The sequence below is a fragment of the Kitasatospora sp. GAS1066B genome, assembly GCF_041262605.1.
Classification (GTDB): domain Bacteria; phylum Actinomycetota; class Actinomycetes; order Streptomycetales; family Streptomycetaceae; genus Kitasatospora.
The window spans coordinates 1-173,011 of the sequence record NZ_JBGCCO010000020.1 but is presented as its reverse complement, the minus strand read 5'-3'; the positions used below and the strand labels follow the sequence as shown (position 1 = coordinate 173,011).

152 protein-coding genes, 2 pseudogenes and 1 CRISPR repeat array are annotated in these 173,011 nt (G+C 71.9%); of the genes and pseudogenes, 79 read left to right on the top strand and 75 right to left on the bottom strand.

Annotated features, from left to right (window positions below; all coding sequences use genetic code 11):
- Positions 1-158: 158 nt before the first annotated feature.
- The 15 genes from cas3 to ABH937_RS23015 all read right to left on the bottom strand — a co-directional run bounded on the left by cas3 (position 159) and on the right by ABH937_RS23015 (position 20,287).
- Positions 159-3,011, bottom strand: a complete 2,853-nt coding sequence (gene cas3, locus ABH937_RS23085) for a CRISPR-associated helicase Cas3' (protein ID WP_370219293.1) — start codon at positions 3,009-3,011, stop codon at positions 159-161.
- A 215-nt stretch (positions 3,012-3,226) separates the two neighbouring features.
- Positions 3,227-4,781: direct repeats of the CRISPR family, unit length 29 nt; unit sequence GTCCGCCCCGCGCGAGCGGGGGTCAGCCG.
- Positions 4,782-5,295: 514 nt separating this feature from the next.
- On the bottom strand, positions 5,296-6,198 hold the full coding sequence (locus ABH937_RS23080) for an NADP-dependent oxidoreductase (RefSeq protein ID WP_370219292.1): 903 nt from the start codon (positions 6,196-6,198) through the stop codon (positions 5,296-5,298).
- A complete protein-coding gene (locus ABH937_RS23075; RefSeq protein WP_370219291.1) occupies positions 6,195-7,367 on the bottom strand; it encodes an acyltransferase family protein in 1,173 nt (390 codons plus the stop codon). Before ABH937_RS23075 ends, ABH937_RS23080 begins: the two co-directional genes overlap by 4 nt.
- 141 nt (positions 7,368-7,508) lie before the next feature.
- Positions 7,509-8,291: an alpha/beta fold hydrolase gene (locus tag ABH937_RS23070; RefSeq protein ID WP_370219290.1), complete on the bottom strand. Its 783-nt coding sequence runs from the start codon at positions 8,289-8,291 to the stop codon at positions 7,509-7,511.
- 65 nt (positions 8,292-8,356) lie between these two features.
- The gene (locus ABH937_RS23065; protein WP_370219289.1) at positions 8,357-9,556 is read right to left on the bottom strand and encodes an acyltransferase family protein; all 1,200 of its coding nucleotides are present in this window, start codon (positions 9,554-9,556) and stop codon (positions 8,357-8,359) included.
- Between the two features lie 76 nt (positions 9,557-9,632).
- Entirely contained in the window at positions 9,633-10,802 is a 1,170-nt protein-coding gene (locus ABH937_RS23060) for an acyltransferase family protein (protein ID WP_370219288.1), read from the bottom strand.
- Positions 10,803-10,834: 32 nt separating this feature from the next.
- A complete protein-coding gene (locus ABH937_RS23055; RefSeq protein ID WP_370219287.1) occupies positions 10,835-12,070 on the bottom strand; it encodes an MFS transporter in 1,236 nt (411 codons plus the stop codon).
- Between the two features lie 190 nt (positions 12,071-12,260).
- Complete coding sequence (locus ABH937_RS23050) at positions 12,261-13,514, bottom strand: MFS transporter (RefSeq protein WP_370219286.1); 1,254 nt, start codon at positions 13,512-13,514, stop codon at positions 12,261-12,263.
- Positions 13,511-14,593 (bottom strand): zinc-binding dehydrogenase, encoded by a 1,083-nt coding sequence (locus tag ABH937_RS23045; RefSeq protein ID WP_370219285.1) that lies wholly within the window; start codon positions 14,591-14,593, stop codon positions 13,511-13,513. The genes ABH937_RS23050 and ABH937_RS23045 overlap by 4 nt, the downstream gene beginning before the upstream one ends.
- A complete protein-coding gene (locus ABH937_RS23040; RefSeq protein ID WP_370219284.1) occupies positions 14,590-15,411 on the bottom strand; it encodes a sugar phosphate isomerase/epimerase family protein in 822 nt (273 codons plus the stop codon). Before ABH937_RS23040 ends, ABH937_RS23045 begins: the two co-directional genes overlap by 4 nt.
- Complete coding sequence (locus ABH937_RS23035) at positions 15,408-16,520, bottom strand: alcohol dehydrogenase catalytic domain-containing protein (RefSeq protein WP_370219283.1); 1,113 nt, start codon at positions 16,518-16,520, stop codon at positions 15,408-15,410. The genes ABH937_RS23040 and ABH937_RS23035 overlap by 4 nt, the downstream gene beginning before the upstream one ends.
- On the bottom strand, positions 16,517-17,533 hold the full coding sequence (locus ABH937_RS23030; protein WP_370219282.1) for an ROK family protein: 1,017 nt from the start codon (positions 17,531-17,533) through the stop codon (positions 16,517-16,519). Before ABH937_RS23030 ends, ABH937_RS23035 begins: the two co-directional genes overlap by 4 nt.
- The gene (locus ABH937_RS23025) at positions 17,530-18,210 is read right to left on the bottom strand and encodes an HAD-IA family hydrolase (protein WP_370219281.1); all 681 of its coding nucleotides are present in this window, start codon (positions 18,208-18,210) and stop codon (positions 17,530-17,532) included. Before ABH937_RS23025 ends, ABH937_RS23030 begins: the two co-directional genes overlap by 4 nt.
- A gap of 65 nt (positions 18,211-18,275) precedes the next feature.
- Positions 18,276-19,043 carry an SDR family oxidoreductase gene (locus ABH937_RS23020; RefSeq protein ID WP_280693000.1) on the bottom strand — a complete coding sequence of 256 codons (768 nt, stop codon included), beginning with the start codon at positions 19,041-19,043 and terminating at the stop codon, positions 18,276-18,278.
- The gene (locus tag ABH937_RS23015; RefSeq protein ID WP_280693001.1) at positions 19,040-20,287 is read right to left on the bottom strand and encodes a sedoheptulose 7-phosphate cyclase; all 1,248 of its coding nucleotides are present in this window, start codon (positions 20,285-20,287) and stop codon (positions 19,040-19,042) included. Before ABH937_RS23015 ends, ABH937_RS23020 begins: the two co-directional genes overlap by 4 nt.
- A gap of 257 nt (positions 20,288-20,544) precedes the next feature.
- Between ABH937_RS23015 and ABH937_RS23010 the strand changes: the two genes are divergently transcribed.
- Entirely contained in the window at positions 20,545-21,003 is a 459-nt protein-coding gene (locus tag ABH937_RS23010) for a hypothetical protein (protein ID WP_280693002.1), read from the top strand.
- Between the two features lie 5 nt (positions 21,004-21,008).
- Here the strand turns inward: ABH937_RS23010 and ABH937_RS23005 are convergent, their stop codons facing one another.
- The 8 genes from ABH937_RS23005 to ABH937_RS22970 form a co-directional block, all read right to left on the bottom strand.
- Positions 21,009-22,223, bottom strand: coding sequence for an MAB_1171c family putative transporter (locus ABH937_RS23005; protein WP_280693003.1), 1,215 nt, complete (start codon positions 22,221-22,223; stop codon positions 21,009-21,011).
- Positions 22,220-22,654 carry a hypothetical protein gene (locus ABH937_RS23000; RefSeq protein ID WP_370219280.1) on the bottom strand — a complete coding sequence of 145 codons (435 nt, stop codon included), beginning with the start codon at positions 22,652-22,654 and terminating at the stop codon, positions 22,220-22,222. The genes ABH937_RS23005 and ABH937_RS23000 overlap by 4 nt, the downstream gene beginning before the upstream one ends.
- 325 nt (positions 22,655-22,979) lie before the next feature.
- Entirely contained in the window at positions 22,980-23,300 is a 321-nt protein-coding gene (locus ABH937_RS22995) for a DUF4387 domain-containing protein (protein WP_280693005.1), read from the bottom strand.
- Positions 23,297-24,667 carry an acyclic terpene utilization AtuA family protein gene (locus ABH937_RS22990; RefSeq protein ID WP_370219279.1) on the bottom strand — a complete coding sequence of 457 codons (1,371 nt, stop codon included), beginning with the start codon at positions 24,665-24,667 and terminating at the stop codon, positions 23,297-23,299. Before ABH937_RS22990 ends, ABH937_RS22995 begins: the two co-directional genes overlap by 4 nt.
- 143 nt (positions 24,668-24,810) lie before the next feature.
- Positions 24,811-25,518 (bottom strand): GntR family transcriptional regulator, encoded by a 708-nt coding sequence (locus tag ABH937_RS22985; protein ID WP_370219278.1) that lies wholly within the window; start codon positions 25,516-25,518, stop codon positions 24,811-24,813.
- Positions 25,519-25,551: 33 nt separating this feature from the next.
- On the bottom strand, positions 25,552-26,694 hold the full coding sequence (locus ABH937_RS22980; protein WP_280693008.1) for an ABC transporter ATP-binding protein: 1,143 nt from the start codon (positions 26,692-26,694) through the stop codon (positions 25,552-25,554).
- Entirely contained in the window at positions 26,687-28,546 is a 1,860-nt protein-coding gene (locus ABH937_RS22975; RefSeq protein ID WP_370219277.1) for an ABC transporter permease, read from the bottom strand. Before ABH937_RS22975 ends, ABH937_RS22980 begins: the two co-directional genes overlap by 8 nt.
- Before the next feature lie 7 nt (positions 28,547-28,553).
- The gene (locus tag ABH937_RS22970; protein ID WP_370219276.1) at positions 28,554-29,696 is read right to left on the bottom strand and encodes an ABC transporter substrate-binding protein; all 1,143 of its coding nucleotides are present in this window, start codon (positions 29,694-29,696) and stop codon (positions 28,554-28,556) included.
- A 164-nt stretch (positions 29,697-29,860) separates the two neighbouring features.
- Between ABH937_RS22970 and ABH937_RS22965 the strand changes: the two genes are divergently transcribed.
- From ABH937_RS22965 to ABH937_RS22955, 3 genes are read left to right on the top strand one after another with little or no spacing between them, the layout of a single operon-like run.
- Positions 29,861-32,089: an MMPL family transporter gene (locus ABH937_RS22965; protein WP_370219275.1), complete on the top strand. Its 2,229-nt coding sequence runs from the start codon at positions 29,861-29,863 to the stop codon at positions 32,087-32,089.
- A 3-nt stretch (positions 32,090-32,092) separates the two neighbouring features.
- On the top strand, positions 32,093-32,794 hold the full coding sequence (locus tag ABH937_RS22960) for a response regulator transcription factor (protein ID WP_280693012.1): 702 nt from the start codon (positions 32,093-32,095) through the stop codon (positions 32,792-32,794).
- Positions 32,751-34,184, top strand: coding sequence for a HAMP domain-containing sensor histidine kinase (locus tag ABH937_RS22955; RefSeq protein ID WP_280693013.1), 1,434 nt, complete (start codon positions 32,751-32,753; stop codon positions 34,182-34,184). The genes ABH937_RS22960 and ABH937_RS22955 overlap by 44 nt, the downstream gene beginning before the upstream one ends.
- 14 nt (positions 34,185-34,198) lie before the next feature.
- Here the strand turns inward: ABH937_RS22955 and ABH937_RS22950 are convergent, their stop codons facing one another.
- From ABH937_RS22950 to ABH937_RS22910, 9 genes are all read right to left on the bottom strand, one after another.
- Positions 34,199-35,329, bottom strand: a complete 1,131-nt coding sequence (locus tag ABH937_RS22950) for a glycoside hydrolase family 3 N-terminal domain-containing protein (protein ID WP_370219274.1) — start codon at positions 35,327-35,329, stop codon at positions 34,199-34,201.
- Positions 35,330-35,464: 135 nt separating this feature from the next.
- A complete protein-coding gene (locus ABH937_RS22945; protein WP_280693015.1) occupies positions 35,465-36,526 on the bottom strand; it encodes a phosphatidylinositol-specific phospholipase C domain-containing protein in 1,062 nt (353 codons plus the stop codon).
- A gap of 165 nt (positions 36,527-36,691) precedes the next feature.
- On the bottom strand, positions 36,692-37,432 hold the full coding sequence (locus tag ABH937_RS22940; RefSeq protein ID WP_280693016.1) for an amino acid ABC transporter ATP-binding protein: 741 nt from the start codon (positions 37,430-37,432) through the stop codon (positions 36,692-36,694).
- Positions 37,429-38,343, bottom strand: coding sequence for an amino acid ABC transporter permease (locus tag ABH937_RS22935; RefSeq protein ID WP_280693017.1), 915 nt, complete (start codon positions 38,341-38,343; stop codon positions 37,429-37,431). The genes ABH937_RS22940 and ABH937_RS22935 overlap by 4 nt, the downstream gene beginning before the upstream one ends.
- 14 nt (positions 38,344-38,357) lie before the next feature.
- Positions 38,358-39,227: an ABC transporter substrate-binding protein gene (locus ABH937_RS22930; RefSeq protein ID WP_280693018.1), complete on the bottom strand. Its 870-nt coding sequence runs from the start codon at positions 39,225-39,227 to the stop codon at positions 38,358-38,360.
- Positions 39,228-39,453: 226 nt separating this feature from the next.
- Positions 39,454-40,305, bottom strand: a complete 852-nt coding sequence (locus ABH937_RS22925; protein ID WP_280693020.1) for an SAM hydroxide adenosyltransferase — start codon at positions 40,303-40,305, stop codon at positions 39,454-39,456.
- A 263-nt stretch (positions 40,306-40,568) separates the two neighbouring features.
- Entirely contained in the window at positions 40,569-41,756 is a 1,188-nt protein-coding gene (locus tag ABH937_RS22920) for an XdhC family protein (protein ID WP_280693022.1), read from the bottom strand.
- A 10-nt stretch (positions 41,757-41,766) separates the two neighbouring features.
- Complete coding sequence (locus ABH937_RS22915; protein WP_280693023.1) at positions 41,767-42,474, bottom strand: SRPBCC family protein; 708 nt, start codon at positions 42,472-42,474, stop codon at positions 41,767-41,769.
- 84 nt (positions 42,475-42,558) lie between these two features.
- Positions 42,559-43,566, bottom strand: a complete 1,008-nt coding sequence (locus ABH937_RS22910) for a LysR family transcriptional regulator (RefSeq protein ID WP_280693025.1) — start codon at positions 43,564-43,566, stop codon at positions 42,559-42,561.
- Positions 43,567-43,809: 243 nt separating this feature from the next.
- Between ABH937_RS22910 and ABH937_RS22905 the strand changes: the two genes are divergently transcribed.
- The 7 genes from ABH937_RS22905 (at position 43,810) to ABH937_RS22875 (ending at position 52,281) form a co-directional block, all read left to right on the top strand.
- The gene (locus ABH937_RS22905) at positions 43,810-44,691 is read left to right on the top strand and encodes a xanthine dehydrogenase family protein subunit M (RefSeq protein WP_280693027.1); all 882 of its coding nucleotides are present in this window, start codon (positions 43,810-43,812) and stop codon (positions 44,689-44,691) included.
- Positions 44,692-44,714: 23 nt separating this feature from the next.
- Positions 44,715-45,218, top strand: coding sequence for a (2Fe-2S)-binding protein (locus ABH937_RS22900; RefSeq protein WP_280693029.1), 504 nt, complete (start codon positions 44,715-44,717; stop codon positions 45,216-45,218).
- Complete coding sequence (locus tag ABH937_RS22895; protein ID WP_280693031.1) at positions 45,215-47,581, top strand: aerobic carbon-monoxide dehydrogenase large subunit; 2,367 nt, start codon at positions 45,215-45,217, stop codon at positions 47,579-47,581. The genes ABH937_RS22900 and ABH937_RS22895 overlap by 4 nt, the downstream gene beginning before the upstream one ends.
- Entirely contained in the window at positions 47,578-48,570 is a 993-nt protein-coding gene (locus ABH937_RS22890) for an XdhC family protein (protein ID WP_370219273.1), read from the top strand. The genes ABH937_RS22895 and ABH937_RS22890 overlap by 4 nt, the downstream gene beginning before the upstream one ends.
- Positions 48,567-49,520, top strand: coding sequence for an AAA family ATPase (locus ABH937_RS22885; RefSeq protein ID WP_370219272.1), 954 nt, complete (start codon positions 48,567-48,569; stop codon positions 49,518-49,520). The genes ABH937_RS22890 and ABH937_RS22885 overlap by 4 nt, the downstream gene beginning before the upstream one ends.
- Complete coding sequence (locus tag ABH937_RS22880) at positions 49,513-50,775, top strand: VWA domain-containing protein (RefSeq protein ID WP_370219271.1); 1,263 nt, start codon at positions 49,513-49,515, stop codon at positions 50,773-50,775. The genes ABH937_RS22885 and ABH937_RS22880 overlap by 8 nt, the downstream gene beginning before the upstream one ends.
- A gap of 165 nt (positions 50,776-50,940) precedes the next feature.
- A complete protein-coding gene (locus ABH937_RS22875) occupies positions 50,941-52,281 on the top strand; it encodes a chloride channel protein (protein ID WP_370219270.1) in 1,341 nt (446 codons plus the stop codon).
- Positions 52,282-52,310: 29 nt separating this feature from the next.
- On the opposite strand, the gene ABH937_RS22870 is transcribed toward ABH937_RS22875, so the two are convergent.
- Complete coding sequence (locus tag ABH937_RS22870) at positions 52,311-53,270, bottom strand: SURF1 family protein (RefSeq protein WP_370219269.1); 960 nt, start codon at positions 53,268-53,270, stop codon at positions 52,311-52,313.
- Between the two features lie 483 nt (positions 53,271-53,753).
- On the opposite strand from ABH937_RS22870, the gene ABH937_RS22865 reads away from it, so the two are divergent.
- Both ABH937_RS22865 and ABH937_RS22860 read left to right on the top strand, forming a co-directional pair.
- Positions 53,754-54,998, top strand: a complete 1,245-nt coding sequence (locus tag ABH937_RS22865) for a chitinase (RefSeq protein ID WP_280693038.1) — start codon at positions 53,754-53,756, stop codon at positions 54,996-54,998.
- A gap of 67 nt (positions 54,999-55,065) precedes the next feature.
- On the top strand, positions 55,066-55,986 hold the full coding sequence (locus ABH937_RS22860) for a polysaccharide deacetylase family protein (RefSeq protein WP_370219268.1): 921 nt from the start codon (positions 55,066-55,068) through the stop codon (positions 55,984-55,986).
- Positions 55,987-56,208: 222 nt separating this feature from the next.
- Here ABH937_RS22860 and ABH937_RS22855 read toward each other — a convergent pair whose 3' ends face one another.
- Positions 56,209-56,628 (bottom strand): hypothetical protein, encoded by a 420-nt coding sequence (locus ABH937_RS22855; RefSeq protein WP_370219267.1) that lies wholly within the window; start codon positions 56,626-56,628, stop codon positions 56,209-56,211.
- Between the two features lie 403 nt (positions 56,629-57,031).
- Here ABH937_RS22855 and ABH937_RS22850 point away from each other — a divergent pair, with 403 nt between their 5' ends.
- From ABH937_RS22850 to ABH937_RS22795, 12 genes are all read left to right on the top strand, one after another.
- The gene (locus ABH937_RS22850; protein ID WP_370219266.1) at positions 57,032-57,649 is read left to right on the top strand and encodes a hypothetical protein; all 618 of its coding nucleotides are present in this window, start codon (positions 57,032-57,034) and stop codon (positions 57,647-57,649) included.
- A 306-nt stretch (positions 57,650-57,955) separates the two neighbouring features.
- Entirely contained in the window at positions 57,956-58,129 is a 174-nt protein-coding gene (locus tag ABH937_RS22845) for a hypothetical protein (RefSeq protein ID WP_280693042.1), read from the top strand.
- Positions 58,126-58,569: a hypothetical protein gene (locus tag ABH937_RS22840; RefSeq protein WP_280693043.1), complete on the top strand. Its 444-nt coding sequence runs from the start codon at positions 58,126-58,128 to the stop codon at positions 58,567-58,569. The genes ABH937_RS22845 and ABH937_RS22840 overlap by 4 nt, the downstream gene beginning before the upstream one ends.
- Before the next feature lie 360 nt (positions 58,570-58,929).
- On the top strand, positions 58,930-59,235 hold the full coding sequence (locus tag ABH937_RS22835; protein ID WP_280693044.1) for an urease subunit gamma: 306 nt from the start codon (positions 58,930-58,932) through the stop codon (positions 59,233-59,235).
- 54 nt (positions 59,236-59,289) lie between these two features.
- Positions 59,290-60,162: a CbiX/SirB N-terminal domain-containing protein gene (locus ABH937_RS22830; RefSeq protein WP_280693045.1), complete on the top strand. Its 873-nt coding sequence runs from the start codon at positions 59,290-59,292 to the stop codon at positions 60,160-60,162.
- 59 nt (positions 60,163-60,221) lie between these two features.
- Positions 60,222-60,677: an urease subunit beta gene (locus ABH937_RS22825; protein ID WP_280693046.1), complete on the top strand. Its 456-nt coding sequence runs from the start codon at positions 60,222-60,224 to the stop codon at positions 60,675-60,677.
- Positions 60,677-62,401 (top strand): urease subunit alpha, encoded by a 1,725-nt coding sequence (gene ureC / locus ABH937_RS22820; protein ID WP_280693047.1) that lies wholly within the window; start codon positions 60,677-60,679, stop codon positions 62,399-62,401. The genes ABH937_RS22825 and ureC overlap by 1 nt, the downstream gene beginning before the upstream one ends.
- Positions 62,398-63,093 (top strand): urease accessory protein UreF, encoded by a 696-nt coding sequence (locus ABH937_RS22815; RefSeq protein WP_280693048.1) that lies wholly within the window; start codon positions 62,398-62,400, stop codon positions 63,091-63,093. Before ureC ends, ABH937_RS22815 begins: the two co-directional genes overlap by 4 nt.
- A 38-nt stretch (positions 63,094-63,131) precedes the next feature.
- On the top strand, positions 63,132-63,752 hold the full coding sequence (ureG, locus tag ABH937_RS22810) for an urease accessory protein UreG (RefSeq protein ID WP_280693049.1): 621 nt from the start codon (positions 63,132-63,134) through the stop codon (positions 63,750-63,752).
- Complete coding sequence (locus ABH937_RS22805) at positions 63,749-64,684, top strand: urease accessory protein UreD (protein WP_280693050.1); 936 nt, start codon at positions 63,749-63,751, stop codon at positions 64,682-64,684. The genes ureG and ABH937_RS22805 overlap by 4 nt, the downstream gene beginning before the upstream one ends.
- A 67-nt stretch (positions 64,685-64,751) precedes the next feature.
- Positions 64,752-66,128: an ammonium transporter gene (locus tag ABH937_RS22800; RefSeq protein ID WP_280693051.1), complete on the top strand. Its 1,377-nt coding sequence runs from the start codon at positions 64,752-64,754 to the stop codon at positions 66,126-66,128.
- Positions 66,128-67,468, top strand: a complete 1,341-nt coding sequence (locus ABH937_RS22795; protein WP_280693052.1) for an ammonium transporter — start codon at positions 66,128-66,130, stop codon at positions 67,466-67,468. The genes ABH937_RS22800 and ABH937_RS22795 overlap by 1 nt, the downstream gene beginning before the upstream one ends.
- A gap of 110 nt (positions 67,469-67,578) precedes the next feature.
- On the opposite strand, the gene ABH937_RS22790 is transcribed toward ABH937_RS22795, so the two are convergent.
- From ABH937_RS22790 to ABH937_RS22780, 3 genes are all read right to left on the bottom strand, one after another.
- A complete protein-coding gene (locus ABH937_RS22790) occupies positions 67,579-68,355 on the bottom strand; it encodes a thioesterase II family protein (RefSeq protein ID WP_370219265.1) in 777 nt (258 codons plus the stop codon).
- A 92-nt stretch (positions 68,356-68,447) separates the two neighbouring features.
- Complete coding sequence (locus ABH937_RS22785; RefSeq protein ID WP_280693054.1) at positions 68,448-68,663, bottom strand: MbtH family protein; 216 nt, start codon at positions 68,661-68,663, stop codon at positions 68,448-68,450.
- A gap of 51 nt (positions 68,664-68,714) precedes the next feature.
- The gene (locus tag ABH937_RS22780; protein ID WP_370219264.1) at positions 68,715-68,963 is read right to left on the bottom strand and encodes a hypothetical protein; all 249 of its coding nucleotides are present in this window, start codon (positions 68,961-68,963) and stop codon (positions 68,715-68,717) included.
- A 77-nt stretch (positions 68,964-69,040) separates the two neighbouring features.
- Between ABH937_RS22780 and ABH937_RS22775 the strand changes: the two genes are divergently transcribed.
- Positions 69,041-70,222 carry a GNAT family N-acetyltransferase gene (locus ABH937_RS22775; RefSeq protein WP_370219263.1) on the top strand — a complete coding sequence of 394 codons (1,182 nt, stop codon included), beginning with the start codon at positions 69,041-69,043 and terminating at the stop codon, positions 70,220-70,222.
- Positions 70,223-70,327: 105 nt separating this feature from the next.
- Here ABH937_RS22775 and ABH937_RS22770 read toward each other — a convergent pair whose 3' ends face one another.
- Positions 70,328-71,173: a metallophosphoesterase gene (locus ABH937_RS22770; protein WP_370219262.1), complete on the bottom strand. Its 846-nt coding sequence runs from the start codon at positions 71,171-71,173 to the stop codon at positions 70,328-70,330.
- Between the two features lie 263 nt (positions 71,174-71,436).
- Complete coding sequence (locus ABH937_RS22765; protein WP_370219261.1) at positions 71,437-72,288, bottom strand: carbon-nitrogen hydrolase family protein; 852 nt, start codon at positions 72,286-72,288, stop codon at positions 71,437-71,439.
- Between the two features lie 8 nt (positions 72,289-72,296).
- Here ABH937_RS22765 and ABH937_RS22760 point away from each other — a divergent pair, with 8 nt between their 5' ends.
- The 3 genes from ABH937_RS22760 (at position 72,297) to ABH937_RS22750 (ending at position 73,840) form a co-directional block, all read left to right on the top strand.
- Positions 72,297-73,034, top strand: coding sequence for an arylsulfatase (locus ABH937_RS22760; protein WP_370219260.1), 738 nt, complete (start codon positions 72,297-72,299; stop codon positions 73,032-73,034).
- A gap of 93 nt (positions 73,035-73,127) precedes the next feature.
- Positions 73,128-73,442 carry a muconolactone Delta-isomerase family protein gene (locus ABH937_RS22755; RefSeq protein ID WP_370219259.1) on the top strand — a complete coding sequence of 105 codons (315 nt, stop codon included), beginning with the start codon at positions 73,128-73,130 and terminating at the stop codon, positions 73,440-73,442.
- A complete protein-coding gene (locus tag ABH937_RS22750; protein WP_370219258.1) occupies positions 73,442-73,840 on the top strand; it encodes a nuclear transport factor 2 family protein in 399 nt (132 codons plus the stop codon). The genes ABH937_RS22755 and ABH937_RS22750 overlap by 1 nt, the downstream gene beginning before the upstream one ends.
- A gap of 27 nt (positions 73,841-73,867) precedes the next feature.
- On the opposite strand, the gene ABH937_RS22745 is transcribed toward ABH937_RS22750, so the two are convergent.
- Positions 73,868-74,836, bottom strand: a complete 969-nt coding sequence (locus tag ABH937_RS22745) for a 2-hydroxyacid dehydrogenase (RefSeq protein WP_370219257.1) — start codon at positions 74,834-74,836, stop codon at positions 73,868-73,870.
- A 55-nt stretch (positions 74,837-74,891) separates the two neighbouring features.
- Positions 74,892-75,464 (bottom strand): annotated as a pseudogene (locus ABH937_RS22740) (GNAT family N-acetyltransferase).
- Positions 75,465-75,621: 157 nt separating this feature from the next.
- Here ABH937_RS22740 and ABH937_RS22735 point away from each other — a divergent pair.
- Positions 75,622-76,275, top strand: a complete 654-nt coding sequence (locus ABH937_RS22735; protein ID WP_280693063.1) for a class I SAM-dependent methyltransferase — start codon at positions 75,622-75,624, stop codon at positions 76,273-76,275.
- A gap of 22 nt (positions 76,276-76,297) precedes the next feature.
- On the opposite strand, the gene ABH937_RS22730 is transcribed toward ABH937_RS22735, so the two are convergent.
- The 3 genes from ABH937_RS22730 to ABH937_RS22720 all read right to left on the bottom strand — a co-directional run bounded on the left by ABH937_RS22730 (position 76,298) and on the right by ABH937_RS22720 (position 77,754).
- Positions 76,298-76,426: a hypothetical protein gene (locus ABH937_RS22730; protein WP_370219256.1), complete on the bottom strand. Its 129-nt coding sequence runs from the start codon at positions 76,424-76,426 to the stop codon at positions 76,298-76,300.
- Between the two features lie 109 nt (positions 76,427-76,535).
- The gene (cynS, locus tag ABH937_RS22725) at positions 76,536-77,006 is read right to left on the bottom strand and encodes a cyanase (protein ID WP_370219255.1); all 471 of its coding nucleotides are present in this window, start codon (positions 77,004-77,006) and stop codon (positions 76,536-76,538) included.
- Between the two features lie 145 nt (positions 77,007-77,151).
- Entirely contained in the window at positions 77,152-77,754 is a 603-nt protein-coding gene (locus tag ABH937_RS22720; protein WP_370219254.1) for a carbonic anhydrase, read from the bottom strand.
- A 125-nt stretch (positions 77,755-77,879) separates the two neighbouring features.
- On the opposite strand from ABH937_RS22720, the gene cynR reads away from it, so the two are divergent.
- The 3 genes from cynR (at position 77,880) to ABH937_RS22705 (ending at position 81,100) form a co-directional block, all read left to right on the top strand.
- Entirely contained in the window at positions 77,880-78,806 is a 927-nt protein-coding gene (gene cynR / locus ABH937_RS22715; RefSeq protein WP_370219253.1) for a transcriptional regulator CynR, read from the top strand.
- 309 nt (positions 78,807-79,115) lie between these two features.
- The gene (locus tag ABH937_RS22710; RefSeq protein WP_280693118.1) at positions 79,116-80,612 is read left to right on the top strand and encodes an SDR family NAD(P)-dependent oxidoreductase; all 1,497 of its coding nucleotides are present in this window, start codon (positions 79,116-79,118) and stop codon (positions 80,610-80,612) included.
- Entirely contained in the window at positions 80,606-81,100 is a 495-nt protein-coding gene (locus tag ABH937_RS22705) for an NUDIX hydrolase (protein WP_370219252.1), read from the top strand. Before ABH937_RS22710 ends, ABH937_RS22705 begins: the two co-directional genes overlap by 7 nt.
- A 43-nt stretch (positions 81,101-81,143) precedes the next feature.
- Here ABH937_RS22705 and ABH937_RS22700 read toward each other — a convergent pair whose 3' ends face one another.
- The 3 genes from ABH937_RS22700 to ABH937_RS22690 all read right to left on the bottom strand — a co-directional run bounded on the left by ABH937_RS22700 (position 81,144) and on the right by ABH937_RS22690 (position 84,463).
- The gene (locus tag ABH937_RS22700; RefSeq protein ID WP_280693069.1) at positions 81,144-81,620 is read right to left on the bottom strand and encodes a (2Fe-2S)-binding protein; all 477 of its coding nucleotides are present in this window, start codon (positions 81,618-81,620) and stop codon (positions 81,144-81,146) included.
- Positions 81,621-81,679: 59 nt separating this feature from the next.
- Positions 81,680-83,983, bottom strand: a complete 2,304-nt coding sequence (locus ABH937_RS22695; RefSeq protein ID WP_370219251.1) for a molybdopterin cofactor-binding domain-containing protein — start codon at positions 83,981-83,983, stop codon at positions 81,680-81,682.
- Between the two features lie 126 nt (positions 83,984-84,109).
- Complete coding sequence (locus ABH937_RS22690) at positions 84,110-84,463, bottom strand: MazG-like family protein (RefSeq protein WP_370219250.1); 354 nt, start codon at positions 84,461-84,463, stop codon at positions 84,110-84,112.
- A 159-nt stretch (positions 84,464-84,622) separates the two neighbouring features.
- Here ABH937_RS22690 and ABH937_RS22685 point away from each other — a divergent pair, with 159 nt between their 5' ends.
- From ABH937_RS22685 to ABH937_RS22655, 7 genes are read left to right on the top strand one after another with little or no spacing between them, the layout of a single operon-like run.
- Positions 84,623-86,047: an MFS transporter gene (locus ABH937_RS22685; protein WP_280693072.1), complete on the top strand. Its 1,425-nt coding sequence runs from the start codon at positions 84,623-84,625 to the stop codon at positions 86,045-86,047.
- Positions 85,992-89,312 carry a type I polyketide synthase gene (locus ABH937_RS22680; RefSeq protein WP_370219248.1) on the top strand — a complete coding sequence of 1,107 codons (3,321 nt, stop codon included), beginning with the start codon at positions 85,992-85,994 and terminating at the stop codon, positions 89,310-89,312. Before ABH937_RS22685 ends, ABH937_RS22680 begins: the two co-directional genes overlap by 56 nt.
- Entirely contained in the window at positions 89,309-95,074 is a 5,766-nt protein-coding gene (locus tag ABH937_RS22675) for a MupA/Atu3671 family FMN-dependent luciferase-like monooxygenase (protein ID WP_370219247.1), read from the top strand. The genes ABH937_RS22680 and ABH937_RS22675 overlap by 4 nt, the downstream gene beginning before the upstream one ends.
- Complete coding sequence (locus ABH937_RS22670) at positions 95,071-96,378, top strand: M18 family aminopeptidase (RefSeq protein ID WP_370219246.1); 1,308 nt, start codon at positions 95,071-95,073, stop codon at positions 96,376-96,378. Before ABH937_RS22675 ends, ABH937_RS22670 begins: the two co-directional genes overlap by 4 nt.
- A 20-nt stretch (positions 96,379-96,398) precedes the next feature.
- Positions 96,399-97,166 (top strand): thioesterase II family protein, encoded by a 768-nt coding sequence (locus ABH937_RS22665; RefSeq protein WP_370219245.1) that lies wholly within the window; start codon positions 96,399-96,401, stop codon positions 97,164-97,166.
- Positions 97,167-97,199: 33 nt separating this feature from the next.
- Entirely contained in the window at positions 97,200-99,017 is a 1,818-nt protein-coding gene (locus ABH937_RS22660) for an amino acid adenylation domain-containing protein (RefSeq protein WP_370219244.1), read from the top strand.
- Positions 99,014-100,213 (top strand): argininosuccinate synthase-related protein, encoded by a 1,200-nt coding sequence (locus tag ABH937_RS22655; protein ID WP_370219243.1) that lies wholly within the window; start codon positions 99,014-99,016, stop codon positions 100,211-100,213. The genes ABH937_RS22660 and ABH937_RS22655 overlap by 4 nt, the downstream gene beginning before the upstream one ends.
- Before the next feature lie 6 nt (positions 100,214-100,219).
- On the opposite strand, the gene ABH937_RS22650 is transcribed toward ABH937_RS22655, so the two are convergent.
- Together ABH937_RS22650 and ABH937_RS22645 are read right to left on the bottom strand one after the other, a co-directional pair.
- On the bottom strand, positions 100,220-101,701 hold the full coding sequence (locus ABH937_RS22650; protein WP_370219242.1) for a sensor histidine kinase: 1,482 nt from the start codon (positions 101,699-101,701) through the stop codon (positions 100,220-100,222).
- A complete protein-coding gene (locus tag ABH937_RS22645; protein ID WP_370219241.1) occupies positions 101,698-102,522 on the bottom strand; it encodes a response regulator transcription factor in 825 nt (274 codons plus the stop codon). Before ABH937_RS22645 ends, ABH937_RS22650 begins: the two co-directional genes overlap by 4 nt.
- Before the next feature lie 120 nt (positions 102,523-102,642).
- Between ABH937_RS22645 and ABH937_RS22640 the strand changes: the two genes are divergently transcribed.
- Positions 102,643-103,080: a hypothetical protein gene (locus tag ABH937_RS22640; RefSeq protein WP_370219240.1), complete on the top strand. Its 438-nt coding sequence runs from the start codon at positions 102,643-102,645 to the stop codon at positions 103,078-103,080.
- A 63-nt stretch (positions 103,081-103,143) separates the two neighbouring features.
- Here the strand turns inward: ABH937_RS22640 and ABH937_RS22635 are convergent, their stop codons facing one another.
- Positions 103,144-104,070, bottom strand: a complete 927-nt coding sequence (locus ABH937_RS22635) for a GNAT family N-acetyltransferase (protein ID WP_370219239.1) — start codon at positions 104,068-104,070, stop codon at positions 103,144-103,146.
- Between the two features lie 250 nt (positions 104,071-104,320).
- Here ABH937_RS22635 and ABH937_RS22630 point away from each other — a divergent pair, with 250 nt between their 5' ends.
- A complete protein-coding gene (locus ABH937_RS22630) occupies positions 104,321-104,740 on the top strand; it encodes an Hsp20/alpha crystallin family protein (protein ID WP_370219238.1) in 420 nt (139 codons plus the stop codon).
- Between the two features lie 152 nt (positions 104,741-104,892).
- On the opposite strand, the gene ABH937_RS22625 is transcribed toward ABH937_RS22630, so the two are convergent.
- Entirely contained in the window at positions 104,893-105,204 is a 312-nt protein-coding gene (locus ABH937_RS22625; RefSeq protein WP_370219237.1) for a DeoR family transcriptional regulator, read from the bottom strand.
- Between the two features lie 161 nt (positions 105,205-105,365).
- Here ABH937_RS22625 and ABH937_RS22620 point away from each other — a divergent pair, with 161 nt between their 5' ends.
- Genes ABH937_RS22620 through ABH937_RS22605 form a run of 4 tightly spaced genes read left to right on the top strand, consistent with a single transcriptional unit; the run spans position 105,366 to position 109,048 of the window.
- Positions 105,366-106,235: an SIS domain-containing protein gene (locus tag ABH937_RS22620; protein ID WP_280693083.1), complete on the top strand. Its 870-nt coding sequence runs from the start codon at positions 105,366-105,368 to the stop codon at positions 106,233-106,235.
- Positions 106,232-107,179: an ROK family protein gene (locus ABH937_RS22615; RefSeq protein WP_370219236.1), complete on the top strand. Its 948-nt coding sequence runs from the start codon at positions 106,232-106,234 to the stop codon at positions 107,177-107,179. The genes ABH937_RS22620 and ABH937_RS22615 overlap by 4 nt, the downstream gene beginning before the upstream one ends.
- On the top strand, positions 107,176-108,228 hold the full coding sequence (locus ABH937_RS22610) for a 1-phosphofructokinase family hexose kinase (RefSeq protein ID WP_370219235.1): 1,053 nt from the start codon (positions 107,176-107,178) through the stop codon (positions 108,226-108,228). Before ABH937_RS22615 ends, ABH937_RS22610 begins: the two co-directional genes overlap by 4 nt.
- Positions 108,209-109,048, top strand: a complete 840-nt coding sequence (locus tag ABH937_RS22605) for a ketose-bisphosphate aldolase (protein WP_370219234.1) — start codon at positions 108,209-108,211, stop codon at positions 109,046-109,048. Before ABH937_RS22610 ends, ABH937_RS22605 begins: the two co-directional genes overlap by 20 nt.
- Before the next feature lie 69 nt (positions 109,049-109,117).
- On the opposite strand, the gene ABH937_RS22600 is transcribed toward ABH937_RS22605, so the two are convergent.
- Positions 109,118-110,185 (bottom strand): Lrp/AsnC family transcriptional regulator, encoded by a 1,068-nt coding sequence (locus ABH937_RS22600; protein ID WP_370219233.1) that lies wholly within the window; start codon positions 110,183-110,185, stop codon positions 109,118-109,120.
- Positions 110,186-110,414: 229 nt separating this feature from the next.
- On the opposite strand from ABH937_RS22600, the gene ABH937_RS22595 reads away from it, so the two are divergent.
- Positions 110,415-111,029 carry a hypothetical protein gene (locus ABH937_RS22595; RefSeq protein ID WP_370219232.1) on the top strand — a complete coding sequence of 205 codons (615 nt, stop codon included), beginning with the start codon at positions 110,415-110,417 and terminating at the stop codon, positions 111,027-111,029.
- A gap of 207 nt (positions 111,030-111,236) precedes the next feature.
- Positions 111,237-111,536: pseudogene (locus ABH937_RS22590) on the top strand (serine hydrolase); the annotation flags it as partial.
- 60 nt (positions 111,537-111,596) lie between these two features.
- Here ABH937_RS22590 and ABH937_RS22585 read toward each other — a convergent pair.
- Together ABH937_RS22585 and ABH937_RS22580 are read right to left on the bottom strand one after the other, a co-directional pair.
- Positions 111,597-112,022, bottom strand: a complete 426-nt coding sequence (locus ABH937_RS22585; RefSeq protein WP_370219231.1) for a VOC family protein — start codon at positions 112,020-112,022, stop codon at positions 111,597-111,599.
- Positions 112,023-112,203: 181 nt separating this feature from the next.
- Positions 112,204-112,752: a hypothetical protein gene (locus ABH937_RS22580; protein ID WP_370219230.1), complete on the bottom strand. Its 549-nt coding sequence runs from the start codon at positions 112,750-112,752 to the stop codon at positions 112,204-112,206.
- 202 nt (positions 112,753-112,954) lie between these two features.
- Between ABH937_RS22580 and ABH937_RS22575 the strand changes: the two genes are divergently transcribed.
- The 4 genes from ABH937_RS22575 to ABH937_RS22560 all read left to right on the top strand — a co-directional run bounded on the left by ABH937_RS22575 (position 112,955) and on the right by ABH937_RS22560 (position 119,604).
- On the top strand, positions 112,955-116,734 hold the full coding sequence (locus ABH937_RS22575; RefSeq protein ID WP_370219229.1) for a polysaccharide lyase: 3,780 nt from the start codon (positions 112,955-112,957) through the stop codon (positions 116,732-116,734).
- Between the two features lie 444 nt (positions 116,735-117,178).
- A complete protein-coding gene (locus tag ABH937_RS22570; protein ID WP_280693092.1) occupies positions 117,179-117,655 on the top strand; it encodes a hypothetical protein in 477 nt (158 codons plus the stop codon).
- A 44-nt stretch (positions 117,656-117,699) separates the two neighbouring features.
- Positions 117,700-119,283 carry a glycosyltransferase gene (locus ABH937_RS22565; protein ID WP_370219228.1) on the top strand — a complete coding sequence of 528 codons (1,584 nt, stop codon included), beginning with the start codon at positions 117,700-117,702 and terminating at the stop codon, positions 119,281-119,283.
- A 54-nt stretch (positions 119,284-119,337) separates the two neighbouring features.
- Positions 119,338-119,604, top strand: coding sequence for a hypothetical protein (locus tag ABH937_RS22560; RefSeq protein ID WP_370219227.1), 267 nt, complete (start codon positions 119,338-119,340; stop codon positions 119,602-119,604).
- Positions 119,605-119,837: 233 nt separating this feature from the next.
- On the opposite strand, the gene ABH937_RS22555 is transcribed toward ABH937_RS22560, so the two are convergent.
- The 6 genes from ABH937_RS22555 to ABH937_RS22530 all read right to left on the bottom strand — a co-directional run bounded on the left by ABH937_RS22555 (position 119,838) and on the right by ABH937_RS22530 (position 128,578).
- On the bottom strand, positions 119,838-120,665 hold the full coding sequence (locus ABH937_RS22555) for a methyltransferase domain-containing protein (protein ID WP_370219226.1): 828 nt from the start codon (positions 120,663-120,665) through the stop codon (positions 119,838-119,840).
- A gap of 245 nt (positions 120,666-120,910) precedes the next feature.
- Positions 120,911-121,636, bottom strand: a complete 726-nt coding sequence (locus tag ABH937_RS22550) for a FadR/GntR family transcriptional regulator (protein WP_280693096.1) — start codon at positions 121,634-121,636, stop codon at positions 120,911-120,913.
- A gap of 122 nt (positions 121,637-121,758) precedes the next feature.
- Complete coding sequence (locus tag ABH937_RS22545) at positions 121,759-124,752, bottom strand: hypothetical protein (protein ID WP_370219225.1); 2,994 nt, start codon at positions 124,750-124,752, stop codon at positions 121,759-121,761.
- Positions 124,753-124,841: 89 nt separating this feature from the next.
- On the bottom strand, positions 124,842-125,864 hold the full coding sequence (locus tag ABH937_RS22540; RefSeq protein WP_280693098.1) for an ABC transporter permease: 1,023 nt from the start codon (positions 125,862-125,864) through the stop codon (positions 124,842-124,844).
- Entirely contained in the window at positions 125,848-127,491 is a 1,644-nt protein-coding gene (locus tag ABH937_RS22535; RefSeq protein ID WP_370219224.1) for a sugar ABC transporter ATP-binding protein, read from the bottom strand. Before ABH937_RS22535 ends, ABH937_RS22540 begins: the two co-directional genes overlap by 17 nt.
- Positions 127,492-127,534: 43 nt before the next feature.
- On the bottom strand, positions 127,535-128,578 hold the full coding sequence (locus ABH937_RS22530; protein ID WP_370146760.1) for a sugar ABC transporter substrate-binding protein: 1,044 nt from the start codon (positions 128,576-128,578) through the stop codon (positions 127,535-127,537).
- Positions 128,579-128,884: 306 nt separating this feature from the next.
- Between ABH937_RS22530 and ABH937_RS22525 the strand changes: the two genes are divergently transcribed.
- The 9 genes from ABH937_RS22525 to ABH937_RS22485 are packed head-to-tail and all read left to right on the top strand — an operon-like array spanning position 128,885 to position 136,939.
- Positions 128,885-129,736, top strand: a complete 852-nt coding sequence (locus tag ABH937_RS22525) for a fumarylacetoacetate hydrolase family protein (RefSeq protein ID WP_370219223.1) — start codon at positions 128,885-128,887, stop codon at positions 129,734-129,736.
- A gap of 14 nt (positions 129,737-129,750) precedes the next feature.
- The gene (locus ABH937_RS22520) at positions 129,751-131,085 is read left to right on the top strand and encodes an L-fuconate dehydratase (protein WP_370219222.1); all 1,335 of its coding nucleotides are present in this window, start codon (positions 129,751-129,753) and stop codon (positions 131,083-131,085) included.
- Positions 131,085-131,858, top strand: coding sequence for an SDR family oxidoreductase (locus tag ABH937_RS22515; RefSeq protein WP_280693102.1), 774 nt, complete (start codon positions 131,085-131,087; stop codon positions 131,856-131,858). Before ABH937_RS22520 ends, ABH937_RS22515 begins: the two co-directional genes overlap by 1 nt.
- Positions 131,855-132,868, top strand: coding sequence for an aldo/keto reductase (locus tag ABH937_RS22510; RefSeq protein ID WP_370219221.1), 1,014 nt, complete (start codon positions 131,855-131,857; stop codon positions 132,866-132,868). Before ABH937_RS22515 ends, ABH937_RS22510 begins: the two co-directional genes overlap by 4 nt.
- A gap of 13 nt (positions 132,869-132,881) precedes the next feature.
- A complete protein-coding gene (locus ABH937_RS22505) occupies positions 132,882-133,634 on the top strand; it encodes a (Fe-S)-binding protein (RefSeq protein ID WP_280693103.1) in 753 nt (250 codons plus the stop codon).
- The gene (locus ABH937_RS22500; protein ID WP_370219220.1) at positions 133,631-135,106 is read left to right on the top strand and encodes a LutB/LldF family L-lactate oxidation iron-sulfur protein; all 1,476 of its coding nucleotides are present in this window, start codon (positions 133,631-133,633) and stop codon (positions 135,104-135,106) included. The genes ABH937_RS22505 and ABH937_RS22500 overlap by 4 nt, the downstream gene beginning before the upstream one ends.
- The gene (locus ABH937_RS22495; RefSeq protein ID WP_370219219.1) at positions 135,103-135,756 is read left to right on the top strand and encodes a lactate utilization protein C; all 654 of its coding nucleotides are present in this window, start codon (positions 135,103-135,105) and stop codon (positions 135,754-135,756) included. Before ABH937_RS22500 ends, ABH937_RS22495 begins: the two co-directional genes overlap by 4 nt.
- Before the next feature lie 2 nt (positions 135,757-135,758).
- Positions 135,759-136,070 (top strand): L-rhamnose mutarotase, encoded by a 312-nt coding sequence (locus ABH937_RS22490; protein WP_370219218.1) that lies wholly within the window; start codon positions 135,759-135,761, stop codon positions 136,068-136,070.
- Entirely contained in the window at positions 136,067-136,939 is an 873-nt protein-coding gene (locus tag ABH937_RS22485; protein WP_370219217.1) for an amidohydrolase, read from the top strand. The genes ABH937_RS22490 and ABH937_RS22485 overlap by 4 nt, the downstream gene beginning before the upstream one ends.
- A gap of 18 nt (positions 136,940-136,957) precedes the next feature.
- On the opposite strand, the gene ABH937_RS22480 is transcribed toward ABH937_RS22485, so the two are convergent.
- On the bottom strand, positions 136,958-139,309 hold the full coding sequence (locus ABH937_RS22480; RefSeq protein ID WP_370219216.1) for a transcriptional regulator: 2,352 nt from the start codon (positions 139,307-139,309) through the stop codon (positions 136,958-136,960).
- Between the two features lie 163 nt (positions 139,310-139,472).
- Between ABH937_RS22480 and ABH937_RS22475 the strand changes: the two genes are divergently transcribed.
- Positions 139,473-139,595 (top strand): hypothetical protein, encoded by a 123-nt coding sequence (locus tag ABH937_RS22475; protein ID WP_280693109.1) that lies wholly within the window; start codon positions 139,473-139,475, stop codon positions 139,593-139,595.
- A gap of 126 nt (positions 139,596-139,721) precedes the next feature.
- Here the strand turns inward: ABH937_RS22475 and ABH937_RS22470 are convergent, their stop codons facing one another.
- On the bottom strand, positions 139,722-140,537 hold the full coding sequence (locus ABH937_RS22470) for an NAD(P)-dependent oxidoreductase (RefSeq protein WP_280693110.1): 816 nt from the start codon (positions 140,535-140,537) through the stop codon (positions 139,722-139,724).
- Positions 140,538-140,684: 147 nt separating this feature from the next.
- On the opposite strand from ABH937_RS22470, the gene ABH937_RS22465 reads away from it, so the two are divergent.
- The gene (locus ABH937_RS22465) at positions 140,685-141,611 is read left to right on the top strand and encodes a 5-dehydro-4-deoxyglucarate dehydratase (protein WP_280693111.1); all 927 of its coding nucleotides are present in this window, start codon (positions 140,685-140,687) and stop codon (positions 141,609-141,611) included.
- Positions 141,608-142,882, top strand: coding sequence for a hypothetical protein (locus ABH937_RS22460; RefSeq protein WP_370219215.1), 1,275 nt, complete (start codon positions 141,608-141,610; stop codon positions 142,880-142,882). Before ABH937_RS22465 ends, ABH937_RS22460 begins: the two co-directional genes overlap by 4 nt.
- On the opposite strand, the gene ABH937_RS22455 is transcribed toward ABH937_RS22460, so the two are convergent.
- Positions 142,860-143,639: an IclR family transcriptional regulator gene (locus ABH937_RS22455; protein WP_280693113.1), complete on the bottom strand. Its 780-nt coding sequence runs from the start codon at positions 143,637-143,639 to the stop codon at positions 142,860-142,862. The genes ABH937_RS22460 and ABH937_RS22455 overlap by 23 nt on opposite strands.
- 169 nt (positions 143,640-143,808) lie before the next feature.
- Here ABH937_RS22455 and ABH937_RS22450 point away from each other — a divergent pair, with 169 nt between their 5' ends.
- The 3 genes from ABH937_RS22450 to ABH937_RS22440 all read left to right on the top strand — a co-directional run bounded on the left by ABH937_RS22450 (position 143,809) and on the right by ABH937_RS22440 (position 149,467).
- Entirely contained in the window at positions 143,809-145,413 is a 1,605-nt protein-coding gene (locus ABH937_RS22450) for an aldehyde dehydrogenase family protein (protein WP_370219214.1), read from the top strand.
- A 111-nt stretch (positions 145,414-145,524) separates the two neighbouring features.
- Entirely contained in the window at positions 145,525-147,933 is a 2,409-nt protein-coding gene (locus ABH937_RS22445) for a polysaccharide lyase 8 family protein (protein ID WP_370219213.1), read from the top strand.
- 22 nt (positions 147,934-147,955) lie between these two features.
- A complete protein-coding gene (locus ABH937_RS22440) occupies positions 147,956-149,467 on the top strand; it encodes a sodium:solute symporter family protein (RefSeq protein ID WP_370219212.1) in 1,512 nt (503 codons plus the stop codon).
- Positions 149,468-149,558: 91 nt separating this feature from the next.
- Here ABH937_RS22440 and ABH937_RS22435 read toward each other — a convergent pair whose 3' ends face one another.
- Complete coding sequence (locus ABH937_RS22435) at positions 149,559-149,765, bottom strand: DUF397 domain-containing protein (RefSeq protein ID WP_280694515.1); 207 nt, start codon at positions 149,763-149,765, stop codon at positions 149,559-149,561.
- 13 nt (positions 149,766-149,778) lie between these two features.
- Complete coding sequence (locus ABH937_RS22430) at positions 149,779-150,009, bottom strand: Scr1 family TA system antitoxin-like transcriptional regulator (RefSeq protein WP_370219211.1); 231 nt, start codon at positions 150,007-150,009, stop codon at positions 149,779-149,781.
- Between ABH937_RS22430 and ABH937_RS22425 the strand changes: the two genes are divergently transcribed.
- The 7 genes from ABH937_RS22425 to ABH937_RS22395 all read left to right on the top strand — a co-directional run bounded on the left by ABH937_RS22425 (position 149,991) and on the right by ABH937_RS22395 (position 156,416).
- Positions 149,991-150,236, top strand: coding sequence for a hypothetical protein (locus ABH937_RS22425; protein ID WP_370219210.1), 246 nt, complete (start codon positions 149,991-149,993; stop codon positions 150,234-150,236). The two genes, ABH937_RS22430 and ABH937_RS22425, sit on opposite strands and share 19 nt — an antisense overlap.
- On the top strand, positions 150,230-150,496 hold the full coding sequence (locus ABH937_RS22420) for a hypothetical protein (RefSeq protein WP_280694518.1): 267 nt from the start codon (positions 150,230-150,232) through the stop codon (positions 150,494-150,496). Before ABH937_RS22425 ends, ABH937_RS22420 begins: the two co-directional genes overlap by 7 nt.
- A gap of 287 nt (positions 150,497-150,783) precedes the next feature.
- A complete protein-coding gene (locus ABH937_RS22415) occupies positions 150,784-151,416 on the top strand; it encodes a TetR/AcrR family transcriptional regulator (protein ID WP_280694519.1) in 633 nt (210 codons plus the stop codon).
- Between the two features lie 4 nt (positions 151,417-151,420).
- Positions 151,421-152,197 carry an alpha/beta fold hydrolase gene (locus ABH937_RS22410; RefSeq protein ID WP_370219209.1) on the top strand — a complete coding sequence of 259 codons (777 nt, stop codon included), beginning with the start codon at positions 151,421-151,423 and terminating at the stop codon, positions 152,195-152,197.
- A complete protein-coding gene (locus tag ABH937_RS22405) occupies positions 152,194-152,820 on the top strand; it encodes a carboxymuconolactone decarboxylase family protein (protein ID WP_280694521.1) in 627 nt (208 codons plus the stop codon). Before ABH937_RS22410 ends, ABH937_RS22405 begins: the two co-directional genes overlap by 4 nt.
- A 260-nt stretch (positions 152,821-153,080) precedes the next feature.
- A complete protein-coding gene (locus ABH937_RS22400) occupies positions 153,081-154,130 on the top strand; it encodes an NlpC/P60 family protein (RefSeq protein ID WP_370219208.1) in 1,050 nt (349 codons plus the stop codon).
- 219 nt (positions 154,131-154,349) lie between these two features.
- Positions 154,350-156,416 carry a phosphocholine-specific phospholipase C gene (locus ABH937_RS22395; protein ID WP_370219207.1) on the top strand — a complete coding sequence of 689 codons (2,067 nt, stop codon included), beginning with the start codon at positions 154,350-154,352 and terminating at the stop codon, positions 156,414-156,416.
- Positions 156,417-156,447: 31 nt separating this feature from the next.
- On the opposite strand, the gene ABH937_RS22390 is transcribed toward ABH937_RS22395, so the two are convergent.
- Both ABH937_RS22390 and ABH937_RS22385 read right to left on the bottom strand, forming a co-directional pair.
- Complete coding sequence (locus ABH937_RS22390) at positions 156,448-157,140, bottom strand: response regulator (RefSeq protein WP_280694524.1); 693 nt, start codon at positions 157,138-157,140, stop codon at positions 156,448-156,450.
- Positions 157,137-158,918 (bottom strand): ATP-binding protein, encoded by a 1,782-nt coding sequence (locus tag ABH937_RS22385; protein ID WP_370219206.1) that lies wholly within the window; start codon positions 158,916-158,918, stop codon positions 157,137-157,139. Before ABH937_RS22385 ends, ABH937_RS22390 begins: the two co-directional genes overlap by 4 nt.
- A 112-nt stretch (positions 158,919-159,030) precedes the next feature.
- On the opposite strand from ABH937_RS22385, the gene ABH937_RS22380 reads away from it, so the two are divergent.
- On the top strand, positions 159,031-160,425 hold the full coding sequence (locus ABH937_RS22380) for a cation:dicarboxylate symporter family transporter (protein ID WP_370219205.1): 1,395 nt from the start codon (positions 159,031-159,033) through the stop codon (positions 160,423-160,425).
- A 103-nt stretch (positions 160,426-160,528) separates the two neighbouring features.
- Here the strand turns inward: ABH937_RS22380 and ABH937_RS22375 are convergent, their stop codons facing one another.
- From ABH937_RS22375 to ABH937_RS22365, 3 genes are all read right to left on the bottom strand, one after another.
- The gene (locus tag ABH937_RS22375) at positions 160,529-161,605 is read right to left on the bottom strand and encodes an ABC transporter substrate-binding protein (RefSeq protein WP_370219204.1); all 1,077 of its coding nucleotides are present in this window, start codon (positions 161,603-161,605) and stop codon (positions 160,529-160,531) included.
- Positions 161,606-161,674: 69 nt separating this feature from the next.
- Complete coding sequence (locus ABH937_RS22370) at positions 161,675-162,481, bottom strand: ABC transporter permease (protein WP_370219203.1); 807 nt, start codon at positions 162,479-162,481, stop codon at positions 161,675-161,677.
- A 77-nt stretch (positions 162,482-162,558) separates the two neighbouring features.
- On the bottom strand, positions 162,559-163,419 hold the full coding sequence (locus ABH937_RS22365) for an ABC transporter ATP-binding protein (protein WP_370219202.1): 861 nt from the start codon (positions 163,417-163,419) through the stop codon (positions 162,559-162,561).
- A 327-nt stretch (positions 163,420-163,746) separates the two neighbouring features.
- Here ABH937_RS22365 and ABH937_RS22360 point away from each other — a divergent pair, with 327 nt between their 5' ends.
- Together ABH937_RS22360 and ABH937_RS22355 are read left to right on the top strand one after the other, a co-directional pair.
- Positions 163,747-165,411 (top strand): ATP-binding protein, encoded by a 1,665-nt coding sequence (locus ABH937_RS22360; RefSeq protein ID WP_370219201.1) that lies wholly within the window; start codon positions 163,747-163,749, stop codon positions 165,409-165,411.
- A complete protein-coding gene (locus tag ABH937_RS22355; protein WP_280694532.1) occupies positions 165,408-166,100 on the top strand; it encodes a response regulator in 693 nt (230 codons plus the stop codon). The genes ABH937_RS22360 and ABH937_RS22355 overlap by 4 nt, the downstream gene beginning before the upstream one ends.
- 74 nt (positions 166,101-166,174) lie before the next feature.
- Here ABH937_RS22355 and ABH937_RS22350 read toward each other — a convergent pair whose 3' ends face one another.
- Positions 166,175-166,942 (bottom strand): pirin family protein, encoded by a 768-nt coding sequence (locus tag ABH937_RS22350; protein ID WP_370219200.1) that lies wholly within the window; start codon positions 166,940-166,942, stop codon positions 166,175-166,177.
- Between the two features lie 139 nt (positions 166,943-167,081).
- Here ABH937_RS22350 and ABH937_RS22345 point away from each other — a divergent pair, with 139 nt between their 5' ends.
- Positions 167,082-167,579, top strand: coding sequence for a MarR family winged helix-turn-helix transcriptional regulator (locus ABH937_RS22345; RefSeq protein ID WP_370219199.1), 498 nt, complete (start codon positions 167,082-167,084; stop codon positions 167,577-167,579).
- Positions 167,580-167,613: 34 nt separating this feature from the next.
- Positions 167,614-168,777 carry a hypothetical protein gene (locus tag ABH937_RS22340; protein ID WP_280694536.1) on the top strand — a complete coding sequence of 388 codons (1,164 nt, stop codon included), beginning with the start codon at positions 167,614-167,616 and terminating at the stop codon, positions 168,775-168,777.
- Between the two features lie 36 nt (positions 168,778-168,813).
- Here ABH937_RS22340 and ABH937_RS22335 read toward each other — a convergent pair whose 3' ends face one another.
- The 4 genes from ABH937_RS22335 to ABH937_RS22320 all read right to left on the bottom strand — a co-directional run bounded on the left by ABH937_RS22335 (position 168,814) and on the right by ABH937_RS22320 (position 172,778).
- Entirely contained in the window at positions 168,814-170,025 is a 1,212-nt protein-coding gene (locus ABH937_RS22335) for an RNA polymerase sigma factor (RefSeq protein WP_370219198.1), read from the bottom strand.
- A gap of 1 nt (position 170,026) precedes the next feature.
- The gene (locus ABH937_RS22330) at positions 170,027-170,380 is read right to left on the bottom strand and encodes a YciI family protein (RefSeq protein WP_370219197.1); all 354 of its coding nucleotides are present in this window, start codon (positions 170,378-170,380) and stop codon (positions 170,027-170,029) included.
- A gap of 16 nt (positions 170,381-170,396) precedes the next feature.
- Positions 170,397-170,981, bottom strand: a complete 585-nt coding sequence (locus tag ABH937_RS22325) for a dihydrofolate reductase family protein (RefSeq protein WP_370219196.1) — start codon at positions 170,979-170,981, stop codon at positions 170,397-170,399.
- 123 nt (positions 170,982-171,104) lie between these two features.
- Positions 171,105-172,778: an FAD-binding protein gene (locus ABH937_RS22320; protein WP_370219194.1), complete on the bottom strand. Its 1,674-nt coding sequence runs from the start codon at positions 172,776-172,778 to the stop codon at positions 171,105-171,107.
- Positions 172,779-173,011 lie beyond the last annotated feature (233 nt).

Genomic DNA, 173,011 nt, shown 5'->3' with positions numbered 1-173,011 from the left:
GCCCCCCCCCCCCCCGGCGGGGGGCGGGGTGTGCGCTTCCTCCCCGCCCCCGGCGGGGCGGCCCCGCCCCCGGGGGGGGGGGGGGGGGGGGGGGGGGCCCGCCCCCCCCCCCCCCCCCCACGTCTCCAACGCTACACACAAGTGTGGCTTGTAGATGTTCAGTTCGCGGAAATCCCGAGTTCGGAGATCTCGATCTCCCGGGCGCCGAGCCGGCACGTCCACCGCCCGTCCGCACCTCGGCGCATCGGCAGCAGCACGAGTTCCGCGAGCAGCGGGCGCTTGTCCCAGGAGGACGGGACGTCGTGCTCGGCGGTGCGTCCCAGGAGCCACCGCCCGGGCAGCGGGACCGTGTGACGCATCACCAGCGCGACATCCCGGCGCGCCGGTGCGCGGCCGGACGCGGCCGGCAGCGGTGTCGTGCCGGCCGCGTCCAGGGTGCGGGAGCCGTCCGCCTGGACGTAGACGCACACCGCACGTCCGGTGTCGGCGCCCAGACGGGTCGTCAGCAGTTCCTCGGTGATCCCCGGGTCGCTCGTGCTCAGCGCCGACAGATCGCCGGCGACGTCCTGGGGCGCCGGGATCGCCGCCATCTTCGCCAACTGGCCTTCCGCTGCGGCGGCAGCGAGACGCTCTGCGTCCATGCGTGCCAGCCGGTCGCGCTCGGCGGCGTCCGCGAGGTGGGTGGAGAAGTCGTCGGCGTAGACGGCGTCGACCAGGTCCTGCACGTCGCCCGGGACCTCGATGCTGCGGTACTCGGGCTTGTTCAGCAGCACGCTGGTGCGGTGCAGGAGGGCGCCGTCGTAGACCGCGCCCCAGCTCCTCGGCGCGGCGACCGCGCCGTCCTTGTCGAGCGGCTCCAGGACGACCATGCGCGGTGTGCGCGGCTCACCCGTCCAGGCGGGCCGGTTGGCGCGGTTGTGGCGCTTGCCGCGCCCGGCGCGCTGCAGGAGCTGGGCCAGTGGGGCGAGGTCGCTGACGACCAGGTCGAAGTCCAGGTCCAGGGACTGCTCCACGATCTGTGTCGCCACCAGAATCGAGCCGACACGAGCCTGGGAGGCCGCGTTCTCGTCGACCGGCTTGCCGAAGGCGGCCTCGCACTCCTGCGAGATCCGCTGGCGCTCATGAGCCGGGTAGCGCGAGTGGAGCAACCGCAACCCGCCCTCGCGCGAGGCCAGTTCCGGCAGGGCGTGGCGCAGGTCGCGGTAGGTGCGTTGGGCCTCGTCCACGGTGGTGCAGCAGACCAGCACGCAGCCGCCCTGCTCGGTGACCGGCGCCAGCAGTTCACGCAGCGCCTCGCGGCGCGAGCCCGACTGCGGCTGCACGGCCGGGTCCTCGCGCACGTCCCAGTGCACCTGGCGGGTCTCCACCTGGAGACAGCGCTCCCGGTTGCTCTTCACCGCCCGGGGCTCGCAGACCTCGCCCGTGCCGGCATCGACATACAACCAGCCCGGGTAGCACGGCGCGATCGTCGCCGCATTCGCGAAACCCGCCCCGCGCCGGTAAGCCTCCACCAGCGAGGAGGCCGCCCTGCCGGTCAGCGTCGCCGACAACAGGACGACCGGCGCCCGCAACGCACCCAGCCACTCCAGCAGCCGCACCAGCAGGCTGTGCATCCACGGCCCGTACGCGTGCGCCTCGTCCACCACGAACACCTTGTCCGACAGGCCCAGCAGGCGCAGCACGTTGTACCGCACCGGCAGGACCGCCGTCAGCGCCTGGTCGATGGTGCCGTTGCTCAGCGGCGCCAGCAGGCCGCGCCGGCCCGTGCGCAGCCACCGCCCCGCCTCGACCCCCGTCCGCTCGTCCGACAGCACCGGCGATCCCTGCTCCGCCTCGTCGGGCTCGGCGTACTGCGGGCTGAGCCACGCCATGCTGTGCAGCAGCGTCAACGCGCGCTCGCCGGTGACATTGCCCTCGGCGAACCTCCGTACCCGCTCGAACATCGCGTCGGCCGTGGCCATCGTCGGCAACGCGAAGTACAGCCCGCTCGCGCCCGAGGCCCGGGCCATCACGGAGGCGGCGTGCAGCGCGGCTTCGGTCTTGCCGTCCCCGGTCGGCGCGGTGACCAGCAGCAGCCCCGCGCCCGACACCAGCTCGGGCAGGTGGGCGGCGATGTCGGCCTGCAGCCCGTTCGGCGGGAACGGGAACCGCTCCTCGAACGACCGCTCCACGAACTCGGCGCGGCCAAGTCCCGCTTGCCGCACCAACACCGGCGCCGACGCGACCGCCGCACCGTAGTGCGCGTCGAGCTGCCCGCTGTCCCCTCGCCACCCCGGCTCCGGCAGCCGTTCAGTGATCACCTCGACCTGACTGGCCAACCAGTCCGCCACGACCACCAGCCCCGTGACGACAGCCGCCGTCGGCCCCGACAACGCCCCCTGCGGCACCGCGACCGCACCCGTCAGCCGACGCACCGCGACCGCATGAGCCGTCCGCTGCTCACACCACCCGTGCTCCCCCAAACCCGGCTGATAGGCCGTCGGATTCGCCAACTCCTTCTTCCGAAGCGGCTCCCCGAAGCAGCCGTGGTGCCCGCCCAGCAGCTGGGCGATCTGATGACTGGCGGACAGGTCGACGAGCCTGCTCGTCGGGTAGCCGCACTGCGCGAAGAACTCCGCGAGCGCCCAGTGCGTCACCGTCTCGTGGCGCAGGGCCGGTCCGGCGACCGCCCGCCCGGCGCCTTCTCCGTAGCGGGGGTCGCCCGCTACGCCCGCGAACGCGGCCTTGTCCAACGCCTGGAACGGCGGCGAGATCTTCCCGATGTCGTGCAACCCAGCCCAGAAACACACCATCTGACGGCCCTCGGCCACGGACAAGCCCAACTCCGCGGCGATCCGCGCCCGCGAACGCGGGCTCACCATCTGGTCCCACAGGGCTCCCGCCACGGCCACGGTGTCGAGCAGGTGGCAGACCACCGGATACGGCCGCGGCAGCTCGGCGCTCTTGCCCCACAAGCGCGCATCCAGCCATAAGCCGTCACTCGCGGCGACCGACTCACTGTTCTCAGTCATGACCGAAGGGGTACCAGGTGCCACTGACAAGTCCAACCCCGGAACCGAGAGGTCCCAACCGATCGCTCTACACCTCTACTATCTGCGTCATGACAGACCGACCACTGCGGCACAGCAGCGGCAGCAGCCAAACAGCTTGGCCGTCGGTCCTCTGTGGACGTGTGGCGAATCGTCAAGAAATGGCAAAGCCTGTCTAGCGTTGCAGGTCAGGAAGTGTCCGCCCCGCGCGAGCGGGGGTCAGCCGCGGCCCGGGCGCCCGTCATCGGCCCACCCCGGGTCCGCCCCGCGCGAGCGGGGGTCAGCCGCCACGTGGTCCGCGTCGCGGTTGGCTGCCTCGGGTCCGCCCCGCGCGAGCGGGGGTCAGCCGAAATCGAAAGGATTCCGAGGCGCAGCGGCTGGGTCCGCCCCGCGCGAGCGGGGGTCAGCCGACGTGCCGCTGCTGGAGCTCGCAGCGGTAGGGGTCCGCCCCGCGCGAGCGGGGGTCAGCCGGACTTGATCGTCTCTGCGACCGGCGGGGCGGAGTCCGCCCCGCGCGAGCGGGGGTCAGCCGCCACCCCGGCGGCCACTACCGGCCCGGTCGCAGTCCGCCCCGCGCGAGCGGGGGTCAGCCGTGCAGCAGTGCCGCGTTGAACCTTGCGGCGAAGTCCGCCCCGCGCGAGCGGGGGTCAGCCGTCGGAGTAGGGGATCATCACGTCCTCGAACTTGTCCGCCCCGCGCGAGCGGGGGTCAGCCGGTCAGGTTCGGCCAGTAGGCACCCTCCGTAACGTCCGCCCCGCGCGAGCGGGGGTCAGCCGGTCATCAACCGCACCTGGAACTGGCAGGTCGGGTCCGCCCCGCGCGAGCGGGGGTCAGCCGCGGCTTGAGTGCCTCGGTGAGCTGGTCGAGCAGTCCGCCCCGCGCGAGCGGAGGTCAGCCGCACTGGAGCGAGCGCCAGCAGCGGTACGCCGGGTCCGCCCCGCGCGAGCGGGGGTCAGCCGGTCTCCGTACCGACGGAAAACCTTGATGCCGCGTCCGCCCCGCGCGAGCGGGGGTCAGCCGTCGGCGGTGCCGGAGCTCCTGTGCGGTGCCGAGTCCGCCGCGCGCGAGCGGGGGTCAGCCGCCGTCGAAGCGGTGACCGCCGCGTTCGGTCGGGTCCGCCCCGCGCGAGCAGGGGTCAGCCGAACTTGCAGGTCGGCGGTGCGGTGGGGCTGGGGTCCGCCCCGCGCGAGCGGGGGTCAGCCGTAGGCGTCGCAGCCGTCCCGGCAGGAGGTGCAGTCCGCCCCGCGTGAGCGGGGGTCAGCCGCGTATCGCAACGATACGCTCAGCGCCACCGGTGTCCGCCCCGCGCGAGCGGGGGTCAGCCGGATCTGTCCTGGCAGCGGCTCGACGCGGTGCTGTCCGCCCCGCGCGAGCGGGGGTCAGCCGTAGTCCTCGTCACCGATGGCCTCCTCCGGGCGGTCCGCCCCGCGCCAGCGGGGGTCAGCCGGGGCCGTGATCGTCGGCGGTGCTTGGGCCCTCGTCCGCCCCGCGCGAGCGGGGGTCAGCCGGTCGGGCCAGCGTGCGGCCTGGTCCCGGTGCTGTCCGCCCTGCGCGAGCGGGGGTCGGCCGCCGGTCGGCACGCCGGTGATGCCCTACCGGGTGTCCACCCCGCACGAGCGGGGGTCAGCCGATCTCGCCCAGGTCGTGCACCGGCACCGCGCCGTCCGCCCCGCGCGAGCGAGGGTCAGCCGGCGACGGCCTTGGGCACCAACTTCAACAGCCGGTCCGCCCCGCGCGAGCGGGGGTCAGCCGCACCACAGAGACGCCGCTGAACCACGACGACGTCCGCGCCTACGAGCCGGTGCTACTGCCGCGGCGTGACCACTTGCCGCACCACCAACCGCCCCGAACGACCAGCCATGTTCTGTGGCTCCTGCCGGGGACTCGAAACTGTGCTACGGCAGCGTCACCACACCCTGCAGCGCTGGCATGTAGGTATGGTTCAACTCGGTCTCCGTAATGAACCCCCACATCGATGAAGCCCGGTACGGCACCCGACCGCGCAGCCCTACGACACCGTGTCAGTGGCCGCCGTTGCCAACACCGCACCCTCCTGGCCTGCGGGTCGATCTCGATCTGTCGCCCCGCGTCCACTCAGCTCAGGCTTTCCGCGTACGCGATGGCTGCCAGCGCGTCCTGCCTGGGCGTCGCCGGACCGAACTGGGGGCGCGACTCGACCGGCGTGTTTTTCGCCTTGGTCGGAGCCGGATCAACCCCACAGCGCCAAGCCGTACTCGACCAGCAACCCACCACGCCGCTCGTGGAGTCAGTCCCCCGGGGTCAGCAGGATCTTGCCCCGCGTACCGCCCCCCTCCAGGAGGGCGTGTGCGAGCGGCGCGTCCTCGAACGGCAGGACGTGGGCGATGCGCAGCGTCAGGTGCCCCTGGTCCACGTGGCGGGCCAGTGTGTCGAGCATGGTGCCGTCGGTCCGTACGCCGTAGATCTCCACGGCGATGGACCGCTCGGGCTCCGGCACGGCGAAGGGGGTCAGCGACAGGTAGCGTCCGCCGTCGCGTACCGCCGCGATCGTCGCTGGGAGGCCCGCCGCGTCGATGACGGCGTCGAAGGCGCCGGTGGGCAGGGTGCCCGGGCTCGAGAAGACCTCGGCGGCGCCGAGCGTGGCCACGGTCGGTGCGTCGCTCGCGCGGGCGAGGCCGGCTGGCCGCCAGCCGCGCAGGGCTGCCAGTTGGACGAGGAATCCGCCGACCGCGCCTGCCGCGCCGGCCACCAGGAGGCGGCCGGAGAAGTCGGGGCCCAGCTGCGACAGTGCCTGCTCGGCGGTGAGCGCGGCCAGCGGCAGGGCCGCCGCGTGGTCCAGCGGGACACTGGCGGGCGCGGGCGCGGCGAGTGTCTCGTCGAGCGCGACGTATGCGGCGGACACGCCGATTCCGGTGGCCAGCGGGGAGTGCGCAGCGACGACGCGGTCGCCCGGCTGGAAGCGGCTGACGCCGGGGCCCGTCTCGACGACGGTGCCGGAGACGTCCCAGCCGACGACGGCGGGCAGCACCGGGGAGGGGATGTCGCCCCGGCGCACCGCCAGGTCCACGGGGTTCACCGCCACCGCGGCCACCCGGAGCAGGAGTTCGCCCGGGCCAGGCCGGGGTCGGTCCCGCTCGGTGACGGTGAGGACCTCGGGCGGTCCGTAGCGATCGATGGTCACGGCTTTCATGCGGTCACCTTCCGGGATCGTCCCCAGCGCTTCGTCGCCGGGCGCTCCACCGCCACGTAGATCAGCCAGGCCACGCCGAGCGTGGCGAGGGCCTCGAGCAGCAACACGCCGATACCGGTGGCGGTTGAGAAGTAGCGGTGCGGCCCGAGCAGCTTGCGTACCACGTTCAACAGGATCAGATGGACCATGTAGAAGGCGAAGGAGACTTCGCCGAGCCAGACCATGGGCCGGCTGCGCAGCGGTGACGGCCGGTCGGAGACGTCGGTGATCGCGATCGCCGGGATCAGCAGCGCCATCGGGATGACGAAGACCGCGTCAAGGGCGTACAGCCACGGGATGTACAGCGACAGCGCGTAGGCCGCGACGCAGGCGACCGCGGCGGGCAGCGGCTTCACGCCGAACCTGACGCCGGTGAGGACGATGCGCGCCATCAGCATGCCGAGCACGAAGTCCAGGGCGCGCACCGGAGGGAGCATGTACACGCTCCAGTACTGCCAGACGGAGGCCGGGGAGCCCTCGGGCATCGGCGGGTTACCGGGGAGCAGCAGGTACGCGAGCGTGGGTACGGCGATCACCGCGGCAGCCGTGCCGATGGCCCAGCGCCACAGGTTCTCCCGCGGGATCCGCTTGATCCAGTGCAGGAACAACGGGAAGCAGAGGTAGAAGAAGAGCTCACAGGCGAGCGACCAGCTCGGCGGGTTGACGCCGAGGAAGACCGAGAACACCGGGACCCAGGCGTGCACCAGGAGCAGGTTCGGCACCGCCTGCCACCACTGGGTGGCGGCGCCGGTGAGCAGGACCAGGGCCAGCGCCCAGGTGACCAGGTGGTTCGGGTAGATCTTGAAGAATCTGCGGCGCCAGAAGTGCCGGGGCCGGTCACCGGGCCGCGCCGACCAGGTCAGGACGAATCCGCTGAGGATGAAGAAGAAGGACACGCCGGCCCAGCCGGCGTTGCTGAACAGCCGCCGGTAGCCGTCGGCGACGTGGTGCGAGGCGAACGGGTTGAGGGCCGGCAGGGCGAGCGAGGAGTGGTACCCGAACACGAGTAGGGCGGCGATGAAGCGCAGCCCGGTGAGGGACGGGAGCCGGCCGTGCACCGCCCGGGGCGTCCGGGACGCCTGACCGGCGCGCTCCCCGGGTATCGCGGCGGGTTCCGCGGTGGTGGACAAGGTGTGCCTCCGGAGGCATGCGGGAGGGCGGGTAGGGAGGAAGGCAGGTAAGGAGGAAGCGGGTAGGGAGGAAGCGGGTAGGGAGGACGGCGGCGGGGGCGGACTGGTGCCGCCCCCGCCGGTCTGAGCGGGGCCGGTCGGTCAGTCGCGGTCGAGGAACTCGACGAGCAACTCGACCAGTTCGGCCGTCTTCTCGAAGACGACCATGTGGCCGCTCTCCAGTTCGGCGTACTCGCTGCCCTTGACGGCCTGGTGGATCTCCCGCGAGTGCTCCACGGGGATCAGGAAGTCCCGGCTGGAGCCGATGACCAGGGTGCGGGCGGTGATGGACGCCAGGCGGTCGCGGATGTCGACCCGGTGGTCGAGCTCGATCTGGCGCAGGGTGCCCACCTCCGCCGTGATCCCGGCGACGGTGGCCTTGACGCCCTCGCTGCCGAAGCCGGCGAGGAAGGGCGGCGAGAAGATCAACAGCGCGCTGTAGGCGGAGAACGCCTCCGCGTTGATGTCCGGCAGCCGCCGCCACAGGTCGACCGCCAACTGCTGGCGCGGGTCGTCGTTGCGGGCCCAGCCGTTGATGACGATCAAGCGGCGGACCAGCTCGGGGTGCTGGGCGGCGGCGGCCGCCGCGACGACCGCGCCGAGCGAGAAGCCGACGATGTCGAACGGCTGGTCGGTCACCGCGCGGGCCGCGCCGATCACCTGCGCGACCAGCTCGTCCACGCTCAACTCGTCGGCGTGCAGCGGCGTCCGGCCGCTGCCCGAGAAGTCGGGGGTGATGACGGTGTAGCGATCGGTGAAGTGCTCGCGCAGGTGGCCGAAGTTGGTCTCGCCGTCGGCGGCCGTGCCGTGCACGAAGAGCAGGCCGGGGCCGCTGCCCTGCGCGGTGTAGTGGACGGGGGTGCCATGGACGTCGATCGTGGGCACGGGGGCCTCCAATTCCTGAGGTGAATCGCGGGAAACGTGGGGGAATGCGGGGGTCTGGGGCGCCGTCAGCGCAGGGCCGGGGAGGGCTGTCGTTCCTCGTGCCCCTGCTCCGGTACGGCGACCGGATCGGTGCTCGACCTGGCCCAACGCCGCATCACGGGACGCTCGACGCAGACCAGGAGCAGCCAGCCGACCAGCAGGGTGGCGAAGAAGAAGCCGAGCAGCACCAGGGTGCCGAGGACCGGGCCGAAGAGCCGCCGGTCCATCAGGGTGGTCCGGCCGAAGTACATGACCACGTACTGGGCGAGGTAGAAGCCGAAGGAGACCGTCCCGAGCCACTGCATCGTGCGTCCGCGCAGCACGGTCGGCCGGCCGTCGACATCGGCCCTGGCCACCGCGCAGATCAGCAGCGCGATGGGGACGATGGTCGCCAGATTGAGCCCGTACAGGAACGGCACCACCATGGCCACCGCGTAGCCGACCACGCACAGCAGCGCCGCCGGCAGGATCCGGACCCGGGGGAACCTGCCCGCCAGCACCAGCCGGGCCAGGATCATGCCGAGCACGAACTCGAACATCCGCACCGGCGGGAAGTTGTACCCGAACCAGAACTGCCACAGCGAGATGCCGAAACCCTCGGGGGTCGGCGGGCTGCTCGGCGCGAGGAAGTCGGTGAACAGCTGCACGGCCAGCATGCCGGCGACCATCGCCCCCGCCCAGACCCACAGGGCGCCCTCCTTGATCCGCATGATCGGACGGATCAGGAACGGGAAGAGCAGGTAGAAGAGCAACTCGCTGCAGAGCGACCAGCTCGGCGGGTTCACGCTGATGAAGGTCGCGTGCTGCGGGAACCACGAGTGGAGCAGGAAGAGGTTCGGCAGCCAGGCGGAGACCGGGGTCATGGCGCCGGCGAACAGCACCATGGCCAGGGCCCACATGGCGATGTGGTTGGGGAAGACCTTCAGCAGTCGGCGGCGCCAGAACCCGGTGGCCGTGTCCTGGGGCCGGGCCGACCAGGTCAGGACGAATCCGCTCAGTACGAAGAAGAACGAGACGCCCATCCAGCCGGCCTTGCTGAACAGCCAGCGGAAGCCTTCCTGCCAACTCGGGTCGGCGTACGGGTTCATGGGCGGATTGCTGAAGGTGGCGTGGAAGAAGAAGACCAGTGCGGCGGCGATGAACCGCAACCCGGTCAGGGACGGGAGCTTGGCTCGGGAGCGCTCAGACGCTCTGGGCGCCTGCGCCGTTGAGGGCGACGAGGACATGCGGAGGTGTTGCCCTTTCACGAGGCGGAGGTTCACGAGGCGGAGTTCACGAGGCAGAGGTTCACGAGGCGGAGGTTCACGAGGCGGGAGTGAGCTGCCGGTCCGACGGGGATGCGGCGGGGGTGTCCTTGGACGAGGTGCGCGAGCGGGCCCAACGGCGCATCACCGGGCTCTCGACGCACACCAGAAGCAGCCAGCCGACGGCGAGGGCCCCGAAGAACTCCACCGCCACCATGGCGATGCCGACGGGAGTTGCATACAGGTGATGGTGCGTCAGCGTGGTGCGGACGAAGGAGAGCACGATCTGCTGGGCGAGGTAGAAGCCGAAGGAGACGGTCCCGAGCCACTGCATCGTGCGTCCGCGCAGCACGGTCGGGCTGCCGTCGACATCGGCCCTGGCCACCGCGCAGATCAGCAGCGCGATGGGGACGATGGTCGCCAGATTGAGCCCGTACAGGAACGGCACCACCATGGCCACCGCGTAGCCGACCACGCACAGCAGCGCCGCCGGCAGGATCCGGACCCGGGGGAACCTGCCCGCCAGCACCAGCCGGGCCAGGATCATGCCGAGCACGAACTCGAACATCCGCACCGGCGGGAAGTTGTACCCGAACCAGAACTGCCAGACCGTCACATCGGTGCCAGGAGCCGGCGGGCTGCTCGGCGCGAGGAAGTCGGTGACCAGCTGCACGGCCAGCATGCCGGCGACCATCGCCCCCGCCCAGACCCACAGGGCACTCTCCTTGATCCGCAGGATCGGACGGATCAGGAACGGGAAGAGCAGGTAGAAGAGCAGCTCGCTGCAGAGCGACCAGGCGGGGGCGTTGAGGCTCAGGTAGACGGCCGGGTCCGGGAACCACGAATGGAGCAGGAAGAGGTTCGGCAGCCAGACCTTCAGCGGGATCGCCGTACCGGCGAAGAGGACCATCGCCATCGCCCAGGTGGCGATGTGGTTGGGGAAGATCTTCAGCAGTCGGCGGCGCCAGAACCCGGTGACCGTGTCGTGCGGCTTCGCCGACCAGGTCAGGACGAATCCGCTCAGCACGAAGAAGAACGAGACGCCCATCCAGCCGGCCTTGCTGAACAACCAGTGGAATCCGTTGGCGACGCCCTGGTCGGCGAACGGGTTCATCGAGATGAAGATCAGTGAGGCGTGGAAGAAGAAGACCAGTGCGGCGGCGATGAACCGCACCCCCGTCAACGAGGGGAGCTGGGGTCTGGTCGACAGCGCGGAGTTGACAGGCATACGGCCGGCTCTCTCGGTCGGGGCGGCAGGGTTCAGGAGGTCGGGGCAGCGGTGGTCCCGGACTCGGCACGGGTGGCGTCACCGGCCGGTCGGCCGTCCGAAGGACCGCTGTGCGCGGCGGAGTTGACGGTCGACCGGCGGTGTCGCCCGGCGTACACGGTCTGGGCGATCAGCACGGCGCCCAGGGCGGTGAAGAGCGCCGCGCCGAGCGTCACCGCGCGGGTGCCGAACCCCTGGGCGATCACCTGGCCACCGGCCCAGGAGCCGAGCGCGGCGCCGAGGCCGAAGGCGGACATGTTCGCGGTCAGGGACAGGGTCGGCGCGTCCGCCGCCGCGGCGAGGACCTTGGTCTGCAGCCCGGGGATCAGGGCGAAGGTGGCGATGGAGAACAGGAACAGGAACGCGGCCGCGCCGACGGCCGACGGGGCGGCGAGCCAGTACAGGAGGCAGACGGCGGCGAGCGTCCAGGACATGGTCAGGACGGCGACGTCGGCGGACCTGTTGGCGATCCGGCCGCCGATGGTGTTGCCCACGATGGAGCCCAGGCCGTAGGCGACGAGCACGGCCGGGACCCAGGCGCTCGGGAACTTCCCGACGTCCGTGAGCAGCGGCACCATGTAGGTGATCAGCGTGAACATGCCGGCCGAGCACAGCACGGTCGCCAGGACCGTGCCGAGCACCTGCCACTTCTTGAACACCCGCAGTTCGTGCGCGGCGGACGAGCCGGCGGTGCCACCGTCGTCCGGGATCACCAGCAGGATCAGGACGGCGGCGACCGCGGCGAGTGCGGCGACGCCGCCGAAGGTGGCCCGCCAGTTGAACTGATGCGCCACCAGCGTGCCCAGCGGGACGCCGAGCACGGTCGCCAGATTGATGCCCAGCTGGGTGGCCGCGACCGCGGACCCCTCCCGCCCCTTGGCCGCCATGCCACCCGCGGTGACGACGCAGACGGCGAGGAAGGTGCCGTGGATGACGGCGGTCAGCATCCGACCGACGATCAGGACACCGAAGTTGGGCGCCAAGCTGGAGACGAGGTTGCCGGCGACGGAGACCAGCAGCAGCGCCACCAGCAGGTACTTGCGGCGGACCCGGGGGGACAGCGCGGTGACGATCGGCCCGCCGACCACCACGGTCAGCGCGTAGACGGTGACCAGGAGGCCCGCGGTGGGGACGGTCACCGACAGGTCCCGGGACAGGTCTCCCAGCATCCCGCTCGGCGCCAGTTCGGCGGTACCGACGCAGAAGATGGCCAGGATCAGTACGGCCATACGGAACCGCATGGATTGCCTCTCGTAGGAATCGGACGAGGTTGGACGGCTCGGGCGCCCGGCGGGGCGGCCCAGAGCCGCTTCGGGAGCGGTCGGCGTGCTACTCGAAGGCACCTGCCGCCCCGGCCCCCACCGCCTGCCATACGATGACTATAGAAGCTCATTGGCTACTATACAAGCAGATTGTCCATTACGGACGCGCACTGACGGCAGGAACGGGCCGACGGACGACGACGGCGAGCAGCACCGCAGCCGCCAACACGGTCGAGGCGAGCGGCAGCCAAGCGGCCGAGCGGCCCAGCAGGACGGCGCCGAGCGCGGATCCGCCGGCGATCCCGACCTGGAATCCGGTGACGTAGATCGCTGACGCCCGATCAGCGTCCTGTGCCGCCAGGCGCATCACCCCCGTCTGGAAGACGGGCCCCGCCGCGGCGAACGCACCGCCCCAGAGAACCGCGGCGACGGCGGCCCCGGCATAGCGAACCGCCGTCGGAGCGGGCGCGAACGCGAGGGCCAGGAGGGCGACACCCGCCACGAACACCGCCATGGTGACGGTGGCGGCCTGCTGCGGTCTGGTGTCGTTGTACCGGCCGACGAGGTAGGTCGCGGCGGCCCCGGCCAGGCCGAAGACCGTCAGCAGCAGCACCGTCGAACGCGAGGTCCCGGTGACCTCGGTGACGATGACGGCGAAGTAGGTGTAGCTCAGGAAGTGCGCGGTGACCAGCAGCACCGCCACACCGCACAGGGTCAGCACCGCCGGCCAGTGCACCGCCCCGGGCCCGCCGTCCGACGCCCGCGCCGCCTCGTCCACCGCCCGGTCGTCCCGCTCGGCTGCGCCGCCGGCCGGCCGGAGCGGCCCGAGCGCGCAGGCGAGAGCGAGGGTGACCGCCACGGTGGCGGCCGCCAGCGCCAGGACGGTGGCCCGCCAGCCGATGAGTTCGCCGATCAGTGCCGTACCCGGACTGCCCACGATCGCCGCGAGCGAGGCCCCGGCGAAGACCGCGGCGGTCGCGGTCCCCACCCGCTCACGCGGCACCAGGGTGGCGGCCGCCGGAGCGACCAGCGACCACAGCACCCCGTGGGTCAGCGCCGCGGCGGCCCGGCTGACCACCATCATCGTGAACCCGGTCGCGGCCGAGGCGAGCAACTCGGCCACCACCAGGACCAGCAGGGAGGCCACCAGCGCCGTGCCGCGGGAGACACGCGAGGCGAGCGCCACGCTCGGGACCGTGACGAGCGCCGCGACCACGGCGTACCCGCTGATCAGCAGCCCGACCTGACCATCCGTCACTTCGAGGCTGCGGGCGATGTCGTGGATGAGCCCGACCGGGAAGACCTCGAAGGTGACGTAGACGAAGGTGGCGCCGGCGAGCGCGGCCAGGCGCGCGGCGGCCGGCGCGTCGATCCTGGCCGGCGCCGCCGCCGGCGCGATCGTGCCGCTCACGGGCCCTCAGCCCCCGTGGGTCGCAGCGCCGCGCGGACCGGCGCCCCCGGGGCGCCCGGATCCAGGACGGGCCCCAACTGGACCAGCACCTTGGGGCGAGTGCGGTTGCCGGCCGCCAGGCGGGCGAAGGCAGCGTCCAGTTCGTCGAGTTGGAAGACACGGTCGACGAGACTGTCCAGGTCGACCGCGCCCGACTGGACGAGCCCGACGAGCCGGTCCCAGTAGCCGATGCCGGACAGCACCCCGTGGAGCGTCACGTCACGGATCACCAGGGTCGCCGCGTCGAAGCCGTCGGTGGCGTGGTGCGGTGTCCCGAGCTGGGCTATCCGGCCGCCCGCCGCGACCAGGCGGACGGCGGAGCGGACCGCGGCCGTGCTGCCGGACGCCTCGATCACGGCGTCGTAGCACCCCTCGTCCGACGCGGCGGGGGCGGCCAGGGCACGCAGGCCGAGCCGGTGCGCCAGTTCGCGGGCGGCGGGCTGCGGGTCGAAGACGACCGGGTCGGCCCCGAGGGCTGCGGCGACCTGGGCCGCCGCGAGCCCCAGCGTGCCCGCGCCGAGCACCGCGACCCGGTCCTGACCGGTCACGGCGAGCCGGTCCACCGCGTGGACCGCCGCGGCGGTCGGCTCGAGCAGGGCTCCCGCGGCATCGGAGAGGCCGTCCGGGATCCGGACCAGGGTGTCCACCGGTGCCGTGAGCCACTGCGAACCGGCTCCGGGGTGGGGGCCGAGGACCCCGATCTCGCTGCGCTCGGGGCAGTACCTGATCCGCCCGGTGCGGCAGTGCGAACAGCTGCCGCAGGCACGGAAGTTGTGCCCCGAGACCCGCTGCCCGACGAGCGCCGGGTCCGCGCCGGGGCCCACCCCGACCACGGTGCCGATCCACTCGTGACCGATGACGAACGGGTAGCTTTTCAGGCCCTCGCGCAGGTAGTTGCTGCTGCCGTCGAAGAAGCCGAGATCGGTGCCGCACAGACCGAGCAGGCCCACCCGGACCAGCACCTCCTCGGGGCCCGGTTCGGGCGCGTCGACCTCGGTGATCGACACCGCGCGCACGGCGGTGAGTTGGATGGATTTCATCGTTCGTCCTCGTGGTGGCTGAGTTCGGCCGCGTTGCGGCAGAGCGTGATGTCGGTGCGCAGCCGGGCGATCGTGTGCCGGTAGTCGTTCTCCACGAGCACCGAGCGGGCGCCCGAGCACCGCAACAGGTCCGGCAGGTCGTCGTGGAAGGGGCACTGCGCGGCCCCGTCGTCCTCGTCGTCACCGGCGGCGCGGGTGGGGTCCTTGACGTGCAGGTCCGGCAGGAGCAGCCCGGCGGCACCGACCGTCCCGGCGAACTCCAGGGGGTCTTCACCGGCGTCCAGGAGGTTGCCGGCGTCCAGCACGAGCCGCAGCGCGGGGCGGTCCACCGCCCGGGCCAGGGCGAGGGAGTCGCGGGGGCCGAGCGGCGACTCGTAGGCGAGGGTCAGCCGCGCCGCCGCGACCCATTCGCCCACGATGCGCAGGGCATCGACGGTCCCCTCCCGCAGGCCCTGGGTCGTCGGCAGGCTCCGTCGGAAACCGGGGACGTGGAGCACCTGTGCCCCCAGGCGCTGCGCGCATTCCAGGGCTCGCTCCAGGAGGATCAGCGCCGCCGGATTCGCCGAACCCCACGGGTGCGCGAGGCCGATGTCGTTCACGTGGTTGACCGCGAGCACGGGGATCGGGATGTCCTTGGTGATCGCCTCGGCGGAGCGCAGCTCGCTTCGACCGCTCAGCAGGGGGCCGCGATGGGCGCCGCCGAAGTCAAGTTGCAGCAGGTCGGCCCCGGCCGCCAGGGCGAGCCGGGCCGCCGCGCGGCGATCGGTGCTGATCCGCCACTGCGGGGCGGCGACCGCCACGGCCGGTTCCGCGGTCATGGCCGCTCCCCCAGCCGGATCGCGGCCTTCAGCACCCGGCGCCCCTCGAGGACCCGACCGGTCCCGGCGAGCACCGAGTTGACCAGCTCGGCCGCGCCCGCCAGGTCCACCTCGTGTGTGAGCACGTGGTGGCCGAGGGGTTCGTCCCGCCGTTCCCGCAGCAGGTCGATCGCCTCCAGCAGGTGTTCCCGCGCCACTCCGCGATGGCCGCAGAGCAGCAGGGGACCGGTCGGACGGTCGAAGGCGTGCACGCGGGGCGGCCAGGGACCGCCTCCGCAGTTGGCCGCGCGCAACGTCGCGACGTCGAGTTCGCGGCCGGCCAGCGGGACGGCGCCCGACGGCAGGCCGGCGTGCACGTCGACCAGCACCGTGCCGGGCAGCTGACGGTCCACCACGGACAGCGCCTCCCGGGTCCCGGTCCGTGGGGTGGCGATCACGACGGCGGCCGGTGCGGGCAGGTCGGCCAACAGCTCCGGCAGGCCCGGGTCGTGCGGGTCGACCGCGTCGGCCCCGTGTCCCACCAGGAGGGTGCGCAGTGGGGGGAACTCACGCTGCCACGCCTCGCGGGCCAGCCGTCCCACGATGCCGTCCCCCCACACGACCAGGGCGGCGGGACGCAGGGTGTGCGCGGCGATCCGCAGGCCGTACAGGACCGAGGCGAGGGGCTCGGCCAGCGCGGCCACCCGCGCCCGGTCCGCGCCGGCCGGCACCGGGATGACCAGCCCGGCGCGGACGGCCGTGGCGGGAATCCGGGTCCGCTCCGCCCACAGGCCCGGCAGGTTGTGGCCGAGCAGGAACGAGGGGTCGCCAGGGTGGGTGGGGTTCACGGTGACCATGGAACCCACGGGCAGGCCGGTGTCACCGGGCTCGACGACGCGGGCTACTCCTTCGTGCCCCAGGACCGGACTCGGGTCGTCGCGCAGCCCACGCAGGATCTGCCAGTCGGTGCCGCAGATGCCGACGACCGCCGGTGCCAGCAGGGCATCACCCGGACCGAGCCGCGGCGTCGGCAGCTCGGCGACCTCGACGAAGGTGCGCCCTCGGGCGTCCGGTGGCCGGCGCACCAGCGCCCGGTGCGTCACGGCGCCCACGGCGCTCACGGCGCTCACGCGACGATCCCCGGCAGCCATCGGCCGAGGCGTTCCGCCCCGCGCAGCGCGTCGAGGCGACCTGGTCCGCAGAACACCAGCCGCTCGTCGAGCCAGTCCTGGCCGCGCCCCCGGTCGGCATAGGAGGTGGCCGCGCCGAGTTGGCGGCGCAGTTCCTCGGCGTAGTGACTGCCGAGGCCCTCGACGACGCCCCCGCCGAGACCGAGCAGATCGAGGTGGGGGTCCAGGCACCACAGGGTGCGGAGCATGTTCGCGACCGGTTCGACGCAGAGTTCGAGCAGCCGCCGCGCCGCGGGGTGGTGCGCGTCGAGTGCGCCGGGCAGCCACCGCACGACGGCGGGAGCCTCGGCGATGCCCAGCCGCTCGGCCACGCTCGCGATGCCGGGTCCGGAGGCGATCGAGGCGAGGTGGTCCCGCGCTCCGCAGGCGCAGGGCAGCCCCGCGATCCGGGGCTCGGACCCGCTCGTCATGGCCGGGAGGTGGCCGATCTCGCCCTGCAGCCCCCATCCGTCGACCGGGATCAGGTTCCGGTCCAGGTCGGCGACGCGCATCGCGATGCCGCTGCTGATGGTCAGGTAGCCGATCCGCCGGACACCGGGCCTGGCGTGCGTGGCGGCGAAGTCCACCAGAGCCGCGGTGACGTCGTTGACCAGCAGCCAGCTGACGTCGGGACGGCGGCGCCGCAACGCCGCTGCCAGGTCGTAGGGGGCGGCCTCGGATCCCCACAGCGGCGCCGATCCGTAGACGGTGCCGGTGAGGTGGTCGATGGCCGCGCCGAAGGAGATCGCGGTTCGGGCGCCGGGCGGCGCGGCCCGGCACAGCAGCTCGACCATCTCCTCCCGCAGGGCCTCGACCGACCGGTCGGGGTGGTTGAGCCGGCTGGGCGAGCGCAGCTTCTCGACCGGCGCCTGCGCTCCCCCGACCCGCAGGCGCACCCAGGTGCCGCCGATGTCCGCCGCGAGGGCCGTCGGTGCCGGCGATCCGGCCCCGGCCGTCACGGCAGGGCTCGTCACAGCCGGGCCGTCGGACCGACGGCGACCGGCTCGGGAAGGGTCAACACCACGCCGGGGCGCGCGGGGTCGGCCGTGACCTGGAAGCCGCGGAAGTCGGCGTACCGTTCGCACACCCCGTCACGGGTAGCGAGGGTGCCGATGACCACGGTGCGCCCGCCGCTGGCCAGCCCCGCCCGGACACCCGCCTCGGAGTCCTCGAAGACGATCGTGGCGGCCGGCTCGGCGCCCAGCACGGCAGCGGCCAGCAGGTAACCCTCGGGGTGCGGCTTGCCGTGGGTCACGTCGTCCGCGCTCACCAGCACCTCGGGCACGGGGAGCCCCGCCGCGGCGAGCCTGACCGTGGCCAGCTTCCGGCCGGCCGAGGTGACGACGGCCCAGGAGCCCTGCGGCAGCGCCGCGAGGAGTTCGCGGGCGCCGGGGACCTGCGTGATGCCGGCGGTCTGCGACTCCTCGCGCGCGACCAGCCTGCGGGTCTCCGAGGCGGCCAGCCGCGGATCGGGGATGAAGTGGCCCACGGTCTTCGCGGTGGGGCGGCCGTGGGCGAAGGCCAGCACCTGCTCGAGGTCGAGTCCGTGCCGATCGCTGAAGCCGGCCCAGGTGGACTCGACGAGCGCGGTCGAGTCCACCAGGGTGCCGTCCATGTCGAACAGCAGCGCTGCCCCGTGTAGTTGTGGCAAGAGGTCCTCCTGGGACGTCGGCGGCGGGAGAGCCGGCGATGGGCGGGTGCGCATCGCTTCGCTTCCTACTGGTGGGAGTTGGCCAGGGAGCGTGACTGGGACACCGGCAGCGCGTCGTCGACCGACGCCCAGCTGGTGTCCTCGTGCACGACCAGTGCCCGGCCGGCGTACGGCACACCGCGGGTGCGGGCGAGTTCGACGGCCAGCGGTGCGAAGGCGGCCGGCGCCATGTAGCCGCTGTAGTCGAAGTCCGCCGACCGGCGGGCGCGGATCCCCGGGGAATCGACCATGCCCGCGGGCAGCGCCTGGACGAAGGTGACCTCGGCGGGGTCGATCTCCTGGGAGACGGACCCGATCAGCGAACTGGCCGCGGCCTTGGTGGCGGCATACCCCGACCGGTGGGGGCCAGCGTTGTAGACCACCTCGGACGAGATGTGCAGGAACATCCCGGGGGTGGCTGCGCGCAGGGCCGGCAGCGCCGCCCGCAGCGTCCAGGACAGGCCGTGCACGTTGACGGCGAACTGGTCGAGCCAGTCGCTCTCGGTCGTCCGCGTGAACGGCTCACGCCGGGCGGTGAAGTAGACCGCCGAGTAGCAGACCAGGTCGACCCGGGACGGAATGCCGCGGCGCAGCGCCTCCTTGGCCGCCTCGGCGTCGCGCAGGTCGAGCTGATGCCACACCAGGTGCTCGCCGCCGGGGCCGGTCGGCCTGCTGCGGCTGAACACGTGGGTCTCGATGCCCGACGAGGCCCAGGCATCGGCGACGCCCCGCCCGATTCCGGTCGATCCGCCGACCACGACCGCCGTGGCGCCCCGGCGGTCCGCGCCGCTCATGCGCCCACCGGCGCGGACACCAACGCCCCGACCGAGGCGGCGAACGGCGACTCCTGGGCCTGCGTGCGCAGCAGCCGGGCCGCGTCACGCAGTTCCGTCGGCGTGACGTCGTTGACGAAGTGGTGGCGCCCGATGCCGACCGGCAGCGGCAGCCGCTGCTGGCCGTCACGGTGGCGCACCGTCTCCCGCAGGGCGTTCTCCAGCAGCAGCGGGTCGTCCAGCACGTCGTTCCACAACGGCAGCCCGAGAGCCCGGATCACGGCGTAGACCCGGTCGGCCTGGGCCTGGCTGACGTCGCCGCGCAGGGTCGCCAGGGCCGTCGTGAGGGCCATGTCGATCACCACGGCCTCACCGTGCAGCAACTCGGGCAGCGCGTGCATCTCGATGGTCGGGCTGAAGGTGTGACCGTAGTCCACGCACCGCTCCAGCGAGGACTCCCACAGATTGGGCTGCAGTTCCTCGAGCATGAGGTGAATGGACTCGGCGATGATCGTGTCCGCGGCCGAGGCGAGCTCCCGGGTCGTCCCCTGGAACCGGTCGGCGCGCACGGCCGCACCGCGCGACTCCAGCAGGGTGAACAGGTCCTCGGACCGGATGAGGGCCATCTTCAGGATCTCGGCCAGACCGTTGCTGATGTGCCGCAGGTCCAGGCTGCGCAGGAACGAGCGGTCCAGGAACGTGGCCGTGGCCGGCGCGTACGTCCCCAGCCGGTTCTTGCCGAGCTCGTAGTTGACGCCGGTCTTGACCCCGACTCCGGCGTCGACCAGGCCGATCAGTGTGGTGGGGATCCGGATGTACGGCGTGCCACGCCGGTAGAGGCTCGCCGCGAAGCCGACGATGTCGGTCAACACGCCGCCTCCGATGGCGATCACCGGCTCGCGGCGGCGGTCGATCCCGAAGCCGTTCATCGCGTCGACGACACGGGAGACGGCGTCCCACTGCTTCACCGTCTCGTCGGCACGCAGCGCCACGACCTCGGCGTCGACCGCGTGATGGGCGAAGTACGCACGCACCGAGGCGCCGTAGAGCGCGTCGACGTTCTCGTCGATGACGACGAGCCGCCGGTCCCCCGGGCCCAACGGCACGTCCGGGCAGCCGGTCAGCAGGGCCGTGTTGCCGGGGATGAACAGGCCGTCGGAGCTGACGACGTGGTAGCGCACCTGACGAACGGCCTCGACCGTCCAGACCGGCCCGTTGTCGACAGCCTGGCGAAGGCCCTGAGTGAAAGCAGTACCGCTGCGCATGTCCCCTCCAGTTCGAGCGCCGAAACACTAGACATAAGACCCTTTTATCAGCTCGTTGTCCAGTATATTAGCAGCACTGCTCTGTAGATGACATCTGTGTTAAACTTTGAGCGCAGCAGTGACATTTCGTACGGCCGCGCGGGCAGAGTGCACGTGCGTCGAGTCGGAGGTCCTGTGCGCTCGTACACCGGAACCCCCGGTCACCGAGCCCCAAGTCACCAGAGCCCGAGTCACCGAAGCCCAGGGAGGTGGGTCGCATGGCAACGCTGGCGGAACGCCTGAACTCCTGGTTCGCCGATGCCGCGACCGCAGACGCCGTCGGCCGCCATCGCGAGCCGTCGACGTCCGAGGTCGCGCAGGCCATCTCGGAGGACCCGAGCCATGACGTGACGATCTCCAGGAGCTACCTGACGGCGCTGCGCAACGGGTCGCAGACCAACCCGACGGTGAACGTGCTCTCGGCGATCGTGAAGTACTTCCAGGGCCGGGACATGACCCTGCCGGTGTCGGTGAGCGCGCTGGTCAACGAGAAGGCTCCGGCCCCGGCCGTCGAGGAGAAGGACGAGTGGGCGGCGGCACTGTCCGACCGTCAGGTGCGCTCGATCGCGATGCGGGCGGGCCGGCTCACTCCCGGTCTGCGCGAGCAACTGCTGTCGATCATGGACGTGTTGGACGCGTCGAAGGAATCCGCCGCCGGCGAGGACGACGACGCGTAAGGGCCCTACCGGGCCGAGGCCGAGGGGGCGGGACTGCCCGCGGGCGGTCGGCGTACCGGCACGGAACCGGTGCGCAGCGCCCGCAGTTCATCGGAGAGCCGGATGAGGGCGACGAGATCGTTCTCGTAGTCGTAGCCGTCGATGCGGTAACGCCCCTCCGGGGCGAGGACGAAGGTCGGCGTCATCGGCAGCGCGTCACCCCCCTCACCGCGGTCTGCGATGATGCGCAACGCGCGATCGATGAGCTGGGCGGACGTTCGCGGGTCGTCATGCCGCGCGGGATCCGACCCGTCCTCCGCAGCGAGCCGCAGGTAGGGGCCGAGCCGGGTCAGGCCGTCCCGGCACTCCACGTAACGGCGGTAGACGGCTTGGGCGTTCGCGGGCACCAGCCGTCGGCGTCGGCTGCGGTGGTCGAGGACCAGCTCGGGATGGAACTCCACCAGCCGGTTCCACAACTCCTCCAGACCGTGGAACTGGGCGCGGCAGTCCAGCCTCTCCTGCGCGATCTGCACCACGCTCACCAGGAACGGCAGAGTCAGCCCGGCACACACCACGATGGTGGCGATCTGGCCGAAGACGAAGTCGTCCTCGTACGTGATCAGCCGTCCGGGCTCCCGGAGCACGGGCACGTTGACCCAGAGGAAACGGAAGAAGCAGGACAGGGCCAACCCGGTCAGCCCGACCGAGATGGTGGCCAACGACAGCCTGCGCAGTGAACGCCCGCGCCGCGCGTGGCCCCCGGCGAGAACGGCGCAGGCGGCGTACCCGAAGAGCAGGTAGAAGTTGCCGAGGTTGTAGAACGCCCGCACGCGCCAGTCCACCAGGAAGGCGGACGTCAGGACGTGGTTGCGCCGAGGCGACGGCAGAAGCACCGTTGCGAGGATCATTCCCACCAGGCAGACCAGGAGGGCACCGATCTCCCAGGGCCACGGAAACCTCCAGCGGTTCAGTGGACTCTCGCGCAGGAAGCCGACCATGAGGCAGAGCCCGGTCAACACCGCCATGTTGTAGGTGACTTTGGTGAACCCGGCGAAGGTGCAATCGTCGACGAACCGCAGGACGGGCGGCTGGTACAGCACGTTCCCCACGCCCATCAGGAACAGGGACAGGCACAGGTGCAGCCGCATCGGGTCCCGGAAACGCCGCTGGATCAGGGCAGGCAGCGTCCACGCGGCGCCACCGAGGAGCGTGACGATCGCGACCAGGTTGAGCACGCTCACGTCAGCCCGTCTGTGAGAACGAGGCTGTTGTAGACGGAGGGCCGCCACGGCTCGTCGAGACCGTAGCGCCGCGTGCGACGGCTCATCGATATGGCGTACTGCATGATCGTGGAAGCGATGATCTCGGCGTCCCGCTCGTCCCGGTCGGAGTAGCACGTCCGGAACTGCATCTGCGTCGCCGGCCGCTCGCCCGCGAGGTCGTAGGCGACGATGTGTCCGACCTCATGCAGGATGATGTGCGCCTGGTGCGCCTTGGTGGTTTTCGCCTGATAGGCGATCACATCCTCGTCGTGGCGCGAAATCAGCACACCGAAAGGCCCGTCGGCCGGAAGATCCCATTCCAGCAGTTTGATCGGTGTACCGCGCAGCTCGCCGATCGAGTCGCACAGAGTGGTAACGCTCAATGGCAGCGACGGCGCGAGACGCCGCATCAAACGGCGGCTGTGAGAGCGAAGTTGAGCATCACGCAGCCGGCCCCCGCGCACCCCGAAAGGTTGGCCCGAGCTATACCGAACCCGACTACCGAACATGCAGATCCCCCTGACGCTACGCTACACCAGCCCGAACACCCGCGCGATGACGCGATGTCGAGTCGATGCCGACCAGGAATCAACCTACGACACCCGCCGATCGGACACGGAGGATATTCGGCAACACTACAACCAGCGACAATGTGCCGGTCGGTGGGACTGTCGCAGCAGCAGACGGAGGCGGCCGGCCCGCGCACCCGGGCCGGTCACCCCGGATTCGCGTGGCTCAGCGGGGCGGTGCGGGGATCTCCAGGTCGACCAGCGGGGCGTACTGCTGGCCGCCGTAGCTGTCGGAGTCGTGGATGTCGCCCTGGCGGACCGGCCGGGGCAGCGAGACCTTCACCGCCTGGGCGCGGTCGTGGTGGACGACCAGGACATCCCGCGGGTCGGCGCCGTACAGGTCGGCGAAGAGCTGCGGGGTGAGCACCCCGGAGGTGCGCAGCCGGTCGTAGCCGTCCTGGTCGTGGCACATGAAGTCGAAGGTGAGGACGAACGGGCCGGCGTTCTTGGAGCGGATCAGCGAGCACAGGTCGAGCAGCCGGGTCACGGGGTCACCTCTTCGTGGACGGTGCGGAACATCTCATGGGGCGTGCCGGGGAGCGCGACGTGGTTGAGCGTGAACTGGTACACCGGGCCGCGGTCGGTCTCCGGGGGCGAGAAGGGGAAGGCGATGGTGCTGGCCAGGCCCTCGTACTGCGGGATCGGCAGGTGCGAGCTGGTGTGGGTCACGAAGGTCGCGATCGCACTGGCGGTGGCCTGGGTGGGGGCGGTGACGGTGATCAGCACGCCCAGTTCGTGGGCGGGCTGTTCGCGGTCCGGGTCGCGCCCGCCCAGCACGGCGTCGCGGCCGTAGAGGCGGTAGTCGATGTCGATGTCGTCGGGGTTGACGCGGCCGGCGAAGACGTCGCGGATCTTCGCCCGGAAGTACTCCTGGGCCTTGGGCAACAGGCTCGGCAACTGCTCGATGACGACCCGGTCGCGGATGCCGCCGACGGCGATGCTCTGGTAACCGACCAGCCGGGAGCCCTCCAGCTTGACCGTGTAGGTGTCGCTGGGACGGTAGACGGCGCCGGCCACCCGCACCCGGCGCTCGTCCAGGGCGGTGTAGGTCGCGTCGGTGGTGTCCAGCACGCCGGAGGGCTCGGTGATCAGGTAGGGGTTGGCGTTCTCGTACAGGGTGTGGGCGGCCACCGAGTGCGGGGTCAGCCGGGCGCCCGGGTCCAGCGGTTCGACGTCGAAGTGGTCCTCGCGCAGGTGGACGAAGAGGCCGTCCGCGCTGGGCGGGATCGCACACGCGGCGCCGCACTCGACGGTCTTGGCCGCGTGCCAGGTCAGCCCCGGGTCGGCGCCCATCGCGTGCGGCAGCGCCGCGTACAGGGCGGTGTCGCTGGCCCGCCCGGCGAGGACCACGTCGGCGCCCTCGCTCAGCGCCCGCTGGATCGGCTCGACGCCCATCATGCCGACCACCTGACTGCCCGTCAGGGTCTCCAGGTCGATCGGCGGCGCCGGGTGCAGCGGGCGGATGCGGCCCTGCTCGTAGCGCTCGGTGAGGTAGCCGGGGTCCTGGTCGGCGTAGATGAGGGCGAGCTTGAAGGACAGGCCCTCCTGCCGCGCGATCTCGCGGGCGAGCTCGGCGACCTGGTCGACGCCGATGTCGCGTCCGCTGGTGCCGCAGGAGCCGATGATCAGCGGGACGCCGAGGGTGTCGCGGGCCTTCAGCAGCAGCCGCAGGTCGCGGCCGACGGCTTCGCGGGAGAGTTTCGGCTGCCCGCTGCCCAGGTAGTAGGGGCCGCTGTCGGTGGAGCCCGCGTCGCAGGCGATGACGTGCGGGCGCAGGGCGACGCCCCGTTCCAGCGACTCGACGCGGAAGCCCGCGCCGAGGACGCCGGTGGGCGCCAGGATCCTGATCTCCATCTGGTGGGTCGCTTTCTGTGAGTTGTAAGCTATTTGCTATAGCACATGTCCTGTAGAACGACCCGCGCATCGCCGCCGCTCAGCGGACCGCTATCGGACCACGCGCTGGCGCTGCTGGCACTGCTGGCACTGCACGCGCCGCTTCAGACGTCCCAGCCGGCGAGGTCCGCGACGCCCGCGGCCGCGTGGGTACGGGCCAACTGCTCGGCGCGGTCGCCGTCATGCGCGCGCAGCGCGGCGAGGAGCTCGCGGTGCTGGCCGTAGCGCTGGATCGGCCCCGAGGCTCCGGCGGCGAGTTGGGCCACGGTGATCTCCAGCCGCTCGGAGCGGCTGAAGGCCCGAACCTGGTCCAGCGCGCGGGCCAGGTGGCTGTTGTCCGCCGCGGTCTCCACCAAGTCGTGGAAGTCCCGCAGCGCGGTGAAGACGCGCTCGACCTTGTCGGGGTTGAGCTGTCGGCCGACGTCGCGCTCGGCGCGCAGTGCCAAGCCCGCCGCGTCCGCGTCGTCGAGCAGTCGCTCCAGCCGGTCGAGTTGCTTGGCGGTGGCCTTCTGGGCGGCGAACCGGGCGGCCACTCCCTCCAGGGACGCCTCGATCAGCCCGCTCTCGCTTCGGGCCTGCGGGGAGACCGTGGCCACCCGCAGTGAGCGGGGCCCGGTGTGTTCGACCAACTGCTCCTGCTCGAGCCGGCGCAGGGCCTCGCGGACTGGGGTGGCGCTGACGCCGAGGCCGGCGGCCAGGCCCCGCTCGGTGATCTTCTCGCCCCACGGCAGGTCGCCCTGGATGATCGCCGCCCGCAGGGCTCGGTACGCCTGGTCGGCCAGTGTCTGGGAGCTGAGGGCTGGAAGCGTCATATGACCCATTTGTTGTCTGCTACAGCACACTTGTCAAACAGCACGTAGCACGGACGGAGCCACCGCCCGTCCGAGGTCGGCTTCGCGGTCGGCAGGGACCGGCTCGTCGGTGACGAGACTGGCGGCGGCGGGGGCCGGCGTGACCTGGACGGTGACGCCGTGGACGCGGCGGGTGCTGAGGGCCTGGAGGGAATGCGGTCCCACCTGGAGGGTGTAGAGATAGTGGTCGCCGAGGAAGGTCAGCTGGGTGACCTCGGCCTGCCAACCGGCGCCACCCGCGCCGGTTCGCGGCTCGCTGAGGATGAGCGCCTCGGGTCGAATCGCCGCGGTCGCGATGCCGGGCGCCGAACCGGCTTCGCCGTGGCAGGGGATGCCGCCCGGTAGCCCCGGGACCTCCAGCAGCACGGTGTCGGCGCCGGTCCGGCGGGCGGTGCCGGTCACGAAGTTGCAGCGGCCCAGGAAGTCGGCGACGAACCGGCTGCCGGGGCGGTGGTAGACCTCCTCGGGCGTGCCCGCGCGAACGATGCGACCGCCGTTCATGACCAGGATCCGGTCGCTCATGGCGAGCGCCTCGGTCTGGTCGTGGGTGACGAAGACCGTGCTGATGCCGAGCTCGCGTTGCAGCTCGCCGAGCCATTCGCGGGCCCGTTCGCGCAGCTTGGCGTCCAGGTTGGAGAACGGCTCGTCGAGCAGCAGCGCGCTGGGCCGGTGGGCCAGCGCCCTGGCCAGCGCGACGCGTTGCTGCTGGCCGCCGGAGAGCTGGTGCGGGTGCGCGGCCGCACGGTGACCGAGTTCGACCAGGTCGAGGACCTCGCCGACGCGGCGGGTGATCTCGGCCTTGCCGACGCGGCGGATCTTCAGCGGGAAGCCCACGTTCTGTGCCACCGTCAGGTGCGGCCACAGCGCGTAGGACTGGAAGACCACGCCCAACTCCCGCTGCTCGGCCGGGAGATTGCGGCGAGCGGCGGCGTCGAAGAGCACCCGGTCGCCGTGCGCGATGGTGCCGGCGTCGGGGGTGTGGAAGCCGGCGATGGACATCAGGGTGGTGGTCTTGCCGCAGCCGCTGGGGCCGAGCAGGGTGACGAACTCGCCGTCGGGGACGGTGAAGTCGACCTGGTCCAGGACGCGGGCGGACCCGAAGGCCTGGGTCAGCCGGCGGACGGAGATCTCAGGCATGGCGGCCTCTCTCGCTCGTCTCGTTCATCTTGCTTGCCTTGCCTGTCTTGCCTGTCTTGTCTGCCTTGCCTGTCTTGTCTGTCTTGCGTGCCCTGCTTGCTGCGCTCGTCTTGCGCAGGGTCCACCCGAGGCCGATCGCCAAGGCGCCGGCGACCAGCAGGACTTGGACCAGAGCCAGGGCGGCGACCGGCCCGGGGAGCCCCTTGGACCAGGTCTGGAGCATGGTGGTGCCGAGCAGTTCGGTGCCGGGCTTGGTCAGGAACACCACCGGGTCGTAGTCGCTGACCAGGGTGACGAACATCAGCACCAGAGCGCTGAGCAGCGCCGGACGCAGCAACGGCAGCGTGATGCGACGGGTGGTGGTCCACCAGCTCGCGCCCGAGCCGGCGGCGGCCCTGGCCAGTTCCGGGCTGATCCGAGCCAGCGCCGGGCTCAGGACGATGTAGGCGAGCGTCATGTTCCGCACGCACAGGGCGAGCAGCTCGCCCCAGAGGCTGTTGCGCAGCAGCGCGCCCGGCCAGTCGACGATCAGGAACAGCCAGAAGAAGCCGACGCCGAAGACGATGCCGGGGGTGGCGCGGGGGTAGACCAGCAGCGCGGGCAGGGTGCGGCGCAGCCGGAAGCGGGAGCGGTGGGCGACGACCGTGGCGAGCGCCACCAGCGCGACGGTGGCCACGCTGCCGACCACCGCGACCAGCAGGCTGTCGGTGATCGCGCGGTGCAGGGTGGGATCGGTCCAGATCTGGTGCCAGTTGGCGCCGGTCCACAGGTGCCAGGGCACCACCAGCGTGGTCAGGTCGGTGACCGATGACATCAGGGCCAGGCCCAGCAGCGGGATCACGCAGGTCAGGGCCACGAAGCCGGCCATGCCCGCCACCGCCGGGAGCCGCCAGCGGCCCAGGTCCAGGGGACGGGCCGGCGGGGCGGCCCGGGTGCCGGCGGTGTAGCGGGCGGCGTGCCGCAGCAGCCGGCCGCGGGTGATCAGGATGGCCGAGGCCACCACGAGCAGCAGGATCGCGCCGGCGGAGACGATCGGCGGGTCGGGGACGGCGCTGTTGGACCACGTGTCGTAGAGGTAGCTGGCGATGAAGCTGATGTGCGCCGGGCGGCCCAGGAAGAGCGGGATGCCCAGCACCTCGAGGCAGAGCGTGAAGATGAGCATCCCGCTGTCGAGCAGGGCGGTGCGCAGCATCGGCACGGTCACGGTGCGCAGGACGCGCGGCGTTCCGCCGCCGGAGGCGCGCACGGCGTCCTCCAGCGTGCCGTCCGCACCCTCCAGCACCGCCTTGCAGGTCAGGTAGGCGATGGGGAGGGTGACCACCGCGCCGAGCACGGACATGCCGGGGAGCGAGGTGAGATTCCAGGCGGGCAGGTGCAGGTTCTTGGACCACAGCTGGGTCAGGTAGCCGGCCGGTCCGTACAGCGACTCCCAGCCGACGATCAGTCCCAGCGGCGGAATCAGCAGCGGGGCCGACAGGGCCGGGCCCAGCCAGCGCCGGCCGGGCAGGTTGGTGCGGGTGACCAGGACGGCGAAGGTGGCGCCGAGCAGCACCGCGAGTGCGGTGGCGCTCAGCGCGAACAGGGCGGTGTTCAGGGCGGCCTGACGGAACGCCGGATCGGCGAAGAGCTTCCCGTAGGCGTCGACGCTGAACACGCCGCCGGGCAGGTAGTAGGGCTTGGAGCGCAGCGAGGTGACGACCAAGGGCGCGAGGGGGGCCAGGGTCAGCACGGCGACCGCGGCCCAGACCAGGTACTGGCCGGGTCCCTGAGGGAGGTGGCGGCGGCGCCGGTCGCGCGGGGCGACCGGGGCGGCGGCAAGCAGGTGCGAGTGCGGGTGCGGGTGCGGGGTCATGGCGGGGTCAGTGGCCCAGGGCCTTGTTCCAGCGGTCGGTGATGGCCTTCTGCTGGTCGACCACGTCCTGGGAGACCGGGACGAGGTAGGTGGTGTTGGCGGGCACGTGCTTGGCCAGATCGGTCAGATCCGCGGTGCAGCCGCTCGCGGACCGGAAGTCGTTCATCGAGGCCTCCATCCCGGCCGCGCACATCACCTGCTGGCCCTCGGCGCTGTAGAGGTAGTCCAGGAAGAGCTGGGCCGAGGCGGGCGACGCCGCGCCGGCGGTCTGCGTGATCAGCCGCGGCACCAGCGGGGTGGCGTCGCTCATGTACCCGTAGTCGGCCAGGCCCTTGTACTGCGGGACCACGGCCTGGGCCAGCCCGCTGGAGAGCCAGGCGACCGAGGCTCCGCCCTGGGCCAGGTACTGCATGCCGTCCAGGCCCTCGTCCATGGTCCTGGTGTGCGGGCCGTAGGCGTCCAGCCGGCCGTAGGCGGTGTCGGCGCCCAGGATGTGGGTCAGGCCGTAGACCGCCTCGTAGCCCAGCGGGTTGTTGGGCGAGTAGCTGACCAGCGGGAAGTGGGACGGGTCGTTCTTGACGCTCGCGGCCAACTGCGCGTAGCTGGTGGGGATCTGGCTCCCGGACAGCTCCTTGGTGTTCCAGGCGACCAGCACCGGGTCGGGCGACATCACGTACACGCCGTGGCCCTGGTCGGTGTAGCTCGGGAAGTTCGCCAGGCCCTGCGGGGTGACGCCGGCGAACAGGCCGTTCTGCTCGCCCTGCAGCACCTGGGCGATCGAGTCGGAGATCAGCAGGTCGGCGCTGCGGGCCTGCTGCGCGTGCTCGGACTGGTACTTGCTGTAGACCTGGTTGTCCGAGAGCTGCGAGTACGCCGGCTTGATCCACGGGTACGTCTTGGTGAAGTCGTCCAGCAGCGGCTGGATCACGGCCGTCGGCGCGTTGCCGTACATGATCAGCCCGGACTCGCCGTGCGACTTGGTGACCAGGTCGGCGACCGCCGCCGGGGCGGCGGGGGTGGCGGCGGCGGGCGGCTGCACCGAGGTGGAACTCTTCGAGCAGCCGGCCATGGCCGCGCCCAGGGCGAGGGCGGTGACCGCCAGGGCGGTGGCGGAGCGAGAGCGAGAGCGAGAGCGACGAGCGAGCATCATTGGCCTCTCTGAGCGGCAGCAAATTTGCTATAGCAGACTGCATGATGCGAGGCCCCAACGCGAGACCGGCCGGTTAAGGGAATCGAAAGGTGCCCCCTCCTAGCGTCGTGAACGTCGCTGGCCCGTGCCCCTGCGGACCAGCCCGCTCCTGGAGGTGGTTCTTCGTGGAACGCTTCGCCGCGTTCGTCATGCGGCATCGTGTGTGGGTCGGCCTGGCCTGGGTCGCGCTCACTGTCGTCGGGGTGCTGATCGCGCCCCAGGTCGCCGGCCGTCTCAAGAGCGGTACCACGGTCAACACGGCCAGTTACCACGCCAACACCGCGATCGCGAAGGAGTACGGCGGGGCCGGCGCCAACCCCAGCGTGCTGGTCGTCGACCTGCCGCGGGGCGCCACCGCCGACAGCACCGCCGTGGCGGCCGGCCTCGCCGCCGCCGACCGGACCGCCACCGCCGTCCCCGGGGTGCGCGACCTGTCCTTCGCCAACACCGGTGACCGCGCCCTGGTCGGCGCCGGCGGGACCTCCACCCTGGTGATGGTCTACCCGCCCGAGCCCGGCATCGCGGTCGCCCCGCCGGTGCTGGACGCGATGAGCAACGCGATCACCCACGCGGTCCCCGGCACCACCGTGCACCAGACCGGCATCGAGCAGCTCAGCGCCGGCGGCACCAGCGGCGGGTCCAGCGTGCTGACCGAGCTGCTGGTCGGTGTGGGGCTCGCCCTGCTCGTGCTGGCCTGGGTGTTCGGCTCCGCCCTCGCCCTGCTGCCGCTGCTGTCCGCCATCATCTCCGTGCTGACCATGCAACTGGCCGTCTGGGGCCTGACCTACGCCACCAACATCGCCATCAACCCCTCGGTGCAGTTCATCGTCGCCCTGCTGGGCCTCGGCCTCTCGATCGACTACGCGCTGCTGCTGGTCAACCGCTGGCGCGAGGAGCGCGACCAAGGCGCCGACAACAGGCAGGCGGTGCTGCACTCGCTGCACAAGGCCGGGCACTCGGTGGCGTTCAGCGCGCTGATCGCCTCGCTGGGACTGTTCGCGCTGATGGTGGTCCCCGTCTCGTTCCTGCAAGGCGTCGGCCTGTCCGGCCTGTTCATCCCCTCCATCGCGGCGCTGGTGGCGCTGACCACCATCCCGCTGCTGCTGGTCACCGTCGGGCCGCGCCTGGACCGGATCCGGCTGCACCACCGCAGGAGCACCGCCTCCGACACCATGTGGACCCGCACCGCGCGCACCATCGTGGCCTGGCCCAAGACCGCGGCCCTGCTCGGCGCGGGCATCCTGGGCACCCTGTGCGCCTTCGGACTGACCATCAACATCGCCGCCCCGGCGTCCACTTCACTGGCCGCGAACGGCCCGGCGCAGCAGGGTCTGGTCGCGCTGCAGCACGACGGGTTCCCCACCGGCGTGTTGACCCCGGTCCCGATCGAACTCCCGGCCGGCACCGACCCCGCGAGCACCGCTGCGACCCTGCGGGCCGTACCGGACCTGCACGGCGTCCTGGTCGCGAACACCCCGGCCTGGCAGCACGCCGGCAGCTCGGTGATCATGGGCCTGCCCAACAGCGAGATCGGCACCGCCCACGCCGGCAGCGCGCTGGCGAACCTGCGCGCCGCGGCGCCGCACAACGCGATGATCGGCGGCGACCAGGTCCAGGCGAGCGATGTCGCCCACATCATGTCCTCCTGGTTCCCGCTCCTGCTGGGCCTGGTGGCCCTGCTGACCTTCGTGCTGCTGGCCCGGGGCATGCGCTCGCTGCTGCTGCCCGCCAAGGCCGTCGCCCTGAACGTGCTGTCGGTCGGCGCCGCGTACGGCGTGCTGGTGCTCGTCTGGCAGCTCGGCTGGGGCTCGAACGCCCTGTGGGGCATCCCGGCGACCGGATCGATCAGCCCGTTCGTGCCGATGCTGCTCTTCGGCTTCCTGTTCGGGGTGTCGATGGACTACGAGGTGTTCATCCTGTCCCGGATCCGCGAGGCCTTCGATCGCACCGGACGCACCAACGACGCCGTGGTCGAAGGCGTCTCCAGGACCGGACGGCTGGTCACCAGCGCCGCGCTGATCCTCTTCCTGGCGCTGATCTCGCTCTCCTCCTCGCCGGACGTGACGATCAAGATGATGGCCACCGGCATGGCGGCCGGCGTGCTGATCGACGCCCTGGTCGTGCGCACCCTGCTCACCCCGGCGCTGGTGGTGCTCTTCGGGCGCGCCAACTGGTACCTGCCCGGCTGGGCCGCCCGGCTGCTGCGGGTCGAGCCGAGCGCCCCGACGGCGGACCCGCAGCGCGAAGGCGCGGGGCACGAAGGCGCGGAGCACGAAAGCGGTGAGCACGACGGCGAGTACGAGCACGACGGCGCGATGAGCGCGGCGGGCACCCACCCGTCCGGGCAAGCTTGAGCCATGCGCATCCTGGTGATCGAAGACGACGAGGCCCTCGGGGCGTCCCTGACCTGGGGACTGCGGGCCGAGGGCTACGCCGTGCAGCTGTCGGCCGACGGCACCGAGGGGCTCTGGCAGGCGACCGAGCACGACTTCGACCTGATCATCCTCGACGTCATGCTCCCCGGCCTGGACGGCTACCAGATCTGCGCGCGGCTGCGCGAAGCCGGGAACTGGACGCCGATCCTGATGCTCACCGCCATGGACGCACCCCTCGACCAGGCCGAGGGACTGGACCTGGGCGCCGACGACTACCTGACCAAACCCTTCGTCTATCCGGTCCTGCTCGCCCACATCCGCTCGCTGCTGCGGCGCGGCGCGCCCCCGCGCCCGGCCCTGCTGCGGGCCGGCGAGCTGACGCTGGATCCGGCCACCCGGGTGGTCCGCCGCGCCGGCCGGGCGATCGCGCTGACGCCGGGTGAGCTCGCGGTGCTGGAGTACCTGCTGCGGGCCGAGGGTCGCGCCGTCTCCAAGAGCGAACTGCTGGAACACTGCTGGGACACCGCCTCGCAGGCCGACCCGGCCGTGGTCGAGGTCCGCGTGCACCACCTGCGCCGCAAGATCGACCAACCGTTCGCCACCCGCACCATCGAGACGGTCCGAGGATCGGGGTACCGCATTGACCCGCACCACGACCCGCAGCACGACCCGCAGCACGCCTAGCCGTTCGCTGCGGCTGCGGCTCACGCTGCTGGCGACGCTCGCCATCACCGTGACCGTCACGCTCGCCACGGCCGTCCTGGTCATCACGCTGGTCAGCTCGGTCCGGTCGAACGTGGTGACCACGCTGGACGCCTACGCGGACTCGGTCGGGCACTCCGCCGTCGACGGGCGCTGGCCGCAGCCGCTGCCGCCCTCCCCCGGCGACCGGACCGTGTGGGCCCAGGTGGTGAACCCGGACGGCACGGTGATCGCCGCCACCGCCAACGTCGCGGGCCAGCCCGCCCTCTACACACTGGCCCCCGGCAGCACCTCGCCCCACCCCGCACCCGGCGCGCCCGGCCACGGGGACGAACAGGTGATCGCCCAGCGCTACGTCATCGGCACGCAGCCGGTGGTCGTCTACGCCGGCGGCTCCACCGAACTGCTCGGCATCCTGACCAACGACATCCAGGGGCACCTGCTCTACGTCGTGCCGCTGGTCCTGCTCGGCTCGGTCGGCGTCTCCTGGCTGCTGATCGGCCGAACCCTGCGCCCGGTCGAACGGATCCGCGCCGAGGCCGCCGAGATCACCGGCAGCGACCTGCACCGGCGGATCCCCGAGCCGGACAGCGACGACGAGATCGGCCGCCTGGCCCGCACCCTGAACACCATGCTCGACCGCCTGGAGGCCTCCGCCGCCCGCCAGCGCCGCTTCGTCGCCGACGCCTCCCACGAACTGCGCACCCCCCTCGCGGCCGTGCGCACCTCGATGGAGGTCGGTCTCGCCCACCCGGACCTGGCCCCCTGGCCCGAACTGGCGAGCCGTACCGTGGCCGAGACCACCCGGCTGCAACGCCTGGTCGACGCACTCCTGTTGCTGGCCCGCTCCGACGACGACACCCTGTTGCGCCACCGCGAGCCGGTCGACCTCGCCGCGCTCGCCCGGACCGCGATCGACGCGGCGCCGGCGCGGGTCGCCGTCGAGCCGCACGCCACCGGCACGGTGCACGTCCTCGGCGACCCCGACCAGCTCACCCGGCTGATCCGCAACCTGCTCGACAACGCCGAGCGCCACGCCGACCAGCACATCGAGGTGACCGTGACCACGGACGGTCCGGCCACCGCCGTCCTCACCGTCGCCGACGACGGCCCGGGCATCGCGCCCGAGGACCGCGACCGCGTCTTCGACCGCTTCGTCCGCCTCCAGGCCGCCCGGACCCGCCACGCCGGAGAGGCCACCGGCACCGGGCTCGGACTGTCGATCGCCCGCGACATCGCCACCGCCCACGGCGGCACCATCAGCGTCGGCCCGACCACCACGAGCGGCGGCGGCCAGGCGGAACGCGGTGCGACGTTCACCGTCCGCCTGCCCGCCCTCTCCCCCGACGGCTCCGCAGGAATTGCCCGCTGACCAGGCCGAGCGGCTCAGCGCAGGGTGTTCCGGAGGTCGACGATCCGGTGCAGCGCCTGCTCGAACTCCCTTCGTGCCAGGTCGCCGCAGTCCAACGCGCTCGCCAACCCCTCGACCACCGCCTGTCCGTGCGACACGTCACGGGTCGCCTCCAGGATCAGGTCCATCCCGGCCCGGGCCGCCGTCACCGCGTTCTGCGCAGGGGTACCGAACGCGCTGATCGCGCCCGCGTTGATCGCGTCGGTGACGGTCACCCCCTCGAAGCGGTGCCGCCGGCGCAGCTCCCGGTGGATGATCCGCGGGGAGAAGGCCGCAGGAACGCCCGGGTCCAGGTTGGTGTAGATCGCCCAGCTGACCATGACCAGCTTGACTCCGGCGGCGATCGCCGAGGTGTACGGGTGCTCGTCGATGCTGCGCAGGTCGGCCAGCGGTGTGGTGAGGGTGACCGGTCCCAGGTCGGTGTTCTGCTGGGCGGTGGCCGGGCCCAGTCCCGGGAAGTGCTTGGCGGTGGCCGCGACGCCGACGGCCTGCTGCGCCCCGATGAAGGACCGGCCGCAGGTCGCCACCACCTCCGGGTCCGAGCTGAACGACCGTTGGAACTGGTCGTCGAAGTCGCCGGGCGTACGGAAGACATCCAGCACCGGCGCCAGGTTGAGGTTCACTCCGGCCCCGCGCAGCAGCAGCCCGGCGTCATGGCCGGCGCTCGCCGCGGTCGCCGCCGGGTCCGCGGACGCACCGATCTGCTTCGCCGAAAGCACCGGAGCTCCGGGCAACCGCCGCACCAGGCCGCCCTCCTGATCGGTCATCACCAGCAGCGGGGCATCCACCGGGCTGCTCCGGTTGGCGTCGTGCAGCTGCTGGACGGCGGCGGTGATCTGCGGCAGGCCGGTCACGTTCTCGCCGAAGAGGATGACCCCGCCGCACTCGCCGGCGGCGATCGCGTCGAGCAGGCTCTGCGGGACGGTGGGACCGGGATAGGAGAAGATCACTCGCTGTCCGGCGAGCTGACGTGGCGTCAGATACCGCGCCGGGCGGGCGGTGGCGGCGCTCGCGGGCGTGGTCAGGCCCAGTCCGGCCGCGGCGGCGAGGCCGGCACCGGCGAGCAGTGTGCCACGGCGGGAGAGCTGGGTCCTCGAGCAGTCCATGACGTACCTCCGGTAGATTCCCCGAGCACCGGTCTACAGAAGCTGCTCACGCCTGCCGTGGAGCCACGCCCGGCTGTCCCCGATCGGCCTACGGTCCGTGACGGCGGGCCTCGCCGTCACGGACCGGGTCCCGTCCTAGCCGCGCGGGAGCTGCTGACCCAACACCGTCGGCAGACCCGTCCAGTCGCAGGAGACGAACGAGGCGTGCGCGGCCGCGAGTCGGGCCACCCGGGCGAGTGCGTCGGCCTGGCTCGGGGCGGTGTCGGAGAGCGTGGGGTTCACGTTCTGGGCGTCGGTCATGACCAGCAGGTAGTGGTTGGTGTCGTACCAGGAGGTGTCGATGCCCCCGTCGACGAAGGCGTGCGCGTCGCCGTCGAAGACGACGAACCACGGGCGCAGCGAGGTGTCGGGGTAGCGGGTGCGGGGGTCGCCGGCGGCGGCGCCGAGGACGGAGGGGAAGATCTGCGCCTGGTCGAGCGTGCCCGCCGCCTGGAGCGCGGCCAGGTGCTGGGCGTACTCGGTGTCGGTCCACAGGTGGTCGAAGGGGTTGTTCATCTCGAACGTCCCCGGGATCGCCTCCAGGATCACCTTCCCGGCCAGCGCCGAGCGCGTCGGCCAGTTCCCGGCGCGCGCCGCCGCGTCGAGCGTCGGGTAGCCGCCCAGCAGGTCGGCCGGGCGGTAGACGTCCGCGCCCAGGTGGGCCTGGACCAGCGCGTCCAGCTCGGTCGGGCCGAGGCCGATCGTGGCGTCGAATCCCGCCTTCATCTCCAGCTTGACCATGATCGGCGGGTGGCCGGGGTGGGCCGCGAGCCAGATCCGGATGTCGTCCAGGCAGCTGCCGAGGTCCTTGTTGGCGCCACCTTGGTAGAGGTCGGCGGTGGTGGTCGCGTCGACGCAGTTGTTCTTGTTGCCCAGCGGGTTGGAGTGACTGACCTTCCACTCGTGGGTGAAGGGATCCACCCAGGTGTCCAGCTCGATCAGCGAGGCCCCGGTGTCCAACGCGTTGGCCAGGAAGGGGAACTGGGTGGTGTCGTCGTAGGTGTTGTGGAGGCCGACCGAGGTGCCGGCGGCGAGCGAGAGGCCACCGGTGTCGGCGGCGAGGGACGACCCGGTGGCGAGTGGCAGTGCGAAGGCTACGGCGGCGAGCACGGTGGCCACGCGGCGAACCGGACGGGCGAGCGCAGGCAGGAAGGACATGGGACCTCCGGGAGCGGGGGTGGGCCTTCTGGCATGTACGCGGGAGAGGGTAGCGCGGGACGGTGGCGCCGACATGTCGCTGCGTCAAATAGCCGTGGCGAATCATGGTCGGTCAAGTCGTGGCCGCAGCAGCCGTGTTGCCGCGCGGCCGTCCCCCGACAGTCCCTACCGTTCCAGCACGCGGGAGAGGAAGCGCCGGGTCGACCCGTGGCGCGGGTCGGTGAGCACCTGCTCCGCGGTGCCCTGCTCGCGGATCACGCCGTCCTCGAGGAAGCAGACCTGGTCGGCGGCCTCCCGGGCGAAGCCCATCTCGTGGGTGGCCATCAGGATGGTCAGGCCCCGCTGCTTGAGGTCCGCGACCACGTCCAGCACCTCTCCCACCAGTTCGGGGTCGAGTGCCGAGGTGATCTCGTCGAAGAGGAGCAACTCCGGTTCGGTGGCCAGCGCGCGGGCGATCGCGGCACGCTGTTGCTGGCCGCCGGAGAGCCGGTCCGGGTAGTCGTGCGCCTTGTCGGCCAGTCCCAGCCGCGCCAGCAGCTCCCGCGCCGACTCCTCGGCCTGCTTGCGCGGCACCTTGTGCACCTGGCGCGGCGCGAGGGTGATGTTGTCCAGCACGCTCAGGTGCGGGAACAGGTTGTAGGCCTGGAAGACTATGCCGATCCGCCGGCGGGCGACGTTCGCGTCCAGGCGGGGATCGGTCAGCTCGGTCGCGCCCAGGTGGACGGTGCCGTCGTCGACCACGTCCAGCAGGTCCACGCAGCGCAGCAGCGTCGACTTGCCGGAGCCGGAACCGCCGATCAGGCAGACCACCTGGTGCTCGGCGACGTCCAGGTCGATCGAGCGCAGGACCAGCCGTGAACCATGGCTCTTGCGCAGGCCGCGAATCCGCAGCAACGGCTCGCTCATGCTCCCGCCTCCGCCCAGGTGCGCTGCGCCGCACGGCGCTGCAGTCGATCGGCGTACCTGGTCAGCGGGATGGTCACCGCGATGAACAGGAGCGCCGCCCCCAGGTAGGGGGTGTAGTTGAACGCGAAGTCCGCCTTGATCTGCGCGACCCGCAGCGCCTCCAGCGGCCCGAGCACGGCGACCAGCGCGGTGTCCTTCTGCAGCGCGATGAAGTCGTTGAGCAGCGGCGGCAGCACGTTGCGCACCGCCTGCGGCAGGATCACCCGCCGCAGGGTCTGCGCCTCGCTCAGGCCGAGCGCCCGCGCGGCGTTGCGCTGCGCGGGGTGCACCGAGTTCAGCCCGGCCCGCAGCACCTCGCCGACGTAGGCGCCGTAGGAGAGCACCAGCGCGATCACCCCGAGGACCCACGGCTGGGTGGGGGTGCCCTGCAACTGGAGCGCCGGGAGTCCGAAGCCGACCAGGAAGACCAGCAGCAGGGTCGGCACCCCGCGGAACACGTCGACGTACAGGGTGGCGGCCAGCCGCACGGGTTGCAGGCCCGGCGCGCGGGTCACCCGCACCAGCGCGACCAGCAGGCCCAGGGCCAGGATCAGCACCTCGGCGATCAGGAACATCTGGATGTTGAGCAGGAAGCCGCTCAGGATCGCGGGAAGCGTCCTGCGGAACTCCGCGCCGTCCAGGAAGAGGCTGTGCACCCGGTCCCAGCCCGGCGAGGCGACCGCGGCCGCCCCCACCGCCAGCAGGAAGGCCAGGGTGCAGAGGGTCGCGATCCAGCTGTTGCGCCGCTTGCGGGTCCGGCGGAACCGCTCGCGCTCCTGCTGCAGGGGGCTGGGGCGGTACTCCTGCCCCGGTGACGCCTGCCCGGACGGCTGGGCCGGCTGGTTCAGCTCGGCGGTGGGCTGCTGCTCCACTGTTCGACCCGCGCTTACTTGAGCTCGGGGGCGTTGGCCGAGGCCGACAGCCACTGGGAGGTGATCCGGTCGAGCGTGCCGTCGGCCTTGAGCCCGGCGAGCGCCTGGTTCACGCAGGAGGTCAACCCGCTGCCCTTGTGCAGCAGCAGGCCGAACTGCTCCGGCGTGCCGCCGTCGTAGCCGAACTGGCCGACGATCTTTCCGTTGTCCAGCTCCGAGCCCGCCAGGTAGAAGACGGTCGGCAGGTCGGTCACCACCACGTCGATCTGACCGTTCTTCAGCGCGTTGACCTCGTCGTTGGTGGTGTTGAAGACGCTCGGCTGCTGGGTGGGCTTGATCTGGTCGAGTACCGCCTGGTAGCTGGTGGTGGCCACCTGGACGCCGATCCTGGCGTCCTTGAGCGCGGCCAGCGAACCGGCCCCCGCGTACTTGGACTTGTCCAGAACCAGCACGGCCTGACTGGCCGTGTAGTAACTGGTGGAGAAGTCCACCGCCTTGGCTCGCTCCGGAGTGCTCGAGATCTCGTTGATGTCGAAGTCGAAATCCTTCGCCCCGGGGGCATAGGAATTGTCGAACGGTTCGACCGCCCACTTGACCTGACTCTGGGTGAAGCCGAGCTTGGCGGCCACCGCATAGGCCACCGCGCTCTCGAAGCCCTTGCCGTCGGCCGGGGCGTTGCTGTCGAACCACGGCGCGTAGGCCGGGGAATCGGTGGCGACGGTCAGTTGGCCCTGCTTGAACAGGTTCGGACTGCTCGGCGAGCAGGCGGCGGCACCGGAGGCGGCGGACGAGGCCGTGGCCTGCGGCTGGGGTGCGCAGGCGGCGGCCGTCAGCACGACGGCGGCCCCCAGCGAGACGGCAACGGCCTTACGGGCACGGGACATGGGAGATTCCTTGCAGAGATGTCCAGAACGGACGGTGCGGAGAGAGGGGCTGGGACGGTGCACTCGGCAACGCGGATCAGCAACACAGATCAGCGGCGCAACGCACGTGGTCGACATGGCGGCGGCGTACCAGCGGGAGGGTTCCGGACATGCGCTTCAGCATTCCGGGCGGCGCGACGCGCTGTCAATTGAGGTGATTACCGTTCGGTAACGCCCGGACAACATGTCAGCTGGTGAGATGAAAGACCCGATCACCTTCGCGCAGGCCGAACATTTCGGCCGCCGAGCCACCGCGTACGACCAGTTCGGCGAATCCGAGGCCCGAACTCCCCGTGGTGATCCCCGGTTCGCCGTACGGGACATCGGGCAACCGGTCGTAACAGCGCACCCGGACACTGCCGCCGTCGCGGCCACTGCGGACCGGCAGACCGGCCACCTCCTGGTAGCCGGGGATGGCGGCGGCGGGCCGGTCGAGCTTGCAGTTCCCGAAGTTGTCCACCACGGCGACCCGCACCGCACCGGCCTCCCCCGCCTCCTGACCGGGTGTCACCAGCGCGTGCGGCCGCGCGGGGACCGGGCGGCCGTCCACCAGCCAGCGGGCCAGCAGCGGCACGTACCAGAGGCTGCGGAACTGGGTCCGCGCGATCTCCTCGACCTCGGCCGGCGCCAGCTCGGCCCACTGGGCGGCGGCGGCCTCCAACACCTCGCGCACGTCGGTGACATGAACCTCCGTCAGCCCCAGGAAGGTCGACAGGGGCGCCAGCACCCTGGGGTTCAGGGTGCTGATCACCAGGTGCTCCCGGTGGCGGAAGTAGCAGAACGGCGCTCCGTTGGGCCAGTGGCCGTCCCGCGGCGCGATGTTGACCAGCACGACGGCCGGGTGCGTCGGTCCGCCGACCAGGTCGGTGGCGCGCAGCAGGTCGAGCAGCGTGAGCGCGGCCACGCCTTCCGGGTCCGGCCCGGCCAGCGGGAGGACGCTCGGCGTGGCACCGAACAGGGCGGCGATCCTGGCGGACTGCCGGGCCAGCGCGTTCGGGTCGGCACAGTCGGTGAGGGAGATGACCGGTGGCTGGGTCATGGCGGGGGTTCTCCTGCGGTATCGAGACAAGGTATCGGGACAACAAAAAACGGACCCTCCGTTTCCGGAGGGTCCGTCGCGTCCTGCGCGCACACGGCTTCGCTAGCGAAGCGCCTCCGAAGTTCGGGGCATCATTCGCATCATGGCGAGTGCGGTGGTGTGCAGCATGGGGCGGACTCTAACACCACGCGGGGCCGCATCCACCACCCCGACCAGCATGCGGACCGCGCTGCGGTCGTCACACGATGGACAGGATGGAAGCGTCAGTCTGCCGCGAGCCGGGCCGGCGACTGCTCGCCCAGCGCCAGGGCGGTGTGGATGGGCCCCTCGGTGCGGGCGAGCGGCCGGCCGGTGCCGCCCCAGCGGACGGCGATGATCTCGGCGGCGATGGAGACGGCCGTCTCCTGCGGGGTGCGGGCGCCGAGATCGAGCCCGGCCGGGGCGGACAGTCGCGCCAACTCGACGTCGTTCAGCCCGACTTCGCGTAGCCGGGCGAGCCGGTCGCGGTGCGTGCGACGCGAGCCCAGCGCGCCGACATAGGCGAGCTGGGGCAGGCGCAGGGCGCAGCTCAGCAGCGGGACGTCGAACTTGGGGTCATGGGTCAGCACGGCGACCACCGTCCGGTCGTCGATCCGCCCAGCTTCGGCCGCCTCGGCCAGGTACTCGTGCGGCCAGCGCACCACCACCTCGTGCGCGTGCGGGAACCGGGCGGCGGTGGCGAAGACCGAGCGCGCGTCGCACACCGTGACCCGGTAGCCCAGGAATGCGCCGAGTTCGGCGAAGGCGGCGGCGAAGTCGATGGCGCCGAACACCAGCAGGCGGGGCGGCGGGACGAACGAGCAGACGAAGACGGCCAGTCGGTCGGAATCGGCCGACGCGTCGCCGTCCACGCAGCGGCCCGCCAGGTCGTACTCGCGCAGCGCGGTCGTGCCGTGGTCGAGCAGGCCCCGGACATCGATGGTCACCGCGCGGTCGAGTGCGGTCGAGCCCAACGTGCCCGCGTCGCGGTCGGGCCAGACCACCAGCCTGCTGCCGATCGCGCCCGGCCCGGCGTCCGGACCGGTCACCACGGTGGCCACCGCGACAGCCTGACGATCCGTCAATGAGCGCATCAGGTCGGGCAGTTCGGGGAAGGTGCGACGGGACACCGGCTCGACGAAGACCTGGATGGTGCCGCCGCAGGTCAGCCCCACCTCGAAGGCGTCGTCGTCACTCACCCCGTAGGTCCGCAACACCGGGCGTCCCGAGACGCGCGCGGCGCTCGCCTCCTCGTACACCGCGCCCTCGACGCAGCCGCCCGACACGCTGCCGACCACGGTGCCGGCGGCGGACACCGCCATGGCGGCACCGGGCCGGCGCGGCGCGCTGCGGAAGGTGCGGACCACGGTGCCGAGCGCGAAGGTCTCACCCGCCAGGTACCACGGGTACACCTCGTCGAGGATGTCGCGCACCTGGTCCCCCTCACGGCCGGGGTCGGTGGCAGCAGCGGGCCCGGCGCAACCCGAGCGCGAGGCCGAGCAGGGCCAGTGCGGCGAGGGCGACCGGAGCCAGGCGCCTGGCCACCGGCCCACGGGCCAGCGCGAGCAGGTCGAGCGGCTCGTTCTCGGCCGGGGCGGCGGTCGGCAACGGCGCCGGCGCTACAAGTGGTGCGGGGGCTTCGGGTGCTGCTTCGGGCGCTGCAGCGGCTTCGGGTGCTACGGCTGCGGCTGCGGGCTCAGGCTCACGCTCGGTGGCCAGGCGTGCCTCCAGGCAGTCCACGAACCGGGCCAGCAGCTTGCCGCTGATCTCCGTCATGACGCCTTTGCCGAACTGGGCCACCTTCCCCGTGACGCTGAGGTTGGTCTCCACCGTCACCCGGGTGCCGTCGCCGTCCGGCACGAGCCGCGCGGTGATGTGCGCGTCGGCGTTGCCCTGGCCGTGGGTGTCACGTCCGGTGGCCTTGAGCCGGACGGTGCGGGTCGCCTCGTCCCGCTCCTCGAACGAGGCGGTGCCCCGGTACTGGACGGTGACCGCGCCCACCCTGATCTTGACCGTCCCGTGGAACACGTCGCCGTCGACCTCGGTGAGCTGGGCCCCCGGCATACAGGGGGCCAGCCGCTCGACGTCGGTGAAGAGCTCCCAGGCCGGTTCCATCGGCAGGCTCACCCGGAACTCGTTGCTGAACTCCATGCGGACGAGCCTCCTTGCCCGGAGCGACCCCCCTCGTGCAACGGTTCGCCGCAGCCCCGCCATTCCCGCGCGGCCACGCGCCGGTCAGCTCCACAGGCTCACCCGCACCGTGGGCCGGTAGTGCCCGACCGGCACCCCGGTGTCCCGGGCCAGCAGGCTCTGCACGGCAATCGGGGTGGTCACGAAGCGGCACAGCGCGGAGGCGGTCGGCGAGCGCCGCTCACCGGGCAGCGCGCTGGCCCGCAGCACGCCGTTGATCGGTGTACCGGGGACGGCGACCACGGTGAGCGATCCGTGGCGCAGTTCGTCGCGGACCAGGTGCAGCAGGGCGACGGACAGCCCTCCCCCGGCCACCGCCGCGCCCAGTGCCGCGCTGGTGCTGGGGAAGACGGACGCGTCGGCCTCGCCGACGCCGTGCCGGGTGAGGAAAGCGCCGCCGGGCGTGCCCGGATCGAGCCCGCCCGGGCCGAGCAGCCAGTGCGCCTTCGGCAGGCGGCCGACCGGCAGGTGCAGCCGACCGCCGGCCAGCCGGTCGAGACCGGAGCCGGCGCAGTTCCTCGCCGCGACCACGACGAGCTGGAAGCGCAGGAACGGGATGTGCTCGAAGGTGTCCGGGCCGGGCGGGCCGGCGCTCCCGCTCTGGTCGGCGCCCGCGAGGCCGACCACCACGTCGGCTCGCCGGTCCAGCAGCAGTTCGGCCAGCGCGCTGGACGGCACCGTCAGCGTGGTGGTCTCGACGTCCGGGTGCCGGCGCACGAAGGCCTCCAGCAGCGGCGGGGCGATCTGCTCGGCGAGTTGCTCAGTGGTGGCCAGCCGCAGGTAGCCGCCCTCCGTGCCGGCCGCCCGGACCTGCCGGCGGGTCTCCTCGGCCAGCCCCACGATCTCCGCCGCGCCCGCCGCCAGCCGCCGCCCGCCCGGGGTCAGCGCGATGCCGCCCCCCGCCCGGACGAAGAGCCGGTCGCCGAACTCCCGGCGCAGCGCCGCGATCGCGCCCGACACGGCGGGCTCGCTGACCCGCAGCGAGATCGCCGCCGCCTTGACCGAGCCGAGCCGGGCCACCGCCAGGAACGCCCTGAGCTGGGTGAGCGTCATCGCCGCCTCCCGTCGTCCGCCCCCTCGTCTACAGCCCCCGTCGTCCGAGCCTCCCGTCGTCCGCTGCTCCACGTCGTCCGCCGCCTCGCACCGTCCGCAGCGGATTTCCGCCCTGAGGATGTCAGCCGTGGCGGGCTCTTAACCATTCCCCTAAGTCGGCTTTGACCTGGGCGGTTGCCGGGGTCACCGTGCAGGCGTGCGGCAGTGCGGCCGCGCGCGGCCCGTGATCGTCAGGAGGCCACCGTGCAGGTTCCCGCGTCATTCGAATACCGGCGGGCCCAGAGCGTGCCGGACGCCCTCGCGCTGCTGGAGCGGTTCGGGGAGGACGCCCGGGTCATCGCGGGCGGGCACAGCCTGCTGCCGATGATGAAGCTGCGGCTGGCCCGTCCGGAGTTCCTGGTCGACATCAACGACCTGCACGAGCTGGACTATCTGCGGCAGGAGGGCGCCGAGTTGTGCATCGGGGCGCTCACCCGCCACCGTGGCCTGCTGGAGTCCGAGCTGGTCGGCCGGCTCTTCCCGATCTTCCACGACGCCGAGCGGGTGATCGCCGACCCGCCGGTGCGCAACCGGGGCACCATCGGCGGCTCGCTCTGCCAGGCCGACCCGGCCGAGGACCTCTCCGCCGTCTGCACGGCCGTGCGTGCGGTGGCCGTGGTGCTCGGTGCCGGTGGACGGCGTTCGGTGCCGATGGCGGACTTCTACCGGGGACCGTACGAGACGGATGTGGGCGCCGGCGAGATGCTGGGCGAGATCCGGGTGCCGATCCTGCCGGACTCCGGCAGCGCCTATCAGAAGGTCGAACGGAAGACCGGGGACTGGGCGATCGCGGCCTGTGGCGCCGCCCTGTCGCTGGCGGACGGGCGGATCGCCTCGGCCGGGATCGGGCTGGCGGCGGTCGGCGTCTCGGCCGCCGGGTACCGGCGGGCCGAGCAGGCGCTGGTCGGCCGGGAGCCGTCCGAGGAGGTCTTCGCCGAGGCCGGTCGGTTGGCCGCCGAGGACTGCGAGCCGGTGACCGACACCCGCGGCACCGCCGCGTACAAGCGCCACCTGGCCGGCGAACTCACCGAACGCGCCCTGCGCCTGGCCGTCGAGCGGGCCCTGCGGCCCGCCGCCGCGGCCTGACCGAGCCGGAAGGACGGCTGACGATGCAGGTCACCATCAATGTCAACGGCGAGGACCACACCGCCGACGTGGAGCCCCGGCACCTGCTGGTCCGCTTCCTGCGCGACGACCTCGGCCTCACCGGCACCCACTGGGGCTGCGACACCAGCAACTGCGGCACCTGCGTGGTGCTGCTCGACGGCGAGCCGGTGAAGAGCTGCACGATGCTGGCCGTCATGGCGGCCGGGCACCAGGTGCGCACCGTGGAGGGACTGGAGACCGCCGACGGGCTCGACCCGGTCCAGCAGGGGTTCATCGAGCAGCACGGGCTGCAGTGCGGCTTCTGCACGCCGGGCATGATGCTCACCGCCCGTGCGCTGCTGGACCGCGATCCCGATCCCTCCGAGCAGCAGATCCGGGAGGCGATCTCCGGCCAGCTCTGCCGGTGCACCGGCTACCTGAACATCGTCCGCGCGGTCCAGTGGGCCGCGCACCACCCGGCGGCGGCCGCCGCTGCCACCGCCCCGAGCGCCGGGAGCACGCCATGACCGCTGTGGAAGAGCCGGTCGTCGAGGAGCGTCCGATCGGCTACGGGCGGCTCAAGCGCAAGGAGGACCCGCGCTTCGTCCGCGGCAAGGGCCACTACGTGGACGACGTCCAGCTGCCCGGCATGCTGCACGGCGCCGTGCTGCGCAGCCCGCTGGCGCACGCCCGGATCGTGTCGATCGACACCTCGGCGGCCGAGGCGCACCCCAAGGTCCGCGCGGTGATCACCGGCGAGGCGCTGGCCGGCCTGGGCCTGGCCTGGATGCCGACGCTGTCCATGGACACCCAGGCCGTGCTGGCCACCGACAAGGTGCGCTTCCAGGGCCAGGAGGTGGCGTTCGTGGTGGCCGACGACCACTACGCGGCCCGCGACGCGATCGAGCTGATCGACGTCGAGTACGAGCCGCTGCCCCCGGTGATCAACGCGCGGCACGCGCTGGACGCGGACGCCCCGGTGATCCGGGATGACCAGGAGGGCCGCACCGACAACCACGTCTTCGACTGGGAGGCGGGCGACAAGGCCTCCACCGACGCGGTGTTCGCGGACGCCGACGTGGTGGTCGCCCAGGACATGCTCTACCCGCGGGTGCACCCCGCCCCGCTGGAGACCTGCGGCTGCGTGGCCGACATGGACCCGGTCGACGGCAAGCTCACCCTGTGGGCCACCACCCAGGCGCCGCACGCCCACCGCACCCTCTACGCGATGGTCGCGGGCCTGCCGGAACACAAGATCCGGGTGATCTCCCCGGACATCGGCGGCGGCTTCGGCAACAAGGTCGGCATCTACCCCGGCTACGTCTGCGCGATCGTGGGCTCGATCCTCACCCACAAGCCGGTGAAGTGGGTCGAGGACCGCTCCGAGAACCTGATGAGCACCTCCTTCGCCCGCGACTACCACATGCACGGCGAGATCGCCGCGACCCGCGAGGGCCGGATCCGCGCCGTCCGGGTCAAGGTGCTCGCCGACCACGGCGCGTTCAACGCGACCGCCCAGCCCACCAAGTACCCGGCCGGCTTCTTCCACGTCTTCACCGGCTCCTACGACATCGAGGCCGCGCACTGCGCGGTCACCGGCGTCTACACCAACAAGGCACCCGGCGGGGTCGCCTACGCCTGCTCGTTCCGGGTCACCGAGGCGGTGTACCTGATCGAGCGGCTGGTCGACTGCCTGGCGGACGAACTGCACACGGACCCGGCCGAGTTGCGGATGAAGAACCTGCTGCGCCCCGAGCAGTTCCCGTATCCCAGCAAGACCGGCTGGGAGTACGACTCCGGCGACTACCCGGCCACCCTGCGCAAGACGCTGGAGCTGGCCGGCTACGACGCGCTCCGCCGCGAGCAGGCCGAACGGCGCGCGCGCGGCGAACTCATGGGCATCGGCCTGTCGTTCTTCACCGAGACGGTGGGCGCCGGCCCGCGCAAGGACATGGACATCCTGGGCCTGGGCATGGCCGACGGCTGCGAACTGCGGGTCCACCCGACCGGAAAGGCGGTGGTGCGGCTCAGCGTGCAGACCCAGGGCCAGGGCCACGAGACCACCTTCGCCCAGATCGTCGCCGAGGAGTTGGGCATCCCGCCGGAGGACATCGACGTGGTGCACGGCGACACCGACCAGACGCCGTTCGGGCTCGGCACCTACGGCAGCCGCTCGACCCCGGTCTCCGGCGCGGCGGCGGCGATGGTGGCCCGCAAGGTCCGGGACAAGGCGCGGATCATCGCCGGTGCCATGCTGGAGGTGTCCACCGAGGACCTCGAGTGGGAGAAGGGCCGCTGGTTCGTCAAGGGCGACCCCACCGCGAGCCGGACGATCCAGGAGATCGCCCTCGCGGCGCACGGTTCGCTGGAGCTGCCCGACGGCGTGGAGGGCCACCTGGAGGCCACCACGGTCTACAACCCGCCCAACCTCACCTTCCCGTACGGCGCTTACCTGTGCGTGGTGGACGTCGACCCGGGCACCGGCGCGGTGACGGTGCGCCGCTTCGTCGCGGTCGACGACTGCGGCACCCGGATCAACCCGATGATCATCGAAGGCCAGGTGCACGGCGGGCTCGCCGACGGCGTCGGCATGGCGCTGACCGAGATCATCAGCTTCGACGAGGACGGCAACTGCCTGTCCGGGTCCTTCATGGACTACCTGGTGCCCACCGCGCTGGAGGTGCCCGCCTGGGAGCTGGACCACACCGTCACGCCCTCTCCGCACCACCCGATCGGGGCCAAGGGGGTCGGCGAGTCGGCCACCGTCGGCTCACCCCCCGCCATCGTCAACGCGGTGCTGGACGCGATCGGCGTGCGGCACGCCGACATGCCGCTCACTCCCGGGCGGGTCTGGCTGGCGATGCACGGAGGCGTGGAGGCGCCGCAGTGAGTACCGACACGGTCCTGGAGCAGCGGATGGCCGAACTGACGGATCGTCAGGTCCCGTTCGTCAAGGCCACCGTGGTCCGGGCGCTGCACCCGACCAGCGCGCACCCGGGGGACATCGCGCTGGTGCTGGAGGACGGCCGGATCGAAGGGTTCGTCGGCGGCGTCTGCGCCGAGGCCACCGTCCGCCTCCAGGCGCTGCGGCTGCTGAGCAGCGGGGAGTCGCTGCTGTTGCGGATCTCCCCCGACGCCCCGGCGCAGCCCGAGGCCGCGCCGCCGGACGACACGGAGGGCACCGAGGGCACGCTGCTGGTGGCCAACCCCTGCCTGTCCGGCGGCGAGTTGGAGATCTTCCTGGAACCGCTGCGCCCGTCCCCGGTGGTCCTGGTCCTCGGCGACACGCCCATCGGCCGCTCCCTGCTCGCCCTGGGCGTCGGGCTCGGGTACGACGTGCGGGCCCTCGCGCGCGAACTGCCAGACGAGGACCTGCCCGACGAGGCCCTGCCCGATGAGGAGCTGGGCACGGCCGCCGCCGTCGTGGTCGCCTCGCACGGGCGCGACGAGGAGGGGGTGCTGACCCGCGCCGCGCGGGCCGCGGTGCCCTACGTCGCGCTGGTCGCCAGCCGCCGGCGCGGGGCCGCGGTGCTGGCCGGCCTCGACCTCACCGCCGAGCAGCGGGCCCGGGTGCACACGCCGGCCGGGCTGTGGATCGGCGCCCGGACTCCCGGCGAGATCGCGGTGTCGATCCTCGCCGAACTGGTGGCCTCGCGCCATGCCGTCCTGGTGCACAGCGAGGACGGTGCACCGCCGCACTCCGGGTCGACCGAGCCGCGCAGCGCGGTCGACCCGGAGTGCGGGATGACCGTCGCGGTGCTCCCGGACACGCCGTTCTCGGACGTCCGGGGGCACCGCCACTGGTTCTGCTCGACCGGCTGCCGCGACCGCTTCGAAGCCCGGACCGCCGAAGGCTCTCAGCCTGCGGAGCAGCCATGACCGAGGCCGGCGCCGGGGCTGCAACCGGGACGGACCCGCAGGCGCAGGCGGCTCGGGCGGCCGTGCTCCGCGCCGCACCGGACCCGCGGACGCTGCGCGCCGCCCTGGACTCCCTCGGCTACCTCACCGACACGGGTCTGACCACCGCGCTCTACCTCGCGCTGCGGCTGCCCCAACCCCTGCTGCTGGAGGGCGAACCGGGCGTCGGCAAGACCGAGGCCGCCCGGGCGCTGGCCGGTGTGCTCGACAGCCCGCTGATCCGACTCCAGTGCTACGACGGGCTGGACGCGGCCGAGGCGCTGTACGAGTGGAACTATCCCCGCCAGTTGCTCAGCATCCGGCTCGCCGAGAGCCGCGGCATCACGCTCTCGGAGGCCGACCTCTTCTCCGACGCCTTCCTGCTGCGCCGCCCCGTGCTCGCCGCGTTGACGCACCCGGGTCCGACCCCCGCCGTGCTGCTGATCGACGAGATCGACCGGGCCGACGACGACTTCGAGGCCTTCCTGCTGGAGGTGCTGGCCGAGGCCAGCGTCACCATCCCGGAGCTCGGCACGGTGCGGGCCACCGTCGCCCCGGTCGTCGTCCTCACCTCCAACCGGACCCGCGACCTGCACGACGCGCTGAAGCGGCGCTGCCTCTACCACTGGATCGACTACCCCGACACGGACCGGGTCGTCGAGATCGTCCGGCGCCGCGTCCCCGGCACCACCGCCTCGCTCGCGGCCGAGGTCGCCGGCGCCGTGCGGCGGCTGCGCACCCTGGAGATCCAGAAGCCCCCCGGCATCGCGGAGAGCATCGACTGGGTCAGCGCGCTCACCCTGCTCGGTGTGGAGCGACTCGACGCCGAGGCGGCGGACCAGACCCTCGGCGTCCTGGTCAAGTACCGCGAGGACCACGAGCTGGTCCGCGAGCGCGGCCTGGCCTGGCTGGCCGGCAGCTCCGATGACTGAACACTCGGGTGCCCCGCCGCCCGTCGACTGGCCCGCGTTCGCCGCCCGGTTCGGCGCGGCGCTGCACCGCGCGGGCGTGCCGACCACGCCCGAGCGCGCGGCCCGCTTCCTGGACGCCCTGCGCCTGCTGCCCCCCGTGGACCGGGCGGCGCTCTACTGGGCGGCCCGACTGGCCTTCGTCACCGCGCACGAGCAGATCGACCCGTTCAACCAGGTCTTCACCGTGCTCTTCGGCGGGCAGCGCGATCCGGCCGACTCCCGGGGCTCCCCCGACAACCCGCCGCTGCCCGGCTTCGAACCCGCGCCGGGCGGACCGGCACCGGCCGCAGGGCCGCCACCCACCCAGCGGTCAGCCCGGCCGCTGCCGAGCGGCCCGTCGCACCCCGATCCGGCCGACGAACCGTCCGAGCAGCCGACCGGCACCGGCGCGCAGCGGCTGGTCGGCAGCACCGCGGAGGTCCTCGCCCAGCAGGACTTCGGCACCTTCGGACCTGGTGAACTGGCAGAACTGGACCGGGTGTTGGCCAAACTGGTGATCAGCGTGCCGATGCGCCGCAGCCGGCGCCGGCAGGCCGATCGGGGCGGCCGCCGCATCGACCTGCGCCGAAGTCTGCGGCGCAGCCTGCGCACCAGCGGCGAGACCGTCCGGCTGGCCCGCTCGCGCGGGCGCCTGCGCCATCGTCGGCTGGTGCTGCTGTGCGACATCTCGGGCTCCATGGAGCCGTACACCCGCGCCTACCTGCGGATCTTCTCCCGGCTCTGCTCCCGCCCCGGAACCCCGGTGTCCGCCGAGATCTTCGTCTTCGCCACCCGGCTCACCCGCCTGACGCCGGTGCTGCGGCACACCGCCCCGGACACCGCGCTGCGCCGGGCCGGCCGGGCCGCCCCCGACTGGTCCGGCGGCACCCTCATCGGCCGCGCGCTCGGCGAGTTCACCGACCGCTTCGGACGCCGCGGCATGGCCCGCGGTGCGGTGGTGGTGATCTTCTCCGACGGCTGGGAGGGCGAGGACCCGGCGGCGGTGGGCCGGCAGACGGCCCGGCTCAGCCGGCTCGCACACCGGATCATCTGGGTCAACCCCCGCAAGGCCGCCCCTGGTTACGCCCCGCTCGCCGGCGGGATCGCGGCGGCGCTGCCGCACTGCGACGCCTTCGTGAGCGGGCACAGCCTGGCGGCGCTGCCGGAGGTCTTCGAGGCGATCGCCGGGACGGCTGCCCGGCAGCCGACACACCGGGGCCCGCTCCCGCCGCGGTAGCGGCGATGCCGTCGTGCGTCTCAAGCCTGTGCTGGACGAGCGGCACGGCGAGCGGGCCGCCGCGTCCGTCCAGGCCCGAAGCCCGAAATACGAGGCAACGGGGCATTCCGCTGGCACCATCAACCGAGAGTCAGGCACCGGACGCGGCGCTGAGGAGGCGACCTGATGTCATCGGACGAGTCGGCGGGAGATCCCGCGGCGGCTCTCCCCCCGGACCCCTTCGCCGCGCTGCGGACCAAGGGCTACCTGGTGCTCCTGGTGCTGGCGGCGGTACTCGGCGTCATCCTCTCGGCCGGCGCCTACGGCTTTCTCCAGGCCGTGGACCAGCTGCAGAAGGCGCTCTACACCGACCTCCCCAGGGGCCTGGGGTTCCACGGGGCACCCCCCTGGTGGCCGCTGCCGCTGCTCGCGGTGGCGGGGTTGCTGGTCGCGCTGACCGTCCAGTACCTGCCCGGCAACGGCGGCCACCAGCCGGCCGAAGGACTCCATACCAGCGGTACCGCGGCGGCGGCCGAACTCCCCGGCATCCTGCTCGCGGCGCTGGCCTCGCTGGGCTTCGGTGCGGTGATCGGGCCCGAGGCGCCGCTGATCGCGCTCGGCGGCGGCCTGGCCGTGTACGCCATCCGCCTGATCAGGCCCGGCATGGACGCCAGGACGCAGGCCGTGGTGGGTGCGGCGGGCAGCTTCGCCGCGATCAGCGCGCTGCTGGGATCGCCGCTGCTCGGGGCCTTCCTGCTGATGGAGGCGTCCGGGCTCGGCGGTCCGATGATGGGGGTCGTCCTGCTGCCCGGCCTGCTCGCTTCCGGGATCGGGGCGCTGATCTTCATCGGCCTCGGCTCCTGGACCGGGGTCGGCGCCGGCAGCCTGTCGATCCCCAGCCTGCCCTCGGTACAGCACCCCAACGTCGCCCAGTTCGGCTGGGCGCTGGCGATCGGCGTGGTGGCGGCGCTCGTCGGCGTGGCCGTCCGACGACTCGCGCTCCTCGCCCAGCCGCACGTCAACCGCAGGCGGCTGGTGCTGACCCCGCTGGCCGGCCTGGCAGTCGCGGGACTCGCCATCGCCTACGCCGAGGGCACCGGAAAGGCCTGGTCCGACGTGCTGTTCTCGGGTCAGGCCGAGCTGCCCCACCTGCTGGTCGACAACGCGAGCTACTCGGTGGGGGCGCTGGTCCTGCTGTTCGCGTGCAAGTGGCTCGGCTACGGCGTGTCGCTCGCGGCCTTCCGCGGCGGGCCGATCTTCCCGGCGATGTTCCTGGGCGCGGCCGGCGGGATCGCGCTCTCGCACCTGCCCGGGCTGCCCGTCATCGCCGGTGCGGCCATGGGCATCGGCGCGATGTCGGTCGCCATGCTCCGGCTTCCGATGACCTCCGTCCTGCTCGCCACGCTGCTGCTGGGCCAGGACGGTGTGACGCTGATGCCGCTGGTGATCGTGGCGGTCGTGGTCTCCCACGTCGCCTCGTCCCGGCTCACTCCGCCGCCGGCAGCGCCCACGGCGCCGACGGCGTAGCAGGGGAGGCGACCGCGCCTCCCCTCCTGCTACCGCGGGGCGTGCTGCGCCTCGCCACCCACTGAGGCGGCGGCAGCGTCCGGCTCGCCCTCGGCGTCGTCGGCGTCCTCGGCGTCGCTGCCGTCCTCGACGTCCGGCTCCGCACTCGGCTCGTCGTCCGGCCCCGCACTCGGCTCGTCGTCCGGCCCCGCGCCGGTGGCGGCCGCCTCGGCCGCGCGCGCTTCGCGGGCGTCGCGCAGGTCGCGGCGCAGCAGGACCACCCAGCCGGCCGGGATCAGCGCGGCGAAGAGCCACCACTGGATCGCGTAGGGCAGGTGGACGCCCTTGCCGACCACCGCGTCGTCGCCGGTGTTGGTGACGTTGGGGCTGGGCACCAGCTCGGCCTGGTCGGCGGCCGGCGGGTTGGGGCTGGTGGAGACCAGTTCCAGGTAGCCCGCGACCACCGGCTGCTTCAGGCGCGCGGCCTGGTCACTGCTGTTGATCCGCATGAACATCCGGTCCGGCAGGCCGTCGAGCTCGCGGCGGAAGGTCTCGTCCGGCCGCAGCCGGCCGGACACGGTCACCTCGCCGGCGGGGGCCGGCGGCACCGTCGGGTAGGTGGTGGCGTCTCCGGGCGAGGCGACCCAGCCGCGGTTGACCAGGACCACCTCACCCGCGTCGGTGACCAGCGGGGTGATCACGTAGTAGCCGACCGCGTCACCCGCGGCGTCGGTGCGCTGGCGGACCACGAACTCGTGCGCCGGGTCGTAGTGACCGGTGGCGGTGACCGGGCGATACGTCTCCGAGGCCGGCACGGTTGCCCCGGGCTGGGAGAGAACATCCATCGCCACCGGCGGCGCGGCCATGGCCGCGGCGGTGCTCCCGTTCTGCCGATTGGTCTGCTCGTAGCGGTGGTACTGCCACTGCCCGAGCAAGACCATGGCGGGGATGATCGCGAAGAAGACGAGGGTCAGGATCGCCCAACGCCGGGTCATGAGGATTCGGAGCACCGTGTGACGGTATCTCCGCTTACACCGCTGCCACGAACCGGCCCCCGTCCCGACACGCCGGATCGGTCGGCCGGGCCGCTGCGCCCGACCGATCCGGCGGGTGCGGCAGCGGGCTGCCGGCGTGCGGGTCGTCACCGCCGCCCGCCGCGATCCGGAGTGGTCGCAGCGTGACCGGCGGCGGTCCCACCAGTCCGCCGAACGAGCGAAGCCGCACCGCTGCGGGCGATTCGCGGAGCGGATGCGGCAGGTGCGCGGCTTACCGTGCTGCGGATGGCTCGCCATTTCTCATATCAACCCATGATCACTCTGCATGGCCTCGCCCCCCACCTGGCCATGCTGCTTCAGGACTTCCCCCTGCGGGATTTCACTCCTTCAGGAGCCCACGCCCCGCAGGACTCCGCTGACGGGCCATCACCCGCAAGCAGCGGCGCACCGTCCCAGTGCGCTGCCGATGCGCCGTCCGGCCCGACCACGAGGACACCGATGCGCCGCCCTCCTCCCCGCCTGGCTTCGGCCCTGGCACCTCTCGCGCTCAGCGCGGGGCTCCTGCTGATCACCCCCGTGCCCGCGCACGCCACCGCACTGCCCGGACCCGGGTTCCCGGCCCGCTACACCGCCCCGTACGTCGAGACCTGGCACTCCGGTGCCTCGCTGACCGAGGCCCGCCGGGCCACCGGGCTCGAGTACTTCACCCTCGCCTTCGTGATCAGCGACGGCGGCTGCCACGGCGCCTTCGACGGCACCGTTCCGGTGACGGACCCCGGGTGGGAAGTCGCCCTGAACCAGTTGCGGTCCGACGGCGGGGACGTCATCGCCTCCTTCGGCGGCGGCGCCGGCACCGAACTCGCGCAGGTCTGCGACTCGGTGGACGCGCTGAAGACCGCCTACCGGCGGGTGATCGACAGGCTCAACCTGACCGCGCTCGACTTCGACATCGAAGGCTTCGCCCTCGACGACACCACGGCCAACGACCGCCGTGCCCGGGCGCTGGCCGATCTCCAGCACGAGTACGCCGCCGCGGGCCGCCCGCTGAGCGTGCACTACACGCTCCCCGCCAATCCGGATGGGCTGTCGACGCAGTCGCTGCGGCTGCTGCGGAACGCCAAGGACCGGGGTCTGGACGTCTCCGTGGTCAACATCATGACCATGGACTACGGCCCCGACCTGAACATGGGCCGGATCGCGACCACGGCCGCCGACGGCCTGCACGATCAGATGGCCCAGATCTGGCCGGAGAAGAGCGCGGCGGAGCTGTGGGCGATGCAGGGGAACACCCCCATGATCGGCGTGAACGACGCCACCAACGAGGTCTTCTCCACCAAGGACGCCCACACCCTGGCGGACTTCGCCAATGCCAAGGGGATCACCCTGCTCTCCTTCTGGGCGGTGGGACGGGACCGGGCCTGCGCCGACGAGGGCACGCTCGCCGGCAGTTGCAGCGGCACGGCGCAGGAGCCGGGCGAGTTCTCCCACCTGTTCAGCCGACCCCAGCCCCGGAGCCGGCCCCGGCCGCACCCCGCGCCGGAACCGCGCTCACCGTACTGCCTCGGCCCGCTCGGCAACCCGCTCAGCCCGGTCTGCGCCGAGCGTCCCACCAACGGCGGCACCGCCACCGCGCCCGCTGCGGACGGCAGCGCCGTGTGGGCCAGCCGCGCCGTCCGGGACAGCGGGTGCGCGAGCGGCTGGGACCAGCCGGCGGTCTGGTGCGACGGACGGGCGACCCCCTGACGGAGACCCGGTCGGGCAGGGGTGTCCGGCAGGCAAGGGGGCTACGCGTCACCGGAGGTAGCGCGACATGATGTTCAGTCAGATCCACACCACTCGGCGCCTGCTGTTCGGCGCAGGCAGCGCGGCCCTGCTGTGCGCCTGCGGGCGGGCTCACGTCAAGGGCGCGGCGGCCGCACCACCCCGTACCGCGAGCGCGTCACCAGGCGCGTCACCAGGCGCGTCACGGGGCACCTCACCGACGCCCAGCGCGGCGGCGCCGACACCGACGCCGTCGGCAACACCCTCGGCAACGCCGTCGGCGCCACCCGCACCGAGCGCCGCACCGACCGTGCCGCCCGGCACGGCGGGGGCGGCCGCCGGGCGGGCGGCATACGCCGTGCACGCGGGCCCCAAGGTGGTCGCGCTGACCTTCGACGACGGCCCGAGCCCCCTCGACACCCCACGCGTGCTGGCCCTCCTGCGCGAGCACGGCGTCACCGCGACTTTCTTCATGATCGGCAAGAACGTCGCGCGCTACCCGGACACGGCCCGTCAGGTGATCGAGGCCGGCCACCTGGTGGGCAACCACACCTGGTCCCATCCTGACCTCGGCACCCTCGCCAAGGCCGGCGTCCGCAAGGAGATCGAGCGCACCAGCCAGACCATCGCCGACGTCTGCGGCGTGCGGCCGGTCCTGTTCCGCGCTCCCGGCGGGCACTTCACCCGCAACTCCTACGCGGTCTGCGCCGACCTCGGGCTGCGCTCGATCTGCTGGAACGTGGACCCGGAGGACTGGTCGAACCCGGGTTCCGGCGCCATCGCGAGCCGCGTGCTCGGCGCCACCAGGACCGGCTCCATCGTGCTCAACCACGACGGCTGCCTCACCGACGCGTTGATCACCGCACCGGGCGGGGTCGCCGACCGCTCGCAGACCGTCGACGCGCTGCGCGCTTATCTGCCCAAGCTCCTCGAGGCCGGCTACCGGTTCACCGTCCCCGACAATCCGTGAGCCCGAATTCGCGAACCGACTTTTCCTGAGCCGAGTGTTCCCGAACCGACTTTCCGTGGGCTGACTTTTCCTGGACCGACTTTCCGTGGGCCGGCTTTTCCTGGACCGCCGCGGGCCGATCCTTTTTGCGGCGGTCCAGCCGCGTCCGGGCAGCCCGATTCGCCCTGCCGGAAGATCCGGCAGGGCGAATCGGCTCGCCGCTGCGGCGTCGCTCCGCAGGAATCAGCTCCCGTACGCACCACCGCGCAGCGCCCGGTAGTTGTTGGGGCAGGTCATGGTGACGCGGTAGCTGCCACCCAGCGGACCGTAGATGTACCGGTAGCCGTTCGCGCAGTCGACGAAGACGTAGAAGTGGTTGCCGGAGCACGAGACCGCGAACGTCGAGCCGTACAGGTAGGCGTCCCAGCAGCTGAGCGAGTCCGCCGTCGCGGGCACCGCTGCGTCGAGCCCGGAGGCCTTCTGGGCGGTACCGCTGGTGGACTCGCCGCTGCTGAGGTCGGTGACCGTGTAGTCGGCGTCCGCCGCCGCGACCGTCGCATTCGCCTGGCCCGCGGCGACGGCCGCCGCGGCCGGCCCGCCGCTCATGCCGATGGCGAGCAGCATTGCCGCCAGGAGCACACCCAGAGGCTTGAGAAACTTCACCTTGATCCCTTTCTCGCAATGGGTTCGAGCGGCGTTATCGCCGACTCGACAATCGAGGTTGGCAATGAGCTTCGCAGAGGCTTTCAAAGGGGAGCAAGACGGCCGTTTTGATCATTAACCGTGACACCCGAACAATGCTCTCTCGGCTACCGCAAGAATTCCAGGCGAATCGATTCAGCTCACCCTGCCCAGCGCCACTGAAATTCACCTGAACGGGCTATCGGAAATGGACTTTCCATGCGCCGGGAGCGCAGCCGTCCAGGGAGAGCGACCGGGGGTCGACAGGGGCCCGTCGCACGGCGCACGGCCGGGCGCAGGCCCGGGACGACGCCCGGAGGAGGCCGGCGAGCCAGGTCCGCGCGGGGCCCGAAGCAGGGAGTTGAACACGTTCAACTTTTCCGCCATGCTGCTGCCGAGCGAAAGGTCGATCGATGATCAGATCCTGACGGGCCCTCCTGCCCGCTACCGCGTCGCGCTGATCTGGTTCTACGAGGGGCTCTGGTGCAACGTCCTGCCCGGGCGGGCGGACCAGCGCGCCATCGTCGCCGGCCTGCCGTTGCTGCCGGCCGGCGCGGTCACGCCGCTGCTGCTCTTCGGGCGCATGTACGAAGACGTCGGCATCGAGCTGGCCGCCTTCCCGCCCCCTGGCGCCCGGGGGCACCGGTGGTCGGCCGGTGCGGCTGCTGCTGGGCGATGTGGTCGAACAACTGGCGGCCTCCCCGCCGGCGCCTACGACGCGGTGACCCTGTCCAACGTGCTGGACGGGCCAGGGCCGGAGTTCGCCCGCCGGCTGCGCGCGGCGGTCCGGCACGCGGTACGGCCGGACGGTGTCGTCGTGCTGCGCAGCATCCGGGAGCCGGGCCCCGCCGGGCCGGGGCTGGCGGCCGAGGACCGGTCGATGCTGTGGGGCGTGGTGCGGGTCACCCGCGTCGCAGACCGGGGGCGGGACGGCGTACGGGATCGGGATCGGGACAGGCCGCCCCGTGCGGGCGAGTCGGCGAGTGAAGGGATCGGATCTTGAGGTACCTGCTGCAGCGTCACCCCATCGCGATGCGCACCCGGTTCGCGCATTCCCTGGTGCTCACCTACGCCCTGCCGCCGCGGGTGCTCACGCCGCTGTTGCCACCCGGGTTCACCCTGGACGTGCGCGGGTGCCCGCGCCCGCTGGTTCGCTCGCCGCCCGCCCAGAGCGCCTGCCGGGCGGCTCCGGTGTGCGGGACACGGTCCTCGCCGTCTTCGCCGCACACGAGTTGCGCGACCGCTCGACCGCGAGGCGCTGTTCGCCGAGTGCGCCCGAGTGCTGCGCCCAGGCGGCACGCTGATCCTGGTGGAACACCTGCGCGACGCGGCGAACACGGCCGTGTACGGGCCTGGTGCCTGGCACTTCCTGCCCCGCTCCGAGTGGCTGCGGCTGGCCTACGGCGCCGGGTTGGTCGAGGCGGGCGAGCGCCGGATCGGCGGGTTCGCCACCGCCTTCGCGCCGCGGAAGCGGCATCGATGAATCAGCTGCTCGAGCAACTGACCACGATCGATACCCAACTGCGCTTGGTGGGCGTCGCGTTGGTGGCGGTCGGGCTCTGGCACGCGGTGTTGCCCAGGGTCATCGGCTGGCCGGCCGACCTGGCCGGCAACAGTCTGACGACTCGTCAAGTCGCTTATGTACACCTGTTCTTCATCGGTTTGACCTGCGTGCTGCTGGGCCTGCTCCCGCCGCTGCCGAGCCGTGAGCTGCTGGCCGGGACGCCGCTGGGCACCGCACTACTGAGCGGGCAGACCGTCTTATGGGGCACCCGCCGGCTCTTCGAGTTCGCCGTCTTCTCACCCAGGCTCTGGCGCGGCGACCGGTTGCGAACGGCGGGGCACCTCGTGCTTTCCGGGCTGTGGACCTGGGTCACCGGGGTCCTCGTGGTCGCACTGGTCCACACCACAGCCGGACACTGACGGCGGAGCCGACGAACCACACCCTCCCCGGGCCGCCGGTCGACACCCGGAGTTCCGCCGGGAGTTCCACCGGGAGCGCCGCACACCCTGTGATCGGGGTGCGGCGCTCTGTCGCGCCCGGCGCGTCCGGTGGCAAAGAGATGGCCAAACCTCTCAAAAGAAGGCCAAGCCTTTCAACAACATGTTGACGATCCCCGCAGGTCGCTCTACGTTTCTCCCATTCGTAACAAATATTCCACATAGTGGAATCGTCAAGCTGCTTGGATTCCCGGCACGACGACGCACCCGGTACCCCCACCCCGAAGCCTCGGTTCGTCGGACCCTGCACCTGCTCGCCCCCGCATCCGGAAGGACTGCTCCATGAATCTCGCCCCACGGGAGATCGACAAGCTCTACGTCTACGTGGTGGCCGATCTCGCGCGCCGGCGCCGCGATCGCGGGGTCAAGCTGAACTACAGCGAGGCCGTCGCCCTGATCAGCGAGGCGATCCTGGAGTCCGCCCGGGACGGCCGGACCGTCGCCGAGTGCATGGAGGTCGGCAAGAAGATCGTCACCGCCGACGAAGTGATGCCCGGCGTGCGGGAGATGCTGCCGCTGCTGCAGATCGAGGCCGCCTTCGTGGACGGCACCAAGCTGGTCTCCTGCCACGATCCGGTCGGTGCCTGAGCCATGCCGGACGCCGTGCCGGATCCCGTGACGCGAGCCGTGCAGCGAACCGTCATGCCGCCCTCGACGGGAACGTCGACCGGAACGTCGACCGCAGCCGTCCCGCCCGCCTCGGTGCTGCTGGTCGGCGGGCACGAGAGCGGCGCGGCGAGCCGGCTGCGGCCGCTGGTCGAGGACGCGATCGCCGTCAGCGCGGTCGGCGTGGGCCGGGACCTGGCGGCCGCCGTCAGCCAGGCACTGGCCGGCTCGGACCGTCCGGTCTGCGTGCTGCCGATGACGCTGGGACGCGATCCCCGGCTGGTCGCCGACGCCGCCCGGACGCTGCGCTGGCTGGCCGGGCCGGCCGGGCAAGGGCGGCTGGCGCTCTGCGATCCGTTCGGCTCCCCCGCCCACCTGGTCGGCTGGCTGCGCGCCGCCGCCGGGCGCGCGCTCGGCACCGAAGCCGCCGAAAGCAGCGGACCCGCCGAAACCATCGGAGCCACCGGCACCGACGACGCGGCCGTGCTGGTGACCGCACCCGTCGCCGGGCCGTTCGAGGACGCCGAGCTGTTCCGGATCGCCCGGCTGGTGCGCCAGTACCGGACCCACCGCTGGGTGGAGGTCGCCTTCGAGGGCGGCGATCCGAACCTCGCCGAGGGGGTCGAGCGCTGCCGCCGGCTCGGCGCGCGGCGGATCGTGCTGCTCCCCGCCGGCTTCGGCCCGGCTCCCACGGTGCCGGGCGCCGAGGACGGCGGGCCGCTGCTCTCGGCGCGGGCGGTGGCCGGCGTGCTGCGAGCCCGGGTCGCCGTCGCGCTGGACCGGCTGCGCCACGGCGAGGACGGCATCGCGGCCGGACTGAACGCCGAGCACGGGCACGGCTTCCCGCACTCGCACGGACCGGCCGACGGGCACGCGCACCCGCACGCCGGCACCGCCCACCACCACTGACCCCCACCAGCTCCCCCGCTCCCCCTCCCCCCACTTCACCGCCGAAAAGAGATCACGCCATGTCAGGCAGGCCTGCGTACCTGTACGGAGACGATCCGGTCGAGATCAACGCCGGCCGCGCCAAGGTCAGGCTCACGGTCAGCAACACCGGCGATCGCGCGGTCCAGGTCGGGTCGCACTACCACTTCTTCGAGGTGAACCGTGCCCTGGACTTCGACCGCAACCAGGCCTTCGGCATGCACCTGGACCTGCCGGCCGGCACCGGCGTGCGGTTCGAGCCCGGCGACACCCGGGAGGTGGAGCTGGCCGCCTACGCCGGCCACCGCCGGCTGATCGGCTTCAGCTCGCTGGTGGACGGCGGGCTCGGCTCCGCCGACACCCGGGCCAGGGCGCTGCGGCGCGCGGTGGAGTTGGGCTTCACCGGCGCCCGGGCGGAGTCCGCACAGGACCAGCGGCAGGACCAGCAGCAGGACACGGCCCAGGCTCAGGCCGCGGCCCAGAAGGGCGAACTCTGATGGCGATCATCCCCCGCAGGCAGTACACCGACCTGTTCGGCCCCACGGTCGGCGACCGCTTCCACCTCGCCGACACCAACCTGGTGGTCGAGGTCGAACGGGACCACAACCAGGGCCACTACGGCGACGAGGCCGTCTACGGCGGCGGCAAGGGCATCCGCGACGGGATGGCCCAGGACCCGGCGGCCACCAGCCTGCAAGGCGCGCTCGACCTGGTGATCACCAACGTGGTGGTGATGGACCCGGTGCTCGGCATCGTCAAGGGCGACATCGGCGTCAAGGACGGGTTCATCACCGCCGTCGGCAAGGCGGGCAACCCGCGGCTGCAGAGCGGGGTGCACCCGAAGCTGGTGATCGGCCCGGGCACCGAGGTGATCTCCGGCGAGCACCTGATCGCCACGGCCGGCGGCATCGACACCCACATCCACTTCATCGCCCCGCAGCAGGTCCAGGAAGGCCTGACCAACGGCATCACCACGCTGATCGGCGGCGGCACCGGCCCGACCGACGGCACCAACGGCACCACGTGTACGCCCGGTCCGTGGAACATCGGCCGGATGTACCAGGCGGTGGAGGAACTGCCGGTCAACGTCGGCCTGCTCGGCAAGGGCAACGCCTCGCTGCCCGAGGCGCTGCGCGAGCAGGTGGAGGCGGGCGTCTGCGGCCTGAAGGTGCACGAGGACTGGGGCACCACGCCGGCCGCGATCGACACCGCGCTCAAGGTGGCCGACGAGTACGACGTCCAGGTGGCGATCCACACCGACACGCTCAACGAGTCCGGCTTCTACGAGGACACCCTGTCGGCGATCGACGGCCGCACCATCCACACCTTCCACACCGAGGGCGCGGGCGGCGGCCACGCGCCGGACATCATGCGGATCGCCGGGGAGCCCAACGTCCTTCCCTCGTCGACGAATCCGACCCTGCCCTACACCGTCAACTCGATCGACGAGCTGCTCGACATGGTGATGGTCTGCCACCACCTGAGCCACCACATCCCCGAGGACGTGTCGTTCGCCGACTCCCGGGTGCGGTGCGAGACGGTGGCGGCCGAGACGGTGCTCCACGACGAGGGCGTGATCAGCATCTTCTCCTCGGACTCGCAGGCGATGGGCCGGATCGGCGAGTCGTTCACCCGTGCCTTCCAGACCGCGCACCACTGCAAGGAGCAGCGCGGCAAGCTGGCCGGCGACAGCGAGCGCAACGACAACTTCCGGGTGCTGCGCTACCTGGCCAAGCTCACCATCAACCCGGCCATCGCCTCCGGCACCGCCGAGTACATCGGCTCGCTGGAGCCCGGCAAGCTCGCCGACATCGTGCTCTGGCCGATCAACTCCTTCGCTGCCAAGCCCAAGTTGGTGATCAAGGGCGGCATGGTCAACTGGGCGCTGATGGGCGACCCGAACGCCTCGCTGCCGACCACCCAGCCGATCTACTACCGCCCGATGTACGGCGCGCTGGGCAAGGCCCGGCAGGCCACCCGGGTCTCCTTCATGTCGCAGGCGGCCGTCGACCGCGGAGCGCCCGCCGAACTCGGCCTGGACAGCCGGGTGTTGCCGGTCCGGCACTGCCGCACGGTGGGCAAGCAGCACATGGTGCGCAACGACGCCACGCCGCGGATCGAGGTGGACCCGGAGACCTACAAGGTCACCCTGGACGGCGTGCCGGCCACCATCGCGCCGGCCGAGAGGCTGCCGCTCAACCACCTCTTCTACATCGCATGACCGCCACCGCGCTCGACACGCTGCTGGTCAGCCTCCAGCTGACCGACTCCGCCTTCCCCAGCGGCCTCTACACCCTCTCGCACGGCCTGGAAGGCTTTCTGCAGGCCAAGCAGGTGGACCAGGAGACCATGCCGGAGCTGCTGGCCGACCTGCTGCACCACTCGGTCGGCCCGGCGGACGCCACCGCGCTCGCGCTGGCCAACCGGGCGGCCACGGCCGGGGACTGGGCGGACGTGGTCGAAGTGGACCAGCGGCTGTTCGCGAGCAAGCTCAACCGCGAGCTGCGGCTGGCGGCCACCCGGACCGGGCGGCAGATGCTGGACACCGCCCAACTGGCGCTGGGCGGCGAGGCTTTGGACCGCTATGCCGAGCTGGTGAGCGCCAAGCGCTCGCCCGGTTGCCAGGCGGTGGCCGCAGGAGTGGCGTACGCGGCCGGCGGGGTGGCGACCGAACAGGCGGTGGCGAGCGACCTGTTCGCCTTCGCGGTCAGCTTCGTCTCCGCCGCGCTGCGGCTGCGGCTGACCGATCACCGGCGGGCGCAGACCACGCTGCGCGGACTCGCTCCGGTGATCAAGGAGGTCACCGAGGCGGCACTGCACCGCGAACTCGCCGACCTGGGCGGCTGCGTGCCGATCGCCGACGCCATGTCGGCTCGCCACGAGCGGGCCGACGGTCGGATGTTCGCCTCCTGACGAAGCGTCAGATCAAGATCAGAGGAAGAAGGCAGGCTATGACGGACGACGTGCTGCGGGTGGGCATCGCCGGCCCGGTGGGCTCCGGGAAGACGGCGCTGATCGAGGCCCTGGTGCCGGTGCTGATCGCCCGGGGCCGACGCCCGGCGGTGGTCACCAACGACATCTACACCCAGGAGGACGCCCAGCACGTGCGCCGCAACCTGGCCGGAGTGCTGGATCCCGAGCGGGTGGTGGGCGTGGAGACCGGCGCCTGCCCGCACACGGCCGTCCGCGACGACCCGACGATGAACCTGGCGGCCGGGGCCGAACTCCTGGAGCGCTTCCCGGACATCGACACGCTGCTCTACGAGTCGGGCGGCGACAACCTGACGCTGACCTTCAGCCCGGCCCTGGTCGACATGTTCTTCTTCGTGCTGGACACCGCCGAGGGCGAGAAGATGCCCCGCAAGCGCGGCCCGGGCATCACCGACTCGGACGTGCTGGTGATCAACAAGGTGGACATCGCCCAGTACGTCCGCTGCGACGTCGGCGTGATGTCCGCCGACGCGGACCGGGTCCGCGAGGGCCGCCCGGTGGTGCTCACCAACAGCCTGACCGGTGACGGCATCCAGCAGGTCGCCGACCTGCTGGAGGGCTACCGCAAGGTGCCCGCGTGACGGTCCGGCTGGCGCCCGCCCACTACGAGCCGGCCCGTGTCCCCGCCCAGGTGCGGCGGTACGCGGGCCGGCCGGACGCGCTCGGCGTCGGCGCGCCCGGCAAGGTCGGCCTGCTCGAACTCGGCTTCGAACGAGTCGGCGGCCGAACGGAGTTGGTGAGCCACTACCAGAAGTCGCCGCTGCAGATCATGCGGCCGCTCTACTTCGACCCGGCCCGCCCCGACCTGGCGATCACCTATCTGATGTCCACCGGCGGCGGCATCGTGCAGGCCGACCGGCTGCGCCTGGACCTGGACTGCGGCGCCGACACCGCGGTGCACCTGACCACCCAGGCGGCCACCAAGGTCCACCGGATGGACGCCGACTACGCGACCCAGCAGGTCTTCCTGACCGCCGCGGCGGACGCCTACGTCGAGTACCTGCCCGAGCCGACCATCCCCTACCGCGACTCGCGGTTCTACCAGCGAACGGTGATCACGGCCGACCCCTCGGCCACCGTGCTGGCCGCCGAGACCGTGCTGGCCGGGCGACTGGCCCGCGGTGAGCGCAACGCCTACCAGGTGTTCGCCGCGGACCTGGAGTGGCGGCGGCCGGACGGACGGCTGTTCGCGCTGGACACCGTGCGGCTGGAGCCGGGCGGCCCCGCCGCCGGGGTCACCGGGCCGGCCGTGCTGGGCCGTTACGACCTGGTCTCCAGCTTCTTCGTGGTGACCCCGCTGGCCACGGCCACCGCGGTCGCCGACGCACTGCACGACGCGCTGGCGGGCAGCGGCCTGCTCTACGGCGTGAGCGTGCTGCCCGAGGACACCGGCGCCTGGCTGCGGGTGCTGGGCGGCGACTCCCCCGCCGTCACCGCGGCCGTGCTGCGCACCTGGCACGCCGTGCGCCAACTGTTGATCGGCGTCCCGGCTCCGGTGATCCGCAAGTCCTGACCCCCATAAGCCCCCGCTTCCGGCACCGTCCCAATCCCCTGTCCCCGTCCCCCCAGAGAGACTCCGGATGCCTACCTCAATCGATACGGGCAACACCGCCTGGCTGATGGCGAGTACCGCGATGGTGCTGCTGATGACGCCCGGCCTCGCCTTCTTCTACGGCGGCATGGTCAAGACCAAGCACGTGCTCGTGATGCTGAAGATGAGCTTCGTCTGCCTGGCCATCGTCACCCTGCTCTGGCTGGCGATCGGCTACAGCCTCGCCTTCGGCAAGGACGTCGGCGGGCTGGGCCTGATCGGCACCCCCGAGCACTGGATGATGCACGACATCGGGATGACCAGCGTGCAGGGCAGCACGGGCATCCCGACCGTGATCTTCTCCTGCTTCCAGATGGCCTTCGCAATCATCACCGTGGCGCTGATCAGCGGCTCGATCGCCGGTCGGGCGACCATGCGCGGCTGGGTCTGGTTCGCGATCGCCTGGACCCTGCTGGTCTACGTGCCGCTGGCGCACTGGGTGTTCGCCCCGGACGGCTGGGTGCCCGCGCACCTGGGCGCGCTGGACTTCGCCGGCGGCCTGCCGGTCGAGATCAACTCCGGTGCGGCCGGCCTCGCGGTGGCGATCGTGGTGCGCAAGCGCAAGGACTTCGAGCGGGAGACCATCCGCCCGCACAACCTGCCGCTCGTGGTGATCGGCCTGGCGCTGCTCTGGTTCGGCTGGTTCGGCTTCAACGCCGGTTCCGCGCTGCAGACCGGCGGCACCGCCCCGATGGCCTTCCTCAACACCCAACTCGCCGCCGCCGGCGCGATGGTGGGCTGGCCGCTGATCGAGAAGTGGAAGCTCGGCCACGTGGAGATGCTCGGGGTGGCCGGCGCGGCCGTCGCGGGCATGGTGGCGATCACCCCGTCCTGCGGTGAGATCTCCCCGATCGGCGCGCTGGCGGTCGGCTTCATCGCCGGTGTGGTCTGCGCGTTCGCGATCAACTTCAAGTACAAGATGGGCTACGACGACACCCTCGACGTGGTCGGCGTGCACGGCTTCGGCGGCATCGTCGGCACCGTGGCCATCGGCCTGTTCGCCACCGTTCAGATGAGCGGCAAGAAGGGCCTGTTCTACGGCGGCGGCGTCGACCTGCTCTGGCGCCAGGCCGTTGCGGTCGTCGCCTGTGCGGCGTTCTCCTTCGCGGCCACCTGGCTGATCGCCAAGGTGATCGAGAAGACCGTCGGCTTCCGCGCGAACGAGGAGTACGAGCACGTCCCCGGCCAGGAGGAGGAGCAGGCCTACGACGACGAGACCGTCTCCGAGATCCGTTCGCGCCTGATCCAGGCCCGCGTTCCGGTGACCGTCGGCGCGCAGGGCGCCGACGTCGATGGCGCCGCTGCCGACCACCAGTTGCTCGCCGAGCTCCGCGAGGTGCTGGTGCGGCGGGATCAGGAGAAGTGATGCTCGACTCGGGCAATTCCGCCTGGTTGATGATGGCCGCCGCCATGGTCCTGTTGATGGCGCCTGGCCTGGCCTTCTTTTACGGCGGCATGGTGAAGACCGGTCAGGTCATCGCCATGCTCAAGATGTGCTTCGTCTGCGTGGTCCTGGTGACCATCATCTGGTTCACCGTCGGCTACTCGCTCGCCTTCGACAAGGACGCCGGCGGGCTCGGCCTGATCGGCGGCGTGAACCACCTGTTCATGTCCGGGGTCGGGATGGACAGCGCGACCGCGGGCGTGCCGACCGTGGGCTTCTCGGTCTTCCACATGTCCTTCGCGATCGTGACCGTCGCGCTGATCAGCGGCTCGGTGGCCGGGCGGGCGACGATGCGCGGCTGGATCGCCTTCGTCTGCGCCTGGACGCTGCTGGTCTACATCCCGACGGCGCACTGGGTGTTCTCGCCCGACGGCTGGGTCGCCAAGCAGGTCGGCGCGGTCGACTTCTCCGGCGGCACGGTCGTCGAGCTGAGTTCGGGCGCGGCCGGCCTGGCGCTGGCCCTGGTGGCCGGCAAGCGGCAGGACTTCGAGCGGACCAAGATCCGCCCGCACAACCTGCCGCTGGTCGTGGTCGGGCTGTCGCTGCTCTGGTTCGGCTGGTTCGGCTTCAACACCGGCTCCTCGCTGGGCACTCCGGGCGCGGCCGCGATGGGAGTGATGAACACCCAGCTGGCCGCCGGCGCCGCGATGGCCGGCTGGGCGCTGACCGTCTGGCTTCGGGCCCGCAAGGTCGGACTGCTCGACATGTGCATGGGCGCGGTCACCGGGATGGTCGCGATGACCCCGCTGGCCGGCGGCGTCAGCCTGGCCTGGGCCACCGTGATCGGCTTCCTGGCCGGCCTGACCTGCGCCTTCGCGATCAGCTGGAAGTACCGCTTCGGGGTGGACGACACCCTGGACGTGGTCGGCATCCACGGCTGGGGCGGCCTGTTCGGCATGGTGATGGTGGGACTCGCGGCCACCGGTGCGATGACCGGCAAGAAGGGCGTGTTCTACGGCGGCGGTTGGGACCTGCTGGGCAAGCAGCTGGTGGCGGTCCTGGTGCTCGGGCTCTTCTCACTCGGGATGACCGCGCTGATCGGCAAGGTCGTGGACCTCACCGTGGGCCTGCGCCAGCAGAGCGCGGCCGAGGAGCACGAGCAGGTCTACCAGAACGACTGGGACGCCCAGTTCAAGGAGATCGCGGACGCCCTGCGGGGCAGCGACGAGAAGGACCCGGCGCAGTCCGGACCGGATGCGAGCGCACTGCTGGAGCAGGTGCGCCGGATGCTCGCGCCGGACGAGCAGCGGCTGCCCGACTGAGCGAGCGCGGCACGAGGACGAGGCGGCCGTCCGGGGCTCGGGCCCTGGGCGGCCGCCTCGCGTCCGTGCACCTCACGTCCACACGCGGGGTGCCCTGCGCCGGGCGTCGGTCAGCCGGGGGTCGCGGCGAGGTCGGAGGTGACGGCGGCGAGCACCTGGTCCTGCGACTCGCCGGTGAGGAAGAAGTGCCCACCGGAGAACATCCGCACCGAGCTGCCCGCACTGGTGGTGGCCGACCAGCGGTCCAGGTCGGCGGCCGCGACGGTGTCGTCCAGCCCGGCCAGGACCGAGACCGGTATGTTCAGCGCCGGGCCGGTCGGCGGCTCGGCGTGGTAGCCCGCGCAGATCGCGAAGTCGGCGCGCAGCGTCGGCAGGATGAGGTCCAGCAGATCGGGCTGGGTCAGCACCTCTTCAGGCGTGCCGCCCATCTCGCGCAGGTCCTCGACCAGTTCGTCGTCCGACCAGGCCTCCCGGCCCGGCTTGCGCGAGCTCGAGCCCGGCCCCGGGCAACCGCTCACCAGCAGGCGACCCGGCAGGCGGTCACCGTGCTCGGCCACCGCCCGGGTGACGCCGTAGGCGAGCATCGCGCCCATGCTGTGGCCGAAGAACGCGTACGGCCGGTCCAGCCGGGGCCGCAGCACCGCGTGCGTCTGCGCGACGGCCTCCCGGTAGTCGGTCAGGCAGGGCTCGCCCAGCCGCCCCTCGCGGCCCGGCAGCTGGACGGCGAGCAGTTCGACGTCCGCCGGCAGCAGCTTGGCCCAGCTGCGGTACAGGTACGCCCCGGCCCCGGCCGGGTGGAAGCAGATCAGCCGGAGGCGAGCCTGCGGGCGCGGGGCCAGCGGGCGGATCCACGCGTCGGCGGAGGAGGAGATGGGCTGCAGTGACATGGCGGAAGCCTTTCAGGTATCGGCGTGCGTAGGCAAAGGGCCCGGGCCGATGATCGGCCCGGGCCCCGCCCGTCGGAAAGCGCTTGCCCGCCCTAGTTCGACTCGGCCATCGCGCGGATCAGGCTGGCCGGGCGCATGTCCGTCCAGTTGGCCTCCACGTGGTCGAGGCAGGCCTGGCGGCTGTCCGGGCCGTGCGCGGCGGTCCAGCCGGCCGGCACCTCGGCGAAGGCGGGCCAGAGCGAGTGCTGGTTCTCCTCGTTCACCAGCACCAGGTAGCTGCCGTCAGCGTCCTCGAACGGGTTCGCCATGGTCTTCGTTTCCTCTCTGTACTTCTGAACTTCTGAGCTTCTGAAGGGCGGTCAAGGGTGGTCGTGCTCGGTCGTGCTCACACCCGGGGCGGAGGGTAGCGTCATGTCATCATGGGTGCAGTCGACCCCGGTGACCCGCAACTCGCCGGTGCGGTGCTCGCGCCACACCTCGGCGGCAGGTGCACAGTCGGACCGACCATGATCGGCGCGGAAGAACGGCAGATCGCCGCCGCATGGCTTCGGGGTGAACTTGTCCAACAGGCTTGCACCATCCGTCAAAGCCGCGACCACCGCGTCCACCTGGTTTGGAATCCCCGGCGCGTCCGCACGACCTCCCTGACACGCCCTCATTCCCGCTCGACCGTACAGGGAGTGCTGTGGCGCCCTGCGTACAGTGGCCTGCGGGGCCCTGCTGCGCGGGCCGTATCGGAGATCGGAGCTGGGGGGCTCTGGATGATGCAGAAGAGAGCCAGGCGCGAGCGGCGGGGGCTGTCGCAGGCAGGGATCCGCGACCATCGATGCACAACACAAACCTTGGAGAGGCTTTCGTGAGTTTCCAGATCAGGCCGTTCGACACGGAGACGGCTTCCGACCGTGAACTCTCCGAATATCATCTCGCACGGGCCGCAGCCTGGCAGCTCGAATCCCCCGAAGATCCACCGGTCACCTACGAAGCCGCGGTCGGTCGGCTGCGCACGCCGTGGCCGAGCGATGGGGAGTGCCGGTACTGGGCCGGCTACGTGGATGGTGTCCTGGTCGGGCTGGGCAAGCTCTCGTTGCCGGGCGCCGAGAACAGCGGGATCGCGCAGACCGAGGTGACGGTGCATCCCGACTTCCGGCGTCAGGGGATAGGTACCGAGCTGCTGCGGGCGCTCATGCTCGCGGTGCGGGATTCGGGGCGGCCGACGGTGAACGGCAGTGCGCTGAAGGCTGGTTCCTCCGGCGCCGCGTGGGCGGGCCGCCTCGGCTTTCGGGTGGTGAACCGCACGGTGATCCAGGAACTTGTCATCAATCAGACGAAGCCGGAACTCTGGGACGTGCCGGTTCCCGACGGCTACCGCCTGACCAGCTGGGTCGGTTCGATTCCGGAGGAGCTGATCGCGTCGTACGCGGTCGCCAGGCAGGCGGTGCAGGACGCGCCGCTGGGCGAGTCCAGTATCCGGCTCCCCCGTTGGGACCCGGCTCGGATCCGCAGGGAGGAGCGGGAGTTGGCCGAGCAGGGTACCGAGGAGCGGGTGGTGGTCGCGATCCAGCAGGCGACCGGCGAGGTCATCGGGGTCAGCGGGATCCTCACCTACGCCTACCGTCCGGAGAGCTCCTTCGTGAACGAAACCTCCGTGGTGGCGACACACCGCGGGAACGGCCTCGGTCGGGCGATGAAGGCGGCGATGATGCGCCAACTCATCGTCGAGCGACCGCAGGTGCGGCGGGTCGTGACGAGCACCAACGCGGACAACGTCCACATGATCGCGGTGAACGACGCGATCGGGTACCAGATCCTCCGCCGTCTGATCTGGGTGGAGGCGACCCCGGACGTGCTGACCGAGGCACTGCGTTGACCGAACGTCCGCCCTGACGGCCGGCAACCAGCCCTGCGGGCCGTCAGGACGTCTGCATGCGCAGGCACGTGGGGCACGGCGTTACAGCACTCATCTGATGGAACGTCAGGAGCGTTCTCCCGGACCGGAGTCCGGGAAGACCCGGCGCGGTCCCTGCGGCCCGCCGCGCGGCCGCCACTCGCGCGGGTAGCCCACCGAGACCTCCTCGAAGCGGATGTCGTCGATCCGCAGGGTCCGGGGGATGTGCAGGTGCCCGTAGACCGCGACCGCCGCGCGGTACTTGCGGTGCCAGTCGGCGGTGCGCTCGGTGCCGCACCACTGCGCGAACTCCGGGTAGCGCAGCACCAGCGTGGGCTCGCGGCGCAGCGGGAAGTGGCTGACCAACACCGTAGGCAGCGCGGGGTCGAGTTCGGCCAGCCGTCGCTCGGTCACCGCGATCCGTGCGTCGCACCACTCCTCCCGGCTCGCGTACGGGTCGGGGTGCAGCAGCTTCTCGTCGGTGCAGACGATCCCGGTCTCGTGGGCGTAGGCCAGCCCCTCCTCCTTGGTGTGCGTACCCGGCGGCCGGAAGGTGTAGTCGTACAGCACGAAGAGCGGCACCACGCTGACCGGTCCGCCCGCGCCGCGCCAGACCGGATACGGGTCCTCCGGCGTCTGGACGTCCAGGCTCCGGCAGAGCTCGACCAGCGCCAGGTACCGGGCCTCGCCGCGCAGTTGGACCGGGTCGTCGGGCGGGGTCCACAGTTCGTGGTTGCCTGGCGCCCAGATCACCGCGGCGTAGCGCTCGCGCAGGCCCCGCAGGGCCCACTCGATGTCGCTGAACCGCTCGCCGACATCGCCGGCCACGATCAGCCAGTCCTGTGCCGATGTGGGCCGGAGCTGCTCGACGAACTCGCGGTTCTCCCGGTAGCCGACGTGCAGGTCACTGATCGCGAACAAGGTGCCGGTCAAGCCGTTGCCTCCTTCAACACGGCCGGCTGTGCACCCGCAGGGAGCGCGGCGAGCAGCCGGCGGGTGTACGGCGCCGCCGGAGCGGTGAAGACCGCCACCGCCGGGCCGTTCTCCACGACCCGCCCATTCTCCATGACCGCCGCCGGTCGCTCAGGTGATCCACGCCGCCCAAGCCGTGCGAGTCGAGGAGCAGCGCATGTCGGCCGCCGCGCCGCACGTCATGCCGTATGCCGCACGTCACGCCGTATACCGGGCCGACAGGTTCAGAAGCGGGTGCGATCCGCGCTACGCGGGTCGACGACGCGACGAGCTTCGTAGATCTGGCCGGCGCGGGCCAACTCGCGCCAAGGGCCTGCCTTGTTCAACGCGACGTCGAGGCTCGGGTCGGTCCGGTCGAGGTCCACGCAGACCATTGCCGTCGTGCCGTCGGCTGGGCAGCGGTCCAGCCAGGAGCCGTGCGGGCCGATCACGCCTGCGGCCATGGCGGCGCTGCACTGTGCCGGGACGGAGGCGCTGATCCAGAAGGTCTGGGAGGCCGCGTGCCCGCGTGCCAGCACGTCGAACACCGGGTCTTCGGAAAAGGAGGAGAACAGGACGCAGTCGACGCCCAGTTCGCGGTACTCGATGAAGAGCTCTGGGAAGTTGACCTCGATGCACAGGGTGCAACCGAACCGGAAGCCGTCGATGTCGAAGGTCAACGGCGCGAACCCGGGTGAGTACCAGCCGGTGATCTCCGTGTGGGAGCACCGGCGCTTGTCGTAGCGGCCGATCAACCGGCCCTCGTCGGAGATCACGTACAAGCTGTTGTGGGGCCGATTGGGCGGGGTCAACTGGTGGCCTGCGCCCACCACGACCCAGAGCCCGAGATCGGCCGCCGACTCGGCGGTGAGCTCCAGTTGGTCCCGCACCGACTCCCAGTCGATGCGCCAACCCGCCAGTGCCTCTTTGGCCTCGGCGCCCGAGGGATAGCCCGAGATCGCTCCCTCCGGGAAGTGCACGAGTCGGGCACCCGCGTCCCGCGCCTGCCCCATCAGTTCACGAACCGCCTCCCCGTTGGCCGACGGGTCACAGGTGACCGGGGTCTGAGCAACTGCTATCCGAATGCGGTCTGCCACACCGACCTTTGTACCCGATCGTCAGTGGAAAGGAGGGGCTCGCACGCCTGGACTACGGCATCATCGGCACCATGGTCACCATCGGCTTCCTGCACACCTCCGACGTCCACCCGGCCACCTTCCGCGCCCTGGTGGTGGAACTCGCGCCGCAGGTGACGGACCACCACCTGGTGGACGAGTCGCTGCTGTCCGACGCCCGCGCCGGGCGCCCGTACACGGAACGGCTGCGGGCGCGGCTCGGCGAGCTGGCCGAGGCGGGCGCCGAGGTGATCATCTGCACCTGCTCCACCATCGGTGGCACGGCGGAGGAGTTGGCGCCGAACGTGCTCCGGGTCGACCGCCCGATGGCCGAGCAGGCCGCCCGGCACGACCGGATCGGCGTGCTGCACGCCGTCGAATCCACCCTCACCCCGACCCGCGCCCTGCTCATCGAGGCGGGGGCCGACCCGGCCGGCGTGCTGCCCGTGACCTGTCCGGGGGCCTGGGACCTCTTCGAGGCGGGCGACCTGCCCGGCTACTACGCCGCCGTCGCCGAGCGGATCCGCGCGGCGGCCGGCTCGGTGGACGTGATGGTGCTCGCCCAGGCGTCGATGGCACCGGCGCTCGACCTGCTCGACGAGGCGCCGGTCCCGGTGCTCAGCAGCCCTCGGTCGGCGGTGCGGCGCGCGCTCGGGCTGCCTGAGGGCGGGTCGGCTGCCGGGCGTCGGCGGACGCCGTCTGACGGCGCGCCCGGTTCGGGTGGATGATCCCACCGACACGCCGAAGCCGCCGCTACCGTCGTCAGTGCCCTGTCGTTAGTTGTCGGATATTCGGACATGACGTGCTGAGGAGAACCACCCATGGAGTTCCTGGTCGACATGGTGACCACCGTTCCGGAGGGCACCTCCGAGGAGGCTGTGGCGGAGATCCGGGCCCGGGAGGCAGTGCGATCACGGGAACTGGCAGCCCAGGGCAGCCTGCTGCGGCTGTGGCGTCCACCGCTCGCCCCGGGTGAGTGGCGGGCCTGGGGCCTGTTCAGCGCGCCCGACGCGGAGCGGCTGGAGCAGTTGCTGGCGTCGATGCCGCTGCGGGTGTGGCGGCACGACACGGTGACAGCGCTTTCCCCGCACCCGAGCGACCCCGGGGCCGGATCAGCCGGAGCGGGAGAACGCTGATGCCCACCACACCTGAGGATGAAGCGATCCTCGGCGACGTCCTCGACCGGTGGAAGACCGCCGTCGACGCGCACGAACCGCAGCGCGTAGCCCGCTGCTTCACCGAGGACGCGATCTTCCAGGGCCTGCACCCGTACGGCGTCGGGCGGCAGGGCGTCGCCGACTACTACGCCGCCCAGCCCCTCGGCATGACGGTCACCTACCGGATCCTCGAAACCAGGCGCCCGGCCGACGGCCTCGTCCTCGGCTATCTGAGTGTCGAGTTCTCCTTCACCGACGTCACCGGCGTCACCGGCGTCACCGACCAGCCCGCGCTGGACGTCTGGCTGAGCGTGCTGCTGACGCGCGCGGCGGACGGCTGGCTGATCAGCCACTACCAGGTCTCCCGGCTGGGGTGAGCGCTTTCCCCACCGCCACCGCCGGGGTCAGTCCCGCGGCATCACGTTCGCCAGCGGCTCGCCCTTGGCGAAGCGGGTCAGCTGAGCGGCGATCAGGCGGCGGGCACGGGGCAGGAAGGCGGAGGAACTGCCCCCGACGTGCGGGCTGATCAGCACGCCGGGCGCGTGCCAGAGCGGGTGGCCGGCGGGCAGCGGTTCGGGGTCGGTCACGTCCAGCGCAGCCCGCAGCCGCCCGGCGGTCAGTTCCGCGAGCAGCGCGTCCGTCACCACGACGGGGCCGCGCGCGACGTTGACCAGCAGCGCACCGTCCCGCAGCGCACCGAGGAAAGCGCTGTCCACCAGGCCCTTGGTGCCGGGTGAGAGCGGCACGGCCAGGATCACCACGTCCGCCTGGGGCAGCAGTTCCGGCAACTCGGCGAGCGCCCGCACCGGCCCGGCCGGCGTCGTACGCGCGCTGCGGGCCACCCGCAGCACCTCGCACTCGAAGGGCCGCAGCCGGGCCTCGATCGCCTCGCCGACCGAACCGTAGCCGACGATCAGCACCGTCTTGTCCGCGAGCGCCGGGTAGAAGCCGGAGCGCCACTCCTCGGCGTCCTGGCCCCGGACGAAAGCCGGGATGTCGCGCAGCGCGGCCAGCGTGAGCGCCACCGCCAGCTCGGCGGTGCTCGCGTCGTGCACCCCACGGGCGTTGCAGAGCACGGCACCGGCCGGCACGTGCGCGACGATGTCGTCCACTCCGGCGGTCTGCGTCTGCACCACCCGCAGCCGCTCCATCGCGGGCAGCAGCGGCAGCACCGTCCTGGTCCGCAGGTACGGGACGACCAGCAGCTCGACCCGCGCCAGCAACTCGCCCGGCGGCGGGCCCGGGTGACCGTCACACGCGACGCCGTCGAAGGTGTGCACCTCCAACCCGCTCGGCAGTCCCGGGATCTCCGCCGCCGGGTACGGCAGCAGCACCACGGGGTCGGACGGCAGGCCGGCGGGTTCAGTGCTCATCGGTGCCGCCGGCGGAGGCGGCGTCCCGGGCGTCATGGGCGTCATGACCCTGAATCTACCGAGCCGCAGTGAGCGCGGCCCACTCCCGGTCCAACAGGGACATCCGGACGGAGTCGACCCACTCGCCCTCATGCAGCAGCGTCTCGCGTTCAACCCCCTCGGAGACGAAACCGACCTTCTAGTACACTCGCCGGGCTCGCGGGTTGAACGCGTAGACGAAGAGCGAGATGCGGTGCAGTCCCAGCTGCTCGAAGCCGTGGCCGACGATCAGGCGGGTCGCCTCCGTCCCCAGGCCTCGGCCGCGCCCGGCAGGGCCGAGCAGAGTACGGAAGACGCAGCTGCGGTTGTGCGCGTCCCACTGGTTCAGCACCACCTCGCCCACCAGTTCGCCGGTGGCCCGGTCGACCACCGCCAGGTCGAGCCGGTCCGTGGCGTCGGCACGCGCGGCGTAGATGGTGCGCAGCCGCTGCTCGTCGAAGCTGAGGTGGGCCCCGCCGGTACACCTGCGAACCTCGGGGTCGGCCAGGATCGCGGCCATCGGCAGCCCGTCGGCGGCGGTGAAGGGGCGCAGCAGCACGCGCTCTCCGGTGAGTACCGGCTTGGTCGAGAAGTCGGGGATCGGCCGCATCGCCGCACCGTCGGTGATCATCTCGGGATTGTCGGCGATCATCTCGGAGGCAGGCAAGCGCTTTCGGAGCGGCTGGGCAACTGGGCGGGTGGACAGCCGGGCTGACGGCACGCCGGCGGCCGCGGCCGACTTCGCGCGCACGCTAATCTCCTCCCCCATGACTGACGACCCGTCCTACCAGGGCGCCACCCGGACCTTCTACGACACCGTCGCCGCCGAGTACCACGAGCGGTTCGGCCTGGAACTCGACACCAATCCGCTCGGCCGGGCGCTGCTCGACTCCTTCGCCGAGCAGGTGCGCAACGCCGGGTTCGGACCGGTCGCCGATCTCGGTTGCGGCCAGGGGCGGGTGACGGCGTACCTGGCCGCGCGCGGGGTGGACGCCTTCGGTATCGACCTCTCGCCCGGGATGATCGCGCAGGGTCGGCGGACGTACCCCGGGCTGCGGTTCGAGGTGGGCTCGATGACCGGGCTGGACCTCGCGGACGACTCGCTCGGCGGTGTCCTCGCGTGGTACTCGATCATCCACACGCCCGCGGACCGGCTGCCGCTGGTGCTCGCGGAGTTCCACCGGGTGCTCGCGCCGGGCGGTCAGCTGCTGGTGGCCTTCCAGGTGGGCGACGAGCCCCGGCACGTGGAGTGGCCCACGCTGCCGGTCTCGCTCGACTTCCAGCGCTGGACTCCGGAACGCGTCACCGAGTTGCTGGCCGAGGCCGGGTTCGCCGTGACGGCGCAGCTGGTGCGAGAACCCTACGGACACGAGAAGGTGCGGCAGGCCCACCTGCTGGCGGAGAAGCCGAACCGGACGTAGCGAGGGCCGGTTCGCGAGGCACCTACAGGCGCGGCAAGTGCCCTGCGGCGGCGAGGACCCGGCCGTCCTTGACGATGACGGTGGCGAAGGGGCGCCCGCCCTCCTCGACGTGGCGAAGGGCGAGGTCGATGGTGCGCTGTGCGAAGTCCATGCTGGTGCTCCTCGTGCTGCTCGGATCGAGTGCGCCTGCGGGTGCGATCCCGGCGGGCAGCCGCGCGGGCCGGCAAGGGCTGGGCGGCCCTCCCCGGCCTGCTCGCGGGTCAGAACGGCTTGGTGGGCAGGTACTTGCCGTCGAGGGTGATGACCGCGCGCTCGCCGCCCTCGGGGTCGGCGACCTTCTTCACGTCGAGCTTGAAGTTGATCGCGCTGATGATGCCGTCGCCGAGCTGCTCGTGGACCAGCGCCTTGAGGGTGGTGCCGTAGACCTGGAGCATCTCGTAGAAGCGGTAGATGGTCGGGTCGGTGGGAATGCCGCCGGGGATGCTGCCACGCAGCGGGATGCTCTGCAGCACCATCGCGTCGTCGGCGTCCAGGCCGAGCAGTTCGGCGACGGCCTTGGCCGAGGCCTCGGGCAGGGGGTGCTGGCCGAGGACGGCGGCGGTGACGAAGGCGACCGACAGGCCTGCGGCGTCCGCGATCTGCTGCCAGGTCAGGTCCTTGCGCATCTTGGCGTCGACGGCCTTGTTGGCCAGGGCCTGACGGACGGCGGGGTCGAACTGGGCGTGCACCATGAGGGGTTCCTTCCGGGTGTGCCGTTCACCGGGGATGAGGGGAACGGCAGGTTCTTGGGGGATGAGGGGGGTGAGGGGGTGGTCCCGGGCGGCGGAGCGGCAGGGGATAGGCGTAGGAGCCGGGATCAGTCGTAGGGGCCGGCGCTCAGGCCGCGAGGGCGGCCGGGCGGCCGGTGGCGTCGAGTTCGTCGACGGTACCGGCGGGGATGTCGTAGACCCAGCCGTGCAGGGTGACCGTGTCGGCGGCCAAGGCGCGGGCCACCGAGGGGTGAGTGGCGAGGTTCACCAGCTGGGCGCGCACGTTCTCCCGGACCAGCGCGTCCACCTTCGGTGCCCCGCCCTCGCCGGTGGCGCGGGCCCGGGAGGCGTCCGCGTGGCGCAGCCAGTCGGCGATGGCGGGCGCACCGCTCAGGTCGTGGTGCTCGGCGAGGGCGGTCATCGCGCCGCAGGCGGAGTGGCCGCAGACCACGATGTCGGTGACGTTCAGGACGGCGACGGCGTACTCGATGCTGGCTGCCACACCATCGGGGCCCGGGGTGTAGGCGGGGACCAGGTTCCCGGCGGTCCGGATGACGAACAGCTCGCCCGGCTCGCTCTGGGTGATCAGCTCCGGCACCACGCGGGCGTCCGAGCAGCTGATGAACAGGGTCGTCGGCCGGTGGGTCGCGGCCAGGTGGGCGAAGAGGTCCGCCTTGGCCGGGTAGACGTCCCGCTGGAAACGTGCGACGCCCTCGGTGAGGTCTTGCATGGTCCACTCCCTTCGGTGTTCGCCGGCCCCGTGGGGCTGACGAGATCCACCATGCATGACCTGTTCCTATAGTGTCCAAGACGCGCTGAGCATCATTCCCATTGCTGACATCTATAGTTATGGGTATGGCCCTGGAGCTCCGTCACCTGCGCTATCTGCTCGCCGTCGCCGAGCACGCCAACTTCACCCGCGCCGCCGAGGCGCTGCGCGTCTCACAGCCCACGCTGTCCCAGCAGATCAAGCAGCTCGAACGGCAGCTCGGCGTCCAGCTCCTCGATCGCACCGGGCGCACCGTCCGGCTGACCGACGCCGGCCAGACCTACACCCACTACGCCCGCCGCGCCCTGCAGGACCTGGCGGCGGCCGAGCGTGCGGTACTGGACATCCAGGACCTCTCCCACGGCGGCCTCCGCCTGGCGATGACCCCGACGCTCACCGCCTACCTGATCGGCCCGCTGGCGGCCGAGTTCCAGACCCGGCATCCGGGGATCGCTTTGGAGATCAGCGAGTTGACACAGGATCAGATCGAGGCGGCGCTCCTTGACGACCGGCTGGACCTCGGCTTCGCCTTCAGTGCCGAGCACCGGCCCGGGGTGGCCGCGCAGCCGCTGTTCAGCGAGACCCTCAGCCTCGTGGTCGGCGCCGCGCACCCGCATGCCGGCCGCCGGGAACCGCTGCCCATCGGCGAGCTGGCACAGCACCCGCTCGCCCTGCTCAGCCCCGACTTCGCCACCCGCGCCCACATCGACCGGCACTTCGCGGACCATGGCGTCCGGGCGCGCATCGCCGTGGAGGCCGACACCATTACCGCGCTCACCGAGATCGTCGGCAGAACCGCGCTCGCCACCGTGCTGCCGGACGCCCTCACGCGTGACGACCCGCGCCTGTGCCCCGTCCCGCTCGACCCGGCACTGCCCGCCCGCACCGTCGCCCTGCTCCGCCGGGGCACGGCGTACCGGAGCGCTGCCGCCCGCGCGTTCATCGAGGTCGCCGGTCGATGGGCTGGCGCGCTTGGCGGGACGGCTGGGCGGGGGCCGACTTCTGGGGGGTGAGGACGAGGGCAGGGAGGGGTGCGCCGGTGGCCGATAGGCGGTTTGCGGCTCTCGATAGCTGATGACAGATGACAGATTTTGAGATCTGTCATCTGTCATCGGCTATTAGCCATCGGCTAGCGGTCATCGGTCATCGGTCATCGGTCATCGGGATTCGAGCATCGAGATGACCGCGCCGTTTGGCCGTCCCCCGCCCACTCCGTACAGTTCACGGGGTACATCCCAACATCGGCGATCAAGGAAAGCGGCAACAGCATGACGACGGCAGCGGAGCAGCGGCACGACCGACAGGGGTCGATCGGCGATCCGATGCCGACCGACCAGGAGACGGTCACCCCCGCCGCTGACCAGTCCGCCGAGTACGGCCCCGGCCTCGACCCCGAGCGCCTGCGCCTCTGCCTCGACGTGCTCGCCGAGCTGGACGACCTCCCGGTCGACCACCCTGACGCCATCACCGTGCGCCGGGCCGTCGCGGGCATCTTCCGCACCGTGAAGCAGCGCCGCCGCCAGGAGACCCGCGCCGCGAAGAGCGCCAACGACCGCGCCGTGACCGCCCGCACCGCGACCGGCGCACCGGGCCGGATCGACGACGAGACGGCCGGCGTCTTCGGCCTGAGCACCCCCACCACCACCGAGATCGCCGGCATCCTGCAGCGCCCGCGCTCCTGCTACATCTGCAAGACCCGCTTCGTCGAGGTCGACGCGTTCTACCACCAGCTCTGCCCGTCCTGCGCCCGCTCCAGCCGGGCCCGGCGGGACGCGACGACCGACCTGACGGGCCGTCGGGCCCTGCTCACCGGCGGCCGCGCCAAGATCGGGATGTACATCGCGCTGCGCCTGCTGCGTGACGGTGCGCACACCACCATCACCACCCGGTTCCCGAAGGACGCGATCCGCCGCTTCACGGAGATGCCGGACAGCGCGGACTGGCTGCACCGTCTGAAGATCGTCGGCATCGACCTGCGCGACCCCGCCCAGGTGGTCGCGCTGGCCGACTCGGTGGCCGCCGAGGGCCCGCTGGACATCCTGATCAACAACGCCGCGCAGACCGTGCGCCGCTCCCCCGCCGCCTACGCCGAGCTGGTCGCCGCCGAGTCCGCGCCGCTGCCGGCCGGGCAGCTGCCCGCCAGCGAGGTGATCGGCGTCTTCGGCAGCGGCAGCGTCGACCGGCCCGCGCTCCCCGGGCAGGCGAGCGGCGAGCACGAAGCGCTCACCGCCCAGCAGGTGACCGCGCTCGCGCTGGTCACCGGTTCGGCCTCGCCGGCGCGGATCGAGGCCGGCACCGCGATCGACGCGGGCGGCCTGGTGCCGGACCTGGCCGACTCCAACAGCTGGGTGCAGACCGTCAACGAGGTCGACCCGATCGAGCTGCTGGAGGTGCAGCTCTGCAACTCCACCGCGCCGTTCATCCTGGTCAGCCGGCTGCGTAAAGCGCTCTCCGCCTCCCCGGCGCGCCGCAAGTACGTGGTGAACGTCTCCGCGATGGAGGGCCAGTTCAGCCGCGGTTACAAGGGCGCGGGCCACCCGCACACCAACATGGCCAAGGCCGCGCTCAACATGCTCACCCGCACCAGCGCCAAGGAGATGCTGGAGACGGACGGCATCCTGATGACCGCCGTGGACACCGGCTGGATCACCGACGAGCGGCCGCACCCGGACAAGATGCGGCTCGCCGAGGAGGGCTTCCACGCCCCGCTCGACCTGGTGGACGGCGCGGCCCGGGTCTACGACCCGATCATCCGCGGCGAGGGCGGCGAGGACCTGTACGGCTGCTTCCTGAAGGACTTCGAGCCCGCCGCGTGGTGACGCCCCTCCACCTGGTGACACCGCCCACCGCACCGCGCCCGCTGATCGGCGCCGGGGTGATCGTCCCCAGCACCGACGGGCGCGGCCTGCTGCTCGGCCGGCGCACCACCCCGGGCGAGCCGCCGACCTGGAGCCTGCCCGGCGGCAAGGTGGACCACCCGGGCGAGTCCTTCGAGCAGGCGGCGGCCCGCGAGCTGGCCGAGGAGACCGGGATCGAGCTGCCCGCCGAGCGGATGCGGGTGCTCGCCGTGATCCTGGACCATCTCGACGGCCGCCCCCGGCTGACCGCCGCCGTGCTCGCGCCGCCGAGCGATGCGACGGCCGTCGTCACCGAGCCGGAGAGCTGCGGGGGTTGGGAGCGGTTCGAGCTGGCGGAGCTGCCCGAGCCGATGTTCGGGCCCTCCGCCTGGGTCCTGGCGCACTGGCTGCCCGCCCCGGCCCCGCTGCCCGCAGGCGTCTTCAACTACCCCACCAGCACCGGGCGGTAGTCCCAGGCTCGGCGACGCCGCAGCGTGCGAATGTGACCGACCGTCAGAACTCCTTCGCCGCAGCCGTGATCGCCTCGCGGATCCGGTGGTAGGTGCCGCAGCGGCAGATGTTGCGGATCTCGTCGAAGTCGGCGTCACCGATCTCGTGGCCGGCCGCCCGGGCCTGTCGCACCTTGGCGACGGCGGCCATGATCTGGCCGGGCTGGCAGTAGCCGCACTGGGCGACGTCGTACGTCAACCAGGCCTCCTGCATGGGGTGCAGGTCCTTGCCGACGGTGGCGGGCAGGCCCTCGATGGTGGTGATCTCGTCGGTGGCCTGCACCGCGCTGACCGGCACCGAGCAGGGGTTGAAGGCCTTGCCGTTGATGTGGCTGGTGCAGGCCTGGCAGACGCCGAGTCCGCAGCCGTACTTGGGGCCGGTGACGCCGAGCACGTCGCGCAGCACCCAGAGCAGCCGCACGTCGTCATCGACCTCGGCGGTGACCTGCGTGCCGTTGAGGATGAAGGAGTGTTGGGGCACGGATGGGCTCCTAGACTTTCGAAACGCCGGTAGTAGACGCTGGTTGGCGCTGGTTGGCGCTAGTAGGCGCGGCTGAGGCCGTCGGTGGGGGACTGCGGAATCGGCGGCTCGGTGGGCAGCGGGACGAAGCCGAGCGGGGCGGTGTGGTTGATCGGGAAGCTGGTCGGCATCGTGCCGGTGGCCCGGCCGTACGCGCAGGCGACCGCGGCCATCGCACCGGCCACCGCCAACTCACCCGCGCCGCCGGGGACTCCGGTGGTCGGCGGCATCACGATGATCTGCAGCTCGGGCGGCGTGTTCCACTGCCTGGTGTAGAAGTACTCGTCCCAACTGCCTTCCTGGAACATCCCGTTCTCCAGGTGCAGGCCGGAGGTCAGGGCGACCGCGATGCCGTCCATGATGCCGCCCATCATCTGGGCCTCCAACCCCCGCGGGTTGACCGCGAGTCCGACGTCGACGGCGCAGACGACCTTGGTCACGCGCGGCCCGGTCCAGGCGTCCGGCACCTGTCGCCCGACCGTGGCGGGGGTGCAGTCGATCTCGGCCAGCACGGCCACGAAGCCGTGGTACTCGGGGTGCAGGGCGATGCCCTGCGCGGTGCCGGCCGGCATCGTCCGGCCCCAGTCACCCGCCTGCGCGACCTGGTCGAGGACAGCCTTGGCCCGGTCGTCCTTGAGGAACTGGCGGCGGAAGCGGTAGGCGTCCTGGCCCATCGCCGCGGCGAGCTGGTCGACCACCAACTCCTGTGCGCAGCGGACGTTGGGCGAGTAGATGCCGCGCATGCTGCCGGTGTTGAAGCCGTGGTCGACCTCGTTCAGCAACTGGGTGGTGACACCGAACTCGTAGGGGGTCTGCTGGGTGAGCTCGAACATCGTCTCGGAGAAGCCGAGGTCGGCCACCGGCAGCTTGGCGACCAGCGAGGTGATGATCTCGCCCAGGCCGTGGCCGAAGTCGGTGCCGACCGAGGTGTGCCGCTGCTCGAAGCTGATCACGTTGCCCAGCGAATAGGTGGCGCGCACCCGGGAGGTGGCCATCGGGTGGGCGCGGCCCTGACGGAAGTCGTCGGTGCGGTGCCACATCAGCTTGACCGGCTTGCCCATCGCCCGGGAGATCAGCGCGGCCTCGATCGCGGCGTCGTGGAAGAGTTTGCGGCCGAACGAGCCACCGCCCTGGGTGACGTGCACGGTGACGGCGGTGGGCAGCAGGCCGAGCGCCGCCGCGATGGTCTGCTGCGCGACGATCGGCGACTTCAGCGCGCCCCAGATCTCCGCCCGGTCCGCCCGTACGTCGGCGATCGCACAGTTGGGCTCCAGCGCGCTGTTGCTGGCGAAGTGGAAGGTGAACCGGGTGTCGACCTCCTGGGTGAGCAGCGGCAAGGGTGGTATCACCAGTGGCAGTTCGGCGACCAGCAGCTCCTGGAGCACGGTGGCGTCCGAGGCTCCCTCGGCAGTGCCGGGGCCCCAGGTCACCTGCAGCGCGCGGACGGCGTCGATGCACTGGCCGAAGGTCTGCCCGCGCACCGCGACGCCGGTGGCGACGGTCACCACGTCGGTGATGCCGGGCATCGCCTGTACGGCCGCCAGGTTCTGCACCGACCGGACGGTGCCGTTGATCGTCGGCGGGCGGCAGACCATGGTCGGCAGCGCACCGGGCACGCTCAGGTCCATCGCGAACTGCTTGCGCCCGGTGACCGCGTCCAGCGCGTCGACCCGGTTCTGCGGCGTGCCGATGACGCTGAACCGCGCGGCCGGCTTGAGTCCGACCGAGACCAGCACGGTGGTCTGGCTGGCCGCCGCCACCGCCAGCGCGCCGTAGCCGATGCTCGCACCGCTCGCCGAACTCACCACGCCCGCACTGGTGGTCAGCGTCGAGACCGCGACACCGAGCTGGGCCGCCGCCGCCTGCAGCAGCCGCTGCCGGGCGATCGCGGCGGCCGCCCGGATCGGGGTGTAGGTGGAGATCGTGGTGTTCGAGCCGCCGGTCAGCTGGTTGAAGAGCAGTTCGGGGCGCGCGTCCGCGAGCGTCACCCGCACCCGGTCCAGCGGCAGGTCCAGTTCCTCGGCGATCAGCATCGCGCTGGAGGTGGTCACGCCCTGGCCGACCTCAGCGCGCGGCAGCGCGAAGGAGGCCGTGCCGTCGGTGTTCAGCTGAATGCTGATCAGGTTCGCGGTGGGCAGCGCCGCGTCCGTGAGCAGGTCGTTCAGGTCGTACACCTCGGCCGGCTCGGGCAGCGAGGGGATCGCGGCCTCGGCCCGCTCGGGCGCCGCCACCTCCCCGAGCTGCGCCGCCACCGTGAGCGTGGAGGCCGCGAGCACGTAGCCCAGGAACCTCCGCCGCCCCAGCGAGTGATCCTGATCACCCATCAACTGTCCTCTCCCCGGCATCGTCGCGAAGCGCGAGCCTGCCACATCCCCACCGGCGCCACCACGCCGACCCTACCGCCGAGTAGCTCACGGCGGCGCAACGGCCGCTACGGCTCAAGGTGCGGCTCAGGGCTGATCCAGGGCGGGGGCCTGGGCGTGGGTCTGGGCGTGGGCCTGGGACCGCTGGTGGATGCGCCGGATCGTCGTGGACAGCTGCCGCTCGGGGTCCGGGCTGAACCGGTGCAGGGCGACCATCGCGCTGACGATCACGTCGCACAGCTCGTCCGCCACCTGCTGCTCGGTGTGCGTCACGCCCTTGCGCGGGTTCTGGCCCTGCAGACCGATGTACGCCCCCACCACCTCCCCCGCCTCCTCGGTGAGCTTCATCAGCCGCATCGCGGTCTCGTGCGGGCCGGTGCCGTTGGCGCGGTCGAGCCAGGCGACGAGTTGACGAACCGTCTGCCAGTCCTCGGCGGTCATCAGCGTGTTGCTCCTTCCTGCCCCGCCGCGAAGCTGGGACATCCTTCGAGAAGTCTGGTAAATCTCGTCGTGTGCATGCGCATCGAGTCCACGACTGCCTAAGGTAGCGGGCAGCGCCCACTCTTACGCTCGCTCCACGTGCTGGTAAGGAAGCCACCCATGTCTGACGCCGTACGAGGCGCCTCCGGCTCGGCGGAGGGTCCGTTCGTGACGTCCGGGACGGCGGTGCTCCTGGAACGCCGGTACCGGATCCTGGTGACCGGCTACTCGATCTCCTCGTACGGCACCTTCCTCAACCTGGTGGCGCTCAACCTGTACGTGTACGCGGTGACCGGCCGGGCGTTGGCCGTCGGGGCGTTCCTGGCCGTGCGGTTCGCCGCCGGGTTCGCCGCCGGGCTGGTCGCGGGGCCGGTGCTGGCCCGGTGGTCGGCGAAGGGGGTCATGCTCTGGACCAACCTGGGCCAGGCGGCGGCGCTGGTGCTGCTGGTGGCCGCCCCGCACGGGCTGCGCCCGGCCGCGCTGTTCACGGTCTCCGCGCTGGTCGGCGGGGCGGGCACGCTGTTCATGGTCGCGCTGCGCAGCTCGATCCCGCACATGGTCGGCGACGGCCGGCACACCTGGGCGAACTCGCTGATGGTCAGCGGGCGTTCGATGGCCATGGTGGCCGGGTTCGCCTCCTCCGGCGTGGTGGTCTCGCTGCTCGGCTACAGCGCGGCGTTCCTGGTGGACATGGCCACCTTCCTGGTCTGCGCCCTGACGGTGGCGCTGCTGCCGCTGACCCTGGGGCCCACCGGCCGTGACACCGGACAGGCCGCGCAGGACGACCCGGCCGATGGCGCTGCCGACAGCGGTGCCGACAGCGGTGCCGCGGCCGGCAAGCAGCGGTTCTCCGCCGCGATCACGGCCCTGGCGGCGGCTCCGGTGCTCGGGTTGATGGTGGCGTTACGCGGCGTCGACGCGCTGGGCTCCTCCTCGCACAACGCGGCGCTGCCCGTCTACTCCACCCGACTCGACGCCCACGACCCGGCGGTTTTCGTCAGCGTCTTCTGGTGCGTCTGGGCGCTCGGCAACGTGCTGGTCCAGCAGGCGCTGCGGCAGTACACCAGGCGCACCGAACGCACGGTCGGCGCGTTGGGCTTCGGACTCGGCACCATCGCGATGTCGGCCACCTTCATCCTGGCCTTCGCGGGGTTCCCGTGGGCCGCGACCGTCCCGATCGCGCTGCTGGCGGGCGCGGCCGACGGGCTGACCGAAGTGTCGTACACCTCGCACCTGCAGACGCTGCCGACCACCCTGCGCGGCCACGCCTTCGGGCTCTCCGCCACAGTGGAGAACCTCGGTTTCGGCCTCGGCATGATCGCGGTCGCCGCCGCACTCGACGCTTTCAGCCCGCTGTCGGTGGTGGGGGTATCGCACGGCGTCGCCATCGTCCTCGCTCTGGTCTTCCTGGCCCAGGTGGTGCGGCACCACGGTGCGGGAGCGGAGGCGGTGGCGGAGGCGGCGAGCAGGCAGAAGGAGAGGGAAGACGATGCAGGACCGGCGCGTGGCGGTCATCGGGATGGCGCTGAGATTTCCGGGCGCTGAGACACCCGAGCAGTACTGGCACGACATCCGGTCCGGCGTCTCGCACGTCCGCCGATTCACCGACGCCGAGTTCGCGGCGGCGGGCGTGCCCGAAGACCGGTACCGGGACCCGGAGTTCACCGGTGCCGGCGCGTTGCTGCCCGGCATCGACGGGTTCGACGCCGAGTTCTTCGGGATGAGCGGGCGCGAGGCGACGCTGACCGATCCGCAGCAGCGGCTCTTCCTGGAGTGCTGCCACCACGCGCTGGAGGACGGCGGTTACGCCGGCTGGACCGGGCGGATCGGGGTGTACGCGAGCGTCGGCTACCGCCTCCACTCGCTGCACAGCTACCTGGCCAACAACATCGGCGAGTTGAGCCGTACCGAGGACTGGGCCGCCGCCAAGCAGATCCAGGTCGGCAACTATCCCGACTTCACCGCCACCCGGGCGGCGTTCCGGCTCGGGCTGGACGGGCCGGCGGTGAACGTCGCGACCGCCTGCTCCAGCGGCCTCGTCTCGGTCCATCTCGCCTGCCAGGCACTGCTCGCGGGCGAGGCGGACCTGATGCTGGTCGGTTCGGCCGCGCTGCACCTGCCGCAGGTCACCGGGGGCCGCCGGGTGCCCGGCTCGACCCTCTCCGCGAGCGGGGCGGTCCGGGCCTTCGACGCGGCGGCGGACGGCACGGTCGGCGGCAACGGGGTGGCCGCCGTGCTGCTCAAACCGCTGGCGAAGGCGCTGGCCGACGGCGACACCGTACACGCGGTCGTGCTGGGCTCGGCGGTCACCAACGACGGTGCGGGCCGGGCCGGTTTCGCGGCTCCGGGCATCGCGGGCCAGCGGGACGCGGTGCTCGGCGCGCTGGCCGCCGCCGGGGTCGGCGCCGACACGCTCGGCTACCTGGAGGCGCACGGCACCGGCACCCTCAAGGGCGATCCGATCGAATTCGCCGCGCTCACCGAGGCGTTCCGCCGGCACACCGACCGCGTCGGCCACTGCGCGCTCGGCTCCACCAAGCCCGCCATCGGGCATCTGGACAGCGCGGCGGGCCTGGCGGGACTGATCAAGACCATTCTGGTGCTGCGCCACGGCATCATCCCGCCGCTGGCGAACTTCACCCGTCCCAACCCGCGACTGGACGTCGAGCGGAGCCCGTTCACGCTGCCCCGGCGCGCCATGCCATGGCCGGTGGACGCCCACCCGCGACGAGCGGGCGTGCACGCCATCGGCCTGGGCGGCACCAACGCGCACGTGATCCTGGAACAGGCCCCGCCGGTTCCCGCGCGGCCTCCGGGCGCGCCGGTTCCGGCGCTGCTGCCACTGTCGGCGCAGAGCCCCACCGCACTGGAGCAGAGCGCCCGTTCACTCCGCGCGGAGCTGCTGCGGCACCCGGCGTCGCACCCGGCCGATCTGCTGACGACGACCGCACTCGGGCGCCGCCACCTGCGCCACCGGCTGGTCCTCACCGTGCCCGCCGACGGGTGGGCCGGCGCGCTCGACGCGTTCCTGGCGGATCCGCGCGGCGCCGAGCCGCCCGCCACCGGGTACGGGTACCGCAGGCCGCCCGCCGCCGGGTGCCGGACCGGGACGGTGACGGCCCCGGTCACGCCCGCTTTCGTCTTCAGCGGTCAGGGCGGCGGCCGACCCGGGATGGCCGGCGCGCTCGCCGCCCGGTTCCCGGTGGTGGCCGAGGTCCTCGAGGAGTGCGCCCGGATCCATCAACAGGAGACCGGCCGGCGGTACTTCCTCGACCGGCTGGTGTCCGGCACGGACCGTGCGCCGTGGGACACCGCCTTCGCCCAGCCGGCGATCTTCGCGCTGCAGGTCGCGCAGGCTGAACTCTGGCGGCAGCTCGGCGTGTTACCGGCCGCAGTGGCCGGGCACAGTGTCGGGGAGTACGCGGCCCTGTGCGTCGCGGGAGCGCTCTCGTTGGCGGACGGCATGCGGCTGACCTGCCGGCGGGGCCGGCTGATGCAGCGGACCGAACCCGGCGCGATGCTCGCCGTGTTCGCCTCGCGCGAGCGGGTCGGGCAGCTCATCGCCGCCGTCGGCGCCGCCGAGGGCGGGGCCGGGGGCGGGGGCGAGGCCGGGGCCGGGGCCGACGCTGCCCGCGCGGACCGGCGCCTCGAACTCGCGGTCTCCAACGGGCCCGCGCAGCACGTCGTGGCGGGACGCCCGGTGGCGGTGGCGGCGGCGCGGGCCTGGCTGGCCGAGCACGGGGAAGCGGACGAGCCACTCCTGGTAGATCGGGCCTTCCACTCGGCCCTGCTCGACCCGATCCTCGACGAGTTGCGCGCCGCCGCCGAGCAGGTGCGGCTTCGGCCGGTGGAGCTGGAGTTCGTCAGCGGACTGGACGGTACGGCGCACCCGGTGGGCTGGCTGCCGGACGCCGACCACCTGGTCCGGCAGGCTCGGCAGCCGGTCGAGTTCCATGCGGTGCTGCGCACGCTGGCACCGGCCGGTCCGCTGGTCGAGCTGGGGCCCGGCGCGACGTTGACCGGCCTGGCCCGCCACGCGCTGCCCGATCGCACCCGCTGCGTGCCGACCCAGGGCCACGGCGGCGACCTGGACGGTCTCTGGTCGGCGGTGGCCCAACTGCACTGCGCCGGCGTGGACATCGACTGGGCGGCCGTGCTGGACGGCTCCGCCGGGCGGCGGATCCCGCTGCCCGGGTACCCGTTCCAGCATCGGTCGTACTGGATCGGTCCGCCGCCGCACCAGGGTCTGCCGCCGCACACCGGTCTGCCGCACACCGGTCTGCCGCACCCCGGCCCGGCAGTGGACCGCGTACCCGCACACCAACGCACCATGGAGGACGGCATGACCGAACAGGCGATACTCAAGCGGGTACTTGAGCTCACCGCGGCCCACCTCGGTTACCGCGTCGAGGAACTGGACGCCGGGCGGACCTTCGTCGGCCTCGGCGCCGACTCGCTCCAACTCATCGGTATGCTACGGCAGTTGGAGGGCGAGTTCGGGGCCAGGATCGCGGTCCGGGAGATCCTGGAGGAGGCCAGCACACCGGAACTGACGGCCCGTCTGATAGCCGAGCGGACCGGGCAGGTGAGCACGGAACCCGCAGCAGTACCCATACCCATACCCGCAGCCGCGCCCGCAGCCGCGGCGACGGCTCAGGAGCGCGAGACCCCGGCCGCCGCCGAGTACGCGAGCCGGGCCGAACTCGCCGAGCTCAACCGTCAGATCACGGTGCTCGCCGAGACGCAGGCGGCCATGCTCAGCCAACTCTCCGACGCGGTCGCACTGCTCACCGCCGAGCGCGGCCGATGAGCCCGAGCGCGGCGGACCGGGCCGCGGCACTCTCCCGACAGGTCACGGCGCAACTGGCGGCGGCCAAGCGGCAGCTCGCGCCCCCGAGCCCCGTCCCCGCTCCCGCTCCCGCTCCCGCCCACGAACCGGCCCCCGCCGTGCACGGCCCTCGAGTGACCCTGCCGCCCGGCTCCGGTATGGCCGGCGACACCGCCACCGCCACCCAGCGCGCGCACGCCGCCGAGCTCACCCGCCGCCTGACCGAGCGCACTCGCGGGTCCAAGGAGTTGGCCCAGCGCCAGCGCGCCGTGCTCGCCGACAGCCGGGCCGTGGTCGGCTTCCGCCGCGCCACCAAGGAGACCTTGTACCCCCTGGCGGCCCGCTCGGCCCGGGGCGCGCGGCTGACCGACCTGGACGGCAACGACTACACCGACATCACCATGGGCTTCGGCGCCCTCCTCTTCGGACACGAGCCGGAGTTCGTCACCGAGGCCGTCCAGCGCCACCTCGCCCAGGGCCTGCGGTTCGGCCCCCGGCCGGTCGAAGCCGGTGAGGTCGCCCAGCAGCTCGCCGAGCTGACCGGCCTGGAGCGGGTCGCGTTCGCCACCTCCGGCACCGAGGCCAACTCCGCCGCCATCCGGCTCGCCCGGGCCGCCACCGGACGCGACCGGATCGTCATGTTCCGCGGCTCGTACCACGGCCACCTGGACTCCGTGCTGGGCCGCCCGAGTCCGAACGGCGGGCCCGCCGTGCCGGTGTCGCCCGGCATTCCGGACAGCGCCGTGGCCGAACTGCTGGTCCTCGAATACGGCAGTCCGGAAGCCCTGGAGCGGATCGACGAGCTCGGCGACAGCATCGCCGCGGTGCTGGTCGAGCCGGTCCAGTGTCGCCATCCCGCGCTGCGCCCGGTGGAGTTCCTGCGGGCGCTGCGCGAACTCACCCGGCGCCGCGGCATCGTGCTGCTCTTCGACGAGATGCTCACCGGCCTGCGTTCCCATCCGCGCGGCGCGCAGCACCACTTCGGCGTCGTCCCCGACCTGGCCACCTACGGCAAGGCGCTCGGCAGCGGGTTCCCGATCGGCGCGATCGCCGGCCGCGCCGATATCCTGGACGGCGTGGACGGCGGCTTCTGGCAGTACGGCGACGACAGCCGTCCGGAGGTCGAGACCACCTTCTTTGGCGGCACCTACCTGCAGCATCCGCTCTCGATGGTGGCGGCCAAGGCGGTGCTCGATCGGCTGGTCGCCGAGGGCCCGGTCCTGCAGGAGCGGCTCAACTCCCGTACCGACGCGCTGGCCGCCGACCTGAACGCGTTCTTCCGCGAGGAGGAATTCCCGCTGGAGTTCAGCCACTTCGGGTCGATGTTCCGGTTCACCCACCGGGCCGACCTGGAGTTGCTCTACCAGCACCTGCTGCTGCGCGGCGTCTACGTGTGGGAGTGGCGCAGCTGCTACCTCTCCACCGCCCACACCGACGGCGACCTCGAACGGGTCTCGGACGCGGTGAAGGACTCGCTGCGCGCCCTGCGCCGGGGCGGCTTCTTCCCCACCACCCGCGTGCGTACGCGCTCGACGCCGAAGCCCGACCGTCCGCGTCCGACCCCCGAGTTCGGGGTGTACTTCTTCGGCGACCAGCCGCAGGCCGACAGCGCCCGGGACGGCGAGTCAGCTCCCGCCGGCTCACCGGCCGACGCCTACCAGCGGATCATCGAGACGGCCCGGTTCGCCGACGAGCGCGGCTTCAGCTCGCTCTGGATACCCGAGCGCCACTTCCACTCCTTCGGCGGCCTCTTCCCCAACCCTTCGGTGCTGGCCGCCGCGCTGGCCCGGGAGACCAGCCGGATCAGGCTCAACGCCGGTTCCGTCGTGCTCCCGCTGCACGATCCGCTCCGGGTCGCCGAGGAGTGGTCGGTCGTCGACAACCTGTCCGGCGGGCGGGTCGGCCTCGGCTGCGCCACCGGCTGGCACGCGCAGGACTTCGCCCTGCACCCGGACCGCTTCGCACGCCGTACCGAGATCGGCCTCGCCCACCTGGAGGACGTCCGCACGCTCTGGCGCGGCGGCACCCTGCGGCGGCAGACCGGCGCCGGCCGGCCGGCCGAGGTCCGCGTCCACCCCCGGCCCGTGCAGGACCTACCGCCGATGTTCCTCGCCACCTCGGGGCGGCGGGAGTCGTACGAGGAGGCGGCCCGGCGCGATCTGGGCATCGTCACCAACCTGATGAACCAGACGGTCGCGGAACTCGCGGAGCACCTGAGCCACTACCGCAAGACTCGCGAGCAGCACGGCCTGGACCCGGACGCGGGCCGGGTCACCGTGCTGCTGCACACCTATCTCGGCGAGGACCACGCGAGCGCCCGGGCGCAGGCGCGCGAGCCGATGATCCGCTACCTGCGCTCCTCGCTGCTGCTGCGCGCCGCGGCGGGCGCGCTCGGCGGCGACCCGCGGGCGGTGGCCGAGGCGAGCGAGGAGGACCTGGAGTACCTCTTCCGCCGGGCCTACGACCGGTACTGCGACGAGCGGGCGCTGATCGGCACGCCCGACACCTGCGCCCCGGTGGTGGAGGCACTGCGGGTGGCAGGCGTCGACGAGATCGCCGCGCTGGTCGACTTCGGCCTGCCCGCCGAGCTGATCCGCACCGGGCTGGAGCGGCTGGACGCGCTGCGCCGGGGCGAGCACGGCGCCGCATCCCGCCCGACCACCGAGCTGTCGGCACCTGGTGGGCCGCCGAACGAACTGCCCACGCCCGCACCGCTCGACGACCTCTGCGCACCCGCCACCGACGCCCAGCGCCGGCTCTGGCTCGCCTGCCAGCTGATCGGCGACCGCGCCGCCTACAACGAGATCCAGGCGGTGCGGCTGCGCGGCGCCCTCGACCGGACGGCGCTGACCGCCGCCGTGGCGGGCCTGGTGGAGCGGCACGCCGGCCTGCGGACCGTATTCCGCGCGGGCGGCGCGGACCAGACGGTCCAGCAGCTCGTCCGGGCCCGGCCGCGCGCCGCGCTCCAGCCGACCGACGCCCGGGGGCAGGACGCCGAGGCCGCCATCGCCGCCGCGCTGCGCGAGGAGAGCTCGCGACCCTACGACCTGGCCGAGGGCCCGCTCTTCACGCCCCGGCTGCTGATCCTCGCCGAGGACGACCACGTCCTGCTGCTGGGCCTGCACCACCTCGTCACCGACGGGCACTCGGCCCGCCTGCTGGCCGCCGATCTCGAAGAGCTCTACACGGCCGCCGTCGAAGGCCGCCCCGCCCGCTTCGCGGCGCCCGCCGGCAGCACCCTGGACACCGTCGAACCCGCCCGGGATCCGGCCGATCTGGCCTGGTGGCGGCGGTCTCTCACACCGCTGCCGCCGGTCCTCGCGCTGCCCACCGACCGGCCGCGCGGCCGCCGGGTGGCGGGGCACGGCGACGCCGTCGAGCTCCGCCTGGACCGCGCCCGCGGCTTCGAGCTCCAGGAGTGGAGCGGCCGGCAGGGCGTCACCCTCTTCGCCACCCTGCTCACCGCCTGGCAGCTGGTGCTGCGCGAACGCTCGGGCCAGGACGAGTTCGTGGTCGGCTCGACCTTCGGACGGCGGGCGCCGCAGGACGCCGGCACGGTGGGCTTCCAGGCCGCCGTGCTGCCACTGCGCGTGTCGCTGACCGCGCAGATCTCGCTGACCGCCGCGGTGCGGGCCACCCGGGACGCGCTGATCGACGCGGACGGCCGTCAACACGTGGACCTGGACGCGCTGTTGGCGGAGGTCAACCCCGACCGCGGCAACCCGCGACCGCTGATCACCGTGTCGGCGGACCTCGACACCGCGCCGCTGACCCGGCTGCGCCTGCCGGGACTGCGCGCCGAGGAGGTCGCGGGCGGCGCCGGCTCCGCGCCGCTCGAGATGGCCCTGATGGCCGTCCGGAGCAGCACCGGCCTGCGGCTGCGGATCCGCTACGACGCGGACCTCTTCGACTCCGCGACGGTGCGGGACTACCTCGGGGACCTCGACCGCGTGCTGCGGCTGATGACGGGCGACGGCGCCGCGCTGGTGCGGGACACCGCCGCCGCGCCCGCCCGGCGGCTCGCGGGGCCGACCGGCCACCAGGTGCCGGCCGGGCTGCGCGCCGTCTGGCGGTCGGTCCTGCAGCGCGACGACCTGGCCGCCGACACCGACTTCTTCGACGTCGGCGGCGATTCGATCTCGGCGATCAGGCTGGTCAACCGGGTGCGCGCGGAGCTGGGGGCCGACGTCCCGCTGGCGGACTTCTTCGCCGAGCCGACCCTGGGCGCGATGGCCCGGCAGCTGGGCGACCCCGCAGCGACCCAGGCCACCGAGCCGCCTGCGCCACCTGAGCCGGTTGAGCCGGTTGAGCCGCCAGAGCCGTCTGCGGCGTCTACGCCGTCTGCGCCGCCTGCGCCGCCGGTCATCCCGGACGAGGAGCAGGTGGTCGACCGGGCCCCGGTGAGCGACCAGCAGGACCGGATGCTCGCCGGTCACTTCTCCCTGCCGCAACCGCAGATCTGGAACGTGCCCACCACGATCCGGTTCGGCGGCGCGCTGGACCTCGACGCGCTGCGCTCGGCGCTCACCGAGCTGATCAACCGTCACCAGGCGTTGCGCACCCGCTTCGTCCAGGACGAGGACGGCGTCTGGTCGCAGGAGGTGCTGGCCGCGGGGCCGCTGCGCCTGCGGATCGACGACCTCAGCCGCCTGGCACCCGAGCGCCGGGCCGCCCGTGCCGACAGGACATGCCAGGAGCTGGCCGCCGCCCCCATCGACATCACCCGGTCGACGCGGCCCCGGCTGCGGCTGCTGCGGCTCGCGCCGCAGGAATGGGTGCTGATGTTCGTGCTGCACCACATCAGCGCGGACGGCTGGGCCCATTCGGTGCTGCTCGGCGAGCTGGCCGAGCTCTACCGGGCGGCGGCGGCCGGCCGCCCGCCCGCCCTCGCCGCGCCCACCGCCCAGGCCACCGACTACGCCCGGCGGCAGCGGGCGACCCGGGACCCGCAGTCCGAGGCACGCCGGGCCGCGCACTGCGCCGCCTACCTGGCGGGAGTGCCGTGCCGGCTCGACATCCCCACCGACCGCCCCAGGACCGACCGGCTGAGCGGTGCCGGCGGCACCGTACGCGGCCTGCTCTCCGGCGAAGTCCGAAGTCGCATCGAGGAGTTCGCGACGGCACAGCGGGTCACCCCGTTCGCGGTCACGGTCGCGGCGCTCGGGGTGCACCTCGCCCGGCTCTCCGGTGAGCATGACGTGCTGCTGAGCGTCCCGTACGTCAACCGCGAGGGCGCGGACACCGAGACACTGGTGTCGGTGACCGCCAGGGCGGTGCTGGTCCGGGTACGGATCGACCCGGCCGAGAGCGTCGCCGATCTGGTCAGCCGTACCGGCGCGGGCGCGCTGGCCGCGCTGGCGAACGTGCTGCCCACCGCACTGATCCTGCAGGCGATGCGGGACGCCGGCGCCACCGAGGTCCCGGACCGGGTACCGAACACGCTGGCCTTCCAGAACTACACCGACACCGAGATCGAGATCCCCGGGCTCGACGTCCAAGTGGCGGATCTGGCCCCGCCGGTGGCCCGGGCGGAGCTGTGCTTCGGCCTGTCACCGCGCCGCGATCCGCAACTCGGCTACCGGACCTTCCTGGAGTACTCGGCGGACCTGTGGGACCGGGAGTCGGCCGACGACCTGCTGGCCGGCTACGCCGCGCTGCTCGAAGACTTCTGCGCGCAACCCGCCCGTCGGGTCGCGCAGTTGATCAACCCTCACTTCACAGCCCGAGAGACGGACGCCGAATGACCCTGGCCACCGACCCCAGCCACACCGAGGACCTGCTCGCCTTCCTCAAGGACAGTTCCTCCCCCTACCACGCCGTGGCGCAGGCCGCTCGCCGCCTGGAGAAGGCCGGCTTCACCGAGTTGAGCGGGACCAAGGAGTGGACGGGCCACCACGGCGGCAGCTTCATCGCCCGCGGCGGCGCGCTGATCGCCTGGTACGTCCCCGAGGGCGCGCCCGCCCACACCCCGTTCCGGATCCTCGGCGCGCACACCGACTCCCCCAACCTGCGGGTCAAGCCGACACCCGACACCGGCGCCGCCGGGTGGCGCCAGATCGCCGTCGAGGTCTACGGAGGCGTGCCGCTCAACACCTGGCTCGACCGGGACCTGGGCATCTCCGGGCGGCTCACCCTGCGCAGCGGCACCTCGGCCCTGGTCAAGATCGACGAACCGCTGTTCCGGGTACCGCAGTTGGCCATCCACCTGGACCGCTCGGTGAACGACGGCATGACGCTCGACCGCCAGCGCCAGACCCAGCCGATCTGGTCGCTGGGCGCCCCGGAGCAGGGCGCGCTGCTGCGCCGGATCGCGCACCAGGCCGAGCTCGACCCCGTGGAGATCCTCGGCTGGGACCTGATGCTGCACGACATCCAGGCGCCCGGCCATCTCGGCGCGGAACGCGAGTTCCTGGTCTCCTCGCGGCTGGACAACCTGGTCTCCGTGCACGCGGGCGTCGCCGCGCTGACGGCGGCCGCCGACCACTGGTCGTCGGGCACCGGCGCCGTGCACCCCCCGCTGATCCCGGTGCTCGCCGCCTTCGACCACGAGGAGGTCGGCAGCGGCTCCGAGACCGGTGCCCAGAGTCCGCTGCTGGAGCGGGTGTTGAGCCGCTCGGTGGCCGCCCGGGGCGGCCACGGCGAGGACTGGGCGCGCGCCCTGGCGGGCGCGCTCTGCGTGTCGGCCGACATGGCGCACGCGGTGCACCCCAACTACAGCGAGCGGCACGATCCGGACAACCAGCCGCTGCCCAACGGCGGCCCCGTGGTGAAGGTCAACGTCAACCAGCGCTACGCCACCGACGGCACCGGACTGGCCGCCTTCGTGGCCGCCTGCGAGCGCGCCGAGGTTCCGTGGCAGCGCTTCGTCTCCAACAACGCGATGCCCTGCGGCACTTCGATCGGGCCGATCACCGCCGCCCGGTTGGGCGTCACGACGGTCGACGTCGGGGTGCCGGGGCTGTCCATGCACTCCGCGCGCGAGCTGGTCGGGGCGAAGGATCCCGGTTACCTGGCCCAGGCCCTCACCGAGTTCGCCACCACCAGCTGACGCCATCGGAAAGACGGAACGTGTCCGCAAAGACCTTCACCCTCAAGGGTGCCGACCCCCGGGACGCGACGCTGCGCGTCCTGGTCGTCCCGCACGCCGGCGCCGGGGCGGCCGGCGGTGCCGCCTTCGCCGCGCACGCGCCGGCCGACTGGCTGGTGGCGACGGCCAGACTGCCCGGGCGTGAGTCACGCATCCGCGAGGAGATCCCCGAACTGCCGGGCCTGGTGGCCGACATCGTGGCCACCGTGCGGGCGCTGCCCGGCACCGCCCCGCTGGTCGTGGTCGGCGTGTGCTCCGGCGCGGTGATCGGCCTGGAGGCCGTGCGCACGCTGCAACGCGAGGTGGCCGGTCCGGCGGTCGCCGGCCTGGTGGTCGTCTCGCAGTGGGCGGTGACCGAACGGCCCGATCCCGCGCACCGCTCGCTGCGCGATACCGACGACCCCCGGCAGGTCCTGGAGATCCTGGCCGAGTTCGGCGGTGTCCCGGACTCGCTCGCCGCCGACCGGGAGATGCTCGCGCTGGTGCTGCCGACCATCGTGGCGGACCTGCGCGCCGTGCAGGACTACTGGTCGGCGCCGCACCCGCGGCTGGCCTGCCCGCTGCTCACCGTCTTCGGCGACGAGGACGAGTTGTGCCCCGAGGAGCGGACCGACGACTGGTCCCTGTTCAGCGAGCAGACCCGCACCGTCTGGGTCCCGGGCGGACACATGCTGCTGACCGAGAGCCCCGCCATGGTGGTGGACGCCCTCGCCGGCAATCTCGACCAGTTCGCCCCGGAAAGCCACTAGCTCTCCTGCCCCACCCGATGTGAGGTTCGTACCATGACCACCCCCGCGGTCGACCGGGAACACCGGATCGACGTCCTGCTGCTCGAACGGTGGCAGCGCCACCCCGAACTCCCCGCGCTGATCTCCGGCGAAACCGTGCTCACCATGGGCGAGTTGAAGGACCGGGTGCTGCGGACCGCCGCCGCGCTGCGTGCGCACGGCGTCCGGCCCCAGGACCGCGTCGCGGTCTACCACGAGCGGTCCGTCGAGTTCGTGGTGGCCATGCTGGGCGTGGTCTTCGCGGGCGCCGCACACGCGGCCATCGATGTGCACGAGCCGCCGCGGCGCACCCTGCGGACGCTGGAGGACTGCGCGCCCCGGGTCCTGCTGACCAGCTCCGCACTGCGCGACCGCTTCTCCGCCGCAGCCGGCTACCTGGTCCTGACGGATGATCAGTACGCGGCGGAGCAGGCTGCTCCCCCACCCACCCCACCCGCCGGCTCGGCCGACGACCCCGCGGTGGTGATCTACACCTCGGGCTCCACCGGCCGCCCCAAGGCCGCCCTGATCAGCCACCGGGCGCTGGTGTCCAGGCTGTCGGCGCTGCAGGACACGCACCGGATGGACGAGCACGACCGGATGATCCATCACACGGCGTGCAGCTTCGACATGTACCTCTGCGAGCTGTACTGGCCGATGCTCGCCGGGGCCACCGTCATCATCGCGGCGCCGGGCCGCCAGCGTGACGCGGACTACCTCGCGGCGCTGATCCGGGACCACCGGATCACCACCTTCTACTGCGTGGTGTCGCTGCTCGAACTCTTCCTGCTGACCCGCGATCCGGCCGAGCGGTACGACGGCATCCGGCAGGTGCTCACCGGCGGCGAGCCGCTCAGCCCCGAGCTGGTGAAGCGCTTTCACGCGCGGTCCACCGCCTCGCTGACCAATCTCTACGGGCCCAGCGAGTGCACCATCTACTGCACCGCCTGGGTGTGCCCGCGCGATCCCGACCTCGACACCGTGCTGATCGGCGCCGCCATCCGGGAGACCGGGCTGTGGATCCTCGACGAGGACGGCGCCGCGGTCCCCGAGGGAGAACCCGGCGAGCTCTACATCGGCGGCGCCGGCCTCGCCCTCGGGTACCTGAACCGGCCCGAACTCACCGCCGAACGGTTCGTCAACTCCCCGGCGGCGGGCCCGGGCAGCCGTCTCTACCGGTCCGGTGACCTGGTGCGGGCCCGGCCGGACGGCGCGCTCGAATTCCTCGGCCGGGTCGACCGGCAGGTGAAGATCCGCGGCATCCGGATCGAGCTCGGCGAGATCGAGGCCACGGCCGTCCGGTGCGCGGGTGTGCGGCAGGCGGCGGTGGTCGCGCACGGCTCGGGCGTCGAGAGACGGCTGGCCGGGTACCTGGTGCCGGAGCGAGGAGTGGACCCGGCGCGGCTGGCCTCCTCGGTCCGCGAGGCGCTGCGCGGCTGGCTGCCGCACGCCATGGTGCCGTCCACCATCGAGGTGGCCGACGAGCTGCCGTTGACGCCGAACGGCAAGCTTGACCGCCTGCTGCTGGAGGAGTGGGCGGCGAAGCGGTCCACCGACGCGCCGACCACGCGGCCTGCCGGGCACCCTGCCGCCGCGGGTCTGGACGCCACCGTCGCCGAGGTGTGGTGCGAGGTCCTCCAGGTCGCCGCCGTCGACCACGACGACGACTTCTTCGACCTCGGGGGCGACTCCTTCAAGGTGCTCCGCGTCGTCGAGACGATGCGCGAGCTGCTCGGCGTGGACGTCCCGCTGGCGGCCCTGCTGTTCGAGCCGACGGTGGCCGAGTTCGTCGCCGAACTGCGGCGCCTCATGGATCAGGAGTCCGCACGGTGAACGCTGCCAGACCCACCTCCCGCGCCCGACGTCCCGAGCTGATCCGCTCCTTCGCCGATCTGCGACCGGAGCGGTTCGCCCCGGGACGGCCCGTGGTCACCCTGTTCAGCGGCGGCCTGGACAGCAGCTACCTGCTGCACCGGCTGGCGAAGGCCGGCTTCGGCGACATCCACGCCGTCAGCGTGGACCTCGGCGCCGGCGAGGATCTGGACGAGCTGCGGCTGGTCGCCGAGCGGCTCTCGGTGCGGCTGCACGTGATCGACGGGCGCGAGCGGTTCGCCGAGGAGTACGTCCGCCCGGCGATCGCCGCCCAGGCCGTCTACCTCGGCACCCATCCGATCAGTTCCTCGCTCAGCAGACCGCTGATCGCCGAGCTGGCCATGGACCTCGCCGTCGAGCTGGACGCCTGGGGCGTGCTGCACACGGCCAACCGCTCGCAGAACACCCTGCGCCGGCTCAACGGCGCGCTCGACCTGCTCGGCTACCAGGGCCACTACGGCACTCCGTACGACCTCGACCCGGTGGACCGGCAGCGCAAGGCCCGCGAGTTGGCGGAGATCGGGCTGGTCCACATGGGCAAGCGGGTGGCCAGCATCGACGCCAACCTGTGGTGCCGGGAGTTCGAGTCCGGTGTGCTGGACGATCCCGAGCAGCACACCGTCCCGGAGCACCTGTACCGCTGGAGCGTGCGGGACGAGGCGGTCGCGGACGAGGAGGTCGAGATCGGCTTCGCCGGCGGGGTCCCGATCTCCCTCGACGGGACCCGGCTCCCGCTTCGGATCCTCATCGACACGCTCAACCACCGGGCCGGCGCGCACGGCATCGGCCGCTACAGCGGGCTCGAACACCTCCCCGGCGGCCAGAAGGTGCTCGAACTGCGCGAGATGCCGGCGGCCGAACTGCTGCTGCGCGGCTACCGCCACCTGGAGACGGCGACGCTGGACGCGGAGACCATCCGGGAGAAGATGCACCTGGAACAGCTCTGGGTGCGCGAGGCGCTCGAAGGCCGCTGGTTCGGCGACCTGCGCACGGCCTGCCAGTCCTTCATCGACTCCTGCGCCGCCCGGGTCACCGGCTCCGTCCGCTGGCGCCTGCGACCGGGCACGGCCGAGACCCGGTCGATCGTCGCCGCCGCCCCGCGCTACCTGCGCGACCGTGAGGACTGGGAACGGGAGTCGAGCCGCGCCGACCGCTGAGCCAGCTCAGCCCGCCGCCGGTAGCAGGACGGTGACCGCCGTCCGGCCCGGCTCGCTCGCCACCCCCACCTCACCGTCGTGCGCCGCGACCACCGCCCGCACGATCGCCAGCCCCAGCCCCGTACTGCCCGCGTGCCGGGAGCGCGAGGCGTCACCGCGGGCGAACCGGTCGAAGATGTGCGGCCGCGCCTCGGGCGGGATGCCCGGGCCGTCGTCCACCACCTCCACCAGCACCCGGGCGCCTTGGCGGCGGGCCCGGGCGGTGACGGTGGTCCCCGGCGGGGTGTGGTGGCGGGCGTTGCCGAGCAGGTTGACCAGCACCTGGTGCAGCCTGGCCCGGTCGCCCTGGACGAGCACCGGATCGTCGGGCAGCTCGAGGCGCCAGCGGTGCTCGGGGCCGGCCGCGCGGGCGTCGCTGACGCAGTCCACCACCAGCGGCGAGAGGTCGAGCGGGGCCAGCGACAACGGCCGCCCCGCGTCGAGGCGGGCCAGCAGCAGCAGGTCCTCGACCAGCGCGGTCATCCGGGTCGCCTCCGACTCGATCCGTCCCAGCGCGTGCCGGGTGTCCGGGCCGATCTCCTCGCGCCCGCGCCTGGTCAGTTCGGCGTACCCGCGGATCGAGGCCAGCGGGGTGCGCAGCTCGTGGCTGGCGTCCGCGACGAACTGGCGCACCTGGGTCTCACTGGCGTGCCGCGCCTCCAGCGCCGAACCGACGTGCCCCAGCAGCTGGTTGAGTGCCGCGCCGACCTGCCCGGCCTCGGTCCGCGGGTCGGTGTCGGCCGCCGACACCCGCTCGTGCAGGATCACCTCGCCGCGGTGCAGCTGGAGTTCGGAGACCCGGGCCGCGGTCGCCGCCACCCGGCGCAGCGGGCGCAGCGCGGAGTTGGTGAGGACGAACCCGGCCAGCGCGACGGCCAGCAACGCACCTGCCGACAGGCAGAGTTCGGTGACCACCAGGCGATCCATGGTGGCTTGCAGGTCGGCTGTGGGCAAGCCCACCACCACCTGGTCACCGCTGAGATGACGATACGTCAGAACCACGCGGTAGCTGCCGAGTCCGGGCAGGTCCACCGAGTGCGGCCGGCCGGCCGGATCGGCCGCGAGCCGGTCCAGCACCGCCAGCTGCGCGGTACTGAGCGGTGTCATGCCGGGGCTGGCGGCCCCCGCGCTGATGCCGCCCGCCACCGCCTGCCCGTCGCTCAGCACCGCGCCGAGCGTCGCCAGCGGCTGGCCGGGACCGAGCACGAAGCCCAGGTCGTCGTCACGGCCACCGCCACCCGCCAACCCGGGCGGCGGCCCGCCGGGCCCCGCCGCGCGCGTCGCCACGCCGCCGAGCGCGTGGTCCAGCTGCCCGTACAGGTCCTGGTGCAGGACCACGGCCGTGACCACGCCGACCACCGCGCAGACCACCGCGATCAGCGACATCGAGGAGACCAGCAGCCGGGTCCGCAGCGACCAGCGGCGGCGCGGGCCGGCCTGCCGCCTCACCGCGGCTCGGCCGCGCACGGCGACTGCGGGACATCCGGCGGCTCCGGGACGTCCGGCGACTCCAGGGTGTCCGGCGGCTCGGCCGGCTTGAGCTGGTAGCCCGCGCCCCGGCGGGTGTGGATCATCGGCGACCGGCCCGCGTCGATCTTGCGGCGCAGGTAGGAAATGTACAGCTCGACCACATTGGTCGCACCGCCGAAGTCGTAGGACCAGACCCGGTCCAGGATCTGCGCCTTGCTCAGCACCCGGCGCGGGTTGCGCATCAGGTACCGCAGCAACTCGAACTCCGTGGCGGTCAGTTCGATCGGCCGGCCGGCCCGGCTGACCTCATGGCTGTCCTCGTCCAGCGTCAGGTCGCCGACCACGATCACCGACTCGCTGCGCGCGGCCGCCGCCCCCGAGCGACGCAGCAGCCCGCGCAGCCGGGCCACCACCTCCTCCAGGCTGAACGGCTTCGTCACGTAGTCGTCGCCACCCGCCGTCAGTCCGGCGATCCGGTCCTCGACCGCGTCCTTGGCGGTCAGGAACAGCACCGGGACGTCCGGCTCGTCCCGCCGCAGCCGGTGGAGCACCTCCAGACCGTCGAAGTCCGGCAGCATCACGTCCAGGACCACCGCGTCCGGCCGGAACTCCCGCGCGCCGCGCAACGCGCCGGCCCCGTCCCCCGCCGTGCGCACCTGCCAGCCCTCGTACCGCAGGGCCATGGAGAGCAGCTCGGCGATGGCCGTCTCGTCGTCCACCACGAGCACGCGGACCGGCGAGCCGTCGGCCCGGGACAGTTCGGGGCGCCCAGCGGGGGCGGGAGATCGATGCGCAGACATGGCCCCGACCCTCGGCCACCTGGCTGAGAGCCGGCTGTCGCGAAGCTGTGGATCCGCTGAGAATACCGAGGCGGACCCCGCTGACCGGGCACCTGCGCCGCTCTGTCAAGATCTGCGATCATGACCACCAAGATCCGCCGCGCCGGCGGCACCAGGACCTTCTCCGACGTCATCCTCGCAGCCCTGCGGATCCGGCGGTTCACCACCGAGCAGGACCTGGCCGACCTGGCGGCGGGCACCACCCTCCAGGTGACCTGCCTCAGCTCCACGCTGGGCACGGTCCGGCTGCTGAAGATCGGCAAGGGGCGCACGATCCCGCAGACGGCACCCGGCAGCCTGTACCTGGCGGCCGACCAGATCAGCTGGCAGAACCGCCGCACCAAGGAGACCGCCACGGTGCGCGGCCCGTTCAGCCTGACCCGCTCGGACAAGAAGGCCGGCCACCCCAAGCTGGCCCGCTTCGACCTCCTCGCGGCCGGCGAGCAGCACGTGATCATCATTCCCAAGGCCGACGTGCCACTGATCACCCGCGTGCTGGAGCACACGGCGGCCGAGTGAGGGCGCTCCGCCCCCGCCCTAGCCGCCGGTCCAGCCCGGCCGGGGGCGGCAGCCCGAACGTGGCTACCGCTCCCGGGCGGTGAGCGCCTTGCTGTAGACCGTGGAGCTGCACCGGACCGTCATGCCCACCCGCTCGTACAGCGACAGCGCGCCGGTCTCCGAGTGCGTCCACAGCGTGCAGGTCCGCCGCCCCTGCCGGTAGAAGTCACGGAAGGCGTGCCGGAGCAGCACGCGGGCGATCCCCCGGTCGCGGTGATCGCGTCGGACCGCGACCCGCTCGATGTACCCCTCGTCGGAATCCGGGGCGTCCAGCGACAGCACCACGCCGACCAGCTGGTCACCGGCGAAGGCCACCGGTGAGACCGCCGGTCCGAACGTGGCGCGCTCGACGGTGAGCCGGGCCCACTCCTCGTAGGACTTTCGACGCTGCTGCCACTCGTCGAACGCGTCCTCGGTGAGCTGGTGCGCCGCTCGCTCGTCGCCGGGCAGGAACCGCCGCACGGTGATGCCCCTCGGCGGCTCGGGCACCGCCGGCTCGGCGGGCATCGCGATCTCCAGCAGCCAGGCGGCGGCGAGCGCCTGGTACCCGCGCGAGCGCAGCAGCGCGCCGGCCCTCCGATCACCGTCCGAGGCGGTCTGGACGAGCCGCTCGGTGCCCACCTGTCGGGCCCGTGCCTCGACCCAGGCGAGCAGCGAACTGCCCAGGCCCCGGCCACGGTGGCCCGGGTGGACGTCGACCTCGGAACGCCGGTTCACCCAGGCCCTGGCGACCAGTTCCCCCACCGGGTCGTACACCAGCAGCGTGTCCAGCTCCGGTGCCAGACCGGGGCGGCCGAGGTCGGCGGCGATGGTGTCGAGATCGGTCTCGGCCCGACCGTCCAGTTCGAGCTCGCAGGCCGTGACGAGGCGGTGGATCGCGCGGACGTCGGCCGTGGTTGCCGGCCGGCTCTGATAGCCGGCCGGCAACCACGGCGGCGAAAGATCAGGCATGCGGGAAACCCTGCTCCATCCGTACGCGTTCTGTCGACCCCATATCGCGGTCCGGTCACCGGTCGGTGCGGGGCGGCTGGTCCGGCGCGGTCCTGACGGCACGTCAGCGGCGGACGGACTCGGACGAGGGTGTGGGGGCGAGGGTGTGGGGCGAGGTGCCTGATCAATGTGCCCGCTCGGCAGGTGTCACGGCTGGGACGACAATGGAAGCGGAGGCAATCGCAGCATTCGATCGAGCAAGGAGGCAGCGATGCCCGGCGACACGGCGCCCAAGAAGCCCTTCTCCCCCTGGCACCCGGATCTCTCCGAGTGGTTCGAGAACTTCCCGTTCGGTCGCTCCGGCGAGCAGAACTCGATCCGGATCGAGGAGTTCGAGCGGGACGGCGCCCTCGTGGTGCTGGCCGAATTGCCCGGGATCGACCCCAAGGACGTGGAGATCACGGTCCGCGACCGCTCGCTCACCATCCAGGCCGAACGCACCGAGGAGCAGCGGGACAAGCGCCGCTCCGAGTTCCGCTACGGCTCGTTCACCCGCACCATCCCGCTCCCGGCCCAGGCCAAGGAGGAGGAGGTCACCGCCGGCTACGCCAAGGGCCTGCTCACGGTGACGGTGCCGCTGGACACCGAGCGGCCGGCCGCCCGGCAGGTCCAGATCAAGCACGAAGAGTGACCAGCACCGCGATCTCGCCCACCGCGCAGACCTAGGGCCTCTCTTACGGATCTTGCCGGGCGCGCGACGCCGGGCGCTGATCCGACAAGATCCGTAAGAGAGGCCCTAGGCGAAAGCACGCTTGCCGAGCTTGGTGGAGTCGGCGACCACGATCAGCTGGTCGTCCCGCCGTTCAAGCCCACCCTCGCACCGGGCGGCACAAGGGCGGCGGCCACCTTCGCGAGCCGGTTCTTCTCGTCCGCCTGGCGCACCGCCTTGTAGCGCAGCGGCAGGTCGTAGGCGACGCCACTCAGCACCGCGCCACCGCGGGTGCGGGTGAGCAGTTGCTGCCGGGCGACTTCCTCCATGTCGCGGCGGACCGTCGCCATGGGGACGCCCAACAGCTCAGCCGCTGCCCCGACTTCGATCCGACCCCGGTCGCCCAGGACCTCGAGCAGTCGCGTCCAGCGCTCGTACGTCCCCATCACCACTGCTCATCACCACTCCTCGACCGTCGTGCCGACGGCGAGCGCAACATGCGGAAAAGCGCATCACCTCGATCCATCGTTGCGCATTTATGCGCGGAAACGCTATACATGGATCACATTCGCGCATCGAGCGCTGTGCTCGCCTCTGGAGGATCCCCATGTCCCATGTCGCCGACGAGATCGCCAGCCAGCCGCAGTGCTGGCGGCGCGCCATGGAGCCGGCACCGGCCGGTCTGCCCGAGCCCGGCGAGCGGGTGGCGGTGGTGGGCTGCGGCACCTCGCTCTACATCGCGCAGGCCTATGCCGCGCTGCGCGAGTCCAGCGGCCAGGGCGAGACCGACGCCTTCGCCGCCTCGGAGTTCCCCGCCGACCGCCGCTACGACCGGGTGGTGGCGATCAGCCGATCCGGCACCACCACCGAGGTGCTGGCCGCGCTGAACCGCACCGCCGCGCCGACCGTCGCGCTCACCGGTGACCTCGCCACGCCGATCAGCACCGCCGCCGACACCCTCATCGACCTGCACTTCGCCGACGAGAAGTCGGTGGTGCAGACCCGGTTCGCCACCACCGCCCTGGTCCTGCTGCGCAGCCACCTGGGCCTGACCCCGCCCGACCTGCCCGAGCAGGCCGAGCTCGCGCTGACCACCGAGCTGCCGCAGGGAGCCGGCCAGGCAAGCCAGTTCACCTTCCTCGGCACCGGCTGGACGATCGGCCTGGCCAACGAAGCCGCGCTCAAACTCCGCGAGGCCGCCGGCGCGTGGACCGAGTCCTACCCGGCGATGGAGTACCGGCACGGCCCGATCAGCGTCACCGACCAGAACAGCCTGGTCTGGTTCCTCGGCGAACCCCCGGCCGGCCTGGTCGAGCAGGTCCGCCGGACCGGCGCCACCGTCGCCACCTCCCGCCTGGACCCGCTCGCCCAGCTGATCCTCGCCCAGCGCCTGGCCGTGGCCCTGGCCCAGGCCAAGGACCTGGACCCCGACCAGCCGCGCCACCTCACCCGCTCGATCATCCTGGCACCGCAGTGACCGTCATCGCCCTGGACGTCGGCGGCACCCGGATCAAAGCCGGCGTTATGGCCCCGGACGGCACCGTGCTGCACACCGAACACCGCGCCACCCGAGCCGAGTTCGGCCCCGATGCCGTCCTCGAAGCCGTACTCGGCTGCGCCACCGAGCTCTCCCGCGTGTACGCCCCGAGAGCGGCCGGCCTCGCCGTCCCCGGACTGGTTGACGAAGCATCAGGAGTCGCCGTCTTCGCCGCCAATCTCGGCTGGCGCCAGGTCCACCTCCAGCGGTGGCTCGCAAAGGAGTTGGGGATCCCGGTCGCTTTCGGGCACGACGTTCGGGCGGGCGCCCTGGCCGAGGCCAGACTCGGCGCCGGCCACGGCTGCCGCTCCTTCCTCTTCGTCCCGGTCGGCACCGGCATCGCCGCCGCCGTCATGCTGGACGGACGCGCAATGGCCGGCAGCCACGGCTTCGCCGGCGAACTGGGACACCTGGTGGTCCGGCCCGGCGGCGAGCCCTGCCCGTGCGGCGGCCGGGGCTGCCTGGAGGCCCTCGCCTCCGCCGCCGCCATCGCCCGCCGCTACCAACAGGCCACCGGCGCAGGGGAGATCAGCGGCCGGTGTGACATCACCGCCGAGGACGTCCAACACCGCGCGGCGGCCGGCGACCAGCACGCCGCGCGGATCTGGCGGGAGGCCATCGAGGCGCTCGCCGACGGCCTGGCCGCCGCGATCACCCTGCTGGACCCCGAGCGGATCGTCATCGGCGGCGGCCTCGCCGACGCCGGGCAACCCTACTTCGGCCCGCTGCGAGCGGCCCTGGCCGCCCGTCTGACCTTCCAACGGATGCCGGAGATCCGCCCCGCCGCCCTCGGCCACCAGGCCGGCTGCCTGGGCGCCGCACTGCTCGCCCAGGACCTCCGACAGCCGCCCGGGCAGGGCCCGGCAGGCGGGAGGGACTCGTGATCCTCACGGTCACGCTCAACGCCGCGCTCGACGTCACGTACCGGGTGGACCGGCTGCGCCCGCACACCAGTCACCGTGTCCGGTCGGTGGCCGAACGGGCCGGCGGCAAAGGCATCAACGTCGCCCGGGTGCTGAATGCCCTCGCGCGCGAGACCACCGGACAGGACAGCGTCCGACCGGGCACCGTCCGACGGGACACCGTCGAACACGAGATCGTCGTCACGGGGTTGGCCGGCGGCGCGGCCGGTGCGGCGCTGCGCGAGGAGCTGGCGACGGCCGGGCTGCGCGACCGGCTGGTGCCGATCGCGGGCAGTTCGCGCCGCACCGTCGCAGTCGTCGACGAACAGGCCGGTGACACCACGATCCTGCTGGAGCCGGGACCGGTGGTCACCGACGCCGAATGGGCCCATTTCCTCGACCAGTTCGACCGGCTACTGCCCCGGGCCGCCGCCCTGGTCCTCGCCGGCAGCCTGCCGGGCGGGGTGCCCGCCGACGCGTACGCCGTCCTGCTGCGCAGGGCACGCGCCCACGGCGTGCCCGCCGTCCTCGACGCCGACGGCGCGCCGCTGCTGGCCGGCCTGGCCGAAGCGCCCGCCGTGGTCAAACCGAATGCCGCCGAACTCACCGCCGCCACCGGCGAGTCGGACCCCTGGGCGGCAGCCCGGGCGCTGCGCGCCGCCGGAGCGCGGGCGGTGGTCGCCTCGTTGGGTGCGGACGGGCTCATCGCCGTGACCTCGCAGGGCAGTTGGCAGGTGCGGCCGCCACGCCGGTTGGCCGGCAACCCGACCGGGGCCGGTGACGCGGCCGTCGCCGCCCTCGCCCTCGGCCTGATCACCCAGGCGCCCTGGCCGGTCCGGCTCGCCCAGGCGGTGGCCCTGTCGGCCGCCGCCGTCGCCGCACCGCTGGCCGGGGACTTCGACCACGCCGTCTATCGCGGCCTGCTCGACCAGTTGGACGTCGCTCCGTCGCCTCCGCTCTCGCCTCCCTGCTCGCCTGCCTGCTCGCCTCCTTCGTCCCCGGAGAACTCCCGTGCCGCTGACCGCCACTGACGAGATCGTCGCCAAGGCCGCGAACGCCGCTCGCGGCGTCGGCGCGTTCAACGTCATCCAGCTCGAACACGCCCAGGCCATCGTGGCCGGCGCCGAGGCCGCCGGCGCCCCGGTGATCCTGCAGATCAGCGAGAACGCCGCCCGCTACCACGGCGCGCTCGCCCCCATCGGCGCCGCCACACTGGCGGTCGCCGCCGCCGCCCAGGTGCCGGTCGCCGTCCACCTCGACCACGCCACCTCCGTCGAGCTGGTTCACCAGGCCGTCGAACTCGGCTTCAGCTCCGTCATGTTCGACGCCTCGGCGCTGGACTACGCGCGGAACGTCCAGACCACAGCCGACGTCGTCGCCCACTGCCACCGGGCCGGGGTCTGGGTCGAGGCCGAACTCGGCGAGGTCGGCGGCAAGGACGGCGTGCACGCCCCCGGCGCCCGCACCGACCCCACCGAGGCCGCCGCCTTCGTCGCCGCCACCGGGGTGGACGCGCTCGCCGTCGCGGTGGGCACCTCGCACGCCATGCTCACCCGGGACGCGGTACTGGACTTCGACCTGATAGCCGCGCTGCGGGCCACCGTTGCCGTCCCGCTGGTGCTGCACGGCTCCTCCGGAGTCGCGGACAGGCACCTGACCACCGCCGTCGAGGCGGGGATGACCAAGGTCAACATCGCCACCCATCTGAACCAGGTCTTCACCACCGCCGTCCGCGAGACCCTCGCCGCCCAGCCGAAGCTCGTCGACACCCGCCGCTACCTGGGCGCCGGACGCACCGCGATGGCCGGCGAAGTCGCGCGGCTGCTCGGCGTGCTGAACGCCGCGCTCTGACGGCGGGCCGGAGTGGTACCAACGGCAGCCACGGCAAGCGCTTTCCGGCTCGGCCCGGCCGGCGCTCCGTCACCCGATGAGTCTGGCCCGCCCACCAGTCCGGCCCCGCGGGCGGGTCACGTCGTCGTCCACCCCCGCCCAAGGGTCGATCCCGACATAGCCCACCGACCGGCCCTCGCCGTCGAGCAGGTGGCCGACCAGCTTCACCATCCGCAGCGTCACCTGCCGATCCACCACCCGGGCCTGCGGGAACCGTCGGGCCAGCCGGGCCTCGACCCGGCGCGTGTCGGCGATCTGATGCGTCACCACCGACGCCACCACGTTCGCCGCCGCCCCCGCGACCACCCCGCACATCCGGGTCTCGGTCTGCTCCGCGAGCCACCCGGTGGCCGCGTCCAGGTCCGGCGCGGGCACCTCCAGCCAGAGCACGGTGTGCACCGTGCGCCCGGCCAGCCGCTGGGAGGCGTCGCAACGAAGCACCAGGCGGCCCGACTCGCGCAGCTCGCCGACCCGGCGCCGGACCGTGGTGGATGGCAGCCCGGTGCGCTCGGCGAGCTGGGCGAACGGCATCCGGCCGTCCGCGCCGAGCTCCCGGATCAACCACCAGTCGACCAACGCGGCGCGCTTGGCGGGCAGTTCCGCCGCCGTCGGGTCGGCGCCGCCGATCGCCTCACGCTGCGCGGGGTCCAGCGCGCCCTCCCGCCACCGACTGCCCTCACGCAACGTGCGCTCGACGAAGGCCGTGCGCGTGCGCAACACACCCGGCGCGCGCCCGATCCGGTCCAGCGCGTACGTCGTCACCTGGGCCGGCTCGACCCCGACCACGGTCACCAGCAGGTCGGCCGAGCCGGTGATCACCTCGACCGTCGCGGCCTGCGGATCGGCCGCCAGCGCGGTGGCGACGGCGCCGACCTCGTTCGACCGGCACTCGACCGACACCAGGGCCATCAGCCCCATGCCCCAGTGCTCGGCCGAGGGGTAGCAGGTCACCCAGGCGTCCCGGTCGGCGGAGAGCCTGGCCCAACGGCGCGACAGGGTGGCCGGGTCGACGCCGAGCGGTGCGGCCAGCCTGGACCAGGTCGCCCGCGGGTCCAGCCGGAGCGCGTCGACCAGGACGAGGTCGAGTTCGTCGATCATGGCTGATTCTTGCACCGCAAGATCTGGCCTGGCGAGCTCATGCGTCGGCGGTTCGCCCCACCCCGGCCGGCCATTCGAGAGCTGATGGGGTTCCTTGACTCCGGCTCTGCGCGCGACCTCGTGACTGGTCTACGGGCCCTCGTCAAGGGTGAAAAGACTCGGGTCGACCTGAGCCATCCGCACCTTGGCGGTGCCTCGATCCGAACGGACACTGGGAGCGGAGGTACACATGAGTGTCTTCGCCAAGCTCGCCAGGGTGACCCCGCTCGCTCCCCTGCTGCTCGTCGTCTCGATCCTGTCCATCCTCACACTCGGGGCCCCGCCCGACATGGCACGGCAACGCCTCTGCGGGGCACGGCAGTTACGCCGGTTCGCGAAGCGCTGCGGCGCTTACCAGGAACACGTCGTCGAACGCAGGACGGGCGCCGGCGTCTTCGGCAGGGACCCGTGCTGGGAGACAGTAACGGCGCTCCGGCCAGGGGACGTCACCGAGGTGACGGCCGAGGTAGCCCGCGCACTGCAGAGTGCGGGCTACGCCTGGAACGCCGGCTTCGCCGCGGACTCGAACCGCAAGTGGCCTGGCACGCCGACCCGCCCCGCTCTGCAGGTTTCCCTGGTCCCGGCAGGCGGTGCCCTCGCCAGGATCGGCCACCTCGCCGTCCCGCGACGAGCACGGCTTGGACTGGTGCTGGTGTGGTCGCACAGCGGCGCTCCAGACGTTCCGGGCCGCGCCGACTACGGGAACGGGAAACGTCTCCGCTACCGCCGGCTCCTGCCCCCGGTCGTTCCGACCGGCAGCACCGGCGTGCTGATGCAATTCAGCGAGTGCCGGCCAACGGGCTAGGAGGGGCCGGTGCCCGCGCCACTTCCTCGCTCCGCCGGTCCCCGCCGCACAGATTCAGACCTGCTCACCCTGACGCCCCTTCGACGGCGCGCTGCCTTGCGGTCGAGCGCCACGGCGCTGGGGCTGCTCGACATCCCGGCCAGCGGCACGCCGGCTCCGGCCAAGTTCCGGATCTTGACCAGCCGGAGCAGGTCGGCCGACCCGTAACGCCGGTCGCCCGAGCAACAAGCTGCCCGGCACGCCATGTACAGGAACATCGCCCACCTCACGGTCGGCCAAGGGCAACAGGGCGGCTGGGGCTTCGGGATGGCGGTGCGCACCCATCGTGGCGACCACGCGCCCATCGGCCAGTTCGGCTGGGACGGCGGTACCGGCACCACGGCCTACGCCGACCCGGACAACCAGCTCACCGGAATCCTGCTCACCCAGGTAGGGATGTCGACCCCGGACTCGGCACGGCTCATCCACGACTTCTGGACCACGCTCTACCAGGCCACCGACGACTGACGACCGTGGCCTGCTGATCCGGTCGTCGGCACGGCATCCGGCGGCGGAACGGACTGAGCGTCAGGAACGAGCGTACGGCGTGGTCATGATCTCCATGTTGTGCCCGTCCGGGTCGTCGAAGTACGCGCCCCGGCCACCGAACAGGTGGTTGATCCGGCCCGGGTCGGTGTGGCTGGGGTCCGCGTAGTACGTCACCCGGATCGCTTCCAATCGGGCGATCATGGCGTCGAACTGGTCGTCGGGCACCAGAAAGGCGTAGTGCTGCGACTGGATCGGCTCACCACGCGTCTCGTAGTAGTCCAGCGTCACGCCGTTGCCGAGGTCGACCGGCAGGAAGGGCCCGAACGGGGCACTCACCTCCAGGCCCAGGACCTCGGCGAGGAACCCGGCGGACAGCTGCCGGTCGGTGGCGTGGACGACGGTGTGGTTGAGCTGGACGGTAGTGGTCTCGTGCTGGTGCTGCTGGTGCTGCTGGTCGTGCGGCATTCGGGGTACCTCTCTCCGAGTCTTGGTTCCATTGTGGAACGGCGCGCGGCGCGCCGGAAGGAGGACAGGAGGAGGGCAGGTCGGGGCTCTGGCCCGCCTCGCGCTCACGCCGAGGCCGGGCGCCTCACTGGTGGGAGCGGCCCCCTTTCGGGAGCCGCTCCCTTGGTGTGTGCGTTCGGCGTCAGCCCGCGACGTTGAGCGCGGTGTCGTCGATCACGAAGCTGGTGGTGCCGCCGTTGGCGTCCGTCTCGGTGCCGCTGAACCTCAGCGTGACGGTCTGGCCCGCGTAGGCCGACAGGTCGGCGGTGTGCTGGGTGTAGCCGGTGCCGGCGTCCAGGTTGGAGTACGTGGCCACCGTGCCGAGCACGGCGCCGCTGCCGTTCAGGAGTTGGACGTTGAGGTTGTCCGGCTTGGCGGTGCCGGTGCTCTCGGTGGTGTCGACGTGCAGCCAGTAGGAGAGGGTCGCGGTGCAGCCTGCCGGGATGGTGACGGTCTGCGAAACGGTGTCCGTACCAGACGTCGAGTTGCCGTCCAGCCAGGCGTCCCAACTACCCCAGTGCGCGGGCTCGTCGACCGTGTCACTGTTGATCGGCGCCGAGCCGGTCGTGGAACTCTGGCTCCACGGCGTCGTGTTGGTTCCGTTCTCGAAGCCCGGGTTGATCGGGTAACTGCCGGCCGGCGTGGCGGCGCTGGTGGTGATCGACAGCGCCGCGGAACCACCGGCGTTCACCGAGGCCGGGCTGAACGAAGCCGTGGCTCCCGACGGCAGCTGCGCGCGGGTCTCCCGGGGGCCGGCCGCATACCCGAAGCGTTCATCAGTGTGAATGAGAATCAGAATACTGAAGCTTTACCGTAGCAAGCCTTGTCGGTGACCCGTCCAATCGCGACCGTCTTAGGCAGCGTGACCCAACGTCAACTGGGAGTGGGCACAGATGAATCGGACTCAACGGCAGCGAACCGGCCGGCTGCGACGGCTGACCGGGCAACTCCTGGCGGTGGCCCTGGTGGCCATGACCGCCATGCTCGGCACCACCGCGACCAGCGGCGCCACCAGCGCCGCGACCAACTCCCCCCGAGGGGCGAGCGCGGCCTGGACCGGCTACTTCGACGGCTTCCCCAACAGCACCTGGCACCAGAACTGGGGCATCACCCCGGACACCCAGCAGTGCCAGGGCGCGACCAGCACCGCGCCGTGCAACTGGGGCTACCAGAACATGCAGGCGATCAGCGACCCGACCGCGCCCGGCAGCGGCCAGGCCCTCAAGGTCACCTACCCGGCCAACAGCGGCCCGCCGAGCTGCGGTTGCGGCCTCGACGGCGGCCAGTTCTACCAGAACCTCAACCTGAACGGGCAGCAGGCCCTCGCCCAGAGCAACGTCGTCGACCTGAAGTACTCCTACAACTTCCCGGTGGGCTTCGACTTCGGCCGCAAGCTGGCCGGCAAGATGCCCGGCCTCTACGGCGGCGTGCCCGGCTGTGAGAGCGGCGGCCAGCACTGCAACGGCGGCTGGTCGACCCGCTACATGTGGCGCGGCGGCAGCGCCAACTCGACCGACGGCGAGCTGTACTTCTACACCGCCTCGGGCTCCGGCTACGGCGCCGATCTCTGCCTGGGCAACTGGAAGTTCAACGCCGACGGCAAGTGGCACGCGATCGAGCAGCAGGTGAACGTCGCGACCGGCCAGATCACGATCTGGGCCGACGGCGGCGCCACCCCCGTCTGCCAGACCACCCAGACGCTCGGCAACACCCCCGCCTCCGGCGTCTTCTTCTCCACCTTCCACGGCGGCCACGACACCTCGTGGAGCCCGAGCAAGACCACCACCGACGAGTTCGCCGACTTCACCCTGGCCACCGGCCAGCAGAGCGGCGGCAGTTCGCCGGCCACGCCGGGTTCCCTCGCCGTGTCCGGCACCACCGGCTCCAGCGCGACGCTGACCTGGTCCGAGGCCGACAACGGCGACCCGGCGGCCTCGTACAACGTCTACGAGGGCAACACCGCGGTGGGCACCAGTACTTCGACCACCGCAACCATCTCCGGCCTGACGGCCGGCAGTTCACACACCTACACGGTGACGGCCGTCGACGCCGCAGGAGTCGAGTCCAGCCACAGCGCCGCCGTGACGGCGAGCATCCCGGGCAACGGCCCCGGCAGCCCGGCCACCCCGACCGGCCTGACCGTCACCAACACCACGGGCACCTCGGCCGATCTGGCCTGGACCGAGACCGACAACAGCGACCCGGCCACCTCCTACGACGTGTACGAGGGCGGCACGGTGGTGACCAGCAACACCGCGCCGGGCGCCACGATCAGCAACCTGGCACCGGGCAGCACGCACACCTACACCGTCACCGCGGTGGACGCCTCCGGTGTGGAGTCCACTCACAGCACACCCGTGACCGTGCAGATCCCCGGCGGCGGCGTGGGTCTGACCGCCTCGGTGAGCAAGATCAAGGACTGGGGTTCCGGCTACACCGACGAGGTGACCGTGACCAACAACTCGACCGGCACCGCCACGGGTTGGAACGTCCAGCTGAACCTCGACCCGACCATGAACATCGAGAGCGAGGCCTCGGCCGCACTGAGCTCCAGCGGCCAGCACGAGACCTTCACCAACACCAGCGGCAACGGGACCATCGCCCCCGGCGCCCATGTCACCTTCCAGTTCAGCGGTGACTACTCCAGCCACTACATCGCGCCGACCAACGTGACGGTCACCGGCGCCGGCAACGGCTCCAGCAGCCCCGCCGTCCCAACCGGCCTGGCCGCCGGCACCACGACCAGCTCGTCGATAGCGCTCTCCTGGACCGAGACCAACAACAGCGACCCGGCCACCTCCTACAAGATCTACGAGGGCGGCACGGTGGTGGGCACCAGCAGCGCGGCCAATGCCACGATCACCGGCCTGGCGCCGAGCAGCACTCACACCTACACCGTCACCGCCGTCGACTCCACCGGCGTCGAATCGGCCGCGAGCGCTCCGGTCACGGCCACCACCGCGGCCGGTGGCACCAGCGCCCCCGCCACTCCGACGGGTCTGACCGCCGGCGCCATCACCAGCTCGTCGATAGCGCTTTCCTGGACCGAGACCAACAACAGCGACCCGGCCACCTCCTACAAGATCTACGAGGGCGGCACGGTGGTGGGCACCACCGCCTCGACCAGCGCCACGATCACCGGCCTGGCCGCATCCAGCAGCCACACCTACACCGTCACCGCCGTCGACTCCACCGGCACCGAATCCACCCCGAGCTCCTCGGTCACGGCCACCACCAGCGCCGGAGTCCCGACCAGCCCGGCCACCCCAACGGGTCTGACCGCCGGCAGCGTCACCAGCTCCTCGATAGCGCTCTCCTGGACCGAGACCAGCAACGGCGACCCGGCCACCTCCTACAACGTCTACGAGGGCAACACCGTGGTGGGCACCAGCACCTCCACCAGCGCCACGATCACCGGCTTGGCCGCATCCAGCAGCCACACCTACACCGTCACCGCCGTCGACTCCGCCGGCACCGAATCCGCCCCGAGCGCTCCGGTCACCGCGACCACTAGCGCGGCCGGCGGTGGCGGCGCGTTCAGCCAGACCGAGATCGACTCGGCCGTGGCGGCACCGCTGATCGCCTTCGCCGCGCCGACCTCCGCCGTGCCCCGCCCCGGCACCAACCCGCTCAACATCGGTGCCGCCAAGGTGCTCTACTACCTGGCCCTGGTGGACCGGCAGGCCCCGGGCAGCAAGGCCAGTGGCGGGACGACGGTGGACAGCGCGCTGCTCGCCCAGGTCCGCCACCTGATCGCCGGCGGCAACGAGCCGGACGCCGACGGCGGTCTGGAGGGCTGGGCGCACGCCCCGGTCGCCCAGGCGCTGCTGCTGCTCAAGAACGGCCCCGCCTGGAGCGAGCTGACGGCCGCCGAGCAGAACAAGGTGACGCTGCTGGAGGAGGCGCTCGGCTTCGCCGGCAACTACACCTACAACGACGCCAACAGCTTCTCCTCCGGCATCTGCGGCTTCGGCAACTTCTCCAAGACCAACAACCCCAACTACCGTGACGGCTACGTCGATGTGGAGGCAGCGGCGATCCAGTTCTTCGGCGGCGGCGCCGCCTGGAACAGCATGCTGGCGAAGTTCGACGACGCCACCATGGCTTCTCAGCTCAACGCGGCGGGCCTGACCAACGCCGGCGGCTGCTACGCCACCGTGGGCACGGCCGCCAACTCCGCGATCCACCCGGCCTTCGTCTGGGAGGGGCAGAGCGCCACCAACCTGATGGGCATCTGGAACCAGCTCGCCGCCGACACCTTCGACAAGACCGCGCAGAGCACCGTCAGCGGTGCCCACATCGCGGACGGCACCACCAGTCCCGAGGAGGGCAAGCTCGGCATGGGCCACGAGTTCAACTCCACGGACTCCAGCGGCCTGCGCAGCTCCGCCCTCTACACCTTCGAGGGCTGGATGAACGTGACCGGCAACCGGGTGGCGATGAGCTCGCTCGGCAGCTTCAGCTGCTCGACGGCCTCCGCCGCCGCGCGCTACAACGTCGGCACGCTCGACCTGATCTACAAGCTGCACCACGGCTACATCTCGGTCGCCCTCAACCAGCCCAGCATCCTGGTGGACGACCACGGCGATCCCGCCACCGACGGCCCGAACGTCAAGGGCTACCAGTACGACCTGGACGCCTACCACGCGCTGGTGGCCACCCAGGGCTGCTGACGTCAGGCAGGCTGCCGGGCATCCGACCCCTCAGCTTGTCGTCTCGGGAACTCGAAGAGGCGCTCGCGGACGGCCGTTGGCGTGCGCTTGACGATGCCCCAGGAACCACGGAGTCCGGCGGCGGGCTGTAGGCGCCCGCCCCCGGAGAGGTGAGCGGGGGGCGTACCTGCCCCCCGCCGCTGTGGCCGTGTGGCGGGGAAGGTTTCGCGCAGGACCGCGCCCCGGCACAGGGCACAGCTCAGCGTCTCCTGGCGGAGGTGGCTCGGACAGGGGCCCGGGGGTCGAACGCCGCGACGATTGTGTCGTTTGTGTTGTTCATCCGATGGGGCGAAATGCGCGACCGACGCCCGCATATGCCCTGATTGTCGGATGTGAGCGGTAGGCCACTCAGGTGAGATGACACCCCGAACATGCCGTCACCGAGTCGCCCGTGGAAGGGGACCTATGAGGCTCGCAGGAAACAGGATCGCCGGACTCGCGGCCGTCGCGGTGAGTACGCTGTCGCTCGGCGCCATCACCGCGTCCGCCACGCCCGCCGTGGCGCAGGCGCCCATCTGCGGCGAGGCCGACTGCTCCAACCTGGCACCCGCCAGCCTGAGCGCCAGCCAGGCCACGCTGAACATCACGTCGTTGGAGCTGGAGAACATCACCGCCACCGCCACCGACGTCCGCACCGGACGGCCGCTGGTGGGCGCGCTGGTCCACTTCTACACCTCCGACGGTCGGATGCTGGGCTCGGCCTACACCAACTACGGGGGCATCGCCGGCATCACCACCACCGAGAACTTCGGCCCCGGCACGATCCAGGAGCTGCTGAACGGCTACGACGCCGTCCTGGTCGGCGACGGCGTCCACACCGCGGCCTCGGCGCACGGGGCGATCACCATCGGCACGGACTGCTCCACCACGCCCCCTCAATAGCGAATCGGTGTTGATCGAATGAGGCAGAAATGACAGCAGGGGAAGTGTCCGGCACTTCAGCCGAGATGGCGGACGAGGCGGGGCTGGCGGCCCTGCGGGAGCTGGTGACCGCCTCCGACGACCGCTTCCGCCCGCGTCCGCAACCCGGACCGGCCCAGGAGCGGCGCACCCTCACGGTGGGCATGGCCACGTACGACGACTACGACGGCGTGTACTTCACCGTCATGAGCCTGCTCCTCTACCACGCCGAGGCGATGGACCAGGTCAACCTCCTGGTGGTCGACAACCACCCCGCCGGCCCGCACGCCTGGGCACTGAAGCGACTGGAGCAGGACTTCCCGCAACTGCGCTACATCCCCTACGACCGGCGGGTGGGAACCGCCGCCCGCGACCGGATCTTCCGCGAAGCCGTCTCGGACTGGGTCATGTGCGTGGACTCCCACGTCCAACTGGCCCCCGGGGCCTTGGCCGCCCTGCTGGAATACATCGACCGGCACCCCGACAGCGGCGACCTGCTCCAAGGGCCGCTGGTCTCCGCCGACGGGCAGCGGGTCTCCACCCACTGGGAACCGCGCTGGGAACGGCTGATGTACGGGGTCTGGGGCAGCGACCCGCGCGGCGCCGACCCCGGTGCCGCGCCCTTCGAGATCGGCATGCAGGGCCTGGGCCTGTTCGCCTGCCGGACCAGCGCGTGGCCCGGCCTGAACCCCGCCTTCGCCCGCCACGGCGGGGAGGAGGGCCACCTGCACGACAAGTTCCGCCGCGCCGGCGGCGCCACCTGGTGCCTGCCGGCCCTGCGCTGGACCCACCGCTTCGACACTCCCCGTGCCGGGCGGACCGCCTCGACCTGGTACCAGCGGCTGTTCAACTACCTCATCGGCTTCGACGAGCTCGGCCAGCGCCCCGACGAGGCCATCGACCACTTCACCGCCGTACTGGGCGACAAGGCCGTCCGCCAGGGCGTGGCCGACTACCACGCGGAGAAGCAGAACCCCTTCAACACCTTCGGCGGCATCACCTGCATCAACCTCGACGAGCGCCCCGACCGTTGGCAGGCCGTACAGAGGCGACTGGTCGGCCTGGGCATCCGCCCCGAACGCCTCCACCGCCAGCCGGCCACCGCGACACCGGACGGCCCCCGCATCGGCCGCGCGCTCTCCCACCGCCAGGCCATTCAGCAAGCCCACATTGACGCCCTGGAATCCCTGCTCGTCGTGGAGGACGACGCCCTCTTCCGCCCCGACGCCGCCGAGGTGCTGCGCGGCGCCCTGGCCGAACTCGGCCACCGTCCCTGGTCGCTGCTCTACCTCGGCGGCGCAGAGAGTGAACCGGCCTTCCCGCAGGCCGAGGGGAGCCACCACCCCGAAGCCGTCACCGGCGCCACGACCAGCCACGCCACGACCACCCACGCCATCGCATATCACCGCAGCATCTTCACCCAGCTGCTCGATGAACTGCCCGACACCGTCGAAGGCATGACCGCCTGGATCCAGCGCCGTACCGCGCTCGACCAGTACCTGATCCGCCTGGACCGGCCCGACCGCTACCGCACCGTCCCGGCTGTTGCCACCCAGACCGAGCAGGTCCACCCGATGCCGGCCGCCCTGCGCGACCAGTCCGCCCCGTGAACAACTTCCAGGACCACGGACCGCTGTGCGGGCACTGAGAGGAAACACCGGCCGATGAACATCCCCCGGGCCCGCCGCGAAGGGCTGCGTGTCAAGGAGATCACCGACGGCCGCCTGGCCATCTACGACGAAGACGCCGAGCAGGGACACCTGCTCAGCCCGCTGTGCGCCATCGTCTTCCACCTCGCCGACGGCACCCGGGCCCTTGCCGACCTCACCACGGCCGTCACCCGCACTCACGCGGCGGTCGACACCGCCGTCATCCGGCTCGCCCTCAGTGAACTGTACGTAGCCCACCTGCTCGACGCCCCGCCCGAGTAGCCCCACAACACCACCGCCCACGCCGGCCAGCCTCGCGGCTGGTTGGGCCGGCTCCACCCACACCATTCACTGCATAGACCGGTCAGCCGAATGCATAAACCGGTCACCCGGGCCTACCGAACCTCTTCCGTTGCAATCCGACAGCACATCGGCCAACGCACGCCCGATCCGCCTCGGAGCGCGCGGATCATCGCACTTCGCGGAGATCATTTCGCCGGGAAGACCTCACTGCGTCAACGTGCGAAGTCGTACATGACCTCAGCGTGCTTGGGCTTGCGTGCCTCGATCAGGGTCCGCGTCGAGTAGGTCACGAACGGCCCTTCGGCCACGATCTGCTGGTGCAGAGATCGAAGACGATCACGATAGCGCTCGACGGTGAAACCGGGTACGGCCCACACGACCTTGCGCAGAAAGTACACAACGGCACCGATGTCGAAGAATTCGACGCGCAGCCGCTCGAACCTGATGTCAACGACATCCAGGCCCGCCGATTTGGCCGCCTCGGCCTCGGCGTAAGGATGCCGCCGGTTCTGTAGCTCCGTATCGCACGGAGCACCGAAGAACTCCGCCAGAGAAGCGAGGGTGTCCGGCCCAAGGTGCTGCGCGAAGTAAGCGCCACCAGGCTGGAGCACGCGGGCGATCTCCGCCCACCACACGGGGGAAGGGAGACGGCTGGTGACCAGGTCGAACGACTCGTCACCAAATGGGAATGGTGGCTGATCCGGGTGTGGCACAACGGTCACACCGCGGGGTTGCAGTAACTTGGCGGCCCGCGCAAGGTTCGGCGGCCAGCCCTCCGTTGCCGCAGCGTAGGGCGGTAACCTGTACGCCAGCCGGCGCGCCCCGGCGAGCACTTCTCCGCCCCCGGTCTGTATGTCCAGGGCGGCCGATGCGGATGCCAAACGCGCGCTCATCAGCTTCTGATAACCCCAGGAAGGACGTTCCTCGCTTGCTCGCCCGTCGAGCCAGGAGAAATCCCAGCCGTCCACACTGACGGAATCAGCCTCCTTCATGAGGTCTTCGAACGACCGAGCCGAGCCGATAGCGACTTCCTGTGTCATGATGTCGCATTCCCCTTTTCGACAAGACCAGTGCGGTTCACGTTCTCCGTCAAGGAGTCTCGACGCGCCGGGGCATCCAGGAGGCTGGAGCTTCCTGCGTCGTCTTTTTCCTATCCGGTTCATCCGGACACTGTCAAGACGGTTCATGAGGTGTGCTACCAGCTGGCCTTGCGAATATCGGGCAGGAATCGGGCCAGAAGTACGCCTCGGGAGCGCCGGCTCGGTCGTGCCGGGCCACGGATCCGTCAGGCCGACGGGCCCTCCCCGCCGGCCAGCCGCTCAGGCGCGGTGCTGCGGGAGACCCCGCCGCCGGCCGCCCACTGCTCCACGGCCGCGACATGGGCCATCGCGGCGGCTGCGGCCAGCGGCGCGTCCCGGGTGGTCAAGGCGGCCAGGATGGCCTCGTGTTCGCGGTGGGCGGAGCTGAAGGCGGCGGCGGTGTCGATGCCCCGGATCAGTCGGACCCGCTGGGTGCGGGTCGAGACGATCTCCAGCAGCGTGGCCAGCACCGGGTTGCCGACCAGGCCGACGATGTGCCGGTGGAAGGCCATGTCCAACTCGATGAACTGCTCGGCCGTCTCGGCCTCGGCGCACTGGTCGAGGATCTCGCGCAGCACGGCGAGGTCCTCGTCGGTCACCTTGGCCGCCGCGAGCGAGGTGGCTTGCGGCTCCAACAGCCTGCGCACCTGGAGGAGTTGAACGGCGGCCGGGCCCTGGGAGACGTCGGAGGCGAAGGTGAGGCCGTCCAGCAGCAGGTGCGGTTCCAGGCTGGAGACGTAGGTGCCGTCGCCCTGCCGGGTGACCAGGATGCGCATCGCGACCAGCGCCCGCACGGCCTCGCGCAGCGAGTTGCGGGAGAGGCCGAGCGTCGCGGCCAGCGTCTCCTCCCTGGGGAGCCGCGAGCCCTCCGGGAGTTCGCCCGAGACGATCATGGCTTTGATCTTCTCGATCGCCTCGTCGGTGACCGCCATGGCGGGTGCCTCGTTTCGGGTTCGGTGGTATGCCGGTTCAAAGGTAGAGCAAGGTGAATCAGGTGTGGCAGCTCCGTGGCGCGCTGGTGGCGGCGGCGTCCGGGCCGCCGCCACCAGCGCGGTCAGTGGACGTCGAAGCGGTCCACCACCAGGTAGCTGCCGCCCGCCTTGGTGAGCGTCAGCGTGTGCCGGCCCGGCGCCAGGTTGCCGACACTGTAGAGCGTCTGCTGCGCCTGCCGGGTGGTGGTGACCGCGTTGACGCTGCCCTGGGCGGCGCCGTCCAGCGAGACGGCGATCTGGCCCTCGTCGGGAGCGGTCTCGGTCACGAAGCTGATGCCGGTGCCGACGAAGGTGACGCTCGCCGAGTCGCCGTCCGCCGTGGCGTAGTGCACGTCGTCGCCGTAGTCCCCGTCGCCGCGGCCGCCGGCGTAGCCCCACGAGCTGCCGGCGTAACTGATCGCCGGCGCCGTGTCGTTGTAGCTCGCCGCCACCTCGAAGCCGTCCAGGGTCGCGTAGGTTCCACTGCGCTTGACCACGTGCAGGGTGTGGCTGCCCAGCGGCAGGCCGGACGTGCTGTAGATGACCTGCTCGCCGAGTCGGGTCGGCGAGCTGGTGTCGACCAGGCCCTGCGAGACGCCGTCGATGAAGATCTCGTCCTGGCCCTGGTCGGAGTACTTCTCACCGAGCACCGAGATCCCGGTGCCGGTGAAGCCGACCGAGGCGGTGTCGCCGTTGGTGGTGGTGTAGTGGATGTCGTCGTTCAGGTCGCCGTTGCCGCGGAAGCCGAACTGCGCCCAGGAACCGGTATAGGTGACGGCCTGGTTGTCGTCGTTCAGCTGCCCGGTGAGCGGCTGGTAGGCCGGGTCCGGCCCGGCGGCGGCGATGATGGTCTGTGCCGCGGCGGGCCAGGCTCCGCCGCTGACCACGGTGGCCTGGTTGAAGGTGATGTTGCTGCCGTTGTTGTTGTAGGTCGCGTTGTCGGCGTAGTTGTCGTGCACGTCGATGTCGTGGATGGTGGGCGTCCACATGCCGAACCAGTTCTGCCCGCCGAACCGCGCCACGTTGTCGTGGCTGTTCCAGTACGAGCTGCCCTCGTCCTGGTAGAGCATGTTGTTGGTGTGGTTGCCGCCCTCGACCAGGTTGCCCGCGAGGACCGAGGTCAGCGAGCCCCCATCGCCACCCTGGCCGCCGTTGGTGTAGATCGGGCCGCCGTCGCTCAGCACGCCCATCACGTCGTGCACGTGGTTGTCCAGGATCTGGTTGCCGCCGGCGTAGCCGGTGCCGTGCCGGCAGGGGTTGGCCAGGCCCTGCTCGGCCTGTAGCGAGCAGTCGGAGGCGTAGCCCCAGCCCCAGCCGAGCGAGATGCCGGAGTACGGGGTGTGGCCGATGTCGTTGTGACTGATCGTCAGATTCCGGGTGTACCCGGCCCAGACGCCGACCGCGTCGCTGAAGTCCTGGCCGACGTGGTCGATCCAGTTCTCCGAGACGGTGTCGCCACTGGTCATGCGGGTCGGGTCGGTGAGGTAGTAGTCGTCCACCTCGCCGACCGAGACGCCGCCGCCCGCGGTGTCGTGGATCCAGTCGCCGGTGACGGTGGAGTTCTGGGTGCCGTCGGCGAGGTCGATGCCGGTGCCGCCGGTGTGCGCGATCTCGTCACCGGTGAAGCTGATGTCGCTGCCCCGGTGCACCTGGACGGCGGCCGGGATCCGGGTCGGCGCGTGCGTGGTGGCGTCCCACAGTACGCCCGCCTGGTTGTCGACATAGCCGGCGGTGGACGGGAGTTGCCAGTTCGCGTAGGCGAAGGTGATGCCCTGGAAGCTGATGTCGTGCACCGGCGCCGGCGCGTCGGGGATCACGGTGAAGCCGTCGATCACCAGGTACTGGCCGCCGGTCTTGACCAGCTTCACGGTGTGCTGACGCTTGGTCAGGCCGCTGACGGAGGCGATCCGTTGCTGGGCGAGCCGGGTCGGGCCGTAGCCGGTGGCGCCCTGGACCTTGACGCCGTCCACGTAGACGTCGAAGCTGCCCTCGTCGCTGCTGACCTCACCGAGGACGTCGATCCCGGTGCCGGTGAAGGTGTAGCTCACCGAGTCGCCGTTGGCGGTGGCGGCGTGCACGTCGTTGCCGAGGTCGCCGTACGGGCGGCCGCTGTCGTAGCTCCAACTGGTGCCGCTGTACTGCGCGCCGGGGTCGGTGTCGTCGACCGGCGCCAGGTGTCCCGGGGTGCCGGCGAGGTCGACCAGCGTGTCCAGCACCGGCAGCTCGACGTCGGCGGTCTTCAGGTCCTCGCCGGGGCGGGGTGCGTAGTAGAGGTAGCCGGCCTGGCTGTCGAGGTAGAACTGGCCCGGCTGGGTGAGCAGTTGGTAAGCGTTCTCCACCCAGCTGACACCGGAGAGCGCGGGCAGGCCGGCGCCGTTGAACGGGAAACCCGGGTCGGGCACCGCACTGTTGTTGTTCGCGAAGCAGGTCGGGTCGACGTTCAGGCTCGAACCGCCGCTGCTGGTGGCCGTGATGCTCGCCAGGGGGCAGCGCATCTGCTTCCAGTCGGCGTTGTCGACGATCTCGACGCCGGACTGGTTGGTGAACGCGGCGTACGCGGGGTCGCTGCTGATGAAGCTCGAACCCTGCAAGGTGAAGCCGGGGTTGAGCGGGCCACGGGCCCGCTGGGCGCGCTCGCCGTTCACGAAGAGCTGCCGGCTCCGGGTGCCGGCCGGGACTGCGGCCCGGTAGACGTTCTTGCCGCTGTCGAAGAGCGCGAACCCGGTGATCTGCTTGGCGCCGCTGAACACGGGCTTCTCGCCCGGGTAGGCGGCATAGACCACCTTGGCGCCGTTCTGGCCCGAGTCGGCGGGGCCGTAACTGAGCGGGCTGGTCAGGCGGTAGGTGCCACCGCGCAGGTAGACATGGGTGTCGGCGGTCTGGGTCCTGGCCAGGCCGCGCGCCTTCTGCTTGACGCCCTGCAGTGCGCAGGGCGCGGTCAGGGTGCAGCTGGTGCCCGAGCCGTGGGGGGCGGCGTAGAGCACGGTGGGGGTGGCGGCCCCGGCCTGGGTGGGCACCAGGCCGGGGGCCAGCAGCAGCGCGCCCACCACGGTGGCCGCGCGCCGGAGCAGGGTCATGACGCTCCTCGAAGGGGGAAGGACGAGGGGGGAAGTGCGAGGGGGACGGGGCGAAAGGGGGCAGGCCATGGGCGCGCGGGGACGCGACCTCACTCCTGGGTCTCGCCCGAGGTGAACCGGGAGATGATCAGGGCGACGATGATGATCAGGCCGTTCAGGAACTGGTTCCACAGCGGCGGCACGCCCGCCAGGGTCATGACGTTGACGACGAGTTGGAGCGTCAGCACACCGGTCAGCGCGCCGAACAGGGTGCCCCGGCCGCCGTTCAGGCTCACGCCGCCGATCACCGTGGCGGCGAACACCTGGAAGATCCAACCGCTGCCCTGGTCGGCCGAGATGGAGCCGTAGTGGCCGGTGTAGAGGATGCCCGCGAAGGCCGCGAGCAGCCCGCCGAGGATCAGCACCACCCAGGTCACCCGCTCGACCCGGATGCCGGCGGTGCGCGCCGCCTCGGGGTTGCCGCCGATCGCGTACAGCGCCCGCCCGTGCCGCAGCCAGGCCAGCGCGCAGCCGCCGAGCGCGAAGAGCAGTGCGCAGATCCACACCGCGGCCGGCACGCCGAACCAGGCCGCGCTGCCGAGGTAGCTGAAGGAGCTGGGCAGGTCGACGATCGACTGGCCCTGGGAGAGGGCCACTTGGAGACCGCGCAGCATGGTCAGGGCGCCGAGCGTGACGATGAAGCCGTTCAGCCGCAGCTTGAGGATCAGGAAGCCGTTGACCGCCCCGATCAGCGCGCCGGCCAGCAGGCAGAGCGGGATCGCCGTCCAACCGGGGAACAGGCCAAGGCCGTTGAACCGCCCGCCGTGGCTGGGCAGGACCAGCCAGATGGCGATGACCGGTGCCACGCCGATGGTCGACTCCAGCGACAGGTCCATCCGCCCGGAGATCAGGATCAGCGCCTCGGCGAGCACCAGCAGGCTCAGCTCGGTGGACTGCTGCGCAACCCCGATCAGGTTGGCCGAGGTCAGGAAGGCGGGCGAGACGATGAAGCCGATCACCCCGAGCACCAGCAGCACCGGGACCAGCGACAGATCGCGGTAGCGCTGGAGGTTCAGCTTGCGCCGGGGGCCGACGGCGAGCGGGGGGACAGCGCTTTCAGTCGTGGGAGACATGGTGGTCCTCTTCGATGGTGTCGTGGCCGCGCGCGGGGCCGGTGTGGTCGGACGCGGGGACGGCGGCGGCCCGGTCGTGCGCCATGCCCTCCATCGCGGCGACCAGGTGCTCGTCGCTCCAACCCGGCGCGAACTCGCCGGCGATCTCGCCGTGGAACATCGCCAGGACGCGGTCGCAGGAGCGCAGGTCGTCCAGCTCGTCCGAGACGATCAGGGCGGCTCGACCGGCCTGCGCCACCTGGCGGATCCGGGCGAGCAGGAACTCCTTGGACTTGACGTCCACGCCATTGGTGGGGCGGATCGCGACCAGCACGTGCGGGTCGGTGGCCAGCGCGCGGGCGATCACCACCTTCTGCTGGTTGCCGCCGGACAGCGCCGAGACGGGCGCGTCAGGGCCCGGGGTCTTGATGTCCAGGTCCTCGATCATCCGGCCGGCGAAGGCGGCGATCCGGGCGGGCAGCACGGTGCCGTACGGGCCGAGCTGGGAACTGACCGTCAGGGTCGCGTTCTCCGCCACGCTGCGCCCGGCGACCAGGCCCTGGCGGTGACGGTCCTCGGGGACCAGACCGACGCCGGCGGCCAGCGCCGACGGGATGTCACCGGTGCGCACCGCCTTGCCGGCCACACTGATCCGCCCGGAGCTCGGACGGTGCAGGCCGGCCAGCGTCTCGCCGAGCCGCACGTTGCCGCTCGCGGTCGCGCCGGCCAGGCCGACCACCTCGCCGGCCCGCACCGTGAGATCCACGTTCCGGTAGGCACCGGCCAGGGTCAGGCCGTCCACCGCCAGCAGTGTCTCGGTGGCGAGCGCGGGGCGGGCCACCGGCGCCGGTGCGGTGCTGGCAGCGCTCTCCCCCGTCATCGCCTCGACCAGCGCCGCCTGGTCCAGCTCTGCCACCGGGGCGGTGACGATGTGCCGGGCGTCCCGGTACACCGTGACGCTGGTGCAGAGCTCGTAGACCTCCTGAAGGTGGTGCGAGATGAACAGGAACGCGACGCCCTGCTCCTGCAGTTCCCGCAGCTTGCCGAAGAGCCGCTCGATGCCACGGGCGTCCAGCTTCGCGGTCGGCTCGTCCAGGATGATGAACCGGGCGCCGAACGAGAGCGCCCGGGCGATCTCGACGAACTGCCGCTGCTCCACGGTCAGGTCCTCGGCCCGGGCCGCCGGGTCGACCTCGACGCCGTAGCCGGTGAGCAGTTCGGCGGCCTGCTCGCGCAGTCGCCGCCAGCGGATCGGGCGCAGGCCGAACGCGGTCTGCCGGTTCGGACTCTGCCGGTTCGGACTCTGCCTGTTCAGGCTCTGCCTGTTCAGGAAGAGGTTCTCGGCGACGCTCAGGCCGCCGATGATGGTGGAACGCTGGTACACGCAGGCGACCTTGGCGCGCCAGCCGTCGGTGTCACCGAAGGCCGGCGCCGGTGCGCCGGAGAAGCGCAGGGTGCCGGTGTCCGGCCGTTGCAGGCCGGTCAGGATCGAGACCAGCGTGGACTTTCCCGCGCCGTTGCGGCCGACCAGTGCGTGCGACTCGCCCGGCGCCACGGCGATTCGCGCCTCGCGCAGGGCGACGGTGGCGCCGAACCGCTTGGAGATCCCGCTGGCCTCGACCACCGGGACGGGTGTGCTCTCCGGCATCGTGCAGCCTGTCCTTTCCTCGTCGTGCTTGGAGCAGCGTGTCTCAGTGCGAGACGTTGTTGCCCCACAGGCTCTTGTCGTCCACGTTGTCCTTGGTCACCAGCGGCGCGGGCAGTTGGTCCTCCAGGCCGTTGGGGAGCTTGATGATGGTGGAGTTGTGGTCGGTCGGGCCGGGCTGGAAGGTCTTGCCCTGGGTGGCCGCCTCGGCGTAGTACAGCGCGTACTTGGCGTAGAGGTCGGCGGGCTGCGAGATGGTGGCGTCGATCTGGCCCTGCCGGATCGCGTCGAACTCCTGCGGGATGCCGTCGTTGGAGATGATGCTGATGTGGCCCGGCTGGCCGGCCGGCTTGAGCAGGCCCTTCTGCTGGAGCAGGGCGATGGTCGGCTGCAGGAAGACGCCGCCGGCCTGCATGTAGATGCCGTTCAGGTCGGGATTCTGCGCGAGGGTGGTCTGCAGCTTGCTGGAGGCGACCGAGCCGTCCCAGTTGGTGGGCAGCGCGAAGACCTGGATGCCGGGGTAGTTCTGCTTCATGCAGTCGGCGAACGCCTCCGAGCGGTCGCGTCCGTTGATCGAGGTGAGGTCGCCTTCGAACTCGGCGACCTTGCCCTTGCCGCCCAGCTGCTTGCCGAGGAACTGGCAGGCCTCGGTGCCGTAGGCGCGGTTGTCGGCGCGCACCACCATGTACACGTTGCCCTTGTCGGGTCTGGTGTCCACGCTGACCACCGGGATCTTCTTCGCGGCCAGTTGGTCCAGCGTGGAGGCGATCGCACCGGTGTCCTGCGGCGCCATCACGACCGCCTTGGCCCCGGTGTTCTCGAAGGCCTGGACGTTGGCGACCAGCTTGGTCACGTCGTTCTGCGAGCTGCTGATCGGCAGCGTGTGGGCGCCGTCGCCGCTGACGTCGGCCTTGAGGTACTGCGCGTAGGAGTTCCAGAAGTCGGAGTCCGAGCGCGGCAGATCGATGCCGATGGCCGGCTTGGCGGAGGCGGAACCGCTGCCGCCACCACGGCCGCAGCCGGTGGCGAGCCCGATCAGCAGGACTGCCGCACCGAGGGTGGCCGCACTCCGGGAGAGGGTGGTCTGCACGTTCTGACTCCTTCTAACATCCGAGGTTTGTCGGCTTCGGCAGGAGCTGGGTCACACGGCCTGGAAGGCACGCGACGTGGCGCACCTGCACGGAGGTGGCCGGGCCGGTGATTCATCGGGTGAATCCCCGGCTCCGTGGACGCTAGACCCTGCATCCGGCCCCCGCAAGAGGCCTGACGGTAGCTTTTCGCCCGGCTTCGGACTGACGGGCCGAAAGACCTCGGATGAATCCCTTGCCCTCCGTGGTGACGACTCGTAGAGTCCAGCTCCACGACAGCAATCATCCGATGTATGGGAGCCCTCCCGATGAAGTTGATGCGTCTGGGACCGATCGGTGCCGAGCGGCCCGCGGTACTCACCGCCGATGGCCGCGGCTACGACGCCTCGTCCGTCACCGCCGAGTTCGACGGCCGCTTCCTGGCCGCCGACGGCATCGCCCGGCTGCGCGCCGCCCTGGCGGCCGGCCTGCTGCCCGAGCTGGCCCTGGACGGCCTGCGGGTGGGCGCGCCGGTGGCGCGCCCCGGCAAGGTGGTCTGCATCGGCCTCAACTACCGCGACCACGCGCAGGAGACCGGTGCGGCGATCCCGCAGCGCCCGGTGGTCTTCATGAAGGACCCGGGCACCGTGGTCGGCCCGTACGACGAGGTGCTGATCCCCCGGAACTCCCGGAAGACCGACTGGGAGGTCGAGTTGGCCGTGGTGATCGGGCGGCGGGCCCGCTACCTGGACTCCCCCGCGAGTTCGGTCGAGCACATCGCCGGCTACACGATCAGCAACGACGTCTCGGAGCGCGAGTTCCAGCTCGAGTTCTCGGGACAGTGGGACCTCGGCAAGTCCTGCGAGACGTTCAACCCGCTCGGCCCCTACCTCGTGACGCCGGACGAGATCCCCGACCCGCAGGCACTGGAACTGCGCCTGTCGGTGGACGGGACCGCCCGCCAGCACAGCAGCACCAAGCAGATGATCTTCAACGTCCCCTACCTGGTCTGGTACTTGAGCCAGTACCTGGTCCTGGAACCCGGTGATGTCATCAACACCGGCACCCCGGCCGGCGTCGCGCTCGGCCTGCCCGATCAGCCGTACCTCCGCCCCGGCCAGCATGTCGAGTTGGCGATCGACGGCCTCGGCAGCCAGCGCCAGACCTTCGTCCAAGCCTGAGAGAGGACCGCCCTGTGGCCGCCGTCGCCCGGATCACCGCCGTGGACACCTACGACATCCGCTTCCCCACCTCGCGGGAGCTGGACGGGTCGGACGCCATGAACCCCGACCCGGACTACTCGGCCGCCTATCTGGTGCTGCGCACCGACGCGGGCGACGGGTTGGAGGGACACGGCTTCAGCTTCACCATCGGGCGCGGCAACGACGTCCAGGTCGCGGCGATCAACGCGCTGCGCCAGCACGTCATCGGCCTGCCGGTGGCCGAACTCTGCGCGGACCCGGCCTCGTTGAACCGGACGCTGGTCGGTGACAGCCAACTGCGCTGGCTCGGCCCCGAGAAGGGCGTGATGCACATGGCGATCGGCGCCGTGGTCAACGCCGTCTGGGACCTGGCCGCCAAGCGCGAGGGCAAGCCGCTCTGGCGGCTGCTCGCCGACGCCACCCCCGAATGGCTGGTCTCGCAGGTCGATTTCCGTTATCTCACCGATGCTCTGACGCCTGATCAGGCGCTCGAACTGCTCCAGCGGGGGCGGGCGGGCCGGGTCGAGCGCGAGGCCCGGCTGCTGCGGGTGGGCTATCCCGGCTACACCACCTCCCCCGGCTGGCTCGGCTACTCCGACGAGAAGCTCACCCGGCTCGCCCAGCAGGCGCTGGCCGACGGCTTCACCCAGATCAAGCTCAAGGTCGGCGCCGACCTGGCGGACGACATCCGCCGCTGCCGGGCCGCCCGCACCGCGGTCGGTCCGGACATCCGGCTGGCGATCGACGCCAACCAGCGCTGGAACGTGGCCGAGGCGATCACCTGGACCAAGGCGCTGGCCGAGTTCGACCCGTACTGGATCGAGGAGCCGACCAGCCCCGACGACGTGCTCGGGCACGCGGCGATCCGCACCGGGGTGGCCCCGATCAAGGTCGCGACCGGTGAGCACGTGCAGAACCGGATCGTCTTCAAGCAGTTGCTCCAGGCCGGATCGATCGACGTGCTGCAGCTGGACGCGGCCCGGGTCGGCGGGGTCAACGAGAACCTCGCGATCCTGCTGCTGGCCGCCAGATTCGGCGTGCCGGTCTGCCCGCACGCGGGCGGTGTGGGATTGTGCGAACTGGTCCAGCACCTCTCGATGTTCGACTACCTGGCACTCTCCGGGAGCACCGAGGACCGGGTGATCGAGTACGTCGACCACCTGCACGAGCACTTCCTGGCCCCGGTGACGATGGAGCGCGGCCACTACCGCGCGCCGCGCGAGCCCGGCTTCTCGGCGCAGATGCTGCCGGAGTCGATCGCCCGCTTCAGCTACCCGGACGGCGGCTTCTGGGCCGCCGACCTCGCCCGTACGGAAGGAACTCATTGATGACGGACTTCACCGGCCTGCGCGCCCTGGTCACCGGCGGCGCCTCCGGCATCGGCCGGGCCACCGCGCTGCTGCTCGCCGAACGCGGCGCCGAGGTGGCGGTACTGGACCTCGCGGTCGACACCGTGGACAAGCCGCTGCACGGCCTGGCCGCCGACCTGCGCGACGACGCGTCGGTGCGGGCGGCGGTGGGGCAGGCGGCCGAACTGCTGGGCGGGCTCGACGTACTGGTCAACAACGCCGGGATCGGCGCGATCGGGACGGTGGAGGGCAACCCGGACGACGAGTGGCACCGGGTGCTGGACGTCAACGTGCTCGGCCTGGTCCGGGCCAGTCGCGCCGCGTTGCCGCACCTTCGGCACTCCGTCCTGTCCCGCCCGGGGCGGACCGCCGCGATCGTCAACACCTGCTCGATCGCCGCGACCGCCGGGCTGCCGCAGCGGGCGCTGTACTCGGCGAGCAAGGGCGCGGTGCTCTCGCTGACCCTGGCGATGGCCGCCGACCACGTCCGCGAGGGCATCCGGGTCAACTGCGTCAACCCCGGCACCGCCGACACCCCGTGGGTGGGGCGGTTGCTGGACGCCGCCGAGGACCCGGCGGCGGAGCGGGCCGCGCTCAACGCCCGGCAGCCGATGGGCCGGCTGGTCAGCGCCGAGGAGGTTGCCGCCGCGATCGTCTACCTGGCGAGCCCGGCGGCAGGCTCGGTCACCGGCACGGCGCTGGCCGTGGACGGCGGGATGCAGGGGCTGCGCCTGCGGCCGGCCGAGTCGTGACGGTGCTGGAACCGGGCACCGCGCGGCGGCTCGGGCGCAGCGGCGTCGCGGTGAGCGCGCTCTCCTTCGGTGCCGCGGCGATCGGCAACCTGTTCAGCCCGGTCGGCGAGCAGGACGCGGCGGCGGCCGTCGAGGCGGCCTGGGCGAGCGGCATGCGCTACTTCGACACCGCGCCGCACTACGGCCTCGGGCTTTCCGAGCGCCGGCTGGGCGAGGTGCTGCGGGGGCACCCGCGCGCGGAGTACGCGCTTTCCACCAAGGTGGGCCGGCTGCTCGATCCGCTCGCCGAGCCCGACGGCGACGACCTGGCGAACGGTTTCGCGGTGCCGGCCACCCACCGGCGCCGCTGGGACTTCAGCGCGGACGGCGTGCGGCGCTCGATCGAGGCCAGCCTGACCCGGCTCGGCCTGGACCGGATCGACCTGGTCTACCTGCACGATCCGGACGACCACGCCGAGCAAGCGCTTTCCGAGGCCTATCCGGCGCTGGCCCGGCTGCGCGACGAAGGCGTGGTCGGCGCGATCGGCGCCGGCATGAACCAGGCCGAGCTGCTCACCCGGTTCGTCCGGGAGACCGACCTGGACGCCGTGCTGCTGGCCGGGCGCTACACGCTGCTGGACCAGCACGGCCTGGCCGAGCTGCTGCCCGAGGCCGGGCGGCGCGGGGTCTCGGTGGTGATCGGCGGGGTGTTCAACTCCGGCCTGCTGGCCGACCCGACGCCGCAGGCCACCTTCGACTACGCGACCGCGCCGGCGCCGCTGCTGGACCGGGCGCTGCGGCTGAAATCGCTTGCCGAGCGGCACGGCGTGCCGCTGCGGGCGGCGGCGCTGCAATTCCCGTTCGGGCACCCGGCGGTGGCCGGCGTGCTGGTCGGTCTGCGCTCCGCCGCTCAGGCGCAGGACGCCGCGGCGATGCTACGCCTGCCCGTTCCTGACGCACTGTGGGAGGATCTGCGCGCCACCGGTCTGCTGGCCGCAGACGTACCGGTCCCGGGGACGGAGAGCTCATGAGAACGGAGGGGCCATGCGGGTAGCCCTGTTCATCACCTGCTTCAACGACACGCTCTTTCCCGAGACCGGCCGGGCGGTGGTCAGCCTGCTGGAACGGCTGGGCCACCAGGTCGACTTCCCCCTCGGGCAGACCTGCTGCGGGCAGCCGCAGTTCAACACCGGCTACCGCCCCGAGGCGCTGCCGCTGGTCCGCCGCTTCGCCGGGGCCTTCGCCGGCTACGACGCCGTGGTCACCCCGTCCGGCTCCTGCGCCGGGATGGTGCGGGAGAACCACCCGCTGCTGGCCGCCGACGACCCCGGCCTGCGCCGGGCGGTCGAGGAGGTGGCGCCGAAGGTGTACGAGCTGTCCGAGTTCCTGGTGGACGTGCTCGGGGTGACCGACGTCGGCGCCTACTACCCGCACCGGGTCACCTATCACCCCACCTGCCACTCGCTGCGGATGCTGCGGGTTGGCGACCGGCCGCTGCGGCTGCTGCGCGCGGTCAAGGGCATCGAGCTGGTGGAACTGCCGGGCGCCGAGGAGTGCTGCGGCTTCGGCGGCACGTTCGCGGTGAAGAACCCGGACGTCTCGGCCGCCATGCTGGCCGACAAGATGCGCCAGGTGCTGGACACCCGGGCCGAGGTGCTCACCGCCGGCGACAACTCCTGCCTGATGCACATCGGCGGCGGCCTCGGCCGCCTGCGCACCGGCATGCGCACCGTGCACCTGGCCGAGATCCTGGCCGCGACCGAAGGACCGGCTTCGACCGAAGGAGGGGCGCGATGAGCGACGGTCTGGTCTGGCTCGGCACGCCGGCCTTCCCACAGGCTGCCCGGAAAGCGCTCACCGACACCCAACTGCGCCGCAATCTGCGCAAGGCGACCGGGACGATCCGCGACAAGCGGCTGCGGGTCTCCGCCGAGCTGGACGACTGGGAGCAGCTGCGGGACAGCGCCGCCGCGCTGAAGCTCCGCACGCTGCGCCATCTCGACCGGTACCTGGAGCAGTTGGAGGCTTCGGTCACCGCCGCCGGCGGCACCGTGCACTGGGCCGCCGACGCGGCCGAGGCCAACCGGATCGTCGTCGAGCTGGTGAAGGCCACCGGTGGCCCGGACGAGGAAACGCGTGAGGTGGTCAAGGTCAAGTCGATGGCCACCCAGGAGATCGGGCTGAACGAGGCGCTGGCCGCCGAGGGCATCGCCGCCTACGAGACCGATCTCGCCGAGCTGATCGTCCAGTTGGCCGACGACCGCCCCTCGCACATCCTGGTGCCCGCGATCCACCGCAACCGCGCCGAGATCCGCGAGATCTTCCGCACCAGGATGGCCGACGTGCCCGCCGAACTGACCGACGAGCCGCGCGCGCTGGCCGAGGCGGCCCGACTGCACCTGCGCGAGAAGTTCCTGCGCGCCAAGGTCGCCATCTCCGGCGCCAACTTCGCGGTGGCCGAGACCGGCACCGTGCTGGTGGTGGAGTCCGAGGGCAACGGCCGGATGTGCCTGACCCTGCCGGAGACCCTGATCACCGTGATGGGCGTCGAGAAGGTGGTGCCGAGCTTCGCCGACCTGGAGGTCTTCCTCCAGTTGCTGCCGCGCTCCGCGACCGGCGAGCGGATGAACCCCTACACCTCGGCCTGGACGGGCGTCCACGAAGGTGACGGACCGTCAACTTTCCATCTGGTGCTGCTGGACAACGGTCGCACCGCCACCCTGGCCGACCAGGTCGGCCGTCAGGCGCTCGGCTGCATCCGCTGTTCGGCCTGCCTGAACGTCTGCCCGGTCTACGAGCGGGTCGGCGGCCACGCGTACGGGTCGGTCTACCCCGGACCGATCGGCGCCATCCTGACCCCGCAGCTCGCCGGGGTGGGTCGTGGCAGCGAGGACGGGGCGGACTCGCTGCCCTTCGCCTCCACGCTCTGCGGGGCCTGCTACGACGCCTGCCCCGTGAAGATCAACATTCCCGAGGTGCTGGTGCACCTGCGGGCCAAGGTGGTCGACGCCAAGCGCGGGCGGACCGTGCCCACCATGGAGTCGCTGGTGATGCGGGCGGCCACCCAGGTGCTGGCCGCACCGGGCCGCCTCAGCATGGCCCAGAAGGCCGGCGCGCTCGGCGGCCGGCTGGTCGGGCGCGGCGGCCGGATCGGCCCGCTGCCCGGCCCCTTCCACGCCTGGTCCGACACCCGCGACCTGCCGGTGCCGCCGGCCGAGTCCTTCCGCGCCTGGTGGCAGCGGACGCACCCCGAGGAGACCGGCCGGTGAGCAGCCGCGAGACCATGTTGGGCCGGATCCGCGCCGCCCTCGCGGACGTGCCGGCCGAGGAACGACCCGAGGATGTCCCGGTGCCGCGCGACTACCGGCGCAGCCACGCCGGGGCGGATGTGGTCGGCCGGTTCGCCGAGCGGGTGGCCGACTACCAGGCCACCGTGCGGCTGGTCGCCGAGCCGGAGCTGGCGGCGGCGCTCGGCGCGGCGCTGACCGAACGGGGCGCACGGCAGGTGGTGGTGCCCGAGGGCTTCCGCGCCGAGTGGCTGCCGGCCGGCCCGTTCACCGTACTCTCCGACGACCCGCAGCTGACCACCGGTCAGCTCGACGCGACCGACGCGGTGTTGTCGACCGCCGCGCTCGGCATCGCGGAGACCGGCACCCTGGTCCTGGACGGCGGTCCGGGCCAGGGCCGCCGCGCGCTGACGCTGCTGCCCGACTACCACCTGTGCGTCCTGCGGGCCGACCAGGTGGTCGGCGACCTGCCCGAGGCGCTCGAACGGCTGGACCCGCGGCGCCCGTTGACCTTCATCTCCGGCCCCTCGGCCACCAGCGACATCGAACTGGACCGCGTCGAGGGCGTGCACGGACCGCGCACGCTGGACGTGGTCATCGTCACCGAGCCCGGTCGGTCCAAGGAGGAGTAGCCATGCGGATAGCCCTGCACACCCGGGTCCGGGCCGACCGGATCGCCGAGTACGAGGACGCCCACCGGGCCGTGCCCGAGGAGCTGACGGCCGCCATCCGCGCGGCCGGGGTGCACTCCTGGACGATCTGGCGCAGCGGCACCGAGCTGTTCCACCTGCTGAACTGCGAGGACTACGGGCGCCTGCTGGCGGAGTTGGAGCAGCTGCCGGTCAACATCGCCTGGCAGGCCCGGATGGCCGAACTGCTGGACGTGGTGCACGACTACTCGGCCGAGGGCGCCGGGGCGGGGCTGCCGGTGGTGTGGCAGCTGTGAGCACACCACCGATCGTCGACGCGCACCACCACCTGTGGGACCTCTCCGTGCGCGACCAGGACTGGTTGGTCGGCCCCGAACTCGCCCCGCTGCGACGGAACTTCTCACTGTCCGACCTGGCGCCCGAGGCCGCCGCCGCAGGGGTCGGCGCCAGCGTGCTGGTGCAGACCGTCACGGTGGCGGCGGAGACGCCGGAGTTCCTCGCGCTCGCGGCCGGCAGCCCCCTGGTGGCGGGGGTGGTGGGCTGGACCGACCTCACCTCCCCCGCGATCGCCGAGGTGCTGGCCGAGCTGCGCGAACTGCCGGGCGGCGAAGCCCTGGTGGGCATCCGGCATCAGGTGCAGGGCGAGCCGGACCCGAACTGGCTGCTGCGCCCCGAGGTACTGCGCGGCCTGGCCGCGCTGGCGGACGCCGACCTGGCCTACGACCTGGTGGTGCTGCCGCACCAACTGCCGGCCGCGATCGCCGCCGCCCGACTCCTGCCGCAACTCACCTTCATCCTCGACCACCTGGGCAAACCACCCATCTCAACCGGCGAGTTGGCGCCCTGGGTCGACCTGGTCCGCGAGCTGGCCGCACTGCCGAACACGGTGGCGAAGCTCTCCGGGCTGGTCACCGAGGCGCACTGGGCCAACTGGACGATGGCCTCGCTGCGCCCGTACGCGCAGGCGGCGATCGACGCCTTCGGACCCCGGCGGCTGATGTTCGGCTCCGACTGGCCGGTCTGCCTGCTCGCCGCCTCCTACGGCACGGTACTGTCCACCGCCCGCACTCTGACCGCCGGCCTCAGCGCGGACGAGCAGGCCGAACTCTTCGGCGGGACGGCCCGGCGGACCTACCGCCTCGGTCGATCGCGCAAGGCCACGTAACTGCCGCTGCGGCGGCTGTTACGGGTACTTGCCACCGACTGATCCAGCCTGCGGCAGCAGAACCTCCCAACGCTCTGCGATCCGCCCGTCCGGCTCCCACCCGAACTGCCTCAGTCTCGTCCCCTCGTCAGCCCGTCCCACTTGTTCCAGCAGCTCGGCGGCCTCGCGCAGGGCGCCAGGGTGGCCGGCGTCGGCGGCGCGCTGGTACCAGGCGAGCGCCTCCTCAAGTCTCCCTGCCTGCTTGAGTAGCCAGGCCGCCTCGGCCAGCGCCTCCGAGTCGCCCGCGTCGGCGCGTGACCGCATCCAGATGAGTGCCTCCTGCGCATGTCGGGCCTGATCTGGCCCAATCACCTGCCCCAGGGCTCCCAGGTCGCCAGCCTGCGCGGCGCGTTGGTACCAGGGGAGTGCTTCGTCGAAACGCCCCGCCTGCTCCAGGACCCAGGCCAGTCGGACTACGGCACCAGGTTCGCCGGCTTCGGCGGCGCGCTGGTACCACAGGGCCGCTTCGTCAAACCGGCCCAACCGCCCCAGTAATCTGGCCACCCGGACTACGCCGCCGGGGTGGCCGGCGTCGGCGGCGCGCTGGTAGCAGATGAGTGCCTCCTCCCTCCGACCCGCCTGATCCAGCCGCTCAGCCGCCCTCCACACGGCTCTGGCATCACCGGCGTCCCCGAAGGGCCGCAGGCCGGCGAGTGTTTCCTCGGTCCACCCAGTTCCTTCCAACCGGTCGGCGGCCTCCCGGAGGGCGTCGGGGTCGCCGGCCTCGACCGCGCGTAGGTACCAGTTGCGCGCCTCGTCAGATCGCCCTGCCTCATCCAGGCGCCTGGCCACCCGCACCAGGGCGCTGGTGTCACCGGCGGCGGCTGCGCTGGTGTCGAGGCGAGCAGCGATGCGCAGGAGGCCGCGGTTGTCGGCTGCTTGGGCGAGGCTGGTGCGGAAGGTCGGGGTGGCGTGGTCGATGAGGGCGTTCCACAAGGCGGTGGGGACAGGAGTGGTGCGCCGGGTCTGTCGGGCGTGTTGTTCGAGGAAGTCAGCGAGCCGGTAGTGCGGCTGGGAGCGGGGCGGTTGGCTGCGGCGAGGGCGGATTCGGGTAAGCGGACCACGGGCGCCGCGGAGGCTCTGAGTGGTGTAGACGATGGCTTGGTCGAGCCAGTTATCGGGTAACTGGTCCCACTGGGTGTCGGTGAGGTAGCCCTCGGCCGCCGCAGCGAGCAAGTCGTGGGGCAGAGAAGGGCCGTGTCCGAGGCGCAGGGCATCCATTGCTGCCTCGATCAGGGCCTTCGCGGCCGGGGCCCCGGTCTGATAGCGCTCGATCAGGGCCGGGCCTCCGGCGAGGTACTGGGTGATCTGCCCCTGTTCCGCGCGCTCGACCGCCTGCGCGAGGCGCGGATCACGGTCGGCCGCAGCGCTCAGGGCATCCAGGTCCGGGCCGGTGAAGACGTCCGGTACGTCGACGACGGTGCTGACGGAGGTGAGCAGGGCGCGGGCCTGCGTGTGCGGATCGGCCTCGCCGTCGTGGGGAGGGGAGGTCAGTGCCGCCCAGTACTCGGGCCACACGGTTCCCAGGATCAACACCGGTCCGCGGTCGGTGTCCTGTAGCAGGGTGCGCAGCTTGGCGGCCAGCCGTTCGCCGAGTCCGGTGGCAGGAGTGAGCAGGTAGTGCTGGGTTTCGTTGAGCCAGACAACGGTCCGCGGCCCGACCTGGTCCATTCCCTCCAGAGCGGCTTCGGACCGGCCGGGATCGAAGGGGTGCCACAACCGCCACTCTGCGGGCAGTGCCTGAACCAGTTCCCAGCAAGCCCGAGTCTTGCCTGAGGACGATCCACCTACCAACACGGCCATCGCGCTCCTGCCCTCGGTAGCCCACCTGATGACGGTTCGCAGTTGCTCGTCATGCGCGCGAGCGACGTAGCGCGGCAGCGCCGGTAGTTCGGACCCGGCGTGGATCGGCGCGACCTCGATCGACCGGTGTACCTCCAGGGCGAACGGATCGGTGAACGTACCGATCGGCAGGCCCATCGGCTCGGTCATCAGGGCCTTGACCCACAACTCCCTGATCCGCACGGCCAGATCGCTCTCATCCCAGCCGGCACGGCGGGCGAGCACGACGGCGACGGCGACCGTGTCAGGCTGGCTGGCCGGTAGCTCCGGTGAACTGATACAGCGCCGGACGGTGTCGCGGCGCGGCGCCCCTGCCAAGTCGTGACGGTCAGCGGTATCCGCGGCGATCTCCTCCAGAGTCGGGGCCTCAGCTGCCAGATACGCCTTGTACAACAGGTCCTTCAGGTCCCGTAACGGCCCCGGCCGTACTTGCGCCCGCTGCAACAACCGCGGCCGCTTCACCGAGCCGCCCCTCTCGTCGCTACTCATCGCTTCATTATCCTCCGCCCGGCTGCGCTCCCTGTCCTGGCCCGCACCGGTGCCGCTGCGCACCCCGGTCCTGTCGCAACTGGGCGTCAGCCTCCACGCGGGGGCGAACCTGGGCAGCGAACGGTCGGCCGACAACGCGCTGATCACGACTTCAGGAGTAGCGATGCCCCGCAAGCGTCTCGCCCGCCGCGAACGCACGGCCCTGACCCGTGCTGTCCTGAGTGGATTCGTCTCCGGCACTGCCCGAGCGGTCGTCACCTGGCTACTGGACCTGGTCCACCAGTGAGGGTGTCATCGTGCGGGACGCTCTCGTACGTGATCACCGCCTCGAAGCCGTCGAGCGCGGGAAAAGCTGGTCGAGCAGACCGGGCACCTCAGGCGGCCCAAGCAGCCCGAGGTGTACCACCAGCCCTCAGAACGTCGTGAACGCACCGCCCAGGTAGCGCGATTCCGGGTCGTCCGAGGCGAGTTCGCCATGCTCGGCGAGCAGCTTCTCGGCATACACCTCGGCGTCGTCCAGCGGCTCGTAGCCGAGCAGCCGACGACCCGGCTCCAGGTCCCACCAGCCACGGGTGTTGGCGGAGATGCCGAACACCGCGTGGTGACCGGAGAGTTCGGCGCCGATCGACGCGTGGACCAGGCGGCCGCAGTCGGCGGGGCTGAGCCAGGTGGAGAGCATCCGCACCGTGCGGGGTTCGGCGAAGCAGGAGCCGATCCGCAGCGAGACCGTCGAGATGCCGTGCTTGTCGGCGTAGAGCGCGGCCAGGTCCTCGCCGAAGCACTTGGCCAGGCCGTAGTAGGTGTCGGGCCGGTGCGGGACGTCGACCCCGACGATGGCGCCGTCCGCCGGACGCTCGGTGTAGCCGACCGCGTGGTTGCTGCTCGCGTAGACGACGCGGCGGACCCCGGCGGCCCGAGCGGCCTCGTACAGGCGGTAGGTGCCCTCGATGTTGGCGGTCAGGATGTCCGGGAACGGCGCCTCGAGCGAGATGCCGGCCAGGTGGACCACCGCGTCGACACCGGCCATGGCGGCGGCCAGCGCCTCGGCGTCGGCGAGGTCGGCCGTCACGGCCTCGGGTTCGTCCGGGATCGGGGCCTTGTCGAAGAGCCGCAGCTCGTACCCGTAGCCGGGCAGGCTCGCACGCAGGAAGGTGCCGACCCCGCCGGCCGCGCCGGTGAGCAGGACGGTACGGGCACCGGCACGAGGAGTGCCCAGGACCTCAGTCATACGGACTCGCATTCATGGATGTGAATGGATGAGCGATGGGTGAGCGATTGCCTGGATAGAAAGTAGCCCAGCCACCGGCCTATTGACCATCAGGACGGCCTGACCTACCGTCAAACCAATTCATATATATGGACAGCCATCAGATGGGTGACCACTGTGACTCCACTCTTCGAGCGGCTCGACGGGCTCCTGTTCTTCCCCGTGACGCCCTTCGCCCCGGACGGCTCGCTGGACCTGGCGGCCTTCCGCACCCACGTCGGCCGCGGTATCGGCGAAGGCGCCGCGGCGGTCTTCGCGGCCTGCGGGACCGGGGAGTACCACGCGCTGGACCTCGACGAGTACCAGCGCGTCATCGAGGCGGCCGTGGCCGAGGCCGCCGGGCGGGTCCCGGTCGTCGCCGGGGTCGGCCACGGCACGGCGCTGGCCGCGCACTTCGCGCGGCGCGCCCACCAGGTGGGCGCCGACGGGCTGCTGGTGCTGCCGCCGTATCTCGTGCGGCCGGACCAGGCGGGCCTGCTGCGGCACTACGCGGCGCTGACCGAAGCGACCCCGCTGGACCTGATCGTCTACCAGCGCGACAACGCCGTGCTCACCCCCGAGGCCGTGGTCGAACTGGCCACCATGCCAAGGGTGATCGGGTTCAAGGACGGCCTCGGCGACCTCGACCTGCTGCAACGCACCATCAGCGCCGTCCGGTCCGCCGAGCCGGATCGACCGTTCCTGTACTTCAACGGTCTGCCGACCGCCGAGCTGACCGCCCTCGCCTACCGCGGCCTCGGCGTGACCCGCTACTCCTCGGCCGTGTTCTGCTTCGCGCCGGACATCGCGATGGCCTTCAACCTGGCCTACCGGAACGGCGACGACGCGACCATGCACCGCCTGCTGGACGGCTTCTACCGGCCGCTGGTCGAACTGCGCCAGCAGGGACGGGGCTACGCGGTCTCCCTGGTGAAGGCCGCGGTCCGGCAGCAGGGGCTCGACGTCGGCACCGTCCGCTCACCGCTCTCCGAGCCGACGCCGGAGCACCTCAAGCAGCTGGCCGAACTCATCCAGCGCGGACGGGACCTGCTGTGAGCGGAGCGACTCGGCCGCCCCGGGTCGGCGCGTTCCTCTACCCCTGGGACATCGCCGGGGACCCGGACGCGCCGTACCGGCTGCGGGACCTCGGCATCCAGTCGGTCGCGCTGGCCGCCGCCTACCACAGCGTACGGGCTCTGACGCCTCGTCACCCGCGGCACCGGATCGTCACGGCCGAGCACGCCGCGGTGTACTACCCGCCGGACGAGGCGCGTTGGCGCGGGCGGGCGTTGCGCCCGTACCGGCAGAGCTGGGTACCGCAGCGCGACCCGTACGGGGTCGCCGCCCGGCAGCTGGCGGCGGCGGGGCTGGCGGTGCACTCCTGGGTGGTGCTGGCGCACAACTCGCGGATGGGGCTGGAACATCCGCAGACGGTCGTGCGCAACGCGTACGGCGACCGCTACCCGTGGGCGCCCTGCATCGCCCGCCCCGAGGCGGTCGAGTACTGCGCCACGCTCGCGGCGGAAGCCGCCGTACGGGCGGACACCGCCGGTACCGAGCTGGAGTCCTGCGGCTGGTACGGGCTCGCCCATCTGCACGCGCACGACAAGATCAGCGGTGTGGAGCTGGGCGGCGCGGGCCAGTACCTGATGTCACTCTGCTTCTGCCCGCGTTGTGAAAGCGCTTACACGGCGGCCGGCGCGCCCGGCACCGCGGCCGCCGTCCGGGCGGCGCTCGAACCGCTCTGGCGGGCGAACGGGGCACTTGACGGGAGCGGGGAGGCACGCGGTGGACGTGAGCGGTCCGAATGGGAGCAGGTGGAACGCCTGCTCGGCCCGAAGCTGGCCCGGCTCACCCTCGCGCACCGGACGGCGGCCACCCGGGCCTTCCAGGCGGCGTGCATCGCGGCCGTCCGCGCGGCCGCCGGAGCCGGCTTCCGGATCCTGGTGCACGCCGACCCGGTCAGCCACCGCAGCGGACCGAACCCGGGGGTCGAGGCGGACTGGCTGCTCGGGGCGGGCGGAGCGGACGGGCTGGTGCTGCCGCACGCGGCCATCGAGCAGGTCGGCCGGCTCGGACAGCTCGAGCAGGTCGGCCAAGGCGTTCTGGTAGCCAACCTGCCGATCGTCGCCGGCCTGGGTCAGCGCCCGGACCTGGTGGCCGAGTTGGGCGCCAAGGCGGTGGCGGCGGGTGCGACCGAGCTGCGGCTGCACCACGCCGGGATCGCCTCCGACACCGATCTCGCCACGGTGGCCGACCAGTTGGCCGCCTTCCGCCGGTCGACCGGCGCACCGCCCCCGGCGGTCAAAGATGCCGCATCGCCGTGATCAGCCGGTCGCGCGCCGCCAGCAGCGCCTCGCGGATGAGTTCTTCGCGGCCGGGGGTCAGCCGGGCCACCGGAGTCGAGACGCTGATCGCGTCGCGGGCCGGCCTGCGGTACGGGATCGCGGTGCCGTAGCAGCGCAGGCCGAGCGTGTTCTCCTCGTTGTCCACCGCGTACCCCGACTCCCGTACCCGGCCGAGCTCCTCGATCAGCTGCTCGCGGTCGGTGATGGTGTGCTCGGTGAGCTGGGCCAGCGTGGCCGGGAGCAGCTCGCGCACCTGCTCGTCGGGGTAGGTGGCGAGCAGGGCCTTGCCGTGCGAGGTGCTGTGTGCCGGCAGCCGGCGCCCGACCCGGGTGAACGGCCGCAGGTAGTGCTGGGACTGACGGGTCGCCAGGTACACGACGTCCGAACCGTCGAGCCGGGCCAGGTGGATCGTCTCCGTGGTGTCCGCCGCCAGCTTGTCGAGCACCGGGCGGGCGGCGGACACCACTTCGTCCCCGTCGATGTACGAGGTGCCGACCAGCAGCGCCCGCACCCCGATGCCGTACCGGGTGCCGGTCAGGTCCGTCTCGACCCAGCCGAGTTCGACCAGCGTGCGCAGCAGCATGTACAGGCTGCTCTTCGGATAGCACAGCGCCTCGTGCACCTCGGCGAGGCTGTGCATCCCCGGGTGGCCGGCGAAGTACTCCAGCAGTTCGACCGTGCGGACCGCCGACTTGACCGGAGCTCCGGTGGACTCTGCGGGGCTGGACTGCGCCATAGGGCCTGCTCCCTTCACGATGGTGCGCGACCTGTTCAGGATAGTGGCCGCCCTTCAGCCCGCAGAACCCCTCTCAGTTCCACCGATTCAGCTCCACCGACTTCAGTTCCACCGACTTCAGTTCCACCGATCCGCGACCGAAGTCCCCTACGTGCACCGGGAGTCAGCGATGCCACAGCCGATACCGCAGGCGAAGGTCTGGAGCCTGGACCCCCGAACCGGCGAACGCCGCGCCGAGGTCGCCGTCGAGTCCGACACCGCCGCCGTCGACCGCGCGGTGACGGCGGCCCACCAGGCGCTGCCCGCACTGGCCGACCGGCTGGTCCGGGCCCGGCTGCTGCTGGCCGCCGCCGACGCGCTGGCGAAGGCAGGCGATGAGCTGGTGAACACCGCCGACGCCGAGACCGCGCTCGGCAGCGCCCGGTTGACCGGCGAACTCGCGCGAACCGCCGGTCAGTTGCGGGCATTCGCGACGGTGGCCCGAGAGGGCGCGCTGCTGGACGTGGTGATCGACCACCCGGCCACGCCGGGCGCCGGCCCGGTGCTGCGGCGCTGGCTGACGCCGATCGGCGTGGTCGGGGTGTTCGCGGCGAGCAACTTCCCGCTGGCCTTCAGCGTGCTCGGCGGCGACACCGCGAGCGCGCTGGCGGCCGGCTGCCCCGTGGTGGTGAAGGCGCACGCGGACCATCCGGCCACCGCCGAACTGGCCGCCCGGCTGCTGCACGCGGCGGCCCGCGAGGTCGGGGTGCCGGCGGCGGTGCTCGGGCTGGTGCACGGCTTCGCGGCGGGGGTCGACCTGGTCCGGCATCCGGCGCTGCGCGCCGTCGGCTTCACGGGGTCGCTGCGCGGCGGGCGGGCGTTGTCCGATCTGGCGGCGGCCCGGCCCCGGCCGATCCCGTTCCACGGCGAACTGGGCAGCCTCAACCCCGTGGTGGTGACCGAGCGGGCGGCGGATGAGCGGGCGGCGGAGATCGGCACCGGCCTGGCCGGGTCGGTGACCCTCGGCGCGGGCCAGTTCTGCACCAAGCCCGGGCTGGTCCTGGTGCCGGCCGGGCCGGCCGGCGACCGGCTGGCCGCAGCCACGGCCGCCGCGCTGGCCGAGGTGCCCGCCGGGGTGCCGCTGGACGGGCGGATCGGCGCGGCCTACCTGGCCGGCTGCCAGGCGCGCGCCGCGCTCCCGGGAGTCGCGTCGCTCACCGCCGTACCGGACGCCGAGGCGCCCGGCCGGCGCCTGCGCCCGTGCTGCCTGGAACTGCCCGCCGCGCTCCTCATCGAAGCCGAACCCGAACCCGACGCCGGGGCCGGGGCCGGGGCCGGGGCCGCGACCGGGGCCGGGGCCGGCAACGCAGACCACACCCTCCTCCTGGAGGAGTGCTTCGGCCCCCTCGTGGTCCTCGCCCGCTACCGCGACGCCGCCGAGGCCGCCGCCGTCCTCGCGCGGGTCGAGGGCAGCCTGACGGCGACCCTGCACACCACCCCGCACGAGCCCGAGGCGGCCCACTGGCTGCCCAGCCTCGCGGCGATCGCCGGCCGCGTCCTGGTCGGCGGCTGGCCGACCGGCGTCGCGGTGCTCCCCGCCATGCACCACGGCGGCCCGTATCCGGCCAGCACCAGCAACTCGACCTCGGTGGGCGCCACCGCCGTCGAGCGCTGGCTGCGACCCGTGGTCTACCAGGACGCCCCACCGGAGTTGCTGCCGCCCGAGCTGCACGACGCCAACCCGCTCCGGGTGCCGCGCCGGGTCGACGGCCAACTCGAGCGACCCAACGCGTAGTTCATAACCGTGAATCCTGTCCAAGCTCTTGACTAGCACAGCCACCTGCCCTGAGATGTCCTCACCCTGCGAGCTCCTTTCCTCCGTCAACTTCCTTTCCCCGGAGCGCATATGGACGGCACGATTCCCCGGCGCCCGCTCCTCGGCGCCGGCCTGGCCATCACCGGCACCGGCCTGCTCGGCACCACGACCGCCACCGCCACCGGCGCCATCGCCACCGGCGCCGGCACCGCGAGCACCATCGCCACAACCCCCGCCGACCAGTTCGAGACCCTGCGCGCGGCCTGGTCCGACCTGCTCACCGCCGCCTCGAAGATCACCCCGGGCGACACCCGTTACACCGCCGCCATCGCCGTGGTCGACAGCACCGCCGCCGCCGACATCGCCGCCTACGACCGCTCCCCCAACCCCGCCTCGGTCTACACCGATCTGCCGTTCGGACCGGTGGAGCACGCCAGCCTCAGCTACTACCGGATCCGCGACACCGCCCTGGCCTGGGCCACCCCCGGCTCCCGCTACCACCAGGACCCGGCCACCGCCGCCGACCTGGTCGCGGCCCTGGCGCTGATCGGCGGCAAGTTCTACAACCCCGGCGCCGCACAGGTCGGCAACTGGTACCACTGGGAGATCGCCAGCCCGCAGGCGCTGCTCAACGCCTGCGCACTGCTGGGCGCCACCGTGCCGGCCGCCGATCTGGCCGGCTACCTCGACACCACCCTGCACTTCTGCGGCGATCCCACCACGCAGCAGCAGGGCACTGTGGTGACCACCGGCGCCAACCGCTCCGACAAGTGCCAGATAGCCATCCTGCGCGGCATCCTGGCCAAGGACCCGACGCAGATCTCAGTCGGCCGCGACAAGCTCTCCGACATCTTCCCGTACGTCACCACCAGCGACGGCTACTACCCGGACGGCGGGTACATCCAGCACGGCACCATCCCGTACAACGGCCACTACGCGTACGTGTTGCTCGGCGACCTCAGCCAACTCGCCGCGCTGCTCGGCGGATCGGCGTGGGCGATCACCGACCCGGGGTTCAAGGTGATCCTCGACTCGGTCGACCTGACCTACGCGCCGTTCATGCACGACGGCCTGGTGATGGACGTGGTGCGCGGCCGCTTCCTCTCCCGGCAGGGCGAAACCGACCACGACGCGGGGCACTTCATCACCGAGGCGATCCTGCGGCTGGCTCCGGTCGGCTCGCCCGATCAGCAGGCCCGCTGGCGGGCGCTCGCCAAGGGCTGGATCCAGCGCGAGCGTTACGCCACGATCACCACCGGCGCCACCCCCGAGCGGATCGCCCTGGTCAACTCGGTGTTGGACGATCACCGGCTGCCGGCCGCGCCGCCCCCGGTCGGCCACCTGCAGATCCCGTCGATCGAACGGGCGGTGCACCGCCGCCCGGGCTGGGCCTGGACCGTCGGACTGTCCAGCAGCCGGATCGCCCGCCTGGAGGCGCTCAACGGCGAGAACCAGCGCGGCTGGCACACCGGCGACGGCGCCACCTACCTCTACGACCACGACAACGGCCACTACACGGACGCCTACTGGCCCACGGTCGACTCGACTCGCCTGCCCGGCACCACCGTCGACCAGCTCCCGCTGGCGCCGAGCGCCGGCAACTCCACGCTGCCGCCCACCACTTGGTCCGGCGGCGCGGTGCTGGACGCGCACTACGGCGCCGTCGGGCTCGACCTGGTGCCGTACGGCTCGCCGATGCGCGCCAAGAAGTCCTGGTTCTGCCTGGATCGCGGCGTGGTCGCGCTCGGCGCCGGGATCACCGGGAGCAGCGGTCACGCCGTGGAGACCATCGTCGAGAACCGCAACCTGCACGCGACCGGCTCCAACGCGCTGACGGTGGACGGCTGTCGGCAGCCCGGCACGCTCGGCTGGACCGCAAGCTTCGACGGTGCCCGCTGGGCCCACCTGGAGGGCGTCGGCGGCTACCTGTTCCCGGCCGGGGCCCCGCTGCGCGCGCTGCGCGAGGCCCGCACCGGTGCCTGGGCCGACATCGACAACGGCCCGAGCACCGGCGGCACCACCACGCCCTGCACCAACCGCTACCTGACCCTCTGGCTCGACCACGGCATCGATCCCACCGCGGCCGACTACGCGTACGTCCTGCTGCCCGGCGCCTCGGCCGCGCAGACCGAGCAGGCCGCGCACTGCGAGCAGCAGCCCGCTGTGCTCGTCAACTCCCCTACCGTGCAAGCGATCCACGCCGAGCGTGAGCAGCTGACGGCCGGCACCTTCTTCGCCGCCGGCTCGGCCGGACCGATCACGGTCGACGGTCCGGCCGCGGTGCTGGTGCGCCGCGACGGCGCGCGGACCACCTTGGCGGCGTCGGAGCCGACCGGGACGTCCACCCGGCTGACCGTCACGCTGGACGGCCGCTACCGCGCCTTCCGCACCAACTCGCCTGGTGTCTCGGTGACACTGACGGACAGTCAGGCAACTGTGACGCTCGACCTGACCGTCGGCTCCGCCAGATCCACCCGGACACTCGTCCTCCTCCCCTGACGCCCACCCGCAGGAGCCTCCCGTGACCGCGCTCGACTGGGCCGTGCTCAGCGCGTACTTCTTCGTCATGCTCGCCATCGGCCTCTGGTCCCACCGGAGGGTCGGCGACGTCAGCGACTTCTTCACCGCGGGTGGCCGGATGCCCTGGTGGCTCTCCGGCATCTCGCACCACATGTCCGGCTACAGCGCGGTGATGTTCACCGGCTACGCCGGCATCGCCTACCAGTACGGCATCACCTCCTACGCCACCTGGGCCTTCCCGATCGCGGTCGGCATCGCCATCGGGGCCCGGCTGTTCGCACCCCGGCTCAACCGGGTCCGCTCCCGCCTCGGCGTCTCCTCACCGCTGGAGTTCCTGGCCGACCGCTACAACGTCACCACCCAGCAGGCGCTCGCCTGGAGCGGCGGCCTGCTGAAGATCGTGGACGTCGGCGCCAAGTGGGCCGCGATCGCCACCCTGCTCTCGGTCTTCACCGGCCTGAGCCTGGACCAGGACATCCTGCTCACCGGCGCGATCACCGCGATCTACTGCACGGTGGGCGGCCTCTGGGCCGACGCGCTCACCGACTTCGGCCAGTTCGTCATCCAGATCCTGGCCGGGATCGCGATGTTCGCCGCGGTGCTCGGCAAGCTGGGCGGTGTCTCCGCGATCTGGACGGTCTGGCACAAGCTCCCCGCCACCCACACCCACCCGACCGCCGGCCCCTACACCCTGACCTTCCTGCTCGCCTTCGTCTTCATCAAGACCTTCGAGTACAACGGCGGCATGTGGAACCAGGCCCAGCGCTACATGGCCGCGCCCAGCGCCCGGGAGGCCGGGCGGGCAGCCTGGCTCTCGTCCATCCTCTGGTTCGTCTGGCCGCTGGTGCTGATGTTCCCGATGTGGGCGGCGCCGCTGCTGGTACACGCCAAGAAGAAGGACGCCAGCGACTCCTACGCCCTGCTCACCCAACACCTGCTCCCACACGGCCTGATCGGCCTGATCGTGGTCGGCTTCTTCTCGCACACCATGGCGATGTGCTCCTCGGACGCCAACGCGGTCGCCTCCGTCTTCACCCGCTGCATCGCCCCGGTGATGTCGCGGCGGGCCCGCGCCTGGGACAGTCGAGCGGGCCTGCTGGCGGCGCGGGTCAGCACGGTGGCCTTCCTGGCGCTGTCAATGGCAGTGGCCACCGAGGTCAACTCGCCCACATTCAAGGACATCATCACGGTGGTGATCAAGTGGGTGGCCGGCCTGATCGGCCCGATCACCATCCCGCTGCTGCTCGGCATGATCCCGCTCTTCCGCCGCAGCGGCCCCACCGCCGCCCTCGCCTCCTGGGCAGCGGGCCTCTTCGTCTTCTGGCTCACCAACTACGGCATCAGCGGCCAGGGTACGGACATCGAGACAGCCGCCCCGGTGGCCACCTCGCTGGTCCTCTACACCCTGATCGGCTTCCTGAAGCCGGAGAACACCCCCGAACGGGACCGGGTGATCGGCGCGGTCAACGAGGACGGGGACAGCGTGCCCCTGAGCACGCCCGCACTCACCTGAACCCGGCGGCGAACACCGCCGCAACGGCCGCGCACGAGCGGGCCCCGGCACTCCAGCAAGAGGAGTGGCGGGGCCCGGTGGTGACGGTTGCTCAGACGGTGCCGAAGTCCCCGGCGGCGGTGCTGCGCGCGAACGCGTGCCAGGCCTCGGCAGTGAAGACGAGGGCGGGCCCGCTCGGGTCCTTGGAGTCGCGGACCGGGACGATGCCGGGGAAGTTCGGGGCGACCTCGACGCAGGACCCCCCGTTGTTGCTGTAGGAGGACTTGAACCAGGCAGCACCGGACAGATCGGGGGTCATGGACGAGTTCCTTTCACGCCTTGCGGAGCAGTTCCAGAGTCGCCCCCTTGGAGAGGGCTTCCACCTGCAGCTGATGGTAATCCTTCTCCCAGGCCCGGGCCGTGTCCCCGCCCCGCTCCAGGAAGCCCCGCAGCTGGCACTCCGAGTAGGCGAGGACGGCACGGTCGGACATGGTCAGCAGGGTGACCATCATGGTGAAGGGCAGCTCTTCGGCCAGGCTGTACGGTGCGATCTGGATGGTCACGTTCGGCGCTGTACATCCCGCGGGTCGGGGAGCTGGTCCGCGACGAGAAGCACGGCCTGACCGGCCACTACATGGGTCCCGGCTACGGCAAGTACCCCACCGTCTACCTGCGCCCAGAGGGCGGCGGGTGCGAGTGGGAGACGCCGGCGAGCGAGATCCAACCGGTCACTGGCGCGCCGGACTTGCGCGCCGTTCGCGCCCCCGCCGCCGAGGACCGCCGATGCTGACCGCCCAAGCCGCCGACGCCGAACCCAGCGGGCCCATCCCGCTGCCGCCCCGGCACCAGTGGCGGTTCGGCTGGTGCGTCTGCTGCGACCGGCAGACCCTGGTCGCCCCCGGCCCCCAGATCACCACCGATACCGGCCCGGTGACTCTCCCCTACTGCGTGGACGGCTTCGAACGCGCGGGACGCTACGTGCACCGGGTGCGGGTGCGCTCCGCCTGGTCCGGCCACCCCCCGCACTGGCCAGACCTCCGTCCCCGCTAGTGGCATTGCCCAGATCGTTGGCCCGGTTATGTCGGCCATCACGGGCATCCGTGGTCCGCGCGCATCGTCCTCGCCCGGACCACGCCTCGGACCTGGACCTTTCCAGGGCGGTTCGGCGCCATGCCGCCCGCGTCCCGGAGCCCGGGCGTTGCGGATCGGCGGAACCCGTATTAGATTACGTGTCGTTACGTAAAGGAGATGGCGATGCGCCACACCACGCTCGGATCACTTCAAGTCTCCGGCGAGCGGCACGGCCCGCTGCAGGCCGTCCGACCCCCGGCTCAGCCGTGACCGGCCCGCAGACCCGCGGCCGGGGACGGCCTCGCGAGTCCGCGCACGAGGAGGTCGTCCTCACCGCCGCCACGCAACTGCTCCTGGAAGGCGGCGTCGCCGCCTGCACGGTCGAGGCGGTGAGCCGCCGCAGCGGTGTCAGCAAGCCCACGATCTACCGGCGTTGGCCGCACCGCACCGCGCTGGCGATCGAGGCCTTCGCCGCGCACATCGGCCGCCTGGTGCCGCTGGTCGAGACCGGGGACAGTGCGCACGACCTGGTCCAGGCCGTCGCCAGTTTGGCCGAGTACTACCAAGGTCGCGACGGCGTCGTCTTCGCCCAGCTGGTCGCCGCCGCCGTGCTGGAACCCGGTACCGCCGACCTGCTCAACTCCCGGTTCTTCGCGCCGCGCCGGGCGGCGCTGCGCGAGTTGTGGGAACGCGGGGTCGCGCGCGGCGAGCTCGACCCGCAGGTCGAGCCCGATGCGGCGATCGATCTGCTGTTCGGCCCGGCAGCGTTCCGCCTGCTGCTCGGCCACCAGCCGGTCGACGTGGACTCCTGCGTGCACCTGGCCCGCACGGCCTTGCGGGGCTTGATCCTCACTCGACCGACCACCCCATCCCTCGCACCGAAGGCAACCGGAGGTTAGGACCATGCTTCCCATCACCGACACTCCTCAGCAGCCCCATGCGAAGTGCCCCGGGCGCACCCTGGTGGCCTCGCACTCGTTCAGTTTCGCCCGCCGCGAATGGATCGAGGCCAGCGCTCCGTTGTCGGAGCAGTTCCGGGTCGTCGCCGTGGACGCGCCCGGCCACGGCGAGGCGCGCGAGATCCCCGGCTACACGATGGCCGAGATGGCCGCCGCGTTCGCCGCCACGATCAACGAACTCGGCCTGACCGACTACGTGCTGGTCGGCCACTCGATGACCGGCAAGGTCATGCAGATCCTCGCCAGCCCCGCGGGCGCGGGGCTGGGGCTCGAGCATCCCCCGGCGAAGCTCGTGCTGATCACTCCCACCCCGCTCGGGCAGGAGGTCGGCGGCGAGGACCTGCCGCGCGAACTGTTCGAGAGCCGCAGGGACCACGCTGACGCGGAGAAGTTCGTGCTGGACCGCACCGCGGTGCCACTGACGCCGGCGGTGTTCGACCGCACCTGCGAGGACTACGCGCGGATGAACCGCAAGGCCTGGGACGCATGGCTGAACAAGGGGATCTACGAGGACTGGACCGAGCGCGCCGCGCCGATCGACGTCGAGACCCTACTGATCGTCGCCGACAGCGACCCGGTCTGGGGCCTGGAGATGCAGAAGAAACTGACGGTGCCCCATCTGTCCAACGTCACGATCGCATCGGTCGACTCCGGCCACCAGGTGCCGCTGGAAGCGCCGCAGGCCCTGTCCGACCTCATCACCGCCTTCGCCGCGTCATGACCGGCGCCGCTCAGCCCTCGACCGGAGACCGGGATTGGGGCGGGCGGCTGCCCCTGGCCTCCCGCGGTCCGCTCACCGAGGACCAGCTCGCCGCGCAGCGACGAATACGGGCCGAGGTGGTGCCGTGGGCCCGGGAGGCGGGGGCCGCCGCGGCCACGGTCGAAGGAGATCCGATCGGCCCGTTCAACGCGTTCGTGCACCGTCCCGCCGTCGGCATGGCCTTCCTGGCCTGGGTCCTCACCGACCAGGACCAGTCGTCCCTGGCCGCACCCCTGCGTGAGATCGTCATCCTCACCGTCGGGGCGGTGTGGAACTGCGAGTACGAGATCTACGTCCACACCGCGATGGCCCGGCACACCGGCGTCGCGGAGCCGGTGATCGAGGCCGTCCTCGCCGGGCGCTCGAGTGTCGACTTCTCGTCTACCGAGGCAGCCGTCCACCGATTCACCGATGAACTGGCACGCACGCGGTCCGTCTGTGACGACACGTACCGCCTCGCGGTCGAGGCGGTGGGGCAGACCGGCGTCCTGGACATGGTCAACCTGATCGGCGCATACCTCGCGACTTCGGCCCTGCTCAACGCCTTCCGAGTGCCTGCACCACCTTTGACCGAGTCCAGCTAGTGGCTCCTATCAGATAGTTGGCCGTGTAACCGGATCGTCCAGCTCGGCCGTGCAGGAGTCATCCGCCTGACGAACCGTCTCGGACAACCTTGCCCTAAAGTGCCAACTTTGTTGCTGAAGGCTCAACAAGCCTGCCTGACCTGCGAGTTCTCCAGGAGCGAGCCGGTTCGATCATTGGAGAAGTAGCGTATGGTCTGACGTCAAACCCTTTGCGCGGCCGACTCACTCGACCGAGCGACCCCTCGGGAAGAAGGAACGCCGTGGCGACCCACCGCCGTCCGAAGCCGCCGAGCCACGCCCGGGTCGTCGTGCTCACCGCCGCTGCCGCGGCCGCGGTCGCCCTCTCCGCACAGAGTGCGTGGGCCGATCCGCAGCCGTCCGTCGGTGACGTCAAGGCGCAGATGGACGGCCTGAACTCGCAGGCGGAGCGGGCCACCGAGCAGTACGACGGCGCCAAGGAGAAGGCGGACGGGCTGCGCCAGCGGGCCTCCCAGCTCCAGGACGAGGTGGCCCGCACCCAGGCGCAGGTGGACCAGCTGGAGGAGGGGCTGGCCTCGGTGGCCGGTCAGCAGTACATGCAGGACGGGATCGACCCGTCGGTGCAGTTGATGCTCAGCGCCAACCCGTCCGGCTACCTCGACCGGGCCGCTACCCAGCACCAGGCGAGCATCAGCGAGGCCGCGGCACTGAAGGCCCTGCAGCAGGCCGAGCGCAGCCTGGACCAGCAGAAGCAGGACGCCGCGACCACGCTCGCCCAGCTGGACACCACCACCACCGCGCTGAACAACGCCAAGACCCAGGTGCAGACCAAGCTCCAGCAGTCGCAGTCGCTGCTCAACTCGCTCACCGCGAGCCAGCGGGCCCAACTGCTGGCGGCCCAGCAGCAGGCCGACGGCGGCGAGGTCTCCCGCAGCAGCACCCGGGCCGACCTCGCCGCCCTGCCGCAGGCCTCCGGCCAGGCAGGAGCCGCGGTGCAGGCCGCGCTCAGCCGGCTCGGCGACCCCTACTACTGGGGCGCCAGCGGCCCGAACGCCTTCGACTGCTCGGGCCTGATGCAGTGGGCCTACGAGCAGGCCGGCATCCAACTGCCGCGCACCTCCCAGGAGCAGGCCACAGTGGGCACCGCGGTGCCGGGCCTCGCTCAGGCCCAGCCCGGCGACCTGGTGATCTACAACGCCGAGGACGGCCCCGAGGGCCACGTGGGCATCTACATCGGCAACGGCGAAGTGGCGCACGCGCCGCACCGCGGCGCCGTGGTGCGGATCATGCCGGCCAACGCCCTCCCCATCGCCACCATCCGCCGGGTCTGACCACCCGGTCGCCGGGCCCGCCAGGGTGCGGCGGCATCGCGGCGTCCAGGGCGGCGGCATCGCCGCGTCCGGGCCCGAACTCGCTGAAGCGTCGTCGGCGAACCTGTGCAATGGTCCGCCGCACTTCATCTGGCCGACATATTGTCAGGGGCCGGTCGAAACCTTACTGTCACAGAGTCTCACAGCTGGAGTTGTATAGATTACTTTCGGAGGCCCCCCGTGTCGCCCGTGACCCGTCGTACCTTCCTCGGCTCCGCCGCCGCGCTCGGCGCTGCCGTGGGTCTGGACTCCCTGCCCGGCGTCGCGCCCCGCGCGGCCGCCGCGACGACGGGGACGATCACCGACGTCAAGCACGTCGTCGTGCTGATGCAGGAGAACCGCAGCTTCGACCACTACTTCGGCTCGATGAAGGGCGTGCGCGGGTTCGGCGACCGTTCGACCATCCAGCTCGCGGGCGGCAACAGCGTCTTCAACCAGCCCGACGGCAGCGGGCGGCAGTACCCGTGGCAGCTCAGCGCCACCAACACCTGGTGGTGGGGCAGCAGCGGCGAGCTGCTGGCGCAGTGCGACGGGTCGCTCGACCACTCCTGGTCGACCCAGCACCAGGCGTGGAACAACGGGAAGATGGACTCCTGGATCGGCGCCAAGGGCTCGAACCGGACGATGGGGTACATGACCCGGTCGGACATCCCGTTCCACTACGCGCTGGCCGACGCGTACACGATCTGCGACGCGTACCACTGCTCGATCCTGTCGGCGACCGGCCCCAACCGCACCTACCTGTGGTCCGGCACGATCGACCCGAACGGCACCGCGGGCGGCGCGGCCTACGACGGCGGCAGCGAGAGCGGCCTGCACTGGCAGACCTACGCGGAGGCGCTGCAGAACGCCGGGGTGAGCTGGAAGGTCTACCAGAACGCCTCCGACAACTTCGGCGACAACGCGCTGGCCTACTTCAACCAGTTCACGGGTGCGGCGAGTTCGAGCCCGCTGAGCCAGCGCGGCATGGGCTCGGTGCCCAGCACCGGCTCGACGCCGGACGACATCGCGGCCGCGATCAAGGCCGACGCGCTCGCTGGGACGCTGCCCCAGGTCTCCTGGGTGGTCGCCAACCAGCTCTTCTCCGAGCACCCGGACGGCCCGCCGGAGAACGGGGCGCACTTCGTCAACCTCGTGCTGCAGGCGCTGGCGGCGGACGCCGACACCTTCAACTCCACCGTCCTCTTCCTCAATTACGACGAGAACGACGGCTTCTTCGACCACGTGCCGCCGCCCGTCGCGCCCGCCGGGACCGCCGACGAGTTCTACTCCGGCACCAACATCGGCCTCGGCTTCCGGGTCCCGATGATCATCGCCTCGCCGTGGACCCGCGGCGGCTTCGTGGACTCGCAGGTCTACGACCACACCAGCGTGATCCGGTTCCTGGAGACCTGGACCACCGCCCTCGGCACCCCGGCCAGCTGCCCGAACATCAGCGCCTGGCGCCGCCAGGTCTGCGGCGACCTCACCGGTGCCTTCGACTTCGCCAACCCGGTCTACGGGCTCCCCGGCGGCCTGCCCGGCACCGGCGCCACGATCAGCCAGGCGACGGCGAACACGCAGATCAACCCGGGTCCGAGCAACAACGCCATGCCCGGGCAGGAGAGCGGCACCAAGCCCGCCCGCGCGCTGCCCTACCAGCCCAACGCCTGGGTCGACCGGATCGAGTACGACGCCAACAACCAGATCCTGCTCTGGATCGACATGGCCAACCAGGGCCCGCAGGCCACCGCCTACGCGCACTACTCGATCTACGCCAACGCCTACCGCAGCGGCGGCCCCTGGCAGTACACGGTCGCGCCCTACGACGCCGCGACCCGCACCGACGGCAGCGCCAGCGACTTCTTCAACATCGGCGCGAACTACGGCAACGGCCAGTACGACCTGACGGTCGTCGGCCCCAACCGCTTCCTGCGGCACTTCACGGGCAACGCGACGACCGCGGGGAAGAGCGCCGAGGCCTCGACGTACTACGCGCCGGCGCCGGACACCGGCCAGCAGGCGGTCTGGTTCAAGATGGTCAACACCGGTTCCAGCAGCGTCACCTACACCATCACCTCGAACAACTACCGCGGTGGCGTGTGGACGTACCAGGTCGCCCCCGGCGCCACCGTCGCGGACTACTTCAACGCGGTGACCGTCGCACAGGGTTGGTACGACTTCACGGTCACGGTCAGCGGCGACAGCAGCTGGTCGCGCCGGGCCGTCGGCCACCTGGAGACCGGCGCGGCGAGCATCAGCGGCTGACACCGGACCGCAGGTATCGGCCTGAGCTGCACTACCGCCCGACACCCCGGTAGCACAGCTCGGGCCGCCCGACCTGCCCGTAGCGCGGCTCGCGCACCGCGAGTCCGGCGTCCACCAGGTGTTCCAGGTAGCGCCGGGCGGTGATCCGGGAGACGCCGGCCGCCGCGCCGACCGCGGCGGCCGACAGGCTGCCCTCGGCGGCGCGCAGCACCCGGGCCACCGCGTCCAGGGTAGGCGCGCTCAAGCCCTTGGGCAGGGCGTTGCGGTCGGCGGTGCGCAGCACGGCGAAGGCCTGGTCGACCTCCGCCTGGCCGGTGGCCTCGCCGGAGCGGGCCAGGCTCTCGCGGTAGCGGGCGTAGCGCTCAAGCCGCTCGCGCAGCGTGGCCGCGCTGAACGGCTTGAGCAGGTACTGGACGACGCCGGCCGAGACCGCCTGACGGACCGTCGCCAGCTCGCGGGCCGAGGTGACCGCCATGATGTCGCAGGAGTGGCCGGCCGTGCGGATCCGGCCGCAGAGCTGTAGCCCGTGGCCGTCCGGCAGGTGCAGATCGAGCAGGACCAGGTCGACCGTGCCGCCTTCGGCCCGCCGCCGCTCCAGGAAGCGCAGCGCCGCCCCGGCGGAGTGCACCGTCCCGGCGGCGTGGAAGCCGGGGGCGCGGTTCACGTAGAGGGTGTGCGCGTCGGCCGCCAACGGGTCGTCCTCGACCACCAGGACCTCGATCATCGGGCCTCCTCCGACCCCACCACTGCACCAGCCCGTCCCGACCGCAGCGGCAGCCGCACCGTGAGCACCGCGCCGTGCTGCCGCCCGACGTCGACCGCACCGACCTCGATCGTACCGACCTCGACCGCACCGACCTCGACCGTACCGACCTCGACCGTGCCACCATGACGCCGGGCCGTCTGGGCGACCAGCGCCAACCCCAGTCCGTGGCCGGCGCGTTCCTTGGTGGACCAGCCGCGCCGGAACACCTGGCCGACCGCGTCGGGCGGGATCCCGGCGCCGCTGTCGGCCACCCGTAGCAGGAGTTCGGCGTCGTCGACGCGTGCGGTGACCGCCACCTCGGGCGGCCCGGCGGTGTGCGCGGCGTTCGCCAGTGCCGCCTCCAGCGCGTTGTCGATCAGGTTGCCGAGGACGGTCACCAGGTCGCGCGCGGGCAACCCCGGCGGCAGCAGCGCGTCGTCGATCCGGCTGTCCTCGGTGAGGGTGAACTCCACGCCGCTCTCGGCGGCCTGCGCGGCCTTGCCCAACAGCAGTGCGGCCAGCACCGGTTCGGCCACCGCGCCCACCACCTGGTCGGTGAGCCGCTGGGCGAGGGCGAGTTCGGTGGTGGCGAACTCCACGGCCTCGCGGTGGCGGCCGAGTTCGACCAGCGAGACCACGGCGTGCAGCCGGTTCGCCGCCTCGTGGGCCTGCGCGGCGAGCGCCTCACCGAATCCGCGAGCGGTGTCCAACTCACCTGAGAGCGCCTGGAGTTCGGTGTGATCGCGAAGGGTCACCACGGCCCCCAGGCCCGAACCGATGGTGGAGGTGTTGACCACCACCACGCGCTCCGCCGTCAAGTGCAGCTCGTCGAGCACCGGTTCCCCGCCGAGCGCGGCGAGCGCGGCCCGGGTCAGCGACTCGGGCAGGCCCAACTCGGCGAACGGGCAGCCCGGTTCGACCTCGTCGGCGCCGAGCAGTTCGCGTGCCGCGTCGTTGCAGAGCACCACCCGTCCGGCCGGGTCGAGCAGGATCAGGCCCTCGCGGACCGAGTGCAGGGTGGCCTGATGGTAGTCGTAGAGGTGGCTCAGCTCGGCGGCGCCCATGCCGTGGGTGTGCCGCCGCAGCCGGGCGTTGGCGAGGTAGCTGCCCACCGCGCCGATCGCCAGCGCGGCGAGCGCGACGCCGACCAGGGCCAGCAGCGGGCCCTGGGTGCGCCGGCTGATCGACTGGACCTTGATGCCCGAGCTGACCAGCGCGATCACCTTGCCGTGGCCGTCCAGGACGGGGGTGACGGCCCGTACCGAGGGCCCGAGCGTGCCGGTGTAGGTCTCGGTGAAGGTGCTCCCGTGCAGCGCGGGATCGATGGTGCCGAGGTAGTGCTGCCCGATCCGGGCCGGGTCCGGGTGGGTCCAGCGCACCCCGTGGGTGTCCATCACGGTGACGAAGTCGACGCCCGCGTCCGCCTGGACCCGCTCGGCGTACGGCTCCAGCGCCGCCGAGGGGTCGGGCCCGAGCGCCGCCTGGCGCACGTTCGGAGCGTCCGCCACCTGGCGGGCCACCGCGATGACCTGCTGGCGCGCGGTGTCCTCGGCCCACCGGGCGGTGGCGAAGTAGGCGAGCACCGCGCCGCCGACCACCACGACCGCCACGATCACCACCTGCATCACGAACAGTTGCCCGGCCAGGCTGCGCAGCAGCCGACGCAGCGGGCCCGGGCGGCGGCGCGGCGATGTTGCGGGGCTCGCGGGACTCGCCGGTGAGCTCGCGGGCGGGTGCTCGGGGGGACGGCGGAACATGCCGGCCAGTCTGCCTCAGGCGCCCGGCGTGAACTCTATGAACGCAAACGTGACGGCCGTCACGCGGTGGCCCGATAGTCAGAGCTCCCACCCAGGCAAAGGAGCCTCCCCCATGCCGTCCCCCACGCCCAAGCCATCCGACGGAGCCACTCCCCCGAGACCGGCCGACCGGTCCCACGTTCTCTACCTCGTCGTGCTCGCGGCCGTGGTCGCCGGTGTGGTCGTGGGATTCGCGGCGCCGAGCTTCGCCGTCCAGTTGAAGCCGGTCGGCACCGGGTTCGTCAACCTGATCAAGATGATGATCAGTCCGGTGATCTTCTGCACCATCGTGCTGGGCGTCGGCTCGGTCGGGAAAGCCGCCAAGGTCGGCAAGGTCGGCGGTCTGGCGCTCGGCTACTTCCTGGTGATGTCCACCATCGCGCTGGCCCTGGGCCTGGTGGTCGGCAACCTGCTGGAGCCCGGCTCGGGCCTGCACCTGACCCAGGCGCTGGCCAAGGCCGGGCACGCCCAGGTGGCGGCCGGCGCGACCAGCACCACCGACTTCCTGCTCGGGATCATCCCGACCACGCTGGTCTCGGCGCTGACCCAGGGCCAGGTGCTGCAGACGCTGCTGATCGCGCTGCTGACCGGCTTCTCGCTGCAGGCGATGGGGCCGGCCGGACAGCCGATGCTGCGTGGTGTCGAGCACCTGCAGCGGCTGGTCTTCCGGATCATGTCGATGATCATGTGGGTGGCGCCGATCGGCGCTTTCGGCGCGATGGCGGCCCTGGTCGGGGCCACCGGGGTCGCGGCACTGAAGAGCCTCGCCGTGATCATGCTCGGCTTCTACCTGACCTGCGCGATCTTCGTGGTCGTGGTGCTCGGCCTGCTGCTGCGCCTGGTCGCCGGCATCAACGTGCTCGCGCTGCTGCGCTACCTGGGCCGGGAGTTCCTGCTGATCCTCTCCACCTCCTCCTCCGAGAGCGCGCTGCCCCGGCTGATCGCCAAGATGGAGCACCTGGGGGTGAGCCGCCCGGTGGTCGGCATCACCGTGCCGACCGGCTACAGCTTCAACCTGGACGGCACCGCGATCTACCTGACCATGTCCTCGATCTTCATCTCGCAGGCCATGGACAAGCCGCTCTCGCTCGGCCAGCAGATCTCCCTGCTGATCTTCATGGTGATCGCCAGCAAGGGCGCGGCCGGCGTCACCGGCGCCGGACTCGCCACCCTGGCCGGCGGCCTGCAGTCGCACCGCCCCGAACTGGTGGACGGCGTCGGCCTGATCGTCGGCATCGACCGCTTCATGTCCGAGGCCCGCGCGCTGACCAACTTCGCGGGCAACGCGGTCGCCACCGTGCTGATCGGCCACTGGACCGGGGAACTGGACCACGACCGGTCCCGCCTGGTGCTCGGCGGGCAGTTGCCCTTCGACGAGGTACTCGCGGCGGACGGCGCGGCCCACCCGGGCACCCCGGCAGCCGCGCCGGCGCCGGACCTGCCGGACGCAGCGGCCATCCCGGCCTGAGCCGGCGGCTTCACGAAGGCGAGCGGCGCCGAACGACGAGGACGCCCGGGCGCGATGGGGGGCGCGCCCGGACGTCCGGCTCGGTGGCCGCTCGCGCAGACCGTCAGCCGTTGGAGTCGGCACCCGTCGTGGTCGGGGTGAAGCCCTCCAGCTTGTTGGCCGCGACCGCGAACTCGTTGGTGAACGTGGTGCCCAGGTTCACCGAGTCGGTCTTCACGCCGACCAGCTTCTCCGTCGCCAGCACCGTCTTCGGCCCGCCCGCCGGCATGATGCCGTCCGGCATGAACTGGCCCTTGTCCTCGGTCAGCGCGGCGATGTAGTCGTCCTTGGTGACGGTGCCGTTGGAGACGTACGACGGCGGCAGCGCGTTCGCGATGTCGGCGGCGCTGTGCGTGTCGATCCAGTGCATGGTGGCCACCAGCGCGTCGACCACCTTCTGGGCCGCGTCCTTGTGGGAGTTGACCCAGGAGGTCTGGGCCAGCACGCCCGCCGAGGGCCAGGTGCCGCCCATCGCCTGCTGGGCGCCGGCGGTGGTGGCCAGGTCCACCGCCGAGTAGCCGAGCTTCTTCTTCTCGATCGCGAGCACCGTCGGCTGAGTGGTCATCACGCAGGCGGTCTTGCCGTTCTGGAGCGCGGCGACCGCGGTGGCGCCGGCCCCGACGCCGATCCGGCTGTACTGGTCGGTCTTCAGGTTGTTCTGTCCGGCCAGGAACTGGGTCAGGGTGTCGGTGCCCGAACCGAGGTCGGTCACGCCGAGCGTCTTGCCGGCCCAGTCGGCGGGCGAGTGGACGCCGCTGCTGGTGGTGCACATCTCGCGCTCGCCGGGTGCGCCGGAGAGGTTGACGATGTCCTCCACCGCCTTGCCCTTCACCTGGAAGTCGATGGTGTGGACGTACCAGGCACCCGCCATGTCGACCTGACCCGAGGCCATCGCGTCCTCGGCGCCGACGCCGCCGTCGATCTCGGTGCTGAGCACCACGTTGACGCCGTACTTCTTGTAGAAGCCGAGCTGCTGGGCCAGTTGGTACGGCAGGTAGATCTGCTTGTCGATGCCGCCGACCATCAGCTTCACCGTCGGGGTGCCCGAACTCGCCGTCGACGAGCCGCTGGAGCAGGCGGTGAGACCGGCGCAGAGCACGAGAGCGCCGGCGAGCGAGCTGGTGAGGGTCCGCTTGAACATGGCGGCCACGTTCCTTTCCTGGGGTACTGCGGGTGGGGGGTCAAGCAATCGGGAGAGGCCACAGAGGCTCTAGATGGCCGCGGCCTCGGAGGGCGCCGGCGGACGCCAGGAGAGCAGGCGGCGTTCGAGCTTGGTGATCAGCCACTCGGCGGTGAGCGCGATCACGGCGATCACGAACATCGTGGCGAACACGCCGTTGGGGTCGAAGCTGTTCTGCGCGGTCTTGATGACCAGCCCGAGTCCGCTCTGCGCGCCGAGCACCTCGCCGACCAGCGCGCCGACGATGGCGAAGCCGAAGGCCGTGTGCAGGCTGGCGATGATCCAGGTGAGCGCCGAGGGGACGACGACGTGCCGGACGATCTGCAGCGGGGAGGCGCCCAGCACCCGGGCGTTGGCGAGGATGTTGCGGTCCACCTCCCGCACGCCCTGGAAGGCGTTGAAGAAGACCACGAAGAACACCAGCACCGCGGCGAGCAGCACCTTGGGGGTCTCGCCGATGCCGAAGGCGACCACGAAGATCGAGCCGAGCACGATCCGCGGAATCGCGTTCACGATCTTGATGTAGGGGCCGAACACGTCGGCCAGGAACCGGTTCTGGCCGAGCGCGACACCGAAGACGATGCCGGTCACCGCGCCGAGCACGAAGCCGAACACGGCCTCGCGCAGCGTGGTCGCGATCTGCGCCCAGTAGGAGCCGAACTCGGTGGCCTGGCTGCCCTGGGAGAAGTAGTCGCCCAGCCGGCCGGCGATCCCGCTGGGCTGCCCGAAGAAGAACGGGTCCAACCAGCCGACCGTGGTGGCCAGTTGCCAGCCGCCGATCACCACGGCGGCCACCGCCAGCCGGGCCGCCAGGACCAGCAGCCTGCGCCGCCGCACCGCGCGAACTCCGGCTCCGGCAGCCTGATCTGACGCTGCGTCAGTCGGCTTCGTGTCAGTGGTGGTGGCGGCACTGCTCATGACGTCTCTCCCGTCGTACGTGCGTAGGCGCGCTGGACCTCTTCGCTCAGCGACTCCCAGATCTGGTGGTGGAGTTCGAGGAAGCGGGGCTCGAAGCGGATCGTCTGCACCGAGCCGCGCGGGCGGGGCAGGTCGATGTCGTAGACCGCCTTGACCGACCCGGGTCCGGAGGTCATCACGACCACCCGGTCGGCGAGTGCGACGGCCTCCTCCAGGTCGTGGGTGATGAAGATGACGGCCGGGCGCAGCTGCTCCCACAGGGTCAGCAGCTCGTTCTGCATGATCGCCTTGGTCTGCACGTCCAGGGCACCGAACGGCTCGTCCATCAGCAGGATCGACGGCTCGTTGATCAGCGCGGCGGCCATCGCGACCCGCTTGCGCATCCCGCCGGAGAGCTGGTGCGGGTGGTGGTCCTCGAAGCCGGACAGACCCACCCGGCGCAGCCAGTCCCGCGCCGAGGCGTGCGCCTGCGCCTTCCCGACGCCCCGGAAGATCGGCCCCATCGCCACGTTGCCGAGCACGGTCTTCCACGGCAGCAGCGCGTCCGCCTGGAACATGAAGCTGATGCCGTCCGTGATGCCGGACACCTCGCGGCCGCCGACCCGCACCGAGCCCTCGCTGGGCTTGTCCAGGCCGGACACCAGGCTCAGCGTGGTCGACTTGCCACAGCCGGTCGGCCCCACCACCGCGCAGAACTGGCCCGGCTCCACCGCGAAGGTCACGTCGCGGGTGGCGGTGAAGGCCTCGCCGCTGGGGGTCAGGAACCTCTTGGTGACACCGGACAGCTCGATCCGGGCGCTGCCCGGGTCGGTGCGGCCGTCGGCCGGGCTCGTCGCGACCTCGTTGCGCGCAGCCATCGAATCCCTCTCCTTCTCTGCCTGGTCGGCCACGCCGGGCGTCCGGACCAGTTCGCTGCCTGGCCGGCCGCGCCGGGTGCCCGGACCAGCCGTCGTTTCCGCCGCCACCCCCGGTGTGTTTCCGGGGTGTTGCGCGGTGACGAGAAGGTAGAGCCGGGCCCGACGGCGGCGGGAGTCTTGCGAGCGTTGCGCGCCTTCACCGCGTTCCGGTGGGTTCTGCTCGTTCTGCGCACGGTCGTGGGGCTGGGCAAAGGCCGATTCACCAGGCACAATCGCCGGGCACACGCAGAGCGGACGGGGGGCGGAGCAGTACGGAGGTGGGGCCCGATGGCCCGAAGGAGCGGGCAGGGCCGCAAGCTCTCGGCGCGGATCCTGGTCAGCCAGTTGGTGATCCTGGCGATCACCAGCGCCATCGGCTTCGTGCTGCTGGGCTACGCACAGCGGGCGCAGCTGGACCACGAGTCCGAGCAGCACGCGCTGGCCATCGCCACCATCGCCGCCCGCGATCCGCAGATCGTCCAGGCGATGACGGACGGCACAGACGGGGGCGTCGTGCAGCGGGCCGCCGGCCGGATCCGTGACGCCGCCCAGGCCTCCTACGTGGTGGTGATCGACCTGAACGGCGTCCGGCACTCGCACCCGCACCCCGATCTGGTCGGCCAGCGGGTCAGCGAGCCGATCGCCGTGCTGGACCACGCCGCGCACACCGGCATGGACAGCGGTGCGACCGGCCGCTCGGCCAACGCCAAGGCGCCGCTGTACGGGCCTGGCGGCGCGCTGGCCGGCGAGGTCTCGGTGGGCATCGACGAGCGGAACGTGCTCGGGGACCTGCGCCGCGAGCTGTCCAGCTTCGCCCTGTACGCCGCGATCGCGCTGGCCGTGGGGTGCGTCGCCTCCTACGTGCTGGCCCGCCGGCTCAAGCGCACCACCTTCGGCCTGGAGCTGGAGGAGATCGCCGGCCTGCTGCAGGACCGCGAGGCGATGCTGCACGGCATCAAGGAGGGCGTGATCGCCTTCGATCCGCAGGAGCGGATCAGCGTGGTCAACGACGAGGCCCGCCGGCTGCTGGGCCTGGGCACCGCGCTCGGCCGCCGGCTGCCGGAGCTGCTGCCGGACGGACGGCTGCGCCGGGCGCTGGACGGCACCCTGGAGGGCGTGGACCTCACCGTGCTGACCGACAGCCACTGCCTGGCCGTCAACCGGATGCCGGTGGTCCTGCACGGCCGCGAACTCGGCGCCGTCGTCACCGTCCGCGACCGCACCGAACTGGTCGGCCTGCTCCGCGAGTTGGACTCCGTCCGGGGCCTCACCGACGCGCTGCGGGCGCAGCAGCACGAATTCGCCAACCGGCTGCACACCTTGGCCGGGCTGCTGGAACTGGGCGACCACCAGGCGGCGTTGGAGTACGCCGTCGAACTCGGCCAGACCGAGGCCGCGCCGGCCGCGGAGATCCGCGACCGGATCGGCAACCCGCTGATGGCGGGCCTGATCGTGGCCAAGACCACGGTCGCCGCCGAACGCGGGGTGCGGATCCAGCTCACCGCGGACTCCCGGCTCACCGAACAGCCGGGCCACCTGCGCCGGCTGCTCACCATCACCGGCAACCTGCTGGACAACGCCGTCGAGGCCGCCCACTGCGGTGGACCGGCCGGTGGCCCGGGCAGCGGGGCCGGCGAGGTACGGCTGACCCTGGTGGAGAACGAGCGGGAGATCCTGCTCCGGGTCGCCGACAGCGGACCCGGCATCCCACCCGGCGCGGCCGAGAAGATCTTCGAGGACGGCTGGTCCACCAGCCCCGACCGCGGCACCGCCCGGCGCGGCCTGGGCCTGGCGCTGGTCCACCGGCTGGTCCAGCGGCACGGCGGCACGATCACCGTCAGCCAGGGCCCGGGCGCGGTCTTCACCGTCCGCTTCCCGTTGCCCGACCACAGCCCGGCGCCACTGGGCGCCGTCTTCACCGTCACCCCCGTCGTGCTGGAGGGCGCGCTGTGATCAGAACCCTGGTGGTGGACGACGACTTCCGGGTCAGCGCGATCCACGCCGCCTACGTCGGCCGGGTGCCCGGCTTCGAGGTGGCCGGACAGCGCGCCGGCGTGGCCGACGCCGTGGCGGCCGTCCACGAGCTGCGCCCCGACCTGCTGCTGCTCGACGTCTACCTGCCCGACGGCAGCGGCCTGGACGTGCTGCGCCGACTGACCGCCGACAGCCCGGACAGCCGCCCCGACGCCCTGGTCATCACCGCCGCCCGCGACACCGCCTCGGTGCGCGCCGCGATGCAGCTCGGCGCCACCGGCTACCTGGTCAAGCCCTTCGGCTTCGCCGTGCTGGCCGAACGCCTGGCGGGCTACCGGGAACTGCGCGAGCGGATGGCAGCGCTCGACGGCGGCACCGAGCACGGCCAGGCCGAGGTGGACGCGCTGTTCAGCGCGGTGCGGCCGGCCGCGCTGCCGACGATCCCGGCCAAGGGCCACTCGGCGCCGACCCTCTCGGTGGTGCTGGCAGCGGTGCGCGCCGAGCCGGGCGACCTGTCGGCCAGCCAGGTGGCCGAACGCACCGGCATCTCCCGCGCCACCGCCCAGCGCTACCTCTCGTACCTGGTGCGCGAGGGCCTGGTCCGCCTCGACCTGCGCTACGGCACCACCGGGCGCCCCGAGCACCGCTACCGGGTGGCCGCCCGGTAGCGGTGCCCGCGCCTCTGCCTGTGCCCGCGCCCGCGCCTGTGCCTGTGCCTGTGCCTGTGCCTGTGCCGCGAGGCTCAGGCGCGGACGGTGGCGTGCATCTCCCAGACCAGGATCTCGGCCGGCTCGGTGGCCGTCACCCGCTGCCCGCCGGTGGCGGTGAACCGCACCGCGTCACCCGTCGCCAACTCCCCGGCGCCTTCGAGGACGACCGCGCCGCGCGGCACGAACAGGTGCAGGAACGGCGCCTGCGGAAGCTCGACGGACTGGCCGGGCCGCAACCGGGCGACGTGCAGCGCGGCGTACTTGTTCTTGATCCGGATCGCCGACGCGCCGTCGTACCTGGCCATGCCGGACGCCACCGGCACCAGGCCGCCGGTCAGCAACTCGTCCTCGATCTCCAGCTGTTCGTACCCGGGTGTGATCCCGTCCTCGTCCGGCACGACCCACATCTGCACGAAGTGCACCGGATCGCGGTGGACGTCCCCGCTCAGCCGCCAGGAGTCGTTCTTCTCGGAGTGCAGGATCCCGCGACCGGCGCTCATCCGCTGGGCGAGGCCCGGGTAGATCACACCGTTGTGACCTTCGGAGTCCTGGTGGACGAGCGAGCCCTGCAGCACCCAGGTGACGATCTCCATGTCCTGGTGGGGGTGGGTCTCGAAACCGGTGCCCGGCTGCACCAGGTCGTCGTTGTTGACCAGCAGCAGCCCGTGGTGCGTGTTGGTGCGGTCGCGGTGGTGGCCGAAGGCGAAGGAGTGCTTGGAGTCCAGCCAGTCGATGTTGGTCTTGAAGCGGTCCGCGGCACGCCGGATGTCGACGCCAGGAGTGACGGTCGTGCTGCCCATGAGGCGGTCCTCTCACTCGGGGATGCCAGACGAGCGGGTGCCGCCGCCGGTCATCCTGCGCGGCGCCGATAGGTGACGCGTCACGCACATGGAGGAGAACTTAGGTGACGCGTCAATCATTCCCGGCTACGGTGACACCATGACCGCCGACAGCCCCTGGTTGACCGAGCAGCAGCAGCGCGTCTGGCGCGGCTGGCTGAGCACGCAGAGCCGGCTGCCGGCCGCCCTGCACCGACAGCTCCAGGCCGACTCCGAGCTGTCACTGCCGGACTACGACGTGCTGGTCCAGCTCACCGACACCCCCCAGGGCCGGTTGCGGGTGTCGGACCTGGCCGGCGCGCTGGACTGGGAGCGCAGCCGGCTCTCCCACCACATCAAGCGGATGGCCGGTCGCGGGCTCGTGGAGCGCGAGGAGTGCCCGGACGACGGCAGAGGCGCGTTCATCGTCCTCACCCCGGCCGGCCGCACCGCCATCGAGCGGGCCGCACCAGCACACGCCCGGACGGTGCGTGAACTCGTCTTCGACGCGCTGAGCGACGAGGAGCTCGACACCCTGGGCGGCGTGATCGACAAGCTGGTCACCCGGCTCGATCGACCACCGGCCCGTTCGCCGCAGCGGCCACCCGCCGGCCGATAGGTGATATGACGGAGCCGAGCTGGAGGTGTCCGCCATGACCCGCTACTGCGTCGACCCTGTTCGACACGAACTCATCGCCACTTGGGGAACCGGCCGGGGCGACCTGGCCGCCCGGATCGCCGTCGCACCGGCCGGCACCGACATCGCCACGCTGTCCCGGCTGGCCGCCGCCCTCACCCAGCTGTCCTCGGCGGCCTGGCGCACCTACACCCACCCGGCCAGCGCCGCCGACTCGTTGGAGGTGGAGAGCGAGGGCTGGCGCCGGGAGCAGGAGCGCAAGGCGTTCGAGGACGTCGCCGAGGCCGTGGCCGCGCCCAACCTCCCGCACGGCGGCACCATGACGGTCTCCTACAGCCCCGTGCTGGAGAACGCGCACCGCGTCGGCCGCGCCCTGCTCGCCCTGGACCTGGCGGAGTTGACGCAGGCGGTCCAGGCCGAGACCGCGGCCGAGCTGGCCGCCGTGGAAGGCGCCGAGCTCGGCGACCTCACCGGTCGGGCCCAGCAGGCCGTCCTGCTCAGCCGCGAGGGCGCCTCCCCGGTCCAGGTCGCCGCCGCCGACCGGCTGCTCCAGGAGGACCCGTTCGGCCCGGCCGCGCTCTACTCCGAGGTCGACCCGACCGCCGCCGCCGTGGCCGCGGCCCACTGGCTGCAAGCCGCGGCCGAAGCCGTCGCGGAGGCGTCCGGGTACCCGCTGGCCGAGGTGGTCCGGGAGGCGGACGCCATCGAGGCCCTCCCCCACGAGACGCCCACCCTCGTCCTGGAACTCCTCGACGCCGGTGTCTCCCCGTACGACACCGTCACCGGCCTGGTGCGCCACGCCATGAAGGTCGCCGACGGCGTCCTGCCCGACCCGGCGGCCTTCCGCGAACAGCTCGACGAGGCCGAGGAGATGATCGCCGAGTACACCGACCACGATGCCGACGACGCCGAGGAGGCGGACGCCGTCCTCACCGGCATCCGCCTGACACCGCTGGACCCGCGCCGGCCCGCCCGCGACCTCCTCGAAGACCTGCTCACCGGCATCCACGGCTGCTGGCTCATCCACGACGAGTACGCCGAACCCCTGCCCGACGAGGACGCGGAGGACACCGAGGAACCGGACGACGAAGCGGCCGAGCGCCACCAGCACCACAGCCGAGCGCAGTTCGCCGCAGCCGTGCGCGCCGTCGCCGCCCAGAACCACGACCGGCTGATCTAGGGCCGCGAGCGCACGGGGATGAACGTACCCGCCGCCCTACCGCAGCTCCCGCAACCGGCCTTCCAGGAACGCGCGTTCGGCCCGGTTCTCGGTGCGGGCCAGCGCCGCTTCGTAGGCGCGCACCGCCTCGGCGTCGCGGCCGAGACGGCGCAGCAGGTCGGCGCGGACGGCGTGGCTCAGGTGGTAGGCGTCGAGGTCGAGGGCCTCGACGAGGGCCAGTGCCGCTTCGGGGCCGTCGGCCTCGGCCACGGCGACCGCGCGGTGCAGGGCCACCACGGGGGTGGGGGCCAGCACCAGGTGCTGGTCGTAGAGCTGGACGATCTGCCGCCAGTCGGTGGCGGCTGCGGTGGGCGCGTCGCTGTGCACGGCGTTGATCGCCGCCTGGAGCTGGTAGGGGCCCGGGCGGCCGAGCCGCAGGCAACGCCGGACGAGCGCCTGCCCCTCGGCGACGAGTTCGCGGTCCCACCGGGAGCGGTCCTGGTCGGCGAGCAGGACCAGGGCACCGTCCGGGGTGGTGCGGGCGGGCCGCCGCGACTGGATGAGCAGCAGCAGGGCGAGCAGCCCCAGGACCTCCGGCTCGTCGGGCATGAGCTCGGCGAGCAGGCGACCCAGCCGGACCGCCTCCGCGCAGAGCTCCTCGCGCAACGGTTCCGCGCTCGAGCCGCTCAGGTAGCCCTCGTTGAAGACGAGGTACACCACGGCGAGCACCGCACGCAGCCGGTCCGGCAGGTCGGCGTCGGCCGGGACGCGGTAGGGGATCCGGGCGTCGCGGATCTTGCCCTTGGCGCGGACGATCCGCTGCGCCATGGCCGACTCGCCGACCAGGAAGGCGCGGGCGATCTCGGCGGTGGTCAGCCCACCGAGCAGCCGTAGGGTCAGCGCGACCTGTGCGGACTCGGCGAGGGCTGGATGGCAGCAGGTGAAGATCAGGCGCAGCCGGTCGTCGTGCACGGGTCCCTCCTCGGCCGGTTCGTCGCGGGTGTGCAGCAGCTGCGCCTCGGCGTGCCGACCCGCACGGGACGCCTCCCGACGCTGCCGGTCGATCGCCTTGTTGCGGGCGGTGGTGATGATCCAGCCGGCCGGGCTGGGCGGCAGCCCGGCGGACGGCCACTGCTGGGCCGCCGTGGTGAACGCCTCCTGGACCGCCTCCTCGGCGCTGTCGATGTCGCCGACGAGACGGACCAGGACGGCCACGGCACGCCCGTACTCCTGGCGGAAGACCTGTTCGATCTCCGTCGCTGACGTCACGTCAGTCCTCGGCTTCGCCCTGGAACGGCCGTACCTCCACCGGCAGGCGGGTGGCCCGGGCGTACCTGCGACCCCACGCCAGCGCGGCATCCAGGTCGGGGGCCTTGATGATGGTGAACCCGCCGAGGTACTCCTTGCCCTCGGTGAACGGGCCGTCGATGACGAGCACCTCGCCGTCGCCGGGCCGCAGCACCGTGGCGGTGCTCGGGTCGTGCAGGCCCTGGCCGAACACCCAGCAGCCGGTGGACTCCAGCTCCCGGCGCAGCACGCCGAGATCGGCCATCACCGCTTCCAGGAACTCCGGTTCGGGGCGGCCGCCCTGCGGCTGGTACATGCTGAGCAGGTACTGCTTCATCGTCCTGCGCCTTCCCTCAGAGCGTCTCGTACGTCGCGAGCAGCACACCGGTGGTGGTCGCCACGGTGTCGACCAACCGCAGCCGGCTGAACGAGCCGTCCTCGGGGAACAGTCGCCGCCCCGACCCCAGCAGCAGCGGGTGGATGGACAGCACGAACCGGTCGACCAGCCCGGCCGCGACCAGCGAGCGGACCAGCTCGCCGCTGCCGAGCACCACGATGTCCTGCTCCAGCTCCTTCTTCAGCTGCCCGACGGCATGCGCGAGATCGCCGGTCAGCAGTGTCGAATTCTGCCAGGGCAGCGGCTCCGCCAAGGTCCCGGACGCGACGTACTTGCGGGTGTTGTTCAGCTTCTCGGTGAAGGGGTTGCCGTCGGTGCGCTCGGCCCAGGCCTGCTGGAAGTCCTGGTAGGTCCGCCGCCCGAACAGCAGTGCGCCGGTGCCGGCCATCTCCTTGCCCATCGCCGCCATCATCACCTGGTCCTGGTAGCCCGTCCCCCAGCCGCCGTGCCGGAATCCGCCCCGGGTGTCCTCGTCGGGGCGGCCCAGCCCCTGCATCACGCCGTCCAGCGTCACGCTCTCGGTGACCACGATCCTGGCCATCGCACACTCTCCTCGGGTTCGGCGACCGGCCTGGCGCCGATCGCTCTCACCCCCTACACGAACGGCACCCGGCGAAATCGACACGGGCCAGGCGCAGGATTCGTGGATCGGTGCGGGGCGGCGTCAGGCAGCCGGGATGCCTTGGGGGAAGCGGAACAGGCCGTCGGGATCGTAGCTCTGCTTGAGCTGGCGCAGCCGTGGCGCGTTGGCGCCGTAGTACGCCTGTTCCCAGTCGGCCAGCTGCGGGTCGGCGTAGTTCTGGTACGCCTCGCCGCTGGCATACGGTCGCATGGTGGACCAGACGTCCCGCAGCCAGGCCTGCGACTGATCCACGCCGGGGCCCGAACCCAGGCCGGGGTCAGGGTAGTTGGCTATGTACTGGGCGAGGAACAGGGCGCTGCGGTGGACGAACGCGGTGTCCGTCGCCCCGACGCGGTTGACGGCGCCGCCGAGCGAGTCGAACGCGACCGAGGAACTGCCTCCCTGCGGCACCGTGCGGGCGTACCGTTCCACGGCCGCGACCAGGGCGGCGGCGCCGGTCCGGTCGATCGGCCGGGTGTAGAAGTCCGAGCGGGCGGCGTACGACTCCCGGGTGAGCCGGCCCTGCGGGGAGTGTCCGGGCAGCGTGCCCGCCAGATGGGCGGCGCCCTGCGACCAGCCGGCGACCCCGCCCATCACCTGCATGGTCGCGAGGTAGGAGGCGGAGTGCAGCGGCGCCGACTGCGGCCGGACCCCGAGCTGGTCCACCAGGTTCGCCAACTCGCTCTGCGGGCCGAGGTAGTTGACCGTGCTGCTGACGGTGCGGCGGCCGTCCGGCCAGGCCTGCAGATGCAGGTCCGCCCAGAGCTGGTCCGGCGCACCCGGCGCCCACTGCTGCCAGGCGGCGACCACCGCCGCCGCCTGTGACCAGGGCCAGCTGAGGAAGCCGTAGGAGCAGTCCACGGCCGGGTGGGTGCGCAGCGAGAGCGAGGTGACCACGCCGAAGTTGCCCCCGCCGGCACCTTGCAGGGCCCAGAGCAGGTCGGCGTCGCTGTCGGCCGAGACCTCGCGGATCCGGCCGTCCGCGGTGACGATCTGCGCGCCGGTCAGGCTGTCGCAGGTCAGTCCGTACGCCCGGCAGGTCACTCCGAGCCCGCCGCCGAGGGCCAGCCCCGCGACGCCCACGCTGGGGCAGGAGCCGGCCGGCACGGTGAGCTGCCGGTCCGCGAGCCCGCTGTAGACGTCGATCAGCCGGGCCCCGGCGCCGACCGTCGCCGTGCCGCCGGAGGCCGAGACACCGTTCAGCCTGCCCACGTCGAGCACCAGTCCGGGCCCGCCCGACCAGCCGGCGTAGCTGTGCCCGCCGCTGCGCGGCACGATCGGCACGCCGTACCGGCGGGCGAAGGCCAGGCAGCTGGCGGCGTCCTGGGCGCCGGCCAGGTAGGCGACCGCGGCCGGGCGCAGGGTGTCGAACTGCGGCTGGTAGAGCCGGCTCGCCTCGGGGTACGCGGCGTCGCCGGGCCGCACCAGCGTGCCCTGGAGATCCTTGGCGAGCGCGGCCCAGTCGGCCGGGCCGGCGCTGCCGCCGGAAGCCGAGGGCGTGGGGGCCGTAGCGCTCGGCGAGGCGCCGCCACCGCTCGAGGCGGGCACGGGCGTGGGAGCGGCCGACCGGCCCGGCGCGGACGAGGCCGCGGAGCCGGGCCGGCTCGGGCCGCACCCGGCCACGGCTGCCGCGGCCGCGCCGCCCGCGGCGAGCCTCAGCGCGGCGCGGCGGGACAGCCGCGTGGCGGCGGACGAGGGGGTTGAGCTCTCGGTCATGGTCACGCTGCTTTCGCGGTGTCGGCCCGGCGCGCGCCGGCACCCTGCCGACCCCGACCCTCGCATACCGCGAAAGCCGCCGTCACTCCAACGACACCTCGCGCGACCCGCCCGGTTCCCGTCGCACGTCACCGGCGCGAATTATGAAACACGCCCTAGCTTGATCTTTAAGCAATCGCCTCGAACGAGCCGTCGAACTTGATCACTCGTATCGGTAACCGCCGTACGCGGAA

What these genes read in the sequence shown, in the direction of transcription:
- ABH937_RS22435 (WP_280694515.1), bottom strand. Translation starts at nt 149,765, where the DNA reads ATGACCCCCGATCTGTCCGGTGCTGCCTGGTTCAAGTCCTCCTACAGC.
- ABH937_RS22835 (WP_280693044.1), top strand. Translation starts at nt 58,930, where the DNA reads ATGAATCTCGCCCCACGGGAGATCGACAAGCTCTACGTCTACGTGGTG.
- ABH937_RS22405 (WP_280694521.1), top strand. Translation starts at nt 152,194, where the DNA reads ATGACCGGCGCCGCTCAGCCCTCGACCGGAGACCGGGATTGGGGCGGG.
- ABH937_RS22515 (WP_280693102.1), top strand. Translation starts at nt 131,085, where the DNA reads ATGACGGACTTCACCGGCCTGCGCGCCCTGGTCACCGGCGGCGCCTCC.
- ABH937_RS22535 (WP_370219224.1), bottom strand. Translation starts at nt 127,491, where the DNA reads ATGCCGGAGAGCACACCCGTCCCGGTGGTCGAGGCCAGCGGGATCTCC.
- ABH937_RS22945 (WP_280693015.1), bottom strand. Translation starts at nt 36,526, where the DNA reads ATGTCCTTCCTGCCTGCGCTCGCCCGTCCGGTTCGCCGCGTGGCCACC.
- ABH937_RS22570 (WP_280693092.1), top strand. Translation starts at nt 117,179, where the DNA reads ATGAGGCTCGCAGGAAACAGGATCGCCGGACTCGCGGCCGTCGCGGTG.
- ABH937_RS22960 (WP_280693012.1), top strand. Translation starts at nt 32,093, where the DNA reads ATGCGCATCCTGGTGATCGAAGACGACGAGGCCCTCGGGGCGTCCCTG.
- ABH937_RS22950 (WP_370219274.1), bottom strand. Translation starts at nt 35,329, where the DNA reads ATGGACTGCTCGAGGACCCAGCTCTCCCGCCGTGGCACACTGCTCGCC.
- ABH937_RS23045 (WP_370219285.1), bottom strand. Translation starts at nt 14,593, where the DNA reads ATGAAATCCATCCAACTCACCGCCGTGCGCGCGGTGTCGATCACCGAG.
- ureC (WP_280693047.1), top strand. Translation starts at nt 60,677, where the DNA reads ATGGCGATCATCCCCCGCAGGCAGTACACCGACCTGTTCGGCCCCACG.
- ABH937_RS23015 (WP_280693001.1), bottom strand. Translation starts at nt 20,287, where the DNA reads ATGCGCAGCGGTACTGCTTTCACTCAGGGCCTTCGCCAGGCTGTCGAC.
- cynR (WP_370219253.1), top strand. Translation starts at nt 77,880, where the DNA reads ATGGCCCTGGAGCTCCGTCACCTGCGCTATCTGCTCGCCGTCGCCGAG.
- ABH937_RS22720 (WP_370219254.1), bottom strand. Translation starts at nt 77,754, where the DNA reads ATGCAAGACCTCACCGAGGGCGTCGCACGTTTCCAGCGGGACGTCTAC.
- ABH937_RS22840 (WP_280693043.1), top strand. Translation starts at nt 58,126, where the DNA reads ATGAATCAGCTGCTCGAGCAACTGACCACGATCGATACCCAACTGCGC.
- ABH937_RS22815 (WP_280693048.1), top strand. Translation starts at nt 62,398, where the DNA reads ATGACCGCCACCGCGCTCGACACGCTGCTGGTCAGCCTCCAGCTGACC.
- ABH937_RS23040 (WP_370219284.1), bottom strand. Translation starts at nt 15,411, where the DNA reads ATGACCGCGGAACCGGCCGTGGCGGTCGCCGCCCCGCAGTGGCGGATC.
- ABH937_RS22410 (WP_370219209.1), top strand. Translation starts at nt 151,421, where the DNA reads ATGCTTCCCATCACCGACACTCCTCAGCAGCCCCATGCGAAGTGCCCC.
- ABH937_RS22345 (WP_370219199.1), top strand. Translation starts at nt 167,082, where the DNA reads ATGACCGCCGACAGCCCCTGGTTGACCGAGCAGCAGCAGCGCGTCTGG.
- ABH937_RS22550 (WP_280693096.1), bottom strand. Translation starts at nt 121,636, where the DNA reads ATGGCGGTCACCGACGAGGCGATCGAGAAGATCAAAGCCATGATCGTC.
- ABH937_RS22755 (WP_370219259.1), top strand. Translation starts at nt 73,128, where the DNA reads ATGGAGTTCCTGGTCGACATGGTGACCACCGTTCCGGAGGGCACCTCC.
- ABH937_RS22555 (WP_370219226.1), bottom strand. Translation starts at nt 120,665, where the DNA reads ATGACACAGGAAGTCGCTATCGGCTCGGCTCGGTCGTTCGAAGACCTC.
- ABH937_RS22595 (WP_370219232.1), top strand. Translation starts at nt 110,415, where the DNA reads ATGAGTGTCTTCGCCAAGCTCGCCAGGGTGACCCCGCTCGCTCCCCTG.
- ABH937_RS22365 (WP_370219202.1), bottom strand. Translation starts at nt 163,419, where the DNA reads ATGGCTGCGCGCAACGAGGTCGCGACGAGCCCGGCCGACGGCCGCACC.
- ABH937_RS23010 (WP_280693002.1), top strand. Translation starts at nt 20,545, where the DNA reads ATGGCAACGCTGGCGGAACGCCTGAACTCCTGGTTCGCCGATGCCGCG.
- ABH937_RS22585 (WP_370219231.1), bottom strand. Translation starts at nt 112,022, where the DNA reads ATGCCGCACGACCAGCAGCACCAGCAGCACCAGCACGAGACCACTACC.
- ABH937_RS22500 (WP_370219220.1), top strand. Translation starts at nt 133,631, where the DNA reads ATGAGCGACGGTCTGGTCTGGCTCGGCACGCCGGCCTTCCCACAGGCT.
- ABH937_RS22360 (WP_370219201.1), top strand. Translation starts at nt 163,747, where the DNA reads ATGGCCCGAAGGAGCGGGCAGGGCCGCAAGCTCTCGGCGCGGATCCTG.
- ABH937_RS22680 (WP_370219248.1), top strand. Translation starts at nt 85,992, where the DNA reads ATGCAGGACCGGCGCGTGGCGGTCATCGGGATGGCGCTGAGATTTCCG.
- ABH937_RS22675 (WP_370219247.1), top strand. Translation starts at nt 89,309, where the DNA reads ATGAGCCCGAGCGCGGCGGACCGGGCCGCGGCACTCTCCCGACAGGTC.
- ABH937_RS22785 (WP_280693054.1), bottom strand. Translation starts at nt 68,663, where the DNA reads ATGGCGAACCCGTTCGAGGACGCTGACGGCAGCTACCTGGTGCTGGTG.
- ABH937_RS22685 (WP_280693072.1), top strand. Translation starts at nt 84,623, where the DNA reads ATGTCTGACGCCGTACGAGGCGCCTCCGGCTCGGCGGAGGGTCCGTTC.
- ABH937_RS22795 (WP_280693052.1), top strand. Translation starts at nt 66,128, where the DNA reads ATGCTCGACTCGGGCAATTCCGCCTGGTTGATGATGGCCGCCGCCATG.
- ABH937_RS22330 (WP_370219197.1), bottom strand. Translation starts at nt 170,380, where the DNA reads ATGAAGCAGTACCTGCTCAGCATGTACCAGCCGCAGGGCGGCCGCCCC.
- ABH937_RS23055 (WP_370219287.1), bottom strand. Translation starts at nt 12,070, where the DNA reads ATGGCCGTACTGATCCTGGCCATCTTCTGCGTCGGTACCGCCGAACTG.
- ABH937_RS22660 (WP_370219244.1), top strand. Translation starts at nt 97,200, where the DNA reads ATGACCACCCCCGCGGTCGACCGGGAACACCGGATCGACGTCCTGCTG.
- ABH937_RS23080 (WP_370219292.1), bottom strand. Translation starts at nt 6,198, where the DNA reads ATGAAAGCCGTGACCATCGATCGCTACGGACCGCCCGAGGTCCTCACC.
- ABH937_RS23065 (WP_370219289.1), bottom strand. Translation starts at nt 9,556, where the DNA reads ATGTCCTCGTCGCCCTCAACGGCGCAGGCGCCCAGAGCGTCTGAGCGC.
- ABH937_RS22865 (WP_280693038.1), top strand. Translation starts at nt 53,754, where the DNA reads ATGCGCCGCCCTCCTCCCCGCCTGGCTTCGGCCCTGGCACCTCTCGCG.
- ABH937_RS22800 (WP_280693051.1), top strand. Translation starts at nt 64,752, where the DNA reads ATGCCTACCTCAATCGATACGGGCAACACCGCCTGGCTGATGGCGAGT.
- ABH937_RS22975 (WP_370219277.1), bottom strand. Translation starts at nt 28,546, where the DNA reads ATGACCCCGCACCCGCACCCGCACTCGCACCTGCTTGCCGCCGCCCCG.
- ABH937_RS22540 (WP_280693098.1), bottom strand. Translation starts at nt 125,864, where the DNA reads ATGTCTCCCACGACTGAAAGCGCTGTCCCCCCGCTCGCCGTCGGCCCC.
- ABH937_RS22525 (WP_370219223.1), top strand. Translation starts at nt 128,885, where the DNA reads ATGAAGTTGATGCGTCTGGGACCGATCGGTGCCGAGCGGCCCGCGGTA.
- ABH937_RS23020 (WP_280693000.1), bottom strand. Translation starts at nt 19,043, where the DNA reads ATGAGCGGCGCGGACCGCCGGGGCGCCACGGCGGTCGTGGTCGGCGGA.
- ABH937_RS22575 (WP_370219229.1), top strand. Translation starts at nt 112,955, where the DNA reads ATGAATCGGACTCAACGGCAGCGAACCGGCCGGCTGCGACGGCTGACC.
- ABH937_RS22880 (WP_370219271.1), top strand. Translation starts at nt 49,513, where the DNA reads ATGACTGAACACTCGGGTGCCCCGCCGCCCGTCGACTGGCCCGCGTTC.
- ABH937_RS22470 (WP_280693110.1), bottom strand. Translation starts at nt 140,537, where the DNA reads ATGACTGAGGTCCTGGGCACTCCTCGTGCCGGTGCCCGTACCGTCCTG.
- ABH937_RS22490 (WP_370219218.1), top strand. Translation starts at nt 135,759, where the DNA reads ATGCGGATAGCCCTGCACACCCGGGTCCGGGCCGACCGGATCGCCGAG.
- ABH937_RS22635 (WP_370219239.1), bottom strand. Translation starts at nt 104,070, where the DNA reads ATGCCTGATCTTTCGCCGCCGTGGTTGCCGGCCGGCTATCAGAGCCGG.
- ABH937_RS22600 (WP_370219233.1), bottom strand. Translation starts at nt 110,185, where the DNA reads ATGATCGACGAACTCGACCTCGTCCTGGTCGACGCGCTCCGGCTGGAC.
- ABH937_RS22380 (WP_370219205.1), top strand. Translation starts at nt 159,031, where the DNA reads ATGCCGTCCCCCACGCCCAAGCCATCCGACGGAGCCACTCCCCCGAGA.
- ABH937_RS22350 (WP_370219200.1), bottom strand. Translation starts at nt 166,942, where the DNA reads ATGGGCAGCACGACCGTCACTCCTGGCGTCGACATCCGGCGTGCCGCG.
- ABH937_RS22850 (WP_370219266.1), top strand. Translation starts at nt 57,032, where the DNA reads ATGCTGCTGCCGAGCGAAAGGTCGATCGATGATCAGATCCTGACGGGC.
- ABH937_RS22985 (WP_370219278.1), bottom strand. Translation starts at nt 25,518, where the DNA reads ATGACGCTTCCAGCCCTCAGCTCCCAGACACTGGCCGACCAGGCGTAC.
- ABH937_RS22735 (WP_280693063.1), top strand. Translation starts at nt 75,622, where the DNA reads ATGACTGACGACCCGTCCTACCAGGGCGCCACCCGGACCTTCTACGAC.
- ABH937_RS22980 (WP_280693008.1), bottom strand. Translation starts at nt 26,694, where the DNA reads ATGCCTGAGATCTCCGTCCGCCGGCTGACCCAGGCCTTCGGGTCCGCC.
- ABH937_RS22745 (WP_370219257.1), bottom strand. Translation starts at nt 74,836, where the DNA reads ATGAGCACTGAACCCGCCGGCCTGCCGTCCGACCCCGTGGTGCTGCTG.
- ABH937_RS22480 (WP_370219216.1), bottom strand. Translation starts at nt 139,309, where the DNA reads ATGAGTAGCGACGAGAGGGGCGGCTCGGTGAAGCGGCCGCGGTTGTTG.
- ureG (WP_280693049.1), top strand. Translation starts at nt 63,132, where the DNA reads ATGACGGACGACGTGCTGCGGGTGGGCATCGCCGGCCCGGTGGGCTCC.
- ABH937_RS22940 (WP_280693016.1), bottom strand. Translation starts at nt 37,432, where the DNA reads ATGAGCGAGCCGTTGCTGCGGATTCGCGGCCTGCGCAAGAGCCATGGT.
- ABH937_RS22475 (WP_280693109.1), top strand. Translation starts at nt 139,473, where the DNA reads ATGCCCCGCAAGCGTCTCGCCCGCCGCGAACGCACGGCCCTGACCCGT.
- ABH937_RS22875 (WP_370219270.1), top strand. Translation starts at nt 50,941, where the DNA reads ATGTCATCGGACGAGTCGGCGGGAGATCCCGCGGCGGCTCTCCCCCCG.
- ABH937_RS22625 (WP_370219237.1), bottom strand. Translation starts at nt 105,204, where the DNA reads ATGGGGACGTACGAGCGCTGGACGCGACTGCTCGAGGTCCTGGGCGAC.
- ABH937_RS22730 (WP_370219256.1), bottom strand. Translation starts at nt 76,426, where the DNA reads ATGGACTTCGCACAGCGCACCATCGACCTCGCCCTTCGCCACGTCGAG.
- ABH937_RS22825 (WP_280693046.1), top strand. Translation starts at nt 60,222, where the DNA reads ATGTCAGGCAGGCCTGCGTACCTGTACGGAGACGATCCGGTCGAGATC.
- ABH937_RS22450 (WP_370219214.1), top strand. Translation starts at nt 143,809, where the DNA reads ATGCCACAGCCGATACCGCAGGCGAAGGTCTGGAGCCTGGACCCCCGA.
- ABH937_RS22860 (WP_370219268.1), top strand. Translation starts at nt 55,066, where the DNA reads ATGATGTTCAGTCAGATCCACACCACTCGGCGCCTGCTGTTCGGCGCA.
- ABH937_RS22620 (WP_280693083.1), top strand. Translation starts at nt 105,366, where the DNA reads ATGTCCCATGTCGCCGACGAGATCGCCAGCCAGCCGCAGTGCTGGCGG.
- ABH937_RS22930 (WP_280693018.1), bottom strand. Translation starts at nt 39,227, where the DNA reads ATGTCCCGTGCCCGTAAGGCCGTTGCCGTCTCGCTGGGGGCCGCCGTC.
- ABH937_RS23060 (WP_370219288.1), bottom strand. Translation starts at nt 10,802, where the DNA reads ATGCCTGTCAACTCCGCGCTGTCGACCAGACCCCAGCTCCCCTCGTTG.
- ABH937_RS22420 (WP_280694518.1), top strand. Translation starts at nt 150,230, where the DNA reads ATGCTGACCGCCCAAGCCGCCGACGCCGAACCCAGCGGGCCCATCCCG.
- cas3 (WP_370219293.1), bottom strand. Translation starts at nt 3,011, where the DNA reads ATGACTGAGAACAGTGAGTCGGTCGCCGCGAGTGACGGCTTATGGCTG.
- ABH937_RS22340 (WP_280694536.1), top strand. Translation starts at nt 167,614, where the DNA reads ATGACCCGCTACTGCGTCGACCCTGTTCGACACGAACTCATCGCCACT.
- ABH937_RS22545 (WP_370219225.1), bottom strand. Translation starts at nt 124,752, where the DNA reads ATGACCCTGCTCCGGCGCGCGGCCACCGTGGTGGGCGCGCTGCTGCTG.
- ABH937_RS22445 (WP_370219213.1), top strand. Translation starts at nt 145,525, where the DNA reads ATGGACGGCACGATTCCCCGGCGCCCGCTCCTCGGCGCCGGCCTGGCC.
- ABH937_RS22320 (WP_370219194.1), bottom strand. Translation starts at nt 172,778, where the DNA reads ATGACCGAGAGCTCAACCCCCTCGTCCGCCGCCACGCGGCTGTCCCGC.
- ABH937_RS22925 (WP_280693020.1), bottom strand. Translation starts at nt 40,305, where the DNA reads ATGACCCAGCCACCGGTCATCTCCCTCACCGACTGTGCCGACCCGAAC.
- ABH937_RS22640 (WP_370219240.1), top strand. Translation starts at nt 102,643, where the DNA reads ATGACCACCAAGATCCGCCGCGCCGGCGGCACCAGGACCTTCTCCGAC.
- ABH937_RS23000 (WP_370219280.1), bottom strand. Translation starts at nt 22,654, where the DNA reads ATGCGGCGTCTCGCGCCGTCGCTGCCATTGAGCGTTACCACTCTGTGC.
- ABH937_RS22830 (WP_280693045.1), top strand. Translation starts at nt 59,290, where the DNA reads ATGCCGCCCTCGACGGGAACGTCGACCGGAACGTCGACCGCAGCCGTC.
- ABH937_RS22690 (WP_370219250.1), bottom strand. Translation starts at nt 84,463, where the DNA reads ATGACCGCCGAGGACTGGCAGACGGTTCGTCAACTCGTCGCCTGGCTC.
- ABH937_RS22750 (WP_370219258.1), top strand. Translation starts at nt 73,442, where the DNA reads ATGCCCACCACACCTGAGGATGAAGCGATCCTCGGCGACGTCCTCGAC.
- ABH937_RS22710 (WP_280693118.1), top strand. Translation starts at nt 79,116, where the DNA reads ATGCCGACCGACCAGGAGACGGTCACCCCCGCCGCTGACCAGTCCGCC.
- ABH937_RS22560 (WP_370219227.1), top strand. Translation starts at nt 119,338, where the DNA reads ATGAACATCCCCCGGGCCCGCCGCGAAGGGCTGCGTGTCAAGGAGATC.
- ABH937_RS22900 (WP_280693029.1), top strand. Translation starts at nt 44,715, where the DNA reads ATGCAGGTCACCATCAATGTCAACGGCGAGGACCACACCGCCGACGTG.
- ABH937_RS22390 (WP_280694524.1), bottom strand. Translation starts at nt 157,140, where the DNA reads ATGATCGAGGTCCTGGTGGTCGAGGACGACCCGTTGGCGGCCGACGCG.
- ABH937_RS22505 (WP_280693103.1), top strand. Translation starts at nt 132,882, where the DNA reads ATGCGGGTAGCCCTGTTCATCACCTGCTTCAACGACACGCTCTTTCCC.
- ABH937_RS22915 (WP_280693023.1), bottom strand. Translation starts at nt 42,474, where the DNA reads ATGGAGTTCAGCAACGAGTTCCGGGTGAGCCTGCCGATGGAACCGGCC.
- ABH937_RS22455 (WP_280693113.1), bottom strand. Translation starts at nt 143,639, where the DNA reads ATGGCGCAGTCCAGCCCCGCAGAGTCCACCGGAGCTCCGGTCAAGTCG.
- ABH937_RS22990 (WP_370219279.1), bottom strand. Translation starts at nt 24,667, where the DNA reads ATGGAGATCAGGATCCTGGCGCCCACCGGCGTCCTCGGCGCGGGCTTC.
- cynS (WP_370219255.1), bottom strand. Translation starts at nt 77,006, where the DNA reads ATGGTGCACGCCCAGTTCGACCCCGCCGTCCGTCAGGCCCTGGCCAAC.
- ABH937_RS22790 (WP_370219265.1), bottom strand. Translation starts at nt 68,355, where the DNA reads ATGTCACTGCAGCCCATCTCCTCCTCCGCCGACGCGTGGATCCGCCCG.
- ABH937_RS22645 (WP_370219241.1), bottom strand. Translation starts at nt 102,522, where the DNA reads ATGTCTGCGCATCGATCTCCCGCCCCCGCTGGGCGCCCCGAACTGTCC.
- ABH937_RS22630 (WP_370219238.1), top strand. Translation starts at nt 104,321, where the DNA reads ATGCCCGGCGACACGGCGCCCAAGAAGCCCTTCTCCCCCTGGCACCCG.
- ABH937_RS22670 (WP_370219246.1), top strand. Translation starts at nt 95,071, where the DNA reads ATGACCCTGGCCACCGACCCCAGCCACACCGAGGACCTGCTCGCCTTC.
- ABH937_RS22375 (WP_370219204.1), bottom strand. Translation starts at nt 161,605, where the DNA reads ATGTTCAAGCGGACCCTCACCAGCTCGCTCGCCGGCGCTCTCGTGCTC.
- ABH937_RS22695 (WP_370219251.1), bottom strand. Translation starts at nt 83,983, where the DNA reads ATGGGTGATCAGGATCACTCGCTGGGGCGGCGGAGGTTCCTGGGCTAC.
- ABH937_RS22910 (WP_280693025.1), bottom strand. Translation starts at nt 43,566, where the DNA reads ATGACGCTCACCCAGCTCAGGGCGTTCCTGGCGGTGGCCCGGCTCGGC.
- ABH937_RS22895 (WP_280693031.1), top strand. Translation starts at nt 45,215, where the DNA reads ATGACCGCTGTGGAAGAGCCGGTCGTCGAGGAGCGTCCGATCGGCTAC.
- ABH937_RS22325 (WP_370219196.1), bottom strand. Translation starts at nt 170,981, where the DNA reads ATGGCCAGGATCGTGGTCACCGAGAGCGTGACGCTGGACGGCGTGATG.
- ABH937_RS22970 (WP_370219276.1), bottom strand. Translation starts at nt 29,696, where the DNA reads ATGATGCTCGCTCGTCGCTCTCGCTCTCGCTCTCGCTCCGCCACCGCC.
- ABH937_RS22385 (WP_370219206.1), bottom strand. Translation starts at nt 158,918, where the DNA reads ATGTTCCGCCGTCCCCCCGAGCACCCGCCCGCGAGCTCACCGGCGAGT.
- ABH937_RS22885 (WP_370219272.1), top strand. Translation starts at nt 48,567, where the DNA reads ATGACCGAGGCCGGCGCCGGGGCTGCAACCGGGACGGACCCGCAGGCG.